Origin of the sequence: Streptomyces sp. NPDC006174 (assembly GCF_040614075.1) — a bacterium.
Taxonomy (GTDB): Bacteria; Actinomycetota; Actinomycetes; order Streptomycetales; family Streptomycetaceae; genus Streptomyces.
The window spans coordinates 802575-978150 of sequence record NZ_JBEXTJ010000001.1 but is presented as its reverse complement, the minus strand read 5'-3'; the positions used below and the strand labels follow the sequence as shown (position 1 = coordinate 978150).

Below are 175576 nucleotides of genomic sequence, written 5' to 3'. Positions count from 1 at the left end.
GTCGACTACTTCGAGAACAGCGGCCTCCCCTTCGTCATCGCCCTCAACGGCTTCGACGGACACCAGCCCTACACCCCCGACGAGGTCCGCGAAGCGCTCCAGATCGGACCGGACACCCCGATCCTGACGACGGACGCCCGCCACCGCGCCGACGCCAAGAGCGCGCTCATCACGCTGGTCGAGCACGCGCTGATGGCCCGCCTGCGCTGAGGACACGTACGCGAAAGGGCCCCGCACTCCTCGAGGAGTGCGGGGCCCTTCTCGTAACGCCTCTTGAGGGTCAGCCCTGCCAGCTGTGCGGCGCGCGGAAGCCCGGCGTGCGCTCCAGGCGGCGCCAGCCGGCCGTGTCGCGGCCGCGGTGGGCGGGCGCGGAGGGCTGGGCGGCGGCGCGGGCCATCAGGACGGCGGTGATGGCCGCCAGCTCCTCGGGGTCGGCGTGACCCTTCTCGACGCGCAGGACGGACTCGGCGGAAGTCAGGCTCATGGTGGGGTGTCTCCGTCTTCTCGGCAGGTGTCGTGGACCGTGCGGCGAATCGCGCCGCTGCGGTGGGCGACTACTGCGGGGGGTTGCCGTGCTTGCGGGACGGCAGGTCGGCGTGCTTGTTGCGGAGCATGGCGAGCGAGGCGATGAGCACCTCGCGGGTCTCGGCGGGGTCGATGACGTCGTCGACCAGGCCGCGCTCGGCCGCGTAGTAGGGGTGCATCAGCTCGGCCTTGTACTCCTTGACCATGCGGGCGCGCATGGCCTCGGGATCCTCGGCGTCGGCGATCTGGCGGCGGAAGATGACGTTGGCGGCACCTTCGGCGCCCATCACCGCGATCTCGTTGGTGGGCCAGGCGTAGGTGAGGTCGGCCCCGATGGACTGGCTGTCCATGACGATGTACGCGCCTCCGTAGGCCTTCCGCAGGATCAGCGAGATGCGAGGCACGGTGGCGTTGCAGTAGGCGTACAGCAGCTTGGCGCCGTGCCGGATGATCCCACCGTGCTCCTGGTCCACGCCGGGCAGGAAGCCGGGGACGTCCAGAAGAGTGATGATCGGGATGTTGAAGGCGTCGCACATCTGCACGAACCGCGCGGCCTTCTCGGACGCCTCGATGTCCAGCACACCCGCCAGCGCCTGCGGCTGGTTGGCGACGATGCCGACGACCTGGCCGTCCAGGCGGGCCAGCGCGCAGATGATGTTGCGGGCCCAGCGCTCGTGGATCTCCAGGTAGTCGCCGTCGTCGACGAGCTCCTCGATCACCTGGTGCATGTCGTACGGACGGTTGCCGTCGGCCGGGACCAGGTCCAGCAGCACGTCGCCGCGGCGGTCGGCCGGATCGTCACTCTCGACGGTCGGCGGGTTCTCGCGGTTGTTGGAGGGCAGCATCCCGATGAGGTAGCGGACCTCGGCGATGCAGGTCTCCTCGTCGTCGTACGCGAAGTGCGCGACGCCGCTCGTCTCGGCGTGCACGTCCGCGCCGCCGAGGCCGTTCTGCGTGATCTCCTCGCCGGTGACCGCCTTGACGACGTCCGGTCCGGTGATGAACATCTGCGAGGTCTCACGGACCATGAAGACGAAGTCGGTGAGCGCCGGGCTGTAGGCCGCGCCGCCCGCGCACGGACCGAGCATCACGCTGATCTGCGGGATGACACCGGAGGCGCGCGTGTTGCGCTGGAAGATGCCGCCGTAGCCGGCGAGCGCCGAGACGCCTTCCTGGATACGGGCGCCGGCGCCGTCGTTGAGCGACACCAGCGGCGCACCGGCCGAGATGGCCATGTCCATGATCTTGTGGATCTTCGTGGCGTGCGCTTCGCCCAGCGCGCCGCCGAAGATCCGGAAGTCGTGCGCGTAGACGAAGACCGTGCGGCCCTCGACCGTGCCCCAGCCGGTGATGACACCGTCGGTGTACGGCTTCTTGGCCTCCAGGCCGAAACCGGTGGCCCGGTGGCGGCGGAGCTGCTCGACCTCCTTGAACGAGCCCGCATCCAGCAGCAGCTCGATGCGCTCGCGCGCGGTCAGCTTGCCCTTGGCGTGCTGCGCCTGGGTCGCGCGCTCGCTGGGGCCGCGCCGGGCCTGCTCGCGCAGGGCCAGCAGTTCGGCCACCCGGCCACGCGTGTCGCTCGGCTGCTCACCCTGGGTTTCGTCCACAACGGTCATGCATCGACCCTACGAACCCCGACCCAGAAATCGTGCCGTCGACTCCGTACAGTCTCCTGCCCGGTTTCGTGGTGGGAGTGAACAGAACCATCCCGCCATGCACGCGATCCACCAGCGAAACGCCGTTCCGCGTTGTACGAACCTAACAAAGGGCCCGGTGTGCCGTGGGCCACAGGCCGCTGAGGAGGCCCGAAGGCCCCCTCAGTATGGCCCAGCACTGTTCAGTTCGGCTCCACCGCGCCTCGACGGCTGTTCGCCGGAGGTTCAAACCCCGCAGTGGAAGCGGGCGTTGCCCCAGTCGGCGTGGTCGTTGCCGTTGCCGTCACCGCCGTCGTCGACGACGAGTTCGACGTACCGCGCGCCGGTGACGTCGGCGGTGAGCTTCCAGGCCGGATCGGCGGCCCCGAGCACCGGCGACTTCACCTTCTCCGTGCCGTCGGCGGTGACCGAGAACCGCACGCTGCCGCGCGTGGCCTGGACGTCGTCGACCCCGACATCGGCGGTGAACGACGAGCACTTCCCGCCGAGGTGGTACCGGACCGTCGCCGGTGCGTGGGTGCCGAGGCCCTTGGCGTACGCGACTCCGCCGACGCTCAGCGGACTGCCGTCGCCGGTCCCGGTCTCGCCGTTGGACCGGTCGCGCTCGACCGGTCCCCAGCCGTTCTTGGAGTCCGTCCAGTCGAGGTCACTGGCCCAGCTGTCCTCGGTGGGCGGCGGCGGCAGCGTCCGTACGGAGGTCTGCGCGCCGAGCGTACGCCGGGAGCCCTGGACGGCGTACGTGGCTTGCGCGCCGAGCTGGTACGTCACGTACGCGGCGTCCACCGGCGGCGTGACCCGCCAGCTGCCGGTCACCTTCGCGCCCGGAGCGACGGAGTCGAAGGTGACGGCCCCGGCGGGCTCGGCCTGCCAGCCCTCCGGCACGGTCAGCGCCAGCTCCACACCGGTGGCGGCGGTCGCCTCGTCGTTGCCGAAGGTCGCCTTGACGGTGTTCGGAGCGCCCGGTTCCAGCGTCTCGGCGTCGGCGGCCACGGCGAGCGTGCCGCAGACGGCCTCCTGGCCGGCCGGCGCCGGGCCCAGGTCGGTCACGGTGAAGGCGTCGAGCACGAAGTCCGCGCCTTCCGGCGCTCCGGCCGGCTTCCGCAGCCCGGTCCAGGTGTCGCCACAGCCGGCGGTGAGGGTCTGGCTGAAGTGGCCGGTCGTGCGCTGCTGTCCGATCGGCGTGGTGCGGGTCTCGGTGGACGACGCCGTGCCGCCGGCGACCCGGTCGTAGCCGTCGACCCATTCGTAGGCGCCGGCATGGCTGGACTGGTAGGCGAACTCCACCTTGTACCGGTGGCCGTCCTTCATCGGGACGGTCCACGGTGCGGTGCGGTAGACGAGGCCGGTGTTCTCCTCGTGGGACTTCAGCGACTCCTTCTCCCCGAGCACGTCGTCGATGAGCTTTCCGTTCCAGCCGGACTGCGTGTACGGGGCGTTGAGCTGGGAGATGTGGGTGCGAGGGTCGGTGGAGCCGCCCGCGTCGCCCTTGAGGAACGGGCCCCAGCCCTGGTCGACCGCCTCGAAGTCCTCATACACGAGCGTGCCGGGCCGGGTGGTGGGCGCGTTCTCGACGATCCGTACGTCATCGGCGCGGACGGTCGCCGAGGGGCCCGCCGCCGCCTCGATGCGCAGCGCGGTGCGGCCGTTGGCAGGTGCGGTGAAGGTGACCTTGGCGCGCTGGAAGCGGGTGCCGTGCCAGTCGGAGGCGGCGACGAAGTCCTCGGCGGTGGACCGCTCGACGGCGACCGACTGTCCGGCCGCGCTCACCGTCGTACGACGGGACCGGCCGGGTTCGACCTCGATGAGGACGGAGGCGGTGTAGCGCTTGCCGGGCTTGAGGCCGGTGACGGGCTGGGAGAGCGCGGCGGTGGCGGTGCCGGAGAGGGCGGCGCTGTTACGGCCCTGGTCGTCTGTGTGGCGGACGACGGTTCCGGTCTTCGTCCAGCCCTTGAGCGTACGGTCGTTGAAGCCGGGGTCCTTGAGCGGCGTGCCCTGGCCCCATGCGGGGTCGGCCGTGCGAGGCGCCTGGTCCGGGTAGAGGACGTACGGCTGTCCGGCGGTGGCGGTCAGCGTGATCTTGCCGTCGGCGGACGGGCGGACCGTGGCGGCCTTCTCACGGCCGTTGTCGGTCAGCTCGTACACCGTGTAAGAGCCCTTGCCCGGCACCTCCCAGCTGCTCGTGCCGCCGGTCTCGCTGTAGTGGTAGAGCTTCTTGCCGCCGTCCCACGGCAGCAGGTAGTCGGTCCCGCTGAGCACCTTGCGGCCCTGCTCGTAGAAGGTCCGCCTGCCGTCCTCGACCGTGCCGCGCACACCGCCGGTGAAGGTGACGTCGTTGCCGTTCCAGCGGGTGATCCTCTGCTGCTGGAGGTACTTGGCGGGCAGGTTCTTCTGCCAGACGGCGGCGGTGAAGGCGTTCCAGTCGGTCTCGCCGGTCCAGCCCTCGAACTCCTCCAGGACGCTCTGGCCGAGGACCGGGTGGTTGTTCCAGATGTCCTTCTCGCCGTTGCGGATGAACCGGATGATCTGCGAATTGAGGCCCTTGTTGGTGGCTCCGCCGTAGTTCAGGTCGTTGGCCCAGTGCGACCAGAGCGAGGCGCGCTCGAACTTGTCGGCCCACTCCGTGCCGACCGTCCAGCCCTGCTTCCGCACGGCCTGGATGGTCTTGTCGGCGATCCAGCCGTGGCTGTAGTAGACGTCGATGTAGAGGAAGTCGAGGTTCTTGTCGGTCTCGTCGCGCAGCTGCTGGAAGCGCCTCGCGAGATCGCCGCTGTTGAGGTCGCGGCGCTGGTCGATGTAGTAGCTCTGGTTGAGCCAGTTCCAGCCGGGCTTGGCCTTGTCGACGAGCTGCTCGCTGAAGGCCCTGGCCTCCGGATAGGACTCGGTGGCGTTGACGTGGACGCCGAAGTCGGCGCCCCACTTCTTGCCTTGCCTGAGCAGCGTGTTGAGGTCCTTGAGTCCGCCGGCGCGCTTGTTGTAGTTGCCGCCGTAGTCCGGATGGGCGGAGTCGTGGCCCTCGGAGCCGTACCCCTTGAGGACGGCGAGCTGGCCGAGGCCGTCGGTGGCCTGCGAGATCCGCTTGACGTCGTCGAGCGTGCGCAGGAAGGGGTGGGTGGCCTGGCTGGCGAAGTTGAACGGGATGTGCGTGATGACGCGGTCGGCGGTCTGCTCGCTGCCGGGCGCGGTGATGCCGATGGAGCGGAAGGCGATGGCGCCGTCCTGCCAGTCGACGGACGCGTCGCCGTTGGCGTCCGGGGCCACGACGACCTTGGCCCAGGGCAGGTTCTCGCCGCTCTCCGGCTTCGGTGCGCCCGCGCCGCGGTAGGTCCACTGGCCCGAGCTGACGCCGACCCGGACGCTGCCATCGGCCTCGGTGCGGGCCTGGCGCCAGAGGCGGGCGTCGTCGCCGCCGGTGGGTCCTGAGGGCTTGTCGTAGGAGGAGTTGGACTCGACGGCGGCGGCGAGGGAGGCGGTGTTGAGGATGGCGTAGGTGGCGCCGACGGGTGCGGGGTCCGGCTTGGTGGTGCCGGTGACCTTGGCGAAGACGTCGGCGGTACGGGTGGAGTCCGGGTCGAGCGTGGTGAACGCGGTGGCGGCGCCGGGTTCGGTGGAGCCGACCGAGATCAGGTCGTGGCCGGGGATGTCGATGGTCCCGACCCGGAAGGCGGCGGTGTCGCGGACGGCGGTCACCTTGAAGGTGGTGGTCCGGCCGGAGACGGTGAGCGAGGCGTCGATCTCGACGCCGGGCAGGCCGGTGAAGGCGAGGGTGTAACGCGCGGAGGAGCCGTTGATCTTCGGGGCGGCCTTGAGCTTCACCGGGTGGGCGGTGCCGTTCAGGGTCACGGCGGTGACCGGCCGCGTACTGCCGAGCAGGCTCTTGCCACTGGCCCGGTCGGTGTACGACAGGACGCGTGGGAAGTCGTCGGCCACGGCGACGGTGAGGTGGGCGGAGGAGAGGGTGGCGGACGCGGCGTCGGACCGGGCCGGCCCGGCCGGTACGGAGGACGGATCGGCGGCTGCGGCGGGGAGGGCGGCGGTCCCCAGGAGCGCCAGGACGGCGGCCGAGGCGACGGCTGAGGCCACGGAGACCGGGCCGGCGGAGGGGAATCTTGGCGACATGGCCTCTGAGTAGTCGCCGTGTCGGGACACCGTCAACGAATGTCGGTCCCGAGGGCCGTCTCCGTCCAACAACCGTGGTCCGTTAGTCCAAGTGGCCTCGGCACCGGCCACGACCGGCCTCTCGTTCACCTCTTGGCCGCGACCACCTCCGTACGGTCACGGTTCGCACCTGCCCGGCTCCGCCAAGTACCCGTTCTTGTCGTCGAGTTGTGAAGACCCGGAATTTTTGAGAGCGCTCTCAGCCTTAAGTATTGACGGCCGTCCCGCCCCTGGCGAGAGTGGTGCCCACTCCGCAGACACCCCCACTGTCCGGCCCTTCCCCCACCACGCCCACGACCCGTCTGCGGCCCCCCACACACTCGGGAGTTCCCTCGTGATTTCACGCCGAATGTTCCTGACCGGCGCCGCCGCATCGGCCGCCGCACTGACGTACCCCGCCTGGGGCACCGCCCTCAGCCCGCGCGCCTCGGCGGCGCCCGCCACCTGTGAACTGGCCCTGGAGAACAAGTCGTTGCCGGGCACGGTGCACGCGTACGTCACCGGCCACGAGCTGGGCACCGACCGCTGGGTGCTGCTCCGGCCGAACGGCGAGGTCTACCGTCCCGACTCCCCCGGCGCCCCGCAGACCCCGCTCCCGGTGGACTGCGCGATCCCGCTGAACGCGGCCGGTGCGGCCCCGGTGGTACTGACCCTGCCGCAGATGTACGGCGCGCGCGTCTACTTCGTCCGCGACGACAAGCTGGACTTCTTCCTCAACCCGGGCCCGTCGCTGGTGGAGCCCGCCTTCGCCACGCCGACGGACCCGAACTACGGGCGGACCTGGGCGTTCGCCGAGTTCACCTTCAACACCGAGCAGCTGTACTCCAACATCAGCTACGTGGACCTGATCACCGCGCTCCCGATCGGCATCACGCTGGAGGGCGACGGCACGCACGTCGTGGCCCCGCACCCCGCGGGCGCGGCGGAGCGGATCGCGGAGGACCTCCTCGCCCAGGCGGCCGCCGACGGGCAGCCGTGGGACCAGCTGATCACGCGCGGCGACGACGGCAAGGTGCTGCGGGTGGTCTCGCCGCAGAACATCATGGCCCCGTACTTCGACCGGCCGGCCGAGATGCCGTTCCGTGGCCTGTTCGAGGCGCAGATCGACGAGGTGTGGCAGAAGTACCGCTCGGAGGACCTGCGGATCGACCTCCAAGGCGGGCGGGGCACGCTGGCGGGCCGGGTCAGCGGCGACGTCCTGACCTTCGAGGGCGGCCACACGTTCACCAAGCCGGAGACGAAGGACATCTTCACCTGCAACCACGGCCCGTTCACCAACAACCCGGGCGACTCCGACGACAAGAAGGCGATCCTGGCGCGGCTGGCGGCCGGCTTCAACCGGTCGATCATGCTGAGCCACCCGAGCCAGCCGAACGGCACCTCGGTGTCGGACTACTACACGACGCCGGTGACCAACCACTGGTCCCGCGTGGTCCACGCCAACAGCCCGATCGGCTACGCGTTCCCGTACGACGACGTCCGCCCGGACGGCGAGCCGGACGTCTCGGGCGCGGCGCACGACGGGAACCCGCGCCGCTTCACGGTGAGCGTGGGCTCCTGACCCGCTGGATGAACGCCTCGCGCCGGGCCTGCGTCACAGGAGGCCCGGCGCGGGGCCGTCACCTGGTGAGGGTGCCGTCCGGGACGTCCTGGACGGTGACCTTGTTGCGCTGCCGGTCCAGGACGGCGGCCACGACGTCTCCGAGGCCGGCCCGGTCGTGCGTCTGCTCGGGAACCGCGCCGTCGGTGTACCGCTCGATGGCCTTCGTCAGGTAGGCCGGGTTCCAGGAGCCGACGGCTCCGCTGACGTCGACGGCCTCCACCCGTCGCTTGCCGACGACCCGCTTGACGGCCGGCAGGATCTCGTCCGAGTAGAGCTTTCCGTCGACGCGGAAGAGGCTGGCGTGACCGCCGACCTTGCCGCCGTCCCGCAGGTGGACGGTGATGACGAGGCAGCTGGTGACGGACGGATAGGTGATCGTCCCGCCGGGTCCCACCTCGTCGACCTCGCCTTCGCCGATCGAGGCGGAGGCGGGTGCGGGGGCGCGTTGGAGGGTTGAGGTGGCGGGGCCGTCTGCCTGGTGTGCCTGAGGTGTCCGCTGGACAGGAGCGCTGGACATCGCGCGGTGCGCGTTGGCCTCGGCCTCGCGCTCGAAACGGTCGGACGGGTCGCTGATCCGCAGGCCCGCTCCGTTGTCACTGCCGGAGACCGGCCCTTGGCGCTGCTGGATGACGTGGGTCAGCTCGTGCGCGAGCGTCTGCTTGTCGCCGCCGCCCTCACCGATGACGACATGGCTGCCCGAGGTGTAGGCGCGCGCGCCCACCTCCGCCGTCGAGGCCCGCGCGGCCGAGCCCGTGTGGAGGCGTACGTCCGAGAAGTCGGCGCCGAGCCGGGCCTCCATCTCGGTCCGGGTGGAGGCGTCGAGAGGACGGCCCGGAGCGCTCAGGACGTCAGGGACGGTGGAGCGCTGCACGGCGTGCCCGGCCATGGGGTGGCCGGCGCGGCGGAGCATCTGGACGACCGCCGCGTTGCCGGCGCCGGCCTGGAGGGCGAGGAGCGTCGGCGGTGGCGTCACGGTACGGGCCGCGGGCCTGCCGGCCGCCTGCCGTGTGCTCGGGTCTTCTCTGGTCGTCGCGTTGCCGTGGGCGTACATGATGGCCTCCCGTGCAGAGTGCGGTCGTTCCCTGATACCAGAGGGACGGAGGGACCGGCAGGGACCTGAGGGCAGCCTGTGCGGACCGGCCGGGCACATCGAGGTGACCGTCACCTGTATGCGCTCTCGACACACCATCAATTCATACTATTCAAGGCATCCTTGACATTCTCTCCGGTGTCCCGGAACCGTTCCGTATGCGAAAGAACAGGCTCCCCTGCCGTACGCTCGCGGCGCTCGCCGCCGTATTCCTGCTGACGGCTCCCGCCACCGCCCACGCCTCCGCACCTCCGCCGACCGCCGAGGGCCTGCGCGCCTTCCAGCAGAGTTACGGCCTCACTCCCACGGGCCGCCTGGACACCGCCACGGCCCATCTGCTCAGCTCCGCGCCGGACAGCGAGCTGCGCGCGGCGTTCGCCGACCCGTCCGACCTCGGCCCGGAACAGCTCGCGCACGCGCGTACGGTCATCGGCGTCGGGAAAGGAGCGGACATCCCGGAACAGGGCCAGGTCATCGCACTGATGACGGCCATGCAGGAGTCGACGTTCGTCAACTACACGACTCCGGTGGACCATGACTCGCTCGGCATCTTCCAGCAGCGCCCGAGCATGGGCTGGGGCACGCCGGAGCAGATCACCCAGGTCCCGACCGCGTCGAAGTCCTTCTACGGCCTGCCGTCGCCGACCAGCAATCCCGGGCTGCTCCAGATCAAGGGCTGGGAGTCGATGGAGCCGGGCAAGGCGTGCCAGGCGGTGCAGCGGTCCGCGCACCCGGACCGGTACGCACAGTGGGAGGAGTTCGCGCGGGAGCTGCTGAAGCAGGAGGGACCGACGGTGGACCCGATCGACTGAACCGGTACGTGTGTGGGCCGCCCTGTCCTGCCAAGGCGGCCCACACGCGGGCTCAGCAGCCTCCGCAGTTGTAGTAGGTCACGTCCCAGTGGTTGCCCTCGTCGGCGTAGATGTTGCCGGAACCGGACCGGTACTGGCGGGCCCCGTCGCCGCGTACGCCGATGTAGGTGAAGACGCCGGTGACGTAGTTGTTGAGGCAGGTGCTCTTGGCGAAGTCGAGCTTGTAGCCGTTCCAGTGGGAGTACGTGCCGCCGGCGTGCCCGGTCTCCGTACCGCCGGTGATCCTGAGCGCGCAGCCGGTGGCGCTCTTGAGCGTCTGGGCGCCCTGGGCGGTCGGCAGGTTGAGCTGGTCGAACGAGGTGCAGGTGGGGACGTTCCGGTTGGAGCAGCCGCCCGAGGACGACCAGGTGATCCCGGAGGAGCTGAACCGGGAGGTCGCCTGGGCGTGGGTCAGCTTGGTGACGGCGTGCGCCTCGGTGGCGCCACTGCCGAGGGCGCCGACGCCGGGGACGAAGAGCGCGCCGAGGACGAGGGCCAGGGCGGTGAGGGCGGAGCGGAGTCGTGGGTGGTTCACCATGGGGATTTTTCCTCCTGCTCATGACAAAACAGAGGACGTACGGACGCGGGGCCGCGCACGCCGGGCAGGGAGATAGTGCCCGAGTTCTACGCGCGTCCGCCAGAGGGCGATCCAGGGATGGGGAGAGTCGAAGCGAGGAAAGGTTGAAACTTGAACAAGATGGAGTTAGAGTCAATCTCGTTGAAGGTTAAACAACACCGCCGACACGCCGACGCACCTGCGCCACCCCCGCGCAGCACCGCTCGCACACGTCCCCCGAGGAGGAGCCATGGCTCTGTTCACCCGCAAGTCGACCGCCGCCACCCCGACCGCCGTCGCCGAGGCCCCCGCGGTGGACCCCGCGCTGGCCGCCCTGACCGGCGTCTACACGATCGACCCGGCCCACAGCAGCATCGGCTTCACGGTCCGCCACGCGATGGTCACCAACGTGCGCGGCTCCTTCGGCGAGCACGAGGGCACGCTGACCCTGGACGGCACCGACCCGGCCAACTCCTCCGCCGCCATCGACGTCAAGATCGCCAGCGTCGACACCGGCATCGCCGACCGCGACGGCCACCTGGTCAGCGGCGACTTCTTCGACGCCGAGAAGTTCCCGCTCATGACCTTCCGCTCGACGCGCGCCGAGCAGCTGGGCGGCGAGTCGTACCGCGTCACCGGCGACCTGACCATCAAGGACGTCACGCGCCCGCTCTCCATCGACCTGGAGTTCAACGGCTCCGCCACCGACGTCTACGGCAACGAGCGCGTCGGCTTCGAGGGCGGCGCGGACATCCTGCGCTCCGACTGGGGCCTGACCTGGAACGCGGCGCTGGAGACCGGCGGGGTCATGGTCAGCGACAAGGTCAAGCTGAACTTCGACATCTCCGCGATCAAGGCGGCCGCACCGCAGGCGTGACGGCCGATCCGTACCCGTACGGAAGAACAGCGCGCCCCGGACACCCGGGGCGCGCTGTCGTACGTAGGCGTACGGGTTACTTCTTGACCTTCTCCGCGAAGAGCGGGACGACCTTCTCCAAGGCGTACGAGACGGAGAGGATGGAGTCCGTGGCGAACGCCTGGGCGATGTCCTTGTCGTCGAAGATCAGCGCGTTGCCGGCCTTGACCGACGGGACCGCCTTGTACAGCGGGTCGTTGCTGATGTCCGTGGCGGGGATGCCGATCGGGGTCATCACCGTGAGGTCGGCGTCCAGGAGTTCCAGGTTCTCCTTGGAGATGGAGACGGAGAAGCCGCCGTCGGCCTTGGCCTCGACGGCCGGGCTGTTCTTGAAGCCGAGGCGCTCGACGAAGTCGACGCGGCCGGTGCCGCCGACGTACGCGCCGTACCCCTCGGAGGTGCGCGAGCCGAGGACGATCGTGGCGTCCTTGAACTCCGGGTGCGCCTTCGCGGCCGCCTCGAACTTCTTCTCGGTCTCCGCGATCAGCTCCTCGCCCTTCTCGGGCACGCCCATCGCGGCGGCGATCATCGTGGTCTGCTGCTCCCACGAGATCATGTACTGGTCGCCGCCCTCGGGCACGCCGACGGTCGGAGCGATCTTCTTCAGCGTGTCGTAGCGGGTCTGGTCGCCGCTGGACTTCGTGTCGACGATGAGGTCCGGCTGGAGCGAGGCGATCTTCTCGAACTCCGGCTCCATCGTGCCGATCAGCTCGGGCGCCTTGTCGTACTTGCCCTTCGCCCACGGGCCGACACCCTCGCCGCCGAACGGCAGCCAGTCGCTCGCGCCGACCGGCTGGCCGCCGAGCGCGAGCACGGTCTCGGCGTCGCCCCAGCCGAGCGCGACGATGCGCTGGGGCTGCTTCTCGACGGTGACCTCGCCGAACTTCGTCGCGACCTTGGCGGGGAAGGCGCCTTCGGAGGCGGCGGAGGACGGAGCGGCGGACGTGTCGGAGGAGTCGTCCGACGTACCGCAGGCGGAGACGCCGACGAGCAGGGCGGCGACGGCACCGGCCATCAGGACGGGCGTGCGGCGCGGGCGCCGAGGAGCGGAAGCGTTCATACCCTTTAGGCTAGCCTCACCTAATGACAACGGTGCCATGGGGTGGGCCGTACGGTCTCAGGCCGCCGGGTCCTTCACATGGTGGCGGCCCAGCGGCACCACCATCGGCGTGGCCGACGCCGGGTCCGCGATCACCGAGCACCGCATCCCGAACACCTCGCCGACCAGCGCTTCCGTGACGATGTCCACCGGCCGGCCCTCCGCCAGGATCCGGCCGTCCTTCATGGCGATCATGTGGTCCGCGTACCGGCAGGCCAGGTTCAGGTCGTGCAGCACGGCCACCATCGTCACGCCGCGCTCCCGGTTGAGGTCGGTGAGCAGGTCCAGCACGTCGAGCTGGTGGCTGGCGTCCAGGTACGTCGTCGGCTCGTCCAGCAGCAGGATGTCCGTCCGCTGCGCCAGCGCCATCGCGATCCACACCCGCTGCCGCTGACCGCCGGAGAGCTCGTCCACCGGCCGGTCGGCCAGCTCCAGTACGTCGGTGGAGAGCAGCGCCTGCGCGACCGCCTCGTCGTCCTCCGCGCCCCAGCGGCGGAACCAGCCCTGGTGCGGGTAGCGGCCGCGGCCGACCAGGTCGGAGACGGTGATGCCTTCAGGAGCGGTGGGGCTCTGCGGCAGGATGCCGAGGACGGCGGCGACCTCCTTGGTCGGCATCTCCTGGATCGACCGGCCGTTGAGGAGCACCGCTCCGGCGGAGGGCGCGAGCAGCCGGGCCATCGCGCGCAGCAGTGTCGATTTGCCGCAGGCGTTGGGGCCGACGATGACCGTGATCCTGCCGGGCGGGACCGTCACGCTCAGACCGGTGACGATCTCCCGGTCGCCGTAGCCGAGCCGGACGTCCCGGGCCTGAAGAGTGTGCTCAGCCACGACCGGGCCACGCCTTTCGTTGTCGTCGTCTCGAAGAACCGGCATCTCAACCCCCACTGCCCACACGGTTGGCGCGGGCCAGGAGGAGGAGCAGGTACGGCGCGCCGATGATGCTGGTGACCACGCCCACCGGCAGCTGCACCGACGGCAGCAGGTGCTGCGCGGCGAAGTCGGCGACGAGGACCAGCAGCGCGCCGGTCAGCGCCGCGTGCGGCAAGGCGGCGCCACGGCCCGGGACCAGGCGGCGGGCGATCGGCGCGGCGACGAAGGCCACGAACCCGACGGGCCCGGCCGCCGCCGTGGCGACCCCGGCCAGCGCCGTGGCGCACCCGAGCAGCGCGAGCCGGCTCGGCTCCACCTTCGTACCGAGTCCGGCGGCGGCATCGTCACCGAGCTGCAGCGGCCGCAGCGCGTGCGCGGCGACGGCGGTGAGCGGGACGAGGAGCGCGAGCGCGCCGAGTATCGGCCAGAACTGGTTCCAGGAGCGCCCGTTGAGGCTGCCCGCGAGCCAGCGGAAGGCCTCCTGCGCGTCGGTCACCTCGGAGCGGGCCATGACGTACCAGACCACACTGGAGAGGCCCATGCCGACGCCGATCCCGACGAGGACGAGGCGCTGTCCGGCGACGCCCTGCCGCCAGGCGAGCAGATAGATCGCGGCCCCGGCGCCGATCGCGCCGATCAGCGCGCAGGCGGAAAGAGCGAGTCCGCTGACCTGGAAGAGCAGCGCGGCGGTGACGGCGACGGCGCTGGCTCCGGCGCTGATGCCGATGAGGTCCGGGCTGGCGAGCGGGTTGCGCAGCACGGTCTGGAAGACGCCTCCGGAGAGGCCGAACGCGGTGCCGACGAGGACCGCCAGCAGAGCGCGTGGCAGCCGCAGCTCCAGGACGACGAACTGCGAGCCGCCGTCGCCGCCTCCGAGGAGCGTCTCGACGACCTTGCCGATCGGCATGACCATGTCGCCGACGCTGAGTGAGAGGCCGAGGACGGCGACCACGGCGACGAGCAGGACGGCCGCGACGGTCACGGACCGCCGGCGCCGTCGTCCGCGTACGGCGTCGATCTGCCGTACGGCGTCGGCGAGCCGGTCCTTCTCCGTGTCCACAGCCGTGGCGGGCCCCGGGCTCACAGTTCCACCAGCTTTCTGCGCCGGACCAGCCAGATGAAGGGAACGCAGCCGATCGCGGCGGTGATCACGCCGACCTGCACCTCGCCGGGCGGCGCGACCACGCGGCCGGTGATGTCGGCGACGAGCAGCATGATCGGAGCGAGGACCATGCTGTACGGCAGCACCCAGCGGTAGTCCGGCCCGGTGATCAGGCGGGCGGCGTGCGGTACGGCGAGGCCGACGAAGCCGATCGGTCCGGCGACGACGGTGGCCGCGCCGCAGAGCACCACCACGGCACCGGCCGAGATCATCCGCGCGACCCCGACCCGCTGGCCGAGGCCGCGAGCGAGGTCGTCGCCGAGCGAGAGGGCGTTGAGCTGCGGGCCGAGGGCGAGGGCGAGTACGGCTCCGACGAGGATGAACGGCGAGACCTGCCAGAGCACCTCGGAGGAGCGGGCGGTCAGCGCGCCGAGCTGCCAGAACCGGAACTGGTCGTAGCTCCCGCGGTCCTGGAGCAGGATCGCGCTGGTGATGGAGGTGAGGACGGCGCTGGTCGCGGCGCCCGCGAGCGCCAGCTTGACCGGCGTGGCGCCTTCGCGGCCGAGCGAGCCGACGCCGTACACGAGCAGGGCGGCGAGCAGCGCGCCGAGGAAGCCGAACCAGATGAACTGGGTGGCGACGGTGAAGCCGAGCAGCGTGATCGAGCAGACGACGGCGACGGAGGCGCCCGCGTTGATGCCGAGGAGCTGAGGGTCGGCGAGAGGGTTACGGGCGACGCCCTGCATCACCGTCCCGGCGAGGCCGAGCGCCGCACCGGCGAGCAGCCCGGCGACGGTACGCGGGATGCGGACCTCCTGGATGACGAGCTGGCCCTTGACGGTGAGGTCGGGGTCGAAGACGCCGGGCAGCACGTCACGGAGGGGTACGTCGCCGGAGCCGATGGCGAGGCTCGCCGCGACGACGAGGACCAGGACGCCGAGGGAGGCCAGGAGCCCGAGGGCGAGGACGGGCCGGCTGCGCTTGGCCCGCGCCTCCTTCGTGCCGCCGTCCGTCGCCTCCCCCTTCTTCAGGAGGACGGAGCCGCTCACGGCCCGGCCACCGGGACGGTGGCGACCGGAATAGGGTTGTGCACGGTGTCTCACCCTTGCTCATCGGCGCGTTCGGGCACGGGGCGCCCCGGCGCACGGCCGTCCGCACCCGGGCACCCTGGAGGACGCAGGGCAGGGGCCCCAAAGTAAGGTCACCCTAACAGCGCCGGTCCGACCCCACACCGCCGCACCCCACGAGCCCGGAGCGCTTCCTTGCCGTACGCCGCCGACCCCGCCGCCCTCACCTCCGGCCCGCTGGCCGGGGCCGTACCTCTGGGTTCGGCGGAGGAGCTGCGCGAGATCCTGGGCACTCCGCACCCGATCGTGATCGACAAGGTCCACGACCGGCTCACCGAGGACGACCTGGCCCTGCTGGCCCGCTCCCCGTTCTGCGCGGTCTCCACCTCCGACGCCGCCGGCAACTGCGACGTCACCCCGCGCGGCGACGGCCCCGGCTTCACCCACGTCCTCGACCCCGGCACCCTGGCCCTCCCCGACCGCCCGGGCAACCGCCGCGCGGACAGCTTCCACAACATCCTGTCCAACCCGCACGTGGGCCTGCTCTACCTCATACCCGGCGCGATGGACGTCCTCCGCGTCAACGGCCGCGCCCGCATCCTCACGGACGCCCCGTTCTTCGACGCGATGACGTTGAAGGGCCAGCGCCCGAAGCTGGCCCTGGTGGTGGAGATCGACGAGATCTTCCGCCACTGCTCGAACGCGCTGCGGCGGTCGGGGGTGTGGGCACCGGAGACGTGGGAGGTGGCGGCGGCAACCGACTGACCCGCGGCGCACGACAGGCCCCCACCCCCGCCGGCGGCGGGGAAGGGGGCCTGTGCCGTGGTCCTGAGAGGTGAGCCGTCGCCTCAGGCCTTGTGCTGCATCGACGAGCGGGCCGGGTTGGTCTGCTTCGCAGCCTTCGGGTCCTTCTCGCCCGCCTTCGCTCGTACGCCCTGCTCCACGCGCTTGCCGAGCGTGCTGTCGACGTTCGACCAGTACGTGAACGCCCGCTGCAGCACCGGCTCCGTCACGCCGTTCAGCAGGTGGCCGACGATGTTGTCGACCAGGCGGTCCCGCGCCGCGTCGTCCAGGACCTCGCGGACCATCGTGCCCGCCTGGCCCCAGTCGTCGTCCTCGGCGTGGTCGACGTACGCGGCCCGGGTGATGTCGCCGTCGGCGTACCAGCTCGGCGGCGTTCCGTAGCGCGCCGTGTCCGCCTCCGGACCGCCCTTGGAGTTCGGGGCGTAGACCGGGTCGGTGGTCCTCCGGTACGCCATCGCCCCGTCCTTGGAGTACGTGTGCACCGGGACGACGGGCGCGTTGACCGGCAGCTGCTGGTAGTTGCCGCCGATCCGGTAGCGGTGCGAGTCCGCGTAGGAGAACAGGCGCGCCAGGAGCATGCGGTCCGGGCTCGGGCCGATGCCCGGCACCAGGTTGTTCGGCTGGAACGCCGCCTGCTCGATCTCCGCGTGGTTGTCCGTGGGATTGCGGTCCAGCGTCATCCGGCCGACCTCGATCAGCGGGTAGTCGCTGTGCGGCCACACCTTGGTCAGGTCGAACGGGTTGAACCGGTAGTCCTTGGCGTCCTCGTACGGCATGATCTGGACCTTGAGCGTCCAGCTCGGGAACTCGCCGTCGCGGATGTGCTCGAACAGATCACGCGTGTGGTAGTCCGTGTCCGCCGAGGCCATCTGGTCGGCCTCGTCCTGCGTGAACGTCTCGACGCCCTGGTCGGTCTTGAAGTGGTACTTCACCCAGAACCGCTCACCCTGCGCGTTGATCCACATGTACGTGTGCGAGGTGTAGCCGTTCATGTGGCGCCAGGTTCGCGGGATACCGCGGTCGCCCATCAGCCAGGTGACCTGGTGCGCCGACTCCGGCGAGAGCGTCCAGAAGTCCCACTGCATGTCGTGGTCGCGGAGGTTGTTGTCCGCGCGGCGTTTCTGCGACCGGATGAAGTGCTGGAACTTCATCGGGTCCTTCACGAAGAACACGGGGGTGTTGTTGCCCACCATGTCGTAGTTGCCTTCGCTGGTGTAGAACTTCACCGCGAAGCCGCGCGGGTCCCGCCAGGTGTCCGGGCTGCCGCGCTCCCCGGCGACGGTGGAGAACCGGATGACCAGGTCGGTCGTGACGCCGGGCTGGAAGAGCGCGGCCTTCGTGTACGCGGAGACGTCCTGGGTCACCTCGAACTTCCCGAAGGCCCCGCTGCCCTTGGCGTGCGGCTGGCGCTCGGGGATGCGTTCGCGGTTGAACTGAGCCATCTGCTCGATCAGGTACGAGTCCTGGAGCAGGATCGGTCCGCCCGGGCCGACGGTGAGCGAATGCTCGTCGCTCTCCACCGGGGCGCCGGAGTCGGAGGTGGTGGGCTTGCGCGAGGTGTCGGTCATGTCGCCATTTCCTCTTGTTTGTCTTCCGCAGACGTGTCGGCGATGGCTCCTATTACGGCTGCCCTACTGGCCCTCTGCCAATGTAGGCAGACACGGACGAATCGACCCGTTGAGGGCCAGAGCGATGCGGGGCCCGTTCTGGGGCGCCCGGCCTGGTCAGCGGGACCGCTGGCCCGCGACCACGCGGTAGAGCAGCAGAACGATCACCGAACCCACGATGGCGGCGATCCATGTCGACAGGCTGAAGAAACCGTCGATCGAGTCCACACCGAAGATCACCTTGCCCAGCCAGCCGCCGAGCAGACCGCCCACGATGCCGATCACGATCGTGAGGAGGCACCCCCCGGGGTCCTTGCCCGGAGTCAGCGCCTTGGCGATGAGTCCCGCGAACAGGCCGATGAGGATCCAGGCGATGATGCTCACGAAAGTCTCCCTTTACGTTGCCGACGTACCGGCACCTCTGTGGCGCCCGGCCCTCTCCGCGTATCCCCGCAGCGGAAGCTCACACATCGACCGCACCACGGCCACCGGCCCGGGGCCCGTCATTCACCGGGACGCGTTACGCCGGACGGGGACGGGTGGGCCGGTGGCCGGGGGATGCGGGCCAGGGGACGGAGGCCCGGCGCGCCCTCTCAGTCCAGGACCGCCGTCGCCTCGATCTCGACCAGGTGCTCCGGTACGTCGAGTGCCGCGACGCCCACCAGCGTGCCCGGCGGGACCGGGGTGACGCCGAGCCTCGCCGCCGCCCGGGCCGCGCCCTCCAGGAACCGCGGCATCTTGTCGGGCGTCCAGTCGACGACGTACACCGTCAGCTTCACCACGTCCGCGAAGGAACCGCCGGCGCCGGCCAGCGCGGTCGCGATGTTGAGGTAGCACCGCTCCACCTGAGCGGCCAGGTCGCCTTCAGCGACCGTGGCGCCGTCCGCGTCCCAGGCGACCTGTCCGGCGATGAAGACGAGCTTCGAGCCGGTCGCGACGGCGACCTGCCGGTAGGCCCCGACCTTCGGCAGTCCTTCGGGATCCAGCAGTGTGATGGCCATGTTCCGCGCCTCCTCGTGAAGACCTGGCGGTCTCTTGTGGTTACTCAGGAACCGTAGGAGAGTCAACGCTGACGTGGAAGAACGCACTTTTGAGTGACGGAGGAACCTCATGGTGACCAAGCAGTTCAGCGGCTCGCCCGACGAGGCGGACCTCCGACGGGCGGACTCCTTGGCGCGGGAGATCTTCTCGGACGTCGCCAACAAATGGGCACTCCTGATCATCGAGGCCCTGGGTGACCGCACCCGGCGCTTCAGCGAGGTGCTCAAGGAGGTCGACGGCATCAGCCACAAGATGCTCACGCAGAACCTGCGCATGCTGGAGCGCAACGGCCTGGCCGAGCGGACCGTGTACGCCACCGTGCCGCCGAAGGTCGAGTACACCCTCACCGAGCCGGGCCAGGGCCTACGCGAGACGGTCCACCGCATGTGCGACTGGACGCAGCAGCACCTCGGCCACATCGAGGAGGCTCGCGGCCGGTTCCCGGGCTGAGTCCGGCGCGGCGGCGGCCTGGTTAGAACATGTGACGGCCGTTCGACGCAACGTACCGGCCCCGCCGCGCGTCCTCAGGAGCGTGATGGATTTCCTGGACCCGTCCGCCGAGGGCGGTCTCGCAGACGACGAAGTGACCGTGCGGCCGGGCCCGTGGTGGCGCCACGCCTTGTGGGTGGTGGGCGTCGCGGCGCTCGGTGTGGGCATGGGATGGGCCGGCTCGCTGTTCCGCCTCGGCCCGGACGACTACGGGCTGCTCGCCGCCGCTCCGGGGTCGCCGTGGGCCTACCTGGCCGTCTGGGCCGCCACCGCGCTGGCGGTCACGACCGTGCTGCGGGTCGCGGCGGCCAAGGTGCCGGTCCCTTCTCCCGGCACGATCGCCGTCATCCTCCTCCTCATAGGTACCCGCCTCTCCCTGGGCCGGCGCCCGGAGACACCGGAGCTCGCCGCGATGGCGGCGGCCGCGCTGGTGCTGGCCGGCGCCTGGGCGGGAATCGCGCTGCGCGCGGCAGGCGTCGCGCGGAAGGCACAGCGGCAGACAGCGCAGCGGCAGAAGGCGGCGAGCTCCGGCGGTTCCTGATGGCGGCTCAGGGGATCAGACGAGGGTCATGCTGATCTGCTCACCGCTGACCGTCCAGTGCTGACGGATCCCCGACGGGTTGCACGGCTCCACGTTCACGATCCGGGTCCTCGGATAGTCGCTGGACAGGCACATGCCGGGGTGCGCGGACTGGAAGACCGCCTCACCGCTGACCGTCCAGCGCTGACGCGGCCCGGAGTTGCACGGCTCGACATTGACGATCCGGGTTCTCGGGTAGTCGCTGGTCAGACACATGCCGGAGTGTGCGGACTGGTAGACCGCCTCACCGCTGATGGTCCAGCGCTGGCCGGAACCGAAGTTGCACGAGGCGACGTTGACGATGCGGGTCGTCGGATAGTTGCTGTTCAGGCACATGGTCCCGGCGGTCGGGGCCACTCCGGCGGCCGGGGCGGCGGCGGTCGCTGCCGCGACGGGTGACGGCAGAGCGAAGGACGTCAGAGCGAGCAGGGCGGGCACGAGGAGCTTGCGGAACACGCTGGGCATGAGGAAGAACCCTTCACAGTCGGCAGTGGAGGCGTCGAGGCACTGAGGTCTCGAGCCTTGAGGCGTTGAAAGATTCTCCTCAACTCGCTGCGCCCGTAGGCCACTTGCCGGAAATAGATCGTGATGCGGCGCAAAGCCGCCGCCCTCGGCCCGGCAGGCCCGGCACCTCACCTCCACCGCTCAAGATCATCGGCTCTTCACCCGGCAGCACGTCCACCACGGCGTGTGCGAGCGCACGGAGGCGGCGGCCGCGTTCTGGGTGGCGCCGGAGGCACAGGCCAAGGCCGTTCCCGACGCGAGACCGTCCAGGAGTTCCAGAACCTCCTCGGCGACCGGGCCGGCTCCCTGGGGCATGTGGCGCGAGCCGCGCGGCTGAGCGTTCCGGGGCGCGAAGCCGACCCAGGGCGTCAGTCCAGCGTCTGGGTCAGCTCGCTGCGGGTCGCGGTGTGCACGACCCGGCCGCGCGCCCCGTTGACGATCGGCAGGTACGGCGGAACGTGCCCGCACTCCACATCGGCGATGACGGGCACGTTCAGGGAGCCGAGCGCGTCGAGCACCGCTTCGTGCTGGGTGAGCGAGTCGGTGCCGGGTGCCGAGGTCCGGCCGACGAGGATCGCGTTCGCCGTGTCGAAGAATCCGGCCAGCCGCATCCCGTGCAGGTTCCGGCAGATGGCGAACGCGTCGTCGCCACCCGCTTCGACATAGACGAGGAGCCCTTGCGGGGACTCGGCCCGCGCAAAGGCGGAGGTGTCGAGACAGGACGTGCCCGCGAGGTTGCAGAGCATCTCGATACAGCCCCCGATCAGGCGCCCCTCGGCCTCCACGTCCCCGTCGCCGTCCAGCCGGGTCCATCGGCCCGGTGTGTCGAGCGTGTACGCGCGTACGTCGGGCCGGGTGCGGTAGTCGTCCCAGCCCGTTGCCCGGTAGCGGCCGGGAGGTACCTGCGTGAAGCGGTGTCCCACGGGTGCCGAGACGATGTCGAGCCACGACAGCAGCCCCTCGGGCACGCGGTAGGGCGTGTCCATGAGGTTGTTGCCGTGCACGGTGGCCGTTCCCGTGAGGAGGGTGAACGGCGTCATGACGGTCGACAGGTCGGAGAACCCGACCAGCCAGGTCGGCTCGGCCGCACGCAGGCGGTCCCAGTCCAGCAGAGGCAGCAGGTCGATCGCCGTCTCCCCGCCCCAGGGCGGCACCACGGCCCTGATGCCGGGGTCCGTCAGCATCGCCGTCAGCTCGGCGGCGCGGTCGGCCGCCGGGGCACTGACATGACCGTCGCCGCTCATGCAGTGCCCGACCACCACCTCGTACCCCCTGGCCTCCACCTCGCGGATCGCCACGTCGAGGCGCCCCTGAAGCTCTTTCGGGACTCCGCTCGACGGAGAGGTGACGCCGACACGGTCAGCGGGACGCAGAGGGCGTGGGTATCGAACTGACATGCGCCGGATTCTGACAGGCCGAAGATTTCCCGGCACACTTTTTTCGTGCACCTCCGGACAGGATTCAGCCATTCTCCCATCCGGAAATCACCCTGCGGGAACGGTGCGTGCACCGGTGATACTCCTGACACACAGGACGCACAGCACGTTCGGCTCGTGATCAGGGAGACCAGGGGGATCAGAGATCATGGTCAGTCCAGGGCCCGCACGCATCGTCGCCGCAGGGATGACCGCGACGGCGGCCGTGCTCGCGATCATCTACCTGCCGGTCCCCACCGGGCCGCCGCCACCCCGGACGACGTCATCGGCGAGCGCCGCCGACACCACCGAACTCACGCGGCTCGCCGAGGAGTACCTCCAGCAGCGGGCCGACATGCTGACGAACGCCCGCCCCACGGTGGAGGCAGCGGGCGGACGCCTGCGGACCACCCCGGCCATGGCGGCCCGCGCCCGGAGCGAGCTCGCCGCGCTCGCGGAGAAGGGCCTGCGGTACGAGGACATCGACATCGGGTACACAAAGGCGCGGGTCGACGTCGAAGTCACCACCGCGAACGTCACCGACGGAACGGCCACGCTGCAACTCACCGACCACACCCGCCTCTACTTCGCGCGCACTCCGCAGCAGGTCGAGGACGGTTCGCCGGAATGCGAGGAGTCGTCGCTCCCCCGCACCATGACCTTCGCCCGAGGAGCCGACGGCAGGTGGCTGCTCTCCTCCGACCGGGTCGATGAGGAAGGCGGGCCGTTCCCGACGACCGAGGTGGACGAGGCACGGTTCGATCCCGCCGCCTGAGCACCCCGCCGCCTGAGCACCTTCCACCCCCGCCCGGCGTACGACGCCTCTCAGCCGCGCCGCCGTTCCTCCACCGCGACACGGGTGTCCTCGGCGATCAGGTCGCCGTTGATCACGCTCGCCGCCATGAGCCCGGCCGCCGCCGCGCCGATGACCTGTTCGGTGAGGCGGGTGACGTTGCCCGCCGCCCAGACACCGGGGACCTCCGTCGCGCCGACCGGGTCGGTGGGCACGTACGTACCGATCACCTCACCGCCCATCTCCTGCGCGACCGGCACCAGCCCCAGCGATTCGAGCACGGCCGAGCGGGCGGTGAAACGGGCCTGGATCACCAGTGCCTCGCGCGGAATCAACCGGCCGCCGGCCAGGCGTACGCCGGTGAGACGGTCCTCCGCGACCTCCAGCCCCGTCACCTCACCGTCCACCACGGCCACACCCCGCGCGGCGAGCTGCTCGTACTCCTCGTCCGTCGGCTCCGGGCCCGTGTGGCGGAAGAGCGTGACGTCGTCGGTCCACTGCCGCCACATCAGCGCCTGATGTACGGCGAGAGGGCCCACGGACAGGATCCCGACCGGGCGGTCCGCCACCTCGCGCCCGTGGCAGTACGGACAGTGCAGCACCTCACGCCCCCACCGCTCCGCCAGCCCCGGTACGGCCGGCAGCTCGTCCACGAGCCCCGTGGTCACCAGGAGCCTGCGCGCCTCCACCGCCGACCCGTCCTCCATCACCACCCGGAAGCCGCCCTCCCCCGGCAACCTCTCGGCCGAAGCCACCCGCCCTTCGACGACCTCCCCGCCGTACCCGGCCACCTCACCCCGCCCGATCGCCAGCAGCTCGCCGGGCGGCGTCGACTCGCGGCCCAGGTAGTTGTGCACGTGGGACGCGGGAGCGTTACGAGGCTCCCCCGCATCGATCACCAGCACGGAGCGCCGAGCCCGCGCCAGGGTCAGCGCCCCGCTCAGGCCGGCCGCTCCGCCTCCCACGATCACCACGTCGTACCGCTGCTGCTTCATGTCGGTCATGCAGACCACCTCCAGTTGATGGAGATGGTGCGCGCAGGGCGGACGTAACGACAAATGTGCTTGCCGAAACGGCAAGGTCACCCGCGGTCGAACTCGAACCACACGATCTTGCCGGGGTTCCGCCCCGCCCCGCCCCGCTTGTCCGCCAGCGCCGAGACCAACAGCAGCCCGCGGCCACCTTCCTCCTCCACACCCGGCAGCCCGTCCGCCATACGCACCTCCATCCGCGACTCCAAGGTGACCGACGGGCCCATCCTCACCGTCGAGCCCGCCGCCTGGGGCGCCTTCGTCCGGAGCGGCACCACTCTCTGAGGCGTACGCAACCGGCTCCACACACCCGCCCCGCCCTCGGCATCTCGGCCGGAAGCGGGGCGGTTCTCCGTACCAGGCGCGGCCGCTACTTTTCCGGCTTCCCCATCACCTCCACGAGCGCCGAGAAGCTGTCCGTGCCGTGGCCCGCCTCCACGCCCCGCCGGAACAGGTCCACGACGGCCGCCGGGAGCGCGGTGTCCACGCCCGCGTCCACGTTCGTCTGGAGTACGTGCTCGACGCTCGCCCGCCCCATGGCCAGGCGGTCGACATCGCCGAGGTGCACTCCGGCGTCGATGCGTTCGGCGTAGAAGGCGAAGAACTGGGTGAGCGAGCTCGCCGTGTCGTCGGCGTGCGGCAGGATGTCGGCCGCCGTCAGGCCGTTCGCGCGGGCGAGGGCGATGGCCTGCCAGTAGCCGAGCATGGCGGTCCAGAACAGGCCGACGCCGAGCTGGTAGAGGAGCGCGGCGTGGCCCGGGTCCTCGCCTTGGTGCTCGGCGCGGCCGGTCAGTACTTCGAGCAGGGGCCGGTGCTGGTCGAACGGCTCGCGCGGACCGCTGTAGAGCGTCGCCGAGTCGGGCTGACCGATGCCTGAGGGCGGTGAGTTGACGCCGCCGGTGAGCTGTACGGCACCGTGGTCGGCGGCCCAGCGGGCTCCGGCGCGGGCCTCCTCGGGCGTGGCGGAGGTGAGGTTGACCAGGACCCGGCCGGCCAGAGCCGTTGCGGGGACCGGGCCGAGTACGTCGTACATCGCCGCGTAGTCCGTGAGGCTCAGGATGACCACCTCGTTGGCCGCGACCGCCTCGGCCGGATCGCCCGCGAGGACCGCGCCACGGGCCACCAGGTCGTCGGCGCGTGAGGCGGTGCGGTTCCAGACGGTGACCGCGTAGCCGCGGTCGAGCAAGGCGGCGACCATGGCCTGGCCCATAGGGCCGAGACCGATGACGGTGGCCGACTGTCGCTGCTGTGCGCTGCTGCTGCTGCTGCTCATGGCACTCCCCCATCACTGACATCATGCGCATCACTAAAACGAACGCTCTATCCAGAGCGCACTCAGAAGCTAGCACAGCTCTAGAACGAACGCTCTACTTAGAGCCCGGCTACAGTGACGGCATGCAGACCGAGACCAGCACCCGGGACCGGATCGTCGTGGCGGCCGCACGCCTCCTCCAGCGGCAGGGCTACGTCGGCACCGGCATCAAGCAGATCGCCACGGAGTCGCAGGCCACGCTCGGCTCGATCTACCACTTCTTCCCGGGCGGCAAGGAAGCCGTCGCCGTCGCCGCGATCCGGTACAGCGACCAGGAGTTCGCGGCGCTTCTGCGCGAGGCCCTGGACGGCGAGGACGATCCGGCGGAGGCGGTCCTCTCCTGCACCCGCCAACTGGCCGCCGGGCTCGAGGAGTCCGGCTGGATCGACGGCTGCCCGGTCACCGCGGCGGCCCTGGAGACGCTCGGCGCCGACTCGGAGATCCAGCAGGCGTGCGCCGACGCGCTGAACGGCTGGGAGGGGCTCGTCCGCGACAAGCTGCTGCGCTGCGGATTCCCGGGCGAGGACGCGCGGGAGCTGGCGACCACCGTCATCAGCGCCATCGAAGGCGCCGAGGTCACCGCCCAGGTCAACCGGAGCGAGGAGCCCCTGCTGGCAGCGGGCCGCCAACTGGCCCGCCTCGTACGCTCGTACGAGATCGACGCGTCCCGCTCCGCTGCGGACAGGTGACGCTCGCCTCTGATCGAGCCGGACATGCGAAAGGCGGCCCACCGGAAAGAACCGGTGGGCCGCCTGTGTCTGCGCCTGTCGGCTCAGCTGAACCGGGCGTCGGAGAGGGTCGTGGTCACCGTGCCGGCGGTGGAGGAGGCCGTCTCCGCCGCGCCGTCGACCACCTGGCCGAGCTCGCTGACGTTGTCCAGGGCGCCCAGGCTGATGGGCGGCTCGGCCGCGTGGGCGGTGTCGCCTCCGGGGTGCGGGGCGATGGCGGCGATGACCGCTCCGGTGGCGAGTGTGACGGCGGCGAGAACGCTTCGCTTCTTCATGCCGGGTTCAACGGCTCACACCCCATAAAGGGCACGCCCCGGATTTCTCCGGACCACCCGTGGGGATGAAGTCGCCGCCCGCCCCGGACCCCACCTCGCCGTCAACCGCCCGGACCCCGCCCCCTACCCTGTGCGCATGCTCGTCTACGCCCCTGCGGCGCTCCTCTTTCTCGTCTTCTGCGTGAGCGTGCTGCACGATCGCAGGAAGTTCAGCAACGCCGTCGTCCTGGGACTCGCCGTGCTCTGCGCGCTGGCCGCCTGGCTGTACGAGCTCATCCGGTCCGAGTCCACCTCGGGCGCGGTCGCGGCCTGGGTGCTGCTGACGCTCGGGGCGGTGGCCGTGCTGCTGCTGACGTACTTCCTGTTCGTCAACGGCGTACGGATGCTCCGCAAGGAAGGCCGCAGTCCGGCCAACCTGCTCTCGCTGGCCGCAGCCCTCGCCATCGTCGGCGTGGTCGCGCTGCTGGTGGCCGCCGTGGTGGTGCGGCATCCGGTGCTGACCGGGGCCGCGGCGGCCGCCGGTGGGCTGGCGCTCTACTTCTCGTTCCTCTTCCTGTGCTTCGTCTGCTACGCGTTCCTCTACGGGCGGCTGCGCGTGCGCCGCAAGGCCGACTTCGTGGTGGTGCTCGGCTCCGGGCTCGTCGGCGGCTCCACCGTGCCGCCGCTCCTCGCCAGTCGGCTCAAGCGCGGCCAGGACGTGCACGCTCGGCTCGCCGCGCGCGGCGGTTCTCCCGTGCTCATCACCTCGGGCGGTCAAGGGCCGGACGAGGAGCTGCCCGAGTCCCACGCCATGGCCGATCACCTGGTGGCCGAAGGGTTTCCGGGCCATCTGATCGAGCGGGAGGACCGGTCGACGTCGACCGAGGAGAACCTGCGGTTCAGCAAAGCGATCATGGAGCGGGCCAAACCCGACTACCGGTGCGTCGTCGTCACGAACAACTACCACGCCTTCCGCGCCGCGCTCACCGCCCGCCGGGTCCAGATCCGCGGACAGGTCGTCGGCGCGCCCACCGCCGCGTACTTCTGGCCCAACGCGACCCTCCGCGAGTTCGCCGCCGTCCTCGTCGACTACAAGCGGATCAATGCGGTGATGTGCTCGCTGATCGTGGTCGGAGGCGTGCTCGTGTGGTGGGCGGTGCGGTAACCCGCCCAGCGGTCGGAGGCTGTCAGAAGCCGCCGCCGTCGAAACCGCCGCCACCGAACCCTCCGCCGTCACCGAAGCCGCCTCCCCCGCCGAAGCCGGAGGAGTCGAAGTCGGAGCCGGAGAAGTCGCCGCCGCCCCATTCGCCGCCCGCGCCGCCGCCGAAGTCACCGCCGCCGTACTCGGAGGCGTACGCCGGAGTCGCGAGCATCGAGCCGAGCATGGTGCCGACCAGGAGGCCCGGGAGCAGGCCGCCGCCGAAGTAGCCGCCGGCCCACGGGCCGTAGGCCGGGCCCGCCTCCCAGTACGGGCGGCGGTGGCCGTCGCCGACGTTGACCGTACGGCTCATGGGGTCCTCGCCCCGGGTCAGCCGGGTCTCGTCGGCGCCGCAGACCGGGACCTCGCGGGACGCGCCGCCGGAAGGGGTCCAGAGCACGTCGGTGACCGAGGGGCCGTGGCGCGGGTCGAAGAAGCACGGTGGGCGGCGGGCCGGGACCGCCGCTCCCGTGCGGCGGGCCTCCAGGACCGCGAGGGAGTAGCGGCCGTCCTCCAGGGACTGGGTCACTCCGCGCACGTCGGACGGGTGCTCGGCCTTGGCCATCTTGGTCTTGGCGCTCTCGTAGGAGTCCAGAGCGCGTTCGTAGTCGCCGCGCATGGTGTCGTCGGCGCCCGGTTCGGCCGGGTGGAAGTCCAGGCGCTCCAGCGTTTCGCCGTACGCGGTGATGTCCTCGTCCACCACGACCCGCAGCTTGTCGAGGGCCGCCCGCTCCTCCTCCGCCTTCCTTCGCTTGTTCCGGCGCGAGATCGCGTACGCACCCGCGCCGCCCGCCGCCACCAGGGCGCCGAGCGTGATCAGGCCGGAGACCGGAGCGCCGGACTCGTCGGCCGAGCCGCCGCCACCGGACCAGGAGGCGGGAGCCGTGCCCCGGGCCTGCTCGACGGCGCGGTCGACGAAGGCGTTGAGCTGGGCGGTCGCGTCGGTGTCGGTGGCCGGGTTCTTGACGGAGGCCGTCAGGTTGTCGACCGCCCGCACCGGCATGACCTGCGGGTCCGCGCCCGCGTCGAAGCCGTCGCCGAGACGTATCGCGTAGACGCCGGTGATGCCGGTGTCGCTGCGCAGGGTCTGGAGGAGGCCTTCCTCCGGGAAGGCCTCGGTGTCGGGCAGCACGGCGACGAAGACCGGCTTGTCCGCGTTCTCGATGGTGGCTTCCAGGGCCTTCTCGTCAGCGACGGAGAGCTGATCGCGGGCGGCCGGGTCCACATGGACCGGGTCCTCGCGCAGGGCCTGGGCGGCGTCGGTGATCGTCGCCGCGGGAGCGGCCGACGCAGGGGAGGTCAGGGCGAGTGCAGCCGCTGCGATGATGAGCAGCAGGCCCGCCAACAGCGTGGGGAAGAGCCTTTTCCTCATACTTAACGCTACTCCAGACAGGCGACGAACGCCGTCGCCCGTCCGGAGCACCGGATCGCTAGGCGGCCCTGTACGCCGTGCGCAGCTTGGCCACCGCGCCCGTCAGGTCGCCCTTCAGCAGCAGGTGGTCCGCCTCCGCGAACGGCTTCGACACCGCCTGCGTGAACTTTCCGTCGATCTTCTGCTGGACCAGCAGCCGCGCCTGGTCCACGATCACCTTGCCTGCCGGGGTCTTCCCGAGTTTCGCCTTCTCGGCCACCTGCGCGGCGACGGCGAGAGCCGCGAGCGTCAGCTCGCCGCCGGCCGGAGGCTTCTTCAGGGTCGTGAGGCCCCAGCCGTACGGGAACTGCGGGTCGTACGCCGTGTCACCGACGTTGATCGGAAGCTGCGCCTCCGACTTCGGCCAGGTCACCGGCAGCTGGCCGGTGAAGGCGCGCTTGCCGTAGAGCACGTCGGCCACGCCGTCGCCCTCGGAGCCCGGCAGCCAGGAGGCCACCAGCGCGTTGATCTTGCCGAGCTGGTCACCGATGAGCTGCGGACGGCCCGAGACGATGAGGACCGCGCACTTCATGGCCGCACAGACCTTGTCGACGGCGGCCTTGTCCGCGGCCGTCAGCTCCAGGTCGTGGCCGTTGCCGACGTCACCGATGCCTTCGGCGTACGGCGTCTCACCGACGACCACGACACCGACGTCGTGACCGTCCGTGGCGGCGGAGGCGTCCTTGGAGTAGGTGACGGATTCGGGAGTCTTCGCCGCCCTCTTCATGCCCTCCAGGATCGTCGTGCCAGGAGTGGTCCTGCCGGAGGAGCCCTGCCAGCTGATCGTCCAGCCACCGGCCTGGTTGCCGATGTCGTCGGCGTTGGACCCGGCGACGTACACCTTCTGGTTCGGCTTGAGCGGGAGGACGGACCCCTCGTTCTTCAGCAGCACCTGCGACTTCGCGACCGCCTCACGGGCCACCGCGCGGTGTTCGGCCGAGCCGACCTTCCCGAGGTGCGTGGTGTCCGCGTACGGCTTCTCGAAGAGGCCGAGGCGGAACTTCTGCGTGAGGATGCGGGAGACCGCGTCGTCGATCCGGGCCTGGCCGATCCGGCCCGCCGCGACCTCTTCCTTCAGCGTCTTGGTGAACTCCTGGTACGCCGTCGGGACCATGATCATGTCGAGTCCGGCGTTGATCGACGTACGGACGTCGCTCGGGTAGTCGCCGGGGATCTGGTCGATGGCCTGCCAGTCGCTGATGACGAAGCCCTCGAAGCCCATGCGGTCCTTGAGGACGCCGTTGATCATCTCGGCGTGGGCGTGCATCTTCACCGGGCCCTGGTCGTCGCCGAGGATGTCGAGCGAGGAGTACGACGGCATGATCGTGCCGACGCCTCGCTTGACCGACTCCGCGAACGGCGACAGGTGCACCGCCTCCAGCTCCTGGCGGGTGACCTTGGTGATGCCCTGGTCGATCGTGTACGAGCCGGTGGTGGCGGAGCCGTACTCGGTGCCGCCGTCGCCGACGAAGTGCTTGGCGCTGCCGAGCACCTTGTCGTTGCGGTGCAGGTCCTTGCCGGACGGAGCGCCCTGCATGCCCTGGATGACCGTCTCCATGGCCTCGACCAGCGCCGGGTCCTCACCGAACGCCTCGTAGGAGCGGCCCCAGCGCTCGTCGCGCGTGACGCAGACGCACGGCGCGAAGTCCCACGGCACGCCGGTGGAACGCACCTCCTTGGCGGTGATCGCGCCGGTCTTCTCCGCGCTCTTCGGGTCGCGGCCCGCGCCGATGCCGATGTTGTGCGGCATGATCGTCGCGCCGACGACGTTGTTGTGGCCGTGCACCGCGTCCACGCCGTAGATCAGCGGGATCTGGAAGCGGGTGGCCTGGGCGCGCAGCTGGTAGGCGTCGACCATCTTGGCCCAGGCGGCAGGCGTGTTGGGCGTGGGGACCGAGCCGCCGCCGGAGAGCAGCGAGCCGAGGTCGTACGCGGCGATGTCACCGGGCGTGCGGAGCGCGTTGCGCTCTGCCTGGGTCATCTGGCCGGCCTTCTCGGCCGGGGACATCCGCGCCAGCAGGTCCGCGACCCGCTGCTTCACCGGCAGCTTGGCGTTCTGGTACGGGAGTCCGTGGGCGTCGATGACGACCTGCGGGTTCTCCGCCGGAGCCTTGGCGCCCGTGACGGTCAGCTCCAGCGGGATCGTCTTCGCCTCGGAAGCCTTGGACGCCTTCGCCGTGCGGACGGTCACCTGGTGCGTGGTGCCGGAGGCGGTACCGGCCGGGAAGGTGTGGCTGCCGGTGACCGGCGTGTAGTCCTTGCCCGCGACCGCCGTGCCGCCCTTGGTGGCGTACGTGACGGTGACCGGCTCCTCGGTCGGGATGGAGCCGGTGGTGGCGACGGAGAGCGTGATGTCGGCGCTCGCGCCGTTCTTCACCGGGTGGACGGCCGCGTTCGTCACCACGCTCGCGGTGAGCGCCGGGTCCGCCTTGCCGTACAGCTCGACGGCGTCCAGCGCGAAGGTGCCCGGGGCGCCGGTCGGCATGGTGAAGGCGTAGCCCCACATCTCGTTCAGGCCGAGGATCTGGTCGATGCCGCCGACGGGCTGGTAGTCGGCCCGGTAGACGAAGTCGGCGAACGGGATCTCGACGAGCTGCCAGCCCTCCCAGTCGTCGGTGAAGGAGGTGGTCCACAGCTCGGAGGCGCCGCCGTTCGCGCCGCCGTCCTTGATCTCGAAGGCGATCCGCTTGCCCGAACCGGGCGGCAGCGGCGCGGTGTTCTGGCCGTACCACCAGAAGCGGACGCCCTTGTGCGCGGTCCAGTTCTGCGGCGGAGTGTCCACGGCGAACTCGTGGCTGAACCCGCCCCAAGCGCTGATGTCGTAGGAGCCTTCGAGGACGTGTCCGCCCTCGGGCGCGTCCGCGCGCCCGGCCAGCTTCAGCTGCGGATGGTCGGTCGCGTTGCCGCCCCAGGTGAAGATGGCGTCGGCGGGCGGGTTGTTGCCGAGCGGCACCTCGCCTTCGAAGCGGTCGATGAGGACGGGTGCCGGATCGTCGGCGGCGGCCTGGCTGGGCGCGGCTCCGGCGAGGAGGGTGGCCAGGACCGCGGCGGCGGCCAAGGCGGCCGTGGCGGGTCTGCTTCTGCCCTTGCGGGGGCGGAGGTGCGGAGTACGAGGCATGTGTGAGAGCGCTCTCATTTCCGGGGCGGGTGGGCCTGACGGTGTTACGGATCAGTGGTGTTGACGCATCACACGGTGGAGTCCTGGGTGCGTCGGGATGTTACCGCCACTCGTCCCGGGTGAGCCGGATCGTGTCGCGGTACCACTTGGCGCTGTCCTTGAGCGTGCGGGTCTGGGTGGCGTAGTCGACGCGGACGATGCCGAACCGCTTGTCGTAGCCGTAGGCCCATTCGAAGTTGTCCATCAACGACCAGGCGAAGTAGCCCCGGACGTCGGCTCCTTGGGCGCGAGCGGCGACGACGGCGTCGATGTGGTCGGCGAGGTAGGCGGTGCGGTCGGCGTCCGGGACCGAGCCGTCGGCGGCCACGGTGTCGTCGAAGGCGGCGCCGTTCTCGGTGATGACGGTCGGCAGCCCGTAGTCGTTCTCCAACCGGACGAGCAGGCCGGTGAGTTCGGTCGGCGTGATCTCCCAGTCCATCGCCGTACGCGGCAGATCCCGCTCCACCATCCGGACCACGGGCAGTCCTTCGGCGTCGGTCGGCGATCCGTCCTCGGTGACACCGGAGAACTGCATGCCTCGGTAGAAGTTGACGCCGAGGACATCGAGCGGAGTGGAGATGGCCGCCAAGTCGCCTTCCTGTACCGGAAATTCGATGTTCTGAGTGGCGAGGTCCGCGACGATGTCCTGCGGATAGCGGCCGTGGACGAGCGGGTCCAGGTAGAGGCGCGTGCCCATGCCGTCGGCGCGGCGGCACGCCTCCTGGTCCGCCTCGCTCGGCGTCTCGGGCGTAGCGGTGCCGAGGTTGAGCGTGATGCCGAGCTCCAGCGGGCTGCTTCCCGCCGCCTCCCGCATCGCCCGCGCGGCCAGACCGTGGCCCAGGAGCAGGTGGTGGACGGCGTGCATCGAGGCGCCGAAGTCCTTGCGGCCGGGCGCGTGGAGGCCGTACGCGTAACCGAGCATCGCCGAGCACCAGGGCTCGTTCAGCGTGGTCCAGTGCTCGACCCGGTCGCCGAGTGCCTCGTACGCGAGCGAGGCGTACTCGGCGAACCGCAGCGCTGTGTCCCGTACCGGCCAACCGCCCGCGTCCTCCAACTCCTGCGGCAGGTCCCAGTGGTAGAGCGTGATCCACGGCGTGACGCCCCGCCCGTGGAGCTCGTCGATCAGCCGCTTGTAGAAGTCCAGCCCTTTCGCGTTCGCCGGACCCCGGCCCCCCGGCTGGATGCGGGGCCAGGCGAGCGAGAAGCGGTACGTGTCGACGCCGAGGCCCGCGATCAGCTCCACGTCCTGCGGCATCCGGTGGTAGTGGTCGCAGGCCGTGTCCCCGTTCTCACCGCCTTCGACGGCACCGGGCACGCGGCAGAAGGTGTCCCAGATGGAAGGCGTGCGGCCGTCCTCGATGGCCGCTCCTTCGATCTGGTACGAGGAGGTGGCGACGCCCCAGCGGAAGCCGGCCGGGAGTCCGCGTACCGCGGTGGGACGGAGGAGTCGCTGCGGGGTGGTGGCGAGGTTCATCCGGTCTCCGTACGTAGAGGGAGGAGCCTGGTCGGGTGGAGCCGCCTGGTCAGGTGCGGCTGGTCAGGAGGCCGGGGCGTCGGAGGCGTACGGCTCTCTCGGGCGCGCCCTTGTCCCTGGCGCGTGCAGATGGCAGGCGACCGTGCGGCGGTCCTCGGCGGGTGACTGGGCCGGTGCCGCCAGCGGTGGGACCTGTACGCCGCACGGCTCGAACGCCTTGCCGCAGCGCGGGTGGAACGCGCAGCCGGTGGGCATCGCGGACAGGTGCGGCGGCGAGCCGGGGATGCCGGTCAGTTCGCGGCGCGGGCCGTGGAGCGCCGGGAAGGAGTGGAGCAAGCCGTCGCTGTACGGGTGGCGCGGGTCGCGGTAGATCTCGGCCGCGCCCGCCTCCTCCACGATGCGGCCCCCGTACATGATCGCGATCCGGTCCGAGAATTCGATCAGCAGCGAGATGTCGTGCGTGATGAACACGACGGAGAAGTTGAGCTGTTCCCTCAACTGGACCAGCCGCCGCAGGATCTGGCGCTGCATCACCACGTCCAGCGCGGTCGTCGGCTCGTCCATGATGACGATCTCGGGCTCCAGCGCGAGCGCCATGGCGATCATCACGCGCTGCCGCATCCCGCCGGAGAGCTGGTGCGGGTAGGCGGCGAGCCGGTCGGCGGAGATCCCGACCAGGCTGAGCAACTCCTTTGCTCGGTAAGTGCGTTGAGTCTTCTTGAGGTCGGGCCGGTGGGCTTTGAGGACGTCGGTGAGCTGGCTGTGGACGGTGTGCACCGGGTTGAGCGAGTTCATCGCGCCCTGGAAGACGAGGGACAGCTCCTGCCAGCGGAAGGCGCGCAGCTGTTCCGGCGAGAGCGAGAGGATGTCGAGCCGGTCGCCGCCGGGCCGGTGGTAGTGCACCTCTCCGCCGGTGATCACGCCGGGCGGTGCGAGCAGCCGGGTCACGGCGTAGGCGAGGGTCGACTTTCCTGACCCCGACTCGCCTGCCAGGCCCAGGACTTCACCTCGGTGGAGCGTGAGGTCGATGTCCCGCAGAGCGTGCACGGCCCGCTCGTCGGTGCCGTAGTCGACGTTCAGTCCGCTGATGGTCAGGACGGGCTCGGCGCTCATGGGCGCGGCTCCTTGCTGCTGTGCTGGCGATGGCCGCCGTTCAGCGGCTTCCGGGCGACCGGGGTGAAGCCGACGCGCATCTTCACCTTCCGGGAGGAGCCGGTGGCGGTGCGCAGGCGCGGGTTGACGAACTCGTCGATGCCGAAGTTGATGAGCGCGAGCGCGGTGCCGAGCAGCGCGATGCAGAGGCCGGCCGGCACGAACCACCACCACGCGCCCTGCGCGAGGGCCTGGTTGGACTGGGCCCAGAAGAGGATCGTGCCCCAGTTCCAGTGCGAGATGTCCGCGACGCCGATGAAGGCGAGGGTGATCTCGGTGAGGACGGCGAAGATGACCGTGCCGACGAAGCCGGAGGCGATCACGGCGGTGAGGTTCGGCATGATCTCGAAGACAATGATCCGCCAGGTCGACTCGCCGGTGGCGCGGGCCGCCTCCACGTAGTCGCGGCGGCGCAGCGACAGCGTCTGAGCACGCAGGATGCGCGAGCCCCAGGCCCAGGAGGTCAGCGCGATGGCGAAGGCGATGAGCAGGTCGCCGGTGTCCGGGACGAAGCTCGCGACGATGATGATCAGCGGAAGTCCGGGCAGCACCAGGAAGATGTTGGCGAGCGCGGAGAGGATCTCGTCGACCGCGCCGCCGAGGAATCCGGCGGTGACCCCGACGAGGACCGAGAGCACGGTGGCGATGACCGCCGCGACGAACCCGACGATCAGGACGCCGCGGGTGCCGACGAGGATCTGCGAGAAGACGTCCTGACCGGTGTGGCTGGTGCCGAACCAGTGGGCGCCGGACGGCGGTTGGAGGAGCTGGTCGCTCATCGCGTCGGGATCGTACGGCGCGATCCACGGACCGATGACGGCCAGCAGGACGAAGAACGCGAGCATGAGCAGCCCGGTCCGCGTCTTGCCTCCGCGCAGGAACCGGAGCCGGGCCCGGCGGTTGGGCGCCTCGGGTGCGGGCGCGCCGTCCAGGACGGCGACATCGGTGGCGGTGATGGACACTACGCCTCCTTCCGGGTGCGGGGGTCGAGGGCGGCGTAGACGAGGTCGGCGAGCAGGTTCGCCGCCAGGACGGAGAGCGTGATGATCAGGAAGACGCCCTGCATCAGCGGGTAGTCCTTGGCGCCGACCGCCTGGAGCAGCTGGAAGCCGATGCCCGGATAGGTGAAGACCATCTCCACCAGCAGCGTGCCGCCGACGATGAAGCCGAGCGAGAGCGCGAAGCCGGAGATGTTCGGGAGGACGGCGTTGCGGGCCGCGTAACCGAACATCACGCGCCGCTCGGAGAGGCCCTTGGCCTGCGCCACCATCACGTAGTCCTCGGAGGAGACGGTGACCATCATGTTCCGCATGCCGAGGATCCAGCCGGCCACCGCGCTGAGCACGATCGTCACGCCGGGCAGGAAGGCGTGGTAGAGCGCGCTGGAGATGAACGGCCAGTCGAAGGCCGGGACGAGGGCGCTGTCGTAGCCGCCGGAGTTCGGGAAGAGGGACCACTTCTCGGCGAACAGGGCGATGGCGATGAGGCCGAGCCAGAAGTACGGGATGGAGGAGATGAAGGTGGTGACCGGCAGCAGGCCGTCCAGCCAGGAGCCGCGCTTCCAGCCGCTGTAGACGCCGATGCCGGTGCCGAGGACGAAGCTGAGCAGGGTCGTGACGCCGACCAGCGCGAGCGTCCACGGCAGGGACTGGACGATCACCTCGCTGACCGGGGTCGGGAAGAAGGTGAAGGAGAGACCGAGGTCGCCGTCGAGGAGGTGGGCCCAGTAGTCGGTGTACTGCTGCCAGAGCGACTGCTGTTCGTCGAGGCCGAAGAGGGCCTTGAGCGAGTCGATGGCGTTGGTGTCGAGCTGGCCCTGGTAGCGGCTGAGCAGCGCCTGGACCGGGTCGCCGGGCATGAGGCGCGGGATGAGGAAGTTGATGGTGATGGCGGCCCAGGCGGTGACGGCGTAGAAGGCGAGCCGTTGGAGGAGGTACTTCACCGGGAGGCCTCCTGCCCAGCGGTGTTGGTGCCCTCGTACAGCCAGCACGCCGCCCACTGTCCGTCCGCCAGGTCGAAGCGCGGCGGGAGGTCGGTGCGGCAGCGCTCCATGGCCTTCGGGCAGCGCGGGTGGAAGCGGCAGCCGGCCGGCGGGGCGATGAGGGACGGTGGCTCGCCGGTGCCGGTCTCCTCCTGTTCCTCCTCGGCGACGATCCGGTCCGGGTCGGGTGCGGAGGCGATGAGGAGCTGGGTGTAGGGGTGGGCGGGGCGCTGGGTGACGGTCTCGCTGTCGCCGCCTTCGACGATCCGGCCCGCGTACATGACGAGCGTGGTGTCGGCGAAGTAGCGGGCGGAGGCGATGTCGTGGGTGATGTAGAGGATCGCCAGGTGCAGGCGCTCCTTGAGGTCGCGCAGCAGGTTGAGGACACCGAGCCGGATCGACACGTCGAGCATGGAGACCGGCTCGTCGGCGAGGAGGACCCGCGGGTCGGCGCCGAGCGCGCGGGCGATGGCGACGCGCTGGCGCTGGCCGCCGGAGAGCTCGTGCGGGAACTTGTCCAGGTACTGGTGCGGCGGAGTGAGCTGGACCCGGTTCAGCAGGTCGGTCAGCGCCCGCTCCAGCTCCTTGTCCCCGCTGCCGGCCCGGCCGTGGATCCTGAGTGCGCGGGTGAGGTGGTAGCGCACGGTGTGCACCGGGTTCAGCGAGGCGAACGGGTCCTGGAAGATCAGCTGGACCTGGCGTACGTAACGGCGGAAGGACCGGCCACGACCGGCGACGGTCGGCGCGCCGCCCAGCCGTATCTCGCCCGAGGTGAGCGGATGGAGCTGGGCGAGCAGGCGGGCGACGGTGGACTTGCCCGAGCCGGACTCCCCCACCAGGGCCGTGACGGTGCCGCGCCGGAGCTGGAGCGAGACGTCGTCGACGGCGTGGACGCTGCGGCGCTCGCGGGCGAACAGGTCGCGCGCGGTGCGGCGCAGGGGAAAGTGCTTGGTGACACCGCGCGCCTCCAGCACCACATCGGTGCCGGTGCGCGCGGTCTCGGACTGATCGGTGGTCATGGCCGGTTCTTCCCCGTACTTACTTGGCGGGCGTGAGGTTCAGCACGATCTCCAGCGCGCTGGGCTGGGTGTGCTGCGGCGGGGCGTAGGGGTTGGCCTCGGTCGGCCAGCCGATCCAGTTCTTCGTGGAGTACTCGGCGCCGATGGGAGCTGCGGCGGTCGGAATCATGGGCGCCTGGTCGACGAAGATCTTCTGGACGATGTTCAGCGCCTTGGTACGGGTCTTCTCGTCCTTGGCGTTGGCGTACTCCTTCAGGGCGTCGGTGGCCTCGTCGCTCTTGAAGCGGCCGAAGTTGCCCTGCTGGGAGCTCTTGCCGATGGGCTGGAGGAGCGCGCCGTCCATGACGTTCTGGTACATGTCGTACGGCGTGGCGCCGCTGTTGGTCCAGCGCAGCGTGGCGTCGAAGTTGCCGTTGGCCACGTCCACGCCCCAGGCCTCGGCGGTCTGGGTCTTGACCTTGGCCTCGATGCCGAGCTGCTTGATGTTGTCCTTGATGATCGCGAGACCGGTGATGTAGTCGTTCCAGCCGGCCGGGTCGGTGAAGGTGAGCGTCACCGGCTTGCCGGACGGGTCCTTGAGCACGCCGCCGCTCAGCGTGAAGCCGGCCTCGTCGAGCAGCTTCTTGGCTCCGGCGACATCGGGCTTGGTGTTGGCGCCCTGGTACTCCGGGGCGAGGAAGGGCTCACCGGCCGGGAGCGGGATGCCGGTCGGGTTGGTGATCTCCGGGTAGAGCGTGGCCTGGGCCTGGATGTGGATGGCCTTGCGGTCGACGACCATCGCCATCGCCTTGCGGAGCGCCGGGTTGTCGAAGGGCTTGCGGGCGGTGTTGAACCAGAGGCCGTGGATGCCGAGGCCGGACGGGAACCAGAGCTTGTGGTTCTTGGGGTCCTTGTCGATGAAGAGCTGCTTGTGGTTCGGCATGAAGACGAAGGACCACTCGACCTTGCCGGTGGCCAGCGCGGTGGTGGCGGCGCTGTTGTCGTTGTACGCGGTGTAGCGCAGCTCCTTGACCTTGGTCTTGCCGTTCCAGTAGGCCGGCGTCGCGGTCAGGGTGGTGGTCTGCGGCGTGAACGTCTTGAGCTTGTACGGGCCGGAGCCGACGGGCGTGCGGTTGGGCCAGGTCTCCGGGTTCTCGACCTTCTCCCAGATGTGCTTGGGCACGATGAAGGTCTGGATGATCTTGTTCTGGTTGACGAACTGGGACTCCTTGAAGGTCAGGACGACCTTGCCGTCCTCGACCGCGATCCCGTCGAAGGGGATGCCGTTCCAGTTGAGCGCCGAGTGCTTCTTCAAGAGGTTGAAGGTGAACTCCACGTCGGCCGCCGTCAGCGGCTTGCCGTCGGCCCACTTCGCCCGCTCGTCCAGCGTGAAGGTGACCTTGGTGAAGTTGGACTCCCACACCCAGTCGGTGGCGAGCCACGGGTCCGCCTTGTCGGTGGGCTTGATCATGTTCGTCATGGCCAGCGGCTCGTAGATCATGTACCGGTAGCCGAGCGTGGCGCCCGCCGAGGTGTTGAGGAACGGGTTGCTGTTGTTCGTCTGCGGCCCGTCCGGCTTGCCGAGGGTCAGTACGCCGGCAGCGCCGCTGCCACCGCCCTTGTTGGCACCCGAGTTGGCGTTGGAGCAACCGGCGGCGAGGGCGATCACGACGGTGGCTGCGGCGACCGCTCTGAGCGTGGTGCGACGGCGTACGGACATGGCGACTCCAGGGAAGGGCTGCCGGGTCGGGGCGATCCGGCGGAGGGTGGAAGGGGTGAGGCGGGGCGCGGCCGGGCGGCCGGGTCCGTCACGGCGCCGAGTGGCGCACGACCAGTTCGGTGGGCAGCACGGCCGGGCCGTCGGGTACGGGCGTGCCGCCGAGGTGGGAGAGCAGCATCCGGGCCGCCGCCTCACCCATGCGGCGGGTGGGCTGGCGCACGGTGGTGAGGGGCGGTTCGGTGTGTTCGGCCATCGGGATGTCGTCGAAGCCGACGACCGCGACATCGTCCGGGACCCGGCGCCCGGCGGCACGCAGGGCCCGCAGCACGCCGGCCGCGCTGATGTCGTTGTGCGCGAAGACGGAGTCGAACCCGACGCCCCGGGCGAGGAGGCCCTCCATGGCGAGGCGGCCGCCCAGTTCGGTGAAGTCGCCTTCGACGACGAGGCCTTCGGGCAGGACCGAGCGGAATCCGCCGAGCCTCTCCCGTACGCAGCCGAAGTGCTGGGGTCCGGTGAGGACGACGGGCCTGGAGCGTCCGGCGGCGAGCAGGTGGCGGGCCGCCGACGCTCCTCCCTCGTGGTTGGTGGTCACGACGGAGGGGAATTCGGGGTGGTGGCCGCGGTCGTCGATGAGCACGATCGGCAGGCCGTCGCGGTGCAGGGCGGTGAGGTGGCCGAGCGTGTTCTCCGGCTCCACGACGACGAGCCCGTCGAAGGCGCGCGCCGACACCTGGCTGGTGAAGCGCTGGACGGACTCGGCGCCCCGGTTGCAGGTGAACAGCAGCAGCCCGTAGTCGGCGGCCTCGACGGTGTCGACGACGCCTTGCAGCAGTTCACCCATCCACGGCCAGGTCAGCGAGGGCACGAGCATCCCGACCGTGCGGCTGGAGCCGCGGGCCAGACCCACGGCTCCGGAGCTGGGCACATAGCCGAGGTGTGCGATCACTTCACGAACGCGGGCGGCGGTGGAGCCGTCCACCTCGCCCTTGGTGTTGATGACCCGCGACACGGTCGTCTTGCTGACGCCGGCCTCGCGGGCGACATCGGCGATGGTGACGCGCATCGGGCCTCCATGGGGCCGGCGGGAAAGGAAAGAGGCAGGACAGGACTGAGCAGGGCAGTGCTGGACCGTGCGGTGAGCAGACCGGGAGAGACGTCCGGTACCGGTTCCGGAACCGGTACCGGCGTTGCGGCAGGAGTTAACCTCGCCGATACAGGGCCGTCAATACTTCACGCCGACATTGGGCCGGTCTCATTTGCCGGGCGGGCAGGACGCGTTGTGCGTTCACCTTTTGAACGCACCGGAGCCGCCGCCCCGGGGTCGGGGCGGCGGCTCCGGTGGGCCTCTCAGGAGTCTCTGGTGGGCCTCTGAGGGGCCGCTGAGGGGCCTCTGAGTGGCCTCTTGCGGTCGGGTCGGGACCGGCGGCGCGGCTACTCGGTGGGCTCGACGCCCGCACGCAGCAGCCCGTAGGTGTACGCGTCCTCCAGCGCCTGCCAGGACGCGGCGATGACGTTCTCGGCGACGCCGACCGTGGCCCAGTCGGCGGTGCCGTCGCCCGTGGTGATCAGGACCCGGGTGGTGGACTCGGTGCCGGTGCGGCCTTCCAGGATGCGGACCTTGTAGTCGACGAGCTCCAACTTGGCGAGCTGCGGGTAGATCCGCTCCAGCGCGACACGCAGGGCCCGGTCCAGGGCGTTGACCGGGCCGTTGCCCTCAGCGGTGGCGACGATGCGCTCGCCCTTGGCCCAGAGCTTCACGGTGGCCTCGTTGGCGTGGACGCCGTCCGGGCGGTCCTCGACGATCGCCCGCCAGGACTCCGTACGGAAGTAGCGGCGGGCCCGGCCCTCCACCTCGCCGCGCAGCAGAAGTTCGAAGGAGGCGTCGGCGGCCTCGTAGGTGTAGCCCTGGAGTTCGCGCTCCTTGACCCGCTCCACGACCCGGCCGACCAGCGCGCGGTCGTCGCCGAGGTCGACGCCGAGCTCCTTGCCCTTCAGCTCGATGGAGGCGCGGCCGGCCATGTCGGAGACCAGCATCCGCATGGTGTTGCCGACCAGCTCCGGGTCGATGTGCTGGTAGAGGTCCGGATCGACCTTGATCGCGGAGGCGTGCAGACCGGCCTTGTGCGCGAAGGCCGAGACACCGACGTACGGCTGGTGCGTGGAAGGCGTCAGGTTGACGACCTCGGCGATCGCGTGCGAGATCCGGGTCATCTCGGCCAGCGCGCCCTCGGGCAGCACCTTCATGCCGTACTTCAGCTCCAGCGCTGCGACGACCGGGAAGAGGTTGGCGTTGCCGACCCGCTCGCCGTAGCCGTTGGCCGTGCACTGGACGTGGGTGGCGCCGGCGTCGACGGCGGCCAGCGTGTTGGCGACGGCGCAGCCGGTGTCGTCCTGGGCGTGGATGCCGAGCCGGGCGCCGGTGTCGGCGATGACGGTGGAGACGACGGCCTGGACCTGGGCCGGGAGCATGCCGCCGTTGGTGTCGCAGAGGATGACGACCTCGGCGCCCGCCTCGTACGCGGTACGGACCACGGACTTGGCGTACGCGGCGTTGGCCCGGTAGCCGTCGAAGAAGTGCTCGCAGTCCACGAAGACGCGGCGGCCCTGTTCGCGCAGGTGGGAAACGGTGTCGCGGACCATCTCCAGGTTCTCGTCCAGGGTGGTGCGCAGAGCCAGCTCGACATGGCGGTCGTGGGACTTGGCGACCAGCGTGATCACCGGGGCGCCGGAGTTCAGCAGCGCCTGCACCTGAGGGTCGTCGGCCGCACTGCCACCGGCCCTGCGGGTCGCGCCGAACGCCACGAGCTGCGCGTTCTCGAACGTGATCTCCTGCTGGGCGCGGGCGAAGAACTCGGTGTCGCGCGGGTTGGCCCCGGGCCAGCCGCCCTCGATGTACCCCACACCGAAGGTGTCCAGATGACGGGCGATGGTCAGCTTGTCGGCGACCGTCAGGTTGATGCCCTCACGCTGAGCACCGTCGCGCAGTGTGGTGTCGAAGACATGGAAACTGCCGTCGGTGGCGTTGGCCTTGGTGGTCATGCTGATCTGGCTCCTGTCGGATGAGCGGATCCGGACGATCTGGTTCCACTTGCCCCCAATGATCCCGCGCGCGCCGTCCCGGCCCGGGTGCGGGCCGGAAAACAAAAAACCCCTCGCGGGTGCGAGAGGTCTGCGCGCGGGTCTGGGGCACGGTGGCCGCGCCGTACGGGGTGGTACGGGACGGTCACTGCGGACCGGCGCGCCTGCTGCCAATAATCATGACGAACGAGGACACGGCAGAAGTCTCGCACAGTGACGCGTCCGTGACGGTGGCGTCTCAGGATGCGGTCGTGACGCTGGTCGCATCGCCCGTTCGCGGCTCCGGCGTCAGCGTCTCGTCCAGGAACTCCGCCGCCTGTACCAGCACCTGCTCACGGCCCGTCCCAGGGATCCCCACCGTCACATGGACGCTGAACCCGTCCAGCAGCGCCCGCAGCCGGGTCGCGAACCGGTCCGCGTCCACCGCCCGGAACTCTCCGCGCGAGACCCCCTCGGCCACCAGCGCCACCAGGTCCCGGTGCCAGGCGCCTTCGATGGCGGCCTGCCGGGCCCGCGCGTCGTCGTCCGCGTTCTGCGAGCGGCCCCAGACCTCCAGCCAGAGCGTCCAGTGCGGGTCGCGGTGGCCGGCGGGCAGGTAGAGGCCGATGTACGCGTCCAGCCGCTCACGGGCGGTCCCGGGCTCGGCCAGCAGAGCGCGACGCTCGGCCCCGAGGCGGTTCTCGCTCCACTCCAGGGTCCGGAGCAGCAGCTCGTCCTTGGTGCGGAAGTAGTAGAGCAGGTGCCCGCTGCTCATCTGGACCTCGCGCCCGAGCCCCGCCATGGTCAGCCCGTCGAGCCCGCGCGCGGCGATGGTGGCCATGGCGGCGGCGAGGACGTCCTCGCGCGGCGGGGCGGCGTGGTGGGTGCGGCGGGGGGCGGGGGTCATGGCGTGGCTGGGACCTTCGGAGTGTGTTCAGATCTTCGGCTGCTGCTGCGTGATGCAGTGGATGCCTCCACCGCCGGCGAAGATCGTACGGGCGTCGACGAGCGTCACCGTACGGTCCGGGAACAGGTCCCGGAAGATCGCCGCCGCCTCCTCGTCGCGCGGGTCGCCGAAGGCGCAGAGGACCACGCCACCGTTGCAGAGGTAGTGGTTGATGTAGGAGTAGTCGACCCACTCGCCGTCCTCGTCGCGCAGCACGGTGGGCGCGGGCACCTCGATGACCTCCAGCGGGCGGCCCTTGGCGTCCGTGGCGGCCCGCAGGACGGCCAGGAGCTCCCGGGTCGCCTCGTGGTCGGGGTGGGCCGGGTCGGGCTGGACGTGGGCGACGACGGTGCCCGGGCGGACGAAGGCGGCGACGATGTCGACATGGCCGAGCGTGCCGTACGTCCCGTAGTCGCCGGTCAGCCCGCGCGGCAGCCAGATCGCCTTCTCGGTGCCGAGGCGGGCGTGGATCTCCGCCTCGACCTGCTCGCGGCTCCAGCCGGGGTTGCGCTCCTTGCCGAGCTGGACGGTCTCGGTGAGCAGGACCGTTCCTTCGCCGTCCACATGGATCGCGCCGCCTTCGTTGACGAGCGGGGAGCTGTGGGCCGGAGTGCCGGTCAGCTCGGCGACGTCGCGGGCGATGTGCTGGTCGCTCTCCCAGCGGGCCCAGCCCTGCGCGCCCCAGCCGTTGAACGTCCAGTCGACGGCGGCGAGCGTACGGCCGTCCGTGACGAAGGTGGGCCCGATGTCCCGCATCCAGGCGTCGTCGAGCGGCCGAACGACCAGCTCCACGTCCGGCCCGAGGAACGCCGCGGCCCCTTCCTCCTGTCCCGGCCCGACGACCATCGTGACCGGCTCGAACCGGCGTACGGCGCGGGCGACGGCGGCCCAGGCATGGCGGGCCTCCTCCAGCTCGGCGTCGGAGGCGAAGGTGGGGTTGGGGCCGGGCCAGGCCATCCAGGTGCGCTCGTGCGGGGCCCACTCGGCGGGCATGCGGAAGGCGGGTGCGGGGCTGGCGGGCATGGGGGCTCCTGGTTGCGGTGTTTAGAGTGCCACTCTAACCATGTACATAAGGTGTACGAAAGGTCTTTACGCTCTCCTTCGAGCAGCGCTCTACTTCTCCGGCACGGAAAAGGCCGCACCGGCGGTAAACCGGGTGCGGCCTGATCCGGAGCGCGGGAACGAGCCCTTAGCCGAGCGGGTGCATCCAGCCGTGGGTGTCCTCGGCGATGCCGCGCTGGATGTCGAGGAGGCGGTCGCGCAGCTTCATGGTGACCTCGCCGGGCGCGCCGTCGCCCTGGTTCCACTCGCCGTTCGCGGTCTTCACGATGCCGACCGGCGTGATGACGGCGGCGGTGCCGCAGGCGAAGACCTCGGTGAGCGTGCCCTTCGCGGTGTCCTCGCGCCACTGGTCGATGGAGACGCGGCCCTCCTCGGAGCCGTAACCGAGGTCGCGGGCGACCTTGAGGAGGGAGTCGCGGGTGACGCCGGCGAGGAGGGAGCCGGTGAGGGAGGGCGTGATGATCTTCTTGGAGCCGTCCTCCTGCTCGTACACGAAGTACAGGTTCATGCCGCCGAGCTCCTCGACCCACCTGTGCTCGACGGCGTCGAGGTAGGCGACCTGGGCGCAGCCGTGTGCGGCGGCCTCGGCCTGGGCGAGGAGGGAGGCGGCGTAGTTGCCGCCGGTCTTGGCGTCGCCGACGCCGCCGGGGACGGCGCGGACGCGGTTCTCGGAGAGCCAGATGGAGACGGGCTTCACACCACCGGGGAAGTAGGCGCCGGCCGGCGAGGCGATGACCAGGAAGAGGTACTCGTTGGCCGGCTTCACGCCGAGGCCGACCTCCGTGGCGATCATGAACGGGCGCAGGTACAGCGACTCCTCGCCACCGTGCGCCGGGACCCACGCCTTGTCCTGCTGCACCAGCGCGTCGCACGCCGCGATGAACGTCTCGACCGGCAGCTCCGGCATGGCCAGGCGCGCGGCCGAGCGCTGGAAGCGGCGGGCGTTGGCGTCGGGCCGGAACGAGGCGACCGAGCCGTCGGGCTGGCGGTAGGCCTTGAGGCCCTCGAAGATCTCCTGCGCGTAGTGCAGGGTCATGTTGGCCGGGTCCAGCGACAGCGGGCCGTACGGGACCAGCTCGGCGTCATGCCAGCCGCGGCCCTCGGTCCAGCGGATCGTCACCATGTGATCGGTGAAGTGCCGGCCGAATCCGGGGCTGGCCAGGATCGCCTCGCGCTCCGCGTCGGACAGCGGGTTCGAGGAGGGCTTGAGCTCGATCGTGGGCGTCGTCATGAGTGCGTGTCCTTCACCGGTCTTGTGTGTGATGGACCGCGCCCACGCCCGTCCTCCTCCCGACGCTTTCCGGTCAGGTCCTAGGACGTCCGAGCTTCACCACGAGCCACGGCCCCGCGTTCGATTATCGCTCGCAGGGGGCCAGGCACGAAATGGTGTGAATGCGGTCCAGGGGTCGATGGTGGCACCCGGGGGCCGCACAGGTGAAGCCGCCGGGCGCTGATGCGACCCGGCGGCTTCGAAGTGGAGTCGTCGGGTCAGCTCGCTACGCGTACCGCGAGCGCGTCACCGATCTCGTCGGTCGTACGCGTGGCAGCGCCGTCGCGCTCCGCCAGGTCGGCGGAGACGGCGTCCTCGATGCGCACGGCCTCGGCCTCGTAACCGAGGTGGCGCAGCAGGAGGGCGACGGAGAGGACCGTGGCGGTCGGGTCGGCCTTGCCCTGCCCGGCGATGTCGGGGGCGGAGCCGTGGACCGGCTCGAACATCGACGGGAACGCGCCCGTCGGGTTGATGTTGCCGGAGGCGGCCAGGCCGATTCCGCCGGTGACGGCGGCGGCGAGGTCGGTGAGGATGTCGCCGAACAGGTTGTCGGTGACGATGACGTCGAAGCGCTCCGGCTGCGTGACGAAGAAGATCGTCGCGGCGTCGACGTGCAGGTAGTCGGTGGAGACCTGCGGGTACTCGGCGGCGACCTTGTCGAAGGTGTTCTTCCAGAGGTGGCCGGCGTAGACGAGGACGTTGTTCTTGTGGACCAGCGTCAGCTTCTTGCGGGGCCGGGCGGCCGCACGCTCGAAGGCGTCCCGGACCACGCGCTCGACGCCGTACGCCGTGTTGACGCTGACCTCGGTGGCGACCTCGGCGGGCGTGCCGGTGCGCAGCGAGCCGCCGTTGCCCGTGTACGGGCCCTCGGTGCCTTCGCGGACGACGACGAAGTCGATGTCGGGGCGGCCGGCGAGCGGGGTCGCGGTGTTCGGGAAGAGCTTGGACGGGCGCAGGTTGATGAAGTGGTCGAAGGCGAAGCGCAGCTTCAGCAGCAGCCCGCGCTCCAGGACGCCGGACGGCACGGACGGGTCGCCGATCGCGCCGAGCAGGATGGCGTCGTGGTTCTTGAGCGCCTCCAGCTCCGCGTCCGGGAGGGTGTCGCCGGTGCGGTGCCAGCGCTGGGCGCCAAGGTCGTACTCCTTGGTCTCCAGCTTCACATCCTGCGGGAGGACAGCGTTGAGGACTTTGAGGCCCTGGGCCACAACTTCCTGGCCGATTCCGTCACCGGGGATCACTGCGAGATCGATGCTGCGAGACATACGGGAAGCCTAACGGTGCGTCCCACCCCATGACATCCGATGTCCACCATACGGACGCGGCGTGAGCGCGTTCGGGCCGATGGCGGTGTTCGGGTGTTCTGGGGTGGGGGCGAGCGGTCTGCGAGCGTGCGGCTCAGTGGCCGGTCGAGCCGCCGTTGTCGCGGCGGTCGAGGGCGCGCTGCAGGGCGGCGGCGGCGTTCTTGCGCTCGGCCTCGGCCTGGCGGGAGGAGTGGCGGACGCGGCGGGTGGTGATGTTGGCCATGATGGATCGACTCCTTGAGATCGCATGGATGCCGGGGGCAGGCCGCACAGCGTGGTGCGGCGCCGAGGCCGGGCCGGGATCGGATTCCGAGGCGCCGGAAGGAGCGGGGAGCGTACGCCGCAGGGGTTACCTGCTTCGGGGCGTGCGCCCGCAACCGCCACAGACGCTCGATCGAGCGATTCGTTCGGCTCCTACAAAGCTAGGACAGTCGGGCCGCTCTGTCTCTACAGTTAGTCGGACTTCCTACTATCTGAGACGGCCGCCCTTCCGCGCTCGGCCCGCAGCTCGCGGATCAGCGTCCCTACGGCGAGGCATCGTGCCTGCTCAGGAGTGGCGGGATAGCCGGTCGAGCGAGCCGGGCGGTCAAATCCGAGAGCGGCGATCTCGATTCGGTCGGGCGCTCCGTACCGGGACAGACCGGGCATGATCGCCATACCGGGATCACGGGACGCCATCGAGAGCACCGCTCCGTCGTCCTCGGCCTCCACCGTCGCCCGAGGGATACAGGTCTGGGCCGCCCACCCGGCGGAGGCGCTCCAGGGCCGGCGACAGCAGATGCAGGGCCGCGCTGCGGAACGCGGCGATCCGCAGCGACCCGCCGACCGTGTCCGCGCCACCGGGTCGGCGGCGATCCCGCGCCACCTGTTCGACATCGTGGAGAAGAGCCCGCGGCTGGAAGGCGTGATGGTACGCAACTACTACGACCTGGCAGCGGAGTCGGAGGAGTTCCAGGTGCGCAGCTGTGGAGCGGCGCCGTAGTGCCCGATGTCACGGTGGTGGACGGCTTCAAGCGGACGGTGGCCGGGTTCCTCGGGATGCTGCGCGGTGAGAACACCGGGAAGATGCTGATCCGGATCGCTGACTGAGGCCGTAAGGACGGGAGTCGACCACGCCGCCTACAGCAGGTCGCCGTCGCGCCAGTCGAAGACGAGCGGGTGCGCGGCCGCGGGCAGTGCGTGACCGGCGGCCGGGCGGACGTAGGTGGAGCCCTCCTCCTCCGGCAGCGCCACGGTCCCGTCCGGGCCGAGAGCCGCGAGGCCGCCGGGCCACACCTGCCAGCCGCGCGCCGCGTACAGGGCCGCGCCGGCGTCGGAGGCGGACAGCGCGCCGAACTCGTACGCTCCGTCGACGACCCGCTCCAGCGCGCCCATGACCCGGTGGCCGAGCCCCTGGCGGCGGCGGCCGGGACGGACGGCGACGGCTTCGACGTAACCGGCGCGCAGCGAGCGGCCGTCGTGGAGCACCCGGCGCTGGACGATCGAGCCATGGGCGACGAGGAGCCCGCCGGTGTCGCGGACCAGCGCGTGGACGCCGCCGAGCGAGTGCTCCCAGTCGTCGTCGCCGAAGTCGCCGTCGAAGGCGGTGTCCAGCAGAGTGCGGATCTCGTCCCGTACGGCCGCGGTCAGCTCATAGGTGTGGGCGGCGCGCACCGCGGGGAGCTCGGTCATGGTCCCAGTTTCCCAGGCACCCGCTCCCACCAGGCACGCAGGGCCGATCCAGGGTACGGAACCGGTCGCGGCGGCTCCGTACCCTGTGGCTCACCGGCTCTAGTACACCGAGACGCCGTACGCCTGGAGCGCCTCCACCACCGGCTGGTGGATGGCCGAGCCGCTCGTGCCGGAGCAGCCGGAGCTGCCGGAGTGGATGCCGAGGGCGACGGTTCCGGCGAAGTGCGCGCCGCCGCTGTCGCCTCCGGCGGAGCAGGCGGTGGTGCGGACCATGCCGTAGACGGGCCCGTCACCGTAGTTGACGGTGACGTTGACGGCGGTGACCGTGCCGGAGGTCACCTTGGTGGTGGAGCCGCTCTTGCGGATCGCCTGGCCGACGACGGCGTTGGCGGCGGAGGTGATGTCCTGGGTGGAGCCGCTGTAGAGGTCGACGGTTCCGGCGGGCGAGGAGCCGTCGGTGTAGCGGACGATGCCGTAGTCGTTGGTCGGGAAGCTGGTGCCCTCGCGGACGCCGACGACCGAACCGCCGGAGCCGGCCGACCAGTTGGCGGAGATGTTGGTGCAGTGTCCAGCCGTCACGAAGTAACGGGTGCCGCCTTTGGTGACGTTGAAGGCGGCCGAGCAGCGGCTGCCGCCGCCGTAGATGGCTCCGCCGCCCAGCACCTCGCGGTCGAAGACGCCGGGTACGCGGTTGATGCTCACGGCGCCGCCGAGCCGCTTCGCGACGGCTTCGAGGCGGGCCATGTCCCGCGCGGAGACGGAGGAGTCGGCCTCCACGGCGACCTGGTTGGTGCGCGGGTCGATGCCCCAGGAGGTGCCGGTGATCTTCGCCTCGGCCTCCAGGGTCTTCATCGCGGCGTCGAGCTGCGCGGCGCTGCGGGCCACCCGGCGCACGGCGGCTCCGGCGGCGCGGGCCTGCTCCTCGGCCCGGTCGGTGGTCACGGTGACGACCAGGTCACCGGTCTTGCGGTCGAGGTAGGTTCCGGCCGTGCCGGCGCCGAGCGCGCGTTCGACAGAGGCGTCGAGCGCGTACGCGGAGGCGGAGGGGATCGCCGAGGGCGCGGCGGCGGAGTGAACGTCGGCGGCGGTGGCGGGAGTCGCGCCGAGGCCGAGGGCACCGGCGACGAGCAGGAGGGAAAGGCTCAGGCGGGCGCGGGAGTTGCGTCTCATGGGGGAGCTCCTTCTCGGGGGACGTGTGGGGACGTACCGAGAAGAAATTTGACATGTTCATTACCTGCACCACAAGACCGCGTGACCCGGGGCGTACGCCGGCGGACGGTCGACACCGGCCACCGGACACTGACCGGGACCGGCCCCAGCCCTGACCGAAGCCCCGCTTCCCCCGGCCGCCCCCGCCGCGCACACTGCGCCCATGTCCGACACGACACCCGCACCCCAGCAGTGGTCGCCCACCCACGGCGACCCGTACCGCCCCGCCCCCTACCGCCCCGAGCGGATCGCCCCCGAGGAGTCCCTGGCGCGCGCCGCCCTGCTGCGGGAGCGCATGGACGAGCGCAGGACCGTCCGCGCCTTCTCCGCCGATCCGGTCCCCGAGCAGGTGCTGCGCGACGCCATCGCCTGTGCGGCCACCGCCCCGTCCGGCGCCCACCAGCAGCCGTGGACCTTCGTCCTGGTCAAGGACGCCGAGATACGCCGCCGGATCAGGGAGGCCGCCGAGCACGAGGAGAAGCTGAGCTACGACGGGCGGCTCGGCGAGGAGTGGCTCGCGGCTCTGCGCCCGCTGGGCACCGATGCGGTCAAGGCCCATATGACGGACGCGCCCGCCCTCATCGTGGTGTTCCAGCAGCGCTACTGGCTGGGCGAGGACGGCACCAAGCGCAAGCACTACTACGTCGACGAGTCGGTGGGCATCGCGGTGGGGATGCTGCTCAGCGCCCTGCACCTGTCCGGGCTCGCCGCACTGATCCACACGCCGAGTCCGATGCGCTTCCTCGGTGAGGTGCTGAACCGCCCGGAGAACGAGAAGGCGTTCGCCGTGATCCCTGTCGGCCATCCCGCCGACGACTGCGAGGTGCCCGCCCTGGTGCGCAAGTCGCTGGACCAGGTGCTGGTGGAGATCTGAGAGGCCGCCTCACGAAGGGCACCTCGCAAGGCGGCCGTACAGGGAAACCGCCCCCCGGCCGGTTGGGGGACCGGTCGGGGGGCGGTGCTCAGGAGGCCTTCGCGAAGGCCCTGGAGCCCGGGGCGTCGTGCTGCGGCGTCCCGGCGAGGGCGTCAGCCCTGGTGGGGGTAGGTGTACTCGGTCGGCGCGACCAGGGTCTCCTTGATGGCCCGGGTCAGGGTCCAGCGCTGGAGGTTCTGCGGCGCGCCGGCCTTGTCGCAGGTGCCGGAGGAGCGGCCGCCGCCGAAGGGCTGCTGGCCGACGACGGCGCCGGTCGACTTGTCGTTGATGTAGAAGTTGCCCGCCGCGTAGCGGAGCTTCTCCATCGTGTGCGCGGCGGCCGCGCGGTCGCCCGCGATGACCGAGCCGGTCAGCGCGTAGTCGGAGACCGACTCCATCTGCTCCAGCATGGCGTCGTACTCCGCGTCCTCGTAGACGTGGATCGCGAGGATCGGGCCGAAGTACTCGGTCGTGAAGACCTCGCTCGAAGGGTCCGAGCAGACGATGACGGTCGGACGGACGAAGTAGCCGACCGAGTCGTCGTACGTGCCGCCGGCGACGATCTCGCACGCCGGGTCGGACTTCGCGCGGTCGATCGCGGCCTTGTTCTTGGCGAACGAGCGCTCGTCGATGACGGCCCCGATGAAGTTGCTCAGGTCGGTGACGTCACCCATCGCGATCGAGTCGACCTCGGCCGCGAACTCCTCCTTGAAACCGGAGTTCCAGATGGAGGCGGGGACGTACGCACGCGAGGACGCGGAGCACTTCTGGCCCTGGTACTCGAAGGAGCCACGGGTCAGCGCGGTCTTCAGCACGGCGCGGTCGGCGCTCGGGTGCGCGACGACGAAGTCCTTGCCGCCGGTCTCGCCGACGAGCCGCGGGTAGGTGCGGTAGGTGGCGATGTTGTTGCCGACCGTCTTCCACAGGTGCTGGAAGGTGGGCGTCGAGCCGGTGAAGTGGATGCCGGCCAGGTCGCGGTGGTTCAGCGCCACCTCGGAGACGGCCTTGCCGTCACCGGTGACCAGGTTAATGACGCCCTTCGGCAGACCGGCCTCCTCCAGGAGCTGCATCAGCAGCACGGCGGCGTGGGTCTGGGTCGGCGACGGCTTCCACACCACGACGTTGCCCATGAGGGCGGGCGCGGTGGGCAGGTTGCCGGCGATGGCCGTGAAGTTGAACGGCGTGATCGCGTAGACGAAACCCTCCAGCGGGCGGTGGTCCATGCGGTTCCACACGCCCGGCGAGTTGGCCGGCGGCTGCTCGGCGAGGATCTGGCGCGCGTAGTGCACGTTGAAGCGCCAGAAGTCGATGAGCTCGCACGGAGTGTCGATCTCGGCCTGCTGGGCGGTCTTGGACTGGCCGAGCATGGTGGAGGCGGCCAGCGTCTCGCGCCAGGGGCCCGACAGCAGCTCGGCGGCGCGCAGGATGATCGCGGCGCGGTCGTCGAAGGCCATCGCACGCCAGGCCGGAGCGGCGGCGAGGGCCGCGTCGACGGCGTCCTGGGCGTCCTGCTCGGTGGCGCCGGCGAAGGTGCCGATGACGGCCTGGTGGTTGTGCGGCTGTACGACGTTCACCCGCTCGCCGCCGCCCATCCGCTTCTCGCCGCCGATGGTCATCGGCAGGTCGATCGGGTTGTCGGCGAGCTCCTTGAGCTTCACCTCCAGACGGGCGCGCTCCGGGGAGCCCGGGGCGTAGGAGTGAACCGGCTCGTTGACCGGCGCGGGGACCTGGGTGACGGCGTCCATGAGTGCCTTGTCTCCTTGGTGTCGGCGGGGATGTGGGTCGGCCCGGTGGCCGGCTCAGCCCTTGGTGAGGATCGAGCGGCCGAAGAACAGCAGGTTGGCCGGCTTCTCCGCGAGGCGGCGCATGAAATATCCGTACCAGTCGGTGCCGTACGCCGTGTAGACGCGCATCCGGTGGCCCTCGGCCGCGAGCCGGATGTGCTCGTCGCTGCGGATCCCGTACAGCATCTGGAACTCGTACTCATCCAGTTTGCGCCCGGTCTGGCGGCCGAGCTCCTGTGCGATGGCGATGAGACGGGGATCGTGCGACCCGATCATCGGGTAGCCCTCGCCCGCCATGAGGATCCGGATGATGCGGACGTACGCCTTGTCGATCTCGGCCTTGTCCTGGTACGCGACGGAGGCGGGCTCCTTGTAGGCGCCCTTCACGATGCGGACGCGGCTGCCGGCGGCGGCCAGGCGGCGGGCGTCGTCCTCGGTGCGGAAGAGGTAGGACTGGATGACGCAGCCGGTCTGCGGGAAGTCCTTCCGCAGCTCCTCGTGGATGGCGAACATCGAGTCGAGCGTGGTGTGGTCCTCGGCGTCCAGCGTGACCGTGGTGCCGATGGCGGCCGCCGCCTCGACGACCGGGCGCACATTGGCGAGGGCCAGCTCGTGGCCGTTCTCCAGCGCTTGGCCGAACATCGACAGCTTGACGGACATCTCGGCGCGCGGGCCCAGGTCCAGGGCCTTCAGCCGCTCGATGAGCTCCAGATAGGCGTCACGGGCGGCCTCGGCCTGTGCGGGAGTGGTGATGTCCTCGCCGACGACGTCGAGCGTGACCTCCAGGCCCTTGTCCGCGGCGTCCTCGACGATCGGCACGACCTGGTCGACGGTCTCGCCGGCGATGAAGCGGTCGACGACCTGCTTGGTGCCGGGCGCGGCCGAGATGAACCGGCGCATCTTGTCGCTGCGGGACGCGGCGAGAATCACGGGACCCAGCACGGGGACCTCCACGAATATACGGACGAAGGACCGTAACGACATGTACATGAACGTATGCGAACGGACACGAACAGACCGGTACGGCACGGATAACCACTGTGAAATCTAGGTACCCCGCCGATCCTGTGCCATCGACACCTGTCACGCATCCGTGGCCGCCATCTCAGACATCTGTATGAGGAAAGACGCGGAGCGGTGCAGAATGGCGGTGTGACAGGCGATTACCAGGAACTGGTCGACGAGCTCTCCGCCCTCCTCGGCGCTCCCGCCACCCTGGAGAACCGCGATTTCGGCCTGGTCGCCTTCGGAGCCCACGACAGCGACGACGACACCGCGATGGACCCGGTCCGCACCCGCTCGATCCTCACCCGCCGCTCCACGCCCGCCGTCCGCGCCTGGTTCGAAGGGTTCGGCATCACCCGGGCGACCGGCCCGGTCCGCATTCCGGCCGCACCGGAGGCCGGGGTCTTCCGGGACCGCCTCTGTCTTCCGGTACGCCATCGAGGCGTCGTCCTCGGTTACGTCTGGCTCCTCGACACCGACCCCGGCCCGGCCGACGAGCAGCTGACCGCCGCGATGGAGGTCACCGCGCGGATCGGAGCGCTGCTCTTCGACGAGGCACGGGCGGGCGCGGACCTCTCGCGGGAGCTCGGCGCGGTCCTCACGGCCGGGCCGGGCCGCCGGCACGACACGGCGGTCGCGGCGCTGCGGGAGGCGCTGGGCCCGGACGCGGACGGGCTGCACACGGTGGTGTGTGTGACGCCGTGGGCAGCGGAGGACACTCCGTCGGTACGAGGCGTGGCGTCGGCGGCGGCGCTGGCGACGGTCTCCCCGCCCGGCGGTGCCGGGTCCGTGTCGCTGGCGGCGCTGATCCGGCTGCGGTCGGCGGACCGGCTGGACCCGGCGACGAGCGCGGCGGAGCGCCTGCGCACGGGGGCGGGTCCGGGAGCCACGGGAGGGGTCGCGGCGGCCCGGCGGGGCCTGGACGCGCTGCCGGCATCCTGGCGCGAGGCCACGGCGGCGGCCCGCGCGGCCCGCGCCGAGACCCGCTTCGGCCCGGTCGCCCGCTGGTCGTCCATCGGCCCGTACCGCCTGCTCACCGCCCTCCCGGGCACCGGCACGGACCCGGCCGACCCGGCGGTCGCCGCACTGCTGACGCCGCTGCACAAGGAGCTGGCGCACACGGCGGAGGTCTTCCTGGACTGCGCGGGCCAGGCGAGCCGCACGGCGGCCGAGCTGGGCATCCACCGCCAGACGCTCTACTACCGCCTCTCCCGCATCGAACAGATCACCGGCCTCGACCTGAACGACGGCGAGGACCGGCTGCTGCTGCACATGGCGGTGAAGCGGGCGCGGCTGTAGGGCGTCTGCCTCGCGAGGCCGGAGTCAGCCCCGGCGCCGCCCGAGCAGGCGGTGGAGCTTGACGAAGGCGAGGGCGCCGGGGAAGCCCACGATGTTCAGGACCACGAAGGCCGCGATGACCGCCCAGAACGTCTCCATGACTACCCCCGTGGTCAGTGGTGCGGCCGCTCGCGCCTTCTCAAAGACGGCCGGGCTCGCCGTCCGGTTCCGTCAGGGGCCGGTCGCTGACCAGAGCGGCCAGCACCAGCGGTGCGTCTCCGTCGCTGTGACCGACCGTCACGGCGAACCAGCGGTCGCCGGAGCCTCCCGGGCCTGCCGCGCCGATCGGCCCCCAGAGAGTCAGGTCCCCGTACAGGTCCACGGAGAACAGCGCCTGGAACAGGGGCTCCACGGGGAGGCCGCCGCTCAGCCACCGTTGCAGGGGAACGTGCAGGCGGACGGTGGTGTGCGGGCCCCACCGATGGTCCAACTCCTGGGCCAGGTCGGCCAGATGGGCATCGGCGGCGTCTTCGGCGTCGTTCCACTCGGGGGCGTACACGCCGGTCAGCGGGTCACCCTCCCAGAGCGGCACGACACGGAAGCCCGCGCCCTCGGTGGCGGCCCACTCGCCCGACACCGGATCGCCCTGCCCGGCGGTGGGGCCGGCTGACGGTACGGGCGTGGCGAGGAGCTGTTCGGCCTCGGCCACCGCCCGGGCCAGCACGAAGGGCTCCCCGGCCCGGGAGCTCACAGCACCGTCCGGTCCATCGGGCGGGGCAGCGGCGCCAAGGCTCCCGCCTCGCGCAGGCGTTCACACGCGCGCACCACCGCCGCGGTGTCACCGGGGGCCGCGATGCTCAAAAGCTCGCCGCCGCCCGGGAGTTCCTGGCGGACCGCTTCCAGACCGTCCGGTACGAGGGCGGCGCGGGCCGGGGAGAGGTATCCGATCCGGCCCACGGCCGGATCCTCGACCGAGAACCCGGCCTCGTCCTCCAGCGCGTCCAGCACGTCGTCGTCGCTCACATCACCGAAGTCCGGCTCCCACACGCGGGCGAGGAGCGCGAGCATGTCCTCCTCGGGGACGGATGCCTCATCCGGTGCGTGGAGCACCACCATGATCGACTGGAGCAGGAACTCCGGCGTACCGCCCGCCACTCCGCTGACCTCCACCTCCCAGCCGGGCGTGCCCGTGCCGACCAGCCGCAGACCGGTACCCGTCAGGTCCGACCAGCCGGCCGCGCTCTGGGCGGTGCGCACCGCGCCGAGCAGGGCGTCCCGGTCCGCCGTGATGGCGGTCGCGGGTCCGTGAGCGTGGATCTGGCTCCACGCGCCTGCCGCCTCCGGGACCAGCCCGGTCAGCCCGTCCAGGGTGCGCTGCCACCGACCGGCCAGGGACTCGACCGACTCCGGCCTCGGGCCCCAGAAGCTCCGCACCAGACGTCCCAGTCCCATACCGATCTCTCTCCTCCGTCGCCGGACCGCTTCGGGTCGTCCACGCGTGCAGGCTACTCGGCTACTCGTCGAAGGCTCCGGGCTTCCTCGTACTGTCGCCCGGTTTCACCGGCGTCGAAACCACCCTGATCGGCAACCTCGCCCTCCGAAACGCGTCGCGGGCCGCCTTCGCGACCTCCGGGTTCGAGAAGTGCCACTCCACGGGCTTGCCGCCGGCCGCCTCCACCTGGGCGCGGGCCTCCGCCACGAACTTGTCCCTGCCGGACGGGTTGAGCTTGCCCGGGTCGGACTGGGAGAGGTAGCTGTCGTAGCCGTTCTTGGCCTCCAGGTACGTCTGCCGCGAGGAGTCCCAGCCGTCGTACTCCACCGCCGGCTTGCCCTCGCGCGGATGCGGAACGACGTACTCCTGGCCGCGGTTCGTACCCGTGATCTGCTCCTGGTAGCGGAGCCAGGACTCGTTCTTCCAGTTGGGCGCGGGATTGCGGTCCCGGCTCGCCCAGAAGCCGTCGCCCGCGTCCGCGTCGCCGAGCGTGCGGCTCGTCAGGTCGTCGGCCCAGGACGGCGGGTTGTAGTTGCGCGGGTCGGAGGTGTCGTTGCGCTGCGGCTCCGGGTGCTGCTTCTTCTCCAGCTGCGCCTTGCGCGCCCGCTCCGGCTCCTCCAAGCGCTTCTGCTCCAGGTGCGCGGCGCGTTCCTGCTTACGGGCTTCCGCCGCCGCGGCCTTGGCCGTCTCGTCGCAGCCGCCGTTGGCCAGGACCACCCGACCCGCCGAGCCGCCCGCCAGCACGCCCGTACCGGAGCCGGGAACTCCACCGGTCCCGCCGCCTCCGTACCGCACCAGCGGCGGCCCGGAGGCGATGGCACATCCGGTCCGGCGCGCCGCGTCCTCCGCACTGTCGGCCGCCTCGTCCGCTTCCTTCGCCGCCTTGCGTACACCGTCGAGGTCGCCCGCCTCCGCCGCCTGCCGGGCCCGCCGAGCGGCCGCGCCGGCGTCGCCCGCCGCGTCCGCGACCTCGGAGGCCACCTTGCCGACCTTGCCGAGCTTTCCGGCCTTGCCGACCACCTTGGCCACGTTGTAGCCGGGAATGAAGAGCGATCCGATGTTCCAGATCACATCGGTGACGGCCCGGGTCTTCTCGCCGTTGTTCCAGCGCTCGCGGACCTCGTCGCCGACGAACACGTCGTCCCCGACCGAGACCACGGTGTTGACGGAGGCCTTGCCCCAGTCCCAGAGCGCGCCCAGGTAGTCGCCGTCGCTCCACTTGTCGCCCGCGCCCTGCGAGTCCTTCGTCCACGTCTCGCCGAGCTGGCGTCCGTAGTCGGCGAGGCCGGCCCAGGTCTCGGGCTTGAACAGGTCGATGATCCCGGAGATGTCGCCCCAGATGCCGTCGACCACCAGGCCCTTGAAGACCTGCGTCGTACGGTCCCAGGCGCAGCCGAAGAAGCCCCAGCCGCCGCAGTCCTCCTGCTCACCGGCCTCCTCGCCGCCGCCACTCTCGCCGTCACCTTCGTCAGAGGCGGGTAGGTCGTAGGCGGCCTCGGGCTCCTCGTTGTCCTCGGGGAAGGTGTCCTCGCCGGTACCGGGTCGGCCCTCGTCGTCGGGTCCTCCGGTGCCGCCGCTTGAGGTGGATCCGGTGGATCCGGTGGATCCGGAGGATTCGGTGGATCCGGAGGTCTCACCTCCGGTGCCGCCTGTCCCGTCCGTACCACCGGCCCCGTCCGTACCGCCTGTTCCGTCCGCACCACCGGTCTCACTCGTACCACCGGTCCCGTCCGCACCACCGGTCCCGTCCGTACCGCCAGTTCCGTCCGTACCGCCTGTTCCGTCCGGCCCGCCCGTACCGCCCGTCGCGTCGCCGCCGGAGGATCCCGTACCGCCCGTGACCGTAGACCCGCCGTCCGTACCACCGCCGTCCGTACCACCGGACGCGCCTCCGTCCGCGCCACCCTGCGTCGAGCCTCCGTCCGTCCCGCCCGACGAATCCCCCGCCTCCACCTCGCCACTGCCGCCCGAGACCGGGCACGAACTGCCGGTCAGCGAGCAGATCGCCGACTGCAGCCCCTCCGTGATCCGGCCGCCCAGGCCTCCCACCGTCAGCGCCGCGATCAGCGCGACCACGATCAGGACCAGGCCCAGGTACTCCAGAGCGGACTGCCCACGGTCCCGGCGCCAGGTGATCATGTACGGGAGCGAGAACCTCGGCGGCTCCCCACGCTCCCGGGCCGGCAGCAGGAACCACGCCCGGCTCTCCGGCCGGCTCAGCAGCACCAGGATCACCACAGGCAGCACCAGCTGCGTGAGCCCGTCCGGTGAGCCGTCCGCCAGGTTGCCGAGGCCGCCGATGATCAGCCAGACCTGGACGGCGACGATCCCCCACCGCACCCGCCTGCCGCCCGTCCGCAGGTGCCAGGCCAGCAGCGCGCAGAGCACGCCGGGCGCGGAGGCGTACAGCAGGATCCCGAGCACCTGCGCGCCCATGGCGTCGGCGGCGAGCGCGGAGCCGGAGAGGCCGATCGCGCCGAGGGCCGTCGCGCCGAGCAGGACGAGGAGCAGCACCCGTACCACGACGAGCGGGCCCGGGAGGTCACGGTGCGGGGCGGCGGCCGGAGCCGGGCCTCCCGCTACGGGTATGCCACCGACAGCAGACATACGTGATCCGACCCCCGATGCCCATGAGTGACATGACAACCGGTCACCCTAGGGTCGGGCCGCCTCGCCCGTCGTGGGCCCCAGGACCCAACCCGGGGCCCATAGAGGCGCGTTGGTCCGCGAACGCAAGCGGCTGCCGGGCGCCCCTCGGTGGAGAGGCGCCCGGCAGCCGGGGTTGTGCGTCTGTGTCAGTCGGTGAGGTTCACCGAGCGGGCCGAGGAGGCGCCGATCTCGTCGGCGATCTCGCCGAGCACCGTCTGCGGGACGGTCTCGTCGACGGTGAGGACGACCAGGGCCTCGCCGCCCTCCGCCGCCCGCGAGACCTGCATGCCGGCGATGTTCAGACCGGCCTCGCCGAGGATCTTGCCGACCGCGCCGACCACACCGGGACGGTCCTGGTAGCGCAGGACGACCATGTGGTCGGCGAGCGCCAGGTCCACGTCGTGCTCGCCGATGGCCACGATCTTCTGGAGGTGCTTCGGGCCGGCCAGCGTGCCGGAGACCGCGACCTCCTCGCCGCTGGAGAGCGTGCCGCGCACGGTGACCACATTGCGGTGGTCGGGCGACTCGGAGCTGGTGGTGAGGCGGACCTCGACACCGCGCTCCTGAGCGAAGAGCGGAGCGTTGACGTAGGACACGGTCTCGTCGACGACGTCCTCGAAGACGCCCTTGAGCGCCGAGAGCTCCAGCACCTTGACGTCGTGCTGGGTGATCTCGCCGTACACCTCGACGTCGAGCCGGGCCGCGACCTCGCCCGCGAGCGCCGTGAAGATCCGGCCGAGCTTCTCGGCGAGCGGCAGGCCGGGACGTACGTCCTCGGCGATCACGCCACCCTGGACGTTCACCGCGTCCGGGACCAGCTCACCGGCGAGCGCGAGGCGCACCGACTTGGCGACCGCGATGCCCGCCTTCTCCTGGGCCTCGTCGGTGGAGGCGCCGAGGTGCGGAGTGCAGACGACCTGGTCGAACTGGAAGAGCGGCGAGTCCGTGCAGGGCTCCTTGGCGTACACGTCCAGGCCGGCACCGGCGACGCGGCCCTCCTTGAGTGCGGAGTACAGCGCCTCCTCGTCGACGATCCCGCCGCGCGCGGCGTTGACGATACGGACCGACGGCTTCACCTTGTGCAGCGCCTCGTCCCCGATGAGACCGAGGGTCTCGGGGGTCTTCGGCAGGTGCACGGTGATGAAGTCGGCGATCTCCAGGAGCTCGTCCAGGCTGAGGAGCTTGACGCCCATCTGCGCGGCGCGGGCCGGCTGGACGTAGGGGTCGTACGCGACGATCTTCATGCCGAAGGCCGACATGCGCTGCGCGACCAGGACACCGATGCGGCCGAGGCCGACGACGCCGAGGACCTTCTCGCTGAGCTCGACCCCGGTGTACTTGGATCGCTTCCACTCGCCGTTCTTGAGGGCGGTGTTGGCCTGCGGGATGTTGCGCGCGGTGGCGACCAGCAGACCGCAGGCCAGCTCGGCGGCGGTGACGATGTTGGAGGTCGGGGCGTTGACGACCATCACGCCGGCCTTGGTGGCCGAGGAGACGTCGACGTTGTCCAGACCGACACCCGCGCGGGCCACCACGCGGAGCTTCTTCGCGGCGGCGATCGCCTCGGCGTCGACCTTGGTGGCGGAACGCACCAGGATGGCGTCGACGTCGGCGATCGCCGGGAGGAGTTCGGTGCGGTCAGCGCCGTTGCAGTGCCGGATCTCGAAATCCGGACCCAGAGCGTCCACCGTGGCGGGCGACAGCTCTTCAGCGATGAGTACGACAGGTTTCGAGCTCACGTGAGTCCTCACAAGTCCAGTGCCGGACGGCCGTCCCGACGGCCGCAGGCGGTGGAGGGGCTAGCCGCGTGGTAGACGCACGACACTGTGGGCCCTGACGCGTATGTGTTGAGAAGTGTAGTGGTGCGGAGGCCCGTTGGCTGCGCCCCGGTGGAAGGATCACCCGCACGAGGGTGGACACGGTGTACAGCCGTGCGGAACGACCCGTTCCGGTGACCTTCCGGCGGTCTTCCGGTGGTGCGGAGCGGGGCGGGCCCTGCCGGACCCGCCCCGCTCCCCCGAGACTTACGCCTCTTCGTCGTTCACCCAGCTCATGAGCTTGCGCAGCTCACGGCCGGTGGTCTCCAGCAGGTGGTCGCTGTCGGCCTTCTTGTACTCGTTGTACTTGGGCAGACCGTTGTGGTACTCGGCCATCCAGGCGTTGGCGAAGGTGCCGTCCTGGATCTCGGTGAGGACCTTCTTCATCTCGGCCTTGGTGGCGTCGGTGATGATCCGCGGGCCGGTGACGTAGTCGCCCCACTCGGCGGTCTCCGAGATGGACCAGCGCATCTTCTCCAGGCCGCCCTCGTACATGAGGTCGACGATGAGCTTCAGCTCGTGCAGGCACTCGAAGTACGCGATCTCCGGCTGGTAGCCCGCCTCGGTCAGCGTCTCGAAACCGGCCTTGACCAGCGCGGCGGTGCCACCGCAGAGGACGGCCTGCTCACCGAAGAGGTCGGTCTCGGTCTCCTCGGTGAAGGTGGTCTTGATGACGCCGGCGCGCGTGCCGCCGATGCCCTTGGCGTACGACAGGGCCAGCTCCAGGCCCTTGCCCGAGGCGTCCTGCTCGACGGCCACGATGCACGGGACGCCGCGGCCCTCCTCGTACTGGCGGCGGACCAGGTGGCCGGGGCCCTTCGGCGCGACCATGCACACGTCGACGTTGGCCGGCGGCTTGATGAAGCCGAAGCGGATGTTCAGGCCGTGGCCGAAGAACAGCGCGTCGCCGTCCTTGAGGTTGTCCTTGACGGACTCCTCGTAGACCTGGGCCTGGATCGGGTCCGGGACGAGGATCATGATGACGTCGGCCTCGGCGGCGGCCTCGGACGGGGTCACCACGCGCAGGCCCTGCTCCTCGGCCTTGGCCTTGGACTTCGAGCCCTCGTGCAGACCGACGCGGACGTCGACGCCGGAGTCGCGGAGCGACAGCGCGTGGGCGTGGCCCTGGCTGCCGTAACCGAGAACCGCGACCTTGCGGCCCTGGATGATGGACAGGTCGGCATCGTCGTCGTAGAACAGCTCGGCCACTGGGTCTTCTCCTTGGTGTGCAGGTGTTGCGTCCCACCGTACGGCGGGGGCGTCGTGTACGTGATCGGGTCTCGCCATGCGAGCGGCGCGGGCGCCGCCCGGCCGCCGGTCAGGCGGAGCGGTCGAGGGCGCGCAGCGAGCGGTCGGTGATGGAGCGCGCGCCACGCCCTATGGCGATGGTGCCGGACTGGACGAGCTCCTTGATGCCGTACTGCTCCAGCATCTTGAGCATCGCCTCCAGCTTGTCGGCCCCTCCGGTCGCCTCGATCGTGACGGCCTCCGGGGACACGTCGACGGTCTTGGCGCGGAACAGCTGGACGATCTCGACGATCTGGGAGCGGGTCTCGCTGTCGGCCCGGACCTTCACCAGGACGAGCTCCCGCTGGATCGCGGCGGCGGGCTCGAGTTCGACGATCTTCAGGACGTTGACCAGCTTGTTGAGCTGCTTGGTCACCTGCTCCAGCGGCAGGCCCTCGACATTCACGACGATGGTGATGCGGGAGATGTCGGGGTGTTCGGTGGTACCGACGGCGAGCGAGTCGATGTTGAAGCCGCGTCGGGAGAACAGGGCGGTGATCCGGGCGAGGACACCGGGCTTGTTCTCGACCAGGACGGAGAGCGTGTGCTTTTCGGACATGGGAGTCGTTCTCTCTCTGTCTCTCAGTCGTCTTCGTTGTCGCCGAAGTCGGGGCGGACGCCGCGTGCGGCCTGGACCTCGTCGTTGGAGGTGCCGGCGGCGACCATCGGCCAGACCATGGCGTCCTCGTGGACGATGAAGTCGATCACGACGGGGCGGTCGTTGATGGAGTTGGCCTCTTCGATGACCTTGTCCAGGTCGGCCGGGTCCTCGCAGCGGATGGCGTAGCAGCCCATGGCCTCGGACAGCTTGACGAAGTCCGGGACACGGGTGCCCTTGGCGGCGTTGCCGTCCGTGTCCGCGCCGGAGTGCAGCACGGTGTTGGAGTAGCGCTGGTTGTAGAAGAGGGTCTGCCACTGGCGGACCATCCCGAGAGCGCCGTTGTTGATGACGGCCACCTTGATCGGGATGTTGTTGAGCGCGCAGGTGGCCAGTTCCTGGTTGGTCATCTGGAAGCAGCCGTCGCCGTCGATGGCCCAGACCGTGCGGTCGGGTGCGCCGGCCTTGGCGCCCATCGCGGCCGGGACCGCGTAGCCCATCGTCCCGGCGCCGCCGCTGTTGAGCCAGGTGGCGGGCTGGTCGTAGTCGATGTAGTGGGCGGCCCACATCTGGTGCTGGCCGACGCCGGCCGTGAAGATCGTGCCTTCGGGGGCCAGCTTGCCGATGCGCTGGATGACCTGCTGCGGCGAGAGACTGCCGTCGTCGGGCAGGTCGTAGCCGAGCGGATAGGTGTCGCGCCAGCGGTTGAGGTCCTTCCACCAGGCGGTGTAGTCGCCGGTGTTGCCGTCGGTGTGCTCGGCCTGGACGGCCTGGACCAGGTCGGCCAGGACCTCGCGGGCGTCGCCGACGATGGGCACGTCGGCGGTGCGGTTCTTGCCGATCTCGGCCGGGTCGATGTCGGCGTGGACGATCTTGGCGTACGGGGCGAAGCTGTCCAGCTTGCCGGTGACGCGGTCGTCGAAGCGGGCTCCGAGTGCGACGATCAGGTCGGCCTTCTGCAGCGCGGTGACGGCGGTGACCGCTCCGTGCATGCCCGGCATGCCCACGTGCAGCGGGTGGGTGTCGGGGAAGGCGCCGAGCGCCATCAGGGTGGTGGTGACGGGCGCTCCGGTCAGCTCCGCGAGGACCTTCAGCTCGGCGGTGGCACCGGCCTTGATGACGCCGCCTCCGACGTAGAGCACGGGGCGCTTGGCCTGGGTGATCAGCTTGGCGGCTTCGCGGATCTGCTTGGCGTGCGGCTTGGTGACGGGCCGGTAGCCGGGCAGGTCCTGGGCGGGCGGCCAGCTGAAGGTGGTCTGCGCCTGGAGGGCGTCCTTGGCGATGTCGACGAGGACCGGGCCCGGGCGGCCGGTGGAAGCGATGTGGAAGGCCTCGGCGATGGTGTGCGCGATGTCGTCGGCGCGGGTGACCAGGAAGTTGTGCTTGGTGATCGGCATCGTGATGCCGCAGATGTCGGCTTCCTGGAAGGCGTCGGTGCCGATGGCCTTGGAGGCGACCTGGCCGGTGATGGCGACGAGCGGCACGGAGTCCATGTGCGCGTCGGCGATCGGGGTGACCAGGTTGGTGGCGCCGGGGCCCGAGGTGGCCATGCAGACGCCGACCTTGCCGGTGGCCTGCGCGTAACCGGTGGCGGCGTGGCCCGCGCCCTGCTCGTGGCGGACCAGGACGTGACGGACCTTGGTGGAGTCCATCATCGGGTCGTAGGCGGGGAGGATGCAGCCGCCGGGGATGCCGAACACGGTGTCGGCGCCGACTTCCTCGAGAGAACGGATGAGGGACTGCGCGCCCGTGACGTGCTCAACGGTGGCGGACGGCTGTCCGCCGGTACGGGCGCGCGGCTGCGGGTGGTGGGCCCCGGTGGCCTGCTCGGTCATCGGCATTCTCTTCTCGAAGCTGAGGGTTTTCGCGGGTGTTTTGCAGCGTTTTGAGAGGTGTCAGTGCAACAAAAAACCCCTCGTGCCGTGAGGCAAGCGAGGGGAGCGCGCCGGGTGCGGTCCGCAGAGTGTCGTGGATTGACTCTGCTTCAGCCGACGCGCTTTCCAAGTACGAGAATTCGGGTGCGCATGGCATTGACCCTCTCTCCGGCACGCATGACGTGTCAAGTGGGTGGGACGGGCGTCTCAGCATGTGATCCGGTGAGCAGTGGGATCGAGCCTCCCGCCATCACCGTACGAGGGCCGGGGACGCCTGGCACGGGGAATTGGCCACGCACCAGGGCGCGGCGCAGCCGGTACTCGTCGAGCGGCCCGGAGAAGGCCATTCCCTGGCCGTGGGTGCAGCCCATGGCGCGCAGCGCGAGGACCTGTTCGGGGACGTCGACGCCGTCGGCCACGGACTGGAGACCGAGGTCACAGGCGATCCGGAGCAGCCCGCTGGTGATCTTGTGCAGCCTGGCCGACTCCACCACGCCCTCCACCAGGTTGCGGTCGAGTTTCAGTACGTCGATGGGGAGGCGGCGGAGCGCGTTGATGGCGGCGAAGCCGCTGCCGAAGCCGTCCAGCGCGATCCGGACACCGAGGCGGCGCAGAGCGACGAGGCGCTGCTCCAGCTCGTCGAAGGAGATCCGTGGGTCGCTGTCGGCGACCTCGATCATCAGGGCTCCGGAGGGCAGCCCGTGGCGGGTCAGCAGCGCCTCGATGGAGCCGAAGGGCAGGGCCTTGTCGAGCAGCCGGGTGGCGGAGAGGCGTACGGAGACGGCGACCGGGTGTCCGGACCTGGCCCGGTCGGCGGCCTGTTTGACAGCCTCCTCCAGGAGCCAGCGGCCGAGCTCGGCGGTGCGGTCGTCGTCGCCGGTGACCCGGAGGAACTCGGCCGGAGTGAAGAGGATGCCTTGCGCGGAGCGCCAGCGGGCCTGCGCGGCGACGGCGGCCACCGAGCCGCTGGCCAGGTGGACGACGGGCTGGTGCAGCAGAGCGAACTCGCCTTCGCGCAGGGCGGTGCGCAGCCGGGTGGCCAGCTCGGAGCGGCGTACGACGTCGGCCTGCATCTGCGGGGCGTACAGCTCGACCCGGTCCTTGCCGCCGGCCTTGGCGCGGTACATCGCGAGGTCCGCGTTGCGCATGAGGTCGGTGGGGGTGATGCCGGGTTCGGCGAAGGCGACACCGATGGAGGCGGCCACCCGGACCTCGCTGGCGCCGATCCGGTACGGCTGGGAGAGGGTGAGGCGGAGGCGGTCGGCGATCTCGTGGACCTGGTACTCCCGGGCGCCCTGGTCGCGGGTGCCGTCGCCCATGATGAGCGCGGCGAACTCGTCGCCGCCGAGGCGGGCCGCGGTGTCGCCGGCCCGGACCGACTCCTGGAGGCGGCGGGCGGCCTGGATGAGCAGCTCGTCACCGGCCTGGTGGCCGATGGTGTCGTTGACCGCCTTGAAGCCGTCGAGGTCGATGAAGAGCACGGCGGTGCCGGCGTCTCCGGCGCGGCGGCCGGTGAGCGCCTGGCGGACCCGTGAGGTGAACAGGGCCCGGTTGGGCAGGTCGGTGAGCGGGTCGTGCTCGGCGTTGTGCTGCAACTGGGCCTGCAACCTGACCCGTTCGGTGACGTCCCGGCTGTTCAGCAGGAGCCCGCCCTGGTGCCGGTTGACGGTGGACTCGGCGTGGAGCCAGTCGCCGGCGCCGGAGCGGAACCGGCACTCGATGCGGGTGGTGGGCTCCTCGTGCGGTGGTGCGGCGAGGAAGCGCCGCACCTCGTGGACGACCCGGCCGAGATCGTCGGGATGGATGATCGAGGAGAGCTCGGCGCCGACGAGGTCCTCCGCGTCGCGCCCGTAGACGCCGGCGGCGGCGGGGCTGACGTAGCGCAGGGTGCCGCTCGGGGCGGCGATCATGATGACGTCGCTGGAGCCCTGGACCAGGGAGCGGAAGTGGTTCTCCTTCTGGGCCAGCTCCTGGGTGAGGGAGATGTTGTCCAGCAGCATGATCCCTTGCCGGACGACCAGCGCGAGGACGACCGTGCAGCCGGTGAAGATGACCACCCGGTCCACCCGGCGGCCCTCGACCACGTTGTACAGGATGCCCAGCGTGCAGACGGCGGCGGCGAGATACGGGGTCAGCGCGGCCAGCGACCCGGCGATCGGGCGGCTCATGGCGCGCGGCGGCCCCGGACGGTCGGTGCCGCTCGCCCGGCTCCGTACGCCCCAGGGCGCATAGGCGAGGAGCAGCGAGCCGGCGAACCAGCCGGCGTCCAGCAACTGGCCCGAGTGGTACGTGGAGCGCAGCAGCGGCGAGGTGAAGACCGCGTCGCACAGGACGGTCAACGCCAGAGCGGCGATCGCGGTGTTGACCGCGGAGCGGTTGGCGCCGGAGCGGCGGAAGTGCAGGGCGAGCACCATGGAGACCAGGACGATGTCCAGCAGCGGATAGGCCAGCGAGAGCGCCGCCGGGCCCACACTGGCGTCCTGGACGCCCGCCATGTGCGCGGCGTGCGCGAGGGCGAGGCTCCAGGCGAGGGTCAGCAGGGATCCGCCGATCAGCCAGGCGTCCAGGGCCAGACAGACCCAGCCGGCCCGCGTGACGGGCCGTTTGGCGAGGACGAGCAGGCCGACGATGGCGGGCGGCGCGAAGCAGAGGAAGAAGCCGTCGGCGGCCGACGGCGTGGGCACGGGGACGCCGAGCACCACCTCGTACCACCCCCAGACGGCGTTGCCGCAGGCCGCCATGAGGGAGGAGAGCGAGAAGAGCAGCCAGGCGGGCCGCAGCCGTCCGGCGCTCACCCGGGCGTAGAGGAAGCAGGAGACGGCGGCGATCAGCGCCGCCGCGGCGAGACCGAAGTCGCCCATGAAGCGGGCCAGTTCCGGTGAGCCCCAGCCGACGGCCGCTCCGACCGAGTATCCGGCGCAGACCGTGCCGAGCAGGATCCGGGCCCGCAGCCCCGTGGAGCCGGCGGCGATCCGCGGCGAGAGCCAGGTCCCCAGCACGCTCACCGGAGGGCTCCCCGTCCCGGCCCCGGTCCCCGGCCCGGGGTGGAATCCGGCCACCTGCGGGCGCCGTGTCCGGGCAGCGCCGATGGCCGCAGCACTCCGTTCTGCCGCCTCGGATCGTCTCTCCATGGCCAGCACATCGCCCGTCGCCCCCTCGCGTTCCGATGCTCCCCCCGCGCCGCCCCTGCCACGGCGCAGCCCTCCGGTCCGGACGATACACCAGGCTCGTCACTCAGGGCCATAGCTCCTCTACGCTCCGTGACGAAATGCGAGGTGGGCGGCACTGTGCGCATGCGGAACACGCCTCGGCGTGACCGCTCCAGGCCGTCCGGGGCGCCTCAGCCGGTGGTGCTGACGACGTTCACCAATGGCTCTCCGGCGGCGAACCGGGTGAGCTGTGCGGCCAGCAGCCGCTTGGCGCGCGGTTCGAACGCCGAGGTGCTGCCGCCGACATGAGGCGTGATCAAGACATTCGGAGCATGCCAGAGAGGATGGCCGGAGGGCAGCGGTTCCGGGTCGGTGACATCGAGTGCGGCGCGCAGCCGTCCGGATTCCAGTTCGGTCAACAGGGCCTTGGTGTCCACGACTCCACCGCGAGCGACGTTGACGAGAAGGGCGCCGTCCGGCATCGCGGCGAGGAACTCGGCGTCCACCAGTCCTTGGGTGGAGGGGTTCAACGGGGTGGAGAGCACGACGACATCGGCGGCTGGCAGCAGGTCCGGAAGGTCGTCGAGCGTGTGTACGGGACCGCGCTCGGTGGTCCGCGCGGAGCGCGCGACGCGTGCGACCCGCGCGCACTCGAAGGGCGCGAGCCGGTCCTCGATGGCCGCGCCGATGGAGCCGTATCCGACGATGAGGACGGACTTGTCGGCGAGCGCCGGATAGAACCCGGACCGCCACTCCTCGTTGTCCTGGCCGTGGACGAAGCCGGGGATGTCGCGCAGCGAGGCGAGGATCAGGGTGAGCGTCAGCTCGGCCGTTGACGCCTCGTGGACCCCTTTGGCGTTGCAGAGGCGTACGCCGGCGCGCAGCAGGCCGAGTCCGGGCTCCACGTGGTCGATGCCGGCGGAGAGCGTCTGGACCACCTGGACGCCGCTCATCGCGCCCATCGGCCGTACGGCGATCTCGGAGCCCTTCATATAGGGGACCACGTAGTACACACAGTGCGCGGGATCGCCGGGATACTCCGGGCCGCCGTCCCAGAACAGGTAGTTGAGGCCTTCGGGGAGCCCGTCGATCTCCTCGGCCGGGAAGGGCAGCCATACGTCGGCGGTCGTCACGCCGGCAGTCGTCGCAGTCATGGTCAGGAGGCTATGCGACGGGTGTGCGAGTGCTCCAGGACGGCTGATCGAAGTCGCGGCCGGGTCAGAGGTTAGTTTGGGGTGCGGTACGGCCCCGTGACCGCGGGAACGAGAGGGGTGCGGGGAGTTGGAGCGCAGGACGATCGGGGCGTCGGGGCTTGCCGTGGGAGCGGTCGGTCTGGGCTGTATGCCGATGAGCTGGGGTTACAGCGCATCGCAGCAGCTCGGTGACCGCTCGGTACGTACGGTGCACGCGGCGCTCGACGCGGGGGTCCGGCTGCTCGACACCGCGGACATGTACGGGCCGTTCACCAACGAGCTGCTGGTCGGCCGAGCACTCAGGGGACGGCGGTCGGAGGCGTTCCTCTCCACCAAGTGCGGTCTCCTGGTGGGTGATCAGCACATCGTCGCCAACGGCCGCCCCGGTTACGTACGACGGGCCTGCGACGCCTCGCTGCGGCGCCTGCAGACCGATGTGATCGACCTCTACCAGCTGCACCGGGCCGATCCGGAGGTGCCGGTGGAGGAGACCTGGGGCGCGATGGCGGAGCTGGTGACGGCGGGCAAGGTCCGTTCGCTGGGGCTGTGCGCGGTGGGAGCGCGCGCGCCGCGCAGGTCGGGCGCCGGGCCGCATGCGGGAACGATCCGGCAGTTGGAGCGGATCCAGCAGGTCTTCCCGGTCAGCGCGGTCGAGGCGGAGCTGTCGGTGTGGTCGCCGGAGGCGCTGGAGGAGCTGCTGCCGTGGTGTGCGGCGCGCGGGGTCGGGGTACTCGCCGCGATGCCGCTCGGCAGCGGCTATCTGACCGGGACGCTCAAGCCGGGCCAGGGTTTCGAGCCGGAGGACCTGCGGGCCCGGCATCCTCGGTTCACCGCCGAGATGATGGCGGCGAACCAGCCGGTGGTGGCCGGGCTGCGGCGGATCGCGGAGCGGCGCGGCGCGAGCGTGGCCCAGGTGGCGCTGGCGTGGGTGCTGCGGCAGGGACCGCACGTGGTGGCGGTGCCGGGGACGAAGCGGGAGCGGTGGGCGGTGGAGAACGCGGAGGCGGCGGAGGTGGAGCTGGACGCGGCGGACCTGGCGGAGATCGCCGGTCTGCCCCGGGCGCGCGGGTCCTGGGACTGAGCGGGGCGCCGGGCGGGAGATAGCGGGACAATGGACCGCGCCGGGAACTCCTGGCGCGGTCGCGGTGTAGGAACAGGTAGCAGGCAGTACGGGCAGAGAGTTCAGGCAGCCGTCGAAAGGATCGGTCCAGTGCGCGGTGCTGTGTTCGGGTCAGGTCAGTCCCCCGCGGTACGCAGGGGGGTGGTGGCCGCGCTGGCGACGGCCTCGCTGGTCCTGTCCGCCGCGTGCTCCGCGGGCGGCGAGGAGGGCTCGTCCGGTACGGGAGCCGCCTCGCCGACCGCCGCCTCACCGAGCTCCGGCTCGCCGTCGCCGGACGCGTCGGCCGACCTGCCGCCCGCCAAGGGCTCGGCGAAGGTCGTCTCGACGCTGACCGAGGAGCTGAAGTCGCCGTGGGGCCTGACCGCGCTGCCGGGCGGTGACCTGCTGGTCGCCTCGCGCGACGAGGGGACGGTCCACCGGATCGACGGCGAGAGCGGCAAGCAGACGCTGCTCGGCTCGGTCCCCGGCGTCTCGCCGGCGGGCGAGGGCGGCCTGCTGGGCCTCGCGGTCTCCTCGACGTTCGCGGCGGACGGCTGGGTGTACGCCTACTTCACCACCACCTCCGACAACCGGATCGTCCGCATGAGTTACGACGAGAAGCGTCCGGCCGGACAGCAGCTCGGCGCACCGGACACCGTCCTGCGCGGCATCCCCAAGGGCAACATCCACAACGGCGGCCGGATCGCGTTCGGCCCGGACAAGATGCTGTACGCGGGCACCGGCGAGACCGGGGACACCGGGCTGGCGCAGGACAAGGAGTCGCTCGCGGGCAAGATCCTGCGGATGACCCCGGACGGGGAGCCGGTGCACGGCAACCCGGAGGCGGACTCGGTGGTGTATTCGTACGGGCACCGCAATGTGCAGGGGCTCGCCTGGGACGCGCGGAAGCGGCTGTGGGCGGCCGAGTTCGGCCAGAACACCTGGGACGAGCTGAACCTGGTCGAGCCCGGCGGCAACTACGGGTGGCCCGAGGTGGAGGGCCAGGAGGGCGAGGACGGGTTCATCGACCCGGTGGCCCAGTGGAAGACCTCCGAGGCCTCGCCCAGCGGTATCGCGTACGCGGAGGGCTCGATCTGGATGGCCGGGCTGCGCGGCGAGCGGCTCTGGCGGATCCCGCTCTCCGGCGACCAGGCGAAGGAACCTTTGGCGGATCCCCAGGCGTTCCTGGAGGAGAAGCACGGCCGGCTGCGCACCGTGGTGAGCGCGGGCGGCGACCGGCTCTGGCTGGTCACCAGCAATACGGACGGCCGGGGAGAGCCGAAGCCGGGAGACGACAGGATCCTGCTGGTCGAAGTGGAGTAGGCGGACACCCGTATCCACCAGCCGCGCACCATGCCGGAGGGAGCACGACCGTGTTCAATTTCTTCGAGGAGCTCTTCGCGCCGGGCCGCAAGCACACCGACGACGAGCGGAAGCGGCTGGAGCTGAGCCGGGTGGACGTGGTGGCCGGCGACCCGGCCCGCGGCCCGATAGACCTCACGTCCGGCAAGGTGACGGTCCGCGCCCCGGAGGCGGAGCCGGTCCCGGACGGGCCGGGCCACATGCGAGAGGCGCCCTTGGAGCAGGACGCCGTGCTCGCCCCGCGCACCCGCCTCGTCACGGAGCCGGCGCGCGGCCGCGAGGCCCGGGGCGCCGGGGACGACGGCCACGACGGGCCGCCCGAGCGCTGACGGTCCGGGTCCGCCGGTGCGGGCCCGGATCGCGCAGGAGGTGCTCCCGTGGCTCAGCCCGCCGGTGTGCCCGCCACCGGCAGGGAGAGGAACAGGTCGAAGTACATGCCCGCGGAGATCAGTACGCCGAGGGTGCCGAGCGCGACTCCGGCCAGCGCGACCGCTCGGATCCAGGCGGGCTGCGGCCTCGTGGCCGGGGTGCCGAAGGCCGGGCGGGCCAGGACGAAGGCGCCGACGAGCAGGGCCAGCACCGCGAAGACGCCGTTGACCAGGGCCGTGGTGTGCCAGGCGTCGCCGTAGATCTCGGAGATCTGCTGGGCCGCGCTGGAGCCGCCCGCGGTCTGGATCTGGCCCAGCAGGGTCTCGCGCTCGGCGGCGACGCGGCCGGACCAGGCGCCGGTCAGCGCGACGATGCCGAGTGCGGCGGAGACCACGGCCGTGGCGCCCGCGCCGACGCCGTGGCGGGCCTCGGTGAAGGCGTCGGGTTCCAGGTCGTCGTCCTCGGCCTCGTCGAAAGCCTCGGCCTCGTCGGAGGGATTCGCGGCCACCGGAGTCCCGTCCGGCGCGGCGGTCGCGGTGGTGTCCTCCGTAACGGCGTCGGCGGGGTCGTCGGCCGGTGTGGCCGTCTTGGAGAGGTCGGTCGTCTTGGAGGGGGTGGTGTTCATGTGCCGCACGCTAGGGGCCCCGGATGAGAGCCCTCTTAACGCCGCCGCTCAGCGCCCGGTGCGGGACCGCCATTCCGGGGCCAGTACGGACCAGTGCTCCGAGTCGTGGCGTACGCCTCGGTAGAGGTAGTTCTGGCGCAGCACGCCGTCGCGGGTCATGCCGAGCCGCTTGGCCACCGCGATGGAGCGGGTGTTGGCGGTGGCCGCGACCCACTCGACGCGGTGCATGCCGCGCTCGTCCACCGCCCAGTCGATCAGGCGCTCGGCGGCCCGGGTGATCAGGCCGCGGCCCTGGGCGGCGGGCTCCAGCCAGACGCCGATCTCGCAGGTGCCCGTCCGCGCGTCGAAGGTCCGGAACAGGACACCGCCGACGAGCGTGGAGTCCAGCCAGATGCCGTGGAGCCGTCCGGTGTCGGCCGCCTGCTTGTCCGCGTACCGCTGGAGCAGAGCGCGCGCCGAGTCCACGTCGGTGGCGAAAGAGGCGAACGGGATCCACGGGTCGACCAGCTCGCGCGCCCGGTCCATGTGGGCGAGGAACTCCTCGGCCTGCCAGACCTCCAGCGGACGCAGCTCGGCGCCGTCCTCACCCAGGGATACGGCGAACATCGTGCTCCTCCTCTGCCGATGCGGCGCCCACCTCCGTGACGCGCGCCTCCGGGATCTTCGCATGGTCCACCACGGTGTCGGGCGGCTCGATGCTGATCCGGGGCAGCCGGCGGTCCAGCCAGCCGGGCAGCCACCAGTTCGCGCCGCCGAGCATGTGCATCAGGGCCGGCACCAGCAGGGTGCGCAGGACGAAGGCGTCCAGAGCGACGGCGGTGGCCAGCGCGATGCCGAACATGGCGATCACCCGGTCGCCGCTGAGCACGAAGGCGAGGAAGACGGAGATCATGATGACGGCGGCGGAGTTGATCACCCGGCTGGTCTCCGCGAGGCCGACCCGGACCGAGCGCCGGTTGTCACCGGTTTCCAGCCACTCCTCGTACATCCGGCCGACCAGGAAGACCTGGTAGTCCATGGAGAGGCCGAAGAGGACCGAGACCATGATCACCGGCAGGAAGGGTTCGATGGGCCCGGCGCTGCCGAGGCCGAGCAGCTCACTCCCCCAGCCCCACTGGAAGACGGCGACGACGACGCCGAAGGAGGAGGCGACGGCGGCCACGTTCATGACGGCGGCCTTGACCGGGATGCCGATGGAGCGGAAGGCGAGGAGCAGGAGCAGACAGCCGAGGCCGATGACGACCCCGACGAACAGCGGCAGCTTGCCGACGATGATCTCGGCGAAGTCGTCGTAGCTCGCGGTCACGCCGCCGACGTACGTCTCCAGCGAGCTGGCGTCCTCGACCGGCGGCAGCACGTCCTCCCGGATCCGGTCGACCAGCTCGCTGGTCTGCTGCGACTGGGGCGCGGAGTCGGGGACGACGGTGAGGAAGGCGGTGTCGCCGCCGCCGTTGTACGTGACCGGGCCGACGGAGGCGACGCCTTCGGTGGTACGGAGCTGCTCCGGCAGCGAGTCCAGCGCGAGCCGGTCGTCCGCGCCGTCGAGCTGGGCGGCGATGGTGAGCGGGCCGTTGACGCCGGGGCCGAAGCCGTCGGCGATCAGGTCGTACGCCTGGCGGGTGGTGGTCGTGGCCGGGTTGTTGCCCTGGTCGGAGGTGCCGAGGTGGAGGCCGAGTGCCGGCAGCGCGAGGACGGTCATGACGACGGCCGCGATGCCGCCGAGCAGCTTCGGGTGGCGCTCGACGAAGGCGGACCAGCGGGCGGCGAAGCCGGTGGGCAGGTCGGGGCGCGGTCCGTGTTCGGCGAGCCGGCGGCGTTCGCGCCGGCTGAGGGCCCGCATCCCGATGCGGGAGAGGAGAGCCGGCAGCAGCGTGACGGAGGCGGCCACGGTCAGCACGACGGTGAGCGAGGCGGCGATGGCGACGCCGTTGAGGAAGCTGAGCCGCAGGATCAGCATGCCGAGCAGCGCGATACAGACGGTGGCGCCGGCGAAGACGACCGCGCGTCCGGTGGTCGTGACGGCGTTCTGCGCCGCCTCGTCGACGGACATGCCGCGCCGGAGCCCTCTGCGGTGGCGGGTCACGATGAAGAGCGCGTAGTCGATGCCGACGCCGAGCCCGATGAGCATGCCGAGCATCGGCGCGAAGTCCGCCACGGTCATCACATGGCCGAGCAGGACGATGCCCGCGTAGGCGGTGCCGACGGAGACCAGAGCGGTGGCGATGGGCAGCAGGCTGGCGGCGAGCGAGCCGAAGGCGAGGAAGAGGACCACGGCGGCGACGAGCACGCCGACGGCCTCGGCGATGTGGGCGGAGGGCGCCTCGGTGAGGGCGACGGCGGTGCCGCCGAGCTCCACCTGGAGCCCGTCCGCCTCGGCTTCCTTCGCGGTGTCGACAAGGGCCTGCGCCTGGGAGGCGGAGATCTCGTCGGCGGGACGGTCGAAGGTGACCGTGGCGTAGGCGGTGCGGCCGTCCTCGCTGATCTGGCCGGTGCCTTCGGCGCCGTACGGGCCGGTGACCGCGCCGACGCCGGGCAGGGCGTCGATGGCGTGGAACGTGCGGGTCATCGTCTGTTCGACGGCGGCGGCCCGCACCGTGGAGCCGGTGGTGTGCCAGACCACGGTGTCGGTGTCGCCGCCGAGGTCGGTGAAGCCGCGCGAGAGCAGCTCGGTGGCCCGGCCGGACTCCGTACCGGGCACCTCGTAGTCGTTGGAGTACGCGGAACCCGCGAACCCCGCCGCGGCGGCCGTACCGCCGAGGGCGGCGAGCCAGATGAGGACGGCGAGAAGGCGGTGCTTGATGCACCAGCGGGCGATGGCAGCCAACGGACGAGCTCCCTGCGGGTTCGTGGACCTTTACCCGCAGATGACGTGATCTGCCCGCAAACGTCGCATGACCTGGACCGCCACTCTCTCAGCAGAAAGTGATCCTTTGTCCGTTTGGTGGCCATGGTCACAGAGGTTGATCTGCTTCCTGCACAGGACATGCACCGCCGGTCGCCGGTCAGCCCGAGACGCTCGCCCGGCCGTTCTCGATGTGGCCCATGAGCCGCCGCCGGAAGCCGTCCTCGCCGTCGGCCGTGACGGCGAGGTCGTACCAGCCGTGCGCGTCGGCCGCGGAGTGCACGACCGTACGGTGCCGGCCCGGCTTGACGGTGACGCGGCGGACCCAGTCGTGCAGGTCGTCCTCGTCGACGTAGCCGAGCGGCCGGACGAGGAAGGTCAGCGGCCGGCGGCCGGTGTTGCGCAGCGTGAGGTGCACATCGCGGTCACGGGTGTCGATCCGTGTGGTGACCTCCGCGCCGCCGTGGACCGGCCCGGCGAACTCGCGCCGGAAGCCGTTCGGCCCGGTGACCGTGAAGCGGTACGTGTCTCCGGCCGGCGGAACGGTCCAGTGGGCCGAGCCCCGGACGTCCCGGTGTTGCGGAGCCGCGAACTCACCGGCGTACGGATAGAGCGTGAAGTGTGCCGAGGACCGGCCGCCGTTGCTCAGCTCCACCCTCAGGCCACCGCCTGCCCGCCTGACCTGCGCGTCCGGCTGGTACGGCAGCGGGCGCGCCGGGCGTACGCCGGGCTCCTGCTCCGGGAGGTGCTGGACGGACGGCGGCTTCGGCTGCCAGCGGCCGCTCAGCGGCGGGATCGGGCCGGGCGCCTGGACGGCGGGCTTGCGGCGGGGCCGGGTGAAGTCGAAGGCCGAGGTGAGGTCGCCGGTGACGCGGCGCCGCCAGTCGCCGATGTTGGGCTCCTTCACGCCGGTCCAGCGCTCCAGGAAGCGGATGACCGAGGTGTGGTCGAAGACCTCGGAGCAGACGTACCCGCCGACGGTCCACGGCGAGACCACGAGCAGCGGCACCCGGATGCCGAGCCCGGTCGGGCGGCCCTCCCACTGCTCCTCGGTCACCTCCGGCGGTGCGACGGGCGGCGGGACATGGTCGAAGAAGCCGTCGTTCTCGTCGTAGTTGATCAGTACGGCGGTGTGGCGCCAGACGTCCGGATGCTTGCCGAGCGCGTCCAGGATCTTGTAGACGATGGTGGCGCTGTGCACCGGCGAGGAGGTGCTCGGATGCTCGGAGTCGATGGCCGAGGGCACCAGGTAGGAGACCTCCGGCAGCGTCCCGGCCGCCACGTCCTTGGCGAACGCGTCGGCGAGTGTCCCGGTCGGGACCCGGCGCAGCCCGCGCTCGAACAGGCTCCGCTCCTGCTTCGTGAGGGTCGCGACGCCTTCCTCCAGCAGCCCGAGCAGCCGCTCGCGCTCGGCGGCGGAGGCACCGCGCACCTTGGCGTAGAAGGCCTCCATGTACGTAGGACCGCCGGTCCTGGCGAGCGCCTTGCGGGCGATGGCCTTGAAGGTGGCGTAGAACTCGATCTGGTTGTCGGTGAAGTTCTCCCACTCCGTGTACGTCCGCCAGCTGCGGCCCGCCTTCTCCAGCCGCTCGGCGTACGTCGACCAGTCGTAGCCGGGATGGCTGCCCTCGTTGTACGCGTCGTTGCCGACGGCCCGTTTCCCGTTCGCCTCGAAGCCGGTCTTGCCGCTCCAGAGGTGGTTGCGGTTGGGGCTGGTGGAGGTGTGGATGGAGGAGTGGTACGCGTCGCAGACGGTGAAGGTGTCGGCCAGCTCGTAGTGGAGCGGGATGTCGCGGCGGTCGTAGTACGCCATGGTGGCCGCGGTCTTGGCGCTGATCCAGCCGTTCATCCAGCCGCCGCCCCAGGCCTTCGCGCCGCCGCTCCAGGAGTGGTCGAGAGCACCGATGTACTGGAGGTCCTGTCGCTGCTCCTCGGCCGCGCCGCGCACCGGGAACGGCAGGACGGCGGTGCCGGACGCGCCGGGCTGCTCGAAGACGGTCCCGCCGGTGGGCAGCTCGATGGCGTTGCGGTCGCCGAAGCCGCGTACGCCGCGCAAGGTGCCGAAGTAGTGGTCGAAGGAACGGTTCTCCTGCATGAGGATCACCACGTGCTTGATGGCCCCGAGCCCGCCGGACCCCGCCGTGCGGGCGGGCTGCGCGGCGATGGCTGCCTGGAGCGACGGCGGCAGGAACGATCCGGCCGCAGCTGCGCCGAGCGCGCCTCCGCCGAGAGCGAAGAGCCGCCGCCGTGACATGTCCGTGGTCAAAAGAGCCTCCCGTGCATCGGTGGTTACAGCCCGGAAGCTAGTCAGGTCAGGTGGCGTCGGGAAGGACTGCGTACGGCCCGGTGGTGAACGTCCAAGAGGTCGGACGAGAAGTCCAAGCAGCGCTCTACACGCCGATGAGGTGCAGCGATCCCCAGAGCGCGAGCGTCGAGGCGAGAAGCGTCGCCGGTACGGTCGCGAGGCCGAGCCGGGTGAAGTGGCCGAGCTCCGGCGGGTCGCCGTGGGCGTGCAGGATGCGGCGCCAGAGGAGAGTCGCGAGCGATCCGACGTACGTGAGGTTGGGGCCGATGTTGACCCCGATCAAGGCGGCGAGCAGCGGTCCGGGTCCGGCCGCCGCGACGATCGGGAGCAGGGCCAGGATCGCGGGCAGGTTGTTGATCAGGTTGGCCAGCAGCGCGGCGACCACGGCGACGCCGAGGAGCGCGGGCAGCGTGTCGCCGTCGGGCAGGAGCGCGGCGATGCCGTCGCCGAGGCCGTTGTCGACCACCGCCTTGACGACGACGCCGAGCGCGAGGACGAAGAGGCAGAACAGCGGGTTGGCCGAGCGGACGACGGCGGCCGGCGTGGTCTCGCGCTTGGCGAGCGCCCGTACGGCCAGCACCGCCGCTCCCGCCAGCGCGGCCCACAGCGGCTCGGCCCCGGCGAACGAGGTGACGACGAACCCGGCCAGCGTCAGCGCCAGCACGACGAGCGTGAAGACCGGTACGGGCGTGCGCTCGGCCTCCGGGTCCGGCGCGTGCGCTCCGGCGGCCAGGTCGGCCTTGAACGCGCGCCGGAACACCGCGTACTCCACGGCGATCGCGGCCAGCCACGGCAGCGCCATCAGCGCGGCGAACCGCGTGAAGGAGAGGCCGCTCGCGGTGAACGCCAGCAGGTTGGTGAGGTTGGAGACCGGGAGCAGGAGCGAGGCGGAGTTGGCCAGGTGCGCGCAGGCGTAGACGTACGGGCGCGGCCGCGCGCCGACCCGGGCCGCCGTGGCGAGGACGACCGGAGTGAGCAGGACGACGGTGGCGTCCAGGCTGAGGACGGCGGTGATGAGCGAGGCCACGACGAAGACCCCGCCGAGCAGCGGCCGGGTCCGGCCCCGGCAGGCACGGGCCACCAGATCCCCGGCGGCCCGGAAGAGCCCTTCGTCGGCGCAGAGCTGGGCCAGCACGAGGATCGCGGCGAGGAACCCGACGACGGGCAGCAGTTCGCCGGCCTGCTCCCGCGCCTCGGGCCAGGACACCGCGCCGGCGGCCACCACGAGGACGGCGGCGGGCACGGCGACGGTCGCCTCCGGCAGACCCCGTGGGCGTACGACGGCGAAGGCGAGCACGCCCAGGAGCAGGGCGAAGGAGACGAGCTCGGCGGTGACGGTGTTCAGCGGGATCCTCGGGGTTCGGCGGAGGACGGCTGAAGGGGCGGTGCGCCCGCGCGTAGGTGAGTACGTACGGGTGCACCGCCCCTCCGGGGACGATCAGGTGATCAGCCCTCGACGCCGAGCTTCTCCAGGATCAGCTCGCGCACGCGCGCCGCGTCCGCCTGTCCGCGGGTGGCCTTCATGACCGCGCCGACGAGCGCGCCCGCCGCCGCGACCTTGCCGCCGCGGATCTTGTCCGCGATGGCCGCGTTGCCGGCGATGGCCTCGTCCACGGCCGTGGACAGCGCGCCCTCGTCCGAGACGACCTTCAGACCGCGCTTCTCGACCACGGTGTCCGGGTCGCCCTCGCCCGCGAGGACGCCCTCGATGACCTGGCGGGCCAGCTTGTCGTTGAGGTCGCCCTTGGCGACGAGCGCGGCCACCCGGGCGACCTGCGCCGGAGTGATCGGGAGCTCGTCCAGGCCGCGGCCGGTCTCGTTGGCGTTACGGGCCAGCTCGCCCATCCACCATTTGCGGGCCTGGTCCGCCGGAGCGCCCGCCTCGATCGTGGCGACGATCAGGTCGACCGCGCCCGCGTTGAGGATGGACTGCATGTCGTGCGCGTTGACACCCCACTCCTCCTTGAGCCGCGCCCGGCGCAGCCGGGGCAGCTCGGGGAGGCCCTTGCGCAGCTCCTCGACCCAGTCGCGCGCGGGCGCGACGGGGACCAGGTCCGGCTCGGGGAAGTAGCGGTAGTCCTCGGCGTTGTCCTTGATGCGGCCGGCCGTGGTGGAGCCGTCCTCCTCGTGGAAGTGCCGGGTCTCCTGCACGATCGTGCCGCCCGAGGAGAGCACCGCCGCGTGGCGCTGGATCTCGAAGCGCGCGGCCCGCTCGACCGAACGCAGCGAGTTCACGTTCTTCGTCTCGGAGCGCGTACCGAACGCCTCGCGGCCGTGCGGGCGCAGCGACAGGTTGACGTCGCAGCGCATCTGGCCCATCTCCATGCGCGCCTCGGAGACGCCGAGCGCCTTGATCAGCTCACGGAGCTCGGCGACGTACGCCTTGGCGACCTCCGGCGCACGCGCCCCGGCTCCCTCGATCGGCTTGGTGACGATCTCGATGAGCGGGATGCCGGCCCGGTTGTAGTCGAGCAGGGAGTGGGACGCTCCGTGGATACGGCCGGTGGCGCCGCCGACGTGCGTCGACTTGCCGGTGTCCTCCTCCATGTGGGCGCGCTCGATCTCCACGCGGAAGATCTCGCCGTCCTCCAGCTGGACGTCCAGATAGCCGTTGAAGGCGATCGGCTCGTCGTACTGCGAGGTCTGGAAGTTCTTCGGCATGTCCGGATAGAAGTAGTTCTTCCGGGCGAAGCGGCACCACTCGGCGATCTCGCAGTGGAGCGCGAGGCCGATCTTGATGGCCGACTCCACGCCGATCTCGTTGACGACCGGCAGCGCGCCGGGCAGTCCGAGGCAGACCGGACAGGTCTGGGAGTTGGCGCCCTGCTGCAGCTCCGTGGAGCAGCCGCAGAACATCTTGGTCTTGGTGCCGAGTTCGACATGGACTTCGAGGCCCATGACGGGGTCGTAGGACGCGAGCGCGTCCTCGTACGACACCAGGTCGGTGACAGTCACGGTGAAACTTTCCCTCTCAGCCCAGCAGGACGTCTTCGTCGCCCAGACGCTTCAGTTCGCGATAGAGGATCGCGAGTCCGGTGACGATGGCGGCCGCGGAGACGGCCGCGTCGACGAGACGCAGCACGTCGTTGTCGGTGCGGGCGAGCTTCGCCTGCTTGGCGACGCTGATCGCGCCGAACGCGGTACTGCCGAGCGCGACGTACAGCCCGGTCTTGGACTTCTTGAAGTTCTTGGCCTTCTTTGCCATGGCACTCACAGCGACGGAGCCTCCTCGAGCAGCGGGTGCCCCCACTTTTCCACGAACGCGGCCTCGACGGCGGCTCCGACCTTGTAGAGCCGGTCGTCCTTCATGGCGGGGGCGATGATCTGCAGTCCGACCGGCAGTCCGTCCTCCGGGGCCAGGCCGCACGGGAGCGACATGGCGGAGTTGCCTGCCAGGTTGGTGGGGATGGTGCACAGGTCCGCGAGGTACATCGCCATCGGGTCGTCGGCGCGCTCGCCGATCGGGAAGGCGGTGGTCGGCGTCGTCGGGGAGACGATCACGTCGACCTGCTCGAAGGCCTTCTCGAAGTCCTGGGTGATGAGGGTGCGGACCTTCTGGGCCGAGCCGTAGTACGCGTCGTAGTAGCCGGAGCTCAGCGCGTACGTGCCCAGGATGATGCGGCGCTTGACCTCGTCGCCGAAGCCGGCCTCGCGGGTGAGCGCGGTGACCTCCTCGGCCGACTTCGTACCGTCGTCACCGACCCGCAGGCCGTAGCGCATGGCGTCGAAGCGGGCCAGGTTGGAGGAGCACTCGGACGGCGCGATCAGGTAGTACGCCGAGAGCGCCAGGTCGAAGGACGGGCAGTCCAGCTCGACGATGTCGGCGCCGAGCGACTTCAGCAGCTCGACCGACTCGTCGAAGCGCTGGAGGACGCCGGCCTGGTAGCCCTCGCCGCGGAACTGCTTGACGACGCCGACGCGCATGCCTTGTACGGAGCCGTTGCGCGCGGCCTCGACGACCGGCGGGACCGGCGCGTCGATGGAGGTCGAGTCCAGCGGGTCGTGGCCGGCGATCGCCTCGTGGAGCAGCGCCGCGTCCAGGACCGTACGGGCGCAGGGCCCGCCCTGGTCCAGCGAGGACGAGAAGGCGACCATGCCGTAGCGGGAGACGCCGCCGTAGGTGGGCTTGACGCCGACCGTGCCGGTCATGGCGGCGGGCTGGCGGATCGAGCCGCCGGTGTCCGTGCCGATGGCGAGCGGGGCCTCGTAGGAGGCGAGGGCCGCGGAGGAGCCGCCGCCGGAGCCGCCGGGGATGCGGGTGAGGTCCCACGGGTTGCCGGTGGGACCGTAGGCGCTGTTCTCGGTGGAGGACCCCATGGCGAACTCGTCCATGTTGGTCTTGCCGAGGATGACGATGTCGGCGGCGCGCAGCTTCTGCGTCAGCGTCGCGTCGTACGGCGGGACCCAGCCCTCAAGGATCTTGGAACCGACGGTGGTCGGCATGTCCTTGGTGGTGAAGATGTCCTTCAGCGCGAGCGGGACGCCGGCCAGCGGGCCGAGCTTCTCGCCCGCCTCGCGCTTGGCGTCCACGGCACGGGCCTGGGCGAGCGCGCCTTCGCGGTCGATGTGCAGGAAGGCGTGGACCTTCTCGTCGACGGCGTCGATCCGGGCCAGGTGGGCCTCGGTGACCTCGACGGCGGTCAGCTCGCCGGAGGCGATCCTCGCGGCGATCTCGGCCGCGGTGAGCTTGATGATGTCCGTCATGGCGATTAGTCCTCCCCCAGGATCTGCGGCACCTTGAAACGCTGCTGCTCCTGGGCCGGGGCGCCGGAGAGCGCCTGCGCGGGGGTGAGCGACGGACGGACCTCGTCCGCGCGCATGACGTTGGTCAGCGGCAGCGGGTGGGAGGTCGGCGGTACGTCTTGGTCGGCGACCTCGGAGACGCGGGCGACCGCGCCGATGATGTCGTCGAGCTGACCGGCGAAGTGATCGAGCTCTTCGCCCTTCAGCTCCAGACGCGCCAGCCGGGCGAGGTGGGCGACCTCCTCGCGCGTGATGCCAGGCATGCAGCGATCCTCAGGGGTTGGTGTGTGGTTTTGGGCTGGGGGCCGGTGGCACATTTCCACCGTCCGTCCGAAGGGCGGGCCACGCGGCGTCCGGTGCGTGCGATCGCAAGGCGCCGGAGCGCCCTCGTGGCGGAGTCACGTGGGCGTTTCGGCAACGCGGCGAGCGTGCGTGCCAGGCGTCGCGCGGCAGGTGGAAATGTGCCACCGGCCCCCAATCCTATGGGGTCCGGTCAGGCCGGGTGTCCCACCCCGATCGGGCCACCCCTTTCAGACGTTTTCGGTACGGGTTCCCGGCTTTTCGGTACGAGCCCGGGCCCGCGCCTCAGGCCGTCGCCGGGCCCGAGACCGTACGTCCCTGAGGGTGCTGCTTGCCCTCCGGCTTGCCGTTGGCCGCGGTGGCCGCCGCCTGGGCCTCCAGCTCGGCCGGGCGGCGCCAGCCGTGCTCGCCGCGCGCCCGGAGCCAGGCCGTCGTCTCCTGCGGCGGCATCGCGGCCGCCACCAGCCAGCCCTGCACCGCGTCGCACCTCAGGTCCCGCAGCCGCTCCCAGGTCTCGTCGTCCTCGACGCCCTCAGCGACGACGACCAGGCCGAGCGAGTGGGCCAGGTCGATCGTGCAGCGGACGATCTCGCCGTCCTCGTGGTCCAGAGCGAGGCGGGCCACGAAGGAGCGGTCGATCTTCAGCTCGCTCACGGGAAGCCGGCGCAGATGGACGAGCGAGGAGTACCCCGTACCGAAGTCGTCCAAGGACATCTTCACGCCGTGCGCGGTCAGTCCGGCCAAGGTGTCGGCGGCCCGCTGCGGGTCCTCCAGGAGCACATGCTCGGTGATCTCCAGCTGGAGCGCCGAGGCCGGTACGCCGTGCCGGGCGAGCCGAGCCGCGACCCCGCCCGCGAAACCGGGGGTGTGGACGTCGCGCGGCGAGACGTTGACCGCGACCGGCACGAAGAGGCCCTGAGCGCGCCACCGGGCTACCTGCGCGAGCGCCGTCTCCAGCACGTACTCCGTGAGGTGCGGCATCAGGCCGGAGGACTCCGCGATGGCGATGAACTCGTCCGGAGGGACCCGGCCGCGCTCCGGATGCACCCAGCGCACCAGCGCCTCCAGGCCGGCGACCTGGCCGTCGAAGCGGACCTTGGGCTGGTAGTGCAGCTCGACGTCGCCCGCGTCCAGCGCCCGGCGCAGATCGCCGAGCAGTCCGAGCCGGTCCGGAGTGTTGCTGTCCCGCTTCGACTCGTAGACCTCCACGCCCGTCCGGTCGCGCTTGGCCTGGTACATCGCGACGTCCGCGCGGCGCAGCAGGCCCTCGGCGTCCAGCGCGTGGTCCGGGTAGACGGCGACGCCGGCGCTGGCCTCCAGCACGAGGACCAGACCGTCCAGGTCGAGCGGCGAGGACAGCTCGGCGACCAGGTGTCGGGCGACGCGCTGGGCGCTGGTGGTCGAGTCGGCCTGTGGCAGGAGTACGGCGAACTCGTCGCCGCCGAGCCTGGCCGCCTCGGCGCCGGGCGGCAGGGCCAGGCGCAGACGTTCCGCTATCTGGAGCAGCAGCCGGTCGCCGGCCAGGTGGCCGAGGGTGTCGTTGACGGCGCGGAAGCGGTCCAGGTCGATCAGGACCAGCGCCGACCGGGTGCCGACGCTCTCGGCGTCCTCCAGCGCCGACCAGGTCCGCTCCAGCAGCCACTGGCGGTTGGGCAGGCCGGTCAGCGGATCGCGCAGCTGCTCCTCGGCGCGGGCGCGGGCGATCCAGAGCGTGGAGTCCAGCGCGATCAGCGGGACCGCGAAGAGCGGCAGGACGACGGGCATGGACATCGCGACGACGCAGATCAGCGGCGCGAGGCCGAGCAGCGCGACGGCGACGAGCCCTTGGCGCAGCAGAGCGGTGCGGGCGATGGTCGGCAGCCCGCCGTTCTGCGGGGCTCCCGCGTACCAGAGCAGGACCCGGGTGACGAGCAGATACGTCGACGCCGTCAGGACCAGTTCCGGCACGGCGGCGATGGACCAGTCGAGTGGCAGCCAGGGCCGCTCCACGGTCGGCACCACGCCGAACGCGGCCAGCACGAGCGCCGCCGCCGCGATGCCGAGGATGTCCACCGCGCCGTGCAGCAGCCCCTGCCACCAGCGGTGTCTGCGGGCGCTTCCGACGAGGACCACGACGACCAGGCTGACCAGTCCGGCGGGCAGCCAGCCGTAGAGCAGCAGGACGGCGAGGGTGAGGGCGGCACCGGAACCGGTCCCGCCCCACCAGCGGTCGCGGCCGAGCGCGACCAGGTGGCCGACGATGATCCCGGTGAGGACGGCGATCGACCAGCCCACGGCACCGTCCGGGAAGAGGGCGTGGCCGTCCTGCACGGTCCGGTAGAAGCCGGCCGCCAGCAGTAACGCGGCGATCGCGATGACGGCGGCGCCCACAGGGGTCGTGAGGCCGACGAAACCTTGCAGCCGCGACACCGGGGCGGCGCTCTCGGTCGGTTTCATTCCGTCCCTCTCACAGCCGGCGGTGCCGAAGTCCCTCGGTGGCCCCCGCTCTCTTTCTCCCACGGCCCCGGACGGGCGGCCGTGGACCGGCAGGCGCTACCCCTCAACAGTAGGCCGCGAAAGGCGTCCAGGGGCAGCGCTCCACCGCTCTTGCCGAAGGCGAACCGACGACCCGTCACCATCTGCTATGGGCCGAACGGGTGATGCCGGTGGACCGTTCGGGGTCCGGCCGACCCTTCTTCGCCCCTCTGCCCCGTTTCTTCCCTTCCCGGAGCGCGCCACGCCGGGGTCGCGTCACGGAGTCGTCTCGATACGGCGAACAGGGGATGTCCGGGAGTGGCGTGCGGGTCGCGAGAGGCGTGGGAGCCGTGGGAGCCGTGACGCGCCGCTACTCCGTGGCCGCTTCCGGCTCGGCCGCCGCCGGCTCCGGCACCGGCAGGGCCGCCTCCCGTGCCGCGTCCGGGCCCTGTTCCAGCAGGACGGCGAAGCCGGCCTCGTCCAGCACGGGAACCTTCAGCTGCATGGCCTTGTCGTACTTGGAGCCGGGGTTGTCGCCGACGACCACGAACGCGGTCTTCTTCGACACCGACCCGGTGACCTTCGCTCCGAGGCTCTGGAGCGCCTCCTTCGCGCCGTCCCGCGTGTAGCCGGTGAGGGTGCCGGTGACGACGACGGTGAGGCCTTCGAGCGGGCGGGGGCCCTGCTCCTCGTCCGAGCCCTCGTCGGCCATCCGGACCCCGGCCTCGCGCCACTTCCGCACGATCTCGCGGTGCCAGTCCTCGGCGAACCACTGCTTGACGGAGGCGGCGACGATGGGGCCGACTCCGTCCGCGTCGACCAGCTCCTGCTCGGTGGCCTCGTCGATGCGGTCGATGGAGCGGAACTGGCGAGCCAGCTCCTGGGCGGCGACCGGCCCGACGTGGCGGATGGAGAGCCCGGTGAGGATCCGGGCCAGCGGTGCCTCCTTGGCGGCGGCGATGCCCTCCAGCATGGCCACCGCGTTCTTCTTCGGCTCGCCCTGCTGGTTGGCGAAGACGGTGGCGATCTTCTCCTCGCCGGTCTTCGGGTCGCGCTTGGGCAGCCCGCTGTCCTGGTCCAGGACGTACGCCCGGATCGGCAGCAGCTGCTCGATGGTGAGGTCGAACAGGCCGCTCTCGTCCTTCAGAACCGGCTCGGCGGGCTCCAGGGGCCGGGTCAGGGCGGCGGCGGCCACATAGCCGAAGTGGTCGATGTCGAGGCTCTTGCGTCCGGCGAGGTAGAAGACGCGCTCGCGCAGCTGGGCCGGGCAGGTGCGGGCGTTGGGGCAGCGGAGGTCGATGTCGGCCTCCTTCATCGGGCGCAGCTCCGTACCGCACTCGGGGCAGTGCGTCGGCATCTCGAACGGCTTCTCGGTGCCGTCGCGCAGGTCGACGACGGGGCCGAGGATCTCCGGGATGACGTCGCCCGCCTTGCGGAGGACCACGGTGTCACCGATGAGGACGCCCTTGGCCTTGACCACGTTCTGGTTGTGGAGGGTGGCGAACTCGACCTCGGAACCGGCCACTTCGACCGGCTCGACCTGGGCGTACGGCGTGACGCGGCCGGTGCGGCCGACGCCGACGCGGATGTTGACCAGCTTGGTGTTGACCTCCTCCGGGGCGTACTTCCAGGCGATGGCCCAGCGCGGGGCGCGTGAGGTGGCGCCGAGGCGGCCCTGGAGCGGGATCTCGTCGAGCTTGACGACGACCCCGTCGATCTCGTGCTCCACGGAGTGCCGGTGCTCGCCGAAGTACGCGATGAACTCCCGTACGCCTGCGAGGGAGTCGACGACCTTGTTGTGCTTGGCGGTGGGCAGGCCCCAGGAGTGGAGGAGGTCGTACGCCTGGGAGAGGCGGTCGAGCGTGAGGCCCTCGTGGGCGCCGATGCCGTGGACCACCATGTGGAGCGGACGGGTGGCGGTGACCTTCGGGTCCTTCTGGCGCAGCGAACCGGCCGCCGCGTTGCGCGGGTTGGCGAACGGCTTGTCGTCGGCGGCCACCAGCCGGGCGTTCAGCTCCTCGAAGCCTTCCATCGGGAAGAAGACCTCGCCGCGGATCTCGACCAGCGCGGGGACGTCGTCGCCCTTCAGCCGGTGCGGGATCTCCGCGATCGTGCGGACGTTGGGCGTGATGTCCTCGCCGGTGCGGCCGTCACCGCGGGTCGCCGCCCGGGTCAGCCGGCCGTGCTCGTAGGTGAGGTTGACGGCGAGCCCGTCCACCTTGAGCTCGCACAGGAAGTGGTAGCCGGGCGTGCCGACATCCTTGGCGACGCGCTCGGCCCAGGCGGCCAGCTCCTCGTCGTCGAAGGCGTTGTCCAGGGAGAGCATCCGCTCGGCGTGCTCGACGGAGGTGAACTCCGTACGGTAGGGCCCGGCGACCTTCTGGGTCGGGGAGTCCGGAGTGCGGAGCGGCGGGTGCTCCTCCTCCAGGGCCTCCAGGGAGCGCATCAGCCGGTCGAACTCGGCGTCGCTGACCACCGGCTGGTCCTTCACGTAATACCGGAAGCGGTGCTCCTCGATCTGCTCGGCCAGCAGCGCGTGCTCCTCCCGCGCGTCCGCCGGGACCGAACTCTCCTGCTCCACCCGCTCTTCGCCCGCCATCGTCCCGTCCTCCTGTGTACCCGTCGTCCCCGTCACTCAGGGTTGTCCGCGAGCGACCTCGCCGCCCGGGCGCTGTGGGCGAGCGCGGTGCGGGCGTACGCGGGCGACGCGCCCGCGAGACCGCACGACGGGGTGATCGCGACGGACTCGGCGAGAGTCCCCGGATTCAGCCCCAGCCTGCTCCACAGCGTCCTGACTCCCATGACGCTACCGCCCGGGTCCGACAATGACCCCGTTGCCGCGTCGGTGGAGGGCACTACGCCCAGGAACAGCTGCGTGCCGCCTTCGACCGCTTCCCCGATCGCCTCCTCCTCACGCTCCGTGAGCAGAGAGAAGTCGAACGAGATGCCGTCGGCCCCGGCCCGGCGCAGCAGCGCGAAAGACACCTCCGGAGCGCAGGAGTGGACGATCGCCGTGCCGTCCTCGCCCGTTGCGGCGAGGACGTCGCGCAGCGCCGACTCGACGAGCTGGCGGTCGACGGCGCGGTAGGTGCGGTAGCCGCTGGCGGAGCGGATCCGGCCGAGCAGGACGGCGGTGAGAGAAGGCTCGTCCAGCTGGAGGACCACCTCGGCGCCGGGCATCCGGCGGCGCACCTCGGCCAGGTGCGCGCGGAGCCCCTCGGCCAGCGAACCGGCCAGGTCACGGCAGGCACCGGCGTCGCCGAGCATGGCCTCGCCGCCGCGCAGTTCGAGAGCGGCGGCGAGCGTCCACGGGCCGACGGCCTGGACCTTGAGCAGCCCCTCGTACCCCTGGGTGAACTCCTCCAGCGCGTCCAGGTCCTCGCCGAGCCAGGAGCGGGCGCGGCGGGTGTCGCGGCCGGGCCGGTCGCTGATCCGCCAGCCGCTCGGCTCGACGTGCCCGTACATCTCGACGAGCATGCCGATGGTCCGGCCGATCATGTCCGCGCCAGGGCCGCGCGCCGGCAGCTCCGCCAGGTGCGGCATGCCCTGCCCGTCGGCGAAGGACCCGGTGACGGTCTTCGCCGCCTCCCGCGCGTCTCCTCCGGGCATGGACCCGATCCCGGTCGCCGGGCACCCGCTCAACTTGCTCTTCTCGCTCACGCCGGAAGCCTACGGTCCTCCGCGCACCCGCCGCGTACGCGGGGCGTCAGCGGCCCGGGCGGACCGTGAGGTCGTTGACCTCGGCGTCGCGCGGCAGGTCGATCGCCATCAGGATCGTGGTGGCCACCGACTCCGGGTCGATCCAGCGCTCCGCGTCGTACTCCTTGCCTTCCTGCTGGTGCACCTTGGCCTGCATCGGGCTGGCGGTGCGCCCGGGATAGACGGAGGTGACCCGGACCCCGTTGCCGTGCTCCTCGTGGCGCAGCGAGTCGGCGAGCGCCTTGAGGCCGTGCTTGCTCGCGGCGTACGCGCTCCAGCCGGCGTGGGCGTTGAGCCCGGCGCCGGAGTTCACGAAGAGGACGTGGCCCTGGGCTGCGCGGAGCTGCGGGATGAGGAGGCGGGTGATCTCGGCCGGAGCGATGAGGTTGGCGTTGAGCTGGAAGTGCCAGGCCTTGGGAGTGAGTTCGCCGACGGTGCCGAGCTCGACGACGCCCGCGATGTGCAGCAGGGTGTCGATCCGCTCGGGCATGGCCTGCTGTCCGAACGCCCAGGAGAGCCGGTCGGGGTTGCCGAGGTCGCCGACGAGCGTCCGTGCGCCCGGATAGCGGTCGGCGAACTCCTTGGCGCGGCCGGCGTCACGGGCGAGCAGGACGGGGTCGTCACCGCGCTCCAGGAGGCGGCGGGTGACAGCGGCCCCGATGCCGGAACCGGCGCCGGTGATGAGGTGGGTAGGCATGGGGCGATCCTAGATCCGGGTCTTCTACTGGAGACCGGCGGACTCCTCCAGGTAGGCGAGCGCGCCGACGCCGTCCTTGGCGAAGAAGACCAGCTCGGTCAGCGGCAGCGGCAGGAACCCCTCGTCCTCCATCCGCTGGAACTGCTCGCGCAGCCCGTCGTAGAAGCCCGCCGTGTTGAGCAGGACGACCGGCTTGGTGTGCTTGCCGTGCTTCTTCAGCTCCAGGATCTCGGTGGCCTCGTCCAGCGTCCCGGTCCCGCCGACCATGATCACGATGGCGTCGGACTTCGCCAGGAGGAGGGCCTTGCGCTCGGCGAGGTCGCGGGCGATCACCATCTCGTCGGCATCCGTCCGGGCCTTCGCGGCGAGGAAGTCGACCGAGACCCCCACGAGCCGCCCGCCCGCCGCCTGCACACCGTCCGCGACGACCTTCATCAGGCCACTTTCCGATCCGCCCCAGACCAGCGTGTGGCCGCCTCTGCCGAGCAGCTCGGCGAACTCGCGGGCGGGCACGGTGTAGCGGTCGTCGAGGTCGGCGGCGGAGAGGAAGACGCAGATGTTCATGGAGCCACCGTACGACCCGCCTCGGACACTCCCCCGTTCCGGTGAGTCCGGTGCGGATTTCGGCCGACAGGGCGCGGGCGGGGAAGATTCCGGGGCCGTACGCCGCTGAGAGAGGCATGACTTCCACCCGAGGACACCACATCACCGTCGAGCCGGTCACCGTCCACGTCAGGGCGGTCCACGAGGGCCAGGTGCTGGCCGAGAGCCGCCGGCCGCTCGTCCTGCGCGAGACGGGCTGTCCGGACCGCTACTACCTGCCGCCGGAGGACGTCCGTACCGAACTGCTCACCCCGTCGGACACCACCACCCACTGCCCGTTCAAGGGCGACGCCTCCTACTGGTCGCTGCCCGGCGCCGCCGACCTCGTCTGGGCCTACCCGGACCCGAAGCCCGAAGTCGCCGCCGTCAAGGACCACTTCTGCTTCTACGAGACGGAGCCGGTGGCCGACTGACGCGCGGCCCTGCGAGGTTCTTTCCGCCGGAGCGATGAGTTCTGGGAGTTGTCCCGGTCTCTCCTCCCATGGACAGGATTCTCTCCGCCGACGCCACGCCGATCGCCTTCCGCCGCCAGGGTGAGGGGCCACCGCTGGTACTGGTCGGCGGGGCGCTGAGCACCGCGGCGACCGACGCGCCACTGGCCGCGCTGCTGGCGCCGCGCTTCACCGTGGTCACCTACGACCGCCGGGGACGCGGCGCCAGTGGCAGCGGTGCGGACGGCGTGCGCCGGGAGATCGAGGACCTGGCCGCCGTCGTGGCGGCGGCGGGCCCGGAGGCGCGCGTGTTCGGGATGGACTCCGGCGGCGCGCTGGCCCTGGAGGCGGCGGCCGTCGGGCTTCCGGTCGAGCTGCTCGCCGTCTACGAGCCGCCTTACACCCCCGGCGTCTCCGGCCGCCGCTCCAAGGCCGCCCGCACGGAACGGCTGCACCGCCTGCTGGCGGCCGGTGACCGGGGCGGGGCGGTGGAGCTGTTCCTGGCCGCGACGGGCGTCGACGCGGCGACGGTGGCCCGGATGCGGCGCGCGCCTCAGTGGCCAGGCCTGGAGGCGCTGGCGCACACGCTGGCGTACGACGACGCGGTGCTCGGCGACGGAGCGGTCCCGGCGGAGCGGTTCGCCGCCGTCACCGCCCGCACCCTGGTGGTCTGCGGCGGCTTCAGCTCGGCCCGCGCCCGCGCCGCCACCCGCACCTTGGCCGAGGCCCTGCCGCGCGCCCGGCACCGCACGCTGACGGGCCAGATGCGCGAGGTGGCGCCGCAGGTGCTGGCCCCGGTGCTGGCGGACTTCTTCGCCAGGGACGTGTACGTACGCCAGGCGTCGTGAAGCGGGAGTCCTCAGGCTCCTGAGGGGACCCGCTCGCGGCGCACCGTCGTCGCGATGGTGGCCGAGCCGACCACGCGCGTGCCGTCGTACAGGACGACCGCCTGGCCCGGCGCCACGCCTCGGACCGGCTCGGTGAAGGTGACGTTCAGCTCGGTGCCGTCCACCAGCTCGGCCGTCACCTCGGTCTCGCCGCCGTGGGCGCGGAGCTGCGCGGTGTACGTTCCCGGGCCGGACGGAGGCGTTCCGCACCAGCGCGGCTTGATGGCGGTCAGGGAGGTCACGTCGAGAGCCTCGACCGGGCCGACGGTGACCGTGTTGTCGACCGGTGAGATGTCGAGCACGTAGCGCGGCTTGCCGTCGGGGGCCGGGTGGCCGATCTTCAGGCCCTTGCGCTGGCCGATGGTGAAGCCGAACGCGCCGTCGTGGGTGCCCAGCTTCGTACCGGTCTCGTCCAGGATGTCGCCTTCGGCCGGGCCGCCGAGGCGGTTCGCCAGGAAGCCCTGGGTGTCGCCGTCGGCGATGAAGCAGATGTCGTGGCTGTCGGGCTTCTTGGCGACGGCCAGGCCGCGGCGCTCGGCCTCGGCGCGGATCTCGTCCTTGGTGGTGAGGGTGTCGCCGAGCGGGAACATGGCGTGGGCGAGCTGCTTCTCGTCCAGGACGCCGAGCACATAGCTCTGGTCCTTGGCCATGTCGGAGGCGCGGTGCAGCTCGCGGCTGCCGTCCTCGGCGAGCACGACGGTGGCGTAGTGGCCGGTGCAGACGGCGTCGAAGCCGAGAGCGAGAGCCTTGTCCAGCAGCGCGGCGAACTTGATCTTCTCGTTGCAGCGCAGGCACGGATTGGGCGTGCGCCCGGCCTCGTACTCCGCGACGAAGTCGTCCACGACGTCCTCGCGGAAACGTTCCGCGAGGTCCCAGACGTAGAACGGGATACCGATGACGTCGGCCGCGCGGCGGGCGTCCCGGGAATCCTCGATGGTGCAACAGCCGCGCGCCCCGGTCCGGAAGGACTGGGGGTTGGCGGAGAGGGCGAGGTGGACACCGGTCACGTCGTGGCCCGCCTCGGCGGCGCGGGCCGCGGCGACGGCGGAGTCCACGCCGCCCGACATCGCGGCGAGGACACGCAGGGGGCGCTGGGAAGTCTGAGTCATAGCCCCTCCAGGGTACGGGTCGCCGGGAACCGAACGCCCGCGGATATGCGTTGGTGATCACATGGGCAACAACGGGAGCACCAGGGCGTCGCGGAAGCCCTCGGGCGGACGGTCGCGGAAGAAGTCCGCCGACGGCGTCAGCCGGCGTGCGCTGCTGATCGGCGGCGGCGCCGTGGTGGCGGCCGGCACCGTCGCCGTGCTCGCGCGCGACGAGGTGAAGCGGGCCTGGTGGCAGGTGCCCGGCGTGGAGAAGCCGCGCAAGGCCGGCGAGCTGGACTACGCGGGCGCGACCTGGGTCGCGGCCTCCGAGGCGAACTGGCGGCGGGCGGACCGCCCGGACGACTTCCGGATCGACCGCGTGATCATCCATGTCACGCAGGGCAGCTTCGACAGCGCGGTACGGGTCTTCCAGGACCCCGGCCACCGGGCCGCGACGCACTACATCGTGGGCCAGGACGGGCGGGTGGTGCAGATGATCCGCGAGCTGGACGTGGCGTACCAGGCGGGCAACCGGCCGTTCAACGAGCGCGCGATCGGCATCGAGCACGAGGGCTTCGTGGACCGGCCGAAGGACCTCACGAAGGAGATGTACGAGTCGTCGGCGCGGCTCACGGCGTCGATCTGCGCGCGGTACGAGATACCCATCGACCGGGAGCACATCATCGGCCATGTGGAGGTGCCGGGCACCGACCACACCGACCCGGGGCCGCACTGGGACTGGGACCGCTATCTGAAGCTGGTGCGGCGTGCGGCGACGGCACCGCCCACGCCGACACCTTCCGCCTCCGCCTCGGCTTCCGCATCGGCGAAGACGGAGTAGGGCCGATCTCAGCTGAGTCCGGCCGTCCGCGCCCGCTCCACCGCCGGGCCGATCGCCTGGGCCAGCGCCTTCACATCGTCCTCGGTGGAGGTGTGGCCGAGCGAGAAGCGCAGCGTGCCGCGGGCCAGGTCCGGATCGGTGCCGGTGGCCAGGAGTACGTGGCTGGGCTGGGCGATTCCGGCGGTGCAGGCGGAGCCGGTCGAGCACTCGATGCCCTGGGCGTCCAGCAGGAGGAGGAGGGAGTCGCCTTCGCAGCCGGGGAAGCTGAAGTGCGCGTTGGCCGGGAGCCGCCCGGCCGGGTCCGGGTCGCCGCCGAGGACGGCGTCCGGGACGGCGTGGCGTACGGCGGCGACCAGGTCGTCGCGGAGTGCGCCGACGCGCCGGGCGAAGTGCTCGCGGCCCTCGGCGGCCAGCCGTCCCGCCACGGCGAAGGAGGCGACGGCCGGCACGTCCAGGGTGCCGGAGCGCACGTGGCGCTCCTGGCCGCCGCCGTGCAGCACGGGTACGGGAGTGTGGTCACGGCCCAGCAGCAGCGCGCCGATGCCGAACGGGCCGCCGATCTTGTGGCCGCTCACCGTCATCGCGGCCAGCCCGGAGGCGGCGAAGCCGACCTCCAGCTGGCCGAAGGCCTGCACGGCGTCGGCGTGCATCGGGATCCCGAACTCGGCGGCGACCGACGCCAGTTCCCGTACCGGCATGATCGTGCCGATCTCGTTGTTGGCCCACATCACGGTGATCATCGCGATGTCGTCGGGGTTGCGGAGGATCGCCTCGCGGAGGTCCTCGGGGTGGACCCGGCCGTAACGGTCGACCGGGAGGTACTCGACGGTCGCGCCTTCGTGCTCGGCGAGCCAGTCGACGGCGTCCAGGACCGCGTGGTGCTCGACGGGGCCGGAGAGGACCCGGGTGCGGCGCGGGTCGGCGTCGCGGCGGGACCAGTACAGGCCCTTGACCGCGAGGTTGTCGGCCTCCGTGCCGCCGGAGGTGAACACCACCTCGCTGGGGCGGGCGCCGAGCGCGTCGGCGAGGGTTTCTCTGGACTCCTCGACGGTGCGGCGGGCCCTGCGGCCGGCCGCGTGCAGGGAGGACGCGTTGCCGGTGACGGAGAGCTGGGCGGTCATCGCCTCGATCGCTTCGGGAAGCATCGGCGTGGTCGCTGCGTGGTCGAGGTAGGCCATGGTGGGGCCGATTCTACGAGCCCTGTGCCGGGCGCATGGCGCCGCACGTCCGGGACCGCCCTCGTCAGCCGCCCAGGTTCCAGGACACCGTGCCGTTGACGGTGACCAGGACGGCCAGGACGACGAGGTCGGCGACACCGAGTGCGAGTCCGAGGTAGGCGCGGCGCGGGCGGCGGGTACGGCGGGCCAGCGAGAGCAGCGCCATGACGATCGCGGTGGGGCCGAGCAGCAGGTTGAACGCCAGCAGGCCGACGAGGCCGAGGACGAAGGAGGCGACGGCGAGGCCGTCCGCCTCGCGGCCGGTGGCCCGGCGCGGGGTGGGGTCGGTCTCCTCCTCGCGCGGACGCGGCTGTTCCGGTGCGGCCTGGTCGGTGACGTCGTCCGTCCGGCGGGCGCGGTCGGTGAGAGTGAGGGTCATGGTGCGAGCTCCTTCGGATCGGTCCGGGTACGGCGGGCTCGGCGGGTGCTCATGGTGCTGGTGTGGGCCCGGTCAGCGGGTGCGGTGGGTGTGGCGTTCCCGTACGGCGAAGATCAGCAGCCAGCAGCCGATCACCGTCGCGGCGGCCAGCGAGACCGGAAGCGGAAGGTGGGCGACGGCCCCGAGGGCGATGCCCAGGAGCAGCAGTGCGGCGACGAGGACGAGCACGGCGGAACCTCTCTGTGCGGAGTCGGTGCGACGAACAAAGCCGTTCGGAGTACGAGTGTTCACTGACTTGCCAGCCTAAACCTCCGGCCCCTTCCTTGACTCGGAGAACGGTTGTTTACTGAATGGCATGAGTCACACCGCCGGAGTCCGCCAGACCCAGAAGCTGAAGACCCGCCAGGCCCTGCTCGACGCAGCCCTCCTGCTGCTGGAGCACCAGAGCCTGAGCAGCCTGGGACTGCGCGAGGTCACCCGGGTCGTGGGGGTCACGCCCACCGCCTTCTACCGGCACTTCGCGGACACCGCCGCGCTCGGTGTGGCCCTGGTGGAGGAGACGCTGGGCAGCCTGCACGGGCTGATCGCCGCGGTGCTCATGGAGACCGGCGACAGCGAGGAGCGGCTGGACCGCAGCGTGGAGGTGATAGCGCGGCACGTCGGCGCGCAGCCCGCGCACTTCCGGTTCATCGCGCGCGAGCAGCACGGAGGGGTCGGCCCGGTGCGTGAGGCCATCGCGGCGCAGCTGCTCCGGTTCGCCGAGGAGGTGGCGTGCGCGCTCGAGGTGGAACCGGGGTCCGCCGGGTGGAGCGAGGAGGATCTGCTGATGCTGGGCGGGTTCTACGTGGACCACATGGTGATGACCGCCTCGGCGCTGCTGGACGCGGGCCCCGAGCACGAGCGGGACGTGGTCCGGCAGGCGCGGCGGCGGCTGCGGCTGGTCTCGATCGGCCGCGCGCACTGGCTGGACGAGGCGCCCGCCCGGGACCGAGAACTCGACGAGGCGCCCGCCCGGGACTGAGCCGGGGCGGGCGCGGGAGACGTCGTACGCGTACGGCCTGCCCAGCGCGCTCGCACGCCGCACCAGGCGCGCACGGGATCTACTTCGCGCGCGGCGCCTTCGCCAGCTGGCGGGACTGGGCGACGAGGCGGTCGGCGCTGTCCCAGACCTCCGCGTCCTCCTCCAGGAAGCCGCCGGCGAGGTTGCGGGTGGTGATGGAGACGCGCAGCGGGCCCGGGGCCGGGCGGCAGCGGATGTGGGTGGTGAGCTCGACCGTCGGCGTCCAGCCGGTGAGGCCCAGCTCGAACGAGGTCGGCGGCAGGGCGTCCACGGTGAGCAGCAGCGAGAGCGGGTCCGGGTCGCGGCCGTCCGCGAGACCGAACCAGCCGCGCATCTCACCCTTGCCGGACGGCGCGCCGACCGCCCAGCCGACGGTCGCCGGGTCGAGCTTGATGTCGAGCCGGTCGGTGATGGCGGAGCTGCCGGGGATCTTGGGCGCGCCGTCGCTCGGGCCGAGGCAGTGGTCGCGGTCCGGCATGGCGGGCGGCGACGCGGTGGTGCGTACGTCGTCGGGGAGCGTGTCCAGGTCGCCGTAGGTGGCGAGGACGCGGATGCGCTCGATCTCGCTGCCGTCCTCCGCGTACTGGAAGAGCGAGGCCTGGCCGGTGGAGAGCGTGCGGCCGGCGCGGACGGTCTGGGTCCGGATCACGGCGGGGCCGGGGACGGAGGCGGTGAGGTAGTGCGCGGAGACCGAGAACGGGTCGGAGTGCGGCAGCGCCTCACCCAGCGCGCGGCCCAGCAGCGCCAGCAGGTAGCCGCCGTTGACGGCGTGGATGATGGTCCAGCCCGCGGAGAGCTCCGCGTCGTAGACGCCCTCCTCGCGCAGGGTGACCGCGGTGTCGCGGTCGAACTCGCTGTCGCCGATGGTTGCCGGAGCGGTCTGTGCCGCCGCCTCTGTCGCTGCCTGTGCCATGGCATGCACGGTACACGGATGGCGTTACTGAGCGGTAGCTTTCCGCGCCGCCCGATCCGGCCTACGCCTCCTCCGCCCGTGCCGAGGAGCGGTTGTACGCGCGCGGCGCACGCCAGTGGAAGCGCAGCGCCAGCAGGCGGAGGGTGAACGCGGCGATGACCGCCGTACCGCTGGTGAGGGCGTTGAGGGTGTCGAAGCGGATGCAGAGGACGACCATGGTGGCGCCGACGATCGCGGGCACCGCGTACAGGTCGCGGTCCCAGCGCAGCAGCGACGGCACCTCGTTGGCCAGCACGTCCCGCAGCACGCCGCCGCCGACCGCGGTGGCCAGCCCGAGCGCCGCCGACGACGTGAGGCCGAGGCCGTACTCGTACGCCTTGACCGTGCCGGTCACGCAGAACAGGCCGAGCCCCGCCGCGTCGAAGACGTTGACGCCGACCTGGATGCGCTCCACGTGCGGATGGAGGAAGAAGACCAGGCCGGCGGCGAAGAGCGGAGTGATGAAGTAGCCGAGGTCGGTGAAGGCGGCGGGCGGGATCGCGCCGATCATCACATCACGGAACAGCCCTCCGCCCAGCGCTGTCACCTCCGCGAGGACCGCGATGCCGAAGACATCGAAGTTCTTGCGTACGGCGAGCAGCGCGCCCGAGATCGCGAAGACGAAGATCCCGACGAGATCGAGCGCATGCTGGACGGAGGGCGTGAACAGTTCGGTGAGCACCGGGCAATTGTGCCGGTCCTACTCCTTGGCTCCGCCCTCCGCCGGTACGGAGTCGGATGCGTCGGCCTGGCCCGGCACGCTCGCGGGCAGCTCGGCGGCGGTCTTCACGGCCGCGTCGGCCCGTGAAGTCCCGACGGTCTCGGGAGTCCCTGCGGTCTCGGAAGTCCCGACGGTCTCGGGAGTCCCTCCGGCCTCGGGCTCCTCGGCGGGCTCACCCTCCGACACCTCCACCGCCTCGGCCGCCACCGCCTCCGTGGCGACGACCGCCTCGATGCCGGTGGCAAGGGTCTGCTTCACCGTCCCGGCCTCGATCTCGGCCGTGAAGTGGCAGGCCACCTTGTGCCCGTCACCGGTGTCGAGCAGCGGCGGGCGCTCGGTCGCGCACTTGGTCTCCTGCACCCACGGGCAGCGGGTGTGGAAGCGGCAGCCGGCCGGCGGGTTGGCCGGTGAAGGCAGGTCGCCGTGGAGCAGGATGCGCTCGCGGCGGTCCTCGACCTCCGGGTCCGGCACCGGGACGGCCGACATCAGCGCCTTGGTGTAAGGGTGCCGGGGCCCCGCGTACAGCGCGTCGCTCGGCGCCTCCTCGACCAGGCCGCCCAGGTACATGACCCCGATGACGTCCGAGATGTGCCGGACCACGGCGAGGTCGTGCGCGATGACCAGGTAGGTGAGGCCCAGTGACTCCTGGAGCTCCTCCAGCAGGTTGATGACCTGCGCCTGGACCGAGACGTCCAGCGCGGACACCGGCTCGTCGCAGATGATCACGTCCGGCTCCAGGACCAGCGCGCGGGCGATGCCGATGCGCTGGCGCTGGCCGCCGGAGAACTCGTGCGGGTAGCGGGACATCGCGTTGGCCGGCAGGCCGACCTTGGCGAGGATCTCCTTGATCTTCTCCCGGCGCTCGACCTGGTCCTTGCCGATGTTGTGGGCGGCCATGCCCTCGGCGAGGATCGACTCGATGTTCTGCCGCGGGTTGAGGCTGCCCAGCGGGTCCTGGAAGACCATCTGGAGGCGGCGGCGGAAGGTCCGCATCTCCTCCGACGGCAGCTGCGCGAGGTCGGTGCCGTCGAAGACGACCGCGCCGTCGGTGATGTCGTTCAGCCGCAGCACCGCGCGGCCGAGCGTCGTCTTGCCGCACCCGGACTCACCGACCAGGCCGTACGTCTGGCCGGCCTCCACGCTGAGCGAGACGCCGTCGACGGCGTAGACATGGCCCACCGTACGGTCGAAGAAGAGGCCCCTCTTGACCGGGAAGTGGACTTTGACGCCGTCCAGTTCGAGCAGGCTCATGCCGGGACCTCCGCCTTGGGCAGGACCGGGTTGACGCAGCGCACCTGGTGTCCGGCGACGCGTGGTTCGGTCAGTTCGGGGGTGCCGGTGAGGCACTCCATCGTGTAGTGGTCGCAACGAGGTGCGAAGGCGCAGCCGTCGGCCCAGGCGATCTTGTCGTTGATGGAGCCGCGGATCGGGTTGAGCGGCTCGCCGCGCGGCGCGTCCAGGCGCGGGATGGAGCCGAGCAGTCCGTGCGCGTACGGGTGGGTCGGGTGCGCGAACAGCTCGCGGCGGCCCGCGGATTCCACCGCCCGGCCCGCGTAGAGGACGTTGACCTCGTCGCAGAGGCCGGCCACCACACCGAGGTCGTGGGTGATCATCAGCAGGGCGGTGCCCTCCTGGTCGACCAGTTCCTTGAGCAGCTCCAGGATCTGCGCCTGGATGGTGACGTCGAGCGCGGTGGTCGGCTCGTCGGCGATCAGCAGACGCGGCGCGCAGGCCACCGCCATGGCGATCAGCGCACGCTGGCGCATTCCGCCGGAGAGCTGGTGCGGGTACTCCTTGAGCCGCCGGTCCGGGTCCGGGATGCCGACCCGGTCCAGGAGCGACGCCGCTTCCTTGCGGGCCTTCTCGCCCTTGAGGCCGCGGTGGCGCTGGAGGATCTCGGTGACCTGGATGCCGATGGGGACGACCGGGTTCAGCGAGGAGAGCGGGTCCTGGAAGATCATCGCCAGCTGGCTGCCGCGCATGTCGCGGAGCTTGCGCTCGCCGATGGTCAGGAGGTCCCGGCCGTCGTACTCGGCCCGCCCGCCGATCCGTACACCTTTGCGGGGCAGCAGCCCCATCAGGGCGAGCGAGGTGACGGACTTGCCGCACCCCGACTCGCCCACCAGGCCGACGACCTGGCCCTGGTCGACGTCGAAGGAGACGCCGTCCACGGCGGTGGCGTCCTTGCGGCCGCGCGCGGTGAAGGTGACGCTGAGTTCTTCAACTGAGAGCAGTGGCATGGGACGTCAGCCTCGCAACTTCGGGTCGAGGGCTTCGCGCATGGACTCGCCGAGCAAGGTGAAGCCGAGTGCCGTGATGATGATCCCGATGGCCGGATAGGCGGCCATCATCGGCTCGTTGTCGAAGAAGCGCTGCGCCTGCGAGAGCATCACGCCCCACTCGGGAACGGCCGGGTCCGGGTTGCCTAGGCCCAGGTAGGAGAGGGCCGCCGCCTCGATGATCGCGGTGGCGAGGCTCAGCGTCGCCTGGACGATCACCGGGCTCAGCGAGTTCGGCAGGATCTGCGTCAGCACGATCCGCTTGCGCCGGATACCGACCGCCTTCGCGGCGAGCACGTAGTCCGCGCCACCCTGCACCAGCATCGAACCGCGCAGCAGGCGGGCGAAGATGGGGATCTGGACGACACCGACGGCGATCATCACGGTGGTCAGCGACTGTCCGAGCACCGCCGCGATGGAGACGGCCAGCAGCAGGGACGGCAGCGACAGCATGATGTCGGTGAAGCGCATGACCACGGTGTCGATGCGCTGGCCGACCTTGCCGCCGAGAGTGGCGGCGGCGCCCGAGAGGATGCCGACCGCGGCGCCGATGATCAGGCCGATGAGCATGGAGACCACACCGACGAGGAGGGTCTGCCGGGCGCCGACGAGCCAGCGCGAGAACATGTCGCGGCCGAGGTGGTCCAGGCCGAACCAGTTCTCGCCGCGCATGCCGACGAACTTGCCCTGGTTCGGGAAGACCTCACTGCGCCAGTTCTGCGCGGTGGGACCGTGCGGAGCCAGCATCGGGCCGACGATGGCGACGAGGACGAAGGCGGCGATGATCGCCGCTCCGATGATCGCCATCTTGCTGGAGCGCATCCGGCGGAACGCCTCGCGCCAGAGGCTGGTGCCGGCGACGGACTCGGAGCTCTGGGTGAGCTCGGCGAGACGGTCGATCTTGTTCGCTTTGTTGGTCATGATCGTCACGTCAGTGCACCCGCACTCTCGGGTCGATGATGCTGTACGCGAGGTCGACCAGGAGGTTGATGAGCACGTACACCATCGCGATGAAGAGAATGAACCCGACGAGGACCGGGTAGTCGCGGCCGTCGATCGCGGTACGGATGAACGAGCCGATGCCGCCGAAGTCGAAGACGGACTCGGTGAGCACCGCACCGGAGAGCAGGCTGCCGGTCAGCAGGCCGACCGCGGTGATCACCGGCAGCAGCGCGTTGCGCAGCACATGGCGTCCGCGGACGACCCGCTTGTCCAGGCCCTTGGACTCGGCGGTGCGGATGTAGTCCTCGCCGAGCACCTCCAGGACGCTGGCGCGGGTCATCCGGACGATGACGGCGAGCGGGATCGAGGCCAGCGCGACGGCGGGCAGGACCAGGTGCATGATCGCGTCCCAGCTCGCGTCGAACTCGCCGGTCAGCAACCCGTCCAGGACCGAGAACCCGGTGATGTCGGTGGCGTTGAGCCCGGTGGTGAGCCGTCCCTGGCTCGGGAACCAGCCCAGCTGGACGGAGAAGATCCCGCGCAGCAGCATGGCCAGGAAGAAGACCGGGATGCAGATGCCGAGCAGCGATCCGGAGACGGACGCGACGTCCAGCCAGCCGCCGCGGTGCTTGGCGGCGAGGTAGCCCATCGGGATGCCCACGACCACGGCGATCAGGATGGCGGCGACGCTGAGTTCCACGGTGGCCGGGAAGCGCAGGGCGAATTCGTCCCACACCGGCTGGCCGGTCTGGGTGGAGGTTCCGAGGTCGAGCTCGAAGATGCGCTTGAGGAAGCGCCAGTACTGGACGTGCACCGGCTCGTCGAGCCCGAGTGCACGGTTGATTCTCGCCACTTCGGCTTCGGTGGCCCGCTCGCCCAGGATCGCTGAGGCGGGTCCGCCGGGCAGTCGGTTCAGCCAGAGGAACAGCAGGACCGACAGGCCGAGCAGGGTGGGAATGAGCTGGAGAAGTCTTCTGACGACGAGTCGCAGCACCCCGCATGCCCCTTTCTCACGTGCGTCGATGCGGGTCCGCCCGGCCACCTGGTTGCTGTGGCCGGGCGGACCCGCTGGTGTGCGATTACTTGAAGGAGACCTCGGCGAAGTTCTCCTGCGTCAGCGGGGAGACCTTCGGCGGGTTGACGTTCTTGGCGAACGCGATGGCCGGCGGGGACGACGAGATCGGCACGCCCGGGACGTACTCCATGATCGCCTCGTTGGCCTTCTTGTAGGCCTCGGTGCGACCGGCGGTGTCGGTGACCTTGGAGGCCGCGTTCACGGCGTCGAAGACCTTCTTGTCCTTGAAGCCCCACTGCTTCTCGGCCTTGGCGAACCAGGTGCCGATGAAGTTGTAGCCGTCGTTGAAGTCACCGGTCCAGCCGAACAGGTGCAGGGCGCAGGAGCCGGCCTCGACGCCGTCCACGTAGTCCGGGGCCCACTTCATGGCCTTCGGCTTGACGGTGATGCCGGCCTTCTCCAGGTCGGCCTTCATCAGCTCGAACATGTCCTGCGGGGCAGGCATGTACGGGCGGGTGACCTCGGTCGGGTAGCAGAACTCGACGCTCAGCTTCTCCTCGCCGGCCTGCTTGAGGAGGTTCTTCGCCTTGGCGGTATCGAACGGGTACGTCTTCACCTTGTCGGAGAAGCCGGCGACCGTGTCGGGCATGAACTGGGTCGCGGCCTTGCCGCCCTCGGGCAGCTGGGTGTTGACGAGGTTCTCGCGGTCGATGGCGTGCGTGATCGCCTGACGGACCGCGGGCTTCTTCAGCGCCGGGTTCGCGCCCTGGCTCATGCCGACGTAGAAGATGTTGAAGACGTCACGGGTCGGGACCTCGTAACCCTGCTTCTCCAGCGTCGTCACATCGGCCGGCGCGACCAGGTCGTAGCCGTCGATGTCACCCGCCTGGAGCGCCTGGCGGCGGGTCTCCTCGGTGGAGATGGTGCGGAAGACCAGGTTCTTCACCTTGGCCTTGTCGCCCCAGTAGTCGTCGAAGCGCTCCAGGGAGACTTCCTTGTTCCCCTTGTTCCACTTCACGATCTTGTACGGGCCGGTGCCGGCGACCGTGCCGGCCTCCTGGCTGTACTTGGGGTACGTGATCGCGTCGCCCTTGGCGGTCGCGTCCTGCTTCTCGTACTCCTTGATCGCCTTCGGCGAGTGGATCGCGAGCGCCTGGAGGGAGAATCCGCCCGGCAGGTTCGCCGAGGGCTCGTTCACCTCGATGACGGCCGTGTTCTCGTCCTTGGCGGTGCAGGACTTGTAGTTCGCCTTGGGCGCCTCGGCGTCCTCGTTCTTGGCGAACCCGCCCATGATGGTCTGCCAGTAGTAGGAGACCGCGCTGGACTGGTACGTGCCCTTCCAGTTGAACCAGTGGTCGTAGTTCGCGCAGACCGCGGCGGCGTTGAACGCCTCACCGTCGTGGAACTTCACGCCCTGGCGCAGGTTGAACGTCCAGACCTTGCCGGCCGCGTCGCTCTCCCACTTCTCGGCGAGGCCGCCGACCAGCTTGCTGCCACCGGGCTCGTGCTCCAGCAGCGCCTCGAACGCCTGGCGGGTGACGCGGAACGTCTCGCCATCGCTCGCGAGGGCCGGGTCGAGGGAGCCGGGGTCACCGGATCCGGCGAAGACGAAGGTGTCCTTGTCGCCCCCCTTGGCTCCGCCCGCGTCCCGCTCGCTGGAACAGCCCGTGGCGATCAGACCGACAGCGACCGCTGTCGTGATCGCCCGGACAGCCCGGGACTTGAATATGCGCATGGGTCCACCCCTGGTTCGCCATGTGGTGAGGTTTGATGGCCGCACACTACAGACGGGGTCCATGGCAAGAGAACAGTCCGGATAGCGGTGATACCTAGTCGAGACCCGGACAGTTGCCAAACCGTCCAGTTCCGGGACATCCCTCCGCGCCCGGTTGACGAGCCGGACATCTGGAGGAGTTCGGAGCGGACGGTCCCGTACGCCGGATCGGCGACGGCGGACGGACCCGCAGGTCAGCGGTGCTGCTGCGGCGGGTACCCGTAGCCGGGCGCGGCGGTCGGCGGCGGGCCGGCCGGGGCGTGCGGCTCGCGGTCGTAGAACGGACGGGTGTTGGCGCGCAGCCACATCGCGACCGGGTCGTACTCGTCCGACATGGCGACGGTGGAGACGGGCAGCCCGTCGGGGACCGCGCCGACCGACTGCCGCATCATCGTCCGCACCGCGTCGACGGACTCCCGCCCGGTGTCGTACAGATCGAGGCCGATCGCGAGGTACGGGACGCCGACGGCGGGATGCACCCAGGCGCGGCGCAGCGAGCGGACGGCCGGGGTGCGGTGGGCGTTCTGGGTGAGCTGGGCGTAGAACTGCGGGAGCTCCAGCGCGGGCTCGGTCAGCCGGAGCGGGCCGGCGGGCAGCCGGTCCAGGCCGGTGGAGATCCGGCGCAGGTCCAGCCAGGGGATGCCGACGCCGCCGCCGGGGGCGTGCGGGTTGAGCCAGATGCCCCAGCGGTCGGGGAAGAGGGTGCGGGCGATGTCCCGGCCGGAGACCAGCTCGTGGGACCGGCTCCAGCCGCTGGCGGAGAGCTCCTGCGCGGAGGTGACGCACGGCGCGTAGCCGAGGCCGTCGACCTCCATGGAGCCGTACTGCGCGTCCGGTGAACCGGCCGTGCCGTGCCAGAGCAGCATCCAGACCCGGCCGTCGGCGAGGGCCGCGAGCAGCGCCTCGTAGGCGTCGTAACGCCCGGGGCTGACCTGGCGCAGCATGTGCTCGACCTGACCGGCCGCCGCAGTGCCTGACGCACTCACCCTGGGTCCCGCCCCTCATCGTTCCGTCGACGCTCCCGGGCACACGGGAGCGGCCTCGCCATCAAACCAGCTTATGCGCCACTTCTGACACCGACTTGACGCCACAGTCGGCCGGCACCCGCGGTCACCGAGCGGTCAGTGGCCCTCGCGCCGGTAGAACGGCCGTACTTTCTCGCGCATCCAGTCGCCGACCAGGTCCTGGGCCACGTCCAGCAGGACCAGGTTCACCGGCCACGGCACCTCGACGCGGCCGAGCGCCCGTCCCAGGGCGTCCATCGGAGCGCTCTGGCCCGCGCCGTCCCAGGTGGCGAACTCGACGCCGACGAAGAGGACCGGGTCGCCGCCCTCGATGCTGGCGAGCGCGCGGCGGGCGGTGGAGACCACGCCGGTGGCCTCGAACTCGGCCGAGACGGCGGTGAGGAAGTCGACCGGGTCCTGCTGCCAGTCCGGTTCGTACAGCTTGACCCGGCCGCCGCCGGCGGGCCCGTCCAGAGCGGTGCGTCCGGCCCGGCAGAGCTCGGCGACGGCGGGCGGCGGCAGCGGGATGCCGACCGCGCCGCCCGGGTTCACCGCGATGCCGACCTGCGGCGGCAGGCCGCGGGCGAAGTCGCGGGCGGGCGCGACGGCGAAGGACATGCGGCTGCCGACGCAGCTGAGGAACTGGCCCTCGGAGCTGAAGACGGGGACGTACGCGGCACCGTCGATGTCCATCATCGGCAGGTCCAGGTCGGCGCTGGCGGGCGAACCGCCGTTCGGCAGCGGCACCCAGACCGAGCTGCGGCCGAGCACCTCGACCAGGCGGCCGCCCGCGTCGGCGACGCCGAGGGAGGCGGTCAGCACCTCTTCGAGCTCGTTGGCGGGCCACGCGTGCTGGGGGTGCGCCTGGGCCGGTGCCGGAATGTCCACTGCCTCTGTGCCTCTCTCGGCGGTCGTTGCTGGCGTTGTTCCGGCCAGAACCCTAACCGGAGCGGTCGGCCGGGTCGTCGGCGTCCGTGAAGGTGATCCGCTCCAGCGCGGTCGCGGCCTCCCGGTCCAGCAGCACCGCCGAGGCGCAGCCGGCGGGCAGCGCGCCGCGTTCGGTGTCGCGGATCAGCCGGCCCACCGCGTGCCGGTGCCGGGCGAAGGCGTAACCGGAGACGCCGCGGCCGCGCTCGCGCTGGCCCTGTCGGGCGGTCTCCGGGTCCACGTCGAGCAGGAGGAGGCGCAGCGTGCGGCCCCGGCGCGCGGCGTGCCGGGCGAGCCAGTTCCGTACCCAGGTCTGCGTACCGCAGTCGTGGACGACGACCGAGGCGCCGGAGCGCAGCACGGCCCAGAGCCCGAGGTAGTGGGCGGCGCGGACCAGCGGGCGGTAGAGGCCGTACGGGAGTAAGCGGGGCAGAGCGGCGGCCCAGCGGTCGCGGGTGTTCTGCGAGTCGATGGCGTGGCCGGCCACCGCCCGCCGGATCACGGTGGACTTGCCACCGCCGGGCAGCCCGGAGACGACCACGATGTCGCCGGAGGTGAAGTCGAGGCTGTACGGAGCGTGGCCCGTGCGCCCGCGCAGATCACGTACCACCGGCGCGGGCTCGGTGATCAGCTCCTGTACGGGTGCGCCGGGCTGTGCGGGCATCGCGCTGTGCGCGGTCCCCGCGGTCGGTACCGACCGCTGCAACGTCATCGCCCATCCCCCTGCTGTCGGGCCGGCCAGGCCTGATCCTGAAGTGTAAAGAAAGGGCAAGGCTCCACAACCGTCCTCGCCGTTCATCCACCCGTTGTGGACCGGCCTCCCCACGGGAGCGCAATGCGTGCGATGATGACCGCGCCAACTGCATACCGGCCGTTCGAATCCGCGCGGGAGAGTTCCGGCCACAGTGTGAGCCGGGCGCCGAAGGAGCAAGATCCTCCCTTGAATCTCTCAGGCCCCGTACCGCGTGGATGAGGCAGATCTGAAAAGCGGGCCGCTCTGCGGCTCCACCCAAGGTGCAAGCCGAGCCCTGTGAACAGGGGCGCCCCCAGGGGCATACCCCGTCAGGGGCTATCGGCGAACCTCTCAGGTTCCGATGACAGATGGGGAGGATTCGTCCTGACGTCGTCATGCCCTGGAGCCGTATCCATGAGCACTGCCCCCCGTCTCACCGCCCTCGACGCGCTGCACCGCTCGCTCGGCGCCACCATGACCGACTTCGCGGGCTGGGACATGCCGCTGCGGTACGCCAGTGAGCGCGACGAGCACAACGCCGTACGCACCCGGGCCGGTCTCTTCGACCTGTCGCACATGGGCGAGATCACCGTCACCGGTCCCGAGGCCGCGGCCTTCCTGAGCTACGCGCTGGTGGGCAACATCGCCACCGTCGGCAACGGCCGGGCCCGCTACACGATGATCGTCCAGGAGGACGGCGGGATCGTGGACGACCTGATCGTCTACCGCCTGGGCGAGACCGAGTACATGGTGGTCGCCAACGCGGGCAACGCGCAGATCGTGCTGGACGCGCTGACCGAGCGGGCCGGGGGCTTCGACGCCGAGGTGCGCGACGACCGGGACGCGTACGCGCTGCTCGCGGTCCAGGGCCCGGAGTCGCCGGCCATCATGAAGGCGGTCACCGACGCCGACCTGGACGGGCTGAAGTACTACGCGGGCCTGCCGGGCACGGTCGCCGGGGTGCCGGCGCTCATCGCCCGTACCGGCTACACCGGCGAGGACGGCTTTGAACTCTTCGTCGCGCCCGAGCACGCCGAGCAGCTGTGGCGCGCGCTGAGCGAGGCCGGCGAGGCGCACGGCCTCATCCCGTGCGGGCTCTCCTGCCGGGACACGCTGCGCCTGGAGGCGGGCATGCCGCTGTACGGGCACGAGCTGACGACGGCGCTGACCCCGTTCGACGCGGGTCTGGGCCGGGTCGTGAAGTTCGAGAAGGAGGGCGACTTCGTGGGCCGCGAGGCGCTCCAGGCCGCCGCCGAGCACGCCGAGAGCGCCCCGCCGCGCAAGCTGGTCGGCCTGATCGCCGAGGGCCGCCGGGTCCCGCGCGCCGGTTTCCCCGTTGTCGCCGTCGGCGGGCCCGCCGGCAAGGTGATCGGCGAGGTCACCTCCGGCGCCCCCTCCCCCACCCTCGGCAAGCCGATCGCCATGGCGTACGTGGACGCTGCCTTCGCCGCGCCGGGCACCGAGGGCGTGGGCGTGGACATCCGGGGCACGCACGAGCCGTACGAGGTCGTCGCGCTGCCGTTCTACAAGCGCCAGAAGTGATATCCCGGAAGAAACCGGGCTTCTCGCTCCACTCGGGCGTCACGGAAGTGACGCACCTCCGTCTCACCCCGTAAGACCACCGTTCATCAGCACTCCCCCGCGTACAGGAGAATTCAGGTCATGAGCAACCCCCAGCAGCTGCGGTACAGCAAGGAGCACGAGTGGCTGTCGGCCGTCGAGGACGGCGTGGCCACGATCGGCATCACGGAGTACGCGGCCAACGCGCTCGGTGACGTCGTCTACGCCCAGCTTCCGGAGGTCGGTGACACGGTGACCGCGGGCGAGACCTGCGGCGAGCTGGAGTCGACCAAGTCCGTCAGCGATCTGTACTCGCCGGTGACCGGAGAGGTGACGGCGGCCAACCAGGACGTCGTGGACGACCCCTCGCTGGTGAACTCCGCTCCCTTCGAGGGCGGCTGGCTGTTCAAGGTGCGCGTCACGGAGGAGCCGGCCGATCTGCTCTCCGCCGACGAGTACACCGCGTTCTCCGGCAACTGAGACCTGAGACCTTAAGGGAACCCCCTGATGTCGCTTCTGAACTCCTCCCTCCACGACCTGGACCCGGACGTCGCCGCCGCCGTCGACGCCGAGCTCCACCGTCAGCAGTCCACCCTCGAGATGATCGCCTCGGAGAACTTCGCTCCGGTCGCGGTCATGGAGGCCCAGGGCTCCGTCCTCACCAACAAGTACGCCGAGGGCTACCCCGGCCGCCGCTACTACGGCGGCTGTGAGCACGTCGACGTGGTCGAGCAGATCGCGATCGACCGCGTCAAGGCCCTGTTCGGTGCCGAGGCCGCGAACGTCCAGCCGCACTCCGGTGCGCAGGCGAACGCCGCCGCGATGTTCGCGCTGCTGAAGCCGGGCGACACGATCATGGGTCTGAACCTGGCCCACGGCGGTCACCTGACCCACGGCATGAAGATCAACTTCTCCGGCAAGCTCTACAACGTGGTCCCGTACCACGTCGACGAGAGCGGCATCGTGGACATGGAGGAGGTCGAGCGCCTCGCCAAGGAGTCCCAGCCGAAGCTGATCGTGGCCGGCTGGTCCGCCTACCCGCGCCAGCTGGACTTCGCCGCCTTCCGCCGGATCGCGGACGAGGTCGGCGCGTACCTCATGGTCGACATGGCGCACTTCGCGGGCCTGGTCGCGGCCGGGCTGCACCCCAACCCGGTGCAGCACGCCCACGTCGTCACCACCACCACGCACAAGACGCTCGGCGGTCCGCGCGGTGGCGTGATCCTCTCCACGCAGGAGCTCGCCAAGAAGATCAACTCGGCGGTCTTCCCGGGTCAGCAGGGCGGCCCGCTGGAGCACGTGATCGCGGCCAAGGCGGTCTCGTTCAAGATCGCGGCGGGCGAGGAGTTCAAGGAGCGCCAGCAGCGCACGCTGGACGGCGCGCGGATCCTGGCCGAGCGCCTGGTCCAGCCGGACGTCACCGAGGTGGGCGTCTCCGTCCTCTCCGGCGGCACCGACGTGCACCTGGTCCTGGTCGACCTGCGCAACTCCGAGCTGGACGGCCAGCAGGCCGAGGACCGGCTCCACGAGCTGGGCATCACGGTCAACCGGAACGCCATCCCGAACGACCCGCGCCCGCCGATGGTCACCTCGGGCCTGCGGATCGGCACCCCGGCGCTGGCCACGCGTGGCTTCGGCACCGAGGACTTCACCGAGGTCGCGGAGATCATCGCCGCCGCGCTCAAGCCGTCGTACGACGCCGACGACCTCAAGGCCCGCGTGGTCGCGCTGGCCGAGAAGTTCCCGCTGTACCCCGGTCTGAAGTAGCACCTGGCCTGCGGTTCCGCGCATCCGGACGGGGCACCGCGCACACTGAGGAGAGTGAGCGCGGTGCCCCGTTCCTTGCCCCTCTCCCGTTTGTTTTCTCCCGCTTGCCCCGCTTGTCCCGCACCGCCCAGGCAGACAACGGCGTCTTCCAACCCCCAAGGAGTCCTCCCGTGGCCATCTCGGTCTTCGACCTCTTCTCGGTCGGCATCGGCCCGTCCAGCTCCCACACGGTGGGCCCGATGCGGGCCGCCCGGATGTTCGCGCGCCGCCTGAAGAACGAGGGCCTGCTCGCGCACACGACCTCGATACGGGCCGAGCTGTACGGCTCCCTCGGCGCGACCGGCCACGGCCACGGCACCCCGAAGGCGGTCCTGCTCGGCCTGGAGGGCGAGTCGCCGCAGACGGTGGACGTGGAGTCCGCCGACGGCCGGGTCGAGGAGATCCGCTCCACCGGCCGGATCAACCTGCTCGGCATGCACGAGATCGCGTTCGCCTTCGACGACGACCTGATCCTGCACCGCCGCAAGGCGCTCCCGTACCACGCCAACGGGATGACGATCTTCGCGTACGACACCGAGGGCGCGCCGGTCCTGGAGAAGACGTACTACTCGGTCGGCGGCGGCTTCGTGGTGGACGAGGACGCGGTGGCGGGCGAGAACCCGATCGTCCCGGACGACACGGCACTGCGGCACCCGTTCCGCACCGGCGACGAGCTGCTGCGCCTGGCCCGCGAGACCGGCCTCTCGATCTCCCAGATGATGCTGGAGAACGAGCTGGCCTGGCGCACCGAGGCGGAGATCCGCTCGGGGCTGCTGGACATCTGGCGGGTCATGCAGGCGTGCGTCTCGCGCGGCATGTCCCGCGAAGGCATCCTCCCCGGCGGCCTCAAGGTCCGCCGCCGCGCCGCCAACTCGGCCCGCCAGCTGCGCGCCGAGGGCGACCCGCAGGCCCACGCGATGGAGTGGATCACCCTCTACGCGATGGCGGTCAACGAGGAGAACGCGGCAGGCGGCCGCGTGGTCACCGCACCGACCAACGGCGCGGCGGGCATCATCCCGGCCGTCCTGCACTACTACATGAACTTCGCCTCCGGCGGCTGCACCGAGGCGGAGAAGGAGGACAGCGTGGTCCGCTTCCTCCTGGCCGCCGGCGCGATCGGCCTGCTCTTCAAGGAGAACGCCTCCATCTCCGGCGCCGAGGTCGGCTGCCAGGGCGAGGTCGGCTCGGCCTGCTCGATGGCGGCCGGCGCCCTGGCCGAGGTCCTGGGCGGCTCTCCCGAGCAGGTGGAGAACGCCGCCGAGATCGGCATGGAGCACAACCTGGGCCTGACCTGCGACCCGGTCGGTGGCCTGGTCCAGATCCCGTGCATCGAGCGCAACGGCATGGCGGCGGTGAAGGCGGTCACGGCGGCGAAGATGGCGCTGCGCGGCGACGGCAGCCACAAGGTCTCCTTGGACAAGGTCATCAAGACCATGAAGGAGACGGGCGCCGATATGAGCGTCAAGTACAAGGAGACGGCCCGGGGCGGGCTCGCGGTGAACATCATCGAGTGCTGAGGGGCGTGGGCACTGACCTGTGTGCGGTGCGGTGAGCGGTTTGGACGCAGCGGTCGTCGTGACGCGGGTGCCGGGCTCGCCCGGTACCCGCGTCACGACGCGGCCGACGGCTCGCGGCCGTGGTCCCCAGGGAGCCGGTGTTCACACCGGCTCCCTGGGGAGGCGCGATGAGGTGATCAGGGGCTGTTGTATCCCTCGATCGTCCGGAAGCGGTCGAAGGTCCAGACCCCGGTCGGGGTTTCCCAGCTGCCCAGGGCTTCGTTCAGCGAACCGTCGGGCTTGGCGGTCCAGGTGAAGGCCTTCACCCTGCCGTCGGCGTAGCCGTAGAGGGCGCCCAGGTCGTCGCGCCCGTCGCCGTTGTAGTCACCGGTGACGATCTGCATGTTGACGCGCCAGTACCGTTCGGCGGGAGCGGTCCACACCTCCCGGCGGTTACCGAATTTGCCGTCCTCGCCACTGGCGGTGAAGGTGATCACGCCGTCGTGACCATCGGCGTAGTCGTACCAGACGGCGATGTCGTCGCGGCCGTCACCGTCGAGGTCACCGGAGTGGACGCTGGCCCGGGCGGCGTTCCAGCCGCTGGACTCCCAGCCGTGGGTGGCGACGTCGTTGAACCCGCCGTCAGGCTTCGCGGTGAAGGTGATCAGCTTGACGTCGCCGGTGGCGTACTCGTAGAGGGTGGCGAGGTCGTCGCGGCCATCGGCGTTGTAGTCGCCGGTGACGAACCTCATGGCCGAGGCATTCCAGCCGTCGGCCCGGTAGAACGAGGAGAAGGGGGCCGCGAAGCCACCGTCGGCCCTGGAGAGGAAGGTGTGGATCCTGTCGCTGCCGTCGGCGTAGTCGTACCACGTGGCGATGTCGTCGCGGCCGTCACCGTTGAAGTCACCCGTCTGGACGATGATCCGGCTGAAGGTCCAGGTCTTGGGCTCGGAGATCCACGAGAGCAGAGGATTGGCGAAGTTGCCGTCGCCCTTGCCGAGCCAGGTGCGGAGCGCGACACGGCCGTCGGCATGTGCGTAGAAGGACGCGATGTCGCCCAGACCGTCGCCGTTGAAGTCACCGGTGGTGCGCTTCATGCTGGCGGTGTCGTAGTTGCCCGCAGCAATCTCCCAGCTGCCGAGAGGACTGTCGAAGCCTCCGTCGGCCTTGCCGGTGAAGGTGCGGATCCTGTCCCTGCCGTCGGCATGGTCGTACCAGCCGGCCATGTCGCTGCGTCCGTCGCCGTCGTAGTCGTGGCGGATCACGGTACCGGCGGCCCACTGGGTCTTGCCCGCGGCATCCTGGATGACGAGGTTGCCGCGGTGCTGGAGCACGGCCTTCCCGCCGGCAGCCGAGGTTTTGGACTCCCACAGCGTCTCGCTGCCGTCCGCGGACTTCACCGTGAGGTTTCCATCGGCACCGAATGCCGCGACCGCTCCGGGGTTCCCGCCCGTACCCGTGGACCACAGGGTCTTGTTCGCGTTGGAGGCGACCACCAGGTTGCCGTCGGCCCCCATCGTCAGCCTGGCGGAGTTCGCGGTCAGGGAGTCCCCGGAAGCCAGCTGCCGACCCGCTCGGAGGGTGGTACCGAGAACCGTGTTGTCCACCCGAGTGGCCACCGCGCCGGTGCGCTCCTCCGTCTCGTTCAGGCAACCCCCCTGCCACGACCGGCTGCTGACCGCGACCAACTCGAACGCGCCGTTGGCCAGGGTGCGCAGCACCGGGCCCCCCGCGTCACCCTTGCAGACAGCGGCACCAGCGCTCGCGGGAGACAGCAGTGTGGAAGGAGTCGTGCTGCTGTCGACCTTGAAGGTGCCCGCGTGCAGCTTGCCCTGGATCCACTCGTGCTTCGTGCGACCGTAGCCGGCGACCGTCAACTCCTCACCATCCGCGGGGGGAGCGGTGGCGAGTACCACGGGCTTGATCGCGCCGGCCGGAGAGGCGAGACGCGCCATCACCAGGTCACGTCCCGCCCGCGGGACGATATGCACGATCTCGCTGACGTGACCGCCACTGGTGGCGGTCACGTCGGTGCGGCCGATGGTCGCGACCGTCTTCAGCGCGGGCTTCCCTGTGGGCACCGCGGAGGGCGCCTGGGGGTTCGTGGCGAAGCAGGAGGAGGCGGTCACGATCCAGTAGGGGTCCACGAGCGCTCCGGTGCAGGACCGCTGCGCGTCGCCCTGGCCTATGTCGATCTTCGCCGTGAACGCGTAAGCGGTGCCGCTGACTGCGCCACCGGACAGGGATTGAGCCGGTGAGGCAGTGGTCAAAGCGCCGATCGCGGCGGCCGCCGCGATCAGAGCTGTACTCCGCACACGGCGGGAGGACTTCACATACACAAAAGTTTCCTTGCTGAAAGAAAGGCCGTTTCAGGCCGGTATGAAAGCGGAGGCGGCTATGGGTGAGCGCCGACCGCCCGGAAAGGCGCAGGCCGTGCGTCAGTCGGCCCGCACGGATCTCCATCGCACCCACGCCGGGCGGTACGGACGCCCATGCCCGGGAAAGTGAAGCATGGCCGTACCCTCGGCTCGACCGGACGCTGCGCGAGAGGCAGAGGGCGTGCCGGCCGCCGGCTGTGTGGAGCCTGCCGACGAAGTCCTGCGGTACCCGCGGTCGACGAAGCCCTGCGGTACCCACGGTCATGCCGACCGCGGTCGTGTCGTTCCTGCCCTTGGTCGTGAAAGCCGCGGGAAGGTCCAGGACCGGTCAGCCGGAGTGCCCGCCTTGAAGCAGATCTTGTCCTGCTCATTCGATCCCCAAGTCCGCCGCCGACTGCCGGATGCTCCGCACAGGAATCGAATCCAACTGCAGGGAAATCCATCATCAGTCGGCCGGGCATGCCTCAACTCCCCGTGAAGCAGCCCTTTATCTTCCCCCGGCGGACGAGAGGCTCCCCGAACTCGGCGAGCTTCACCCTCTTCGCTATACCAGCACGAAATAGTCATCAAGTCGACGGGAGGAAACCATGCAAAACGCAGTATGTTCTGTGCATTCAGAGTGATTTCCGCCACAGGCCATGAGGGTTGCACGGCGAGTTGTGTTGGCAAGGTGAAGCATCGCTGATGCCGGGTCAAGGGCCGGATGCCGACAGGGAGCTGGAGAAGCAGAATCTCCTGCGGAGTTGCCTGCACGGGCAGTTGGTCGGGCCCGGCACCACAAGAAGCTGCCCCTGTGCGCCGTTTCGCTTCCCTTGGTATTCCGTCCGGCGGGCACGTCGAAATCTGCCTGGAGCGTGGAAGCCGGCCTTTCCCTATCCTTCCTGCGCAAGGGGCGGTGGCGGAGGATCCAGGCCCGGTCGTGGCTCTCGATCCGTTCGCGCGGGCGGACGAGGAGAATTCCGGCACGTGATCCCCTCATCGCGAGTTCGTGGCTCCATTCGGGTGCCTTTCGAGGACGCGGCCCATCCGCGCACGCCCGGGCTCCGGAGCAGCCGTGAAACCGCTCGGTATTCCGGGCGGGACACCGCGCTTCTCCGGGAGCGTCATGCGTACACGTAGAACCGTCGTCGCTGTATCCGCCGCCGTGGTCGCGGCCCTCTCCGTACCGGCCCTGGCGTCCGCCGACGGCCACGGCGGGCCCACCATGGACCACCGCGGGCACCAGGCGCTCACCGCCATCGGGCTGACCGCCGACCAGCGGTTGGTCGCGTGCGGGGTCCACCGGCCCGCCGAGACCTCGGCCATCGGAAGGTGGCCGGGCTGCACGGAAACACCAAGATCGTCGGGATCGACTTCCGCGTCCAGAACGGGAAGCTCTACGGCGTCGGCGACAAGGGCGGCATCTACACCCTCGGCACCTCCGACGCCCAGGCCCGGAAGGTCTCCCAGCTCACCGTCTCCGGCAAACGGTTCGGCGTCGACTTCAACCCCGCCGCCAACCGGCTCCGCGTCATCAGCGACACCGGACAGAACCTGCGGCACAACATCGACGACAACACCGCTCCCCCCGGCACCACCACCGACGGCACCCTCACCAACCCCACCACACCACCCTCCACCGCCCAGGGCGTCACCGGCGCCGCCTACCCCAACAACGACCTCAACACCGCCACCGCGACCACCCTGTTCGACATCGACACCCTCACCGACCGCCTCTCCCTCCAGTCACCCGCCAACGCCGGCACCCTCGCCCCGACCGGAAACCTCGGCGCGGACGCGGGACCGGACGCCGGCTTCGACATCTACTGCCGGTGACCAGCGCTCTGCCCGGCGAGGCGGCGGGTGGTGCGGGAGGCGCCTGGGGCGCGGCTTCCGTACCGGTACGCCCGGGAGTGCCGGGGTCGCTACCGGGGCGGTGCGCGTGGTGAGCTCGGCAGCAGCCTGGCCGCGCCGGTCGACCTGCTGTGGTCGGCCATCCTGTTCGCCGTCTTCTGCCCGCTCGCCGTCCGTGCCTACGGCCGCCAGGAGTGACCGAAACCGGACCGGCTCACAGGCCCTGCGTCAAACGGTGCAGTCTCAGGGCCAGTTGGATCTCCAGCGTGCGCGGCGGCTCGTTCCAGTCCGGGCCGAGGAGGCGGCCGATGCGTTCCAGGCGCTGGACCACCGTGTTCACGTGGACGTGGAGCAGGGTCTTGGTGCGCGTGAGGCTCGCGCCTTGCGCGAAGTACGCGTCCAGGGTGGCGACCAGATCCGTGGAGCGGGCGTCGTCGTAGTCCAGCACCGGACCGAGCGTCCGGCGTACGTAGCCGGTCAAGTCGGCCTGGTCTCCCAGGAGTACGCCGATGAAGCCCAGGTCCGCTGTCGCCCCGCCGCTCCCGGTGTGGCCGAGCGCGCGCAACGCGGAGAGGCAGCGGGTGGCCTCGTCGTGGGCGCCGGGCAGTTCGGCCGGGCCGGTGGCGGGGCCGGCCGCGCCGACGGTGACCGGGCAGCCGGCCGCCTGGGCCAGTTCGGCGGCGAGCGTCTGGGCGTCCGGCCCCGGTGTGCCGGAAGGGGCCACCAGGACGACGTGGTCGTGGTGGAGACCGGCGAGGCCGTTGCGGGTCTGGGCGCTGCGCGCGGCGGCGGCCAGCAGGCGGTGGCGCGGCGCCACCTCGCTGTGGGCCACGAACACGCTGTGCAGGCGGCCCAGGTCGACGCCGAGGCGGCGCGCCCGAGCGGTCAGCGTGCCCGGGTCGCCGGTGCGCGAGAGCAGGTCGCCGAGCAGCTCACCGCGTACCCGGTCCTCCGTCTCGGCGACCGAGCGGCGCAGCAGCATCAGCAGCGCGGTCACCACGCTGGCCCGCTCGAACAGCAGCCGGTCCGCGTCCGCCAGGCCCGCGCGGTTGGTCAGCGCGATGGAGCCGAGGAGTTCGGGCCCGGCGAGGACCGCGCAGACCCAGGTGCCGTTGAGCGGGACGGCCCGGCCACGGGCCCGGGAGGCGGCGACCGCCGGGGTCGGCGGAGGCTGCGGTTCGGTGCGGGCTCGGGCGAGTTCGGCGCCGTCCGCGTCGTGGATGAGGATGCCGCCGTCCAGGATGTCGGCGAGCGCGGCGGCCACGTCGTCGGCGCCGCCGCCGCGCAGGACGAGATCGGTGAGCTGGTCGTGGGCCTCCTCGGCGCGGCGCATCGCCTCGCTGTGCGTGCGGATCGTCTCGGAGGCGGCGTTGAGGTCGACGAGCGCGGCCCGCGTCTCCTCCAGCAGCCGGGCCCCGTCGATGGCGATCGCCGCGTGGTCGGCCAGCGAGGAGAGCAGCGCCACCTCTCCGGCGGTGAACTCGCGAGGTGCGCGGTCGGCCGCGTACAGGACGCCGATGATGCGGCTGCCGAGCCGCAGCGGTACGCCGAGGATCGCGCGCAGCCCCTCGTCCGAGACCGCGCTGTCGATGGTGGTGGTGTGGTGGAAGCGGGTGTCGGCGCCGTAGTCGCCGGTCGCGTACGGGCGGGCCGTCTGGGCGACGAGGCCGCCGAGGCCCTCGCCCATGCCGAGCCGCACCTTCTGGAACGCCTCGGCGACCGAGCCGTCGGTGACCCGCATGTACGTGTCGCCTGCCGCGTCGTCGTTGAGCGAGAGGTAGGTGACGTCGGTGCCGAGCAGCAGTTTGGCCCGGTGGACGATGGCCCGCAGGACGGCGTCCAGGTCGCGCAGGGCCGCGAGGTCGCTGGCCGTGTCGAAGAGCGCGGTGAGCTGCGCCTCGCGGACCCGGTGCTGGCTGAGCGTGCGCCGGATCCGCAGCGCCACGGTGGTGGCCTCGGCGATCTCGGCCAGTTCGGCGGCGGGGGCGCCCGCCTCCCGCGCGGTGGCGGCGGGCCGGTCGAACTCCTCGGCCGCCGCGCCGTGCGCCAGCAGGTCGAGCAGCCGGCGCAGGGCCGCTGCGGAGTGCTGGGGTCCGGGGGCTGTCACGCCGGTGAGCATACGGTGATCGCCTTCCGGAGGAACGGCCTCTCCCGCGCACTCCGTGGAGCCGGGCGCGCGGGAGAGGGATGAGGTCAGCGGCCGAGCGGGACCGAGTCCTTGACGGTGGCGGCCGGTGCCGCCGGAACCGAGTCCTCCAGGCCGTCCTTGGCCAGGTCGCGGCCCCGGGTCTCCTTCGCGATCCACACCGTCACCGCCGTGACCAGCGCGGCGAAGCAGAGGTAGAGCGAGATCGGAACGGACGAGCGGTAGTCCTTCAGCAGCTCGACCGCGATCAGCGGAGCGAGCGCGCCGCCGATGATCGAGGCGAGCTGCGAGCCCATCGAGGCGCCGGAGTAGCGGACCTTCGTGTCGAACATCTCGGAGATGAAGGCCGCCTGCGGCCCGTACATCGCGCCGTGCAGCAGCAGTCCGACGGTGACCGAGAGGACGATCACCGGGAAGGACTTGGTGTCCAGGAGCGCGAAGAATCCGAAGGCCCAGACCGCCATGCCGAGAGCGCCGATCAGCGTGACGGGCCGGCGGCCGAGCCGGTCGGAGAGCGCGCCCCACAGCGGGATGGTGACGAAGTGGACCGCCGAGCCGATCAGTACGGCGTTCAGCGCGTCGCTCTTGGACATCTCCAGGTGCACGGTCACGTAGACGAGGAGGAACGCGGTGAGGATGTAGTACGAGATGTTCTCGCCGAACCGGGTGCCGATGGCGAGGAGCACCTCGCGCCAGTTCTTGCGGAACACCGCGACGACCGGCGGCTGTTCCTTGACGCCCGCCGCCGCCCGCTCCCGCGCCTTCTCCTGCGCCTCCAGGAAGACCGGGGACTCCTCGACGGAGATCCGGATCCAGAGGCCGAGCATCACCAGGACGCCGGAGAGCAGGAACGGGATGCGCCAGCCCCAGGCGAGGAAGGCCTCGTCGGACTGGACGGCGGCGAGCAGCGCCAGGACACCGGTGGCGAGCAGGTTGCCGCCGGGCGCTCCGGCCTGCGGCCAGGAAGCCCAGAAGCCGCGCCGCTGGTCGCCGCCGTGTTCGGAGACGAGGAGCACGGCCCCGCCCCACTCACCGCCGAGCGCGAAGCCCTGGACGAGGCGCAGGACGGTCAGCAGGATCGGCGCCCAGACGCCGATGCTGGCGTGGGTCGGCAGCAGGCCCATGAGGAAGGTGGCGCCGCCCATCATGAGCAGGCTGATCACCAGGAGCTTCTTGCGGCCGATCTTGTCGCCGTAGTGGCCGAAGACGACGCCGCCGAGCGGCCGGGCGGCGAAGCCGACCGCGTACGTCAGGAAGGCCAGGAGCGTGCCGACGAGCGGGTCGCTGCTGGGGAAGAACAGCGTGTTGAAGACGAGCGCGGCGGCCGAGCCGTAGAGGAAGAAGTCGTACCACTCGATGGTGGTGCCGACGAGGCTGGCCGCGACGATCCGGCCGATGCGGCTGGTGCCGGGCGGAGCGGAGGGCTGGGCGGAGGTTGGGGAACCCATGGTGAGTCACCGCGTTTCGTTGGCAGGTGGATCAGGGACGGGGATGCGGGTGGTACGGGGGTGGTGCGCCGGCTTCGGTGGGGGCCGGAGACGGGTGGGGCCGGAGGCAGAGCGGGGTTCAGCGGGCGCTCCAGCCTCCGTCGACGGGGAGGGAGGCGCCGGTGATGTACGAGGTGTGCGGGCCGCAGAGCCAGACGCAGACGGCGGCCACCTCCTCGGGCTCGATCAGCCGCTTGATCGCGGACCGGTCCAGCAGGACATCGGCGACGACCTCGTCCGACGCGATGCCGTACGCGGCGGCCTGCGCGGCGATCTGGCCCTCGACCAGCGGAGTCCGTACGTAACCGGGGTCGACGCAGTTGCTGGTCACACCGTGCGGGGCGCCTTCCAGCGCGGCCACCTTGCTCAGCCCTTCCAGGCCGTGCTTGGCGGCGACGTACGCGGACTTGAAAGGGCTGGCCCGCAGGCCGTGCATGCTGGACACGTTGACCAGCCGGCCCCAGCCGCCCGCGTACATGTGCGGCAGGCAGTGGCGCATCAGCAGGAACGGCGCGGTCAGCATCACCTTCTGGATCAGCGCGAACCGGTCCGGCGGGAAGTCCTCGATGGGCGCCACGTGCTGGAGCCCGGCGTTGTTGACCAGGATGTCCACGGCCCTCGGCAGCGCGCCGACCGCCTCCGCGTCGGCGAGGTCCACGACATGGGCCACTCCGCCGGTCGCGGCGGCGACGGCCTTCGCGGCGTCGGCGTCGCGGTCGGCCACGTGCACGAGGGCCCCGGCCGCGGCGAGCGCCTCGGCGGTGGCCCGTCCGATGCCGCTGCCGCCACCGGTGACCAGAGCGGTGCGCCCGCTGAGGTCCACGGCTCCGGCTGCCTGGACCGAGGGACCGGGCGCTGCGTGAAATTGGCTCGTCATGGCCGGAAACGCTAGAGACACCCGGCCGGACATCCCATGGCACGGACCACCACAGTGGTGGCGGCCGGTGTGGCGGCCGCCACCACTGTCTAACCGTTCAGCGGGCAGTACGTGAGCAGCTTCGCCGGATCCGCTCCTGACGGCGGCTTCAGCGTGCGGCTGGACGGAGGCCGTACGCCATGATCCAGCCAGCGTTCCAGCGCGGCGGCCGCCGAACGGTGGCACGGCACCAAGGGCCGCACCCGGCCCGGGAAGGCGTCGGCGAGCGAGTCCACGTGCGTGCCGGCCTCGACGCGGTAGTACCGGTGGAGGTGGCCACGGCCTTCGCGCTTCACCAGCCGCGCGTAGACGTCCGAGCTGCGCGAGATCGGCAGAAGGACGTCGTAGGTGCCGTGGAAGCTGATGAGCGGCTTGCCGATGCGGCCGGTCAGCGCGATCTTCGCGACGGCCTTCCGGACCTCCTTCGGCCGGTCGGCGTAGACGTAGTCGGCGTCGCAGGCCGGAGTGCCGGGTGTGCAGAACGGCGTGCCGGCCTCCGTCGCTCCGTCGAATCCCGGGTCCAGCTCCTCGCGGTAGACGCGCTGGGTGAGGTCCCAGTAGTACTGGTGGTGGAAGGGCCAGAGGAACTCCGAACCGGCCGGGAAACCGGCGTCCGTCATCGCCCGGTGCGCCTGCTCGGCGCCCGCGCCTTCGGCCGCGTACGCCGGATAGTGCCGGAGCGCCGTCGGCAGGAAGGTGAGGAGGTTCGGTCCCTCGGTGCGCCAGAGCGTGCCTTCCCAGTCCACGCCGCCGTCGTACAGCTCGGGATGGTTCTCCAGCTGCCAGCGCACCAGATAGCCGCCGTTGGACAGGCCCATCGCCAGCGTGCGCGTGGGCGGGCGGTGGTAGCGGCGGGCGACGACCTGGCGGGCCGCGCGGGTGAGTTGAGTGACGCGGTGGTTGCCTTCGGCCAGCGCGTCGCCGGGGGTTCTGCCGTCGCGGTGGAAGGCGGCGGAGGTCGCGCCCTTGTCGGTGGTCGCGAACGCGTAGCCGCCCGCGACCGCCCAGTCGCCGAAGGCCCGGTCGTTGGCGTACTGCTCGCGCAGGCCTGGCGCGCCGGAGACGACCAGGCCGCCGTTCCAGCGGTCCGGGAGGCGGATGACGAACTGCGCGTCGTGGTTCCAGCCGTGGTTGGTGTTGGTGGTGGAGGAGTCGGGAAAGTAGCCGTCGATCTGGATGCCGGAAACGCCTCTGGGCGTCGCCAGGCCTTCCGGCGTGAGGCCGGCCCAGTCGGCGGGGTCGGTGTGACCTGAGGCTACGGTGCCGGCGGTGGTCAACTCGGTGAGGCAGGAGGCCTTTTGGTGTTCTGCGCCCGGGACTTCGAGCGTGTCGATACGGGAGCAGTGGGCGGGACGGGCGGTGGCCGGCGGCAAGGGTGCGGCGGTGGCCGGAGCGGCGGTCCAGGCGGTCAGCGCGGCGGCGGCGAGAGCGGCGGGGCGGAGCCATCGGCGGTGGGTGGCAGGTGGGTCGACTGGCATGTTCCAGGTCTCCGTCGGGTCGGCGGATCAGGGGCAGGAGCCGGTGGCGATGGTGTAGTGGCCCGGCGGAGACTCCTTGAGCGTGCGGGTCACGAAGGTGTTGTAGAGGCCGAGGCTCTGGCCGGAGCCCTTCGCGTACGCGTAACCGCCGGTGGTGGTGGCGCGGCCCGCGCGGACGTGCTCGTAGTTACTGGCGGTCCAGCAGGCGGGAGGGTCGGTGGGTGGATCCACCGGTGGCTCGGTGGGCGGCTCGGTCGTCGTGCCGTCCAGGCCGAAGAACGTGGTGATCCAGTAGCTGGAGCAGATCGACGCGATGAAGTGCTGGGTGGCGGTGGCGCCGCACTGCTGCGGGCCGGTGCCCGGCGCGACCGGAGTGCCGTGGCCGATGCCGGGCACCTTGTTCACCTCGACGGCGGTCCGGCCGCCTGCCGTGACGTACTCGCTCCTGCGCGTGTTGTTCGGTCCGAGCGTGGAGGTACGGGACGGGGTCTGGCCGAGGCCGTGGACCGCCGTCCACTGGTCGCGGAGCTCGTCGGCGTTCCTCGGAGCGACGGTCGCGTCGTTGTCGCCGTGCCAGATCGCGACCCTCGGCCACGGTCCGGCGTATCCGGGATGCGCGTCGCGTACGGCCCGTGACCAGGCGGCCGGGGTGCGGTCGGCGCCGGGGCTCATGCAGCTGAACGCGGAAACCACGTCGGTCCCGCAGCCGTACGGGATTCCGGCGACCACCGCGCCGGCGGCGAACACCTCCGGGTAAGCGGCGAGCATCACCGCCGTCATCGCTCCGCCCGCCGAGAGGCCCGTGACCTGCGCGCGGGCCGGGTCGGTGCCGTACGCGGTGGTGGCGTGAGCGACCATCTGCCGGATCGAGGCGGCCTCGCCCTGGCCCCGCCGGATGTCGCCCGGCTGGAACCAGTTGAAGCACCTGTTGGCGTTGTTGGCGGTGGTGGTCTCGGCGTAGACGACCAGGAAGCCGTGCCGGTCGGCGAAGGTGTTGAGCCCGGAGTTGTCGGCGTAGAGCTGCGCGTTCTGGGTGCAGCCGTGCAGCGCGACGACGACGGGTGCCTTGGCGGGGAGGGAGGCGGGACGGTGGACGTACATGCTGAGGGCGCCGGGGTTGGCGCCGAAGTCCGCGACCCGTTCGAGCGCGGCGGCGGCGCGCGGAGCGGCCTGCGCCTCGGCGGCGTGCGGGACGAGTGCGGCTCCGGTGACGAGCGTGACGGCGGCGGCGAGCGCGGAGAAGAGGCGACTTGGGCGGCCTCCGCGTCTCCGTGGTGGTGCCGGGTGCGACGGCGTGACGTACGGCAAGGTGACCTCCCGTGGAGCGGCGGCACGGGATCGCCCGTGATCCCGTGGCCCCGGCGGCCCTGTCCCGCAGAGCCTCCGAGGTCCGTCACCGTAGGAAGCGCGCGGTGGGCCGGGTAATGGCGGTGCGCGCCACAACCCGGCCCGGAACGAGGCGCCGCCACCCGTTGCGGGAGCGTGCGTCACGCTGCTACAGGCGTACGGTCAACTCCGCGCCTGTGGCGGCCCGGACCTCGTCCACCGTGACGCCGTCCGCCACCTCCCGCAGCACGAAACCCTCGGCGGTGATGTCCAACACCGCCAGATCCGTGATGACTTGACGCACCACGCCACGGCCGGTCAGCGGCAGCGTGCACCGGTCCAGCAGCTTCGGCGAACCGTCGCGCGCGGTGTGTTCCGTCACCACGATGACGTGCCGGGCGCCGTGGACGAGATCCATGGCCCCGCCCATCCCCTTCACCACCTTGCCCGGGATCACCCAGTTCGCCAGGTCGCCGGTGGCGGAGACCTGCATGGCTCCGAGCACCGCCACGTCGATGTGGCCGCCTCGGATCATCGCGAAGGAGAGCGCGGAGTCGACGCAGGAGGCGCCGGGCCGCAACGTCACGGTCTCCTTGCCCGCGTTGATCAGATCGGGCTCCACACCGGACTCCTCCGGGTACGGGCCGACGCCGAGCAGGCCGTTCTCCGACTGGATCACCACCTCCACGTCCTCGGGCAGGAAGTTCGGGATCAGCGTCGGCAGGCCGATGCCGAGGTTGACGTAACTGCCGTCGGTCAGCTCCCGCGCGGCACGGGCCGCCAGCTGCTCACGGGACAGTGCCATGTCAGGCCTCCACGCGTACGGTGCGACGCTCGACGCGCTTCTCCGCGCGCGGGTCACCGGGCTCGACCGGGACGACCCGCTGGACGAAGATTCCGGGCAGATGGATGTCGTCCGGGCCGAGTTCACCGGGCTCCACCAGCTTCTCCACCTCCGCGATCGTGACGCGTCCGGCCATCGCGGCCAGCGGGTTGAAGTTACGGGCGGAGGAGTGGAAGCGGAGGTTGCCGTGCCGGTCGCCGACGGCGGCTTTGACCAGTGCGAAGTCGGTGGTGATGCCTTCCTCCAGGAGGTGGTCCCGGCCGTCGAAGACCCGCGTCTCCTTGGGCGGTGAGGCGACGGCTACCGAGCCGTCGCCTCCGTACCGCCACGGCAGTCCGCCCTCCTCGATCCAGGTGCCGGCGCCGGCCGGCGTGTAGAAGGCCGGGATGCCGGAGCCGCCGGCCCGCAGCCGTTCCGCCAACGTGCCTTGCGGGACCAGCTCCACCTCCAGCTCGCCTTGGAGGTACTGCCGCGCGAACTCCTTGTTCTCTCCGACGTACGAGCTGGTCATCCGGTCGATCAGCCCGGCCCGCAGCAGCAGGCCGAGGCCCCAGTCGTCCACGCCGCAGTTGTTGGACACCACCCGCAGCCCGCCCACGTCCCGCTCCAGCAGGGCGTGGATCAGTACGCCGGGGATACCGCAGAGACCGAATCCGCCGACCGCCAGCGACGCTCCGGCCGCCACGTCCGCGACCGCGTCCGCCGGGTCGGCGACCACCTTGTCCACACTCATCCGTCAGCCCTCTCGCCGCATCGACTGCGACGAGACTAGGAACGGAGGACGGCGTACGGCGATGGCGTCCGCCCACACATCGCCACCGGCCCAGGTGGTGGCGGACCACGCGAGGCCCTACCTCCCGCGCCGCTCCTTCGCCAGCCACGGCCCGAACTCGCTCTCCAGCACCAGCCGCCCGAGCTTCCGGTACTCCTGGAGCACCGCCGTGACGAGCTGGTCCATGGTCAGCGGCGCCCGCGACTCCGCGGCGAGGTAGGCGGCGGTCACCGCGCAGGCCCGGATCGAGCCGCCCGCCAGCTCGAAGCGGTTCGCGCAGAACTCCAGGTCGAGCGCCGGATCGCGCGGGATCGCCGTGCCGAGGCAGCGGTCCCAGAGAGCGAGGCGCTGTTCGGCGTCCGGGATCGGGAACTCCGCGATCACGTCGAGGCGACGGGTGAACGCCTCGTCCAGGTTGGCCCGGAGGTTGGTCGTGAGCACGGCGATCCCGTCGAAGGACTCCATACGCTGGAGCAGGTACGCCGACTCCACGTTGGCGTGCTTGTCGTGCGCGTCCTTGACCTGCGACCGCTTGCCGAAGATCGCGTCGGCCTCGTCGAAGAGCAGGATGCCGTTGACGTCGGAGGCCTCGACGAAGATCCGCTCCAGGTTCTTCTCGGTCTCGCCGATGTACTTGTCCACCACCGTGGAGAGGTCCACCACGTAGAGCTCCATGCCCAGTTCGCGCGCGATCACCTCGGCCGACATGGTCTTGCCGGTGCCGGACTCGCCCGCGAACAGCGCGATGACCCCGCGGCCCCGTCCGCCGCCCGGCCGCATGCCCCACTGGCCGAGCACCTGCTCGCGATGGCGCGCGCGGAGAGCGAGTTCGGTGAGCTGTGTGCGGGTGGCCGGAGGCAGCACCAGGTCGTCCCAGCCGACGGCGGGTTCGATGCGGCGGGCGAGCCGTTCGAGGCCGGCGCCGTTCTGCGCGCGGACCGCCGCGCGGAGGTCGTCCGGGTGGACCGGGCGTTGCTCCAGGAGCGCCAGCCGGGAGGCGACGGTGGCGGCCTTGCGCACCTGGTCGGAGTCGAGCCGGTAGGAGGCGGTGGCCTCGATGAGGTGGTCGTCGGCGTTCGCCTGCGCGTCCGGCAGCCCGACGGACCTGGCCGCCTCGGCGAGCGCCTGCCGCCACTGGCGTGCCGCGCCCGCCGGGCCCGGCGGCAGGACGGCGACCGGGACCGGGCTGTCCCGGGTCCAGAGCGGGTCCCAGTTCTTCTTCCCGTACGCGATCAGAGGCGTGCCGCTCACCGCCGTGCAGAGCGAGGCCAACAGGCGTGCTCCTTCCGGCCGTTCGGGTGCCAGCGCCTCCAACGGGCCGAGGATGATGCCGCCGTGGGTGAGGCGGGCCTCGGTGGCCAGGGTCCGTACCAGCTCGGCCGTCCGGTCGCCGGCCGCCGCGAGCGCGGCGATGTCGACGACGAGCGGGCGGCGGCCTGCGGCGGTGAGCGCCTCGACGGCCAGGCCGGAGGCGTCGCCGCCACGGTCGAGCAGGTGCACCAGGCCGCTGCCGGTGGCGAGCGCGGCGGCGATGCGGCGAGCCTCGGGACGGTCGTCGGGCTCGGTGGCTGTGGCGGGCACATGGGCCAGGCCGCGCAGCCGTCCGTCGGGTTCGTCGTCGCCGAGGAGGTGCGCGGTGATGCGGTCGGGCACTCTCAACGTACGGGAGAGCACGGGGCGTTCGGGGTCCGTCACCTCCAGCAGGCCGCCTGCGACGAGCGGAGCGGAGGGCTGGAAGCGGAAGCGGCCGGAGCCCGCTGCTGGCAGGCCGCAGAGCTCCAGCGCCAGGCCGACGGCGGGTCGGCGGCGGGTCAGGTCGTCGTTGAGGTAGCCGTAGAGGCGCTCGAACCGGGCGTCGACGTCCGGTGCCATGGCGACCAGCAGCAGGTCGATGTCCAGCTCCACCAGCCCGAAGCTCCGGGCCAGCCGGCCGAGCCGGGAGCCTGGCTCCGTGACGTACGACGGTGGCTCCTCACCGTACGGAGGTACGGGCACGAAGGCGTCCCGCGACTCCAGGATCCGCTCGACCGCGTCCGGCGTGAGGTACTGGCCCCGGTACGGATCGTCCGGCTCCGGGTCGGTGGCGCGGCGGGCAGCCACCGCGTGCCGGACCCGCTGTTCGACGCGGGCCAGCCGCTCCCACAGCACCTCCACGTCCACCAGCGGCGGCGCGCTCTCCGTCACACTCGCCGTCATCGCGCCGCACTCCCCCGCCTGCGCCGCCCCGGCGGCAGTTGCCTCTCCCGTTCGGCGGCGAAGCCCTCCGCCGCCAGCTCGGCGCCCGCGCCTTCGTACCGCAGGCGGCGGCCCGGGTCGTCTACCGCCGTGCCGTCCACGGCCGGTGCGGCCTTCATGACGAGGCCTTCGGTGACCGGCGGTCCGGCCGGAGCCCGTTCGCCGGCCAGCGGAGCGAGAGCGCGGAGGTCGATCGCGGCCTTCAGCTCGCCGCCGAGCGCGGACCACACGTCGGAGGCGGACGGTCCGTCGGTGCGCGGGCCCGCCGCCTCCAGCTCGACGGTGAGGCCGAGTTCGGCGAGGCTGCCGGTGAGCATCCGGGCGGGCAGCGTGTCGTGGCGCATCAGGCAGCGCAACACCTCGGAGAGCAGGCGGTGTTCGTCCTGCGGACGGTTGGTCCAGGCGGTGACCAGATAGGTCAGCTCGAACCAGCGCGGCGGTGTCCGCCAGCCGGTGACCATGCCGTTCTGGTCGTGCTCCTCGGCCGTGCCGGTCCGCCGCCGTCCCGCGTCCTCGCGGATGCCGTGCAGGAAGACGCTGATGGTCGGCGCGTTGCGCCGGGCCGACCAGTCCTTCGTCGGCGCGTCGAAGACCAGGTCGACGCCGCTCTCCTGAAGCCCGGCGTCGACCAGCAACAGCCTTAGGCCTTCATCGACTTCGTGGATCATCGGCGGATCACCTCGTCCGGCGGCGTGATGGTGCCGAGCACGACGAGGAAGTCCGTCGTGACCGGGGAGAAGCCGGGGCCCTGGGCCGTGATGACGCGCGGACCGGTCTGGTCCTTCGCCAGGATGAGCAGCTGCGCGATGAACGTGCCGTCCGGGTTCGGCAGGGTCGGCGCGGCGGCCGCCGTGATGCCCGGGTCCCAGCTGAGCTTCACGGGCGCGCCGGGCGGGAAGTCCTTGCCGCGCACCGAGGTCACGAAGCCGGGCTTGCCGATGGCCGGGACCGCGACGATGCGGGGCTGGAGGATGCGCAGCGGGATCCGGGAGACGTTGTCGTTCCGGTTCGCGTCCGTGCCGGTGGTGGTGAGCGTCGCGGTGATGGTCGTGCGCAGCGCGCGGTCCGGTGAGAGGACGACGCGGACGACGGTGGAGGCGCCGGGTGCCAGGTCGGGCAGCGTGCACCGGCCGGCCGTGCAGCCGGCCGGGAGCGGGCCGGACGGGATGGTTCCGGTCAGGCCGAGCTGAAGCCGGAGGCCGGTGGCGGTGGCGGTGCGGCCGTTGCGCACGGTGTAGGTGACGACGACCTTGCCGCCGACGTAGCCGGGGCTGGGCTGGGCCCGGACGACGACGCCGGGTCCGGCCAGGGGCGCGGGCGGCAGCGGGGCCGGAGGGCGCGGTGCGGGCGGGCGCGGGGCCGGCGGCGGAGGCGGTGCGGGCGCGGTGGTCGGGGGCGCCGGGGTGGGGGGCGGAGGCGTGGGGGTGGGAGGGGTCGGTGTGGGAGGGGTCGGGGTCGGTGGCGTGGGGGTCGGCGGAGGCGCGTCCTGGACGGGGACGAGGGTGCCGGTGGCGTTGTCCGTCGGGTTCGGGTCGAGGACGGTGCCGGTGACGGACCAGCCGATCGGCTGGTCGCCGCGCGTCACACCGGTCAGCTTGGCGGTGATCTCGACGCTCGCGCCGGGCGGGACGACTCCGAGGCCGCACTGCGGCGAACCGGCCCCGCACGTACCGGCGTCGGTGGTCAGCTCCTCCAGCCGTACTCCGGGCGGTGGATCGGCGGTGAAGACGGTGCCCGGCGACGGTGAGGGGCCGTGGTTGACCACGGTGACCTTCACCTCGACCGAGGAGCCGGCCTCCACCGTGGGACCGGTCGGCGGGGCCGTCACGGCGAGGTCGACCGACTGCTGGTAGCTGGGCTCCTTCTGGCGGCCTGCGTGGTCGTTGTCCAGCGGCGTCAGCTCACCGGAGGCGAGGTCCAGGACGGAGAGCTGCTCCATCGAGTTGACCGGCTGCTCACGGCGGGAGGAGAGCACGAGCCGGCTGCCGTCCGGCGACCAGGCCACGTCACGCGGCTGGAACGGGCCGGTCCCGGTGGTGTCGGGCACCGGCAGTTCGCAGCCGAGCGGGTTGTCCCGCTCGGAGGAGGGCAGCACGACGCGGCAGCCGCCGCCGCTCAGCGGCTTGACGATGACGCCGTTCCGCTCGTTGATCCGGCCGCCGCCGTCCTTGCGGTTGAAGGCCACCCGCGTACCGTCCGGAGAGAACGCCGGGCTGTCGTCGATGACTTCGCAGGCGCCGGGGCAGATGGTGGCGCTGAGGTCCCGCTGCTGGTCGAGCCGGTTCACCGGGACGGTCCAGATGTGCTTGTTGCCGCCGTTGCCGTTGATCACCTGCGTACGGGTGAAGGCGAGGTTGACGCCGTCGGAGGACCAGGTCGGCTGGGCGTCGCCGCCTTGCCGCTGGCCTTCGGGCGGGCGGATCTCGTCGAGGATCGCGCCGGTGGCCACATCGGCGACGAGGATGCGGCCCGGTCCGGCCGCCTCGCCGACGCCGCCGGGCGAGGTGCGCGTGAAGGCCAGTTTCGTACCGTCGGGCGAGAAGGTCGGGTCGGTGTCCCAGTCGCGGTCGCCGCGACCGGCGAGCGGCAGCGCGGCGCCGTCGGTGCCGTCGGCGTCGACCATCCAGATGCGCTGGATCCGCGCGTCGGCCGGGCCCTCGAAGCGGGTCACGACGATGCGGCGGCCGTCGGGCGTGTAGTTCTGCCGCTCGGTCCACGGGTCGAATCCGGCCGCCGGGTTGAAGAGCGGGTCGGCCGCCGGATCGGTGTTGGTGCGGGCCGCCGGGTCCTCCTTCAGGATGGTGAAGCCGAGGTCGCGCGGGTCCGAGCCGTCCTGGCGTACGTCCTGGAGCGTGACGGTGTTGGCCGTGGCGGAGGTGATCCGGGAGACGATGACCTCTCCCGTACCGCTGTCGCTGCCGGTCCAGGTCGGGGACGCGACGTCGCGGTCCTCGGAGACCAGCTGCTCCGGCGTCTGCTCGGAGAAGGCCGGACCTCGGTAGACGTGGTCGAAGTCGTCGCAGCCGCAGACGTGGAACGGGCTGAGGAAGAGGACGTCGTCGCCGTTCGGCAGCCAGGAGACCGAGTGGCTGCCCCACTCCGCGTGGCCGCCGGCCAGCAGCGGCCGGTCGGTACCGAGGCCTTCGGTGACCCGCAGCCGGTAGCCCTTCTCCGGGTCGGGGTCGGTGATGTGCGTGTACGCGATCCGGCTCCGGTGCGTGTCGTCGTCCACCGGGTTCCAGGACGGGTCCTTCGCGTCACCGGGCGGGCCGTCGCTGATCCGCCGCTGCTCACCACCGGCGAAGGCGCGCTCGTATATCTGCCAGCCGCGCGTGGCGTCGCCGTCGCAGGCGTACGCGATCCGGCCGCCGTCCGGCGAGAAGGTCGGGGACTCCTCGTTGTCCGGGGTGTCGGTGAGCCGCCGCAGGTTCGAGCCGTCGACGCCGACCGCCCAGAGGTCGCGCTGGACGGTTCCGCCGGGGCCCGGCTCGGCGGAGTCGAAGACGACCGTACGGCGGTCCGGCGAGAGTTCGGGGTTGCCCGCGTCCCGGTCGGTGGTGAGTGCGCGTACGGTCCCGTCGGCGTCGCGCACGTACACCTGCGGCCGCACGCTGTCGCGGAGGCTGGTGAAGACGAGGACGCCGCCACGCGCGGACGGCTCCTGGTCGTAGTGGGTGGGGCCGGTGTTCCCGAAGAGCCGGTCGGTGGTCTTCTCGCCGGTGGCCTGTCCGAGGCTGCGGTGTTCCGTGCCGGCGAAGGCGATCCTTCCGGCCTGGGCCGGGTCGGCGTCGGCCTCGGCGGCCACCGCCTCGCCCGAACCCTGCGGGGCGGCGGCCGATCCGACCACCAGCAGCGGCGCCAACAGCACCACCGCGCCCGCCAGTCGGCTCCACCGGGAATGCTTCGCCGGGCCAGCAGTGCCGGTCACGGCCCACCTCACAGTCTGTTGATGACGCTCCACCGTCGAGCATCGCGCTCGCGCGGGTCAGGAAGACAGGCCTCGAATACCCGGACCGGGGGAAGGAGCGGCTGCCCTTTGCGGCTGCTCCTTCCCGCCGGAAGGCTCGGCTCGGTCAGATCAGGCCGTGCCGCATCGCGTATCCGACCGCGTGGGCGCGGTTGCGCAGTTCGAGCCGGGTCGCCACCTCGTGCAGCACGTTCTTGACGGTGCGTTCGGAGTACGAGGTCTTCTGCGCGATCTCCGATGTGTCGCAGCCCTCCGACACCAGCCGGATCATCTCCGCCTCCCGTGCCGTGAGCGTGGAGAGGGTCAGGCCGCGCGGGTCCAGGACCGTCCGCTGGAGGCTGCTGACGTGGTCCAGGAGCTTGCCGAGCAGATCGCCCGGAAGGACGCCTTCGCCGTTGGCCATCGCCTTGACCAGGTGGATCAGCCGGTCCTGGTCGGCCTCGCCGCGCCGCAGCACGGCGGCGACTCCGCACTCGATCATGGTCTGGAGCGCGCCCGACTCGAAGAAGCCGACGACCAGTCCGGTGCGGGTGGAGGTGTTGCGCTGGAGGCGGTGCAGGAGCTGGACGGTGGGCTCGTCCACGGTGTCCACCACCACCAGCGAGACCTGGGCCCGGTCCGCCTCGGACTCCGGTATCAGCTCTATCTCGGGTCGCATCCGCAGCTGGTGGACCATGCCGGTCTGGAGGATCAGGTCCTCCGCGTACACCGCCACGGTGACCCGGCCGCCGCTCCCGGCGCCGGGGACGGTGCGGGCGGACCGGGCGGTCCGCTGGGCCGCGTCGGGCCTGCGGTACCGGCCGCGCTCCGTCGTCCTGCTCTCCGTGCCCGCCGAGTCCGCCGTGGCCCTGCTCTCCGCGTCCGCCGTGGTCATCGTGTCTGCCGTCGTCATCGTCATCGTTCCGCGCCGTCTTCCTCAGGTACTTCCGCCCGATATGCCTGTCACCGCTCCTCACCGCACCGGTCTTCGGCAGGGGGCGCGGGCCCGGGGCGGGGGCGTGGGGCCACCGGGGCGGTGTGCGTCCGGGGCACCGGCCCTGCCCGTTCGTTGCCCTCGCGACCCTGCTGCGCGGCCGCCGGGGCGGCCTACGGTCGCAGGGTGACCACATCTGCCGAACTCGAAATGCCCACGGTGACGGTGTCGCCCGGCGGTACCGCGACGACGACCCTGACCGTGCGCAACGACGGCGACATCGTCGAGGCCTACACCCTCGAAGTCGTCGGCGACTGCGCCGCGTGGAGCACCGTCGAGCCGGCCCGCGTCTCGCTCTATCCGGGCACCTCCGAGACGGTGACCCTCACCTTCGCTCCTCCGCGCTCCCACGAGGTCAAGGCGGGCGAGACCCCGCTGGCGGTCCGTGTCCTGCCCGCCGAGCACCCGGAGTCGGTGGTGGTGCCGGAGGGCACGGTCACCGTCGAGCCGTTCCACGAGCTGCGCACCGAACTGGAGCCGCGCCGCCGCCGGGGCTGGCTGGGCGCCCGTTTCCGTACCGCTGTGCAGAACCTGGGGAACACGCCGGTCGACGTCGCCTTCACCGGCAAGCAGGCCGGTGAAGAGCTGCGGCTGGGCTTCACGCCCGGTCAGAAGCGGCTGGAGCCCGGTGAGTCGGCCGAGATCCGGCTGAAGGTCCGTACGGCCAAGCTGATCTGGTTCGGCGAGCCGGTCACCTGGCCGTTCGAGGTGGAGGCCGCGGAGGTCGTCGCGCCCGTGGAGGCGCCGGTCGCGGTGGCCGCCGGCAGCGGCGAGATGGTACGGCCGGAGCCAGTCCGGCCGGAGACCAACGGCTTGGAGGCCGTACGTCCGGAGCCGGTTCCCGGTGAGTTCCTCCAGCTGCCCGTGCTGCCCAAGTGGCTGCTCATCGTGCTGGCCGCGCTGCTGGCGCTGCTGCTGGCCTGGTTCGCGCTGGTCCGGCCGGCGGTGAAGAGCACCGCGAAGCAGGCGGCGACCGAGGCCGCGCAGGAGGAGGCCGCCCGCGAACAGCAGCAGGGCGCGCCCACGCCGGGCGGCCCGGACGACCCGGCGGGAGCCCAGGGGCAGGGCACCGGTCCGGACGCGCCGGGCACGCCCGGTGGCAACGGCGGCTCCGGTGCGGGACCGGGCGCAGGCTCCGGGCCGGGCGGCACGGGCGCCGTCGGCACCGAGCAGAGCTCCGCGACGATCGACGTGGAGTCCCGCGCCGGGGGCCAGGAGACGGGGACGTACCAGGTTCCGGCGGGCAAGGTCTTCGGCATCACGGACATCGTGGTGGCGAACTTCCAGGGCGACGAGGGAGTGCTGACGATCTCCTTCGGAGAGCGGAAGATCACCACCATCGCGCTGGAGACCTTCCGCAACCAGGACTATCACTGGGTCACCCCCATTCAGGTTCCGGAGAACGCCACGGTCACCGCTGCCGTCACCTGCGCCAAGCCCGGCACTCCGGCGACCGGAACACAGGCTTCGGGCTGCCATCAGGTGATTAACGTCAGCGGCGTACTCAGCGATCTCGCACGGTAGAACTACAGCGGAAACGACGGCGCCGGGCACCGTGTTCCACCTTTCGACGACGGCACCTGTCCGGCGACGACGACACCTTTCGATGACGACAAGAGCAGAAACCCGCCGCCGGAGGAAACCCGGCGTGCCGGGCGATGGCGGATTCATCCTCCTGAATACGCCAAAGGTCTACACCAATTCGGACACCCCAGGCGCCGACGACCCGAGAAGAATATCCGGTTCCGGCGGACCGGGGCACGAACGGACCTGATCAGAGCCGTTCCTGACGGCCCAGGAGGAGATGCCGGGTGCCCGATCGGAACGGTCGGGCGCCCGTTTCCGTCGGCGCGAACCGGCCGGATGACCACACCTTCTCGGCGCATTCTGGCCGAATACCGTCAGTCCGCCACGATTCCCGGAGAGCCCCGTACGGTTTTTCACCATGTGACGTTCATCGAGAAGAAGAGATACCGCACACACCACCTCCAAGAACCGGAATCAGCGCTTCCGGCGAATCCCGGGAACGACGGCCGGAACACCGGACGGAACGGCAGCCCGAGCGGAAACAGTTCCGTGACCCGCTGTTCTCCTCCACGTCATCCGGGAGCCTCGGAATAGGCCCCGCCTTCCGCGAAATGCGCAAGTGACGCGGCCGGTCCGCCAGGGCAGCATTCACCGCCGCGGAGGTGCCCGGGAAGGCAGCGTCATTGCCCCGCGCGGAGGACTTTGAGACCTACTCCCGGCCACCGCCACCGGGCAAGACTGACCGGTGAACGAGTGACCACCCCGAAGGAGCGAGCATGCCGTCGTACCTCACCCCCGGTGTATACGTGGAGGAGGTGCAGTCCGGAGCACGGCCCATCGAGGGAGTCGGCACCGCGGTCGCAGCCTTCGTCGGCTTCGCCGGGACGGGCCCCTTCCACCAGCCGACGCTGGTGACCAACTGGGACCAGTACGTCCAGACGTTCGGCACCTTCACCGCCGACACCTACCTCACGCACGCCGTCTACGGCTTCTTCGCCAACGGCGGCGGCGCGGCCTACATCGTGCGCATCGGCGGCCCCGCACAGGGCGCGTCCGCGTCGAGCGGTCCCGGCGCCGTCTCGCAGGCCCCGGCGCCCGTCGCCCTCGGCGGATTCCTGGTCGCCGCCAAGTCCGGCACCAGCTCCGACCTCTCCGTCGAGATCGCCGACGCCGAGGGCGAGAACCCGCCGGAGGACCGCTTCAAACTGCTGGTCCGCCAGGCCGGCAAGGTGGTGGAGACGTACGACGTGTCCACCCGCAAGAACGTCAAGGGCTACCTGGTCACCCAGGCCCGCGACTCCCAGCTCATCCAGGTCACCGAGCAGCCCGGCACGGCCCAGAGCCGCCCGGAGAAGCAGACCGTCGCCCTCGCACCGGCCACGCCCGCACCCGCCACCGGCTCCGGCGTGGCGCGGCTCGACGCGTCCGAGTACGTCGGTGACGCCGCCGCCCGCACGGGCTTCGGCGGCCTGGAGTCGATCGACGAGATCACCATGGTCGCCGTCCCGGACCTGATGAGCGCCTTCCAGCGCGGCGACATCGACGCCGAGGGCGTCAAGACCGTGCAGCTCGCGGTCATCTCGCACTGCGAGCAGATGGGCGACCGGGTCGCCGTCCTGGACACTCCGCCGTCCATGAACGCCCAGCAGGTTCGCACCTGGCGCAACGACGACGCCGGATACGACTCGCGCTACGCCACCCTCTACTACCCGTGGGTCAAGGTCTTCGACCCGGCGAGCGGCCGCAACTCCCTGGTCCCGCCGAGCGGTCACGTGGCCGGTGTCTGGGCCCGCAGCGACGGTGAGCGCGGAGTGCACAAGGCGCCCGCCAACGAGGTCATCCGCGGTGCGGTGGACCTGGAGATCCGGCTCAGCAAGGGCGAGCAGGACCTGCTGAACCCGATCGGCGTCAACTGCGTCCGCGCCTTCCCGGGCCGTGGCATCCGCATCTGGGGCGCCCGCACCCTCTCCTCGGACCCGGCCTGGCGCTACCTGAACGTGCGCCGGCTCTTCAACTACCTGGAGGAGTCGATCCTGATCGGCACCCAGTGGGTGGTCTTCGAGCCGAACGACGACCGTCTCTGGTCGAGCATCCGACGTAACGTCACCGCCTTCCTCACCGAGGAGTGGCGCCGCGGCGCGCTGTTCGGACGCACGGCCGAGGAGGCGTTCTACGTCCGGTGCGACCGGAGCAACAACCCGCAGGAGTCGATCGACCTCGGCCAGGTCGTCTGCGAGATCGGCGTCGCGCCGGTGAAGCCGGCGGAGTTCGTGGTCTTCCGCCTCGCGCAGTTCTCGGACAGCACCAGCCTCATCGACGAGTGACCTTCGCGGTCCTCATCTCTCCACTTCGCCACTTCAATCGGAACAGGTGACACACAGTCATGGCAGAGGGCGACGCTCTTTCCACCCACGTATTCGGCGTGCAGCTCGGCGGCTACCTCGTGGAGTCCATCCAGGAGATCAGCGGCATGACCGTCGAGGAAGAAGTCGTCGAGGTCCGTCAGGTGACCGCCGAGGGCAAGCAGATCATCCGCAAGCAGCCGGGCGCGCGCCAGGCGGGCGAGGTGACGATCACCCGTGGGCTCGACCAGAGCAGCGAGTTCACCACCTGGATCAAGGAGACGCTCAACAACGGGGCCGTCGACACCGCGCGCCAGAACCTCACGATCGAGATCAAGGACTCGACCGGTGAGACCGTCCGGCGCATCCAGCTGATGCAGGGCTGGGCCTCCAAGTGGGAGGGCCCGTCGCTCAAGGCCGGCGAGTCCAGCGCGGCGACCGAGACGGTGACCATCACCTTCGAGGAGATCGTGGTCGAATGAGGCGCCGGACCGTTTCGCCGGGCAGCGGCCTCGAAGAGGTCCTGGACAACCTCGCCGCGGCGCCCGCCGCACGCGAGGAGACCTCCGCGCCCGCGCCCGCCCGCTCCCGCGAACGGGACTCGCTGCAGACGGAGTTCGCCTTCGAGCTGCCGCGCGGGTACGTCGACGACGAGGGCCAGGTGCACCGCCACGGCACCATGCGGCTCGCGACGGCCCGGGACGAGCTGCGCCCGCAGATCGACCTGCGGGTGAAGGAGAACCCGGCGTACCTGTCGGTGGTGCTGCTGAGCCAGGTCATCACCCAGCTCGGCACGGTCACCGACGTCCACGCCGGGATCGTGGAGCGGATGTACGCCACGGATGTGGCGTTCCTCCAGGACTTCTACCGCCGGATCAACAGCGAGGGCCACACCCACGCCGCGGTGACCTGTCCGCTCTGCCACGGCTCGTTCGAGGTGGACCTCTCGGGTGGGCGCCTGGGGGAATCGTGACGTACGCGCTTCCCCGGTTGCGGGAGGAGATCGCGTACGTCGCCTACCACTTCCATTGGCAGCGTGAGGACATTCTCGACCTCACCCACGCGGAACGTCAGCAGTGGGTGCGGGAGATAGCGCGGATCAACACCCGCGTCAACGAAGGCGGATGATCGTGTGGGGTTCGGGGACTGGCTGCGCCGGACGGACCGGCCGGTGTCGGGGCCGGGCGCCGAGGAGGCAGGTTCCACGGGACCGGCTGCCGAGCCCGCCGGTGGCTCGGGTACCGACTGGGACGGTGGCTGGCGTCAGGTTGCTCCGCCCGCGGTGACCGTTGCCCGGGCTTCGATCGGGGTGAGCGACGGACTGCGGTTCCGGTCGCAGCTCGCCTCCTGGCAGAACCCGACGCTCGGCGGCGAACTCGGCCACGCCGTCCTGCCGTCGGCCCCGGTGGGCCTCATCCACGGCGTGACCCGCCCGGGCTCCGCGCGCTCGGCCTCTCCTGGCGGCCCACTGCTGCTGCGGGCGGCCCGGCCGGAGGGTGCGGAGGCGGATGCGGAGGCCGGGACGGCTGCGTTGGCGGCGCGCGCGGGTGGTGGGACGCCGGCGCGGAGTGCGTCGGTGCGGCGGTCGGGCGGCACGACGCGGAAGCCGGTACGGGAGGTGGAGGCGGGGTCCGTCACGCCTGGACCGGGTCCTGGTGCGGGCGCGGCCGTGGGCCCTGTCGTCGGTCCGGACGCGGGCTCGCGTCCGGGCTCGGGTTCGGGTTCGGCAGCCATGCCGACGGTGCAGCGGGCTGCGAAGGCCGGTGCGGCACCGACCTCTCCGGCTCCCGCGACCCAGGCTGCCGCCGCTCCGGCTCCGGCTGTCGAGCGTGCGCGGCCGGCCGCCGTACGCCCTCGGCGTACCGCACCACCACTGACCGTCGCCAGGCGTCCGGCCATGCGGCTCCGGCGGATCACCGGCCTGTCCCCGGCCGCTCCGGCCACGCCGCCCCGACCGGCCGAGCCCACTCCAACCGCCGCACCGGCCACCGCTCCGGACCCCGTGCAGCGGAGCGCGGCCACGCACCGGAAGACCGAGCAGGCCACCGCCACCGCGCGGCCGGAGAGCCCCGGCCACACACCGGCTCCCGCTCCCGAGGCCGTACGCCCCGCTCTGGGCAAGCCCCTGCGGGAGCTGCCCTCCGAGGCCATCACTTCAGGCCCGGCAGGGCAAGGACGACCCCTACCCTCTGCCCCGGAAGGACAGGAGGCGGCGGCCATGCCGGTACTCCAGCGGCAGATCTCGGAGGCAACGGAGACGGCCTCACCGACCGTGACGCCTTCGCCGGCTCAGGCACAACGCGCCGGCACCCCGGAGCCCACGCGACCCACCGACGCACCCGTCGGGTCACGTGCCCGTACGCGCGGCGGCATCGGCGCGCCCCTCGCCTCGCTCCCGTCGACCGCCCGTGTCCAGCGCGACGCACCGCTCCTCGGTGACCGTCGGCGTACGCGACCGGGTCCGACGGCCACACCGTCCTCGCAGACCACACCGCCGCAGGCCACCACACCACCGACGGCGACGAGCACCCCGAGCACCTCGCCGAACATGCCGGTCCGCTCGGCCCCGGCATCCGCCCGGCCCGCACCCGTACAACGCGCGGTGGACGGCGACCACCCTCGTACCAGCGCTGGTACGGATACAGGCACGCCCGCATCCGGCAACACCGCTCCCCCGGCACCGGTCCGCATCCGGAGCATCGGCCCGAAGCGAGAGGACGGACGGGCCACCGCCACCACCGGTGGCCCGGCGCTGTCGCCCACCGTCCAGCGTTCGCGCACCTTGCTCTCGGGCCGGGACCTGAAGGTGAACACCGGTGCTGCCGAAGGGTTCTCGGCACCGGTGGTGACGACCGCGGCCGGCACCGCGCCACGCCCGGTCGTGGCAGCCACCTGGAGCCGTGACGTACAGCGGTCGACACCCGGAGCGACGGCCCCTGGTGCCCTGGCGACCAGCAGCCACACACGAACGCCGAACGCGCGGACCGGCACCGGGCAGCCCGGCAGCACGCGGACCGGCGACACACGGTCCGGCGACACGCAGTCCGGGGAGCGCCGGACGTCAGCGGGTGCGACGCCCCGGCGCAACCCACCCCGCACCCGTCCCGCCGATCCCACCACCGCCACCGCCACCGCACCGATCGCGCCGCACCGCACCCGTACCCTCGGCCCGGCCCCGATGACGGCAGCAACAACAACGGCCGACGGCGGCTCGCTCCCCGGCGCCACCGTCCACCGTGTCGTCCGCGCACCCTCCGCACCCCGGCGCACCACCAACGAACGCACCACCGGCGAGACCACCGACCCACAAGTCACCTCCGTCCCCAAGCCGAAAGCCGCCACCGCCCCGGCCCAGCGCCGGTCCGCGATCGGCGGCGCGCTCCAGCGGCTCGTACAACGCCGTTCCCTACGTGGGCCGGTACGAGGTCCGGCAACGACCCCGTCGTCACCCAGCCCCACCGGCCCCTCCACGCACCACGGCAGCCGGCCACCGACCGTCCGACCGGCGTCCCTCCCATTGACCGGCCCCTCAACGGCCTCACCGCAGCCCAGGCCCTCCATAGCACCGCCGGCCCCGGCCCCAACCCCCGCCCAGATCCCGGTAGTCCGCCCCCACCCTCCCGTGGCCACTCGGCCCGGAGCCACCGTCGTACCCGTCCAGCGGATGCCGCTGCCGGTCGTGCCGGACCCCGCCGGCCCGGCGCCCGCCGGCCCGGCGCCCGCCGGCCCGGCGCCCGGCGGCGGCGCGCCCCCGGCCAGCCCGCCACCCCTCTCCGTACGGGTCCCTCCGCGCCCGCACACGTCGGCATCCGGCCCGACCGGCACCACCGGCACCACCGGCACCACCGGCACCACAGGACAGCCCTCCACACAGGCACAGGTGCTGCAACGCGCCGCCGCCCGGGCCGGCATCAGCGGCGTCCCGGTCAAGGCGGTCCCGTCAAAGGGCTCGCGGCCAGGCAGCGCACCGAGCGCCGTCCAGCGCGCGGCCGACGACGACCGGTCCGGCTTCGCGCCCACCACCGAGACGCCCACCGCCGAGACGCCGGCCGGCAACGCGGCCAGCACCACGGCCCGCCTCTCCGGAGCCGAGATCGAGGAGCTGGCCCGCCGCCTCCTCGACCCCGTGAGCCGGCTCATCCGCGCCGACATGCGCCGGGGCCGGGAGCGCGCCGGACGGCTCCACGACGGCCGCCGCTGACAGCACGCACCGCCCTTGACCACCACAGAAGACGAGAATCGGCATGACGGACAACATCTTCGCCACGAGCGTGTTCTTCAAGCTCGTGATCGGCGGCAGCGACCTCGGGGCCTTCCACACCTGCTCGGGCCTGGGCGCCGAGGTCGAGATGGAGACGTACGCCGAGGGCGGCAACAACGGCTTCACCTGGCACCTGCCCGGACGCATCACCTGGACCAACATCACGCTGACCCGCCCGGTCACCGCCGACACGATGAAGATCGCGCGCTGGCTCAACGAGACGATCCGGCGCGTCGAGCCCAAGGACGGCGAGATCGTCGCGCTGCGGCCGGACCTCAGCCGGATCATCAGCTGGCAGGTGCAGGGCATCGTGCCGGTGCGCTGGCAGGGCCCGTCCTTCGATCCCGCCAACTCCCAGGCGGCGGTGGAGACGTTGGAGATCGCGCACGAGGGCCTGGAGCCGTCCTGATGTCCCGTCACTTCGCCTGCCGAAAGATCCAGGAACACCAGGAAGGAGGTACGCCATGTCACCCGCTCTCCGTGCGAGCCGTGCGCGCGCCCAACTGACCATCATGGAACCGCCGTCGACCGTCGGCGCCAAGCCCGGCGGCAAACTCGCCCAGCTCACCCTCCAGTTCAACCCGAACAAGCTGTCGCTGAGCAAGAGCACCGAGTGGCGGCGCACTCCGTCCCGGATGGCCGGCCAGTCCGCGCTGCCCGAGTTCGTCGGGAGCGGACCTCGCTCGCTCTCCCTGGAGGTGTTCCTCGACGCGACGGCCACCCACGACAACTCCGTGGAGAAGGCGGTGGAGCAGCTGATGATCGCCTGTGTGCCGACGCCGACGAGCCTCGCGCGCAAGACGCCCGCGAGCCCGTGGGTGCGGTTCGACTGGGGCACGTCGCGGACGACCTCGTTCGACGGCGTACTGTCCAACCTCTCCGTCTCGTACACGCTGTTCGACGTGGACGGGAAGCCGCTGCGCGCCACCTGCTCCCTCTCCATCGAGGAGGCGAGCGTCGATCCCGCGGGCCAGAACCCGACCTCGGGTTCGAAGGAGGCGCGGCGGACGCACCGGGTCGTGGCAGGGGACAGTCTGCCGCTGCTGGCCTGGCGCGAGTACGGCGATGCCACGGCCTGGCGGACGATCGCGGACGCCAACAACATCGACAACCCGATGCAGTTGGTCCCGGGCAGTGAACTCCTCGTGCCCGGACTGGAAGACCACCTCGCGGAGGCCGGCCGATGAGCCCCGCCTCCCCGGGGCGTCCCTTCGCCGCCGATCCGATCGTGGAGATACCGGTCGAACTGCCGCTGGGCTGGGCCGCGCAGCTGGTGAGCTGTGTGGTCGACGAGAACGTCGGGCTGCCGGACACGGCCGTGCTGATGTACCGGGACCCGGACCACGATCTGCTCAGCGAGAGCGGGATCACGCTCGGCACCCCGCTGAAGATCTCCGTCGTCACCGTGGCGGACCGGGTCCGCGAGCGGCTGTTCACCGGTGAGGTGACGGCGATCGAGCTGGACCACGACACCACCGGCACGTTCACCGTGATCCGCGCGCTCTCCAAGGCGCACCGGCTCCAGCGCGGCCGGAAGGTGGTGGCGTACCGGAACATGAAGACGGCGGACATCGTCCGCAAGGTCGCCGCGAGCGCCGGGCTGACCTGCGGCAGGGTCGAGGCGGCGCCGATCACGTACAAGCAGCTGACCCAGCCCAACGTCTCCGACTGGGAGTTCCTCCAGCATCTGGCGGCCGAGAGCGGTGCGCAGGTGCGGGTGGACGACAAGGGCGTGCTCCAGTTCACCAAGCCGAAGCCCGCCTCCGCAGCGCCGTCGCCCGACACCCGGGCCGCCAGGAACCCGATGGTCCTGGAGTACGGCGACAACCTGCTCGCGCTGCGGGCGGTGGTGACCGGCGCGGACGGGGCCGGGGACGTGGAGGTGCGCGGCTGGAACGTCGACACCAAGACGCGGCTCGTGGCGCGGGAGCAGTCCGTGCGCAGCAAGACCGTGACACCGGGGATGAGCCCGTCGGTGGCGGCCGGAGCGTTCGGCGCGAAGGCCCGCGTGACCGTCGCCGACACTCCGTACCGGACCCAGGCGGAGACCACCGCCGTCGCCGGTGCGGTGGCGGCCTCGGTCAGCTCGGGCTTCGGTGAGATCGAGGCCGTCGCCTTCGGCAACCCGCGACTGCGCGCGGGCGCGCCCGTGGCGCTCGGCAACGTCGGCCCGGCCTTCTCCGGCCGCTACACCGCCACCGCCGCGCACCATGTCCTGGAACCGGACGGCGGCTACCGCACCACCGTCATCGTCAGCGCCTCGCCCGACCGCTCCCTGGCCGGACTGACCGGTGGCGGAGCCCCTTCGCGCGGTCCGCGCATGCCGGGGCTGGCGATCGGCGTGGTCACCGACATCCGCGAAGGCAAGGGCCAACGGGGCTGGGTGCGGCTGAAGTTCCCGTGGCTCGACGACACGTACGTCACCGACTGGGTCCGTACGGTGCAGTGGGGCGGCAACGGCGGCGGCGGGGTGTTCAGCCCGGAGGTCAACGACGAGGTGCTGGTCGGCTTCGAGCAGGGGCTGCTGGACAGCCCGTATGTGCTCGGCGGCCTGTACAACGGCATCGACCGCCCGTCCGAGCACGACGTACCGCTCGTCGACAAGACCAGCGGCAAGGTCAACCGCCGCTCTCTGGTGTCGCGTTCGGGCAACCGGCTGGAGCTGCTGGACACGCCGCGCGGCCCGTCCGGCGTCCGGCTGGCCAGCGGCAACAAGCGGCTCGAAGTCACGCTGGACGAGCGGAAGAACGAGATCGCGCTGACCGTGTTCGTGCCCGGCTCCAAGCGCCCGCAGAGCGCCGTGACGCTCTCCTCATCCGGCATCACACTCGACGCCGGCACGGGCAACGTCGAGGTCAAGGGGCGGTCGGTGACCATCAACGGCAAGACGGGCGTCACGGTGGACGGCGGACTGCTGGCGGTCCTGAAGGCCAAGCTCATCCGCATCAACTGACGCCCGACCCGCTCACTCCCCAGTCCCTTTCACAGCAAGGAGAATCCCGGCCATGCCCCCCGCAGCCCGATCGGGCGACAGCACCGCCCACGGCGGCGTCATCGGCACACCGCCTCCGGGCGCGCCGGCCGTTGCCACCGTGTGGATCGGCGGTCGGCCCGCGGCCGTCACCTCGAGCGTCACCCCGCCCCGGCCCGGCAGTCTGCACGTCTGCGTCGTCCCGCCGCACGCGGCGCTCGCGGCCGCCAACGTGATCATGCCCAACCCCGCCGCGGCGCTCACGGGCCAGGTGCTGATCGGCGGCATGCCCGCCGCCCGGGTGGGCGACAGGACCACCTGCGGTGCGGTCATCCTCACCGGCGCGCCGAACGTCCTGATCGGAGGCCCGATGTGACCGGCGACGGATACACCGGCGCTCTCAGGGGTTCCGGCAGCGGCTTCATCGGACGCGGCTGGGGCTTCCCGCTGCGCACCGGCCCGACCGGCGGGATCGCCCTGGTCGAGCGGGACAAGGAGATCGAGGAGGCCATCGGCCTGATCCTCGGTACGGCACCGGGTGAGCGGCCGATGCGGCCGGAGTTCGGCTGCGGCATCCACGACTACGTCTTCGCACCCGGTGACGGCGCGACCGCCGGCCGGATCGCGCAGGAGGTCCGTACGTCGCTGGAGCGGTGGGAGCCACGGATCGAGGTGACGGACGTGGTGATCGCGTTCGACGCCATCGAGGAAGGCACGCTCTACATCGACGTGCGCTACACCGTGCGGGCCACCAACGACCTGCGCAACCTGGTGTTCCCCTTCTACACGATCCCATCGGAAGAGGGCTCGTCCGAGGCGGGTGTGCGCTGATGGCCCTCCCCTCCCCCAACCTGGACGACCGCCGCTTCCAGCAGCTCGTCGACGAGGCCAAGCGGTACGTGCAGCAGCGCTCGCCGGAGTGGACCGACCACAACGTGTCGGACCCCGGCGTCACGCTGATCGAGACGTTCGCGTACATGGTCGACCAGCTGCTGTACCGGCTGAACCGGGTGCCGGACAAGAACTACGCGGCCTTCCTGGACCTGCTCGGCGTGACGCTGTTCCCGCCGACCGTGGCCCGCGCCGAGGTCGACTTCTGGCTGTCCGCGCCGCAGCCGGAGACCGTGCACCTGTCCGCCGGTACGGAGGTGGCGACCGCGCGCGGCGAGGCGGAGGAGCCGGTGGTGTTCACCACCTCCGAGGAGCTGCCGATCGTGCCGAGCGAGCTGGTCCGGCTGGTCACCGCGCCGAAGACCGGCGACCAGACCGACCGGACCGGGCCGCTCGGCGCGGGCAAGGACATCCCGTGCTTCTCGCCGCGCCCGGAGCCGGGTGACGCGCTGCTGTTCGGGCTGCCCGCCGCCGTACCGCGCTGCATCGTCGCCGTGCGCCTGGACAGCCGGGTGGAGGGCGTCGGCGTGGACCCGCGGCAGCCGCCGCTGGTGTGGGAGGCGTGGGACGGGGCCCGGTGGGTGGAGTGCGCGACCGGTGACGACACCACCGGCGGGCTCAACCGGCCCGGCGAGGTCATCGTGTTCGTCCCGGCCGGGCACACCGCGTCCGTGGTCGCTGGTACGCGGGCCGGCTGGCTGCGCTGCCGCGTGACGCCGGCCGAGCCGGGTCAGCCGTTCTACTCGGAGTCGCCGACGATCCGCGAGGCCGAGGTGTTCACGGTCGGCGGTACGGCGGCCGTCGAGCACGCGGAGACGGTGTACGACGTGGAGCTCGGGATCTCGGAGGGCGTGGCCGGGCAGCGGTTCTCGGTGAGCCGGGTGCCGCTGCTGATGGACGGCGACCCGCCGGTGGTGCAGGTGTCGACCACCGAGGGCTGGCAGGTCTGGACGCCGGTCGAGCACTTCGGCGCCTCCGCGCCCGGTGACCGGCACGTCCGGATCGACGCGGTCTCCGGCGAGTTCGCGTTCCCGCCGGAGGTACGGGCGGAGGACGGCACGATGCGCGCGTACGGCGCCGTCCCGGAGAAGGGCGCCCAGCTCCGCGTACCGCGTTACCGCACGGGCGGCGGGTCGGCCGGGAACGTGGCCCGGGGTGCGATCTCGGTGCTGCGCAGCTCGGTCCCGTACGTCGCGGGCGTCGACAACCGTGAGGCGGCGACCGGAGGCGTGGACGGAGAGACCGTCGAGAACGCCAAGGTGCGCGCGCCGAACATCCTGCGGGTGCAGGAGCGGGCCGTCACCGCGCGGGACCACGAGGTCATCGCCCGTGAGGCGGCGCCTTCGCTGCGCCGGGTGCGGTGTCTGCCGGCGGTGGCGGGCGAGGCCGGTGCGGTACGGGTGCTGGTCGTGCCGGACGCGGTGCCGGACGAGGGCGGCCACCTGCGGTTCGAGCAGCTGATCCCGTCGGACCAGGTGCTGGCGGCGGTCGCGGAACGGCTGGACGAGCGCCGCCTGGTCGGCACCCGGCTGGTCGTGGAGCCGCCCGCCTACCAGGGCGTCACGGTGGTGGCCCGGCTGGTCGCGGCGCCGGGTGACGTGGACCGGGTGCGCGCGGAGGCGCTGGAGGCCCTGTTCCGGCTGATCGACCCGCTGCGCGGCGGCGCGCACGGTACGGGGTGGCCGTTCGGGCGGCCGGTGCAGTACGGGGAGGTGTTCGCGGTGCTCCAAGGGGTGCGGGGCGCCGGTCTGGTGGAGGAGGTCCGGCTCTTCCCGGCGGACCCGATCTCCGGGCGGCGCGGGGGCGCGGTGGACCGGATCGACGTGGCTCCGGGCGCGCTGGTCTTCTCGCACCAGCACCAGGTGATCGTCACGGCGAGCGGGCCGGGTGAGGGCGTATGAGCCGGGCCGCCGTACCCGGGCTGCCGAGCCGCTACCCGATCGGCGAACTGCTGCCCGCCCTGTACGCCGACGACGACCTGGCCCAGCGCTTCACGGCGGGCCTCGACACGGTCCTGGCCCCGGTCCTCTCCACCCTGGACAACCTGCCCGCCTACTTCGACCCGGCTCTGGCCCCGGCCGACTTCCTGCCGTGGCTGGCGACCTGGGTCGGCGCGGGCATCGACCCCGACTGGCCGCCGGAGCTGCAACGGGCGGTGGTGGCCCGCGCGGTGGAGCTGCACCGCTGGCGCTCCACCCGCCGCGGCCTGGTCGACCACCTCCGCCTCTGCTTCGGCGTCCACGCCGACGTACGGGACGGCGGTGGCGTGGCGTGGTCGGACCGTCCGGGTACGGAGCTGCCTCCGCCGCCGACCGGCGAACTGCTGGTCCGGGTCTGGCCGGTGGCGCCCGGAGCCACGGTGGACGAGAACAGGCTCCTGGACGTGGTGACGGCCTCGTGCCCGGTCCACCTCACCTGCCGGGTGGAGATCCTGCCGGGCCCGCCGGAAGCAGCACCTGACGTGACGCCCGTAGAGACAGGAGGCTGACGCGATGCGCTCGTGCCCGGCATGCGGTACGGCCAACCGCGAGGACGACGACTTCTGCGGCAACTGCGGGTCGTACCTGGGATGGTCGACGGAGCCTCGGCGCACACCGCCGACACCGGAGCCGGAGCCGGAGCCCGTTCCGGCGCCACAGCCGGAGCCGGAGCCGACCCGACGGCCGGACCCGGAACCGGAAATGGAACCGGAACCGCAGCCTCAGCCGACGCCACCGCCGGCACCACCGATTCCCGCACCGGCACCGACGCCTCAGCCGGAACCCGAGCCGCGTCCGGAACGTGCGCCGACGCCTGCGCGTGAACCCGCTCCGCCCACCGAACCGGCGCGCCCCACCCCCGTACGCCCGGCGCCTCCCGCACCACCTCCGCCCGCACGACCCGCACCCGCACCCGAGCCCGAGGCCCCCATAGGCGCCGTCCAGCCGGCCAAGCCCGTCGCTCGGCGGCCCGTGGTGCGGCCGGTGGAGGCGGACGAGGCGCCGGACGGGCCGCCGTGTCCGGCCTGCGGTACGCCGAACCTGCCCGGCCGGCGGTTCTGCCGGCGCTGCGCGGCCCCGCTCCGCCCCAAGGAGGAGACCGCGCCGTTGCCGTGGTGGCGCACGGTGTGGCCGTTCCACCGCCGCGTACGGGTCCGGTCGGGCCGGGCGCTGCGCCGGATCCTGCTGATCCTGGCGGTCGTCGGTCTGCTCTTCGTGGGCTTCCTGTTCCTGCCGGCCGGCCGCGTGCTCTTCGAGGACGTACGGGACAAGCTCGGCGGCACGGCGGAGATCAGCCCGTCCGGAGCGACCGCGAGCGGCGCGGCCCCGGGCCACCCGGCGCGCGCGGCCATCGACGGCCTGACCAACAAGTACTGGGGCGCGCCGTCGTTGGGCGCGTCGCTGACGTGCACCTTCGACACGCCGTTCCGGCTGGTCGGCGTCGTCCTGCACACCGGTGCGTCGAAGGAGCCGGAGGAGTTCCGGCGCGAGCCGCGGCCGATCCGGGCGGAGCTGATCGTCGAAACGGCGGACGGCACGGTCCACGAGAAGCAGCTGACGCTCAACGACAAACCCGGAGAGCAGACGGTACGGACCGGCATCAGCGACGTCGTCTCCGTCCGGCTGGTCCTCCGCGACGCGGCGGGCCAGGCCAAGGGCCGTCCGATCGCGCTCGGAGAGATCGAGTTCTTCAAGCGCACCTGACCGGCGGGGCCACCGGCGCGGCACGCCAGGCCCCGCCGGTGGCATTCAGTCCCAGAAACCCCTCAACTGCTCATAGCTGCGCAGCAGTTCTGACCGATGAAGCAATTTCGGTCACATATGGCTTCCCTCCCCCCCTCCACAGGGGGTTGACTAAGCCTCACGCATGGTGACGCGGTCGGCCTCGTCGGCTCGTCGACCCATCTCCGGTGCCCCACCCCGGCGGAGGAGAGAAGGACAGTGATGACCGGCTCACCTCGTACGGTCACCTCTTGGCCAGGACATACGGACACCCGGCGGCCGCCCTCCGGCGGGAGCGCGCCCATGCGCGATCACCGGGAATGCGCGGTGCGCATCGCCCATCCGTACTCATTCGACGAGGGGCAGCAATGAGCCAGATAACGTTACCGGCGTTTCATATGCCGTTCGCCAGCGCAGGGTGCAATCCGGGTCTGGAGAAAACCAGGGAGGCCGCCTGGGAATGGGCGGAAGCGGAGGGACTGATTCTCTCCGTTCCGGCCCGCAGGAAGATGATCCGCACCCGGCCCGAACTCTGGATTTCCCTCATCTTCCCGAAAGCGTCGCAGCACCATCTGGACCTGTTCTGCCAATGGCTGTTCTGGGCCTTCCTGGTGGACGACGAGTTCGACGACGGCCCGGCCGGACGTGACCCGTTGATGTGCGAGGCGGCGATCACGCGGCTGGTGGACGTGTTCGACGGCGCGGAGCCGCGCGGGCCGATGGAGCGGGCGCTCGCCGGGCTCCGCGAGCGGACCTGCCGCGACCGTTCGCCGCAGTGGAACCGGCAGTTCCGGCGGGACACGGCGGCTTGGCTCTGGACGTACTACGCGGAGGCGGTCGAGCGCGCGGCCGGGCAGGTGCCGAGCCGGGCGGACTTCGTCAAGCACCGCCGGGACTCGGTGGCCATGCAGCCGTTCCTGGATCTCCATGAGATCACCGCCGGAATCGATCTGCCGGATTCCGCCCGGAGCCTGCCCGCGTACATCGCTCTGCGGAACGCGGTGACCGATCATTCCGGGCTCTGCAACGACATCTGCTCGTTCGAGAAGGAAGCCGCGCTCGGCTACGAGCACAATGCGGTGCGGCTCATCCAGCGTGACCGCGGATCCACGCTCCAGGAAGCCGTCGACGAGGCCGGAATTCAACTGGCACGTATTGCCGAGCGCGTGGTGCGGGCCGAAAAAGAACTGACCGAGGAAATCGACGCGGCGGGGATCAGTTCCACGACCCGGGCCGCTCTCGAACGGTGCGTACAGGACTACCGGAGTCTCGTACGCGGCGACTTCGACTATCACGCGCGCGCCGAACGCTACACCCGCCCGGACCTGGTGGAGCTGGACGCACGGAACTCGATGTCCCAGTATTTCGCCGCCTGAGAACCACCGGAGAGCGACCAGGGCCAGGGCTTGGAGGGTGGAAGCCTTCCAAGCCCTACGGGCCGGTCCCGCACCTCCGACGGGCTCGATCGGATCACATCGCGGCAGATCGGGAAAGAACAAGCCCGATCAGAAGCGATCACGTGGAAGACTGTCCCGCGCAAGCGTGTCCCGGGTCGCCCCACCGGCCGGGCCGACCACATCGTCGTGCCCCCGGTCAGCGGCTGACCGGTCGGAATGCCATGTCTTCCACCAGAGTCCTCGGGAAAATCACACGTGAGATCACAGCGAAGAATATGGACCACTGCCGCCGTCGCCACCGCGGCGGTGACGGGCGTCCTGGTGTTCCAGGGCGTCACCGGCAGCTCCACCCCTGACGGTGCGGCGGACGCCAAGTCCGCTCCCGTGAAGGCGGATGTCCACCAGACCCCGCTCAAGACCTCCGCGGACGGTGCCACCGCCTCGCTCCCGCAGCGCTCCACCGAGCGGTTCAGTCTGCTCGGCGTGACGTGGACCGACCCCGCCGCCAAGGTGACCGGCCAGGTCGAGGCCCGTACCCGCTCCGCCGCCACCGGCGAGTGGACCGGCTGGCTGCCTCTGGACACCGAGATCGACGGACGCACCGAGGCCGGCCGGGCCGGCGTCCGGGGCACCACCGAACCGCGCTGGGTCGGCCCGTCCAACGGCGTCGAGGTCCGGATCAGCGCCGCCGACGGCGTCAAGGCCGGGCTCCCCGAAGGGCTGCGCCTGGACACCGTCGACCCGGGCGGCACCACGACGCCGCTGACCGCTGCCGAACCCGCCGCGTTCGCCGCCGAACCCGCCGCGTTCGCCGCCGAGGAGACCCCGTCCGAGGAGCCGACGCCGTCCGCCGAGCCCTCCTCCGAGGAGCCGCCGGCGGATCCCTCCCCGGAGCCGCCGGCCCCGACGCCGACCACCGCGTCCCCGACGCCGCCGGCCCCGAGCCCCACCCCGACCCGGACCGCGACCGCGAGTCCGACCCCCACCACCGCGTCGCCCACGCCGAGCGTCACACCGAAGCCGACGCCCACCGCCACCGCGACCCCGACGCTGCCGCCCGCACCGCCGTCCACGGCACCGCAGCCGCCGATCGTCTCGCGGGTCGCCTGGAAGGCCGACGAGTCGCTCAACAGTGAGGCACCGGACTACCTGACCTCGGTCAAGGCGGTCTTCGTCCACCACACCACGCAGACCAACACCTACTCCTGCGCCGACTCGCCGGCGATGGTGCGCGCGCTGCACACGTACCACGTGAAGTCGAACGGCTGGAAGGACCTCGGCTACAACTTCGTGGTCGACAAGTGCGGCACGATCTTCGAGGGCCGCAAGGGCGGTGTGGACCGGGCCGTGATGGGCGCGCACACCTACGGCTTCAACCGGGACACCACCGGGATCGCCGTGATGGGCATGCACACGAGTACGGCGGCCAGCAGCGCCGCGACCGACGCGGTCGCCCGGGTGGCCGCCTGGAAGCTCGGCCAGTACCGAGGTGACCCGGCCGGCACGGTCATGCTGACCGCCGGGGCGGACGGCGGCAATCACACGGGCAAGAAGTTCGCCGCCGGGAAGAACTACACCTTCCAGCAGCTCTCCGGCCACCGGGACGGGTTCAACACGGAGTGCCCCGGCCTCAGCCTCTACAACCAGCTCCCCGGCATCCGTTCGCAGGCCGCCGCCCTGGTCACCGACAAGGTCACCGGCCTCGCCATCGCCTCGGTGACCGGAGCGAACGCCTCCGGCGCCACGTACTACGCCACGTCGGCCGTCACCGTCGGCTGGAAGGCGACCACGCCGGCCGCCTTCGTCAAGGGTTACGAACTCCTCGTCGGCGGCAAGCCGGTGGCCGGCGTCACGGGCAACGTCACCAAGGCCGCGGCCACCCTCGCGGTCGGCAAGCACTCCGTGCAGGTGCGGGCCACCCACCAGTCCGGCAAGGTCTCCCTCTCGAACACCGCCACGATCGTCGTCGAGCGCACGGCCCCGGTCTTCACCACCAAGCCGGCGCTCACCCTGCGCACCGGCACGGTGAACACGGCCGCCGTCCCGGTCACGCTCACGTGGAAGGCGACCGACACCACCGCGCTCAAGGAGGTCCGGCTCACCGCGCCCGTCGCCAGGACGTACGGTCCGACGACGGGCAGCGCCTGGCACACCGCGAAGTCCGGCGCGGCGACCGCCTGGAGGATGACGGCGTACGACCGGGCGGGCAACACGTCCGCCGCCTCGGTCTCCGGCACTCCGGTGATCCTCCAGGAGACCGCCGCCAAGAAGACCGGGACCTGGACCGTGAAGTCCTCCTCCAGCTACCTCGGCGGCAGGTCTCTGACGAGCAGCGCCAAGAACGCCAGCCTGACCTGGACGTTCACCGGCCGGTCAGCCGCCTGGGTGGTGTCGCGGGCGGCCACTTCGGGGCAGGCATACGTCTATGTCGACGGCAAGAAGGTCGCCACGGTGGACCTCAAGTCCGCCACGACCAAGTACCGGGACGCGATCTGGACCCGGTCCTGGTCCACCAGTGCCAAGCACACGGTCAAGATCGTGGTGGTCGGTACGAAGGGCCGCCCGGCCCTCACCACGGACGGGCTCGTCCACCTGAAGTGATCCGCTGAGCCACCGCACCGCGAGAGGGGTTGGCGCGCACCATGTCCGACATCGTGCAGGCCGAGGTCAGGACCGCGCAGGGCACCGTGCGCGGTGCGGTGGAGCAGGGGGTCGCGGTCTTCCGCGGCATTCCGTACGCGGCTGCGCCGGTCGGCGCGCGGCGATTTTGCGCACCGGAGCCGCCGGAGCCGTGGGACGGCGTGCGCGAGGCGATCGCGTTCGGCCCGACCGCCCCCAAGCGCCCCTACGCTCCGCCGCTGGACCGGCTGCTGCCGGATCCGGCGGTGGCGGGCGAGGAGTGGCTCAACCTCAATGTGTGGACGCCGTCCACCGAGGCCGAAGGGCTGCCCGTACTCGTCTGGATCCACGGCGGTTCGCTGCTGCACGGTTCCTCGGCGGTGCCGGTGTACGACGGGTCCGCGTTCGCCCGGGACGGGGTGGTGCTGGTCTCGGTCAACTACCGGCTCGGGGTCGAGGGCTTCGCCCTCTTCCCGGACGCGCCCGCCAACCGGGGGCTGCTGGACCAGCTGGCCGCGCTGGAGTGGGTGCGGGACAACATCGCGGCGTTCGGCGGTGATCCGGACCGGGTGACGGTGGCCGGTGAGTCGGCGGGAGCGGTGAGCATCGGCGCGCTGCTGGCCACGGACCGGGCGGCGGGGCTGTTCCGGCGGGCGGTGCTCCAGAGCGGGGCGCCGGCCGCCTCGACGCCGGAGGCCGCACGCGGGACGACCGAGCTGATCGCCAAGCGGCTCGGCGTGCCCGCCACCGCCGCCGCCTTCGCCGCCGTGGACCCGGAGGCGCTGCTGACCGCGCAGACCGAGGTGACGAGCGGCGGAAACCCACTGACCGGCCGCAACTCCTTCCAGCTCGTGGTGGACGGCGAGCTGCTGGACCGGGACCCGGCCGAGGCGCTGCGTACGGGCTCGGCGGCGGCCGGGATCGACCTGCTGCTGGGGACGAACTCCGAGGAGTACCGGCTCTGGTTCGTCCCCAGCGGCCTCACGGAACGGATCGGCCGTCTCAAGTTCCGCCTGGCCCTGCTGAAGTTCAAGGTCCCGAACGCCACCGCCCGCACCTACCGGGCCAACCGCCCCGACGCCACCCCCGGCGAACTCCTCGGCGCCCTCGCCACGGACCTGCTGCTCCGGGTCCCGCTCAACCGCCTGGCGGACGCACGGGCGGGCGCCCAGGGTTCCACGTACGTCTACGAGTTCGGCTGGCCCTCTCCCGTACAGCGCCTCGGTGCCTGTCACGCGCTGGAGCTCGGCTTCGTCTTCGACACGCTGGCCCATCCCGATACCATGGCCCTGACCGGCCCGGACGCGCCGCAGGAGCTGGCGGACGCGATGCACCGGGCGTGGGTGGACTTCGCGACGACGGGTGAGCCGGGCTGGCCTGCCTGGGACGCGCGGCGGCCGGTGCGGTTCTTCGGCCAGGACGGTCCGGCCGTGGTCCTGGCCCCGCGCGACGACGAGTTGCGGAGCTGGCGGCGGGATTGAGACCGTAGCGAGATCCCGTGCGGGTCCAGGGCCTCGGTGAGGAGCGCCGAAACGACCACGACCGCGACCGGCAAGCCGCGCAGATCCCCCGGCCGGACCAGCGTGGCCGGGGGTCCGTCGCGGCTCAGGCCTTGTTCTGCGCGGCCCAGAACTCGCCGAAGGTGAGCAGGCCGTCGCCGTTGCCGTCGTGGGCGTTGATGATCGCCTGCGCCACCGTCTCGGTGACGAACGGGTCGCCCAGCTGCGCCATCGCGCTCTTGTACTCGTTCGCGGTGATGAGACCGTCGCCGTTCGCGTCGAACTTCTCGAATACCGTCCGCGCCGACTCGATGTCCGCCACTGTTCCCGCCCCTTCGTGGTGCCGAATGTCGGGGTCAGATTATCGGTCCGCTCGGGTGACGGATCATCGGCCCGTACGGGTGACGGCTCCGGCGACCTGCGCACGAGGCCCCTGACGTCAGCTCAGCAGCTCCGTGGCCGTCACCGCGCGCAGGCCGCGCCGGTCCATCTCGGTGAGAAGCAGCGGCAGCGCGGCCACGGTGACCGGCCGGGCCAGGCTCAGCCCCACCACGGAACCGTGCCGCAGCTCACCCGTCACCTTGCGCAGGACGGCCGGTACGCCGGTCGCGGCGTGGTCGAGCGACTCCACGTCGTACGAGAGAACGTGCGGGTATCCGGCGCGCCGGGCGAGGTGCTGGACGAGCGGAGTGGCGTCGGGACCGGGTGAGGGGCGGAACCAGGTGCCGATGGAGCCGGTGAGCCGCTGCAGCCGCCGGGCGCAGGCGGTGATCTCCTCGTACGCGGTGCGCTCGTCGAGGGCGGCGAGGTCGCGGTGGTTCTGGGTGTGGTTGCCGATCTCGTGGCCGCCGTCGAGGATCCGGCGGGCCATGGCCGGGTGCGCGTCGAGCCAGCTGCCGACGGCGAGGACGGTGACCCGGGCGCCGGCGCGTTCGATCCGGGCGAGCGCGGTGCGGGCCAGCGCCGGATCGCCCCGGCCCTCGAAGGTGAGCGCGACGCGCGGCCGGTCGCGGGGACCGTGGGTGATCCGGACGGGCCGGCCGGGGAAGCGGCGCGGGGCCTGCGCGGTGGTGGACGTGGGAGTGGAGGCGTACGCGGGTGAGGGCGCGGGCGCGCCCGCCGCACCTTCAGGACTCCGCGCGCAGCCGGCGGCGAAGGCGGCTGCCGCGAGAAGTCCGGCACCGGTGCCCAGCACCTCGCGGCGGCGCATCGGCGCCCTGTGCCCGTCCATCCCGACCACCTCGCCTTCCACGGAGTCCGACGGATTCCGACGGAGTCCCGGGACAGAGTAGAGGCACTACGGGCAAATTATCCTGATTGACCGATTACCGAAATGATCTATGAATCATTCATGACCCGCCATAAAAATGCACCGAAAGCCAGGCGAGTGACCGAGCCCACCTGCGATTCAGCCAAGAAATGACCGATTGGCCCGAGAATCACCCGAAAAGCCTCTTTGGCACCGAGGTCGCCCGTCTGCCATAGTCGGAGCCACGACCCCCACTGACCCGGGCGAGGTCGCCGTCAGCGGCCGTGAACACACCCCGCCTTTCACGGCCCCCCACAGAAGCTCCCGCAGCGCCGCACCACGGCCAACCGGGGGCTTCTGTGCATGGTGAGCGGTTTCGGCGCAACTTACGGCCTCACGTGTCAGCGGTCGGAGATCCGCATCTCGAACCAGGTGGTCTTGCCGCGCGGCAGCAGGTCCACGCCCCACCGGTCGGAGAGCTTGTCGACGAGGAAGAGTCCGCGCCCGCTGATGTCCATCTCGCGCACCGGCATCAGACACGGCAGTCCGCGCGAGGGATCACGCACCTCGATCCGGATCCAGCCCCGACGGCGCACCATCCGTAACCCGAAGACGCGGGCGCCGGTGTGGCGTACCGCGTTGCCGACGAGCTCGGAGACGAGGAGCACCGCGTACTCGGCGGTCTGCGGCGAGAGGGCCCACTGCCGGAGGACCACGCAGGAGGTGAGCCGGCGGGCGGTCGCCGCGGACTCCGGCCGCGACGGCAGCCGCACCTCGTCCTCGGTCGGATTTCCGAACAACTCCAGCGCCTTGAACGCCTGTTCGTCATCGATACCCGATGTCCAGCGTGCCGCGATCGCGCTACTGCGCGGTCGCGGCTGATCCACACCCTCCAGGCCCGCCATGCCCACCATCATGGACGCACACATCGCCGCCCGGGGCCGTTCCGAGGGAATCCACCTCCCGGAACAACTCATTCCGCACAGGGCAGTTGGCATATGCCTCCGGCAGAACGAGGACTTCTGCGGCCCTGGTGAGCTGCGGCGATGTACCGGCCGAGTGAGGTTGCCCGGAGGCGTACGGCACCGGGCCTTAAGGTTGCCTTAAGGCCCGGATAATCCGCTCGGAGGGATGAACTCGCGTCAGGAGTGCATCCAGAAGAGGCGCTCAGAGAAATTCGGAAGACTCAGAGACTCAGAGACTCAGAGACTCAGAGGCTCAGAGGCTCCGAGGGCTCAGAGACTCGGAGGGCTCGGAAGCTCAGATGAACTTCGCCTTGCCGGGCCCCTCCTCGACGAAGCTCCGCATCCCGCGCTCGCGGTCCTCCGTGGCGAACAGGCCGGCGAACCAGTTCCGCTCGACCGTCAGCCCGGTGTCGATGTCCGTCTCCAGACCGGCGTCCACCGACTCCTTGGCCGCGCGCAGCGCCAGCGCCGGCCCCTTCGCCAGCCGCGCGGCCCAGGCGTGCGCCTGCTCGTACACTTCGGCCGCCGGAACCACCCGGTCCACCAGGCCGAGCGTCAGGGCCTCCTCGGCCTTGACCATGCGGCCGGTGAAGATGAGGTCCTTGGCCCGGGACGGGCCGATCAGCCGGGCCAGACGCTGGGTGCCGCCGGCGCCCGGGATCAGTCCGAGCAGGATCTCCGGCTGGCCGAGCTTGGCGTCGTCCGCGGCGATGCGGAAGTCGGCGCAGAGGGCCAGTTCGCAGCCGCCGCCGAGCGCGTAGCCGGTGACGGCCGCGACGACGGGCTTGGGGATGCGGGCGACGGCGGTGAAGGAGTCCTGGAGCGCCTTGGAACGCACGACCATCGCCGTGTGGTCCATCGCCTGCATCTCCTTGATGTCCGCACCGGCCGCGAACACCTTCTCGCCGCCGTAGAGGATCACCGCGCGCACGTCCTCGCGCCGGGTGGCCTCCTCGGCGAGCTCCCGCAGCCGGTCCTGGACGGCCACGTCCAAGGCGTTCATCGGCGGCCGGTCCAGCCGGATCGTCCCGACGTTGTCGCTTACTTCGAGGGTCACAGTCATGCAGGCAGGTTAACCACTGCTAACGCGGACGGACCCGGTGCCGTAGGTCACAGCACCGGGCCCGCCGGGATCGTACGGAGGAAGCGACGGCCGGGGCCTACTTCTTCCACTCCTCCCAGTCCATGTTCCAGCCGTTGAGGCCGTTGTCCGGCTGGATCTGCTTGTCCTTGGAGTTCTTGACGATGATCACGTCACCGATCAGCGTCCGTTCGTAGAACCAGGCCGCCGGGGTCTGGTTGTCGTAGCCGCCGCGCACATCGCGCAGACCGACACAGCCGTGGCTGGTGTTGGTGGTGCCGAAGATGGAGGACGCGCCCCAGTAGTTGCCGTGCAGGAAGGTGCCGGAGGTGGAGAGCCGCAGGGCGTGCGGGACGTCCTTGATGTCGTACTCGCCGCCGAAGCCGACGGTGTCGCCGTTCATCCGGGTCACCTTGAGCTTCTCGCTGACGACCATCTGACCGTTGTACGTGGTCGTCGCCGGAGCGCCCGCCGAGATCGGGATGTCCTTGATCTGCTTGCCGTCACGGACGACCTTCATCCGCTTCGTACCGGCGTCGACGGTGGAGACCTGACTGCGGCCGATGGTGAACGACACCGTCTTGGCTTGCTTGCCGTAGACGCCGGGCCGTCCCTCCACGCCGTCCAGGTGGAGCTCCACGGTCACCTTCGTACCGGGCTTCCAGTACTTCTCCGGGCGGAAGTCGAGGCGGTCGTTGCCGAACCAGTGGCCCTCGATCTCGACGGCCGGCTCGGCGGTGACCTTGATGGCCTTCTCCACCGCGGCCGGCTCGGTGATGCCGCGGGTGAAGTTGATGGAGACCGGCATGCCGACCCCGACGGTGGAGCCGTCCTCCGGCGTGTAGTGCCCGATGAAGGTGTTCTCCGGCACCAGCGTGGTGAAGGTGGTGTCCTTCGCCGACTCGCGGCCCTTCGCGTCCTTGGCGACCGCGTGGACCGCGTACTTGGTGGCGGCGGCGAGGTGCCGCTCGGGCACCCAGCTCGCGCCGTCGGCCGCGATCTCGCCCGCGACCTCGTGGCCCTTGGGGTCGGCGACCTTGACGGTGGTCAGCTTGCCCTGCGCGGCGGTGATCTTCAGCGCGCCGCTGGTCGCCACCGACCGCGCGCCGTCCTCCGGCGCGATGGTCACCACCGCCTGCGAGGCCGTGGTGTCCTCCGCCTTCGGGCCGCTCTTCCCGCCGCCCTTGCTTCCCGCTTCCGCGTCCCCGCCGCACGCCGTCACCAGCAACAGCATGGCGCCCAGCGCCAGAGCCAGAGGTCCCGATCCGCCGCGCCGCTTCCTGCCCGCCCCGGCCGATGCCCCCGATATCGGCTGCACGTTCACTGTGGTGTCTCCCCTCGCCGGGCCCGGCTCCCAAGCCACGGCCCGCATCCCCCGCGCGCTGCACGTACGCGCTCCACCGCAAGATAATCACACCGTTGGCGCGGTGGATCCCCTCCGGAATGTCACCGTTCCGTCCCAAGTGACGGAGAGAGCCGTGCAGGTGGGACGGGGTGTGGGCGCCCCGGGGGGCAGGGGCGCCGCACCCGGGGGTCAACGCGGGGCGGGGGCGTAGCGGCCGGGGTCTCAGCGCACCGCGGAGCCCGCCTTCCACTTCTTCCAGCCCGTGTTCCAGCCGCTGAGCCCGTTGTCCGGCGCGACCTTCCTGTCCTTCGAGTTGACGACCTCCACCACGTCCCCGATCAGCGTCCGGTCGAAGAACCAGCCGCCCGGCGTCGTCGCGCTGCCGCCCTTCGCGTCGCGCAGCCCGATACAGCCGTGGCTGACGTTCTCCTCGCCGAAGACCTCCTCATCGGCCCAGTAGTTGCCGTGCAGGAAGGTGCCGGAGGTGGTGAGCCGGATGGCGTGCGGGACGTCCTTGATGTCGTACTCGCCCTTGCCCTTCTTGTCCGTGAAGCCGACGGTGGCGCCGTTCATCCGGGTCACCTCGTGCATCTCGGAGACGACCATCTTCCCGTTGTACGTGGTCGTCTTCGGCGCTCCCGCCGTGATCGGGACCGTGCTGACCAGCTCACCGTCCCGGCGTACCTCCATGGTCTTGGCCTCCGCGTCGACCAGCGAGACCTGGGAGCGGCCGACGGTGAAGGTGACCGTCTTGTCCTGGCTGCCGTAGACCTTCGGCGCGCCTTCCACGTCCCGCAGCCCGATGTCCACGGTGACCTCGGTGCCGGGTTTCCAGTACGTACGCGGACGGAAGTCGAGGCGGTCCTTGCCGAACCAGTGGCCGACGACCTCCACCGCCGGTTTCGCCGTCACGCGGATGGCCTTCTGCACGGCCGCGCGGTCGGCGATGGGCCGGCTGAAGGAGAAGGAGACGATCATGCCGGTCCCGACGGTCGCCCGGTTCTCCGGTTTGAAGTAGCCGATGAAACGGTGTTCGGGAACGAGCGTGGTGAACGTGGCGTGGCGCGCCGAGCGCTGTCCGGACGCGTCCACCGCCACCGCGTCGACACTGTACTTCGCGGCCAGAGCGAGCCGGGCCGCGCCGTCCTCCGGGTTCCAGGAGAGGCCGTCGGCGGCGATGCGTCCGGCCACGGTCTGCTGCTGGGCGTCCTCGATCCGCATCACCTTGACGCTTTCCAGCCGGCCGTCCGGGATCTTGACGCGGATCGGAGTCGCCGCGTCGACCTCCTTGGCCCCGTCCTCCGGAAAGATGCTGATCACATCCTTGGAGGAGCCGGGTTTGCCGTTGAGCAGAGCCTCCCTCGTATCGGTGCATCCGGTCAGCAGGACCAGCACGGTGAGCAGTCCTGCCCATGTCAGCACGGCGGCCGAGCCCGCCCGTGCGCTCTTCGCTACGTGGTTCACGCTCCCCCAACGACCAGGGCCGGTCGGGGGAAACGTGAGTGCGGGGCCCGCGGTGGGCAGAACAGAGGGAAGGACTACCAGGAGAGGGCCGCGGCCGGGACGTCGCGCGCCCCCTTTCCGGTGCCCGTCCTCATGAGCCGCGGGAGGCGACACGGTGTCGAGCGCAGCCGAGCAGGAGGCAGTACAGGAACCGTCCGGGACGGTGGTGGAGCCCGGCGGGCCACCCGGGCGGGCCGCGCCCGTCACCGTGGTCACGGAGGTCACGGAGTTCACCGAAGCCGTACGCGCCGAGCCCCGCGCCCCGGCCGTCTGGCCCGGCGCGCCGATGCCGCTCGGGGCCCGCTTCCGGGTCGGTCCGGACGGGGTGGCGGGGACCAACTTCGCGCTCTGGGCGGGCGGGGCCGAGGCGGTCGAGGTGTGCCTCTTCGAGGAGGACGGCGCCGAGACCCGCTGCCCGCTCACCGAGCTGACGCACGAGATCTGGCACGGCTTCCTGCCAGGCGTCCGACCAGGTCAGCGGTACGGCTACCGCGTGCACGGCCGCTGGGACCCGTGGACCGGCGCCCGCTGGAACGCGGCCAAGCTGCTCCTGGACCCGTACGCCCGTGCCGTCGACGGCACGTTCACGCTGCCGCCCGAGGTGTACGGCCATATGAGGGACTGGCCGGAGCAGCATGTGGCCGACACCGTGCGCGACGAACGGGACTCGGCTCCGTACGTGCCCAAGGGTGTCGTCGTCCACGATGACGACGACTGGGTGGAGGACCGGCGCCCGAAGACGCCGTGGGCCGACACGGTCATCTACGAACTCCACGTACGCGGCTTCACCAAGCTCCACCCGGACATCCCGCCCGAGCTGCGCGGCACGTACGCCGGTCTCGCGCACCCGGCCGCGATCGACCATCTGACGCGGCTCGGAGTGACGGCCGTCGAACTGCTGCCGGTCCACCAGTTCGCGCACGAGGACCATCTGCTGCGGCGCGGGCTGCACAACTACTGGGGCTACAACTCCATCGGCTACTTCGCGCCGCACGCCGACTACTCCGCCTCCGGCACGGCCGGTCAGCAGGTCGGCGAGTTCAAGCGGATGGTGCACGCGCTGCACAGCGCCGGGATCGAGGTCATCCTCGACGTCGTCTACAACCACACCGCCGAGGCCGCCGAGCTCGGCCCGATGCTCTCGCTGCGCGGCATCGACAACCGCGGCTACTACCGCCTCCAGCACGATGCGCGCCGCTACGCCGACTACACCGGTTGCGGCAACACGCTGCACGTCGTCCAGCCCCAGGTGCTCCGGCTCATCACCGACTCGCTGCGCTACTGGGTCACCGAGATGGGCGTCGACGGCTTCCGCTTCGACCTGGCGGCGGCGCTGGCCCGCTCGATGCACGACGTCGACATGCTCTCGCCGTTCCTCGCCGTCATCGCCCAGGACCCGGTGCTGCGCCGGGTCAAGCTCATCGCGGAGCCGTGGGACGTCGGCAACGGCGGCTACCAGGTCGGCGCCTTTCCGCCGCTCTGGACCGAGTGGAACGACCGCTACCGCGACGCCGTACGCGACTTCTGGCGCGGCGCGCTCCCGGACGTACGCGACCTCGGCTACCGGCTGACCGGCTCCAGCGACCTGTACGCCTGGGGCGGCCGCCGGCCGTACGCCTCGGTCAACTTCGTCACCGCTCACGACGGCTTCACCCTGCGCGACCTGGTCTCCTACGAGCACAAGCACAACGAGGCCAACGGCGAGGGCAACCGGGACGGGACGAGCGACAACCGGGCGTGGAACTGCGGGGCCGAGGGCGAGAGCGACGATCCGGAGATCAACGCGCTCCGGCGCCGCCAGCTCCGCAACCTGCTCACCACACTGCTGCTCTCCACCGGAGTGCCGATGCTGGTGGCGGGCGACGAGATGGGCCGGACGCAAGGCGGCAACAACAACGCCTACTGCCAGGACAACGAGATCGGCTGGCTGGACTGGTCGCTGCTCGACCGGCCCGAGTGGCGGGAGCTGACCGAGCTGACGGCGCGCGTGCTGAAGCTGCGCCAGGCCCATCCGGTGCTGCGCCGCCGCGCGTTCTTCTCCGGCCGCGCGCAGGCGCCGGACGGCCTGCGGGACCTGGCGTGGTTCACGCGGGACGGCCGGGAGATGACGGAAGGCGACTGGTACGCGCCCGCCGCCACGCTCGGCCTCTACCTCTCGGGCCGCGACATCCCGGGCCGGGACGCACGCGGCGAGCCGGTGACCGACGACAGCTTCCTGGCGGTCCTGCACGCGGGCGCGGAACCGGTCGCCTTCGAGCTGCCGGGAGCGCCGTGGGCGGCGCGTTACGAGGTCGTCCTGGACACCTCCCGCGAGGACCAGGCCGAACCGCCGGGCACGGTCCTGGACGGCGGTACGGAGCTGAGCGTCCCGGGCCGCGCGGTGCTGCTGCTGCGGGTGGCCGCGTAAGGACCTCGGGAAGTCAGCCGAGGATGCCCCGGTCGTAGCCGACGGCCACGGCCGCGGCGCGGTCCTTGGTGCCGAGCTTGGCGAAGATGTGGGTGAGGTGGGTCTTCACGGTCGCCTCGCTGATGAAGAGTTCGGCCGCGATCTCCCGGTTCGTCGTGCCTCGCGCCACCAGCACCAGCACCTCGCGCTCGCGGGCGGAGAGGGCCGTGTCGGCGGGAGCGGTGGGCGTACGGACGCGGGTCATCAGGCGGGAGGCGACGGCCGGTGAGAGGACGCTGCGGCCGGCGGCGGCGGCCCGGACGGCGGCGAACAGTTCCTCGCGCGGGGCGTCCTTGAGCAGATAGCCGGTGGCGCCCGCCTCGATGGCGGGAAGCGTGTCGGAGTCGGTGTCGTACGTGGTCAGCACCAGGACCTTCGCGCGGGCGCCGCGCCGGGTCAGCTCGGCGATGGCCGCCACTCCGCCGCCACCGGGCATCCGCAGGTCCATCAGGACGACGTCCGGGTCGTGGTGTCCGACGACGGCGAGGGCGTCGACGCCGTTCGCCGCCTCGCCGAGGACCTCGAAGCCGGGTTCGGCGGCGAACATGCCGCGCAGGCCGTCGCGGACGACGGGGTGGTCGTCGACGAGGACGAGGGTGATGGCGGGGGTCTCGATCATGGCGCGAACCACCGTACGGCGATGTACGGCCGCCTGGCCAGGGGTTGTTCCGTACGGCGGACTTCGGCCGAGGGTCTCCGTACCGCCTCTTACGTCTGCCTGACCAGCGGGACCCGGGCCGAGACCGCCGTGCCGCCGCCCGGTTCCGACTCGACCTCCACCGTGCCCGCGATGCGCTCCGCGCGGGCCCGCATCCCGCCGAGGCCGAAGCCGCCGGTGCGGCTCGCCGGTGCGGGCGCCGCAAGGTCGAAGCCGCGGCCGTCGTCCCGTACGTCCAGGGTCAGTTCGTCGTCCATGAAGGAGAGCGTCACGCCGACCCGGGAGGCCGCGGCGTGGCGGCCCGCGTTGGCCAGGGCCTCGCCCGCGATGCGCAGGAGAGTGGCGGCGACCTCGTCGTGGACCGGTTCGGCGGTGCCGGTGACGGTGAAGTCGGCCCGGACACGGTGCTGTTCGGCCCAGGTGGCGACCGTCTTCTCCAGCGCGCCGGTGAGCTCGTCGTGCTCCAGGGCGACGGGGGCCAGGTTGTGGACGGAGCGGCGGGCCTCGCCGAGGCTGTGGCGGGCCAGGGCCGCGGCCCGGTCGAGGTGGGCGCGGGCGGTGGCCGGGTCGGTGTCGCGGGTGGAGGTGACGACCTGGAGCTGCGCGATGATCCCGGTCAGGCCCTGGGCGAGGGTGTCGTGGATCTCGGCGGCGAGCCGGCGCCGCTCGTCGTCGACGCCGGCCTCCCGTGCCTGGACGAGGAGTTGGGCGTGGAGAGCCGCGTTCTCCGCCATCGCCTCCTCCAGCCGGAGGTTGGTGCGCTCCAGCTCGGCGATGGTCTCGACCTGGATGCGGGCCTTCTCCTCCTCGCGCATCCCGACGTACCAGAAGAAGAGCGCGAGAGCCGCGTTGATCAGATAGAGCGCGCCGAAGGCGACCCAGTTCATCAGGGAGGCGGGCGGGAGGCCTCCGCTCTGCGAACCGGCCAGCGTGACGGCGGTGGTGAGCAGCCCGGCCCGGATGAACCGCTTGGGAAGCAAGGGCTCGACGTCGAAGTAGCCGAGGGCCGCGTAGATCGCGAAGAACGGGTTGAGCCAGGTGAGCGCGAAGGCGAGGACGGTCCGTGCGGTGTAGTAGACCGTCCCGGCCGTGGCTGCCGGAGCGGTACGCGGGCGGGTCCGGCCCCACCAGATCTGCAGCCCGTACGCGGCGGCGGCCAGGACCCCGGCCGCGTACATCTCGGTCCGGCTCATGATCTGGTCGGCGGCGACGCCTCCGACCAGGACGGAGAGCGTGAGGACGGCGTAGGGGCCGTACCGGTGGAACTGCTCCCAGCGGTCCTCGACGGTACGAGGCGCCGTCGCACCGGTCGGGTACGCCGGTCCGGTCGGGTACGCCGGTCCGGTCGGGCGCGTCGCCACGGACGGGCGCGGAGAGCTCGGCGGCAGCGTCATGCGCGCAGTCTGCCCCGGCCGCCCGCCGCCCGTCACGTGTCCCTGAGCCCCCACCTCACCGCCGCCCACCTCACTGCCACCGGAAGACGCGGCTCGCCGTGAAGCCGAGCGCCGCCGTCCACAGCGCGACGATCCCGAGGTACGCCCAGCTCGGCCAGTTTCCGGACGCGGCCTGGTCCAGGGTCTGCGAGGCGGCGCCGAACGGGGTGATCTCCACGATGCGGCGCAGGGGGTCGGGCATCGCCTGGACGGGCACCCAGACGCCGGCGGTGAACATCATGGCGAGGTAGGCGACCGAGCCGACTGCGGTGGCCGCCTTCGTCGTGCGGGAGAGGGCGCAGATCGTGGCGCCCATGGCCAGCACGGTGGCGACCGCGAGTAGCAGCGCCAGCGCGTAACCGGCCAGTTGGCCCGGCAGCGCGACCCCGTAGGCGAGGCGGCCGACCGTGATGACCAGGAGCGCCGAGCCGAGCGCGGCGGCGCCGTGCAGCGTGATCTGGGCGGTGAGGATGGCGGAGGGCCGGACCGGCGTGGTGGACATCCGGCGGAGGATGCCGCGTTCGCGGTAGGCGGTGAGGACCGGAGGCATCGCCTGGAGTCCGGCCATGATCATGGCGAGCAGGACCGCGATGGGGACGTAGAGGTCGATGACCCGGCGGCCGCCGAGGTCGTCCTGCGGCTCCTTGAAGGCCGGGACGAAGCCGAGGATCACCAGGAGGACGGCCGGGAAGGCCAGGATCCAGAAGAGGCTGCCGGGTTCGCGGAGGAAGAGGCGGGTCTCGGCGATCAGGACGGCGGCCATGGGACCGCGGCGGGCGGCGGATGCCTTCTTTTCCGTTGTACGGGTGGTGGTGGCGGATCCGGTGGCCGGTGCGATGGTGGCCCGGCCGTTGGAGGTCTCAGATGTCATCTCAGGCGTCCTGTCCGGTGAGGTCGAGGAAGGCTTCGTCGAGGCTGGTCTCGGTGATCCGCAGCCGCTGCGCGGTGACGCCGAGTTCGGCGAGCAGAGCGATGAGCGGCGTGACGGTGTCGTCGGTGGCGTGCAGGACGAGGACGCCGGCGGCGTCGGGCGGAGTCACCGAGGCGACGCCCGGCAGCGCGCCGAGCCGGTGCAGCTCGGGTCCGCTCGGCGGACGGGAAGGGACGAAGGAGATGACCGTGGAGCCGGTGGCCTGCCGGATCAGGCCGGCCGGCGTGTCCAGCGCGACGACCTTGCCCTGGTCGATGACGGCGATCCGGTCGCAGAGGCGCTGCGCCTCCTCCATGAAGTGGGTGACGAGCAGGACGGTCACGCCGCCGTCGCGGATCTCCTCGATGAGTTTCCAGGTGTCGCGGCGGGCGCGCGGGTCCAGGCCGGTGGTCAGCTCGTCGAGGACGACGACCTTCGGGTTGCCGATCAGGGCGAGCGCGATGAAGAGCCGCTGCTTCTGGCCGCCGGAGAGCTTGGCGAAGCGGGTGGTGAGCCGGTCGGAGAGGCCGAGCCGCTCGACGAGCGGCCGCCAGTCGGCAGGAGCCCGGTAAAAGCAGCTGTAGAGCTCCAGCGCCTCCCGTACGGTCAGTTTGGCCTGGAGCTCGCTCTCCTGGAGCTGCGCGCCGAGCAGCTGTGTCACGCGGTCATGGTCGGCGACGGGGTCGAGTCCGGCGACCTTGACCGTGCCGGCGTCCGGGATGCGCAGGCCTTCCACGCATTCCACGGTGGTGGTCTTGCCGGCGCCGTTGGGGCCGAGGATGCCGAAGATCTCGCCTTCCTCGACGGAGAAGGAGACGCCGTCCACCACAGGGCGGCCCGCGTAGGTCTTGCGTACCCCGGTGACTTCGATGATTGCCATGCCCCCAGGGTTCCGGCGGGCGGCGGCGGGCGGTATCCGTCATCACGCTCGACACTCCATCAACCGATCGGCTGACCCGGGCGTACGACCTCGGGACGCGGTGGGCTCCGGCCGAAAATCGGAGGCCTGATGTCAGTGGTGAAACGTACAGTCGGTTCTGATGCCCGAAAAGCCTGCAGAGCACACGGACCGGTCCGCCGTGCGCTCCCTCCTGCGTCTGTGGCCTTATGTCCGCCCGGTACGGGTCCGCCTGTTCACCGCCGCCTTCGTGGCGATCGTGGCGTCCTGTCTGTCGCTGGTGATCCCGCTGATCCTGAAGTGGATGGTGGACGGTCCGGTCGCGGACCGGGATCCGGGCGGTGTCTGGCTGGGCGCGCTGTACCTGCTGCTGCTCGGCATCGCGGAGGCGGTGCTGTTCGGGTTCCGGCGGTGGCTGGTGGCGCGGCCGCTGGCCGGCGTCGAGGCGTCGATGCGGGCCGACCTCTACCGCCATCTGCAGCGGCTGCCGGTGGCCTTCCACGACCGGTGGCCCTCGGGCCAGCTGCTGTCGCGCGGGACGACGGACCTGATGCTGCTGCGGATGTTCCTGGCGTTCCCGCTGACCTTCCTGGTCGTCAACGCGGCGACGATCCTGGTCGGTTTCGTCATCCTCTTCGCGCAGGACTGGTCGCTCGGGCTGGTGCTGCTGGCGCCGGCGGTGCCGCTGATCATCCTGTGCTCGGTGTTCGAGACGAAGTACTCGCTGGTGGCGCGGAATGCGCAGGACCAGGTCGGTGATCTGACCACGGTCGTCGAGGAGAGCGTGCTCGGCATCCGGATCGTCAAAGGCTTCGGCCGCCACCGCAGCCAGGCGAAGGCCTTCAAGGCGCTGTCGCAGCGGCTGCGCTCCACGGAGCTGGGCAAGGCGCGGCTGCTCGCCGGGATCTGGGCGCTCATCACCACCATCCCGGAGCTGGCGATCGGCGCGGCGCTGGTGCTCGGCACGATCCAGGTGGCGGACGGTTCGCTCTCGGCGGGCACGCTGGTCGCGTTCCTCTCGACGGCGCTGGCGCTGCGGTGGCCGGTGGAGTCGATCGGGTTCCTGCTGGCGATGAGCCAGGAGGCGGCGACCGCGACCGACCGGTACTTCGAGGTGATGGACGCGGCGGAGGAGGAAGGCGCGGCGGCCGGCCGCGCGGGTGCACCGGACGCGCCCGCCGGGCTGGTGTTCGAGGGCGTGGAGTTCCGCTACCCGGACGCGGAGCCGGGCTCGCCGCCGGTCCTGGCCCGGCTCGACCTGCGGGTGCGGCCCGGCGAGACGATGGCCCTGGTGGGCGGTACGGGCTCCGGCAAGACGACGCTCACCGCGCTGGTCCCCCGGCTGCACGAGGTGACCGGCGGGCGGATCACGCTGGACGGTGAGGACATCGCCGCCATGGAGCGCTCGCGGCTGCGGGAGCTGGTGTCGGTGGCGTTCGAGGAGCCGACGCTGTTCTCCGCGACGGTCGGCGAGAACGTGCGGATGGGCGCCGAGGGCGCGGACGAGGAGCAGGTGCGGCGGGCGCTCGCGGTGGCGCAGGCCGACTTCGTCCACGCGCTGCCGAAGGGCCTGGACACGGAGGTCGGCGAGCAGGGCCTGAGCCTCTCCGGCGGCCAGCGCCAACGCCTGGCCCTGGCCCGTGCGGTGGTGGGCCGGCCGCGCTTCCTGGTGCTGGACGACCCGCTCTCGGCGCTCGACGTGCACACGGAGACGCTGGTGGAGGCGGCGCTGCGCCAGGTGCTGGAGGAGACCACGGCGGTGGTGGTGGCGCACCGGCCCTCGACGGTGATGCTGGCGGACCGGGTGGCGCTGCTGTCCGGTGGCCGGATCACGGCGGTGGGCACGCATCAGGAGCTGCTGCGGTCGAACGCGGAGTACGCGTGGCTGATGTCGGGCGCGGAGCCGGGCGCGGGTGGCCCGGGGACGGCGTCATCCGGCGAAGAGCCCGTCGCCACGGCCTCCGGCCTCGTCACCGCCAAGGCCACCGCCACCGCCCAGCAGGTCCCCGCCGAGGAGGGCACCCGATGACCACGACCACCGACGACTCCGCGCGCACCGCTTCCGGCGGCGGTGACGGTGACCGCGACGACGGCCGGCCGGAGCCCGGCAAGCTCGCGACCACCACGGCGCAGCCGCCCGGCGACCCCTTCGACCAGGACGACCTGCCGGCGCCGCGCGGCGCGACCCGGGCGCTCCTGTTCTCGCTGCTGCGGCCGATGCGCGGCCGGGTGGCGGTCGCCGCGCTGCTACTGGTGCTCCAGCAGGCGGCGGTGCAGGCCGGTCCGCTGCTGGTGGCGTACGCGATCGACAGCGGGGTCCCGGCGTTCCGGGACCACGACTACGGGCCGCTGATCGCGGTGGCGGTCGGCTACCTGCTCTGTTCGGTCGGCGCGGGTGTGCTCCAGTACGCGTTCATCCGCGGCTCGGCCCGTATCAACCAGAACGCGCTGCTCGACCTGCGCGGCCGGATCTTCCGCCACGCCCAGGCGCTGAGCGTGGACTTCCACGAGCGCTACACCTCGGGGCGGCTGATCTCGCGGTCCACCACGGACGTCGAATCGCTCCAGGAGCTGCTGAGCGAGGGGCTCCAGGAGCTGATCACGGTCGTCCTCTCCTTCGTGTCGATCGGGCTGGTGCTGCTCTGGCTGGACCTCGGCATCGGCGGCATCGCCGTGCTCTCCTTCGTACCGCTGTATCTGCTGGTACGGCTCTACCGGCGGCGCGCGGCCGCCGTGTACGGCGCCAGGTCCACGGCGATCGCCTCCGTGATCGTCAAGTTCGCGGAGACCATGAACGGCATCCGGCCGGTCCAGGCGTTCCGCCGGGAGCGGTCCAACGACGCCGCGTTCGCCTCGCTCAACCACGTCCACGAGCGGCGCAACGGTGACGCGCTGCTGGAGATGGCCCGCTATGTGATCGGCTCGCGGCTGGTGGCGAACACGGCGGTCGCCGGGATGGTCCTGTGGGGCGCCTACCGAGTGGCGGACGGGACGCTGGCGCTCGGCGTGCTGGCGGCGGCGGTGCTGTATCTGCGCCGGCTCTACGACCCGATCGACCGGCTCGGGATGTTCCTCAACTCCTACCAGTCGGCGGCGGCCTCGCTGGAGAAGATCGCGGGCCTGCTGGCCCAGTCCCCGACGGTCCCGGTCCCGGCGGACCCGAAGGAGCTGCCCGCCCGCTCCGGCGACCTGCCGGGCCGCGAGGTCGTCTTCGACGGCGTGCGGTTCGCCTACCGTACGGGCGGCGAGGTGCTGCCCACCTTCGACCTGCGCATCGCGGCGGGCCGTACGGTGGCGGTCGTCGGCTCGACGGGCGCGGGCAAGTCGACGCTGGCCAAGCTGCTGGCCCGGTTCTACGACCCGACCGACGGCCGGGTCCTGCTGGACGGCGTGGACCTGCGGCACCTGTCCACGGCCGAGCTGCGCAAGGGCGTGGTGATGGTGACGCAGGAGGCGTTCCTGTTCTCCGGGACGGTGGCGGAGAACATCGCGATCGGCCGCCCGGACGCCACGTCCGGCGAGATCGAGCGGGCGGCGAAGGCGATCGGCGCGCACGACTTCATCGCCGCACTGCCGGAGGGCTACGACACCGACGTACGCAAGCGAGGCGGCCGGATCTCGGCGGGCCAGCGCCAGTTGGTCGCCTTCGCCCGCGCACTGCTCGCGGACCCGGCGGTACTGATCCTGGACGAGGCGACCAGCTCCTTGGACATCCCGGGCGAGCGGGCGGTGCAGCGCGCCATGGACACGGTCCTGCACGGCCGCACGGCGGTGGTCATCGCCCACCGCCTCTCCACCGTGGAGATCGCGGACCGGGTGCTGGTGATGGAGGACGGCCGCATCGTGGAGGACGGCGCGCCGGCCGAACTGATCGGCGGGACGGGGCGGTTCGCGGGGCTGCACCGGACGTGGAAGGACAGCCTGGTCTAGAAGCCGTCCGCCGACGGCCTCCTACGGCCGAGGGGTCGTCGCCCGCATCGCGTGAGGGCGACGACGCCTCGTGGAAGGCCGGAGTCACCACCGCACAGGTGCGCCCCCTGCCCGGGCGAGGGCAAGGGGCGCGTTCACATCCCGTACGTACGTCAGGCGGTGGCACCAACCTTGCGGCGGCGGCCCAGCGCGAAGACGACACCGGCGCCGGCGAGGATCGCCACGCCGCCGATGGTCGCGATGACCGGCAGATCGGAGTCCGAGCCGGTCTGGGCGAGGGTGCCCTCGGGCTTGATCTCGGTGTTGCCGACGGGCTTGACCGGGACCGGCCTCTTGCCGCCCGTCTGCGGCTCGGCCTCGTCGGGCTCGCCCGCGTCGGTACCGGCGGCGAGGACGTCGAAATCGTAGTACCGGTCACCCTCGGAGTAGACGCAGTTGCCCTCCTCGTCGGCGTAGAGGCCGATGGCGAGGGCGTAGGCGATGCCCTTGGGCGCCTTCTTGTCGACGCTGAGGCGCAGGTCGATCGAGAAGGACTCCTTGGCGCGGATGCCGGTATAGCCGATGTAGCCGGCGACCTCGTCGTCCTGGTCGGGAGAGATGTCCGTCCAGACACCGGTCTCGGGGTTCTTGAACTGGACCGTGAGGTGGCCGGTGGCCTCCTGCCCGCTCTCGACGTCGATCAGCCCGGCGAAGAGGCCGAGGTCGACCCGCTGGTAGGCCTTGTCGCCCTTGTTCTCCACGTTCAGCTCGAAGCCGTGGAAGCCGCTGCCGGCGACGATCCTGGAGGGCAGGCCGGAGAGCGAGGTGTGCAGGTTCTTGTCGAACTTCGACTCGTCCGCGTCATTGCAGCTGTCGCTGGGCGCGGTGACCGACGGCGATGGGGTGGGCGGCGTGGTGGAGGGGGCCGGAACCTTCTCTTCGGGCTTCTCCTCCTCCTGCTTCTCCTCCTCGCCCGCGGGCTTCTCCTGCTCCTCCTCGGCCGGAGGCTTCTCCTCGCCTTCCTCGGCGGCGGGCTTCTCCTGCTCGGGGGCGGGAGCGGTCTCCGTCTCCTCCTCGGCGGCGGGCGTCCCGGGCTCCTCCGACGCGATGGCGCTCTCGGTCGCCTCCGGAGTGGGGCCCGGGGTCGCGAAGGCGGCCGGGGACGAGAGCAGGGTGACCGGGGCGAGTACAGCGGTCGCTGCTGCGACGGCCAGAGCGCGGCGGATCTTCATGGGGCGAGGTCCTCTGGGGAGTCCGAGGGCCGCTGCGACGGCCCGAAGGCTGGGAGGGCCGTCCGGTTTCGAAAGTGAAGAGGAGACACGGGTGAGGCCAATGGGTGTGACTGCCTCGGATGGTGAAGGGTTGTACCGACAGGCGGCAGAACTACGTCCCGACCCGGGACGCGGTGCTGCGGGCGGTGGCCGAGCGCTGTCTGGAGGAGTACGCCGCACTCACCGCCGAGGCCGCCTCGGGAGCCGGACCGGCCGACCGCGACGAGCTGACCGCCTTCTTCCGTACGCTCCTGGAGAACGTCGCCGGACCCGGCCGGCCGCGCCTCCTCGCCTACCTGGAGCTCCAGGCCGAGGCGGCCCGGCGGCCCTGGCTCTCCGCTCTCCTGGATCCGATGGCGAGCGGCGACTTTGCCGGGTTCGAGGCGGCGCAGCGCTCCGCCGGACTGCCTGTCACCCGCCGACGGGCCGCCACCGTCACGCTCGCGCTGCACGCGGCGATCCCGCAGCTGCTGGGAGGCGGCCCGGACACGCTGGCGGCGGCGGGCCTGGACGACCTGGACCGGTTCGACAGAGGACTCCTGGACGCGGTGTACCCGGCGGACGCGACACCGGCCTGAGCGCACCGAGAGGACCGACTCGCGGACCGCACCCTTCCGCTGGTGGGATCTGGCCAGAACCCGACCCTGTCTCACCAGGTGGGCGGTAACCGCTTCCGGGCGCGCCGTCCGCCTGTGCGCCGGACGTACCGAACCTGTGCCCACCCTGTGAATACAGGCCTTCCCACGCTCCGGCAACACTGCGGTAATGATCGGCGAAACGTCCGCTTAACGAACATGACCTTTCTGGCAACGAACGAATTCCGGCCAAGTTATTGACGCGCTCCTGACAGGCCTACGCATCTGCTGACACTCTTCACCCCGTTCTGCGCACCGCCTGCACCGAACCGGACGGCTCATCCAGCGCCGCCGGTAACCCCCCTCGCAGAAGGAGTCCGCGTGAGATCCACGCCCAGCCGTCGCGCCACCGCGACCGGCGCTCTGATAGCCGCAGCAGCCATGATCGCCGTCGGACTGCAGTCCGGCTCCGCCACCGCCACCCCGACCTCGGCCGCCCCGGCCGGCGGGATCACCGCCGGCACGAAGGCCGACCCGGGCTCACTCCCCGCCAAGCTCTCGCCGGCCCAGCGCGCCGCGCTCCTCAGTGAGGCCGACGCCACCAAGGCGGCCACCGCCAAGGAGCTCGGGCTCGGCGCCTCGGAGAAGCTCGTCGTCCGCGATGTCGTCCAGGACCGGGACGGCACCACGCACACCCGCTACGAGCGCACCCTCGACGGGCTCCCCGTCCTCGGCGGCGACCTGGTGGTCCAGGAGACCACGGCCGGCAAGACCCTCAGCGTCACCAAGGCGTCGAAGGCGACCACCGCGCAGCTGAAGGCCGTCGGCCTCGACCCCGACGTGGCCCCGGCCGCCGCCGAGAAGCAGGCGCTCGGTGCGGCGAAGACCGAGGGCTCGAAGGCGACGAAGGCGGAGAAGGCGCCGCGCAAGGTCGTCTGGCTCGGCAGCGGCTCTCCGCAGCTCGCCTACGAGACGGTGGTCGGCGGACTCCAGCACGACGGCACCCCGAACGAGCTGCACGTCATCACCGACGCGGCCACCGGCGAGAAGCTCTACGAGTGGCAGGCCGTCCACAACGGGACCGGCAACACCCAGTACAGCGGCCAGGTGACGCTGGGCACCGCGCCCTCGTACACGCTGACCGACACCGCGCGCGGCAGCCACAAGACGTACAACCTGAACCGGGGCACCTCCGGCACCGGCACGCTCTTCACCAACTCCACCGACGTGTGGGGCAACGGCACTCCGCAGAACCTGGAGACGGCCGGCGCCGACGCGCACTACGGCGCCGCGCTGACCTGGGACTACTACAAGAACGTGCACGGCCGCAACGGCCTGCGCGGCGACGGTGTCGGCGCGTACTCCCGCGTCCACTACGGCAACAACTACGTCAACGCCTTCTGGCAGGACAGCTGCTTCTGCATGACGTACGGCGACGGTGCCGGCAACGCCAAGCCGCTGACCTCCATCGACGTGGCCGCCCACGAGATGACCCACGGCCTGACCTCGGTCACCGCCAAGCTGGTCTACAGCGGTGAGTCCGGCGGCCTCAACGAGGCGACGTCCGACATCTTCGCCGCCGCCGTCGAGTTCCACGCCAACAACGCCCAGGACCCGGGCGACTACCTGGTCGGCGAGAAGATCGACATCCGTGGCAACGGCACGCCGCTGCGCTACATGGACAAGCCGAGCAAGGACGGCAGCTCCAAGGACGCCTGGTACTCCGGCATCGGCAGCATCGACGTGCACTACTCCTCGGGCCCGGCCAACCACTGGTACTACCTGCTCTCCGAGGGCAGTGGCGCCAAGACCGTCAACGGCGTCAGCTACGACTCGCCGACCTCCGACGGACTGCCGGTCACCGGCATCGGCCGGGACAAGGCCTCGCTGATCTGGTTCAAGGCGCTCACCACCAAGTTCACCTCGTCGACCAACTACGCCGCCGCCCGCACCGGCACGCTCGCGGTCGCCAGTGAGCTGTACGGCGCCACCAGCCCCGAGTACGCGGCCGTGGCGCACGCCTGGGCCGGTGTCAACGTCGGCGCCCGTCCCGGTGGCGGCAACCCCGACCCGGGCGGCAAGGTCTTCGAGAACAACACCGTCGTGAACATCCCGGACGCGGGCGCGGCCGTCACCAGCGCGGTCAACGTCACCGGCATCACCGGCAACGCTCCGAGCACCCTCAAGGTGGACGTGAACATCACGCACACCTACCGCGGTGACCTGGTCATCGACCTGGTGGCCCCGGACGGCTCCGCGTACCGGCTGAAGAACTCCTCCAGCGACTCCGCGGACAACGTGGTGGCGACCTACACGGTCAACGCCTCGTCCGAGGTGGCCAACGGGCAGTGGAAGCTGAGGGTCCAGGACGTCGCACGGGCGGACACCGGCCGGATCAACAGCTTCAAGCTCACCTTCTGATCCACCACGTCACACCGCTCCACCACACCGAACGGCCCGGCAGGGGTTCTGCTCCCCTGCCGGGCCGTTCGCCACGTCGCCGTACAAGGCGCGCTCAGCGCATCAGCACGCCCGCGCCCTCTCCCGTAGCCTCGTTCGGCACCGCGAGCAGGCCCAACTCGGCACCGGAGGCCAGCAGTTCGTGCGAGGGCAGGACGCGCACGGTGTAGCCGTACGGTCCCGTCCGGTCCAGCGCGAGCGGGCCCTCGTACAGCCAGCGGTCCTCCAGGTCATGGCCGCCCGCCGGCTTCAGCGGGAAGACCTGGGCGTCCGCGATGGCGTCGGCCGAGTCGACCCGGCCCGCCACCACCTGGACCTCGACGTCGTCCGGATCCAGGCCGCCGAGCGCGATCCGCACCCGCAGCGACAGCGTCGCCCCGAGCTCCGCCGAGCCGCCCGCCACGGTGCCGGTGACCGACTCCACATGGTCGACGGAGACTTCCGGCCAGGCTGCCCGGACCTTCGCCTTCCACCGGGCCAGATCCTGCGCCACCGCCGGGCCGAGCGCCCGCCGGGCCTGCGCGGCCGGTGCGTAGAGCCGCTCCACGTACTCACGCACCATCCGACCCGCGAGCACCTTCGGCCCCAGGTTGACCAGGGTCGAGCGGACCATCTCGATCCACCGGTCCGGCAGGTCCGTGGCGCCCCGGTCGTAGAAGCGCGGCGCGACCCGGTCCTCGATCAAGGCGTACAGCGCGTTCGACTCCAGCTCGTCGCGCCGGTCCTCGTCGACCGCCGAACCGTCGGCGGTCGGGATCTCCCAGCCGAAGTCCGGCTCGAACCACTCGTCCCACCAGCCGTCGCGCACCGAGAGGTTGAGGCAGCCGTTGAGCGCCGCCTTCATCCCGCTCGTGCCGCACGCCTCCAGCGGGCGCAGCGGGTTGTTGAGCCAGACGTCGCAGCCCGGATAGAGCTTCTGCGCCATGCCCATGCCGTAGTCCGGCAGGAAGACGATGCGGTGGCGCACGCGCGGATCGTCGGCGAACCGCACCAGCTCCTGGACCAGCCGCTTGCCGCCGTCGTCGGCCGGGTGGGCCTTGCCGGCGACGACGATCTGGATCGGGTGCGTCGGGTGCAGGAGGAGCTCCCGCAGCCGGTCGCGGTCGCGCAGCATCAACGTGAGGCGCTTGTACGACGGGACGCGGCGGGCGAAGCCGATGGTGAGGACGTCCGGGTCGAGGACGCCGTCGATCCAGCCCAGCTCGGCGGTGCCGGCGCCGCGCCGCCGCCAGGAGGCGTACAGGCGGCGGCGGACCTCGGTGACCAGCTGGCCGCGCAGCTCGCGGCGCAGCTCCCAGATCTCCTGGTCGCCGATGCCGCTGACCGCGTCCCAGCGGCGCGGGGCTCCGGTCCGCTGCTCGGAGGGGTCGCCGTCCATCGGTCCGCCGGCCAGCACCTGGTGGGCGCGGCCGGTGCCGACCTGTCCGGCGCCGAGGCGGAAGACCTCCGGAGCGACCCAGGTCGGGGCGTGGACGCCGTTGGTGACCGAGGTGATCGGCACGTCGGCCGGATCGAAGCCCGGCCAGAGCCCGGAGAACATCTCCCGGCTGACGGCTCCGTGGAGCGTGGAGACGCCGTTGGCGCGCTGGGCGAGCCGGAGACCCATCACCGCCATGTTGAACAGCTCGGGCTCGCCGCCCGGGTAGGTCTCCCGGCCGAGCGGCAGGATCTTCTCCACGGGTACGCCGCTCAGCTCGCCGTCGTCGCCGAAGTGGCGGGCGATCAGCTGCCGGTCGAAACGGTCTATCCCCGCGGGCACCGGGGTGTGGGTGGTGAAGACGGTTCCGGCGCGGACCACTTCGAGCGCCGCGTCGAAGCCGAGGCCGTCGGCGGCCAGTTCGCGGATGCGCTCCAGGCCGAGGAAGCCGGCGTGGCCCTCGTTGGTGTGGAACACCTCCGGCTCCGGAGTCCGGGTGAGTTGGCACCAGGTGCGCACGGCGCGCACGCCGCCGATGCCGAGCAGCATCTCCTGGAGGAGGCGGTGGTCGCTGCCGCCGCCGTAGAGCCGGTCGGTGACATCGCGTTCGCCCGGCGCGTTCTCCTCGACGTCGGAGTCGAGCAGGAGGAGCGGGACGCGGCCGACCCGGGCCAGCCAGATGCAGGCGTGCAGCGAACGCCCGCCCGGGAGGGCCAGCACCACTCGGGCCGGAGTGCCGTCGGCCTCGCGGACCAGGTCGAGCGGGAGCTCGTTGGGGTCGAGGACCGGATAGTGCTCCTGCTGCCAGCCCTCGCGGGAGAGGCTCTGGCGGAAGTAGCCGTGCCGGTAGAGCAGGCCGACGCCGATGAGCGGGACGCCCAGGTCGCTGGCGGCCTTGAGGTGGTCACCGGCGAGGATGCCGAGGCCGCCGCTGTACTGCGGCAGTGCGGCGGTGACGCCGAACTCGGGTGAGAAGTAGGCGATGGCGGA

At 71.3% G+C, this 175576-nt stretch carries 142 protein-coding genes, 8 pseudogenes and 1 riboswitch (1 of these 151 running past the window's edge); of the genes and pseudogenes, 51 read left to right on the top strand and 99 right to left on the bottom strand.

Annotated features, from left to right (window positions below; translation table 11 throughout):
• Window positions 1–210 (top strand): annotated as a pseudogene (locus ABZ267_RS04390) (ATP/GTP-binding protein); the annotation flags it as partial.
• Window positions 211–280: 70 nt separating this feature from the next.
• On the opposite strand, the gene ABZ267_RS04385 reads toward ABZ267_RS04390, so the two are convergent.
• From ABZ267_RS04385 to ABZ267_RS04375, 3 genes are all read right to left on the bottom strand, one after another.
• Complete coding sequence (locus ABZ267_RS04385; RefSeq protein WP_093692620.1) at window positions 281–484, bottom strand: acyl-CoA carboxylase subunit epsilon; 204 nt, start codon at window positions 482–484, stop codon at window positions 281–283.
• Between the two features lie 70 nt (window positions 485–554).
• Complete coding sequence (locus ABZ267_RS04380) at window positions 555–2141, bottom strand: acyl-CoA carboxylase subunit beta (protein ID WP_356748350.1); 1587 nt, start codon at window positions 2139–2141, stop codon at window positions 555–557.
• Between the two features lie 264 nt (window positions 2142–2405).
• On the bottom strand, window positions 2406–6296 hold the full coding sequence (locus ABZ267_RS04375) for an endo-alpha-N-acetylgalactosaminidase family protein (RefSeq protein ID WP_356748348.1): 3891 nt from the start codon (window positions 6294–6296) through the stop codon (window positions 2406–2408).
• Between the two features lie 388 nt (window positions 6297–6684).
• Here ABZ267_RS04375 and ABZ267_RS04370 point away from each other — a divergent pair, with 388 nt between their 5' ends.
• Complete coding sequence (locus ABZ267_RS04370; RefSeq protein WP_356748383.1) at window positions 6685–7896, top strand: glycoside hydrolase family 64 protein; 1212 nt, start codon at window positions 6685–6687, stop codon at window positions 7894–7896.
• Between the two features lie 556 nt (window positions 7897–8452).
• Here ABZ267_RS04370 and ABZ267_RS04365 read toward each other — a convergent pair.
• Window positions 8453–8989: pseudogene (locus ABZ267_RS04365) on the bottom strand (DUF4157 domain-containing protein); the annotation flags it as partial.
• 197 nt (window positions 8990–9186) lie between these two features.
• Here ABZ267_RS04365 and ABZ267_RS04360 point away from each other — a divergent pair.
• On the top strand, window positions 9187–9840 hold the full coding sequence (locus tag ABZ267_RS04360) for a peptidoglycan-binding domain-containing protein (RefSeq protein WP_356748346.1): 654 nt from the start codon (window positions 9187–9189) through the stop codon (window positions 9838–9840).
• Window positions 9841–9892: 52 nt separating this feature from the next.
• Here ABZ267_RS04360 and ABZ267_RS04355 read toward each other — a convergent pair whose 3' ends face one another.
• Window positions 9893–10417: a hypothetical protein gene (locus tag ABZ267_RS04355; protein ID WP_356748344.1), complete on the bottom strand. Its 525-nt coding sequence runs from the start codon at window positions 10415–10417 to the stop codon at window positions 9893–9895.
• Window positions 10418–10685: 268 nt separating this feature from the next.
• Between ABZ267_RS04355 and ABZ267_RS04350 the strand changes: the two genes are divergently transcribed.
• Window positions 10686–11312, top strand: coding sequence for a YceI family protein (locus tag ABZ267_RS04350; RefSeq protein WP_356748342.1), 627 nt, complete (start codon window positions 10686–10688; stop codon window positions 11310–11312).
• A gap of 76 nt (window positions 11313–11388) precedes the next feature.
• Here the strand turns inward: ABZ267_RS04350 and ABZ267_RS04345 are convergent, their stop codons facing one another.
• The 4 genes from ABZ267_RS04345 to ABZ267_RS04330 are packed head-to-tail and all read right to left on the bottom strand — an operon-like array spanning window position 11389 to window position 15471.
• Window positions 11389–12411, bottom strand: a complete 1023-nt coding sequence (locus tag ABZ267_RS04345; RefSeq protein WP_356748340.1) for an iron-siderophore ABC transporter substrate-binding protein — start codon at window positions 12409–12411, stop codon at window positions 11389–11391.
• Window positions 12412–12468: 57 nt separating this feature from the next.
• Window positions 12469–13323, bottom strand: coding sequence for an ABC transporter ATP-binding protein (locus ABZ267_RS04340; protein WP_356748339.1), 855 nt, complete (start codon window positions 13321–13323; stop codon window positions 12469–12471).
• 1 nt (window position 13324) lies between these two features.
• Entirely contained in the window at window positions 13325–14404 is a 1080-nt protein-coding gene (locus ABZ267_RS04335; RefSeq protein WP_356748337.1) for an iron chelate uptake ABC transporter family permease subunit, read from the bottom strand.
• Window positions 14401–15471: an iron chelate uptake ABC transporter family permease subunit gene (locus ABZ267_RS04330; RefSeq protein WP_356748335.1), complete on the bottom strand. Its 1071-nt coding sequence runs from the start codon at window positions 15469–15471 to the stop codon at window positions 14401–14403. Before ABZ267_RS04330 ends, ABZ267_RS04335 begins: the two co-directional genes overlap by 4 nt.
• Before the next feature lie 213 nt (window positions 15472–15684).
• Here ABZ267_RS04330 and ABZ267_RS04325 point away from each other — a divergent pair, with 213 nt between their 5' ends.
• On the top strand, window positions 15685–16254 hold the full coding sequence (locus ABZ267_RS04325; protein WP_356748333.1) for an MSMEG_1061 family FMN-dependent PPOX-type flavoprotein: 570 nt from the start codon (window positions 15685–15687) through the stop codon (window positions 16252–16254).
• 83 nt (window positions 16255–16337) lie between these two features.
• On the opposite strand, the gene ABZ267_RS04320 is transcribed toward ABZ267_RS04325, so the two are convergent.
• From ABZ267_RS04320 to ABZ267_RS04310, 3 genes are all read right to left on the bottom strand, one after another.
• Window positions 16338–17861, bottom strand: a complete 1524-nt coding sequence (locus ABZ267_RS04320) for a catalase (protein WP_356748331.1) — start codon at window positions 17859–17861, stop codon at window positions 16338–16340.
• A 156-nt stretch (window positions 17862–18017) separates the two neighbouring features.
• Complete coding sequence (locus tag ABZ267_RS04315) at window positions 18018–18284, bottom strand: GlsB/YeaQ/YmgE family stress response membrane protein (protein ID WP_356748329.1); 267 nt, start codon at window positions 18282–18284, stop codon at window positions 18018–18020.
• Between the two features lie 209 nt (window positions 18285–18493).
• Window positions 18494–18901 carry a RidA family protein gene (locus ABZ267_RS04310; RefSeq protein WP_356748327.1) on the bottom strand — a complete coding sequence of 136 codons (408 nt, stop codon included), beginning with the start codon at window positions 18899–18901 and terminating at the stop codon, window positions 18494–18496.
• A gap of 109 nt (window positions 18902–19010) precedes the next feature.
• On the opposite strand from ABZ267_RS04310, the gene ABZ267_RS04305 reads away from it, so the two are divergent.
• Together ABZ267_RS04305 and ABZ267_RS04300 are read left to right on the top strand one after the other, a co-directional pair.
• Complete coding sequence (locus ABZ267_RS04305) at window positions 19011–19391, top strand: helix-turn-helix domain-containing protein (protein ID WP_356748325.1); 381 nt, start codon at window positions 19011–19013, stop codon at window positions 19389–19391.
• A gap of 85 nt (window positions 19392–19476) precedes the next feature.
• Window positions 19477–19971 carry a hypothetical protein gene (locus ABZ267_RS04300; RefSeq protein ID WP_356748323.1) on the top strand — a complete coding sequence of 165 codons (495 nt, stop codon included), beginning with the start codon at window positions 19477–19479 and terminating at the stop codon, window positions 19969–19971.
• Window positions 19972–19986: 15 nt separating this feature from the next.
• Here the strand turns inward: ABZ267_RS04300 and ABZ267_RS04295 are convergent, their stop codons facing one another.
• Window positions 19987–20475, bottom strand: a complete 489-nt coding sequence (locus tag ABZ267_RS04295; RefSeq protein ID WP_356748321.1) for a ricin-type beta-trefoil lectin domain protein — start codon at window positions 20473–20475, stop codon at window positions 19987–19989.
• A 193-nt stretch (window positions 20476–20668) separates the two neighbouring features.
• On the opposite strand from ABZ267_RS04295, the pseudogene ABZ267_RS04290 reads away from it, so the two are divergent.
• A pseudogene (locus tag ABZ267_RS04290) lies at window positions 20669–20814 on the top strand (GNAT family N-acetyltransferase); the annotation flags it as partial.
• 68 nt (window positions 20815–20882) lie between these two features.
• Here ABZ267_RS04290 and ABZ267_RS04285 read toward each other — a convergent pair.
• A complete protein-coding gene (locus ABZ267_RS04285; protein ID WP_356748319.1) occupies window positions 20883–21911 on the bottom strand; it encodes a S66 peptidase family protein in 1029 nt (342 codons plus the stop codon).
• Window positions 21912–22098: 187 nt separating this feature from the next.
• Between ABZ267_RS04285 and ABZ267_RS04280 the strand changes: the two genes are divergently transcribed.
• Window positions 22099–22704 carry a hypothetical protein gene (locus ABZ267_RS04280; RefSeq protein WP_356748317.1) on the top strand — a complete coding sequence of 202 codons (606 nt, stop codon included), beginning with the start codon at window positions 22099–22101 and terminating at the stop codon, window positions 22702–22704.
• 50 nt (window positions 22705–22754) lie between these two features.
• Here the strand turns inward: ABZ267_RS04280 and ABZ267_RS04275 are convergent, their stop codons facing one another.
• Both ABZ267_RS04275 and ABZ267_RS04270 read right to left on the bottom strand, forming a co-directional pair.
• Window positions 22755–23717 carry an NAD(P)/FAD-dependent oxidoreductase gene (locus ABZ267_RS04275; RefSeq protein ID WP_356748381.1) on the bottom strand — a complete coding sequence of 321 codons (963 nt, stop codon included), beginning with the start codon at window positions 23715–23717 and terminating at the stop codon, window positions 22755–22757.
• Window positions 23718–23803: 86 nt separating this feature from the next.
• Window positions 23804–23947: pseudogene (locus tag ABZ267_RS04270) on the bottom strand (ATP-binding protein); the annotation flags it as partial.
• 16 nt (window positions 23948–23963) lie between these two features.
• On the opposite strand from ABZ267_RS04270, the gene ABZ267_RS04265 reads away from it, so the two are divergent.
• On the top strand, window positions 23964–24038 hold the full coding sequence (locus ABZ267_RS04265; RefSeq protein ID WP_356748380.1) for a DUF397 domain-containing protein: 75 nt from the start codon (window positions 23964–23966) through the stop codon (window positions 24036–24038).
• An 85-nt stretch (window positions 24039–24123) separates the two neighbouring features.
• Here ABZ267_RS04265 and ABZ267_RS04260 read toward each other — a convergent pair whose 3' ends face one another.
• Window positions 24124–25026, bottom strand: coding sequence for an NAD(P)-binding domain-containing protein (locus ABZ267_RS04260; RefSeq protein WP_356748316.1), 903 nt, complete (start codon window positions 25024–25026; stop codon window positions 24124–24126).
• 122 nt (window positions 25027–25148) lie between these two features.
• Between ABZ267_RS04260 and ABZ267_RS04255 the strand changes: the two genes are divergently transcribed.
• The gene (locus ABZ267_RS04255) at window positions 25149–25754 is read left to right on the top strand and encodes a TetR/AcrR family transcriptional regulator (protein ID WP_356748314.1); all 606 of its coding nucleotides are present in this window, start codon (window positions 25149–25151) and stop codon (window positions 25752–25754) included.
• Between the two features lie 83 nt (window positions 25755–25837).
• Here the strand turns inward: ABZ267_RS04255 and ABZ267_RS04250 are convergent, their stop codons facing one another.
• Window positions 25838–26068: a hypothetical protein gene (locus ABZ267_RS04250; RefSeq protein WP_356748312.1), complete on the bottom strand. Its 231-nt coding sequence runs from the start codon at window positions 26066–26068 to the stop codon at window positions 25838–25840.
• Between the two features lie 136 nt (window positions 26069–26204).
• On the opposite strand from ABZ267_RS04250, the gene ABZ267_RS04245 reads away from it, so the two are divergent.
• The gene (locus ABZ267_RS04245; protein ID WP_356748310.1) at window positions 26205–27212 is read left to right on the top strand and encodes a YdcF family protein; all 1008 of its coding nucleotides are present in this window, start codon (window positions 26205–26207) and stop codon (window positions 27210–27212) included.
• 22 nt (window positions 27213–27234) lie between these two features.
• Here the strand turns inward: ABZ267_RS04245 and ABZ267_RS04240 are convergent, their stop codons facing one another.
• From ABZ267_RS04240 to ABZ267_RS04165, 16 genes and pseudogenes are all read right to left on the bottom strand, one after another.
• Window positions 27235–28617, bottom strand: a complete 1383-nt coding sequence (locus ABZ267_RS04240) for a hypothetical protein (protein ID WP_356748308.1) — start codon at window positions 28615–28617, stop codon at window positions 27235–27237.
• Between the two features lie 58 nt (window positions 28618–28675).
• On the bottom strand, window positions 28676–31774 hold the full coding sequence (locus tag ABZ267_RS04235) for a glycoside hydrolase family 3 N-terminal domain-containing protein (RefSeq protein WP_356748306.1): 3099 nt from the start codon (window positions 31772–31774) through the stop codon (window positions 28676–28678).
• A 100-nt stretch (window positions 31775–31874) separates the two neighbouring features.
• Window positions 31875–33287, bottom strand: coding sequence for a GH1 family beta-glucosidase (locus tag ABZ267_RS04230; protein WP_356748304.1), 1413 nt, complete (start codon window positions 33285–33287; stop codon window positions 31875–31877).
• Between the two features lie 63 nt (window positions 33288–33350).
• Entirely contained in the window at window positions 33351–34400 is a 1050-nt protein-coding gene (locus ABZ267_RS04225; RefSeq protein WP_356748302.1) for an ABC transporter ATP-binding protein, read from the bottom strand.
• On the bottom strand, window positions 34397–35401 hold the full coding sequence (locus ABZ267_RS04220) for an ABC transporter permease (RefSeq protein ID WP_356748300.1): 1005 nt from the start codon (window positions 35399–35401) through the stop codon (window positions 34397–34399). The genes ABZ267_RS04225 and ABZ267_RS04220 overlap by 4 nt, the downstream gene beginning before the upstream one ends.
• Window positions 35401–36381: an ABC transporter permease gene (locus ABZ267_RS04215; protein WP_356748298.1), complete on the bottom strand. Its 981-nt coding sequence runs from the start codon at window positions 36379–36381 to the stop codon at window positions 35401–35403. Before ABZ267_RS04215 ends, ABZ267_RS04220 begins: the two co-directional genes overlap by 1 nt.
• Window positions 36378–37439 (bottom strand): ABC transporter ATP-binding protein, encoded by a 1062-nt coding sequence (locus ABZ267_RS04210; RefSeq protein WP_356748297.1) that lies wholly within the window; start codon window positions 37437–37439, stop codon window positions 36378–36380. Before ABZ267_RS04210 ends, ABZ267_RS04215 begins: the two co-directional genes overlap by 4 nt.
• Window positions 37440–37458: 19 nt before the next feature.
• Entirely contained in the window at window positions 37459–39138 is a 1680-nt protein-coding gene (locus ABZ267_RS04205; RefSeq protein ID WP_356748295.1) for an ABC transporter substrate-binding protein, read from the bottom strand.
• A gap of 88 nt (window positions 39139–39226) precedes the next feature.
• Window positions 39227–40201, bottom strand: a complete 975-nt coding sequence (locus ABZ267_RS04200; RefSeq protein ID WP_356748293.1) for a LacI family DNA-binding transcriptional regulator — start codon at window positions 40199–40201, stop codon at window positions 39227–39229.
• 368 nt (window positions 40202–40569) lie between these two features.
• Window positions 40570–42177 (bottom strand): citramalate synthase, encoded by a 1608-nt coding sequence (gene cimA, locus ABZ267_RS04195; protein WP_356748291.1) that lies wholly within the window; start codon window positions 42175–42177, stop codon window positions 40570–40572.
• A gap of 277 nt (window positions 42178–42454) precedes the next feature.
• Window positions 42455–43102 (bottom strand): TetR family transcriptional regulator C-terminal domain-containing protein, encoded by a 648-nt coding sequence (locus ABZ267_RS04190; protein WP_356748289.1) that lies wholly within the window; start codon window positions 43100–43102, stop codon window positions 42455–42457.
• Between the two features lie 27 nt (window positions 43103–43129).
• Window positions 43130–44164: an agmatine deiminase family protein gene (locus tag ABZ267_RS04185; protein WP_356748288.1), complete on the bottom strand. Its 1035-nt coding sequence runs from the start codon at window positions 44162–44164 to the stop codon at window positions 43130–43132.
• 166 nt (window positions 44165–44330) lie between these two features.
• Window positions 44331–45434 carry a branched-chain amino acid aminotransferase gene (locus ABZ267_RS04180; RefSeq protein WP_356748286.1) on the bottom strand — a complete coding sequence of 368 codons (1104 nt, stop codon included), beginning with the start codon at window positions 45432–45434 and terminating at the stop codon, window positions 44331–44333.
• Between the two features lie 257 nt (window positions 45435–45691).
• Window positions 45692–46735 carry a 3-isopropylmalate dehydrogenase gene (locus ABZ267_RS04175; RefSeq protein WP_161268404.1) on the bottom strand — a complete coding sequence of 348 codons (1044 nt, stop codon included), beginning with the start codon at window positions 46733–46735 and terminating at the stop codon, window positions 45692–45694.
• Window positions 46736–46868: 133 nt separating this feature from the next.
• Window positions 46869–46997: a hypothetical protein gene (locus ABZ267_RS04170; protein WP_356748284.1), complete on the bottom strand. Its 129-nt coding sequence runs from the start codon at window positions 46995–46997 to the stop codon at window positions 46869–46871.
• 230 nt (window positions 46998–47227) lie between these two features.
• Window positions 47228–47518, bottom strand: a pseudogene (locus ABZ267_RS04165) (LysR family transcriptional regulator); the annotation flags it as partial.
• 106 nt (window positions 47519–47624) lie between these two features.
• Here ABZ267_RS04165 and ABZ267_RS04160 point away from each other — a divergent pair.
• Window positions 47625–47863: pseudogene (locus ABZ267_RS04160) on the top strand (NADP-dependent oxidoreductase); the annotation flags it as partial.
• 30 nt (window positions 47864–47893) lie between these two features.
• Here ABZ267_RS04160 and ABZ267_RS04155 read toward each other — a convergent pair.
• The gene (locus ABZ267_RS04155) at window positions 47894–48445 is read right to left on the bottom strand and encodes a GNAT family N-acetyltransferase (protein ID WP_356748282.1); all 552 of its coding nucleotides are present in this window, start codon (window positions 48443–48445) and stop codon (window positions 47894–47896) included.
• A gap of 99 nt (window positions 48446–48544) precedes the next feature.
• Window positions 48545–49615 carry a S1 family peptidase gene (locus tag ABZ267_RS04150; protein WP_356748280.1) on the bottom strand — a complete coding sequence of 357 codons (1071 nt, stop codon included), beginning with the start codon at window positions 49613–49615 and terminating at the stop codon, window positions 48545–48547.
• A 202-nt stretch (window positions 49616–49817) separates the two neighbouring features.
• Here ABZ267_RS04150 and ABZ267_RS04145 point away from each other — a divergent pair, with 202 nt between their 5' ends.
• Window positions 49818–50528, top strand: coding sequence for a nitroreductase family protein (locus tag ABZ267_RS04145; RefSeq protein ID WP_356748278.1), 711 nt, complete (start codon window positions 49818–49820; stop codon window positions 50526–50528).
• 152 nt (window positions 50529–50680) lie between these two features.
• Here the strand turns inward: ABZ267_RS04145 and pruA are convergent, their stop codons facing one another.
• Window positions 50681–52312 (bottom strand): L-glutamate gamma-semialdehyde dehydrogenase, encoded by a 1632-nt coding sequence (pruA, locus tag ABZ267_RS04140; protein WP_356748276.1) that lies wholly within the window; start codon window positions 52310–52312, stop codon window positions 50681–50683.
• A gap of 54 nt (window positions 52313–52366) precedes the next feature.
• Window positions 52367–53293, bottom strand: a complete 927-nt coding sequence (locus tag ABZ267_RS04135) for a proline dehydrogenase family protein (protein WP_356748379.1) — start codon at window positions 53291–53293, stop codon at window positions 52367–52369.
• Window positions 53294–53503: 210 nt separating this feature from the next.
• Here ABZ267_RS04135 and ABZ267_RS04130 point away from each other — a divergent pair, with 210 nt between their 5' ends.
• On the top strand, window positions 53504–54655 hold the full coding sequence (locus ABZ267_RS04130; protein ID WP_356748274.1) for a helix-turn-helix domain-containing protein: 1152 nt from the start codon (window positions 53504–53506) through the stop codon (window positions 54653–54655).
• A gap of 178 nt (window positions 54656–54833) precedes the next feature.
• Here ABZ267_RS04130 and ABZ267_RS04125 read toward each other — a convergent pair whose 3' ends face one another.
• The 9 genes from ABZ267_RS04125 to ABZ267_RS04085 all read right to left on the bottom strand — a co-directional run bounded on the left by ABZ267_RS04125 (window position 54834) and on the right by ABZ267_RS04085 (window position 68654).
• Entirely contained in the window at window positions 54834–55385 is a 552-nt protein-coding gene (locus ABZ267_RS04125; protein ID WP_356748272.1) for a hypothetical protein, read from the bottom strand.
• Window positions 55382–56086 (bottom strand): hypothetical protein, encoded by a 705-nt coding sequence (locus ABZ267_RS04120; protein WP_356748270.1) that lies wholly within the window; start codon window positions 56084–56086, stop codon window positions 55382–55384. Before ABZ267_RS04120 ends, ABZ267_RS04125 begins: the two co-directional genes overlap by 4 nt.
• A gap of 61 nt (window positions 56087–56147) precedes the next feature.
• Window positions 56148–58733 carry a Tox-REase-5 domain-containing protein gene (locus ABZ267_RS04115; protein ID WP_356748268.1) on the bottom strand — a complete coding sequence of 862 codons (2586 nt, stop codon included), beginning with the start codon at window positions 58731–58733 and terminating at the stop codon, window positions 56148–56150.
• A gap of 188 nt (window positions 58734–58921) precedes the next feature.
• Window positions 58922–60514 carry a phosphoglycerate dehydrogenase gene (serA, locus tag ABZ267_RS04110; protein WP_356748266.1) on the bottom strand — a complete coding sequence of 531 codons (1593 nt, stop codon included), beginning with the start codon at window positions 60512–60514 and terminating at the stop codon, window positions 58922–58924.
• Between the two features lie 285 nt (window positions 60515–60799).
• Window positions 60800–61801 carry a ketol-acid reductoisomerase gene (gene ilvC, locus ABZ267_RS04105; RefSeq protein WP_030573364.1) on the bottom strand — a complete coding sequence of 334 codons (1002 nt, stop codon included), beginning with the start codon at window positions 61799–61801 and terminating at the stop codon, window positions 60800–60802.
• A gap of 109 nt (window positions 61802–61910) precedes the next feature.
• Window positions 61911–62438 carry an acetolactate synthase small subunit gene (ilvN, locus tag ABZ267_RS04100; protein ID WP_003966072.1) on the bottom strand — a complete coding sequence of 176 codons (528 nt, stop codon included), beginning with the start codon at window positions 62436–62438 and terminating at the stop codon, window positions 61911–61913.
• A gap of 23 nt (window positions 62439–62461) precedes the next feature.
• The gene (locus ABZ267_RS04095; RefSeq protein ID WP_356748264.1) at window positions 62462–64318 is read right to left on the bottom strand and encodes an acetolactate synthase large subunit; all 1857 of its coding nucleotides are present in this window, start codon (window positions 64316–64318) and stop codon (window positions 62462–62464) included.
• Window positions 64319–64536: 218 nt separating this feature from the next.
• Window positions 64537–67356 (bottom strand): EAL domain-containing protein, encoded by a 2820-nt coding sequence (locus ABZ267_RS04090; RefSeq protein WP_356748262.1) that lies wholly within the window; start codon window positions 67354–67356, stop codon window positions 64537–64539.
• A 335-nt stretch (window positions 67357–67691) separates the two neighbouring features.
• Complete coding sequence (locus ABZ267_RS04085) at window positions 67692–68654, bottom strand: 2-hydroxyacid dehydrogenase (protein ID WP_356748260.1); 963 nt, start codon at window positions 68652–68654, stop codon at window positions 67692–67694.
• Between the two features lie 163 nt (window positions 68655–68817).
• Between ABZ267_RS04085 and ABZ267_RS04080 the strand changes: the two genes are divergently transcribed.
• The 3 genes from ABZ267_RS04080 to ABZ267_RS04070 all read left to right on the top strand — a co-directional run bounded on the left by ABZ267_RS04080 (window position 68818) and on the right by ABZ267_RS04070 (window position 71483).
• Window positions 68818–69774 carry an aldo/keto reductase gene (locus ABZ267_RS04080; protein ID WP_356748377.1) on the top strand — a complete coding sequence of 319 codons (957 nt, stop codon included), beginning with the start codon at window positions 68818–68820 and terminating at the stop codon, window positions 69772–69774.
• A 129-nt stretch (window positions 69775–69903) separates the two neighbouring features.
• Window positions 69904–71115 (top strand): PQQ-dependent sugar dehydrogenase, encoded by a 1212-nt coding sequence (locus tag ABZ267_RS04075; RefSeq protein WP_356748258.1) that lies wholly within the window; start codon window positions 69904–69906, stop codon window positions 71113–71115.
• A gap of 50 nt (window positions 71116–71165) precedes the next feature.
• Window positions 71166–71483, top strand: a complete 318-nt coding sequence (locus ABZ267_RS04070) for a DUF6191 domain-containing protein (RefSeq protein ID WP_356748256.1) — start codon at window positions 71166–71168, stop codon at window positions 71481–71483.
• Between the two features lie 53 nt (window positions 71484–71536).
• On the opposite strand, the gene ABZ267_RS04065 is transcribed toward ABZ267_RS04070, so the two are convergent.
• From ABZ267_RS04065 to ABZ267_RS04000, 14 genes are all read right to left on the bottom strand, one after another.
• Window positions 71537–72148 (bottom strand): hypothetical protein, encoded by a 612-nt coding sequence (locus ABZ267_RS04065; RefSeq protein WP_356748254.1) that lies wholly within the window; start codon window positions 72146–72148, stop codon window positions 71537–71539.
• Between the two features lie 48 nt (window positions 72149–72196).
• Window positions 72197–72754: a GNAT family protein gene (locus ABZ267_RS04060; RefSeq protein ID WP_356748252.1), complete on the bottom strand. Its 558-nt coding sequence runs from the start codon at window positions 72752–72754 to the stop codon at window positions 72197–72199.
• Window positions 72732–74972 (bottom strand): MMPL family transporter, encoded by a 2241-nt coding sequence (locus tag ABZ267_RS04055; RefSeq protein ID WP_356748250.1) that lies wholly within the window; start codon window positions 74970–74972, stop codon window positions 72732–72734. Before ABZ267_RS04055 ends, ABZ267_RS04060 begins: the two co-directional genes overlap by 23 nt.
• Before the next feature lie 178 nt (window positions 74973–75150).
• The gene (locus ABZ267_RS04050) at window positions 75151–77256 is read right to left on the bottom strand and encodes a phosphocholine-specific phospholipase C (protein WP_356748248.1); all 2106 of its coding nucleotides are present in this window, start codon (window positions 77254–77256) and stop codon (window positions 75151–75153) included.
• A 124-nt stretch (window positions 77257–77380) separates the two neighbouring features.
• The gene (locus ABZ267_RS04045; RefSeq protein WP_356748375.1) at window positions 77381–78640 is read right to left on the bottom strand and encodes an SLC13 family permease; all 1260 of its coding nucleotides are present in this window, start codon (window positions 78638–78640) and stop codon (window positions 77381–77383) included.
• A 101-nt stretch (window positions 78641–78741) separates the two neighbouring features.
• Window positions 78742–80250: an Asp-tRNA(Asn)/Glu-tRNA(Gln) amidotransferase subunit GatB gene (gene gatB / locus ABZ267_RS04040; protein ID WP_356748246.1), complete on the bottom strand. Its 1509-nt coding sequence runs from the start codon at window positions 80248–80250 to the stop codon at window positions 78742–78744.
• A gap of 16 nt (window positions 80251–80266) precedes the next feature.
• The gene (locus ABZ267_RS04035; RefSeq protein ID WP_356748373.1) at window positions 80267–80500 is read right to left on the bottom strand and encodes a hypothetical protein; all 234 of its coding nucleotides are present in this window, start codon (window positions 80498–80500) and stop codon (window positions 80267–80269) included.
• Between the two features lie 5 nt (window positions 80501–80505).
• The gene (gatA, locus tag ABZ267_RS04030) at window positions 80506–81999 is read right to left on the bottom strand and encodes an Asp-tRNA(Asn)/Glu-tRNA(Gln) amidotransferase subunit GatA (RefSeq protein ID WP_356748244.1); all 1494 of its coding nucleotides are present in this window, start codon (window positions 81997–81999) and stop codon (window positions 80506–80508) included.
• A 5-nt stretch (window positions 82000–82004) separates the two neighbouring features.
• Entirely contained in the window at window positions 82005–82301 is a 297-nt protein-coding gene (gene gatC, locus ABZ267_RS04025) for an Asp-tRNA(Asn)/Glu-tRNA(Gln) amidotransferase subunit GatC (protein ID WP_003966094.1), read from the bottom strand.
• A 322-nt stretch (window positions 82302–82623) separates the two neighbouring features.
• On the bottom strand, window positions 82624–84774 hold the full coding sequence (locus ABZ267_RS04020) for a bifunctional diguanylate cyclase/phosphodiesterase (RefSeq protein ID WP_356748242.1): 2151 nt from the start codon (window positions 84772–84774) through the stop codon (window positions 82624–82626).
• A 388-nt stretch (window positions 84775–85162) separates the two neighbouring features.
• Window positions 85163–87391 carry an NAD-dependent DNA ligase LigA gene (ligA, locus tag ABZ267_RS04015; RefSeq protein ID WP_356748240.1) on the bottom strand — a complete coding sequence of 743 codons (2229 nt, stop codon included), beginning with the start codon at window positions 87389–87391 and terminating at the stop codon, window positions 85163–85165.
• A 32-nt stretch (window positions 87392–87423) separates the two neighbouring features.
• Window positions 87424–88452 (bottom strand): methionine synthase, encoded by a 1029-nt coding sequence (locus tag ABZ267_RS04010; protein ID WP_356748238.1) that lies wholly within the window; start codon window positions 88450–88452, stop codon window positions 87424–87426.
• A 46-nt stretch (window positions 88453–88498) separates the two neighbouring features.
• Entirely contained in the window at window positions 88499–89188 is a 690-nt protein-coding gene (locus ABZ267_RS04005; RefSeq protein WP_356748236.1) for an SDR family oxidoreductase, read from the bottom strand.
• A gap of 24 nt (window positions 89189–89212) precedes the next feature.
• Window positions 89213–89752, bottom strand: coding sequence for a TIGR00730 family Rossman fold protein (locus ABZ267_RS04000; RefSeq protein WP_356748234.1), 540 nt, complete (start codon window positions 89750–89752; stop codon window positions 89213–89215).
• A 116-nt stretch (window positions 89753–89868) separates the two neighbouring features.
• Between ABZ267_RS04000 and ABZ267_RS03995 the strand changes: the two genes are divergently transcribed.
• Both ABZ267_RS03995 and ABZ267_RS03990 read left to right on the top strand, forming a co-directional pair.
• Window positions 89869–90204, top strand: coding sequence for a DUF427 domain-containing protein (locus ABZ267_RS03995; protein ID WP_356748232.1), 336 nt, complete (start codon window positions 89869–89871; stop codon window positions 90202–90204).
• 68 nt (window positions 90205–90272) lie between these two features.
• Window positions 90273–91070 (top strand): alpha/beta fold hydrolase, encoded by a 798-nt coding sequence (locus ABZ267_RS03990; protein WP_356748231.1) that lies wholly within the window; start codon window positions 90273–90275, stop codon window positions 91068–91070.
• An 11-nt stretch (window positions 91071–91081) separates the two neighbouring features.
• Here the strand turns inward: ABZ267_RS03990 and mnmA are convergent, their stop codons facing one another.
• Window positions 91082–92218, bottom strand: coding sequence for a tRNA 2-thiouridine(34) synthase MnmA (mnmA, locus tag ABZ267_RS03985; protein WP_356748229.1), 1137 nt, complete (start codon window positions 92216–92218; stop codon window positions 91082–91084).
• A gap of 61 nt (window positions 92219–92279) precedes the next feature.
• On the opposite strand from mnmA, the gene ABZ267_RS03980 reads away from it, so the two are divergent.
• Entirely contained in the window at window positions 92280–93038 is a 759-nt protein-coding gene (locus tag ABZ267_RS03980) for a peptidoglycan recognition family protein (RefSeq protein ID WP_356748227.1), read from the top strand.
• Window positions 93039–93046: 8 nt separating this feature from the next.
• Here ABZ267_RS03980 and ABZ267_RS03975 read toward each other — a convergent pair whose 3' ends face one another.
• From ABZ267_RS03975 to ABZ267_RS03965, 3 genes are all read right to left on the bottom strand, one after another.
• On the bottom strand, window positions 93047–94216 hold the full coding sequence (locus ABZ267_RS03975; protein ID WP_356748225.1) for a cysteine desulfurase family protein: 1170 nt from the start codon (window positions 94214–94216) through the stop codon (window positions 93047–93049).
• Window positions 94217–94280: 64 nt separating this feature from the next.
• Entirely contained in the window at window positions 94281–94634 is a 354-nt protein-coding gene (locus tag ABZ267_RS03970) for a hypothetical protein (RefSeq protein ID WP_356748223.1), read from the bottom strand.
• Window positions 94635–94706: 72 nt separating this feature from the next.
• Window positions 94707–94862, bottom strand: coding sequence for a hypothetical protein (locus ABZ267_RS03965; RefSeq protein WP_356748221.1), 156 nt, complete (start codon window positions 94860–94862; stop codon window positions 94707–94709).
• A gap of 127 nt (window positions 94863–94989) precedes the next feature.
• Here ABZ267_RS03965 and ABZ267_RS03960 point away from each other — a divergent pair, with 127 nt between their 5' ends.
• Window positions 94990–95655, top strand: a complete 666-nt coding sequence (locus ABZ267_RS03960; protein ID WP_356748219.1) for a TetR family transcriptional regulator — start codon at window positions 94990–94992, stop codon at window positions 95653–95655.
• Between the two features lie 79 nt (window positions 95656–95734).
• Here the strand turns inward: ABZ267_RS03960 and ABZ267_RS03955 are convergent, their stop codons facing one another.
• The 10 genes from ABZ267_RS03955 to ABZ267_RS03910 all read right to left on the bottom strand — a co-directional run bounded on the left by ABZ267_RS03955 (window position 95735) and on the right by ABZ267_RS03910 (window position 106020).
• Complete coding sequence (locus ABZ267_RS03955) at window positions 95735–96607, bottom strand: thioesterase family protein (RefSeq protein ID WP_356748217.1); 873 nt, start codon at window positions 96605–96607, stop codon at window positions 95735–95737.
• 61 nt (window positions 96608–96668) lie between these two features.
• Window positions 96669–97328, bottom strand: coding sequence for a trimeric intracellular cation channel family protein (locus tag ABZ267_RS03950; RefSeq protein ID WP_356748215.1), 660 nt, complete (start codon window positions 97326–97328; stop codon window positions 96669–96671).
• An 18-nt stretch (window positions 97329–97346) separates the two neighbouring features.
• Window positions 97347–98618, bottom strand: coding sequence for an oligopeptide/dipeptide ABC transporter ATP-binding protein (locus ABZ267_RS03945; protein ID WP_356748213.1), 1272 nt, complete (start codon window positions 98616–98618; stop codon window positions 97347–97349).
• Window positions 98615–99607, bottom strand: a complete 993-nt coding sequence (locus ABZ267_RS03940; protein WP_356748211.1) for an ABC transporter ATP-binding protein — start codon at window positions 99605–99607, stop codon at window positions 98615–98617. Before ABZ267_RS03940 ends, ABZ267_RS03945 begins: the two co-directional genes overlap by 4 nt.
• 6 nt (window positions 99608–99613) lie before the next feature.
• Window positions 99614–100576, bottom strand: coding sequence for an ABC transporter permease (locus tag ABZ267_RS03935; protein ID WP_356748209.1), 963 nt, complete (start codon window positions 100574–100576; stop codon window positions 99614–99616).
• A 1-nt stretch (window position 100577) separates the two neighbouring features.
• The gene (locus ABZ267_RS03930; protein WP_073878137.1) at window positions 100578–101582 is read right to left on the bottom strand and encodes an ABC transporter permease; all 1005 of its coding nucleotides are present in this window, start codon (window positions 101580–101582) and stop codon (window positions 100578–100580) included.
• An 85-nt stretch (window positions 101583–101667) separates the two neighbouring features.
• Entirely contained in the window at window positions 101668–103338 is a 1671-nt protein-coding gene (locus tag ABZ267_RS03925) for an ABC transporter substrate-binding protein (protein ID WP_356748208.1), read from the bottom strand.
• 233 nt (window positions 103339–103571) lie between these two features.
• Window positions 103572–104363 carry an enhanced serine sensitivity protein SseB C-terminal domain-containing protein gene (locus ABZ267_RS03920; RefSeq protein WP_356748206.1) on the bottom strand — a complete coding sequence of 264 codons (792 nt, stop codon included), beginning with the start codon at window positions 104361–104363 and terminating at the stop codon, window positions 103572–103574.
• Window positions 104364–104498: 135 nt separating this feature from the next.
• Window positions 104499–105269, bottom strand: coding sequence for an enhanced serine sensitivity protein SseB (locus ABZ267_RS03915; RefSeq protein WP_356748204.1), 771 nt, complete (start codon window positions 105267–105269; stop codon window positions 104499–104501).
• 52 nt (window positions 105270–105321) lie between these two features.
• A complete protein-coding gene (locus ABZ267_RS03910) occupies window positions 105322–106020 on the bottom strand; it encodes an AAA family ATPase (RefSeq protein WP_356748202.1) in 699 nt (232 codons plus the stop codon).
• Between the two features lie 164 nt (window positions 106021–106184).
• A riboswitch (glycine riboswitch) is annotated at window positions 106185–106282 on the top strand.
• A gap of 173 nt (window positions 106283–106455) precedes the next feature.
• On the opposite strand from ABZ267_RS03910, the gene gcvT reads away from it, so the two are divergent.
• From gcvT to ABZ267_RS03890, 4 genes are all read left to right on the top strand, one after another.
• Window positions 106456–107583, top strand: a complete 1128-nt coding sequence (gene gcvT, locus ABZ267_RS03905) for a glycine cleavage system aminomethyltransferase GcvT (protein WP_356748200.1) — start codon at window positions 106456–106458, stop codon at window positions 107581–107583.
• 120 nt (window positions 107584–107703) lie between these two features.
• Entirely contained in the window at window positions 107704–108081 is a 378-nt protein-coding gene (gcvH, locus tag ABZ267_RS03900; protein ID WP_018509777.1) for a glycine cleavage system protein GcvH, read from the top strand.
• Between the two features lie 27 nt (window positions 108082–108108).
• Window positions 108109–109368: a serine hydroxymethyltransferase gene (gene glyA / locus ABZ267_RS03895; RefSeq protein ID WP_356748198.1), complete on the top strand. Its 1260-nt coding sequence runs from the start codon at window positions 108109–108111 to the stop codon at window positions 109366–109368.
• A gap of 170 nt (window positions 109369–109538) precedes the next feature.
• Window positions 109539–110924, top strand: a complete 1386-nt coding sequence (locus tag ABZ267_RS03890; protein ID WP_356748196.1) for an L-serine ammonia-lyase — start codon at window positions 109539–109541, stop codon at window positions 110922–110924.
• A 176-nt stretch (window positions 110925–111100) separates the two neighbouring features.
• On the opposite strand, the gene ABZ267_RS03885 is transcribed toward ABZ267_RS03890, so the two are convergent.
• Complete coding sequence (locus tag ABZ267_RS03885) at window positions 111101–113218, bottom strand: FG-GAP-like repeat-containing protein (RefSeq protein WP_356748194.1); 2118 nt, start codon at window positions 113216–113218, stop codon at window positions 111101–111103.
• 1168 nt (window positions 113219–114386) lie between these two features.
• On the opposite strand from ABZ267_RS03885, the pseudogene ABZ267_RS03880 reads away from it, so the two are divergent.
• Together ABZ267_RS03880 and ABZ267_RS03875 are read left to right on the top strand one after the other, a co-directional pair.
• Window positions 114387–115087, top strand: a pseudogene (locus ABZ267_RS03880) (DUF4394 domain-containing protein); the annotation flags it as partial.
• Between the two features lie 39 nt (window positions 115088–115126).
• Window positions 115127–115312: a hypothetical protein gene (locus tag ABZ267_RS03875; protein WP_356748192.1), complete on the top strand. Its 186-nt coding sequence runs from the start codon at window positions 115127–115129 to the stop codon at window positions 115310–115312.
• A gap of 16 nt (window positions 115313–115328) precedes the next feature.
• Here ABZ267_RS03875 and ABZ267_RS03870 read toward each other — a convergent pair whose 3' ends face one another.
• The 11 genes from ABZ267_RS03870 to ABZ267_RS03820 all read right to left on the bottom strand — a co-directional run bounded on the left by ABZ267_RS03870 (window position 115329) and on the right by ABZ267_RS03820 (window position 131177).
• On the bottom strand, window positions 115329–117233 hold the full coding sequence (locus ABZ267_RS03870) for a GAF domain-containing protein (RefSeq protein WP_356748190.1): 1905 nt from the start codon (window positions 117231–117233) through the stop codon (window positions 115329–115331).
• A 74-nt stretch (window positions 117234–117307) separates the two neighbouring features.
• Entirely contained in the window at window positions 117308–118708 is a 1401-nt protein-coding gene (locus ABZ267_RS03865) for an MFS transporter (RefSeq protein ID WP_356748188.1), read from the bottom strand.
• Between the two features lie 118 nt (window positions 118709–118826).
• Window positions 118827–119624 carry a 3-hydroxybutyrate dehydrogenase gene (locus tag ABZ267_RS03860; RefSeq protein WP_356748186.1) on the bottom strand — a complete coding sequence of 266 codons (798 nt, stop codon included), beginning with the start codon at window positions 119622–119624 and terminating at the stop codon, window positions 118827–118829.
• Between the two features lie 89 nt (window positions 119625–119713).
• Window positions 119714–121141 (bottom strand): tannase/feruloyl esterase family alpha/beta hydrolase, encoded by a 1428-nt coding sequence (locus ABZ267_RS03855; RefSeq protein WP_356748184.1) that lies wholly within the window; start codon window positions 121139–121141, stop codon window positions 119714–119716.
• Window positions 121142–121168: 27 nt separating this feature from the next.
• On the bottom strand, window positions 121169–122449 hold the full coding sequence (locus tag ABZ267_RS03850) for a PHB depolymerase family esterase (protein ID WP_356748182.1): 1281 nt from the start codon (window positions 122447–122449) through the stop codon (window positions 121169–121171).
• Window positions 122450–122636: 187 nt separating this feature from the next.
• The gene (locus ABZ267_RS03845; RefSeq protein WP_356364046.1) at window positions 122637–123272 is read right to left on the bottom strand and encodes a 3-oxoacid CoA-transferase subunit B; all 636 of its coding nucleotides are present in this window, start codon (window positions 123270–123272) and stop codon (window positions 122637–122639) included.
• Between the two features lies 1 nt (window position 123273).
• The gene (locus tag ABZ267_RS03840) at window positions 123274–124044 is read right to left on the bottom strand and encodes a CoA transferase subunit A (protein WP_356748180.1); all 771 of its coding nucleotides are present in this window, start codon (window positions 124042–124044) and stop codon (window positions 123274–123276) included.
• A 117-nt stretch (window positions 124045–124161) separates the two neighbouring features.
• A complete protein-coding gene (locus ABZ267_RS03835) occupies window positions 124162–126279 on the bottom strand; it encodes an ATP-binding protein (protein WP_356748178.1) in 2118 nt (705 codons plus the stop codon).
• The gene (locus tag ABZ267_RS03830) at window positions 126276–126986 is read right to left on the bottom strand and encodes a DUF4255 domain-containing protein (protein ID WP_356748176.1); all 711 of its coding nucleotides are present in this window, start codon (window positions 126984–126986) and stop codon (window positions 126276–126278) included. The genes ABZ267_RS03835 and ABZ267_RS03830 overlap by 4 nt, the downstream gene beginning before the upstream one ends.
• Entirely contained in the window at window positions 126983–130246 is a 3264-nt protein-coding gene (locus tag ABZ267_RS03825; protein ID WP_356748175.1) for a hypothetical protein, read from the bottom strand. The genes ABZ267_RS03830 and ABZ267_RS03825 overlap by 4 nt, the downstream gene beginning before the upstream one ends.
• 145 nt (window positions 130247–130391) lie before the next feature.
• Window positions 130392–131177: a LuxR C-terminal-related transcriptional regulator gene (locus ABZ267_RS03820; RefSeq protein ID WP_356748173.1), complete on the bottom strand. Its 786-nt coding sequence runs from the start codon at window positions 131175–131177 to the stop codon at window positions 130392–130394.
• Window positions 131178–131408: 231 nt separating this feature from the next.
• On the opposite strand from ABZ267_RS03820, the gene ABZ267_RS03815 reads away from it, so the two are divergent.
• The 18 genes and pseudogenes from ABZ267_RS03815 (at window position 131409) to ABZ267_RS03730 (ending at window position 152448) form a co-directional block, all read left to right on the top strand.
• A complete protein-coding gene (locus ABZ267_RS03815; RefSeq protein WP_356748371.1) occupies window positions 131409–132782 on the top strand; it encodes a hydrolytic protein in 1374 nt (457 codons plus the stop codon).
• Between the two features lie 779 nt (window positions 132783–133561).
• Complete coding sequence (locus tag ABZ267_RS03810; RefSeq protein ID WP_356748171.1) at window positions 133562–135109, top strand: phage tail sheath family protein; 1548 nt, start codon at window positions 133562–133564, stop codon at window positions 135107–135109.
• A gap of 59 nt (window positions 135110–135168) precedes the next feature.
• Window positions 135169–135609: a phage tail protein gene (locus ABZ267_RS03805; protein WP_073802749.1), complete on the top strand. Its 441-nt coding sequence runs from the start codon at window positions 135169–135171 to the stop codon at window positions 135607–135609.
• Window positions 135606–136100: a hypothetical protein gene (locus ABZ267_RS03800; protein WP_356748170.1), complete on the top strand. Its 495-nt coding sequence runs from the start codon at window positions 135606–135608 to the stop codon at window positions 136098–136100. The genes ABZ267_RS03805 and ABZ267_RS03800 overlap by 4 nt, the downstream gene beginning before the upstream one ends.
• Entirely contained in the window at window positions 136097–136255 is a 159-nt protein-coding gene (locus tag ABZ267_RS03795) for a DUF6760 family protein (RefSeq protein WP_018492281.1), read from the top strand. Before ABZ267_RS03800 ends, ABZ267_RS03795 begins: the two co-directional genes overlap by 4 nt.
• A gap of 181 nt (window positions 136256–136436) precedes the next feature.
• Window positions 136437–139328, top strand: a complete 2892-nt coding sequence (locus ABZ267_RS03790; protein WP_356748168.1) for a hypothetical protein — start codon at window positions 136437–136439, stop codon at window positions 139326–139328.
• A 43-nt stretch (window positions 139329–139371) separates the two neighbouring features.
• A complete protein-coding gene (locus tag ABZ267_RS03785; protein WP_356748166.1) occupies window positions 139372–139797 on the top strand; it encodes a phage tail protein in 426 nt (141 codons plus the stop codon).
• 55 nt (window positions 139798–139852) lie between these two features.
• On the top strand, window positions 139853–140575 hold the full coding sequence (locus ABZ267_RS03780) for a LysM peptidoglycan-binding domain-containing protein (protein ID WP_356748164.1): 723 nt from the start codon (window positions 139853–139855) through the stop codon (window positions 140573–140575).
• Window positions 140572–142341: a VgrG-related protein gene (locus ABZ267_RS03775; RefSeq protein ID WP_356748162.1), complete on the top strand. Its 1770-nt coding sequence runs from the start codon at window positions 140572–140574 to the stop codon at window positions 142339–142341. Before ABZ267_RS03780 ends, ABZ267_RS03775 begins: the two co-directional genes overlap by 4 nt.
• 52 nt (window positions 142342–142393) lie before the next feature.
• Entirely contained in the window at window positions 142394–142735 is a 342-nt protein-coding gene (locus ABZ267_RS03770; RefSeq protein WP_356748160.1) for a PAAR domain-containing protein, read from the top strand.
• Window positions 142732–143190 (top strand): GPW/gp25 family protein, encoded by a 459-nt coding sequence (locus ABZ267_RS03765; RefSeq protein ID WP_356748159.1) that lies wholly within the window; start codon window positions 142732–142734, stop codon window positions 143188–143190. Before ABZ267_RS03770 ends, ABZ267_RS03765 begins: the two co-directional genes overlap by 4 nt.
• Window positions 143190–145151, top strand: coding sequence for a putative baseplate assembly protein (locus ABZ267_RS03760; protein WP_356748157.1), 1962 nt, complete (start codon window positions 143190–143192; stop codon window positions 145149–145151). The genes ABZ267_RS03765 and ABZ267_RS03760 overlap by 1 nt, the downstream gene beginning before the upstream one ends.
• Window positions 145148–145738 carry a phage tail protein gene (locus ABZ267_RS03755; protein WP_356748155.1) on the top strand — a complete coding sequence of 197 codons (591 nt, stop codon included), beginning with the start codon at window positions 145148–145150 and terminating at the stop codon, window positions 145736–145738. The genes ABZ267_RS03760 and ABZ267_RS03755 overlap by 4 nt, the downstream gene beginning before the upstream one ends.
• 4 nt (window positions 145739–145742) lie before the next feature.
• Window positions 145743–145805: pseudogene (locus ABZ267_RS03750) on the top strand (zinc ribbon domain-containing protein); the annotation flags it as partial.
• A gap of 408 nt (window positions 145806–146213) precedes the next feature.
• Window positions 146214–146933, top strand: a complete 720-nt coding sequence (locus ABZ267_RS03745) for a zinc ribbon domain-containing protein (protein ID WP_356748369.1) — start codon at window positions 146214–146216, stop codon at window positions 146931–146933.
• A 416-nt stretch (window positions 146934–147349) separates the two neighbouring features.
• On the top strand, window positions 147350–148327 hold the full coding sequence (locus ABZ267_RS03740) for a terpene synthase family protein (RefSeq protein ID WP_356748367.1): 978 nt from the start codon (window positions 147350–147352) through the stop codon (window positions 148325–148327).
• Window positions 148328–148603: 276 nt separating this feature from the next.
• Complete coding sequence (locus ABZ267_RS03735) at window positions 148604–150949, top strand: N-acetylmuramoyl-L-alanine amidase (RefSeq protein ID WP_356748154.1); 2346 nt, start codon at window positions 148604–148606, stop codon at window positions 150947–150949.
• 41 nt (window positions 150950–150990) lie between these two features.
• Window positions 150991–152448 carry a carboxylesterase family protein gene (locus tag ABZ267_RS03730; protein WP_356748152.1) on the top strand — a complete coding sequence of 486 codons (1458 nt, stop codon included), beginning with the start codon at window positions 150991–150993 and terminating at the stop codon, window positions 152446–152448.
• A 124-nt stretch (window positions 152449–152572) separates the two neighbouring features.
• On the opposite strand, the gene ABZ267_RS03725 is transcribed toward ABZ267_RS03730, so the two are convergent.
• From ABZ267_RS03725 to ABZ267_RS03700, 6 genes are all read right to left on the bottom strand, one after another.
• Entirely contained in the window at window positions 152573–152788 is a 216-nt protein-coding gene (locus ABZ267_RS03725; RefSeq protein ID WP_356748150.1) for an EF-hand domain-containing protein, read from the bottom strand.
• A gap of 117 nt (window positions 152789–152905) precedes the next feature.
• Window positions 152906–153697, bottom strand: coding sequence for a polysaccharide deacetylase family protein (locus ABZ267_RS03720; RefSeq protein ID WP_356748148.1), 792 nt, complete (start codon window positions 153695–153697; stop codon window positions 152906–152908).
• 419 nt (window positions 153698–154116) lie between these two features.
• Window positions 154117–154632, bottom strand: a complete 516-nt coding sequence (locus tag ABZ267_RS03715) for an ATP-binding protein (RefSeq protein WP_356748146.1) — start codon at window positions 154630–154632, stop codon at window positions 154117–154119.
• A gap of 343 nt (window positions 154633–154975) precedes the next feature.
• A complete protein-coding gene (locus ABZ267_RS03710) occupies window positions 154976–155743 on the bottom strand; it encodes an enoyl-CoA hydratase-related protein (protein ID WP_356748144.1) in 768 nt (255 codons plus the stop codon).
• Between the two features lie 97 nt (window positions 155744–155840).
• Window positions 155841–157085 (bottom strand): Ig-like domain-containing protein, encoded by a 1245-nt coding sequence (locus tag ABZ267_RS03705; protein ID WP_356748142.1) that lies wholly within the window; start codon window positions 157083–157085, stop codon window positions 155841–155843.
• 243 nt (window positions 157086–157328) lie between these two features.
• A complete protein-coding gene (locus ABZ267_RS03700; RefSeq protein WP_356748140.1) occupies window positions 157329–158570 on the bottom strand; it encodes an Ig-like domain-containing protein in 1242 nt (413 codons plus the stop codon).
• 247 nt (window positions 158571–158817) lie between these two features.
• On the opposite strand from ABZ267_RS03700, the gene glgX reads away from it, so the two are divergent.
• On the top strand, window positions 158818–161016 hold the full coding sequence (gene glgX / locus ABZ267_RS03695) for a glycogen debranching protein GlgX (protein ID WP_356748365.1): 2199 nt from the start codon (window positions 158818–158820) through the stop codon (window positions 161014–161016).
• A 13-nt stretch (window positions 161017–161029) separates the two neighbouring features.
• Here the strand turns inward: glgX and ABZ267_RS03690 are convergent, their stop codons facing one another.
• From ABZ267_RS03690 to ABZ267_RS03675, 4 genes are all read right to left on the bottom strand, one after another.
• A complete protein-coding gene (locus ABZ267_RS03690) occupies window positions 161030–161674 on the bottom strand; it encodes a response regulator transcription factor (RefSeq protein WP_356748138.1) in 645 nt (214 codons plus the stop codon).
• An 89-nt stretch (window positions 161675–161763) separates the two neighbouring features.
• A complete protein-coding gene (locus ABZ267_RS03685; protein WP_356748136.1) occupies window positions 161764–163107 on the bottom strand; it encodes a sensor histidine kinase in 1344 nt (447 codons plus the stop codon).
• Window positions 163108–163177: 70 nt separating this feature from the next.
• A complete protein-coding gene (locus tag ABZ267_RS03680) occupies window positions 163178–163909 on the bottom strand; it encodes an ABC transporter permease (protein ID WP_356748363.1) in 732 nt (243 codons plus the stop codon).
• 109 nt (window positions 163910–164018) lie between these two features.
• Window positions 164019–164936, bottom strand: a complete 918-nt coding sequence (locus ABZ267_RS03675) for an ABC transporter ATP-binding protein (RefSeq protein ID WP_356748134.1) — start codon at window positions 164934–164936, stop codon at window positions 164019–164021.
• Between the two features lie 160 nt (window positions 164937–165096).
• Here ABZ267_RS03675 and ABZ267_RS03670 point away from each other — a divergent pair, with 160 nt between their 5' ends.
• Window positions 165097–166983 (top strand): ABC transporter ATP-binding protein, encoded by a 1887-nt coding sequence (locus ABZ267_RS03670; RefSeq protein WP_356748132.1) that lies wholly within the window; start codon window positions 165097–165099, stop codon window positions 166981–166983.
• Window positions 166980–168884 (top strand): ABC transporter ATP-binding protein, encoded by a 1905-nt coding sequence (locus ABZ267_RS03665; RefSeq protein WP_356748130.1) that lies wholly within the window; start codon window positions 166980–166982, stop codon window positions 168882–168884. The genes ABZ267_RS03670 and ABZ267_RS03665 overlap by 4 nt, the downstream gene beginning before the upstream one ends.
• 152 nt (window positions 168885–169036) lie before the next feature.
• On the opposite strand, the gene ABZ267_RS03660 is transcribed toward ABZ267_RS03665, so the two are convergent.
• The gene (locus tag ABZ267_RS03660) at window positions 169037–170095 is read right to left on the bottom strand and encodes an LPXTG cell wall anchor domain-containing protein (RefSeq protein WP_356748128.1); all 1059 of its coding nucleotides are present in this window, start codon (window positions 170093–170095) and stop codon (window positions 169037–169039) included.
• A gap of 119 nt (window positions 170096–170214) precedes the next feature.
• Here ABZ267_RS03660 and ABZ267_RS03655 point away from each other — a divergent pair, with 119 nt between their 5' ends.
• Both ABZ267_RS03655 and ABZ267_RS03650 read left to right on the top strand, forming a co-directional pair.
• A complete protein-coding gene (locus tag ABZ267_RS03655; protein WP_356748127.1) occupies window positions 170215–170712 on the top strand; it encodes a TetR/AcrR family transcriptional regulator in 498 nt (165 codons plus the stop codon).
• A 378-nt stretch (window positions 170713–171090) separates the two neighbouring features.
• Complete coding sequence (locus ABZ267_RS03650; RefSeq protein WP_356748125.1) at window positions 171091–173130, top strand: M4 family metallopeptidase; 2040 nt, start codon at window positions 171091–171093, stop codon at window positions 173128–173130.
• 94 nt (window positions 173131–173224) lie between these two features.
• On the opposite strand, the gene glgP is transcribed toward ABZ267_RS03650, so the two are convergent.
• Window positions 173225–175576 carry the 3' portion of an alpha-glucan family phosphorylase gene (gene glgP, locus ABZ267_RS03645; RefSeq protein WP_356748123.1) on the bottom strand. It continues 321 nt past the right edge of the window, so 2352 of the gene's 2673 nt are visible here — the last part of the coding sequence; its start codon lies beyond the right edge, outside the window; its stop codon occupies window positions 173225–173227.

Bases quoted from the DNA above. Each gene is read 5' to 3' on its own strand.
- ABZ267_RS04385 (WP_093692620.1), bottom strand. From the start codon at position 484: ATGAGCCTGACTTCCGCCGAGTCCGTCCTGCGCGTCGAGAAGGGTCAC.
- ABZ267_RS04380 (WP_356748350.1), bottom strand. From the start codon at position 2,141: ATGACCGTTGTGGACGAAACCCAGGGTGAGCAGCCGAGCGACACGCGT.
- ABZ267_RS04375 (WP_356748348.1), bottom strand. From the start codon at position 6,296: ATGTCGCCAAGATTCCCCTCCGCCGGCCCGGTCTCCGTGGCCTCAGCC.
- ABZ267_RS04370 (WP_356748383.1), top strand. From the start codon at position 6,685: ATGTTCCTGACCGGCGCCGCCGCATCGGCCGCCGCACTGACGTACCCC.
- ABZ267_RS04360 (WP_356748346.1), top strand. From the start codon at position 9,187: ATGCGAAAGAACAGGCTCCCCTGCCGTACGCTCGCGGCGCTCGCCGCC.
- ABZ267_RS04355 (WP_356748344.1), bottom strand. From the start codon at position 10,417: ATGGTGAACCACCCACGACTCCGCTCCGCCCTCACCGCCCTGGCCCTC.
- ABZ267_RS04350 (WP_356748342.1), top strand. From the start codon at position 10,686: ATGGCTCTGTTCACCCGCAAGTCGACCGCCGCCACCCCGACCGCCGTC.
- ABZ267_RS04345 (WP_356748340.1), bottom strand. From the start codon at position 12,411: ATGAACGCTTCCGCTCCTCGGCGCCCGCGCCGCACGCCCGTCCTGATG.
- ABZ267_RS04340 (WP_356748339.1), bottom strand. From the start codon at position 13,323: ATGCCGGTTCTTCGAGACGACGACAACGAAAGGCGTGGCCCGGTCGTG.
- ABZ267_RS04320 (WP_356748331.1), bottom strand. From the start codon at position 17,861: ATGACCGACACCTCGCGCAAGCCCACCACCTCCGACTCCGGCGCCCCG.
- ABZ267_RS04310 (WP_356748327.1), bottom strand. From the start codon at position 18,901: ATGGCCATCACACTGCTGGATCCCGAAGGACTGCCGAAGGTCGGGGCC.
- ABZ267_RS04305 (WP_356748325.1), top strand. From the start codon at position 19,011: ATGGTGACCAAGCAGTTCAGCGGCTCGCCCGACGAGGCGGACCTCCGA.
- ABZ267_RS04300 (WP_356748323.1), top strand. From the start codon at position 19,477: ATGGATTTCCTGGACCCGTCCGCCGAGGGCGGTCTCGCAGACGACGAA.
- ABZ267_RS04295 (WP_356748321.1), bottom strand. From the start codon at position 20,475: ATGCCCAGCGTGTTCCGCAAGCTCCTCGTGCCCGCCCTGCTCGCTCTG.
- ABZ267_RS04285 (WP_356748319.1), bottom strand. From the start codon at position 21,911: ATGTCAGTTCGATACCCACGCCCTCTGCGTCCCGCTGACCGTGTCGGC.
- ABZ267_RS04280 (WP_356748317.1), top strand. From the start codon at position 22,099: ATGGTCAGTCCAGGGCCCGCACGCATCGTCGCCGCAGGGATGACCGCG.
- ABZ267_RS04275 (WP_356748381.1), bottom strand. From the start codon at position 23,717: ATGAAGCAGCAGCGGTACGACGTGGTGATCGTGGGAGGCGGAGCGGCC.
- ABZ267_RS04260 (WP_356748316.1), bottom strand. From the start codon at position 25,026: ATGAGCAGCAGCAGCAGCAGCGCACAGCAGCGACAGTCGGCCACCGTC.
- ABZ267_RS04255 (WP_356748314.1), top strand. From the start codon at position 25,149: ATGCAGACCGAGACCAGCACCCGGGACCGGATCGTCGTGGCGGCCGCA.
- ABZ267_RS04250 (WP_356748312.1), bottom strand. From the start codon at position 26,068: ATGAAGAAGCGAAGCGTTCTCGCCGCCGTCACACTCGCCACCGGAGCG.
- ABZ267_RS04245 (WP_356748310.1), top strand. From the start codon at position 26,205: ATGCTCGTCTACGCCCCTGCGGCGCTCCTCTTTCTCGTCTTCTGCGTG.
- ABZ267_RS04240 (WP_356748308.1), bottom strand. From the start codon at position 28,617: ATGAGGAAAAGGCTCTTCCCCACGCTGTTGGCGGGCCTGCTGCTCATC.
- ABZ267_RS04235 (WP_356748306.1), bottom strand. From the start codon at position 31,774: ATGCCTCGTACTCCGCACCTCCGCCCCCGCAAGGGCAGAAGCAGACCC.
- ABZ267_RS04230 (WP_356748304.1), bottom strand. From the start codon at position 33,287: ATGAACCTCGCCACCACCCCGCAGCGACTCCTCCGTCCCACCGCGGTA.
- ABZ267_RS04225 (WP_356748302.1), bottom strand. From the start codon at position 34,400: ATGAGCGCCGAGCCCGTCCTGACCATCAGCGGACTGAACGTCGACTAC.
- ABZ267_RS04210 (WP_356748297.1), bottom strand. From the start codon at position 37,439: ATGACCACCGATCAGTCCGAGACCGCGCGCACCGGCACCGATGTGGTG.
- ABZ267_RS04205 (WP_356748295.1), bottom strand. From the start codon at position 39,138: ATGTCCGTACGCCGTCGCACCACGCTCAGAGCGGTCGCCGCAGCCACC.
- ABZ267_RS04200 (WP_356748293.1), bottom strand. From the start codon at position 40,201: ATGCGCGTCACCATCGCCGATGTCGCCCGCGAGGCCGGCGTCAGCAAG.
- cimA (WP_356748291.1), bottom strand. From the start codon at position 42,177: ATGACCACCAAGGCCAACGCCACCGACGGCAGTTTCCATGTCTTCGAC.
- ABZ267_RS04190 (WP_356748289.1), bottom strand. From the start codon at position 43,102: ATGACCCCCGCCCCCCGCCGCACCCACCACGCCGCCCCGCCGCGCGAG.
- ABZ267_RS04185 (WP_356748288.1), bottom strand. From the start codon at position 44,164: ATGCCCGCCAGCCCCGCACCCGCCTTCCGCATGCCCGCCGAGTGGGCC.
- ABZ267_RS04180 (WP_356748286.1), bottom strand. From the start codon at position 45,434: ATGACGACGCCCACGATCGAGCTCAAGCCCTCCTCGAACCCGCTGTCC.
- ABZ267_RS04175 (WP_161268404.1), bottom strand. From the start codon at position 46,735: ATGTCTCGCAGCATCGATCTCGCAGTGATCCCCGGTGACGGAATCGGC.
- ABZ267_RS04170 (WP_356748284.1), bottom strand. From the start codon at position 46,997: ATGGCCAACATCACCACCCGCCGCGTCCGCCACTCCTCCCGCCAGGCC.
- ABZ267_RS04155 (WP_356748282.1), bottom strand. From the start codon at position 48,445: ATGACCGAGCTCCCCGCGGTGCGCGCCGCCCACACCTATGAGCTGACC.
- ABZ267_RS04150 (WP_356748280.1), bottom strand. From the start codon at position 49,615: ATGAGACGCAACTCCCGCGCCCGCCTGAGCCTTTCCCTCCTGCTCGTC.
- ABZ267_RS04145 (WP_356748278.1), top strand. From the start codon at position 49,818: ATGTCCGACACGACACCCGCACCCCAGCAGTGGTCGCCCACCCACGGC.
- pruA (WP_356748276.1), bottom strand. From the start codon at position 52,312: ATGGACGCCGTCACCCAGGTCCCCGCGCCGGTCAACGAGCCGGTTCAC.
- ABZ267_RS04120 (WP_356748270.1), bottom strand. From the start codon at position 56,086: ATGGGACTGGGACGTCTGGTGCGGAGCTTCTGGGGCCCGAGGCCGGAG.
- ABZ267_RS04115 (WP_356748268.1), bottom strand. From the start codon at position 58,733: ATGTCTGCTGTCGGTGGCATACCCGTAGCGGGAGGCCCGGCTCCGGCC.
- ilvN (WP_003966072.1), bottom strand. From the start codon at position 62,438: ATGTCCGAAAAGCACACGCTCTCCGTCCTGGTCGAGAACAAGCCCGGT.
- ABZ267_RS04095 (WP_356748264.1), bottom strand. From the start codon at position 64,318: ATGCCGATGACCGAGCAGGCCACCGGGGCCCACCACCCGCAGCCGCGC.
- ABZ267_RS04085 (WP_356748260.1), bottom strand. From the start codon at position 68,654: ATGACTGCGACGACTGCCGGCGTGACGACCGCCGACGTATGGCTGCCC.
- ABZ267_RS04065 (WP_356748254.1), bottom strand. From the start codon at position 72,148: ATGAACACCACCCCCTCCAAGACGACCGACCTCTCCAAGACGGCCACA.
- ABZ267_RS04060 (WP_356748252.1), bottom strand. From the start codon at position 72,754: ATGTTCGCCGTATCCCTGGGTGAGGACGGCGCCGAGCTGCGTCCGCTG.
- ABZ267_RS04035 (WP_356748373.1), bottom strand. From the start codon at position 80,500: ATGGCAAAGAAGGCCAAGAACTTCAAGAAGTCCAAGACCGGGCTGTAC.
- gatA (WP_356748244.1), bottom strand. From the start codon at position 81,999: ATGACGGACATCATCAAGCTCACCGCGGCCGAGATCGCCGCGAGGATC.
- gatC (WP_003966094.1), bottom strand. From the start codon at position 82,301: ATGCCTGGCATCACGCGCGAGGAGGTCGCCCACCTCGCCCGGCTGGCG.
- ABZ267_RS04020 (WP_356748242.1), bottom strand. From the start codon at position 84,774: ATGAAACCGACCGAGAGCGCCGCCCCGGTGTCGCGGCTGCAAGGTTTC.
- ligA (WP_356748240.1), bottom strand. From the start codon at position 87,391: ATGGCGGGCGAAGAGCGGGTGGAGCAGGAGAGTTCGGTCCCGGCGGAC.
- ABZ267_RS04005 (WP_356748236.1), bottom strand. From the start codon at position 89,188: ATGCCTACCCACCTCATCACCGGCGCCGGTTCCGGCATCGGGGCCGCT.
- ABZ267_RS04000 (WP_356748234.1), bottom strand. From the start codon at position 89,752: ATGAACATCTGCGTCTTCCTCTCCGCCGCCGACCTCGACGACCGCTAC.
- ABZ267_RS03995 (WP_356748232.1), top strand. From the start codon at position 89,869: ATGACTTCCACCCGAGGACACCACATCACCGTCGAGCCGGTCACCGTC.
- ABZ267_RS03990 (WP_356748231.1), top strand. From the start codon at position 90,273: ATGGACAGGATTCTCTCCGCCGACGCCACGCCGATCGCCTTCCGCCGC.
- mnmA (WP_356748229.1), bottom strand. From the start codon at position 92,218: ATGACTCAGACTTCCCAGCGCCCCCTGCGTGTCCTCGCCGCGATGTCG.
- ABZ267_RS03980 (WP_356748227.1), top strand. From the start codon at position 92,280: ATGGGCAACAACGGGAGCACCAGGGCGTCGCGGAAGCCCTCGGGCGGA.
- ABZ267_RS03975 (WP_356748225.1), bottom strand. From the start codon at position 94,216: ATGGCCTACCTCGACCACGCAGCGACCACGCCGATGCTTCCCGAAGCG.
- ABZ267_RS03970 (WP_356748223.1), bottom strand. From the start codon at position 94,634: ATGACCCTCACTCTCACCGACCGCGCCCGCCGGACGGACGACGTCACC.
- ABZ267_RS03960 (WP_356748219.1), top strand. From the start codon at position 94,990: ATGAGTCACACCGCCGGAGTCCGCCAGACCCAGAAGCTGAAGACCCGC.
- ABZ267_RS03955 (WP_356748217.1), bottom strand. From the start codon at position 96,607: ATGGCACAGGCAGCGACAGAGGCGGCGGCACAGACCGCTCCGGCAACC.
- ABZ267_RS03945 (WP_356748213.1), bottom strand. From the start codon at position 98,618: ATGAGCCTGCTCGAACTGGACGGCGTCAAAGTCCACTTCCCGGTCAAG.
- ABZ267_RS03940 (WP_356748211.1), bottom strand. From the start codon at position 99,607: ATGCCACTGCTCTCAGTTGAAGAACTCAGCGTCACCTTCACCGCGCGC.
- ABZ267_RS03925 (WP_356748208.1), bottom strand. From the start codon at position 103,338: ATGCGCATATTCAAGTCCCGGGCTGTCCGGGCGATCACGACAGCGGTC.
- ABZ267_RS03910 (WP_356748202.1), bottom strand. From the start codon at position 106,020: ATGACGTTGCAGCGGTCGGTACCGACCGCGGGGACCGCGCACAGCGCG.
- gcvT (WP_356748200.1), top strand. From the start codon at position 106,456: ATGAGCACTGCCCCCCGTCTCACCGCCCTCGACGCGCTGCACCGCTCG.
- gcvH (WP_018509777.1), top strand. From the start codon at position 107,704: ATGAGCAACCCCCAGCAGCTGCGGTACAGCAAGGAGCACGAGTGGCTG.
- glyA (WP_356748198.1), top strand. From the start codon at position 108,109: ATGTCGCTTCTGAACTCCTCCCTCCACGACCTGGACCCGGACGTCGCC.
- ABZ267_RS03870 (WP_356748190.1), bottom strand. From the start codon at position 117,233: ATGCTCACCGGCGTGACAGCCCCCGGACCCCAGCACTCCGCAGCGGCC.
- ABZ267_RS03865 (WP_356748188.1), bottom strand. From the start codon at position 118,708: ATGGGTTCCCCAACCTCCGCCCAGCCCTCCGCTCCGCCCGGCACCAGC.
- ABZ267_RS03860 (WP_356748186.1), bottom strand. From the start codon at position 119,624: ATGACGAGCCAATTTCACGCAGCGCCCGGTCCCTCGGTCCAGGCAGCC.
- ABZ267_RS03855 (WP_356748184.1), bottom strand. From the start codon at position 121,141: ATGCCAGTCGACCCACCTGCCACCCACCGCCGATGGCTCCGCCCCGCC.
- ABZ267_RS03845 (WP_356364046.1), bottom strand. From the start codon at position 123,272: ATGGCACTGTCCCGTGAGCAGCTGGCGGCCCGTGCCGCGCGGGAGCTG.
- ABZ267_RS03840 (WP_356748180.1), bottom strand. From the start codon at position 124,044: ATGAGTGTGGACAAGGTGGTCGCCGACCCGGCGGACGCGGTCGCGGAC.
- ABZ267_RS03835 (WP_356748178.1), bottom strand. From the start codon at position 126,279: ATGACGGCGAGTGTGACGGAGAGCGCGCCGCCGCTGGTGGACGTGGAG.
- ABZ267_RS03830 (WP_356748176.1), bottom strand. From the start codon at position 126,986: ATGATCCACGAAGTCGATGAAGGCCTAAGGCTGTTGCTGGTCGACGCC.
- ABZ267_RS03820 (WP_356748173.1), bottom strand. From the start codon at position 131,177: ATGACGACGGCAGACACGATGACCACGGCGGACGCGGAGAGCAGGGCC.
- ABZ267_RS03815 (WP_356748371.1), top strand. From the start codon at position 131,409: ATGCCCACGGTGACGGTGTCGCCCGGCGGTACCGCGACGACGACCCTG.
- ABZ267_RS03810 (WP_356748171.1), top strand. From the start codon at position 133,562: ATGCCGTCGTACCTCACCCCCGGTGTATACGTGGAGGAGGTGCAGTCC.
- ABZ267_RS03805 (WP_073802749.1), top strand. From the start codon at position 135,169: ATGGCAGAGGGCGACGCTCTTTCCACCCACGTATTCGGCGTGCAGCTC.
- ABZ267_RS03800 (WP_356748170.1), top strand. From the start codon at position 135,606: ATGAGGCGCCGGACCGTTTCGCCGGGCAGCGGCCTCGAAGAGGTCCTG.
- ABZ267_RS03785 (WP_356748166.1), top strand. From the start codon at position 139,372: ATGACGGACAACATCTTCGCCACGAGCGTGTTCTTCAAGCTCGTGATC.
- ABZ267_RS03780 (WP_356748164.1), top strand. From the start codon at position 139,853: ATGTCACCCGCTCTCCGTGCGAGCCGTGCGCGCGCCCAACTGACCATC.
- ABZ267_RS03775 (WP_356748162.1), top strand. From the start codon at position 140,572: ATGAGCCCCGCCTCCCCGGGGCGTCCCTTCGCCGCCGATCCGATCGTG.
- ABZ267_RS03770 (WP_356748160.1), top strand. From the start codon at position 142,394: ATGCCCCCCGCAGCCCGATCGGGCGACAGCACCGCCCACGGCGGCGTC.
- ABZ267_RS03760 (WP_356748157.1), top strand. From the start codon at position 143,190: ATGGCCCTCCCCTCCCCCAACCTGGACGACCGCCGCTTCCAGCAGCTC.
- ABZ267_RS03755 (WP_356748155.1), top strand. From the start codon at position 145,148: ATGAGCCGGGCCGCCGTACCCGGGCTGCCGAGCCGCTACCCGATCGGC.
- ABZ267_RS03740 (WP_356748367.1), top strand. From the start codon at position 147,350: ATGCCGTTCGCCAGCGCAGGGTGCAATCCGGGTCTGGAGAAAACCAGG.
- ABZ267_RS03730 (WP_356748152.1), top strand. From the start codon at position 150,991: ATGTCCGACATCGTGCAGGCCGAGGTCAGGACCGCGCAGGGCACCGTG.
- ABZ267_RS03720 (WP_356748148.1), bottom strand. From the start codon at position 153,697: ATGGACGGGCACAGGGCGCCGATGCGCCGCCGCGAGGTGCTGGGCACC.
- ABZ267_RS03715 (WP_356748146.1), bottom strand. From the start codon at position 154,632: ATGATGGTGGGCATGGCGGGCCTGGAGGGTGTGGATCAGCCGCGACCG.
- ABZ267_RS03710 (WP_356748144.1), bottom strand. From the start codon at position 155,743: ATGACTGTGACCCTCGAAGTAAGCGACAACGTCGGGACGATCCGGCTG.
- ABZ267_RS03690 (WP_356748138.1), bottom strand. From the start codon at position 161,674: ATGATCGAGACCCCCGCCATCACCCTCGTCCTCGTCGACGACCACCCC.
- ABZ267_RS03685 (WP_356748136.1), bottom strand. From the start codon at position 163,107: ATGACGCTGCCGCCGAGCTCTCCGCGCCCGTCCGTGGCGACGCGCCCG.
- ABZ267_RS03680 (WP_356748363.1), bottom strand. From the start codon at position 163,909: ATGGCCGCCGTCCTGATCGCCGAGACCCGCCTCTTCCTCCGCGAACCC.
- ABZ267_RS03675 (WP_356748134.1), bottom strand. From the start codon at position 164,936: ATGGCAATCATCGAAGTCACCGGGGTACGCAAGACCTACGCGGGCCGC.
- ABZ267_RS03670 (WP_356748132.1), top strand. From the start codon at position 165,097: ATGCCCGAAAAGCCTGCAGAGCACACGGACCGGTCCGCCGTGCGCTCC.
- ABZ267_RS03665 (WP_356748130.1), top strand. From the start codon at position 166,980: ATGACCACGACCACCGACGACTCCGCGCGCACCGCTTCCGGCGGCGGT.
- ABZ267_RS03660 (WP_356748128.1), bottom strand. From the start codon at position 170,095: ATGAAGATCCGCCGCGCTCTGGCCGTCGCAGCAGCGACCGCTGTACTC.
- ABZ267_RS03655 (WP_356748127.1), top strand. From the start codon at position 170,215: ATGGTGAAGGGTTGTACCGACAGGCGGCAGAACTACGTCCCGACCCGG.